General features: G+C 52.3%; 205 protein-coding genes, 1 tRNA gene and 1 other annotated feature (1 of these 207 running past the window's edge). Of the genes, 91 read left to right on the forward strand and 115 right to left on the reverse strand.

Annotated features, from left to right (window positions below; genetic code table 11):
- Both xylB and xylA read right to left on the reverse strand, forming a co-directional pair.
- Nucleotides 1–1,041, reverse strand: the 5' portion of a protein-coding gene (gene xylB, locus OGV94_RS22525; protein ID WP_193145677.1) for a xylulokinase. 414 nt of this gene lie to the left of the window's left edge; 1,041 of the gene's 1,455 nt are visible here — the first part of the coding sequence; the start codon lies at nt 1,039–1,041; its stop codon lies beyond the left edge, outside the window.
- 71 nt (nt 1,042–1,112) lie between these two features.
- Nucleotides 1,113–2,435: a xylose isomerase gene (xylA, locus tag OGV94_RS22530; RefSeq protein WP_003024252.1), complete on the reverse strand. Its 1,323-nt coding sequence runs from the start codon at nt 2,433–2,435 to the stop codon at nt 1,113–1,115.
- A gap of 361 nt (nt 2,436–2,796) precedes the next feature.
- Between xylA and xylR the strand changes: the two genes are divergently transcribed.
- Nucleotides 2,797–3,975, forward strand: a complete 1,179-nt coding sequence (gene xylR, locus OGV94_RS22535; RefSeq protein WP_043018691.1) for a D-xylose utilization transcriptional activator XylR — start codon at nt 2,797–2,799, stop codon at nt 3,973–3,975.
- Nucleotides 3,976–4,048: 73 nt separating this feature from the next.
- Here xylR and OGV94_RS22540 read toward each other — a convergent pair whose 3' ends face one another.
- On the reverse strand, nt 4,049–4,873 hold the full coding sequence (locus OGV94_RS22540; RefSeq protein ID WP_003024247.1) for a protein bax: 825 nt from the start codon (nt 4,871–4,873) through the stop codon (nt 4,049–4,051).
- A gap of 316 nt (nt 4,874–5,189) precedes the next feature.
- On the opposite strand from OGV94_RS22540, the gene malS reads away from it, so the two are divergent.
- Entirely contained in the window at nt 5,190–7,220 is a 2,031-nt protein-coding gene (gene malS, locus OGV94_RS22545) for an alpha-amylase (RefSeq protein ID WP_286524435.1), read from the forward strand.
- Between the two features lie 175 nt (nt 7,221–7,395).
- Nucleotides 7,396–8,652 carry a valine--pyruvate transaminase gene (gene avtA, locus OGV94_RS22550; RefSeq protein ID WP_043018693.1) on the forward strand — a complete coding sequence of 419 codons (1,257 nt, stop codon included), beginning with the start codon at nt 7,396–7,398 and terminating at the stop codon, nt 8,650–8,652.
- A 39-nt stretch (nt 8,653–8,691) separates the two neighbouring features.
- Here avtA and OGV94_RS22555 read toward each other — a convergent pair whose 3' ends face one another.
- From OGV94_RS22555 to yiaJ, 3 genes are all read right to left on the reverse strand, one after another.
- Nucleotides 8,692–10,047 (reverse strand): DUF4026 domain-containing protein, encoded by a 1,356-nt coding sequence (locus OGV94_RS22555; RefSeq protein WP_286524438.1) that lies wholly within the window; start codon nt 10,045–10,047, stop codon nt 8,692–8,694.
- Nucleotides 10,048–10,070: 23 nt separating this feature from the next.
- Nucleotides 10,071–10,562 carry a 4Fe-4S dicluster domain-containing protein gene (locus OGV94_RS22560; protein ID WP_043018695.1) on the reverse strand — a complete coding sequence of 164 codons (492 nt, stop codon included), beginning with the start codon at nt 10,560–10,562 and terminating at the stop codon, nt 10,071–10,073.
- A 117-nt stretch (nt 10,563–10,679) separates the two neighbouring features.
- Nucleotides 10,680–11,495 (reverse strand): IclR family transcriptional regulator YiaJ, encoded by an 816-nt coding sequence (yiaJ, locus tag OGV94_RS22565; protein WP_043018696.1) that lies wholly within the window; start codon nt 11,493–11,495, stop codon nt 10,680–10,682.
- A gap of 217 nt (nt 11,496–11,712) precedes the next feature.
- Between yiaJ and yiaK the strand changes: the two genes are divergently transcribed.
- The 8 genes from yiaK to araD all read left to right on the forward strand — a co-directional run bounded on the left by yiaK (nt 11,713) and on the right by araD (nt 19,292).
- Entirely contained in the window at nt 11,713–12,711 is a 999-nt protein-coding gene (gene yiaK, locus OGV94_RS22570; RefSeq protein ID WP_286524440.1) for a 3-dehydro-L-gulonate 2-dehydrogenase, read from the forward strand.
- An 11-nt stretch (nt 12,712–12,722) separates the two neighbouring features.
- Entirely contained in the window at nt 12,723–13,187 is a 465-nt protein-coding gene (locus tag OGV94_RS22575; protein WP_043018698.1) for a YhcH/YjgK/YiaL family protein, read from the forward strand.
- Between the two features lie 14 nt (nt 13,188–13,201).
- Nucleotides 13,202–14,134, forward strand: coding sequence for a DUF4862 family protein (locus OGV94_RS22580; RefSeq protein ID WP_286524443.1), 933 nt, complete (start codon nt 13,202–13,204; stop codon nt 14,132–14,134).
- Nucleotides 14,135–14,165: 31 nt separating this feature from the next.
- Nucleotides 14,166–15,485 (forward strand): MFS transporter, encoded by a 1,320-nt coding sequence (locus OGV94_RS22585; RefSeq protein ID WP_043018700.1) that lies wholly within the window; start codon nt 14,166–14,168, stop codon nt 15,483–15,485.
- Between the two features lie 100 nt (nt 15,486–15,585).
- On the forward strand, nt 15,586–17,088 hold the full coding sequence (locus OGV94_RS22590) for an FGGY-family carbohydrate kinase (protein ID WP_286524445.1): 1,503 nt from the start codon (nt 15,586–15,588) through the stop codon (nt 17,086–17,088).
- Nucleotides 17,088–17,750: a 3-keto-L-gulonate-6-phosphate decarboxylase UlaD gene (ulaD, locus tag OGV94_RS22595; protein ID WP_043018842.1), complete on the forward strand. Its 663-nt coding sequence runs from the start codon at nt 17,088–17,090 to the stop codon at nt 17,748–17,750. Before OGV94_RS22590 ends, ulaD begins: the two co-directional genes overlap by 1 nt.
- Nucleotides 17,743–18,603, forward strand: a complete 861-nt coding sequence (locus tag OGV94_RS22600) for an L-ribulose-5-phosphate 3-epimerase (protein ID WP_100193742.1) — start codon at nt 17,743–17,745, stop codon at nt 18,601–18,603. The genes ulaD and OGV94_RS22600 overlap by 8 nt, the downstream gene beginning before the upstream one ends.
- On the forward strand, nt 18,597–19,292 hold the full coding sequence (araD, locus tag OGV94_RS22605; protein WP_043018703.1) for an L-ribulose-5-phosphate 4-epimerase: 696 nt from the start codon (nt 18,597–18,599) through the stop codon (nt 19,290–19,292). Before OGV94_RS22600 ends, araD begins: the two co-directional genes overlap by 7 nt.
- A gap of 4 nt (nt 19,293–19,296) precedes the next feature.
- On the opposite strand, the gene OGV94_RS22610 is transcribed toward araD, so the two are convergent.
- Nucleotides 19,297–20,112, reverse strand: coding sequence for a helix-turn-helix domain-containing protein (locus OGV94_RS22610; RefSeq protein ID WP_043018704.1), 816 nt, complete (start codon nt 20,110–20,112; stop codon nt 19,297–19,299).
- 252 nt (nt 20,113–20,364) lie between these two features.
- On the opposite strand from OGV94_RS22610, the gene OGV94_RS22615 reads away from it, so the two are divergent.
- Both OGV94_RS22615 and OGV94_RS22620 read left to right on the forward strand, forming a co-directional pair.
- A complete protein-coding gene (locus OGV94_RS22615) occupies nt 20,365–21,765 on the forward strand; it encodes an MFS transporter (protein WP_286524450.1) in 1,401 nt (466 codons plus the stop codon).
- Nucleotides 21,766–21,775: 10 nt separating this feature from the next.
- Complete coding sequence (locus OGV94_RS22620; RefSeq protein WP_199995053.1) at nt 21,776–23,731, forward strand: glycoside hydrolase family 127 protein; 1,956 nt, start codon at nt 21,776–21,778, stop codon at nt 23,729–23,731.
- 91 nt (nt 23,732–23,822) lie between these two features.
- On the opposite strand, the gene OGV94_RS22625 is transcribed toward OGV94_RS22620, so the two are convergent.
- Complete coding sequence (locus OGV94_RS22625) at nt 23,823–24,563, reverse strand: MipA/OmpV family protein (RefSeq protein WP_047407925.1); 741 nt, start codon at nt 24,561–24,563, stop codon at nt 23,823–23,825.
- 121 nt (nt 24,564–24,684) lie between these two features.
- On the opposite strand from OGV94_RS22625, the gene OGV94_RS22630 reads away from it, so the two are divergent.
- A complete protein-coding gene (locus OGV94_RS22630; RefSeq protein ID WP_043018708.1) occupies nt 24,685–25,638 on the forward strand; it encodes a LysR family transcriptional regulator in 954 nt (317 codons plus the stop codon).
- A gap of 81 nt (nt 25,639–25,719) precedes the next feature.
- Here OGV94_RS22630 and OGV94_RS22635 read toward each other — a convergent pair whose 3' ends face one another.
- From OGV94_RS22635 to OGV94_RS22675, 9 genes are all read right to left on the reverse strand, one after another.
- Nucleotides 25,720–26,856, reverse strand: a complete 1,137-nt coding sequence (locus OGV94_RS22635; protein WP_047407922.1) for an HlyD family secretion protein — start codon at nt 26,854–26,856, stop codon at nt 25,720–25,722.
- 5 nt (nt 26,857–26,861) lie between these two features.
- Nucleotides 26,862–27,185: a DUF3302 domain-containing protein gene (locus OGV94_RS22640; protein WP_047407908.1), complete on the reverse strand. Its 324-nt coding sequence runs from the start codon at nt 27,183–27,185 to the stop codon at nt 26,862–26,864.
- A 254-nt stretch (nt 27,186–27,439) separates the two neighbouring features.
- Nucleotides 27,440–28,978 (reverse strand): aldehyde dehydrogenase AldB, encoded by a 1,539-nt coding sequence (gene aldB, locus OGV94_RS22645; protein WP_286524453.1) that lies wholly within the window; start codon nt 28,976–28,978, stop codon nt 27,440–27,442.
- Between the two features lie 92 nt (nt 28,979–29,070).
- Complete coding sequence (gene yiaY / locus OGV94_RS22650; protein WP_043018712.1) at nt 29,071–30,222, reverse strand: L-threonine dehydrogenase; 1,152 nt, start codon at nt 30,220–30,222, stop codon at nt 29,071–29,073.
- A gap of 189 nt (nt 30,223–30,411) precedes the next feature.
- Complete coding sequence (selB, locus tag OGV94_RS22655) at nt 30,412–32,256, reverse strand: selenocysteine-specific translation elongation factor (protein WP_043018713.1); 1,845 nt, start codon at nt 32,254–32,256, stop codon at nt 30,412–30,414.
- Nucleotides 32,253–33,644, reverse strand: a complete 1,392-nt coding sequence (gene selA, locus OGV94_RS22660) for an L-seryl-tRNA(Sec) selenium transferase (RefSeq protein WP_043018714.1) — start codon at nt 33,642–33,644, stop codon at nt 32,253–32,255. Before selA ends, selB begins: the two co-directional genes overlap by 4 nt.
- Before the next feature lie 225 nt (nt 33,645–33,869).
- A complete protein-coding gene (locus OGV94_RS22665; RefSeq protein WP_075145483.1) occupies nt 33,870–34,478 on the reverse strand; it encodes a glutathione S-transferase in 609 nt (202 codons plus the stop codon).
- Between the two features lie 70 nt (nt 34,479–34,548).
- Nucleotides 34,549–35,685, reverse strand: a complete 1,137-nt coding sequence (locus OGV94_RS22670; RefSeq protein WP_043018716.1) for an HlyD family secretion protein — start codon at nt 35,683–35,685, stop codon at nt 34,549–34,551.
- Between the two features lie 2 nt (nt 35,686–35,687).
- A complete protein-coding gene (locus OGV94_RS22675; RefSeq protein ID WP_286524456.1) occupies nt 35,688–36,050 on the reverse strand; it encodes a DUF3302 domain-containing protein in 363 nt (120 codons plus the stop codon).
- Nucleotides 36,051–36,580: 530 nt separating this feature from the next.
- On the opposite strand from OGV94_RS22675, the gene mtlA reads away from it, so the two are divergent.
- From mtlA to mtlR, 3 genes are all read left to right on the forward strand, one after another.
- On the forward strand, nt 36,581–38,497 hold the full coding sequence (mtlA, locus tag OGV94_RS22680; protein WP_043018718.1) for a PTS mannitol transporter subunit IICBA: 1,917 nt from the start codon (nt 36,581–36,583) through the stop codon (nt 38,495–38,497).
- Between the two features lie 220 nt (nt 38,498–38,717).
- Complete coding sequence (gene mtlD, locus OGV94_RS22685) at nt 38,718–39,866, forward strand: mannitol-1-phosphate 5-dehydrogenase (RefSeq protein ID WP_213731886.1); 1,149 nt, start codon at nt 38,718–38,720, stop codon at nt 39,864–39,866.
- The gene (gene mtlR, locus OGV94_RS22690; RefSeq protein ID WP_087050753.1) at nt 39,863–40,453 is read left to right on the forward strand and encodes a mannitol operon repressor MtlR; all 591 of its coding nucleotides are present in this window, start codon (nt 39,863–39,865) and stop codon (nt 40,451–40,453) included. The genes mtlD and mtlR overlap by 4 nt, the downstream gene beginning before the upstream one ends.
- 12 nt (nt 40,454–40,465) lie before the next feature.
- Here mtlR and OGV94_RS22695 read toward each other — a convergent pair whose 3' ends face one another.
- The gene (locus OGV94_RS22695; RefSeq protein ID WP_003827334.1) at nt 40,466–40,672 is read right to left on the reverse strand and encodes a hypothetical protein; all 207 of its coding nucleotides are present in this window, start codon (nt 40,670–40,672) and stop codon (nt 40,466–40,468) included.
- Between the two features lie 292 nt (nt 40,673–40,964).
- On the opposite strand from OGV94_RS22695, the gene OGV94_RS22700 reads away from it, so the two are divergent.
- The 6 genes from OGV94_RS22700 to trmL all read left to right on the forward strand — a co-directional run bounded on the left by OGV94_RS22700 (nt 40,965) and on the right by trmL (nt 47,263).
- A complete protein-coding gene (locus tag OGV94_RS22700) occupies nt 40,965–41,327 on the forward strand; it encodes a YibL family ribosome-associated protein (RefSeq protein ID WP_043018722.1) in 363 nt (120 codons plus the stop codon).
- A 262-nt stretch (nt 41,328–41,589) separates the two neighbouring features.
- On the forward strand, nt 41,590–43,245 hold the full coding sequence (gene lldP / locus OGV94_RS22705) for an L-lactate permease (RefSeq protein WP_003827332.1): 1,656 nt from the start codon (nt 41,590–41,592) through the stop codon (nt 43,243–43,245).
- Complete coding sequence (gene lldR / locus OGV94_RS22710) at nt 43,242–44,018, forward strand: transcriptional regulator LldR (protein WP_286524460.1); 777 nt, start codon at nt 43,242–43,244, stop codon at nt 44,016–44,018. Before lldP ends, lldR begins: the two co-directional genes overlap by 4 nt.
- Nucleotides 44,015–45,205: an FMN-dependent L-lactate dehydrogenase LldD gene (gene lldD, locus OGV94_RS22715; protein WP_286524462.1), complete on the forward strand. Its 1,191-nt coding sequence runs from the start codon at nt 44,015–44,017 to the stop codon at nt 45,203–45,205. The genes lldR and lldD overlap by 4 nt, the downstream gene beginning before the upstream one ends.
- A gap of 197 nt (nt 45,206–45,402) precedes the next feature.
- Nucleotides 45,403–46,743: an MFS transporter gene (locus tag OGV94_RS22720; protein WP_286524464.1), complete on the forward strand. Its 1,341-nt coding sequence runs from the start codon at nt 45,403–45,405 to the stop codon at nt 46,741–46,743.
- A gap of 46 nt (nt 46,744–46,789) precedes the next feature.
- The gene (gene trmL / locus OGV94_RS22725; protein WP_043018725.1) at nt 46,790–47,263 is read left to right on the forward strand and encodes a tRNA (uridine(34)/cytosine(34)/5-carboxymethylaminomethyluridine(34)-2'-O)-methyltransferase TrmL; all 474 of its coding nucleotides are present in this window, start codon (nt 46,790–46,792) and stop codon (nt 47,261–47,263) included.
- 93 nt (nt 47,264–47,356) lie between these two features.
- Here the strand turns inward: trmL and cysE are convergent, their stop codons facing one another.
- The 5 genes from cysE to OGV94_RS22750 form a co-directional block, all read right to left on the reverse strand.
- Nucleotides 47,357–48,178: a serine O-acetyltransferase gene (cysE, locus tag OGV94_RS22730; RefSeq protein WP_016154965.1), complete on the reverse strand. Its 822-nt coding sequence runs from the start codon at nt 48,176–48,178 to the stop codon at nt 47,357–47,359.
- 77 nt (nt 48,179–48,255) lie between these two features.
- The gene (gene gpsA, locus OGV94_RS22735; protein WP_043018726.1) at nt 48,256–49,275 is read right to left on the reverse strand and encodes an NAD(P)H-dependent glycerol-3-phosphate dehydrogenase; all 1,020 of its coding nucleotides are present in this window, start codon (nt 49,273–49,275) and stop codon (nt 48,256–48,258) included.
- Complete coding sequence (gene secB / locus OGV94_RS22740; protein ID WP_003024155.1) at nt 49,275–49,742, reverse strand: protein-export chaperone SecB; 468 nt, start codon at nt 49,740–49,742, stop codon at nt 49,275–49,277. Before secB ends, gpsA begins: the two co-directional genes overlap by 1 nt.
- A 46-nt stretch (nt 49,743–49,788) precedes the next feature.
- Complete coding sequence (gene grxC / locus OGV94_RS22745) at nt 49,789–50,040, reverse strand: glutaredoxin 3 (RefSeq protein WP_003024152.1); 252 nt, start codon at nt 50,038–50,040, stop codon at nt 49,789–49,791.
- Nucleotides 50,041–50,091: 51 nt separating this feature from the next.
- Complete coding sequence (locus OGV94_RS22750; protein ID WP_005120473.1) at nt 50,092–50,523, reverse strand: rhodanese-like domain-containing protein; 432 nt, start codon at nt 50,521–50,523, stop codon at nt 50,092–50,094.
- 248 nt (nt 50,524–50,771) lie between these two features.
- Here OGV94_RS22750 and gpmM point away from each other — a divergent pair, with 248 nt between their 5' ends.
- Genes gpmM through OGV94_RS22765 form a run of 3 tightly spaced genes read left to right on the forward strand, consistent with a single transcriptional unit; the run spans nt 50,772 to nt 54,584 of the window.
- Nucleotides 50,772–52,316, forward strand: a complete 1,545-nt coding sequence (gene gpmM, locus OGV94_RS22755; protein ID WP_043018843.1) for a 2,3-bisphosphoglycerate-independent phosphoglycerate mutase — start codon at nt 50,772–50,774, stop codon at nt 52,314–52,316.
- A gap of 33 nt (nt 52,317–52,349) precedes the next feature.
- A complete protein-coding gene (envC, locus tag OGV94_RS22760; protein ID WP_230586371.1) occupies nt 52,350–53,609 on the forward strand; it encodes a murein hydrolase activator EnvC in 1,260 nt (419 codons plus the stop codon).
- Nucleotides 53,610–53,612: 3 nt separating this feature from the next.
- On the forward strand, nt 53,613–54,584 hold the full coding sequence (locus OGV94_RS22765; RefSeq protein ID WP_087050752.1) for a divergent polysaccharide deacetylase family protein: 972 nt from the start codon (nt 53,613–53,615) through the stop codon (nt 54,582–54,584).
- Here OGV94_RS22765 and OGV94_RS22770 read toward each other — a convergent pair.
- Nucleotides 54,571–55,605 (reverse strand): glycosyltransferase, encoded by a 1,035-nt coding sequence (locus tag OGV94_RS22770; RefSeq protein WP_043018729.1) that lies wholly within the window; start codon nt 55,603–55,605, stop codon nt 54,571–54,573. The two genes, OGV94_RS22765 and OGV94_RS22770, sit on opposite strands and share 14 nt — an antisense overlap.
- Before the next feature lie 244 nt (nt 55,606–55,849).
- On the opposite strand from OGV94_RS22770, the gene rfaY reads away from it, so the two are divergent.
- Nucleotides 55,850–56,536, forward strand: a complete 687-nt coding sequence (rfaY, locus tag OGV94_RS22775; RefSeq protein WP_043018730.1) for a lipopolysaccharide core heptose(II) kinase RfaY — start codon at nt 55,850–55,852, stop codon at nt 56,534–56,536.
- Between the two features lie 67 nt (nt 56,537–56,603).
- On the opposite strand, the gene tdh is transcribed toward rfaY, so the two are convergent.
- The 3 genes from tdh to yibB form a co-directional block, all read right to left on the reverse strand.
- Nucleotides 56,604–57,629 (reverse strand): L-threonine 3-dehydrogenase, encoded by a 1,026-nt coding sequence (tdh, locus tag OGV94_RS22780; RefSeq protein ID WP_003024132.1) that lies wholly within the window; start codon nt 57,627–57,629, stop codon nt 56,604–56,606.
- Between the two features lie 9 nt (nt 57,630–57,638).
- Complete coding sequence (gene kbl, locus OGV94_RS22785) at nt 57,639–58,835, reverse strand: glycine C-acetyltransferase (protein WP_043018731.1); 1,197 nt, start codon at nt 58,833–58,835, stop codon at nt 57,639–57,641.
- A gap of 279 nt (nt 58,836–59,114) precedes the next feature.
- Nucleotides 59,115–59,972 carry a protein YibB gene (gene yibB, locus OGV94_RS22790; protein ID WP_199995074.1) on the reverse strand — a complete coding sequence of 286 codons (858 nt, stop codon included), beginning with the start codon at nt 59,970–59,972 and terminating at the stop codon, nt 59,115–59,117.
- Between the two features lie 278 nt (nt 59,973–60,250).
- On the opposite strand from yibB, the gene rfaD reads away from it, so the two are divergent.
- Genes rfaD through rfaL form a run of 4 tightly spaced genes read left to right on the forward strand, consistent with a single transcriptional unit; the run spans nt 60,251 to nt 64,446 of the window.
- A complete protein-coding gene (gene rfaD / locus OGV94_RS22795; RefSeq protein ID WP_043018732.1) occupies nt 60,251–61,183 on the forward strand; it encodes an ADP-glyceromanno-heptose 6-epimerase in 933 nt (310 codons plus the stop codon).
- 12 nt (nt 61,184–61,195) lie between these two features.
- On the forward strand, nt 61,196–62,242 hold the full coding sequence (gene rfaF / locus OGV94_RS22800) for an ADP-heptose--LPS heptosyltransferase RfaF (protein WP_043018733.1): 1,047 nt from the start codon (nt 61,196–61,198) through the stop codon (nt 62,240–62,242).
- Nucleotides 62,243–62,245: 3 nt separating this feature from the next.
- The gene (rfaC, locus tag OGV94_RS22805) at nt 62,246–63,238 is read left to right on the forward strand and encodes a lipopolysaccharide heptosyltransferase RfaC (protein WP_043018734.1); all 993 of its coding nucleotides are present in this window, start codon (nt 62,246–62,248) and stop codon (nt 63,236–63,238) included.
- Complete coding sequence (gene rfaL / locus OGV94_RS22810) at nt 63,238–64,446, forward strand: O-antigen ligase RfaL (RefSeq protein ID WP_286524546.1); 1,209 nt, start codon at nt 63,238–63,240, stop codon at nt 64,444–64,446. The genes rfaC and rfaL overlap by 1 nt, the downstream gene beginning before the upstream one ends.
- 35 nt (nt 64,447–64,481) lie before the next feature.
- On the opposite strand, the gene OGV94_RS22815 is transcribed toward rfaL, so the two are convergent.
- From OGV94_RS22815 to rfaQ, 6 genes are all read right to left on the reverse strand, one after another.
- The gene (locus tag OGV94_RS22815; RefSeq protein ID WP_075145476.1) at nt 64,482–65,624 is read right to left on the reverse strand and encodes a lipopolysaccharide N-acetylglucosaminyltransferase; all 1,143 of its coding nucleotides are present in this window, start codon (nt 65,622–65,624) and stop codon (nt 64,482–64,484) included.
- A gap of 11 nt (nt 65,625–65,635) precedes the next feature.
- Nucleotides 65,636–66,649, reverse strand: coding sequence for a glycosyltransferase family 8 protein (locus OGV94_RS22820; protein WP_043018736.1), 1,014 nt, complete (start codon nt 66,647–66,649; stop codon nt 65,636–65,638).
- A gap of 90 nt (nt 66,650–66,739) precedes the next feature.
- Entirely contained in the window at nt 66,740–67,750 is a 1,011-nt protein-coding gene (gene waaO / locus OGV94_RS22825) for a lipopolysaccharide 3-alpha-galactosyltransferase (protein ID WP_140389866.1), read from the reverse strand.
- Between the two features lie 74 nt (nt 67,751–67,824).
- Complete coding sequence (gene rfaP / locus OGV94_RS22830; RefSeq protein WP_043018738.1) at nt 67,825–68,622, reverse strand: lipopolysaccharide core heptose(I) kinase RfaP; 798 nt, start codon at nt 68,620–68,622, stop codon at nt 67,825–67,827.
- Entirely contained in the window at nt 68,615–69,739 is a 1,125-nt protein-coding gene (locus tag OGV94_RS22835) for a glycosyltransferase family 4 protein (RefSeq protein ID WP_075145473.1), read from the reverse strand. Before OGV94_RS22835 ends, rfaP begins: the two co-directional genes overlap by 8 nt.
- On the reverse strand, nt 69,736–70,806 hold the full coding sequence (gene rfaQ, locus OGV94_RS22840; protein ID WP_286524469.1) for a lipopolysaccharide core heptosyltransferase RfaQ: 1,071 nt from the start codon (nt 70,804–70,806) through the stop codon (nt 69,736–69,738). Before rfaQ ends, OGV94_RS22835 begins: the two co-directional genes overlap by 4 nt.
- Nucleotides 70,807–71,203: 397 nt before the next feature.
- Between rfaQ and waaA the strand changes: the two genes are divergently transcribed.
- Both waaA and coaD read left to right on the forward strand, forming a co-directional pair.
- Nucleotides 71,204–72,481 (forward strand): lipid IV(A) 3-deoxy-D-manno-octulosonic acid transferase, encoded by a 1,278-nt coding sequence (waaA, locus tag OGV94_RS22845; protein WP_043018741.1) that lies wholly within the window; start codon nt 71,204–71,206, stop codon nt 72,479–72,481.
- 8 nt (nt 72,482–72,489) lie between these two features.
- Nucleotides 72,490–72,969 (forward strand): pantetheine-phosphate adenylyltransferase, encoded by a 480-nt coding sequence (gene coaD / locus OGV94_RS22850; protein ID WP_286524471.1) that lies wholly within the window; start codon nt 72,490–72,492, stop codon nt 72,967–72,969.
- Nucleotides 72,970–73,016: 47 nt separating this feature from the next.
- Here coaD and mutM read toward each other — a convergent pair whose 3' ends face one another.
- The 4 genes from mutM to radC form a co-directional block, all read right to left on the reverse strand.
- Nucleotides 73,017–73,826 (reverse strand): bifunctional DNA-formamidopyrimidine glycosylase/DNA-(apurinic or apyrimidinic site) lyase, encoded by an 810-nt coding sequence (gene mutM / locus OGV94_RS22855; RefSeq protein ID WP_043018743.1) that lies wholly within the window; start codon nt 73,824–73,826, stop codon nt 73,017–73,019.
- A 98-nt stretch (nt 73,827–73,924) separates the two neighbouring features.
- Nucleotides 73,925–74,092, reverse strand: coding sequence for a 50S ribosomal protein L33 (gene rpmG, locus OGV94_RS22860; RefSeq protein WP_003024094.1), 168 nt, complete (start codon nt 74,090–74,092; stop codon nt 73,925–73,927).
- Nucleotides 74,093–74,112: 20 nt separating this feature from the next.
- Complete coding sequence (gene rpmB, locus OGV94_RS22865; protein ID WP_003024071.1) at nt 74,113–74,349, reverse strand: 50S ribosomal protein L28; 237 nt, start codon at nt 74,347–74,349, stop codon at nt 74,113–74,115.
- 218 nt (nt 74,350–74,567) lie between these two features.
- Complete coding sequence (radC, locus tag OGV94_RS22870; protein ID WP_047407836.1) at nt 74,568–75,233, reverse strand: RadC family protein; 666 nt, start codon at nt 75,231–75,233, stop codon at nt 74,568–74,570.
- 172 nt (nt 75,234–75,405) lie between these two features.
- On the opposite strand from radC, the gene coaBC reads away from it, so the two are divergent.
- The 3 genes from coaBC to slmA all read left to right on the forward strand — a co-directional run bounded on the left by coaBC (nt 75,406) and on the right by slmA (nt 77,775).
- On the forward strand, nt 75,406–76,626 hold the full coding sequence (gene coaBC / locus OGV94_RS22875; protein ID WP_087052877.1) for a bifunctional phosphopantothenoylcysteine decarboxylase/phosphopantothenate--cysteine ligase CoaBC: 1,221 nt from the start codon (nt 75,406–75,408) through the stop codon (nt 76,624–76,626).
- Complete coding sequence (dut, locus tag OGV94_RS22880) at nt 76,604–77,062, forward strand: dUTP diphosphatase (RefSeq protein WP_003827259.1); 459 nt, start codon at nt 76,604–76,606, stop codon at nt 77,060–77,062. The genes coaBC and dut overlap by 23 nt, the downstream gene beginning before the upstream one ends.
- Nucleotides 77,063–77,178: 116 nt before the next feature.
- The gene (gene slmA, locus OGV94_RS22885; protein ID WP_003827257.1) at nt 77,179–77,775 is read left to right on the forward strand and encodes a nucleoid occlusion factor SlmA; all 597 of its coding nucleotides are present in this window, start codon (nt 77,179–77,181) and stop codon (nt 77,773–77,775) included.
- Nucleotides 77,776–77,841: 66 nt separating this feature from the next.
- Here the strand turns inward: slmA and pyrE are convergent, their stop codons facing one another.
- Entirely contained in the window at nt 77,842–78,483 is a 642-nt protein-coding gene (gene pyrE, locus OGV94_RS22890) for an orotate phosphoribosyltransferase (protein WP_043018746.1), read from the reverse strand.
- A 65-nt stretch (nt 78,484–78,548) separates the two neighbouring features.
- On the reverse strand, nt 78,549–79,265 hold the full coding sequence (rph, locus tag OGV94_RS22895; protein WP_003024054.1) for a ribonuclease PH: 717 nt from the start codon (nt 79,263–79,265) through the stop codon (nt 78,549–78,551).
- Between the two features lie 125 nt (nt 79,266–79,390).
- Between rph and OGV94_RS22900 the strand changes: the two genes are divergently transcribed.
- Both OGV94_RS22900 and OGV94_RS22905 read left to right on the forward strand, forming a co-directional pair.
- Nucleotides 79,391–80,254: a YicC/YloC family endoribonuclease gene (locus OGV94_RS22900; RefSeq protein ID WP_003024052.1), complete on the forward strand. Its 864-nt coding sequence runs from the start codon at nt 79,391–79,393 to the stop codon at nt 80,252–80,254.
- A gap of 258 nt (nt 80,255–80,512) precedes the next feature.
- Nucleotides 80,513–81,130, forward strand: a complete 618-nt coding sequence (locus OGV94_RS22905; RefSeq protein WP_003024049.1) for a trimeric intracellular cation channel family protein — start codon at nt 80,513–80,515, stop codon at nt 81,128–81,130.
- Here OGV94_RS22905 and ligB read toward each other — a convergent pair.
- The gene (ligB, locus tag OGV94_RS22910) at nt 81,127–82,806 is read right to left on the reverse strand and encodes an NAD-dependent DNA ligase LigB (protein ID WP_286524473.1); all 1,680 of its coding nucleotides are present in this window, start codon (nt 82,804–82,806) and stop codon (nt 81,127–81,129) included. The two genes, OGV94_RS22905 and ligB, sit on opposite strands and share 4 nt — an antisense overlap.
- Nucleotides 82,807–83,067: 261 nt before the next feature.
- Here ligB and gmk point away from each other — a divergent pair, with 261 nt between their 5' ends.
- The 5 genes from gmk to recG are packed head-to-tail and all read left to right on the forward strand — an operon-like array spanning nt 83,068 to nt 88,935.
- A complete protein-coding gene (gene gmk, locus OGV94_RS22915; protein ID WP_019078035.1) occupies nt 83,068–83,691 on the forward strand; it encodes a guanylate kinase in 624 nt (207 codons plus the stop codon).
- Between the two features lie 54 nt (nt 83,692–83,745).
- A complete protein-coding gene (gene rpoZ, locus OGV94_RS22920; RefSeq protein ID WP_000135058.1) occupies nt 83,746–84,021 on the forward strand; it encodes a DNA-directed RNA polymerase subunit omega in 276 nt (91 codons plus the stop codon).
- Nucleotides 84,022–84,039: 18 nt separating this feature from the next.
- Nucleotides 84,040–86,154 carry a bifunctional GTP diphosphokinase/guanosine-3',5'-bis pyrophosphate 3'-pyrophosphohydrolase gene (gene spoT / locus OGV94_RS22925; RefSeq protein ID WP_032950538.1) on the forward strand — a complete coding sequence of 705 codons (2,115 nt, stop codon included), beginning with the start codon at nt 84,040–84,042 and terminating at the stop codon, nt 86,152–86,154.
- A gap of 4 nt (nt 86,155–86,158) precedes the next feature.
- Entirely contained in the window at nt 86,159–86,848 is a 690-nt protein-coding gene (trmH, locus tag OGV94_RS22930) for a tRNA (guanosine(18)-2'-O)-methyltransferase TrmH (RefSeq protein WP_286524476.1), read from the forward strand.
- A 5-nt stretch (nt 86,849–86,853) separates the two neighbouring features.
- Entirely contained in the window at nt 86,854–88,935 is a 2,082-nt protein-coding gene (recG, locus tag OGV94_RS22935) for an ATP-dependent DNA helicase RecG (protein WP_043018749.1), read from the forward strand.
- A 42-nt stretch (nt 88,936–88,977) separates the two neighbouring features.
- On the opposite strand, the gene gltS is transcribed toward recG, so the two are convergent.
- A complete protein-coding gene (gltS, locus tag OGV94_RS22940; RefSeq protein ID WP_003024029.1) occupies nt 88,978–90,183 on the reverse strand; it encodes a sodium/glutamate symporter in 1,206 nt (401 codons plus the stop codon).
- Between the two features lie 225 nt (nt 90,184–90,408).
- Between gltS and xanP the strand changes: the two genes are divergently transcribed.
- Both xanP and OGV94_RS22950 read left to right on the forward strand, forming a co-directional pair.
- Nucleotides 90,409–91,800 carry a xanthine/proton symporter XanP gene (gene xanP, locus OGV94_RS22945; RefSeq protein WP_003024026.1) on the forward strand — a complete coding sequence of 464 codons (1,392 nt, stop codon included), beginning with the start codon at nt 90,409–90,411 and terminating at the stop codon, nt 91,798–91,800.
- Between the two features lie 121 nt (nt 91,801–91,921).
- Nucleotides 91,922–93,631: an AsmA family protein gene (locus OGV94_RS22950; RefSeq protein WP_286524480.1), complete on the forward strand. Its 1,710-nt coding sequence runs from the start codon at nt 91,922–91,924 to the stop codon at nt 93,629–93,631.
- Between the two features lie 41 nt (nt 93,632–93,672).
- Here the strand turns inward: OGV94_RS22950 and OGV94_RS22955 are convergent, their stop codons facing one another.
- The 9 genes from OGV94_RS22955 to OGV94_RS22995 all read right to left on the reverse strand — a co-directional run bounded on the left by OGV94_RS22955 (nt 93,673) and on the right by OGV94_RS22995 (nt 103,870).
- Nucleotides 93,673–94,350 carry a D-lyxose/D-mannose family sugar isomerase gene (locus OGV94_RS22955; protein ID WP_043018751.1) on the reverse strand — a complete coding sequence of 226 codons (678 nt, stop codon included), beginning with the start codon at nt 94,348–94,350 and terminating at the stop codon, nt 93,673–93,675.
- Between the two features lie 49 nt (nt 94,351–94,399).
- Nucleotides 94,400–95,260: a ketose-bisphosphate aldolase gene (locus tag OGV94_RS22960; RefSeq protein WP_040231557.1), complete on the reverse strand. Its 861-nt coding sequence runs from the start codon at nt 95,258–95,260 to the stop codon at nt 94,400–94,402.
- An 80-nt stretch (nt 95,261–95,340) separates the two neighbouring features.
- Nucleotides 95,341–96,192 (reverse strand): class II fructose-bisphosphate aldolase, encoded by an 852-nt coding sequence (locus OGV94_RS22965; RefSeq protein ID WP_286524483.1) that lies wholly within the window; start codon nt 96,190–96,192, stop codon nt 95,341–95,343.
- An 11-nt stretch (nt 96,193–96,203) separates the two neighbouring features.
- Nucleotides 96,204–97,295, reverse strand: a complete 1,092-nt coding sequence (locus tag OGV94_RS22970) for a PTS fructose transporter subunit IIC (protein WP_286524486.1) — start codon at nt 97,293–97,295, stop codon at nt 96,204–96,206.
- Between the two features lie 26 nt (nt 97,296–97,321).
- On the reverse strand, nt 97,322–97,642 hold the full coding sequence (locus tag OGV94_RS22975) for a PTS fructose transporter subunit IIB (protein WP_043018754.1): 321 nt from the start codon (nt 97,640–97,642) through the stop codon (nt 97,322–97,324).
- A gap of 20 nt (nt 97,643–97,662) precedes the next feature.
- Complete coding sequence (locus OGV94_RS22980; RefSeq protein WP_043018755.1) at nt 97,663–98,133, reverse strand: PTS sugar transporter subunit IIA; 471 nt, start codon at nt 98,131–98,133, stop codon at nt 97,663–97,665.
- 26 nt (nt 98,134–98,159) lie between these two features.
- Nucleotides 98,160–99,713, reverse strand: a complete 1,554-nt coding sequence (locus OGV94_RS22985; RefSeq protein WP_043018756.1) for a BglG family transcription antiterminator — start codon at nt 99,711–99,713, stop codon at nt 98,160–98,162.
- 445 nt (nt 99,714–100,158) lie between these two features.
- Nucleotides 100,159–102,477 (reverse strand): alpha-xylosidase, encoded by a 2,319-nt coding sequence (gene yicI / locus OGV94_RS22990; protein ID WP_286524489.1) that lies wholly within the window; start codon nt 102,475–102,477, stop codon nt 100,159–100,161.
- A 10-nt stretch (nt 102,478–102,487) separates the two neighbouring features.
- The gene (locus OGV94_RS22995; protein ID WP_080625948.1) at nt 102,488–103,870 is read right to left on the reverse strand and encodes a glycoside-pentoside-hexuronide family transporter; all 1,383 of its coding nucleotides are present in this window, start codon (nt 103,868–103,870) and stop codon (nt 102,488–102,490) included.
- Between the two features lie 290 nt (nt 103,871–104,160).
- Between OGV94_RS22995 and OGV94_RS23000 the strand changes: the two genes are divergently transcribed.
- A tRNA-Sec gene (locus OGV94_RS23000) sits at nt 104,161–104,255 on the forward strand.
- Nucleotides 104,256–104,363: 108 nt separating this feature from the next.
- Complete coding sequence (locus OGV94_RS23005) at nt 104,364–105,011, forward strand: DUF6680 family protein (RefSeq protein ID WP_226792335.1); 648 nt, start codon at nt 104,364–104,366, stop codon at nt 105,009–105,011.
- Nucleotides 105,012–105,185: 174 nt separating this feature from the next.
- On the opposite strand, the gene misL is transcribed toward OGV94_RS23005, so the two are convergent.
- Together misL and OGV94_RS23015 are read right to left on the reverse strand one after the other, a co-directional pair.
- Entirely contained in the window at nt 105,186–108,005 is a 2,820-nt protein-coding gene (gene misL, locus OGV94_RS23010; protein ID WP_286524493.1) for an intestinal colonization autotransporter adhesin MisL, read from the reverse strand.
- A gap of 75 nt (nt 108,006–108,080) precedes the next feature.
- Nucleotides 108,081–108,698 (reverse strand): helix-turn-helix transcriptional regulator, encoded by a 618-nt coding sequence (locus OGV94_RS23015; protein WP_043018761.1) that lies wholly within the window; start codon nt 108,696–108,698, stop codon nt 108,081–108,083.
- 577 nt (nt 108,699–109,275) lie between these two features.
- Here OGV94_RS23015 and OGV94_RS23020 point away from each other — a divergent pair.
- From OGV94_RS23020 to OGV94_RS23030, 3 genes are all read left to right on the forward strand, one after another.
- Nucleotides 109,276–110,049 carry a winged helix-turn-helix domain-containing protein gene (locus OGV94_RS23020; protein WP_043018846.1) on the forward strand — a complete coding sequence of 258 codons (774 nt, stop codon included), beginning with the start codon at nt 109,276–109,278 and terminating at the stop codon, nt 110,047–110,049.
- Nucleotides 110,046–110,510 (forward strand): hypothetical protein, encoded by a 465-nt coding sequence (locus OGV94_RS23025; RefSeq protein WP_199995061.1) that lies wholly within the window; start codon nt 110,046–110,048, stop codon nt 110,508–110,510. Before OGV94_RS23020 ends, OGV94_RS23025 begins: the two co-directional genes overlap by 4 nt.
- A gap of 343 nt (nt 110,511–110,853) precedes the next feature.
- A complete protein-coding gene (locus tag OGV94_RS23030) occupies nt 110,854–112,350 on the forward strand; it encodes a C69 family dipeptidase (RefSeq protein ID WP_043018763.1) in 1,497 nt (498 codons plus the stop codon).
- Nucleotides 112,351–112,385: 35 nt separating this feature from the next.
- Here OGV94_RS23030 and OGV94_RS23035 read toward each other — a convergent pair whose 3' ends face one another.
- Complete coding sequence (locus OGV94_RS23035) at nt 112,386–113,288, reverse strand: LysR family transcriptional regulator (protein WP_043018764.1); 903 nt, start codon at nt 113,286–113,288, stop codon at nt 112,386–112,388.
- A 236-nt stretch (nt 113,289–113,524) separates the two neighbouring features.
- Between OGV94_RS23035 and OGV94_RS23040 the strand changes: the two genes are divergently transcribed.
- The 3 genes from OGV94_RS23040 (at nt 113,525) to OGV94_RS23050 (ending at nt 115,858) form a co-directional block, all read left to right on the forward strand.
- Nucleotides 113,525–114,532 carry a zinc-binding alcohol dehydrogenase family protein gene (locus tag OGV94_RS23040; protein WP_075145462.1) on the forward strand — a complete coding sequence of 336 codons (1,008 nt, stop codon included), beginning with the start codon at nt 113,525–113,527 and terminating at the stop codon, nt 114,530–114,532.
- A gap of 1 nt (nt 114,533) precedes the next feature.
- Nucleotides 114,534–114,839, forward strand: coding sequence for a putative quinol monooxygenase (locus OGV94_RS23045; RefSeq protein WP_213733415.1), 306 nt, complete (start codon nt 114,534–114,536; stop codon nt 114,837–114,839).
- 116 nt (nt 114,840–114,955) lie between these two features.
- The gene (locus OGV94_RS23050) at nt 114,956–115,858 is read left to right on the forward strand and encodes a carboxylate/amino acid/amine transporter (protein WP_003827166.1); all 903 of its coding nucleotides are present in this window, start codon (nt 114,956–114,958) and stop codon (nt 115,856–115,858) included.
- A 28-nt stretch (nt 115,859–115,886) separates the two neighbouring features.
- Here the strand turns inward: OGV94_RS23050 and nlpA are convergent, their stop codons facing one another.
- The 9 genes from nlpA to OGV94_RS23095 all read right to left on the reverse strand — a co-directional run bounded on the left by nlpA (nt 115,887) and on the right by OGV94_RS23095 (nt 124,745).
- Nucleotides 115,887–116,705 (reverse strand): lipoprotein NlpA, encoded by an 819-nt coding sequence (nlpA, locus tag OGV94_RS23055; RefSeq protein WP_043018767.1) that lies wholly within the window; start codon nt 116,703–116,705, stop codon nt 115,887–115,889.
- A gap of 215 nt (nt 116,706–116,920) precedes the next feature.
- Nucleotides 116,921–117,664 carry a 2-dehydro-3-deoxy-phosphogluconate aldolase gene (gene dagF, locus OGV94_RS23060; RefSeq protein ID WP_213733414.1) on the reverse strand — a complete coding sequence of 248 codons (744 nt, stop codon included), beginning with the start codon at nt 117,662–117,664 and terminating at the stop codon, nt 116,921–116,923.
- Nucleotides 117,651–118,760, reverse strand: coding sequence for a D-glucosaminate-6-phosphate ammonia lyase (gene dgaE / locus OGV94_RS23065; protein ID WP_200008075.1), 1,110 nt, complete (start codon nt 118,758–118,760; stop codon nt 117,651–117,653). Before dgaE ends, dagF begins: the two co-directional genes overlap by 14 nt.
- 3 nt (nt 118,761–118,763) lie before the next feature.
- Complete coding sequence (locus OGV94_RS23070) at nt 118,764–119,624, reverse strand: PTS system mannose/fructose/sorbose family transporter subunit IID (protein WP_005121522.1); 861 nt, start codon at nt 119,622–119,624, stop codon at nt 118,764–118,766.
- Nucleotides 119,621–120,370, reverse strand: coding sequence for a PTS mannose/fructose/sorbose/N-acetylgalactosamine transporter subunit IIC (locus OGV94_RS23075; protein ID WP_003023960.1), 750 nt, complete (start codon nt 120,368–120,370; stop codon nt 119,621–119,623). Before OGV94_RS23075 ends, OGV94_RS23070 begins: the two co-directional genes overlap by 4 nt.
- A gap of 25 nt (nt 120,371–120,395) precedes the next feature.
- Nucleotides 120,396–120,881 (reverse strand): PTS sugar transporter subunit IIB, encoded by a 486-nt coding sequence (locus OGV94_RS23080; RefSeq protein WP_043018770.1) that lies wholly within the window; start codon nt 120,879–120,881, stop codon nt 120,396–120,398.
- A 12-nt stretch (nt 120,882–120,893) separates the two neighbouring features.
- On the reverse strand, nt 120,894–121,319 hold the full coding sequence (locus tag OGV94_RS23085) for a PTS sugar transporter subunit IIA (protein ID WP_043018771.1): 426 nt from the start codon (nt 121,317–121,319) through the stop codon (nt 120,894–120,896).
- Between the two features lie 120 nt (nt 121,320–121,439).
- Entirely contained in the window at nt 121,440–124,238 is a 2,799-nt protein-coding gene (dagR, locus tag OGV94_RS23090; protein ID WP_043018772.1) for a transcriptional regulator DagR, read from the reverse strand.
- A gap of 90 nt (nt 124,239–124,328) precedes the next feature.
- Nucleotides 124,329–124,745, reverse strand: coding sequence for a GNAT family N-acetyltransferase (locus OGV94_RS23095; protein ID WP_043018773.1), 417 nt, complete (start codon nt 124,743–124,745; stop codon nt 124,329–124,331).
- Nucleotides 124,746–124,874: 129 nt separating this feature from the next.
- Here OGV94_RS23095 and OGV94_RS23100 point away from each other — a divergent pair, with 129 nt between their 5' ends.
- Nucleotides 124,875–125,168, forward strand: coding sequence for a YicS family protein (locus OGV94_RS23100; RefSeq protein ID WP_043018774.1), 294 nt, complete (start codon nt 124,875–124,877; stop codon nt 125,166–125,168).
- Nucleotides 125,169–125,205: 37 nt separating this feature from the next.
- Here the strand turns inward: OGV94_RS23100 and OGV94_RS23105 are convergent, their stop codons facing one another.
- The gene (locus tag OGV94_RS23105) at nt 125,206–126,153 is read right to left on the reverse strand and encodes a LacI family DNA-binding transcriptional regulator (RefSeq protein WP_043018775.1); all 948 of its coding nucleotides are present in this window, start codon (nt 126,151–126,153) and stop codon (nt 125,206–125,208) included.
- Nucleotides 126,154–126,445: 292 nt separating this feature from the next.
- Here OGV94_RS23105 and OGV94_RS23110 point away from each other — a divergent pair, with 292 nt between their 5' ends.
- The 5 genes from OGV94_RS23110 (at nt 126,446) to OGV94_RS23130 (ending at nt 131,408) form a co-directional block, all read left to right on the forward strand.
- On the forward strand, nt 126,446–126,760 hold the full coding sequence (locus OGV94_RS23110; protein ID WP_043018776.1) for a PTS sugar transporter subunit IIB: 315 nt from the start codon (nt 126,446–126,448) through the stop codon (nt 126,758–126,760).
- A 12-nt stretch (nt 126,761–126,772) separates the two neighbouring features.
- Nucleotides 126,773–128,104 (forward strand): PTS sugar transporter subunit IIC, encoded by a 1,332-nt coding sequence (locus tag OGV94_RS23115; protein ID WP_286524498.1) that lies wholly within the window; start codon nt 126,773–126,775, stop codon nt 128,102–128,104.
- 20 nt (nt 128,105–128,124) lie between these two features.
- Nucleotides 128,125–129,507 carry a 6-phospho-beta-glucosidase GmuD gene (gmuD, locus tag OGV94_RS23120; protein WP_043018778.1) on the forward strand — a complete coding sequence of 461 codons (1,383 nt, stop codon included), beginning with the start codon at nt 128,125–128,127 and terminating at the stop codon, nt 129,505–129,507.
- A gap of 12 nt (nt 129,508–129,519) precedes the next feature.
- Nucleotides 129,520–129,822: a PTS lactose/cellobiose transporter subunit IIA gene (locus OGV94_RS23125; RefSeq protein ID WP_012908063.1), complete on the forward strand. Its 303-nt coding sequence runs from the start codon at nt 129,520–129,522 to the stop codon at nt 129,820–129,822.
- A gap of 206 nt (nt 129,823–130,028) precedes the next feature.
- Nucleotides 130,029–131,408, forward strand: a complete 1,380-nt coding sequence (locus tag OGV94_RS23130) for a carbohydrate porin (protein WP_043018779.1) — start codon at nt 130,029–130,031, stop codon at nt 131,406–131,408.
- 85 nt (nt 131,409–131,493) lie between these two features.
- Here OGV94_RS23130 and nepI read toward each other — a convergent pair whose 3' ends face one another.
- From nepI to OGV94_RS23145, 3 genes are all read right to left on the reverse strand, one after another.
- The gene (nepI, locus tag OGV94_RS23135) at nt 131,494–132,687 is read right to left on the reverse strand and encodes a purine ribonucleoside efflux pump NepI (protein ID WP_080625938.1); all 1,194 of its coding nucleotides are present in this window, start codon (nt 132,685–132,687) and stop codon (nt 131,494–131,496) included.
- Nucleotides 132,688–132,855: 168 nt separating this feature from the next.
- The gene (locus OGV94_RS23140; RefSeq protein ID WP_047407755.1) at nt 132,856–133,308 is read right to left on the reverse strand and encodes a DUF1198 family protein; all 453 of its coding nucleotides are present in this window, start codon (nt 133,306–133,308) and stop codon (nt 132,856–132,858) included.
- A 20-nt stretch (nt 133,309–133,328) separates the two neighbouring features.
- Complete coding sequence (locus tag OGV94_RS23145; protein WP_043018781.1) at nt 133,329–134,084, reverse strand: IclR family transcriptional regulator; 756 nt, start codon at nt 134,082–134,084, stop codon at nt 133,329–133,331.
- 245 nt (nt 134,085–134,329) lie between these two features.
- On the opposite strand from OGV94_RS23145, the gene OGV94_RS23150 reads away from it, so the two are divergent.
- The 3 genes from OGV94_RS23150 (at nt 134,330) to OGV94_RS23160 (ending at nt 138,142) form a co-directional block, all read left to right on the forward strand.
- Nucleotides 134,330–135,229: a dihydrodipicolinate synthase family protein gene (locus tag OGV94_RS23150; RefSeq protein ID WP_043018782.1), complete on the forward strand. Its 900-nt coding sequence runs from the start codon at nt 134,330–134,332 to the stop codon at nt 135,227–135,229.
- 21 nt (nt 135,230–135,250) lie between these two features.
- Nucleotides 135,251–136,768: a UxaA family hydrolase gene (locus tag OGV94_RS23155; protein ID WP_043018783.1), complete on the forward strand. Its 1,518-nt coding sequence runs from the start codon at nt 135,251–135,253 to the stop codon at nt 136,766–136,768.
- Between the two features lie 63 nt (nt 136,769–136,831).
- Nucleotides 136,832–138,142, forward strand: a complete 1,311-nt coding sequence (locus OGV94_RS23160) for an MFS transporter (RefSeq protein ID WP_051642805.1) — start codon at nt 136,832–136,834, stop codon at nt 138,140–138,142.
- Nucleotides 138,143–138,241: 99 nt separating this feature from the next.
- Here OGV94_RS23160 and uhpT read toward each other — a convergent pair whose 3' ends face one another.
- From uhpT to ivbL, 7 genes are all read right to left on the reverse strand, one after another.
- Nucleotides 138,242–139,633, reverse strand: coding sequence for a hexose-6-phosphate:phosphate antiporter UhpT (gene uhpT / locus OGV94_RS23165; protein WP_075145454.1), 1,392 nt, complete (start codon nt 139,631–139,633; stop codon nt 138,242–138,244).
- Nucleotides 139,634–139,775: 142 nt separating this feature from the next.
- Nucleotides 139,776–141,104 (reverse strand): MFS transporter, encoded by a 1,329-nt coding sequence (locus OGV94_RS23170; RefSeq protein ID WP_043018785.1) that lies wholly within the window; start codon nt 141,102–141,104, stop codon nt 139,776–139,778.
- Between the two features lie 9 nt (nt 141,105–141,113).
- Nucleotides 141,114–142,616 carry a signal transduction histidine-protein kinase/phosphatase UhpB gene (gene uhpB / locus OGV94_RS23175; protein ID WP_043018786.1) on the reverse strand — a complete coding sequence of 501 codons (1,503 nt, stop codon included), beginning with the start codon at nt 142,614–142,616 and terminating at the stop codon, nt 141,114–141,116.
- The gene (gene uhpA, locus OGV94_RS23180; protein ID WP_043018787.1) at nt 142,613–143,206 is read right to left on the reverse strand and encodes a response regulator transcription factor UhpA; all 594 of its coding nucleotides are present in this window, start codon (nt 143,204–143,206) and stop codon (nt 142,613–142,615) included. Before uhpA ends, uhpB begins: the two co-directional genes overlap by 4 nt.
- 73 nt (nt 143,207–143,279) lie before the next feature.
- Entirely contained in the window at nt 143,280–143,570 is a 291-nt protein-coding gene (gene ilvN / locus OGV94_RS23185; protein ID WP_003023914.1) for an acetolactate synthase small subunit, read from the reverse strand.
- 3 nt (nt 143,571–143,573) lie between these two features.
- Nucleotides 143,574–145,262: an acetolactate synthase large subunit gene (gene ilvB, locus OGV94_RS23190; RefSeq protein WP_286524502.1), complete on the reverse strand. Its 1,689-nt coding sequence runs from the start codon at nt 145,260–145,262 to the stop codon at nt 143,574–143,576.
- A 107-nt stretch (nt 145,263–145,369) separates the two neighbouring features.
- Entirely contained in the window at nt 145,370–145,468 is a 99-nt protein-coding gene (gene ivbL / locus OGV94_RS23195) for an ilvB operon leader peptide IvbL (protein WP_003827118.1), read from the reverse strand.
- Nucleotides 145,469–145,989: 521 nt separating this feature from the next.
- Here ivbL and tisB point away from each other — a divergent pair.
- The 3 genes from tisB to emrD all read left to right on the forward strand — a co-directional run bounded on the left by tisB (nt 145,990) and on the right by emrD (nt 148,413).
- Complete coding sequence (tisB, locus tag OGV94_RS23200; RefSeq protein ID WP_003840643.1) at nt 145,990–146,079, forward strand: type I toxin-antitoxin system toxin TisB; 90 nt, start codon at nt 145,990–145,992, stop codon at nt 146,077–146,079.
- Between the two features lie 123 nt (nt 146,080–146,202).
- Complete coding sequence (locus tag OGV94_RS23205) at nt 146,203–147,036, forward strand: EamA family transporter (RefSeq protein WP_286524505.1); 834 nt, start codon at nt 146,203–146,205, stop codon at nt 147,034–147,036.
- Nucleotides 147,037–147,228: 192 nt separating this feature from the next.
- A complete protein-coding gene (emrD, locus tag OGV94_RS23210) occupies nt 147,229–148,413 on the forward strand; it encodes a multidrug efflux MFS transporter EmrD (RefSeq protein ID WP_043018791.1) in 1,185 nt (394 codons plus the stop codon).
- Here emrD and OGV94_RS23215 read toward each other — a convergent pair.
- Complete coding sequence (locus tag OGV94_RS23215) at nt 148,340–149,422, reverse strand: cellulase family glycosylhydrolase (protein WP_181634701.1); 1,083 nt, start codon at nt 149,420–149,422, stop codon at nt 148,340–148,342. The two genes, emrD and OGV94_RS23215, sit on opposite strands and share 74 nt — an antisense overlap.
- 78 nt (nt 149,423–149,500) lie before the next feature.
- Nucleotides 149,501–150,427, reverse strand: coding sequence for a DNA-binding transcriptional regulator DsdC (dsdC, locus tag OGV94_RS23220; protein ID WP_043018793.1), 927 nt, complete (start codon nt 150,425–150,427; stop codon nt 149,501–149,503).
- A gap of 229 nt (nt 150,428–150,656) precedes the next feature.
- Here dsdC and dsdX point away from each other — a divergent pair, with 229 nt between their 5' ends.
- The gene (gene dsdX, locus OGV94_RS23225; protein ID WP_043018794.1) at nt 150,657–151,994 is read left to right on the forward strand and encodes a D-serine transporter DsdX; all 1,338 of its coding nucleotides are present in this window, start codon (nt 150,657–150,659) and stop codon (nt 151,992–151,994) included.
- A 17-nt stretch (nt 151,995–152,011) separates the two neighbouring features.
- Nucleotides 152,012–153,334, forward strand: a complete 1,323-nt coding sequence (gene dsdA, locus OGV94_RS23230) for a D-serine ammonia-lyase (RefSeq protein ID WP_286524507.1) — start codon at nt 152,012–152,014, stop codon at nt 153,332–153,334.
- Between the two features lie 12 nt (nt 153,335–153,346).
- On the opposite strand, the gene OGV94_RS23235 is transcribed toward dsdA, so the two are convergent.
- From OGV94_RS23235 to OGV94_RS23245, 3 genes are read right to left on the reverse strand one after another with little or no spacing between them, the layout of a single operon-like run.
- Entirely contained in the window at nt 153,347–154,459 is a 1,113-nt protein-coding gene (locus tag OGV94_RS23235) for an anaerobic sulfatase maturase (protein WP_167373430.1), read from the reverse strand.
- Nucleotides 154,456–154,818 (reverse strand): DUF202 domain-containing protein, encoded by a 363-nt coding sequence (locus tag OGV94_RS23240; protein WP_043018797.1) that lies wholly within the window; start codon nt 154,816–154,818, stop codon nt 154,456–154,458. The genes OGV94_RS23235 and OGV94_RS23240 overlap by 4 nt, the downstream gene beginning before the upstream one ends.
- Nucleotides 154,808–155,155 (reverse strand): YidH family protein, encoded by a 348-nt coding sequence (locus tag OGV94_RS23245; RefSeq protein ID WP_042311462.1) that lies wholly within the window; start codon nt 155,153–155,155, stop codon nt 154,808–154,810. Before OGV94_RS23245 ends, OGV94_RS23240 begins: the two co-directional genes overlap by 11 nt.
- Nucleotides 155,156–155,262: 107 nt before the next feature.
- Here OGV94_RS23245 and yidI point away from each other — a divergent pair, with 107 nt between their 5' ends.
- Nucleotides 155,263–155,712 carry an inner membrane protein YidI gene (yidI, locus tag OGV94_RS23250; protein ID WP_043018798.1) on the forward strand — a complete coding sequence of 150 codons (450 nt, stop codon included), beginning with the start codon at nt 155,263–155,265 and terminating at the stop codon, nt 155,710–155,712.
- Between the two features lie 49 nt (nt 155,713–155,761).
- Here the strand turns inward: yidI and OGV94_RS23255 are convergent, their stop codons facing one another.
- Nucleotides 155,762–157,255: a sulfatase-like hydrolase/transferase gene (locus OGV94_RS23255; RefSeq protein WP_043018799.1), complete on the reverse strand. Its 1,494-nt coding sequence runs from the start codon at nt 157,253–157,255 to the stop codon at nt 155,762–155,764.
- Nucleotides 157,252–158,967, reverse strand: a complete 1,716-nt coding sequence (locus OGV94_RS23260) for a solute:sodium symporter family transporter (RefSeq protein WP_043018800.1) — start codon at nt 158,965–158,967, stop codon at nt 157,252–157,254. Before OGV94_RS23260 ends, OGV94_RS23255 begins: the two co-directional genes overlap by 4 nt.
- Nucleotides 158,968–159,133: 166 nt before the next feature.
- On the opposite strand from OGV94_RS23260, the gene OGV94_RS23265 reads away from it, so the two are divergent.
- Complete coding sequence (locus tag OGV94_RS23265) at nt 159,134–159,997, forward strand: AraC family transcriptional regulator (protein ID WP_043018801.1); 864 nt, start codon at nt 159,134–159,136, stop codon at nt 159,995–159,997.
- Nucleotides 159,998–160,046: 49 nt separating this feature from the next.
- On the opposite strand, the gene OGV94_RS23270 is transcribed toward OGV94_RS23265, so the two are convergent.
- From OGV94_RS23270 to ibpA, 3 genes are all read right to left on the reverse strand, one after another.
- Complete coding sequence (locus OGV94_RS23270) at nt 160,047–161,708, reverse strand: putative transporter (protein WP_286518388.1); 1,662 nt, start codon at nt 161,706–161,708, stop codon at nt 160,047–160,049.
- A 124-nt stretch (nt 161,709–161,832) separates the two neighbouring features.
- The gene (gene ibpB / locus OGV94_RS23275) at nt 161,833–162,261 is read right to left on the reverse strand and encodes a small heat shock chaperone IbpB (RefSeq protein WP_043018803.1); all 429 of its coding nucleotides are present in this window, start codon (nt 162,259–162,261) and stop codon (nt 161,833–161,835) included.
- Nucleotides 162,262–162,353: 92 nt separating this feature from the next.
- On the reverse strand, nt 162,354–162,767 hold the full coding sequence (ibpA, locus tag OGV94_RS23280; protein WP_003023882.1) for a small heat shock chaperone IbpA: 414 nt from the start codon (nt 162,765–162,767) through the stop codon (nt 162,354–162,356).
- Nucleotides 162,761–162,833 (reverse strand) — a sequence feature (ROSE (Repression Of Heat Shock gene Expression) occurs in the 5'-region of heat shock genes and acts as an RNA thermometer to modulate expression.). (Overlaps the previous gene by 7 nt.)
- Nucleotides 162,834–163,071: 238 nt before the next feature.
- Here ibpA and OGV94_RS23285 point away from each other — a divergent pair.
- Nucleotides 163,072–163,404, forward strand: coding sequence for a YceK/YidQ family lipoprotein (locus OGV94_RS23285; RefSeq protein WP_167373431.1), 333 nt, complete (start codon nt 163,072–163,074; stop codon nt 163,402–163,404).
- Between the two features lies 1 nt (nt 163,405).
- Here the strand turns inward: OGV94_RS23285 and OGV94_RS23290 are convergent, their stop codons facing one another.
- Nucleotides 163,406–164,632 carry a YidR family protein gene (locus OGV94_RS23290; protein WP_286518390.1) on the reverse strand — a complete coding sequence of 409 codons (1,227 nt, stop codon included), beginning with the start codon at nt 164,630–164,632 and terminating at the stop codon, nt 163,406–163,408.
- A gap of 100 nt (nt 164,633–164,732) precedes the next feature.
- Here OGV94_RS23290 and cbrA point away from each other — a divergent pair, with 100 nt between their 5' ends.
- A complete protein-coding gene (gene cbrA / locus OGV94_RS23295; protein ID WP_286524510.1) occupies nt 164,733–165,878 on the forward strand; it encodes a colicin M resistance lipid reductase CbrA in 1,146 nt (381 codons plus the stop codon).
- Nucleotides 165,879–165,960: 82 nt separating this feature from the next.
- Nucleotides 165,961–166,530 carry a YidX family protein gene (locus tag OGV94_RS23300; protein WP_491700941.1) on the forward strand — a complete coding sequence of 190 codons (570 nt, stop codon included), beginning with the start codon at nt 165,961–165,963 and terminating at the stop codon, nt 166,528–166,530.
- Between the two features lie 44 nt (nt 166,531–166,574).
- Here the strand turns inward: OGV94_RS23300 and yidA are convergent, their stop codons facing one another.
- From yidA to dnaA, 5 genes are all read right to left on the reverse strand, one after another.
- Nucleotides 166,575–167,387: a sugar-phosphatase gene (gene yidA, locus OGV94_RS23305; protein ID WP_043018808.1), complete on the reverse strand. Its 813-nt coding sequence runs from the start codon at nt 167,385–167,387 to the stop codon at nt 166,575–166,577.
- A gap of 144 nt (nt 167,388–167,531) precedes the next feature.
- Nucleotides 167,532–169,946 carry a DNA topoisomerase (ATP-hydrolyzing) subunit B gene (gyrB, locus tag OGV94_RS23310; RefSeq protein ID WP_043018809.1) on the reverse strand — a complete coding sequence of 805 codons (2,415 nt, stop codon included), beginning with the start codon at nt 169,944–169,946 and terminating at the stop codon, nt 167,532–167,534.
- A 28-nt stretch (nt 169,947–169,974) separates the two neighbouring features.
- On the reverse strand, nt 169,975–171,048 hold the full coding sequence (gene recF, locus OGV94_RS23315; protein WP_003844434.1) for a DNA replication/repair protein RecF: 1,074 nt from the start codon (nt 171,046–171,048) through the stop codon (nt 169,975–169,977).
- A gap of 138 nt (nt 171,049–171,186) precedes the next feature.
- Nucleotides 171,187–172,287, reverse strand: a complete 1,101-nt coding sequence (dnaN, locus tag OGV94_RS23320) for a DNA polymerase III subunit beta (RefSeq protein ID WP_005121477.1) — start codon at nt 172,285–172,287, stop codon at nt 171,187–171,189.
- 4 nt (nt 172,288–172,291) lie between these two features.
- Nucleotides 172,292–173,695 carry a chromosomal replication initiator protein DnaA gene (dnaA, locus tag OGV94_RS23325; RefSeq protein WP_043018810.1) on the reverse strand — a complete coding sequence of 468 codons (1,404 nt, stop codon included), beginning with the start codon at nt 173,693–173,695 and terminating at the stop codon, nt 172,292–172,294.
- Between the two features lie 297 nt (nt 173,696–173,992).
- Between dnaA and OGV94_RS25250 the strand changes: the two genes are divergently transcribed.
- The 10 genes from OGV94_RS25250 to OGV94_RS23370 all read left to right on the forward strand — a co-directional run bounded on the left by OGV94_RS25250 (nt 173,993) and on the right by OGV94_RS23370 (nt 181,937).
- On the forward strand, nt 173,993–174,073 hold the full coding sequence (locus OGV94_RS25250; protein ID WP_418221920.1) for a hypothetical protein: 81 nt from the start codon (nt 173,993–173,995) through the stop codon (nt 174,071–174,073).
- A 228-nt stretch (nt 174,074–174,301) separates the two neighbouring features.
- Nucleotides 174,302–174,442, forward strand: coding sequence for a 50S ribosomal protein L34 (gene rpmH, locus OGV94_RS23330; protein ID WP_003023858.1), 141 nt, complete (start codon nt 174,302–174,304; stop codon nt 174,440–174,442).
- A gap of 17 nt (nt 174,443–174,459) precedes the next feature.
- Complete coding sequence (gene rnpA, locus OGV94_RS23335) at nt 174,460–174,819, forward strand: ribonuclease P protein component (RefSeq protein ID WP_003844432.1); 360 nt, start codon at nt 174,460–174,462, stop codon at nt 174,817–174,819.
- Complete coding sequence (gene yidD / locus OGV94_RS23340; protein ID WP_003023846.1) at nt 174,783–175,040, forward strand: membrane protein insertion efficiency factor YidD; 258 nt, start codon at nt 174,783–174,785, stop codon at nt 175,038–175,040. The genes rnpA and yidD overlap by 37 nt, the downstream gene beginning before the upstream one ends.
- Before the next feature lie 2 nt (nt 175,041–175,042).
- A complete protein-coding gene (gene yidC, locus OGV94_RS23345; RefSeq protein WP_286524512.1) occupies nt 175,043–176,689 on the forward strand; it encodes a membrane protein insertase YidC in 1,647 nt (548 codons plus the stop codon).
- A 107-nt stretch (nt 176,690–176,796) separates the two neighbouring features.
- The gene (mnmE, locus tag OGV94_RS23350) at nt 176,797–178,161 is read left to right on the forward strand and encodes a tRNA uridine-5-carboxymethylaminomethyl(34) synthesis GTPase MnmE (protein ID WP_043018812.1); all 1,365 of its coding nucleotides are present in this window, start codon (nt 176,797–176,799) and stop codon (nt 178,159–178,161) included.
- Nucleotides 178,162–178,314: 153 nt separating this feature from the next.
- Nucleotides 178,315–179,496 carry an MFS transporter gene (locus tag OGV94_RS23355; RefSeq protein ID WP_286524513.1) on the forward strand — a complete coding sequence of 394 codons (1,182 nt, stop codon included), beginning with the start codon at nt 178,315–178,317 and terminating at the stop codon, nt 179,494–179,496.
- Nucleotides 179,465–180,424, forward strand: a complete 960-nt coding sequence (gene yidZ / locus OGV94_RS23360) for an HTH-type transcriptional regulator YidZ (protein WP_043018814.1) — start codon at nt 179,465–179,467, stop codon at nt 180,422–180,424. The genes OGV94_RS23355 and yidZ overlap by 32 nt, the downstream gene beginning before the upstream one ends.
- A gap of 166 nt (nt 180,425–180,590) precedes the next feature.
- Nucleotides 180,591–181,340 carry a 4'-phosphopantetheinyl transferase family protein gene (locus OGV94_RS23365; protein WP_043018815.1) on the forward strand — a complete coding sequence of 250 codons (750 nt, stop codon included), beginning with the start codon at nt 180,591–180,593 and terminating at the stop codon, nt 181,338–181,340.
- 30 nt (nt 181,341–181,370) lie between these two features.
- A complete protein-coding gene (locus tag OGV94_RS23370) occupies nt 181,371–181,937 on the forward strand; it encodes an NADPH-dependent FMN reductase (RefSeq protein WP_003827046.1) in 567 nt (188 codons plus the stop codon).
- A 53-nt stretch (nt 181,938–181,990) separates the two neighbouring features.
- On the opposite strand, the gene adeP is transcribed toward OGV94_RS23370, so the two are convergent.
- Nucleotides 181,991–183,328 (reverse strand): adenine permease AdeP, encoded by a 1,338-nt coding sequence (gene adeP, locus OGV94_RS23375; RefSeq protein WP_003023830.1) that lies wholly within the window; start codon nt 183,326–183,328, stop codon nt 181,991–181,993.
- A gap of 167 nt (nt 183,329–183,495) precedes the next feature.
- Between adeP and yieH the strand changes: the two genes are divergently transcribed.
- Nucleotides 183,496–184,161 (forward strand): 6-phosphogluconate phosphatase, encoded by a 666-nt coding sequence (gene yieH / locus OGV94_RS23380; RefSeq protein ID WP_181230945.1) that lies wholly within the window; start codon nt 183,496–183,498, stop codon nt 184,159–184,161.
- 84 nt (nt 184,162–184,245) lie between these two features.
- Here the strand turns inward: yieH and phoU are convergent, their stop codons facing one another.
- The 20 genes from phoU to asnC form a co-directional block, all read right to left on the reverse strand.
- Nucleotides 184,246–184,971 carry a phosphate signaling complex protein PhoU gene (gene phoU / locus OGV94_RS23385; RefSeq protein ID WP_003023824.1) on the reverse strand — a complete coding sequence of 242 codons (726 nt, stop codon included), beginning with the start codon at nt 184,969–184,971 and terminating at the stop codon, nt 184,246–184,248.
- Between the two features lie 24 nt (nt 184,972–184,995).
- Nucleotides 184,996–185,769: a phosphate ABC transporter ATP-binding protein PstB gene (pstB, locus tag OGV94_RS23390; protein WP_042998747.1), complete on the reverse strand. Its 774-nt coding sequence runs from the start codon at nt 185,767–185,769 to the stop codon at nt 184,996–184,998.
- A 46-nt stretch (nt 185,770–185,815) separates the two neighbouring features.
- Nucleotides 185,816–186,706: a phosphate ABC transporter permease PstA gene (pstA, locus tag OGV94_RS23395; RefSeq protein ID WP_016155077.1), complete on the reverse strand. Its 891-nt coding sequence runs from the start codon at nt 186,704–186,706 to the stop codon at nt 185,816–185,818.
- Complete coding sequence (pstC, locus tag OGV94_RS23400) at nt 186,706–187,665, reverse strand: phosphate ABC transporter permease PstC (RefSeq protein WP_286524516.1); 960 nt, start codon at nt 187,663–187,665, stop codon at nt 186,706–186,708. Before pstC ends, pstA begins: the two co-directional genes overlap by 1 nt.
- 192 nt (nt 187,666–187,857) lie before the next feature.
- Complete coding sequence (gene pstS, locus OGV94_RS23405; RefSeq protein ID WP_043018817.1) at nt 187,858–188,898, reverse strand: phosphate ABC transporter substrate-binding protein PstS; 1,041 nt, start codon at nt 188,896–188,898, stop codon at nt 187,858–187,860.
- Nucleotides 188,899–189,233: 335 nt separating this feature from the next.
- Nucleotides 189,234–191,063: a glutamine--fructose-6-phosphate transaminase (isomerizing) gene (gene glmS / locus OGV94_RS23410; RefSeq protein WP_043018818.1), complete on the reverse strand. Its 1,830-nt coding sequence runs from the start codon at nt 191,061–191,063 to the stop codon at nt 189,234–189,236.
- A gap of 226 nt (nt 191,064–191,289) precedes the next feature.
- A complete protein-coding gene (glmU, locus tag OGV94_RS23415) occupies nt 191,290–192,660 on the reverse strand; it encodes a bifunctional UDP-N-acetylglucosamine diphosphorylase/glucosamine-1-phosphate N-acetyltransferase GlmU (RefSeq protein ID WP_286524518.1) in 1,371 nt (456 codons plus the stop codon).
- 672 nt (nt 192,661–193,332) lie between these two features.
- A complete protein-coding gene (locus OGV94_RS23420) occupies nt 193,333–193,752 on the reverse strand; it encodes a F0F1 ATP synthase subunit epsilon (protein ID WP_003023809.1) in 420 nt (139 codons plus the stop codon).
- Between the two features lie 20 nt (nt 193,753–193,772).
- Nucleotides 193,773–195,155 (reverse strand): F0F1 ATP synthase subunit beta, encoded by a 1,383-nt coding sequence (gene atpD / locus OGV94_RS23425; RefSeq protein WP_003023806.1) that lies wholly within the window; start codon nt 195,153–195,155, stop codon nt 193,773–193,775.
- 26 nt (nt 195,156–195,181) lie between these two features.
- Complete coding sequence (gene atpG, locus OGV94_RS23430) at nt 195,182–196,045, reverse strand: F0F1 ATP synthase subunit gamma (RefSeq protein ID WP_003023804.1); 864 nt, start codon at nt 196,043–196,045, stop codon at nt 195,182–195,184.
- A gap of 50 nt (nt 196,046–196,095) precedes the next feature.
- On the reverse strand, nt 196,096–197,637 hold the full coding sequence (gene atpA, locus OGV94_RS23435) for a F0F1 ATP synthase subunit alpha (protein ID WP_003023802.1): 1,542 nt from the start codon (nt 197,635–197,637) through the stop codon (nt 196,096–196,098).
- Nucleotides 197,638–197,649: 12 nt separating this feature from the next.
- Nucleotides 197,650–198,183 (reverse strand): F0F1 ATP synthase subunit delta, encoded by a 534-nt coding sequence (gene atpH, locus OGV94_RS23440; RefSeq protein ID WP_006687767.1) that lies wholly within the window; start codon nt 198,181–198,183, stop codon nt 197,650–197,652.
- Nucleotides 198,184–198,197: 14 nt separating this feature from the next.
- Nucleotides 198,198–198,668 (reverse strand): F0F1 ATP synthase subunit B, encoded by a 471-nt coding sequence (gene atpF, locus OGV94_RS23445; RefSeq protein ID WP_003827022.1) that lies wholly within the window; start codon nt 198,666–198,668, stop codon nt 198,198–198,200.
- A gap of 59 nt (nt 198,669–198,727) precedes the next feature.
- Nucleotides 198,728–198,967 (reverse strand): F0F1 ATP synthase subunit C, encoded by a 240-nt coding sequence (gene atpE, locus OGV94_RS23450; RefSeq protein ID WP_003023794.1) that lies wholly within the window; start codon nt 198,965–198,967, stop codon nt 198,728–198,730.
- Nucleotides 198,968–199,013: 46 nt separating this feature from the next.
- Nucleotides 199,014–199,829 (reverse strand): F0F1 ATP synthase subunit A, encoded by an 816-nt coding sequence (gene atpB, locus OGV94_RS23455; RefSeq protein WP_003023792.1) that lies wholly within the window; start codon nt 199,827–199,829, stop codon nt 199,014–199,016.
- A 7-nt stretch (nt 199,830–199,836) separates the two neighbouring features.
- On the reverse strand, nt 199,837–200,217 hold the full coding sequence (atpI, locus tag OGV94_RS23460; protein WP_043018820.1) for a F0F1 ATP synthase subunit I: 381 nt from the start codon (nt 200,215–200,217) through the stop codon (nt 199,837–199,839).
- Nucleotides 200,218–200,831: 614 nt separating this feature from the next.
- Complete coding sequence (rsmG, locus tag OGV94_RS23465; protein ID WP_047407700.1) at nt 200,832–201,455, reverse strand: 16S rRNA (guanine(527)-N(7))-methyltransferase RsmG; 624 nt, start codon at nt 201,453–201,455, stop codon at nt 200,832–200,834.
- 102 nt (nt 201,456–201,557) lie between these two features.
- Nucleotides 201,558–203,447: a tRNA uridine-5-carboxymethylaminomethyl(34) synthesis enzyme MnmG gene (gene mnmG, locus OGV94_RS23470; protein WP_016155085.1), complete on the reverse strand. Its 1,890-nt coding sequence runs from the start codon at nt 203,445–203,447 to the stop codon at nt 201,558–201,560.
- Nucleotides 203,448–203,819: 372 nt separating this feature from the next.
- The gene (gene mioC, locus OGV94_RS23475; protein ID WP_286524520.1) at nt 203,820–204,269 is read right to left on the reverse strand and encodes an FMN-binding protein MioC; all 450 of its coding nucleotides are present in this window, start codon (nt 204,267–204,269) and stop codon (nt 203,820–203,822) included.
- An 88-nt stretch (nt 204,270–204,357) separates the two neighbouring features.
- A complete protein-coding gene (asnC, locus tag OGV94_RS23480; protein ID WP_003023780.1) occupies nt 204,358–204,816 on the reverse strand; it encodes a transcriptional regulator AsnC in 459 nt (152 codons plus the stop codon).
- 151 nt (nt 204,817–204,967) lie between these two features.
- Here asnC and asnA point away from each other — a divergent pair, with 151 nt between their 5' ends.
- On the forward strand, nt 204,968–205,960 hold the full coding sequence (gene asnA, locus OGV94_RS23485) for an aspartate--ammonia ligase (protein ID WP_003827009.1): 993 nt from the start codon (nt 204,968–204,970) through the stop codon (nt 205,958–205,960).
- A 3-nt stretch (nt 205,961–205,963) separates the two neighbouring features.
- Here the strand turns inward: asnA and viaA are convergent, their stop codons facing one another.
- Nucleotides 205,964–207,415 carry an ATPase RavA stimulator ViaA gene (gene viaA / locus OGV94_RS23490; RefSeq protein WP_043018823.1) on the reverse strand — a complete coding sequence of 484 codons (1,452 nt, stop codon included), beginning with the start codon at nt 207,413–207,415 and terminating at the stop codon, nt 205,964–205,966.
- Complete coding sequence (gene ravA, locus OGV94_RS23495; protein WP_047407695.1) at nt 207,409–208,905, reverse strand: ATPase RavA; 1,497 nt, start codon at nt 208,903–208,905, stop codon at nt 207,409–207,411. The genes viaA and ravA overlap by 7 nt, the downstream gene beginning before the upstream one ends.
- 330 nt (nt 208,906–209,235) lie before the next feature.
- On the opposite strand from ravA, the gene kup reads away from it, so the two are divergent.
- From kup to rbsR, 7 genes are all read left to right on the forward strand, one after another.
- Entirely contained in the window at nt 209,236–211,104 is a 1,869-nt protein-coding gene (kup, locus tag OGV94_RS23500) for a low affinity potassium transporter Kup (protein ID WP_075145440.1), read from the forward strand.
- A 192-nt stretch (nt 211,105–211,296) separates the two neighbouring features.
- On the forward strand, nt 211,297–211,716 hold the full coding sequence (rbsD, locus tag OGV94_RS23505; RefSeq protein WP_043018826.1) for a D-ribose pyranase: 420 nt from the start codon (nt 211,297–211,299) through the stop codon (nt 211,714–211,716).
- A 7-nt stretch (nt 211,717–211,723) separates the two neighbouring features.
- Nucleotides 211,724–213,229: a ribose ABC transporter ATP-binding protein RbsA gene (gene rbsA, locus OGV94_RS23510; protein WP_043018827.1), complete on the forward strand. Its 1,506-nt coding sequence runs from the start codon at nt 211,724–211,726 to the stop codon at nt 213,227–213,229.
- Nucleotides 213,230–213,234: 5 nt separating this feature from the next.
- Entirely contained in the window at nt 213,235–214,200 is a 966-nt protein-coding gene (gene rbsC, locus OGV94_RS23515; RefSeq protein WP_043018828.1) for a ribose ABC transporter permease, read from the forward strand.
- Nucleotides 214,201–214,224: 24 nt separating this feature from the next.
- Complete coding sequence (gene rbsB, locus OGV94_RS23520; protein ID WP_003023760.1) at nt 214,225–215,115, forward strand: ribose ABC transporter substrate-binding protein RbsB; 891 nt, start codon at nt 214,225–214,227, stop codon at nt 215,113–215,115.
- A 141-nt stretch (nt 215,116–215,256) separates the two neighbouring features.
- Nucleotides 215,257–216,186 carry a ribokinase gene (rbsK, locus tag OGV94_RS23525; protein ID WP_200008059.1) on the forward strand — a complete coding sequence of 310 codons (930 nt, stop codon included), beginning with the start codon at nt 215,257–215,259 and terminating at the stop codon, nt 216,184–216,186.
- Between the two features lie 3 nt (nt 216,187–216,189).
- On the forward strand, nt 216,190–217,182 hold the full coding sequence (rbsR, locus tag OGV94_RS23530) for a ribose operon transcriptional repressor RbsR (RefSeq protein ID WP_087050730.1): 993 nt from the start codon (nt 216,190–216,192) through the stop codon (nt 217,180–217,182).
- Here the strand turns inward: rbsR and mdtD are convergent.
- From mdtD to OGV94_RS23545, 3 genes are all read right to left on the reverse strand, one after another.
- Complete coding sequence (gene mdtD, locus OGV94_RS23535; RefSeq protein WP_075145437.1) at nt 217,148–218,575, reverse strand: multidrug transporter subunit MdtD; 1,428 nt, start codon at nt 218,573–218,575, stop codon at nt 217,148–217,150. The genes rbsR and mdtD overlap by 35 nt on opposite strands.
- Before the next feature lies 1 nt (nt 218,576).
- Complete coding sequence (locus OGV94_RS23540; RefSeq protein WP_043018832.1) at nt 218,577–219,281, reverse strand: FadR/GntR family transcriptional regulator; 705 nt, start codon at nt 219,279–219,281, stop codon at nt 218,577–218,579.
- A gap of 31 nt (nt 219,282–219,312) precedes the next feature.
- Nucleotides 219,313–219,786 (reverse strand): hypothetical protein (locus OGV94_RS23545; RefSeq protein WP_286524523.1); only part of this gene is annotated, 474 nt, incomplete at its 5' end.

The raw sequence follows: 219,786 nt of genomic DNA on the forward strand, positions 1-219,786 counted from the left end.
GCCCTTTGCCTGTGGGTTGTTGTGCGGCGTACGTTCCCCGGACAGATAGGGTAAAAACCAGACCGGCTCAGCGTGTTCATCCGCCCCTTGCGCAGCAGCAATCAACGCAGGAACGCTCGCCAGTCCGGTTAATTTTGCCGCCCAGTCCAGGCAGGACGCCGCACTCAGCATCACGGACATCAGATGCCATCGTTCAGGCAAGGCATGGCAAAAGCTGTGGACTGCGCTTTCCGGTTTGCTGAGAAAGCCGTCGCTGACCGCAAAATAGACCCCGGAAGTACCCAGCGATAACATCGCCTGACCGGCATTCATCATGCCCACACCCACTGCTCCCGCCGCGTTATCGCCGCCGCCGGCAACCACCGCAACCTCCTGCATACCCCAGGCGTGGGCGACCTCTGGCAACAATGTTCCGGTAATATCGCTGCCTTCATAGAGCGCAGGCATATGCGCACGAGTCAGCTTACAGGCGGCCAGCATGACATCACTCCAGTCACGCTTCGCGACATCCAGCCACATCGTACCTGCCGCATCAGACATATCGCTGGCAAAATCGCCGGTCATACGCAGGCGCAGGTAATCTTTCGGCAGCAGGACTTTATCAACCCGGCTAAAAATCTCCGGTTCGTGGCGCTGCACCCACAGCAGCTTTGGCGCGGTAAAGCCGGGCATCATCAGGTTGCCAGTGATGGCACGAGAGTGCGGAACCAGGTTCTCGAGCATCACGCACTCTTCAGCACAGCGACCATCGTTCCACAAGATAGCCGGACGCAATACCTTCCGTTGCTCGTCCAGTAGCGTGGCGCCGTGCATTTGTCCGGCAATCCCCAGCGCTTTCACTTCGCGAAGTGAATGCTGCTGGCCCAGCGCTGTCACCGCACGATCCGTTGCCCGCCACCACTGCTCAGGGTCTTGTTCAGACCATAACGGATGAGGCCGCGAGACGGTGAGTTTCTCCGTGTGCGAAGCGACCACATCGCCCTGCTCATTGAGCAGAATAGCCTTTACGCCTGATGTACCTAGATCTATCCCGATATACATAGGGCATCGTTCCTTAAAGAAAGGCCCGGTAGCGCGAGCTGACCGGGCTTACCGACGTTCTCAGAGATCCGTTATTTGTCGAACAAATAATGGTTTACCAGATTTTCCAGCAATTCCTGATGACCACTCTGGTGCACCGGCGCCAGGTTGTGTTGCTCAGCGTACTGCGCAATTTCCGTCAGCGTCATCTGTCCTTTCAGAATTTGCTGACCCAGCTCACCATTCCAACCGGCATAGCGTTTAGCCACGCGTTGATCCAGACCACCGTCTTCAATCATACGGGCCGCAATTTTCAGCGACAGCGCCATGGTATCCATCGCGCCAATATGACCATAGAACAAATCGTATTTATCGGTACTCTGACGACGCACTTTGGCATCAAAGTTCAGGCCGCCGGTGGTGAAGCCGCCCGCTTTCAGGATTTCATACATCACCAGTGCATTCTCTTCGACGCTGTTAGGGAACTGGTCTGTATCCCAGCCCAGCTGTGCGTCACCACGGTTGGCATCGACAGAACCAAACAGACCCAGCGCGATAGCGGTAGCAATTTCGTGATGGAACGAGTGGCCTGCCAGCGTGGCGTGGTTGGCTTCGATATTCAGTTTGATCTCTTTTTCCAGACCGAACTGCTTGAGGAATCCGTACACGGTCGCCGCATCGTAGTCGTACTGGTGTTTGGTCGGTTCCTGCGGTTTCGGTTCAATAAGCAAAGTGCCCTGGAAACCGGTTTTGTGTTTGTGTTCCACCACCAGTTGCATGAAGCGGCCAATCTGCTCACGTTCCTGACGCAGATCGGTATTCAACAGTGTTTCATAGCCTTCACGACCTCCCCACAGAACGTAGTTTTCGCCGCCGAGCTTATGCGTGGCATCCATAGCCGTAACCACCTGCGTGGCGGCCCAACTGAACACTTCCGGATCCGGGTTCGTGGCCGCGCCCGCGCCGTAGCGTGGGTTGGTGAAGCAGTTTGCCGTTCCCCACAGCAGCTTCACACCGCTTTGTTCCTGTTTTGCCGCCAGCACATCAACCATCTGCGCAAAGTTGTTTTTATACTCTTTCAAAGACGCGCCTTCCGGCGAAACATCCACGTCATGAAAGCAGTAATAAGGCACGTTCAGCTTGTGGAAGAACTCAAATGCCACATCCGCTTTGCGTTTCGCCAGCGCCAGTGCTTCACCAGGCTGCTGCCATGGGCGATCGAAAGCCCCCATACCGAACATATCCGCACCGTTCCAGCAGAAGGTATGCCAGTAGCAGGCCGCAAAACGCAGATGATCTTCCATGCGCTTGCCCAACACGATTTCGTCAGGGTTGTAATGGCGGAATGCGAGCGGGTTGGTGGATTGAGTGCCTTCAAAACGAACACGATCGAGTTGGTCAAAATAAGCCGGCATAATAAGCTCCATAATCAGGTAATACGGCAAGTAAACTGCGATATGGCTATACTGGAATTTCCTGATTTATTGCTCAATTACGTTATTTCACACCGCTATTAAGAGAATACCCAAACGTGCGCTGGCTCCCAAAAAAACGCGCTGAAAAAAGAAATAAAAAAGCGATCGCGATCGAAGGTTAGCCATTAAACAAAAAACCGTAATGCGTAGATAAAAAATGACAATTGTCATCCCGCTGACAGTATGTGAATTTTGCGTAGCGCCAGGCAAATAAGAAATTTGTCACGCTTCATCAAGCAGTCGTACCTGCGGTTTTGCTAGTATCGACAGGCCCACGTTAACCTTTCCAGGACAGGTTCTTATGTTTGATAAACGTCACCGCATCACTCTGCTATTTAACGCCAATAAAGCCTACGACCGCCAGGTGGTAGAAGGAGTGGGTGAATATTTACAGGCATCGCAATCCGAGTGGGATATATTCATTGAGGAAGACTTCCGCGCCCGTATCGATAATATTAAAGACTGGTTAGGCGACGGCGTTATTGCTGATTATGACGATGATGACATTGCGCAATTACTTGCCGATGTCGATGTTCCCATCATCGGCGTTGGAGGTTCTTACCATCTGGAGCAAGATTACCCACCGGTACATTACATCGCCACCGACAACCACGCGCTGGTAGAAAGCGCTTTCCTGCATCTGAAAGAGAAGGGAGTTAACCGCTTTGCATTTTACGGCCTGCCCTCCTCAAGCGGTAAACGCTGGGCCGCGGAACGTGAATATGCGTTTTGCCAGTTGGTTGCCAAAGAGAAGTACCGCGGTGTCGTCTATCAGGGGCTGGAAACCGCGCCGGAGAACTGGCAGCACGCGCAAAATCGACTGGCGGACTGGCTACAAACTCTGCCGCCGCAAACCGGTATTATCGCCGTTACCGACGCGCGGGCACGACACGTCCTGCAAGTCTGCGAACACCTGCATATTCCGGTACCGGAAAAACTGTGCGTGATAGGAATAGACAACGAAGAATTGACCCGCTACCTGTCCCGGGTGGCGCTGTCATCCGTGGCTCAGGGAGCCAGGCAGATGGGATATCAGGCTGCTAAACTCCTGCACCGTTTACTGGCGAACGAGGAACTGCCGCTGCAACGCATTTTGGTTCCTCCGGTGCGTGTCATTGAACGTCGCTCAACCGACTACCGTTCCTTAACCGACCCGGCGGTCATTCAGGCGATGCACTTTATCCGTAATCATGCCTGTAAAGGTATTAAGGTTGAACAGGTGCTGGATTCAGTAGGAATCTCACGCTCGAACCTGGAGAAGCGCTTTAAAGAAGAGGTCGGCGAGACTATCCACGCTGTGATTCATGCCGAAAAGCTGGAAAAAGCGCGTAGCCTGTTGATTTCTACCACACTTTCAATCAACGAAATTTCACAGATGTGCGGCTATCCGTCTCTGCAGTATTTCTATTCGGTCTTCAAGAAAGAGTACGACACGACGCCAAAAGAGTATCGCGATGTGAACAGTGAAGTGTTGCTATAGAGGGAATTACCGGATGGCGACTTCGTCTGATCCGGCCTACGAGATGACTTGTAGACCGGATCAGCACGCGAAATTACATATGCGCGGCGATTAAACGCTGGTTATCCTGATACATTGCGAACAGATAGTTGTTGTAGCTCTGTCCCTTAGTGGAGTAACCCTTCAGCTTATGGATCATCGCGGTAGCGGTGACTTCCTGGTCGGCTTTACGCAGTTGCGCGCGTGACTTACGGAAGGAAGAGTAAGCCGGATGCGTGTTCAGGTTGATGACGTAAGCATTCACCGACTCTTTCACCGATTCAAACTGTGAGTAGCCTTTCACCTTACCTGGTGCATTGTTACAACGACCTTTGCCACATTTCATGCCAAACAGGTTGTTGTTGCTGCGCGCCAGCTTCGACGTGCCCCAGCCGCTTTCGGCCGCAGCCATGGTTGCCACCATACTGGTCGGGATAATGTCTACGCGCTCAAGCAGCGTATTCCACGGAATTTTACGCGTGTTACCAGACCAGCTAACTTTGTAGCGCTTCGCGATGTCTTTCATCCGCGTACGCTCAGTCGGTGACCAGCGGTTCTGGTACTGTTTTGAAATCAGCCAGTTACGGTCCGCCGTAATGGCAGCATTTTGACTGGTAATATAAGGCATAACCGTCCGGAGAAACGCTTTTTTCCTTGGTGTTCCGGAAGGGTATTTTCGCAAATCAGGAAGTGAACTACTCTTTGCACTATTGCGAGAATACTCTTGTTTACTGCTAACCTGTTTATTACTTGCCTTGGTTATCTGGGGCTTGTGACTCGTTGTCGCCGTGTGTGTCTTTGCCAGCACCTCACCCGAAAATGCAACGGTGAGTAACATAAGAATCATTGCCCCATATCGTCGAATGGGAGTCAATATCATTAGGTCTCCTGGTCGGATTTATACATTCCAACACCTTATATTTTTCACAAAAATGAGAGATGAATCTCAAATCATATCAAAAATAGCTGTCAAGAGCACCCAAAGGAATAGTCCAATTCTGAAACTATGTCACGCATTAACAGTTCTGGGCGCCATTAATTCGAAGAAAATGTGGGGGTTATCGCAAAATCAGTTTATTTTTTGCGCGCGTTAACTCACCCTCACTTCTCCTCCTGGCGGAATCGACTCTAAGGAGGAGTTTCCGGCCTGATTTCACTGGCAAACTGGCGAAAATTGCAGCATCAAGGACAGCATTATGAAACTTGCCGCCGTTGCGCTGGCGCTCATACCCGGCATTGCCATCGCTTCATCATGGACTTCTCAAGGACTACCGACCTTCGAAGCGGAAGGTACGGGTAAATTCGTCAGCCATGCAGCGTTGACGAAGGGTACTCGTCCTTTAACCCTGAATTTTGACCAACAGTGCTGGCAGCCCGCCGATGCGATAAAACTCAACCAGATGCTGTCGCTAAAACCGTGTGAAGGCGCTCCGCCGCAGTGGCGCTTATTCAAAGACGGCGATTACACGCTGGAAGTGGATACCCGCTCCGGCACGCCAACGCTGATGCTCTCGGTAAAAAGCGCCGCAGACCCTGTCACGACCCAGATTCGCCAGTGCCCGAAATGGGACGGTGCGCCGGTCACGCTGAACGTGAGCCAGACCTTCCCGGAAGGTGCCGTGGTACGTGATTTCTACAGCCAGCAAACCGCGACGGTAAAAAACGGGGCGATTACCCTGCAGCCCGCCGCAACCAGTAACGGGCTGTTGCTGCTCGAACGGGCGGAAACTGATGCCCCTACCGCTTTTGACTGGCATAACGCCACGGTGTATTTCGTCCTGACGGACCGCTTTGTAAATGGCGATCCGAGTAACGACCACAGCTATGGGCGTCGCAGCGACGGCATGCAGGAAATTGGCACCTTCCACGGCGGCGATTTGCGCGGGCTCGCCAGCAAACTCGACTACCTGCAACAACTGGGCGTCAACGCCCTGTGGATCAGTGCGCCGTTTGAGCAAATCCACGGCTGGGTCGGTGGTGGCACCAAAGGCGACTTCCCTCACTACGCTTACCACGGCTACTACACTCAGGACTGGACCACGCTCGACGCCAATATGGGTGACGAAGCAGACCTGCGCGCGCTGGTTGATGGCGCACATCAGCGCGGCATCCGTGTTCTGTTTGATGTGGTAATGAACCATACCGGCTACGCCACCCTGGCGGATATGCAGGAATATCAGTTTGGGGCGCTGTACTTATCGGGCGATGAGCTGAAAAAAACGCTCGGCGAACGCTGGACTGACTGGAAACCGGCCGCCGGGCAGAGCTGGCACAGCTTTAATGATTACATCAACTTCAGCGATAAAGCCGGCTGGGAAAAATGGTGGGGGAAAAACTGGATCCGCACCGATATTGGCGATTACGACAATCCTGGCTTTGACGACCTCACCATGTCGCTGGCCTTCCTGCCCGACCTGAAAACCGATTCCACCACGCCCTCCGGGCTGCCACATTTTTATCAGCACAAGCCGGATACGCACGCTAAAGCTATCGCCGGATACACGCCCCGGGATTATCTGACGCACTGGCTCAGTCAGTGGGTGCGTGATTACGGGATTGACGGCTTTCGGGTCGATACCGCTAAACACGTCGAACTTCCCGCCTGGCAGCAGCTAAAAACACAGGCCAGCACGGCGCTGGTCGAATGGAAGAAAGCCAACCCTGACAAAGCGCTGGATGATAAACCCTTCTGGATGACCGGCGAGGCCTGGGGCCACGGCGTGATGCAAAGCGACTATTACCGTCACGGCTTCGATGCGATGATCAATTTCGACTACCAGGAGCAAGCGGCAAAAGCCGTCGAGTGTCTGGCGAATATGGACCCCACCTGGCAGCAGATGGCGGATAAACTGCAGGACTTTAACGTTCTGAGCTATCTCTCCTCACACGATACGCGTCTGTTCCGCGAAGGTGGAGACAAAGCCGCCGAGCTATTGCTGCTGGCGCCTGGCGCGGTACAACTCTTTTATGGCGACGAGTCGGCCCGCTCCTTTGGCCCAACCGGCTCAGATCCATTACAGGGGACGCGCTCGGAGATGAACTGGCAGGATGTGACCGGGAAATCTGCCGCCAGCGTCGCACACTGGCAACGTATCAGCCAGTTCAGGGCCAGACATCCGGCCATTGGCGCCGGTAAACAAACCACGCTGCCCCTGAAGCAGGGATACGGATTTATCCGCGAACATGGCGACGACAAAGTGATGGTGGTGTGGGCCGGTCAGCCCTGACGCGCCCGGCTTCTCGCTGTGCACGCAGCGGGAAGCCTGATTCAACATAAAAAACCAGCCAGATAAAAATCTACAGCACAAAACCTCAATCCAACCTGATGCCCCCGATTTGCACCCTGCCATGGGTAGCGCTATGGTTAGCCACTTTACTACTCAGTTCGACAGACCACCTGCTATGACATTCTCACTTTTTGGCGACAAATTCACCCGCCATTCAGGCATCACACGCCTGATGGAGGACCTCAACGACGGTTTACGCACCCCAGGCGCCATCATGCTTGGCGGCGGTAATCCGGCGCAAATTCCAGAGATGCAAAATTACTTTCAGTCTCTGCTGGCAGATATGCTGGAAAACGGCAAAGCCACTGATGCGCTTTGTAATTATGACGGTCCACAAGGAAAAACCGAGCTACTGTCTGAGCTGGCGAAACTGCTACGTGAGAAGCAGGGTTGGGATATCGAGCCACAAAATATTGCTCTGACAAATGGCAGTCAGAGCGCGTTTTTCTACTTATTCAATCTGTTCGCCGGACGTCGCGCCGACGGCACAACGCAAAAAGTATTGTTCCCGTTAGCCCCGGAATACATTGGTTATGCCGATTCCGGGCTGGAAGAGGAACTCTTTGTCTCCGCGCGCCCAAACATCGAACTGTTACCGGAAGGCCAGTTTAAGTATCACGTTGATTTTGAACACCTGCATATTGGTGAAGAGACGGGGATGATTTGCGTGTCTCGTCCGACGAATCCGACAGGCAACGTGATCACCGACGAAGAGCTGATGAAGCTGGACCGGCTGGCCAACCAGCATGGGATCCCGCTGGTGATTGATAACGCCTATGGCGTACCGTTCCCCGGCATCATCTTTAGCGAAGCGCGCCCGCTGTGGAACCCCAACATTGTGCTGTGCATGAGCCTTTCGAAGCTGGGCCTGCCAGGCTCCCGCTGCGGCATCATCATCGCGAATGAAAAAATCATCACCGCCATCACCAATATGAACGGCATCATCAGCCTCGCGCCTGGCGGAATGGGGCCGGCAATGATGTGCGAGATGATTAAACGTAACGATCTGCTGCGCCTCTCCGAAACGGTAATCAAACCGTTTTATTATCAGCGTGTTCAGGAGACGATTGCGATCATTCGCCGCTATTTGTCTGAAGATCGCTGCCTGATCCACAAACCGGAAGGCGCGATTTTCCTGTGGTTATGGTTTAAAGATTTGCCGATCACCACCGAGCTGCTGTATCAGCGCCTGAAAGCGCGCGGCGTACTGATGGTTCCCGGTGACTACTTCTTCCCGGGTCTGGATAAACCCTGGCCGCATACCCATCAGTGCATGCGGATGAACTACGTTCCGGAGCCGGAGAAAATCGAAGCTGGGGTGAAGATTCTGGCGGAAGAGATCGAGCGCGCCTGGAGCGAAGGGAGCAGCTGATTTTTGTCGCCCGATACCGTTTTGTATCGGGCGCTAGCATCACGAACTGTGCGATATCAGCTCGAAGATATTATCCGGGGTAAACACTCCCTGCGGATGATAAATGCGCCAGTCACTGAGCAGTGTAAACGGTAACGTATATTGCTCGCCTTCCTGCATATGATGCACGTAATACGGCTGATTGGTTAATACGCCTGTCAGATGTTCATCAGCGATGTTCTGCAACATAAACCACATATGTTCGCGCTTATCTTCATCCCCGTAGGGAACACCGATTTTGACAAGGGGCGCTGATATTTCATTATGCTGCGTCTCAAAAATATGCTGGAAATAAGGCCAGCGCATTTGCGCTTTTTGCGCTTTTTGCGCATCGCTATCCGACAATGCGATACTTTTCATGAACATCACTTGATCGCCGCCCAGCCCACCGTCAATCACGCTGCCAATGCCGCCACGCTCATCGGCTAGACGGAACAACAGGCACGACGGGCCATTATGCTCATCTTCCCGATCGGCCAGATCGCCGGAAAAACGCCCGGAAGGTAAATCTGAGATATCACCCACCCTCTCTGCGATCTCAGGCAACAGGTTCAGGTTGCCGCCATGTTCGATCACGCTAAGTCCCTGTTCCCAGGGAATGGCCACAATATACTGCTCGCCTTCGTGAGTTCGCGCCAGCATCAGCGGTTCATTACAATACATGCCGCGATCGTCAATACAGATATTCACAAACGCTTCAATCATGTAGCCAATGCTGCCCAGACTTTCCACCGGCTGGTGAATAATCACCTCGCACTCCGGTAAACCCAACCGCCGCAGGCCATGCGTGTGCAACCAGTAATGATCGTTTTCATCATCGTGAACGGCGTGGATCGCATACAGTGTATCTGCACGCGGCCGCGCCGGAAAACGCGCTTCAAACAGTAACCGCTCGCGGGAAAACAGCCTACCGCCTGCGCTAGCGTCCTGGGCCACCAGCAGGTCCGGCACCAACAGTCCCACAATTTTGATCGCCTGCTGCCAGCTCAGGAAAACATCATTACTAAAACGGGTCGTGACTGAGATTCGCTGGCGATAATCTGCCATCTCAGAAAGTACCTCCGGTGCAACAGAACGTGCGCCAGGGACGTATTCCAGGGCGGAAGGATCGTGCTCACAGCTAAAGAGAGAAACGCGATAAAGATAAAGCTCACCGTCTGCGGTAAAGGTCAGATGCAGTTCTTCTTTCTCTTCGTCAATACGTGACAACAGCTCCGGAAATAGCGTCTGCCCCTCCACACGCGCCTGTAACGCTTCAAGGGTAACGGGTTGTGGCGGGGTCGCTACAAACTCGGAGTCCGTTTTAAACAGACCGTTGTTCGCAGCGGCGAGATACGCTTGCTTGTTTGATGCCATAATTATGCGTCCTTGCTCAATGTTCAAAAGGTAGAAAACGCCGTACGGCTACGCCTTTCACAGTTTAGCTGCGCGATCTGATTCTCGCTTACGCACTGCAACGCACTTGTCGGGCAAGCTTCAACACACGCAGGCCCCGTTTCGCGATGCCAGCACAAATCGCATTTTATCGCCTGCACCCGCGATGAGCGGGCGACAACATTCATTGCCCCAAACGGACAGGCCAGCATACAGCTTTTACAACCAATACATCGTGTTTGTTCAACGAAGATATGCCCATGTTCACGGCGAATAGCGTGCGTTGGACAAACATTCGCGCAGGGAGCATCTTCACATTGATGGCAGGCGACTGCCGTTGTAAAGGCATCGTCTTTGATCACCCTAATCCGCGGGACAAACGCAGAAGAAGAGACCGACGCACAGTCCTGGTTTTGCTGATGCGCGACGACGCAGGCAACTTCACAGGTACGACACCCAATACATTTTGCCGCATCCGCCATAATAAACTCGTTCATTGCCCCCTCCTTCTGCGTGAAAACTTCAGATTGCCAGAGAGACTGCCCCTGTCGCTTTGATCGGACAGGGGAAACGGTTAAATAGTGTCACGTGTCTGAATGACGCCTGGCATGCGCCTAATCGCGAACGGTAAAGCCCAGCTCATTTGAAATGGCCTGCGCGGTTTCCCGCAGCGGCTTGAGTAGATTCTTTTCCCCTACCTGCTTAAGCCGCGATGTCGAGAGTGAAATTGATACCGCGTAGGGTACCCGGCCATGAATATCAAACACCGGCACGGCAATACAGGATACCCCCAGCTCGTTCTCTTCCCGATCCATCGCCATACTGCTTTCGCGGATCTGCGCCAGTTCATCGTACATCGCCGGTAGACCGGTAATGGTATTGCGGGTCAGCGGCTGAATCAGATCCTGATGGCTCTCCCAGTAGGACTCCACGTAATCCGCATGCCCAAACGCCATGTAAATTTTGCCCATCGCGGAGCAGTACAGCGGCATATGTTGGCCGATATAGGCGCGGGTACGCAGCATGCCTGTCGTCGGCTCCAGCTTATAAATCAGAATCGCATGGTCATCTTCACGACTGGAGAAGTTGATCGTTTCGCCAGTGGCGATATTCAGCGCTTCAAGGTGCGGTGCGGCAACATGGATGATATTCAGTGACGACAGCGCCTTCTGTCCCACGGCGATAAATTTAGTGGTCAACCGATAACTTCCCGCAGCGGGTGCAGGCGTGACGTATCCGCATGACTGAAGGCCTTGCAGGAGTCGATGCACGGTACTTTTGTTCAGCCCGGCCAGTTCAGACAAATGGGCCAGCGGACACCCATTCGGATAGTTGCTCAGGATCTCAATCAACATCAAACCACGGAACAGGCTCTGACTTCCGGCTGGCCTCTCTTTATCTTGCGTCATTTCACTCTCTTTGGTGCCCATCGCTTCCGCTCCCCTTTTCGTCGCGCTCTGATGGTAGCGCAAAGTGTGTTTCAGTTCACGATCTGAACCGAAAAAACACAACTATTTGATTTTGATGATTTTAAAAAATAGACCACCCCGTTGATCTGTCAAAATTTGATCGCTATATTTGAAATCAGATTTCGCATAGTGAAATTTAGAGATAAAAAAGCGATCAAACTTAAACAAGGAAACAGGAATGAAAGTCACTTTTGAGCAGTTGAAAGATGCGTTCAATCGGGTACTGCTGGCACGCGGTATCGCCGTTGAAACCGCCGATGCCTGTGCCGAAATGTTTGCGCGCACCACCGAGTCCGGCGTTTATTCGCACGGCGTGAATCGCTTCCCCCGTTTCATTCAGCAACTGGATAACGGCGACATCATTCCTGAGGCCAAACCGCAGCGCATTACCAGCCTGGGGGCGATTGAACAATGGGATGCCCAGCGTTCGATCGGCAACCTGACGGCGAAAAAGATGATGGACAGAGCTATTGAGTTGGCTTCCGATCACGGCATCGGCCTGGTCGCGCTGCGTAACGCCAACCACTGGATGCGCGGCGGCAGCTATGGCTGGCAGGCGGCAGAGAAAGGGTACATTGGTATCTGCTGGACCAACTCGATTGCCGTAATGCCGCCATGGGGTTCGAAAGAGTGCCGTATTGGTACTAACCCGCTGATTGTCGCGATCCCCTCCACGCCAATCACCATGGTTGATATGTCGATGTCGATGTTCTCCTACGGCATGCTGGAAGTGAATCGCCTGGCTGGTCGCGAACTGCCGGTAGACGGTGGTTTTGACGATGAAGGCAATCTCACCAAAGAGCCGGGCGTTATCGAAAAAAATCGCCGCATTTTACCAATGGGTTACTGGAAAGGTTCAGGCCTGTCGATTGTGCTGGATATGATTGCCACCCTGCTTTCTGACGGTTCCTCCGTGGCGGAAGTCACCCAGGATAACAGCGATGAATATGGCGTTTCACAGATTTTCATCGCCATTGAAGTGGATAAGCTAATCGATGGAGCCACCCGCGATGCCAAACTACAGCGGATTATGAATTTCATCACCACCGCCGAACGCGCTGATGAAAACACGCCTGTTCGTCTGCCGGGCCACGAGTTTACAAAGCTACTGGCAGAAAATCGCCAAAACGGCATCACCATTGATGACAGTGTCTGGGCAAAAATTCAGTCGCTGTAAGGAGCAACACCATGATCTTTGGACATATTGCTCAGCCTAATCCGTGTCGTTTGCCCGCAGCGATTGAAAGGGCGCTCGATTTTCTGCGCACCACGGATTTCCGCAAACTGGAGCCGGGCGTGGTGGAGATAGACGGTAAAAATATCTTCGCGCAGATTATCGATTTAACTACCCGTGACCCAGCCGAAAATCGCCCGGAAGTGCATCGCCGCTATCTGGATATTCAGTTTTTAGCCTGGGGTGAAGAAAAAATCGGTATCGCTATTGATACCGGAAATAATGAAATCAGCGAAGCGTTATTAGAACAGCGCGATATTATTTTTTATCACGCCAGTGAACATGAATCTTTTATTGAAATGACTCCGGGAAGTTACGCCATATTTTTCCCGCAGGATGTTCATCGTCCGGGATGTCATAAAACTGTCGCCACACCGATCCGCAAAATAGTCGTGAAGGTTGCTATTTCAGTTTTATAAAAGGAGCACAAAAAATGAAAGCTAATACAACCGGTTATATTATCGGTGCGTACCCCTGTGCACCCTCATTTCACCAAAAGAGTGAAGAGGAAGAGAAGGAATTCTGGCGGCAGCTCTCCGATACCCCGGATATTCGCGGACTGGAACAGCCCTGCCTTGAAAATCTGCATCCGTTGGGCGACGAATGGTTATTGCGCCATACGCCGGGCGACTGGCAAATCGTGGTCACGGCCATTATGGAAACTATGCGTCGCCGCGGTACTGAGGGTGGTTTCGGGTTGGCCTCCAGCGACGAAGATCAGCGTAAAGCCTGTGTGGCGTATTACCGCCATCTGCACCAGAAAATCAACCATATCAATGCAACCAATGGCGGAAAAGTGATCGCGCTGGAGTTGCACGCTGCCCCGCTGGCAGGCAACCCGAACGTCGCCCAGGCCACCGACGCGTTCGCTCGTTCACTGAAAGAAATTACCCACTGGGACTGGTCCTGCGATCTGGTGCTGGAGCATTGCGATGCCATGACGGGCCCTGCGCCACGCAAAGGCTTTTTGCCGTTAGAAAACGTGCTGGACGCAATAACCGGATATGACATCAGCGTGTGCATTAACTGGGCGCGATCGGCCATTGAAGGGCAGAACCTCGCCCTACCGCTGACCCACACGCAGCAGGTCCAACAGGCCGGTAAATTGGGCGCGCTGATGTTTTCCGGCACCACAATCACGGGAGAGTATGGCGAGTGGCAAGACTTACACGCGCCGTTTGCTCCTTTCTGCCCGCAAAGCTTGATGACCACCGACCATGCCCGCGAATTATTCGCCTGCGCAGGAACCGAGCCATTGCAATTTGCCGGTATTAAATTACTGGAAATAAATGCCAATGCAGATGTGGATCATCGCGTAGCAATATTGCGCGACGGTATCGCTGCATTAAACAAAACAAAATTATAAAAATAACATACTACTCTACGAGAATATTAATATGAACATGACCTCTCGCCCTACACTCAAAGATATACCCCGTCAGCGCTGGCTGCGAATTATCCCACCCATTCTCATCGCCTGTATTATTTCTTATATGGACCGCGTTAATATCGCATTTGCGATGCCGGGCGGCATGGACGCCGAATTAGGTATTTCCGCCACCATGGCGGGACTGGCTGGCGGTATTTTCTTTATCGGTTATCTGTTTTTACAGGTTCCCGGCGGAAAAATTGCCGTACACGGTAGCGGCAAGAAATTTATCGGCTGGTCGTTGGTTGCCTGGGCGGTTATTTCCGTTTTGACGGGATTGATCACTAATCAGTATCAACTGCTGGTTTTGCGCTTTTTACTCGGCGTTGCCGAAGGCGGCATGCTGCCGGTTGTGTTGACGATGATCAGCAACTGGTTCCCCGACGCCGAGCGCGGTCGCGCCAATGCGATTGTGATTATGTTTGTGCCGATTGCCGGGATCATTACCGCCCCACTCTCGGGTTGGATCATCACCGTGCTCGACTGGCGCTGGCTGTTCATTATTGAAGGTTTACTCTCCATTGTGGTCCTGGTGCTGTGGGCCTATACCGTTTACGACCGACCGCAGGAAGCACGCTGGATCTCTGACGCCGAGAAAAATTACCTCGTTGAGACGCTGGCCGCCGAGCAAAAAGCCATTGCCGGAACCGAAGTCAAAAATGCCTCTCTGGGCGCGGTGCTGTCCGATAAAACCATGTGGCAGTTGATCGCACTGAATTTCTTCTACCAAACCGGGATTTACGGTTACACCCTGTGGCTGCCGACCATCCTCAAAGAGTTGACGCACAGCAGCATGGGACAGGTCGGTATGCTCGCCATTCTGCCGTACGTTGGCGCAATTGCCGGGATGTTCCTGTTCTCTTCTCTCTCTGACCGCACCGGTAAACGCAAGCTGTTCGTCTGCCTGCCGCTGATTGGCTTTGCCCTGTGCATGTTCCTCTCCGTGGCGCTGAAAAATAACGTCTGGCTGGCTTATGCCGCGCTGGTCGGCTGTGGCTTCTTCCTGCAATCGGCTGCGGGCGTGTTCTGGACCATTCCGGCGCGGTTGTTCAGCGCGGAAATGGCCGGTGGCGCACGTGGGGTTATCAACGCCCTCGGCAACCTTGGAGGCTTCTGCGGTCCTTACGCGGTCGGCGTACTCATCACCCTGTACAGCAAAGATGCGGGCGTTTACTGCCTGGCAATCTCACTGGCGCTGGCCGCGCTGATGGCACTGCTGCTGCCAGCAAAATGCGATGCCGGTTCTGCGCCGCTAAAGACGCTGAATCCGCGTAAACACGCGGCGTAACACGATGTCCGGTGACGCTTCGCTTATCGGGCCGACGAAATCCATACATACCCCAGGCCGGATAAGCGCAGCGTCATCCGGTCAAAATGAGATGACAAAGATGAGTGAGAAAGCGACCTTCTGGCTGGGTATTGATTGTGGCGGTACATATCTGAAAGCAGGTTTGTATGATGCCAAAGGTCATGAGCAGGGAATTAACCGGCAATCGCTGCAGACAATATCGCCGTTACCCGGTTACGCCGAACGCGATATGCACCAACTGTGGCAACAGTGCGTCGCGACCATTGCCGGTCTGTTAAAACGCACTGGCGTCTGCGGCGATCAAATTAAAGGCGTCGGTATTTCCGCTCAGGGCAAAGGCCTGTTTCTTCTTGATAAGCAGGATAAACCGCTGGGCAATGCCATTCTCTCTTCCGATCGACGCGCGATGGACATCGTTCAGCGCTGGCAGCAGGATGGGATCCCTGAGCAGCTCTACCCGGTCACCCGCCAGACATTGTGGACCGGGCATCCGGCATCGCTCCTGCGTTGGGTAAAGGAGAATACCCCTCAGCGCTACGCGCAAATTGGCAGCGTCATGATGGCCCATGATTACCTGCGCTGGTGCTTAACCGGCGTCAAAGGCTGCGAAGAAAGCAATATCTCCGAGTCGAACCTCTACAACATGACCACCGGTCAGTACGACCCGCGATTGACCCAATGGTTGGGCATCAGTGAAATCGACACTGTCCTGCCACCTGTCGTTGGCTCAGCAGAAATATGCGGGGAAATCACCGCTCAGACAGCCGCCATCACCGGTCTGGCGGCGGGTACGCCCGTCGTCGGCGGTCTGTTTGATGTGGTTTCCACCGCACTCTGCGCCGGTATTGAAGATGAGCACACCCTCAACGCGGTAATGGGAACCTGGGCTGTCACCAGCGGGATCGCTCACGGCCTGCGTGACCACGAGGCCCATCCCTATGTTTATGGCCGCTATGTGAATGACGGGCAGTACATCGTTCACGAAGCCAGTCCGACCTCCTCCGGCAATCTGGAATGGTTTACCGCCCAGTGGGGCGAACTCTCTTTTGATGAGATCAATCAGGCCGTCGACAGCTTACCGAAAGCCGGTAGCGAGCTTTTCTTCCTGCCCTTTTTGTACGGCAGCAACGCCGGGCTGGACATGACCAGCGGCTTTTATGGCATGCAGGCTATACACACTCGCGCCCACTTATTACAGGCCATCTACGAAGGCGTGGTTTTCAGCCACATGACCCACCTCAACCGCATGCGCGAACGTTTTACGCAGGCGCATACCCTGCGCGTCACCGGAGGTCCGGCGCACTCAGATGTCTGGATGCAAATGCTGGCCGACGTCAGCGGCTTACGTATCGAGCTGCCGCAGATTGAAGAGACCGGCTGCTTTGGCGCAGCGCTTGCTGCCCGCGTAGGCACCGGCGTTTATCACGATTTCAGCGACGCCCAGCGCAGCTTACAGCACCCGGTACGCACGCTGCTGCCAGACGCCGCCGCGCATGCGAGCTACCAGCGTAAATACCGCCAATACCAGAATTTAATTACCGCACTACAGGGCTATCACGCCCGCATTAAGGAGTACGAATGATGAGTCGACCATTACTGCAACTGGCGCTCGACCACACCAACCTGCAGGCGGCCCAGCGCGATGTCGCACTGCTACAAGAGAGTGTTGATATCGTTGAGGCGGGGACGATTCTCTGCTTAACCGAAGGCCTTAGCGCCGTAAAAGCGTTGCGCGCCCAGTGCCCAAATAAAATCATCGTCGCCGACTGGAAGGTGGCCGATGCGGGCGAAACCCTCGCACAGCAAGCGTTTGATGCTGGCGCTAACTGGATGACCATCATCTGCGCTGCGCCGCTGGCGACGGTAGAAAAAGGTCATGGCGTCGCGCAGTCCTGCGGCGGTGAAATTCAGATGGAACTGTTCGGCAACTGGACGCTGGATGACGCCCGAGACTGGTATCGCGTTGGGGTTCGTCAGGCGATTTACCATCGCGGGCGCGATGCCCAGGCCAGCGGGCAACAGTGGGGAGAAGCGGATCTGGCACGCATGAAAGCGCTTTCCGATATTGGTCTGGAACTGTCGATTACCGGCGGGATTACGCCCGCCGACCTGCCGCTGTTTCGCGATATCAACGTCAAAGCCTTTATCGCCGGACGCGCGCTGGCTGGGGCGAAAAACCCAACGCAGGTTGCTGGCGAATTCCATGCGCAAATCGATGCCATCTGGGGAGCACAGTATGCGTAATCATCCGTTAGGTATCTATGAAAAAGCGCTGGCGAAAGACCTCTCCTGGCCGGAGCGTCTGGTGCTGGCGAAAAGCTGCGGTTTTGATTTCGTCGAAATGTCAGTGGATGAAACCGATGAACGCCTGTCGCGTCTCGACTGGAGTCCCACTCAGCGCGCATCGCTGGTGAGCGCGATGCTGGAAACCGGTGTGGCAATCCCCTCAATGTGCCTGTCCGCCCACCGCCGTTTTCCGTTTGGCAGCCGCGATGAATCTGCACGCGTCCGGGCGCGCGACATCATGACCAAAGCCATTCGTCTGGCGCGCGATCTCGGTATTCGCACCATTCAGCTGGCAGGTTACGACGTCTATTACGAGGAACATGACGAAGGTACGCAGCAGCGCTTTGCCGAAGGGTTGGCATGGGCAGTCGAGCAAGCCGCCGCCGCGCAGGTCATGCTGGCGGTAGAAATCATGGATACCGCATTTATGAACTCGATCAGCAAGTGGAAAAAGTGGGATGAAATGCTGTCATCGCCGTGGTTCACCGTCTATCCGGACGTAGGCAACCTCAGCGCCTGGGGTAATGACGTCACTGCCGAATTGACGCTGGGCATTGACCGTATCGCCGCTATCCACCTGAAAGACACGCTGCCAGTAACCGAAACCCATCCGGGCCAGTTTCGCGATGTGCCCTTTGGCGAAGGATGTGTGGACTTTGTTGGTATCTTCAAAACGCTGCATGAGCTGAACTATCGCGGGTCGTTTCTGATTGAAATGTGGACTGAAAAAGCGAAAGAGCCGGTACTGGAAATTATCCAGGCACGACGCTGGATAGAAGCACGTATGCAGGAGGGAGGATTTCCATGTTAGAACAACTGAAGGCCGAGGTGCTGGCGGCCAATCTGGCGCTTCCGGCTCATGGTTTAGTCACCTTTACCTGGGGTAACGTCAGCGCGGTAGATGAAACGCGGACACTGATGGTGATTAAGCCATCCGGCGTAGAATATGACGTGATGACCGCCGACGATATGGTGGTGGTGGATATCGCCAGCGGCGACGTGGTTGAAGGGAGTAAAAAACCCTCATCTGACACGCCAACCCATCTGGCGCTATACCGCCGCTACCCTGAGATCGGTGGGATCGTCCATACCCACTCACGCCACGCGACGATCTGGTCGCAGGCGGGTCTTGATCTCCCGGCATGGGGCACCACGCATGCCGATTATTTCTATGGTTCTATTCCATGTACCCGTCTGATGACCGTTGAGGAGATCAACGGTGAATATGAATATCAGACCGGCGAAGTCATCATTAAAACTTTTGAGCAACGAGACCTGAACCCGATGCAGGTTCCGGCGGTGTTAGTGCATTCACACGGTCCGTTTGCCTGGGGTAAAGACGCCGCAGACGCCGTACATAACGCCGTGGTGCTCGAAGAGTGCGCCTACATGGGGCTGTTCTCGCGCCAGTTAGCTCCGCAGTTGCCGGATATGCAGCCTGAGTTGCTGGATAAACATTATCTGCGCAAACATGGCGTGAATGCGTATTACGGGCAGTAACGGGTCAGGCGCTATTAATATGCTCTTTGCAATAGCGCCGTTTCCACGCCGCGGGCGTCAGGCTGGTATGCTTGCGAAAGATTTTGCGAAAATAACCCACCTCATTAAATCCACATTTCATCGCCACTTCGGTAAGCGATAGCGAATCACTGATCAACAGTTTTTCTGCCGCCCTCACCCGCTGGCGATGCAACGCTTCGGTGAGTGTCAGCCGGAAAGCGCTACGGAATACACGCCCCAGATAGTCCGCATTGCAATGCAGCTCTTTCGCCAGCGTTGAGGCACTAATCGGCAGGTGGAATTGAGTGTGAATTATCTGCTGCGCTTTCCACGCCAGCGCATTACCTGGACTGTCTGGTGGTTGCTCGCTGGCAGCCGCGGATATTTGCTGCAAAATCAGCAGCAGGATCAGTTCCAGCGCTATGCTGCGATGAATATTTTCCTGCTCGCGTAAGAACTGACGAAACAACGAGATAATATATTGTGGCTCGCTCACCCGGGTATGTTGAGGGATAGCAAGTAACGGTTCCGTTATTGATGCGTCGCTTTCTGCCGTCACCTCAAAATGCAGCCAGTAAAATTTCAAATCAGCCGGAAATTGCCCAACGCCAATATGCGAGCGCTGCGGCCACAGCAGCAAACTTTCTCCGGCATTCACGCAAAAAACGGTCTGGCCTTCGCGAATCGTTAATGTCCCTTTTTCGACAAAGATAATTTCCCAGGATTGCAATCGTCGCGCAGGATGACTGCCCACGCCCCGAGAAATAAATAATCCGCCATTTTGTACTTTAATCGGAAGAGACATGGATAATTCGAGCATATATATTCAAATTCCCGCTTTCAGCATTATTTAAATCGGTCTTTATTATTGATTATTCACGATAAACCCAGTTTTCACCGGATCAAAATCACATTTTCTAAATGAAGTCGGAATTGTTATCTTTTTATACTTTTCTCTTCCCTTGTTGCTCCAAACATTTCGTGCAGAATAAATAACGTACTTTGCAAATTACCCACAAATAACCCGCAGTGTAGCGGGAATTTTTCTGAACATTCTCTCCGGGAGTTATTTATGACTTCGGCTCCGATTACGACATCCGATTTGGCACAGCGTGCCCAGGACGACAAACTCTCTCTGCGTGAAAAAATAGGCTATGGGTTAGGCGATGCGGGCGGGACGGTCATTACCTGTCTGATCATGAACTTCCTGACATTTTTCTACACCGATGTCTTCGGGTTAACGCCCGCACTGGTTGGTACATTGTTTATTGCCCTGCGCGTATTTGACGCCATTTCCGACCCCATAATGGGCGTGCTGGCCGACCGTACCCAAAGCCGCTGGGGGCGCTTTCGCCCCTGGCAACTGTGGGTTGCGGTTCCCATTGGCATTATAGGCGTACTCACGTTTACCGTCCCTGACGCCAGCATGAGCGTAAAAATTGCCTGGGCGTTCGGCACCTATCTGCTGCTCTCCGTCGGCTATACCGCCATCAACGTGCCGTACTGTGCGCTGATCAACACCATGACCACCCGCCACAATGAGGTGATCGCCTGCCAGTCCTGGCGCTTTGTGTTGTGCGGCGTGGTGGGATTCCTTGTCTCCGTCGGCCTGCCGTGGATGGTGGATGTTCTGGGTCAGGGCAACGCTGCGCAGGGTTATCAGTTCGGCGTGGGTATCCTGTGCGCCATCGCGGTAGTGATGTTCCTGTGCTGCTTCTTCTGGGTGCGCGAGCGCGTGCCGCTGGCGATGATGGGGAAATTTACCCTGCGCGAACACATTGGCGGGCTGCGCAAAAATGATCAGCTATTACTGATGCTGGTAATGTCTTTCCTGCTGATTAACGTCTTTAATATTCGCGGCGGCGGGTACATGTACTTCATTACCTATGTGCTGGAGGGCAGCACCGCTTACACGTCGCTGTTTTTCACCATGGTCACCTTCGCGTCCATCATCGGTTCGGTGATCGTCAGCCCGCTGACCCGCCGCATGGATACCGTCAAACTCTATTACTACACCAACCTGGTGCTGACGGCGCTGGCGGTGCTGATGTGGTTCCTGCCAACCGGTCCGGCTTATCAGACGCTGTGGCTGGCGGTGATCCTCGGCAACGGCATTATTCTGGGCTTTACGCTGCCGCTGCATTTCTCGCTGATGGCCTTTGCCGACGACTACGGCGAGTGGAAAACCGGCGTGCGTTCTTCCGGCATGAATTTCGCCTTCAACCTGTTTTTCATCAAGCTGGCCTGGGCCTCAAGCGCGGGGATCATCAGCCTGTTGTTTATTGTTGTCGCCTATCAGCCAGGCGCTGGCAACCAAACCGCCAGTTCGCTGCAAGGGATTACCGCGATGGAAACGCTGCTGCCCGCGCTGTTCCACCTGCTGCTGGCGCTGTCTATCCGCCTTTGCAAACTCAATAACCCGATGATGTCGCGCATTGCCACCGATCTGCGTCAGCGTCATGTACAGCCTTAAGGAGCATGAAATGAACGTACTGGAAGTCGACCTGCATAAGCTCACGGTCAGCGATCCGTTCCTCGGACAATATCAGCAGTTGGTGCGTGATGTGGTGATCCCCTACCAGTGGGATGCGCTTAATGACCGCATTGCAGAGGCGGAACCAAGCCATGCGATAGAAAACTTTCGTATCGCCGCGGGGCTGCAGGACGGCGAGTTTTACGGCATGGTTTTTCAGGATAGCGACGTGGCGAAATGGCTGGAGGCCGTCGCCTGGTCCCTGTGCCAGAAACCCGATGCGGAACTTGAGAAAACCGCTGATGAGGTCATTGAACTGGTGGCTGCGGCACAGTGTGCAGACGGCTATCTCAATACTTACTTCACGGTAAAAGCTCCGGATGAACGCTGGACCAACCTCGCCGAATGCCATGAACTGTACTGCGCCGGTCATTTAATTGAAGCGGGCGTCGCATTCTTCCAGGCGACGGGTAAGCGTCGTCTGTTAGAAGTGGTGTGCCGCCTGGCGGATCATATCGACAGCGTGTTTGGGCTTGGTGAAAATCAGTTACGCGGCTACCCCGGACACCCGGAAATCGAGCTGGCCTTAATGCGCTTATATGAAGTGACTCAGCAGCCACGCTATATGGCGCTGGTAAATTACTTTGTTGAGCAGCGCGGCGCTCAGCCCCATTTCTATGACGAAGAGTACGAAAAGCGGGGGCAAACCTCTTACTGGCACACTTACGGCCCGGCGTGGATGGTGAAAGATAAACCCTACAGCCAGGCACATCAGCCCATTTCAGAACAGCAAACGGCTATCGGTCACGCGGTGCGCTTTGTTTATCTGATGACCGGCGTGGCGCACCTGGCACGTTTAAGCCAGGACGAAGGCAAACGTCAGGATTGCCTGCGTCTGTGGAAAAATATGGCCCAGCGCCAGTTGTACATTACCGGCGGGATCGGCTCTCAAAGCAGTGGCGAGGCGTTTAGCAGTGATTACGATCTGCCCAACGACTCCGTGTACGCGGAAAGCTGCGCTTCAATCGGACTGATGATGTTCGCCCGCAGAATGCTGGAAATGGAGGCCGACAGCCAGTATGCCGACGTCATGGAGCGCGCCCTGTATAACACCGTTCTCGGCGGCATGGCGCTGGACGGTAAACACTTCTTCTACGTTAACCCACTGGAAGTACACCCTAAGTCATTAAAATTCAATCATATTTACGACCACGTGAAGCCCGTTCGCCAACGCTGGTTCGGCTGCGCCTGCTGTCCGCCCAATATCGCCCGCGTCTTAACCTCAATTGGCCATTACATCTACACGCCACGTCAGGACGCGCTGTATATCAATATGTATGTGGGCAATAGCATGGAAGTCCCCGCGGCAGATGGCGCGCTCAAACTGCGCATTAGCGGGGATTATCCATGGCATGAGCAGGTGAAAATCGCCATTGAATCACCGCAGTCGGTGTATCACACCCTGGCCTTGCGCTTGCCTGACTGGTGCTCCGCGCCGCAGGTTTTGCTGAATGGCCAACCGGTTGAGCAGGATATTCGCAAAGGCTATTTGCACATCAGCCGAACCTGGCAGGAGGGCGATACGCTCAGTCTGACTCTGCCAATGCCAGTGCGTCGGGTGTACGGAAACCCACTGGTGCGTCATGTTGCCGGTAAGGTCGCTATTCAACGTGGGCCATTGGTGTATTGCCTGGAGCAGGCCGACAACGGCGAAGAACTGCATAATCTGTGGCTGGCGAAAGAGAGCGAATTCAGGGTGTTCGAGGGTAAGGGGCTGTTCAGCCATAAGATGTTAATTCAGGCTGAAGGCGTGAAGCAAAGCTGCGCCGACGCGACGCAGCAATCCTTGTGGCACTATGATGTTTCACCGGCTTCTCGCCAGGCGCATACGCTGACGTTTATTCCGTGGTTTAGCTGGGCGAACCGTGGTGAAGGCGAAATGCGAATCTGGGTAAACGAGCAGTAACGGTAAGCGTACCGGATGACGACGCTTCGCGTCTTATCCGGTCTGGCGACTGAAAAGATTGCCCTCCTCCCTGAGGACAAACGGGTGAGAATCAGAAACGCCAGGTCAGACCGGACATCAAGGTGAAGCTGTCATCGCGATCAACCATCGGGCTATTTTTAATGTCGTCCGGCAGCGCACTGTAGTTGGCGCTGGCCAGCAGCGTCAGGTTGCTGGTCAACGCGTATTTAGCGGACAGGCCAACATACGGTGTCCAGCTGTCCCCAGGAGAGTAGCTTGATAACCCACTACGGCGGGATTCATTGCCAGAGATGCCGTAGTAATATTCGTTGAAGTTTTCGTCATAGTAGAGCACGCCAATCGCCGGCGTCAGCGTTAGCTTGCCCATCGGCATTTGGCGGAACAGAGACATTTCCGCGACCCAGCCATTGCTGTTATCCAGCACATCCGCTGCGGCGGAGACTTTCACACTGCCCCATTTCTGATGGTGATACCACGCAGCGCCCGCCATGGCGGTCGCGTCACGCTTATCCAGCTTTTTCATCGCATGATCGTCGTTATCACCTGGATCAAACTCAAGCGGCATGTATGAGGCAGTAATGCTAAATTCATTACTTTCGTTTTTTGAAAGAATATAACCTAACGTTGTTTGCCTAAAATAAAAGGATTCACTTTCATAACTGACAAGCGGTACTGCGTGAACGTTATCATTATATCCACGATAAGGAGATTCATTATATACAGCGCCAGCACCAATAGAAAATTCTGCGGCAGTTGCACTCGCCATAAAAGAAAAGGCGAACAGCGCCACAATATTGCGTTTAATTAACATGCCAACATTCCATTTTAAAATAAGCTACAAAGCGCGTGCATAATAATGCTTACAATTTCATCGATGCAACATTCATATTTATATAGTAATATATACAAACATATATATATTGGGTTTGGCGATGAACAAATTACAACTCAAACACCGGGAACTGAAAATTATTTCGGTAATTGCTGCCAGTGAAAACATCAGTCATGCCGCTACGGTTCTCGGCATCGCACAGGCCAACGTCAGCAAGTATCTGGCTGATTTCGAATCAAAAGTTGGATTAAAGGTGTTTGACCGCACCACTCGGCAGCTAACTCTTACGCCGTTTGGTACGGCGCTGCTTCCTTACATCAATGATATGTTGGAAAGAAACGATCAGCTCAATAGTTTCATTGCTGATTATAAGCATGAAAAACGTGGGCGGGTAACGGTCTATGCACCAACGGGAATTATTGCTTACTTATCGCAACATGTTATTGCAAAAATTCAGAATATCGGCGGCATTAGCCTCTCACTTAAAACATGTAACCTTGAACGTAAAGCATTTTATGAAGGCGTCGACTTTCCTGATGATTGTGATGTTTTAATCACCTATGCACACCCTAAAGATGAATCACTGGTCGCCAGTTTTATTACCAAATATGCAGTGACGGCATTTGCCAGCCCTGAATACATCAAACAACATCCTATTAGTAGTCCTGATGAGCTGGAAGAACATTCCTGCATTCTGATTGATTCCATGATGATAGATGATGCCAATATCTGGCGCTTCACCTCCGCCGGCGGCAAGGAAATGCACGATTATCGGGTGACCGGAAATTATGTCTGTGACAATACACAGTCTGCGTTGGCGCTGGCACGTAACCATCTGGGCATTGTTTTTGCGCCGAATGCAAGTGTACAAAAAGATGTTCAATCCGGATTGCTGGTCCCATGTTTCTCAGAACAACATGAATGGTGGCTGGATTTGGTGGCGATTTTCCGCAAGCGTGAATACCAGCCATGGCGGGTACAGTTTATTCTTGATGAGATGTTGGCAGAGATCCGCCAGCAGCTTACTCAGTCGCTGGAGCAGCAGACTGAGTAAGCAAAATGAGGATACCAGACTCAACAGGCGTTATTGGCGCAGGTAGTTTGAACACTGCCCAGGGTCAAAAATAGCCTGCACCTAGTGGTCGAGATACAGGTAATGCACCCAGCTGGTCATCCGCAGCAAGACCTTACGCATGACCGACACATGCTCGAAGTGATCAGAGTAAACGGCGACCTGGGCGTAAATCCCATCAGGTAATGCGCTCACATCCGCATTTTCATTTAGCTCAATTGTGGCGATCACCCCTTCCGAACCGGGCGTCGAGTTTAAGGATTGTAGCGCCCCGTTCGACTGGTATGTCCCCCCCGGTACGGCTGGGCTGATGGCAGCCAGTTTGCCGCTAAATACCTTACCCGGCAGGGCGTTAAACACCACTTCCGCTTCATCGCCGGGCTCCAGTCGCAGCAGCGAGTTTTGACGGAACTGGGCGATAATTTGCCGTTTTTGATCCGGAATAAAAACCATCACCGGGCGCATCGGCAGCGCGGCGGCGTAGGTTCCGGGGCGCATCAGCACCTGGGTTACGTAACCATCGCTGGGCGCGCGAACCACGGTCTGATCCAGATTGAATTCCGCTTCAGCTAACTGTGCTTTCAGGCTGGCAATTTGCGAATTCTCACCCTGCACCAGGCTGTCTAACTGACTCTGGATTTGCTGTTGTTCTGCAACGGAGGATTTCACCGCGGCTTCCTGCGCCAGATAGTTTTGCCGCGCCGCGTCGATATCGCGTTCAGAAAAAGGATTCACCTTCGCCTGACTCCCCTGCGCATAGCGCTGGTAATCTTTAGCCAGTTTGTCGCGCGTGGCCTTTGCCTGCTGCGTGTTGGCTTGCATTTCGTCTAACTGTGCCACCAGAGCCTGCTCTTTATGCTGTGCGGTGACAATATCAGCTTTCAGACGATCTACCCGCGCCTGATAACGTCCCGGATTAAGCTTAAAAAGAACCTCGCCTTTTTTGATCAGCGTATTCTTCTTATCCGTTACTTCCGTCACTACACCCGTTACCTGCGGCACTACGGGAATTGAAATTACCGCCTTTTGCGCCTTAAATGTATACGGATGGTTATAATTCATCAGTAATATCAGCCCGCAAACAATAAATATACCGCCTAAGGCTGCGGTGGGTACTGTCCATTTATTTACAGGAATTTTAAATATTTTAAATATTGACCATGCGCACGCCACATAGGTCAGAACAATCAGTAAATCCATCGATATTACTCCGCCGGAGAGGTCTTCGCCTCACCCAGTTTCTTTTCCAGATCGGCCACCCGTGCCTGAAGCTGGATCAGGGAAGGATCCGCGCTCTGCATGCCCCATCCGCGCTCGGGGCGATAAAGCGTTGCCCAGATCCACAAAAAGGGCCAAATAACATGTAAGGTAAACAAACTAACCCAGCCCGCGACGTGTATTGCGTCAGCATGTGGATGGTTACGTTTCTTTGCAATTAGATAGGGAATATCATGCAGAATAATAATCCCGTAAAAAATGACCAGGAATACAAAAATAAGCACTCCTAATGCAAAATAATCAAGGAACATATTTGCCTCAGGGATTTAAATTAAAAATTCGGCTGCTGTTTGATTTAAACAATAGAGTTGATAATAGTAGTGGAATGACCAGATTGGATGCAATGGTGTTATTTATATAACGATATATGGGTTTCTATATATACCCGTCGTCTATCGAGCTGCTTCTTTGTTGGCTGCGTTCGTTCACCCCAGCCACTTACCTGAGTAAGCATCCTGGGGATGCCCGGTACGCTAAACGCGTCCGGGCAGTAAGTGACGGGATATTAGAACAGCCCCAGTGGTTTATCTGAGTAACTCACCAGCAGGCATTTGGTTTGCTGATAATGCTCGAGCATCATCTTATGCGTCTCGCGCCCGATGCCCGACTGCTTGTAACCGCCGAACGCCGCATGCGCCGGGTAAGCATGGTAACAGTTGGTCCATACACGCCCCGCCTGAATACCGCGGCCCATCTTGTACGCCAGATTTCCGTTACGACTCCAGACGCCAGCACCGAGACCGTATTGGGTGTCATTGGCGATTTCCAGCGCCTCTTCCATGGTTTTGAAGGTCGTGACGGCCAGTACCGGTCCGAAGATCTCTTCCTGGAAAACCCGCATATTATTCTTACCAAACAAAATGGTCGGTTCGAGGTAGTAACCCTCTTTTAACTCGCCATCCAGCTGCTTACGCCGCCCGCCGGTGAGAATATCTGCCCCTTCTTTCTTACCAATATCGATGTAATTCAGAATGGTTTCCAGTTGACCATGCGACACCTGCGCGCCCATTTGCGTCACGCTGTCTAACGGGTTGCCGCTACGAATACTTTCCACCCGGCGAATCGCTCTTTCCATAAAACGTTCGTAAATGGATTCCTGAACCAGGGCACGGCTTGGACAGGTACACACTTCGCCCTGGTTGAAGGCAAACAACGCAAAGCCTTCCAGCGCTTTGTCAAAGAATGCATCTTCTTCATCCATCACGTCTGCAAAGAAGATATTGGGAGATTTCCCACCCAGCTCCAGCGTGACAGGGATAATATTCTGCGTGGCGTACTGCATGATCTGCTGCCCGACTTCCGTTGAGCCGGTAAACGCCACTTTCGCAATGCGTTTAGATGTCGCCAGATATTCACCGATTTCTCCACCCGCGCCGTTTACCACGTTCACTACGCCTGGTGGGAGAAGATCGCCGATGACTTCCATCAACAGCAGTACGGACAGCGGCGTCAGACGCGCAGGTTTAAACACCACGCAGTTACCCGCCGCCAGCGCGGGCGCCATCTTCCAACTGGCCATCAGTAGCGGGAAGTTCCACGGGATAATTTGCCCTACCACACCTAGAGGTTCATGGAAGTGATACGCCACGGTCTCGCTATCAACCTCACTGATTCCCCCTTCCTGCGCACGAATACAGGAAGCGAAATAGCGGAAATGGTCAATCGCCAGTGGCACGTCTGCCGCGCTGGTTTCGCGGATAGGTTTACCGTTATCCCAGGTTTCTGCCGTCGCCAGCAGCTCGAGATTTTGCTCCATGCGATCGGCGATTTTGAACAGAATCGCCGCCCTGTCCTGCACGGATGTCTGCGCCCACTTGTCTTTTATCTTGTGCGCGGCATCCAGGGCGAGATCGATATCCTTTTTGCCGGAAGAGGCCACTTCGCACAGTAATTGCCCGGTTACCGGCGTCAGGTTTTGGTAATACTCGCCGTCCACCGGTGCAACCCAGTCACCGCCGATAAAGTTATCGTATCGGGCTTTTAACTTCAGAGGATAACCATATTCGCCGGGATAAATACGCGTTGAAGGGGGATTATTGGTCATGACCGTCTCCTTGCTGTAGGGGTACTACAAGGGTAGACGGGGCTGGCGAATTATTCGCCAGCCATTTCCTGCTTTACGACAGGTATCACGAATTACATGGCTGCGCGATAAATCGCCATAATTTCTTCATGAGTCGCCTGAATCGGGTTAGTGAAACCGCAGGCATCTTTCAGGGCATTGGTCGCCAGTACGGCAATATCTTCTTCCTTCACGTTCAGCTCACGCAGACCGGCAGGAATATTCACTTTCTGCGCCAGTTCGCGGATCGCCGCGATGCAAGCTTCCGCCCCTTGCTCTGCGCTCAAGCCAGCAACGTCCACGCCCATCGCCTTAGCGCAATCACTCAGGCGAGCGGCAGCCACTTTACTATTGAAAACCTGCACATGCGGCAGCAAAACCGCGTTACATACACCGTGCGGCAGATCGTAGAAACCACCCAACTGGTGCGCCATGGCGTGCACGTAACCCAGAGAAGCGTTGTTAAAGGCCATGCCTGCGAGGAACTGCGCGTAGGCCATAGCCTCGCGTGCCTGAGCATTGCTGCCGTCTTCAACAGCGACCGGCAGGTTTTCCGCAATCATGGTGACCGCTTTCAGCGCGCAAGCATCGGTAATTGGGGTTGCAGCAATAGAAACGTAGGCTTCGATAGCGTGGGTCAGCGCATCCATACCAGTGGCCGCCGTCAGAGACTTCGGCATACCGACCATCAGCGAGGAGTCATTAACGGACAGCAGCGGCGTAACATGCTTATCCACAATCGCCATTTTAATGTGGCGTACTTCATCGGTAATAATGCAGAAACGCGTCATCTCCGACGCCGTGCCCGCGGTGGTGTTAATGGCGATCATCGGCAACTGAGGTTTTGCTGAGCGATCCACGCCTTCGTAATCGCGAATATCGCCGCCGTTAGCCGCCACCAGCGCAATACCTTTTGCACAATCGTGCGGAGAACCACCGCCGAGGGAAATAACGCTATCACATTGGTTTTCTTTCAACATTTGCAGGCCAGCAGCGACGTTACTGGTCGTGGGATTAGGATGTGTACCGTCGTAAATGACGCTGAAAATATCACGTTCCTGTAATGCCTTTTGAATCTCGCCAGCCATACCTAATTTCGTCAGCATGGCATCTGTGACAATCAGCGTACGGCGAAAACCATATTCCGCCATTGTATTCATCGCGTCTTTTAATGAATCAGCGCCAATTACATTCACGGAAGGAATAAAAAATGTTGAAGCAGCCATTGTACGTTCCTTATTTTATTCTGAAGAGCCAGGAAGCATACGTGTGAATTTTTCAACAAAATATGATCGTGGTGGTTATTTTAATAACACCATAAATAAAAAAGCACATTAGGCTTAGAATCTAATGTGCTTATTTCAATCAACATATATTTTGTATTAATTCATTTAAACCATGAATTAATTGTTTCATTATTTTTCCGGAAACAATAACGCATCGCGTAATAAATGATCATTTCCCCGGCGACGCGTAAAACCAATGCGGTCAAAATATTCCAGAATCTGAATAGCCAATTTGCGCCCAACGTTCAGCCTGTCGCGGAAATCAGCCGCACAGGTCGATCCCCGTTCCTGATCCAGCTCGCGGATCATATTGGCAAAGGCCACAATCCGATCGTTACGGTAATAGCGATCTTTAACGATCGCGGTAATAATGCCTTGCTGTGCCGCTTGTCGTAACGCCACGCGCATCATCTGCTCATCCGTACCCGTCTGTTTTGCCAGATCGCGTACCCACCACGGCTCATCGCCAAAAAGCGGTTCTGCTTTTAGCCAGATTGCCTGCTGCTCATCGCTGAAACCCGCCTTGTGATCCGGCAAATGCAGCCAGCCATGATGGCTATGGATGGCACCACTCTCGCGCATCTTTTCAATCAGCAGCAAGACCAGCGCTTCGTCTTCCATCGGCAAAGCCATACGCCGCAGACGTTCGCGTCCAGGCCCTGGCTCATCACGGTGCTGTTCGTGGTAGGTCGCCAGCGTATCGAGGACTTTTCGCTGCCAGCGCGCCGCAACGGGAGCATTCAACAGGCTGTATCCCGCCTGAATAAAACCATGTTGCTCAATCAACGGACGCATCCCGTTGCCGTTGAGCTGGCGCGCCCAGGCGAAATCAGGAATATTCACCGCCCCACGCGTCAGATGCAGCGCCAGGGCGTCGCCGTCACTCTGCGCCTTTTCCAGCGCCGACAGCCACTGCAGATATTCCGGCTTACGTTTCCCGCGACGCGGCGGATTGAGCGTTACCACGCGCGCACCTGCTAGCGTCGTGCGGGCAGAAATATCGCGCAGCACCAGACGGTCGTTATCAGCAAGCCAGAGCGGTGTATCAAACACCAGTTCCGCCAGCGTTCCTTCAAGCAGCGAGATTCGCCCGGTTACATGACTGGCCGCGTGGTGAATATGCAGCGGTTGCCACTGCATCAGCGGCGCGGCATGTTCTAAAGAAACAATTACGCGGGTAAAAGCCTCCGGCGGCGCATCGGAAAGTAGCCAGTCGCCGCGGTTAAGTTCTTCTTTTTGCGCATCGCCGGCAATATTCAGCGCGATACGTTGCCCCGCCTGCGCGCGTTCGGTGGCCTGATTTTGCGCATGCAGGCTACGTACGCGCATCGGTTTGTTGACGCCCGTGAGCCACAGCGTGTCACCGATATTCACTTCACCGCTAAGCGCCGTCCCGGTCACCACCAGCCCCGCGCCTTTGACCGTAAAGGCACGGTCAATCGCCAGGCGAAAGCTGCGATCGCAGGCATGCTCGCGCGACGTTAATTGCAGCAAATGCTCGCGCAGTTCTTCAATCCCACGACCTTCACTGGCGGCCGTCACGAACAGAACCGCACCGGCGAAACCATAATTCTCAAGCGTGGTGTGCACCTCGGCACGTACCGCGTTGATGCGATCCTCATCCACGCGGTCGGCTTTCGTGAGCGCCACGGTGATCTGCGGATTACCCGTCAGTTGCAAAATTTGCAAATGCTCACGCGTTTGCGCCATCACGCCATCATCACACGCCACCACCAGCAGCGCGTGGTCAATCCCGCCGACACCTGCCAACATGTTGGACAAAAACTTTTCGTGTCCCGGAACATCGATAAATCCCAGTATCCGTCCGTCCGGCTGCGGCCAGTAGGCATAGCCGAGATCGATGGTCATGCCGCGCTTTTTTTCTTCCGGCAGACGGTCGGCATTCACGCCGGTAATCGCCTGTAATAACGTTGTTTTTCCGTGGTCAACGTGTCCGGCGGTTGCAATAATCATTTCAGCATCATCTCCATAAACCGGGTCTCGTCTTCAAGGCAGCGCAGATCCAGCCACATGCGACCATCATAAATTCGCCCAATGATCGGCACGGGCAACGTACGCCAGCGAGCGGCCAGCGCTTCAAGGCGGCTACCGCGCCCGTCGTGGGGGGTAAAGGTTAATGCCGCGCTGGGCAGCCTATCAACAGGTAGCGAGCCGCTGCCAATCTGCGACAGGCAAGGCATCACATTCAGGGCGAATTCGTCGCCGTAATGCTCGGCAAGCCGTGCCTGTAATTGTTGGGCCTGCGCATGGACAGCCTCTTGCGAACGGGTGAGCTGGCGTAGCGTCGGCAGCTTCGTCGCCAATGCTTCCGGGTGCAGATAAAGCCGCAGCGTCGCTTCCAGCGCAGCCAACGTCATTTTATCAGCCCGTAATGCACGTTTCAGCGGATGGCTCTGTAAGCGAGCGATCATCTCTTTTTTACCGACGATGATCCCGGCCTGCGGCCCGCCCAGTAATTTATCGCCAGAAAAGCTCACCAGACTGACGCCAGCGGCAATCAGTTGCTGCGGCATCGGCTCCTGCGGCAGTCCATACTGGCCGAGATCGACCAGCGAGCCACTGCCGAGATCCGCCACCACCGGTACATCCAGCTCCTTACCAATAGCGGCCAGCTCAGCCTCACCCACCGACTTCGTAAAGCCTTCGATGCTGTAATTACTGGTATGCACCTTCATCAGCAGCCCGGTGTTTTCATTCACCGCCTGACGGTAATCTTTCGCATGGGTTCGGTTGGTGGTACCCACTTCACGCAGCATACATCCGGCCTGGCACATAACGTCCGGAATACGAAACGCGCCGCCAATTTCTACCAGTTCGCCGCGTGAAACGACCACCTCTTTGCCGTTAGCCGTGGCGGCCAACATCAGTAAAACCGCTGCTGCGTTGTTATTAACGATACAGGCGTCTTCCGCCCCCGTCAGACGGCAGAGTAAATCCGCCAGGGCCCGATCCCGATGTCCACGCCCGGCATCATCCAGGCTGTATTCCAGCGTCACCGGCGTGCGCATCGCCTGCACCACCGCCTCGATCGCTTCTTCTGCCTGCGACGCGCGACCAAGGTTGGTGTGCAGCACCGTGCCGGTCAGGTTAATCACCGGACGCAGCGCGCTTTGCGATTCTCGTTCCAGCCGGGCGCTGGCTTCTTGCGCCCAGTCCTCACACCATGCCGGTAGCGCGTGCGTGTCGCGGATGGCTTCTCTGGCTTCGTCGAGCATATGACGCAGCAGGTCAACCACTCGGGTATGACCGTGAGACTCACGTAAGGCTGGGAAGGCGCTATCGCGCAATAAACGATCGATAGCGGGAAGCTGGCTGTAGAGTGAACGCATGTCGGTTGTCATGAAAGGGCCTGGCTGTTGGTGGCCCTCTCCACCGTGGAGAGGGATATCGATATAGGAAGGATTGTACCGTGACTTTGCTCAGGCGGACATACATACACAAAATCATTCAAGATGCATCGAGGCGGCAAGAGAATGAGTCCCCAGGAGCGTACGAATAGTACGTAACTGGGGCGAAGAAACGCTGCCAACAAAGAGGCAGCTTGAAGGATGAAGTGTAAATGTGCATCAAGCCTTTGGCGGTTCTGTACGGGCAAAACTTTCGCGTTGAAAGAGCGTTTCCACCAGTTTGACCAGGCGCGGGCGATCAACACACCAGCCGGGCGCGACCCGACGGAAATTGAGATAACCGACGGCACAAGCAATCGCAATGGTTGCCAGGTTAACCGTATCCGTTTTCAGCGTACCGTCCGCCAGATAGCCCTCCAGCATATCCAGACTACGGGTAATCTTTTCACGCTGGCGTAACAGTTCCGTTTCTGACTGCTGCGCGGCGGGGCGAGCCTGCTCACGCACCGAGACTAAACCCGCATCCATAATGCCGTCTGCCAGCGCTTCCAACTGGCGTACCTTCAGCGCCGCCAGCGGTTCACGCGGCAGCATAGCTGGCGCAATATCCAGCAGCTCGATATATTCCGCAATGATCGGGGAGTCAAACCAGTACTCGCCCTCATCGGTGACCAGCGCGGGCACTTTTCCTAGCGGGTTATAGCGCGCCACGCCGCTATCCGCGTTATAGGGGAGTTCATTCACAAATTCGAAGGTGATGCCCTTTTCCAGTAACAGAATAGAAATTTTACGCACAAAAGGGCTGGTATAGCTGCCGATGAGTTTCATGCCGGGTCCTTTTTGCCAACAAAAATATCAGTATGGCTCAGGTCGCCGTAAATGGCAGGTGATGACGATCTCAATGATCCAAATAAAGGTAATGCATCCAACTGGTCATGCGCAGCAACACTTTACGCATCACCGACACGTGGGCGAAATGGTCAGAATAGACCGCCACCTGGGCATAGATACCGTCCGGCAACGCATCCACATCGGTATTAGGATCCAGTTCAATCGTGGCCAGCACCCCATCGGTACCCGGCACCACCGTTAAGGATTGTAATGCCCCCTGGGCCTGATAAGAACCGCCCGGCACAACCGGCAGAATGGAGGTCAACTTAGCGGAGAAAACCTGACCTGGTAGCGCATTAAACACCACTTCCGCTTCATCGCCCGGTTTCAGGCGCAACAGCGAGTTCTGGCGGAATTGCGCCACGATTTGTCGTTTTTGTTCCGGAATAAACACCATCACCGGGCGCAGAGGCAGCGCGGCGGCGTAGGTCCCGGGCCGAATAAGCACCTGCGTAACATAGCCGTTGCTGGGGGCACGGACGATAGTCTGCTCAAGATTGTATTTGGCTTCAGCGAGCTGAGCGCGCAGAGACGCAACCTGAGATTGCTCCCCGTTGACCATACTGTCTAACTGGCTTTGAATCTGTGTCTGTTCCGCAACCGATCCTTTGACCAGCGCATCCTGGGCCAGATAGTTTTGCCGGGCGTTGTCGATATCGCTTTCAGAGAATGGGTTTACCCTCGCCTGGCTGCCCTTCAAATAGCGTTGATAATCCTTATACAGGCGGTCACGTTCCGCAGACACGCGGGTGGTATTAGCGACCGCTTCCGACAGCTGTGCTTTCAGATTGTCGATATTATGCGTCGCGGTCACCAGGTCTGCCTGGAGTCTGTCAACCCGCGCCTGATAACGCACAGGATCGAGTTTAAATAACACCTCGCCTTTTTTAATCAGCTGATTATTTTTATCTGTCACCTCACTAACAATTCCCGTGACCTGCGGGGTAACAGGAATTGAAATAACCGCTTTTTGCGCCGTAAAGGTATACGGGTGGTTATAGTTCATTAATAAAATGAGTCCCGCCACAATAAACACGCCGCCTAATGCAGCGGTTGCAAGCGTCCATTGGTTGACCGGAATACGGAATATTTTAAAAATGGCCCAGGCGAATGCCACGTAGGTCAGGACAATCAACAAATCCATGATTAAATCTCCGGAAAGGTGGAGTTATCGGTTTTATTCTCCCCATCCAGTCTTTTTTCCAACTGGCTGATGCGCGCTGCCAGCGCAGCAATCTCGGGGTCTGGATCCTTTCCGGTCGACGTGATGTGTGACTGCATGCCCCAGCCACGCTCAGGCTGGTAGAGCGTCGCCCAAATCCACAGGAATGGCCAAATAATATGCAATGTAAAAAGACTCACCCATCCCGCCGTGTGGATGGCATCGGCATGAGGATGGTTGCGCTTCTTAGCCATGTTATAGGGGATATCGTGGATGGCGATGATTCCATAAAACAGCACCAGAAATACGAAGATCAGCACGCCCAACGCGAAATAATTTAGAAACATACCTGCCTCGAATTCACGCTAATTAGAGTTTTTTTATGCCGGCAGCCGTATGCACCCAGGCTGATGTTTTGAACATAACTGCAGTTTGGGGTTTTCGCCATACCACAAAAAAAATATTTTTTCTGGTGAGAAGTTGCTTTCTTTTGCAATAAAAATGTCGGGGGTAGAACCTGCTGTAGATCACATCCGGGCAAATGCAGATAAAAATACTTTGCGATCTACATCACAAAGATTCAACAAACAGCAAAAGCAAAAATGTGAACCGGTTCACATTTACCCCTCGTTTTTGGCGAATTCTGATCCAGTGATGTTTTTTTGTACCGGTATTTTGTGATTAAGATCACATTAACTAACGCCCCACACCCTATATTTACGTGACGAAAGTCACACAAAAGGGCGTCGGCTGGACAGTTGAACGATTCAGTGCCAGATTTCGCAGTATCTACAGGGTCCGGCTACCTCCTGCCGCTACATTAACAAACCTCGGGCTTTCAGCCTGCGCGATAGCAAACATAAGAAGGGGTGTTTTTATGTCATCCGATATTAAGATCAAGGTGCAAAGCTTTGGTCGATTCCTCAGCAACATGGTGATGCCAAATATCGGCGCGTTTATCGCGTGGGGTATTATCACCGCATTATTCATTCCGACAGGGTGGTTGCCGAACGAAACGCTGGCGAAGCTTGTCGGCCCAATGATCACCTATCTGCTGCCGCTGCTGATCGGTTATACCGGTGGTAAGCTGGTTGGCGGCGAGCGTGGCGGCGTGGTTGGTGCTATCACCACCATGGGCGTTATCGTCGGTGCTGATATGCCAATGTTCCTCGGCGCGATGATCGCAGGTCCGCTGGGCGGCTGGGCTATCAAACATTTCGACAACTGGGTAGACGGTAAGATCAAGTCCGGTTTTGAGATGCTGGTGAATAACTTCTCCGCAGGCATCATCGGGATGATCCTCGCCATTCTGGCATTCCTTGGCATTGGCCCATTGGTTGAAGCACTGTCCAAAATCCTGGCGGCAGGCGTTAACTTCATGGTTGTCCATGACATGCTGCCGCTGGCGTCTATCTTCGTTGAACCGGCGAAAATCCTGTTCCTCAATAACGCCATCAACCACGGTATTTTCTCACCGCTGGGTATTCAGCAATCCCATGAGATGGGCAAATCCATCTTCTTCCTGATTGAAGCTAACCCGGGTCCGGGTATGGGCGTCCTGCTGGCATACATGTTCTTCGGTCGCGGCAGCGCTAAGCAGTCTGCGGGCGGCGCGGCAATCATTCACTTCCTGGGTGGTATCCACGAAATTTACTTCCCGTACGTGCTGATGAACCCACGTCTGATCCTGGCCGTTATCCTCGGCGGTATGACTGGCGTATTTACCCTGACTATCCTGAACGGCGGTCTGGTTTCTCCGGCCTCTCCGGGTTCTATCCTGGCCGTGCTGGCAATGACGCCGAAGGGGGCTTACTTCGCTAACATCGCCGCTATCTGTGCAGCAATGGCGGTCTCCTTTGTAGTCTCAGCCATTCTGCTGAAAACCAGCAAAGTGAAAGAAGATGATGACATTGATGCTGCCACACGTCGTATGCACGACATGAAAGCGGAATCTAAAGGCGCATCTCCGCTGGCGGCTGGCGACGTGACTAACGACCTGAGCCATGTGCGTAAAATCATCGTTGCCTGCGATGCCGGTATGGGTTCCAGCGCCATGGGTGCGGGCGTACTGCGTAAGAAAGTGCAGGATGCCGGTCTGTCTCAGATTTCTGTCACCAACAGCGCGATTAACAATCTGCCGCCGGATGTGGATCTGGTCATTACCCACCGTGACCTGACCGAACGCGCGATGCGCCAGGTGCCTCAGGCACAGCACATTTCGCTGACCAACTTCCTCGACAGCGGTCTGTACTCCAGCCTGACCGAACGTCTGGTTGCGGCACAGCGCCACAACGTGAATGAAGTGAAAGTCCGCGATCACCTGAAAGACAGCTTTGAAGAGGGTGATACCCACCTGTTCAAGCTGGGTGCGGAGAATATCTTCCTTGGCCGTAAAGCCACTAACAAAGAGGAAGCGATTCGCTTTGCCGGTGAGCAACTGGTGAAAGGTGGTTACGTTGAGCCAGAATACGTTGAGGCGATGCTGGACCGCGAAAAACTGACCCCGACTTACCTCGGCGAGTCCATCGCAGTACCGCATGGTACGGTTGAAGCCAAAGACCGCGTGCTGAAAACCGGTGTGGTGTTCTGCCAATACCCGGAAGGCGTTCGCTTCGGTGAAGAAGAAGACGATATTGCCCGCCTGGTAATTGGTATCGCAGCACGTAACAACGAGCACATCCAGGTGATTACCAGCCTGACCAACGCTCTGGATGATGAATCTGTGATCGAACGTCTGGCCCATACCACCAGCGTGGATGAAGTTCTGGAACTGCTGGCGGGTAAAAAAGCTTAACGCTTAAGTATCTCCAAAATAGTTCGAGCTGCAGGAAGGCGGCAACGCAGTGAATCCCCAGTCACGTACATAAGTACGTGACTGGGGTGAGCGAGGAGAGCCAACGCATCTGCAGTTCGAAATATGAAGGCGATATCCTCTCCCTTGTGGAGAGGGTTAGGTTGAGGGAAAAGCCTCACCCCAGCCCTCTTGGGTAAAAACATTAATGAAGGTTAATACTATGAAAGCATTACATTTTGGCGCAGGTAATATCGGTCGTGGCTTTATCGGCAAATTGCTGGCGGACGCGGGGATACAGCTGACGTTCGCGGATGTAAACCAGGTCGTGCTCGATGCCCTGAATGCCCGTCATAGCTATCAGGTTCATGTGGTAGGTGAAAACGAGCAGGTTGATACCGTCTCCGGCGTCAACGCCGTGAGCAGCATCGGCGATGATGTCGTCGACCTGATTGCCCATGTAGATTTAGTCACTACCGCCGTCGGTCCGGTCGTGCTTGAGCGCATCGCTCCGGCCATCGCCAAAGGGCTGGTTAAACGCAAGGCACAGGGCATAGCTACTCCGCTAAATATCATCGCCTGTGAAAACATGGTTCGCGGAACGACCCAGTTGAAAGGCCATGTAATGAACGCGCTGGCAGATGAAGACAAAGCCTGGGTTGAAGAACATGTTGGCTTCGTCGATTCCGCCGTGGACCGTATTGTTCCTCCTTCAGCCTCTGCGACCAATGACCCGCTGGAAGTTACCGTTGAAACCTTCAGTGAGTGGATTGTCGACAAAACGCAGTTTAAAGGCGAATTGCCGAACATCCCGGGAATGGAATTAACTGATAACCTGATGGCATTTGTCGAACGTAAACTCTTCACGCTGAACACCGGGCATGCTATAACCGCGTACCTCGGAAAATTGACCGGTCATCAGACCATCCGTGACGCGATTCTCGACGAGAAAATCCGCGCAGTGGTAAAAGGTGCGATGGAAGAGAGCGGCGCGGTACTGATTAAACGCTATGGCTTTGATGCAGCAAAACATGCGGCATACATTCAGAAAATCCTCGGTCGCTTTGAAAACCCGTATCTGAAAGATGACGTTGAGCGCGTGGGTCGTCAGCCGCTGCGTAAGCTGAGCGCGGGCGATCGTCTGATTAAACCGCTGCTGGGCACGCTGGAGTATGCTCTGCCGCACACCAATCTGGTCACCGGTATTGCTGCTGCAATGCACTATCGCAGTGAGGAAGATCCGCAAGCACAGGAACTGGCCGCGCTGATTGACGAAAAAGGTCCACAGGCCGCGCTGGCGCAGATCTCCGGCCTGGATGCCAACAGTGATGTGGTGGCGGAGGCGGTTAACGCATATAACGCGACCAAATGATAGAGAATCTGGCGCAGGTCAGCCTGCGCCAAAATGACAGATTGTCAGATATGCAGGCAATAATGGAACAAACGCAGGCCTTTGAAAATCGTGTGCTTGAGCGTCTGAATGCTGGCAAAACCGTACGCAGCTTCCTCATCACCGCCGTAGAACTGCTCACCGAGGCGGTGAATATTCTTGTGCTTCAGGTATTTCGCAAAGACGACTATGCGGTGAAATATGCTGTAGAACCGCTGCTTGACGGCGACGGTCCGCTGGGCGATCTTTCCGTTCGCCTGAAGCTCATCTACGGTCTGGGCGTACTCAGCCGGCCGGAGTATGAAGACGCGGAGCTTCTGATGGCGCTGCGGGAAGAGTTAAACCATGACGGCAATGAATATGCGTTCACCGACGACGAAATTCTTGGTCCGTTTGGCGAACTCCACTGCGTGACGGCACTCCCGCCGCCACCGCAGTTTGATACCTCAGACTCAGGTCTGCACGCGATGCAGATCCAGCGCTACCAGCAGATGGTGCGCTCCACGATGGTACTTTCCCTGACCGAGCTGATTTCTAAAATCAGCTTAAAAAAAGCCTTTCAAAAATAAGACCCTGCAGGCTTACTTCTCTTCCTGCTGCGGTCGATAAAGTTGCCGATAGTACGCCAGACGTTGCAGATACAGCTGCGCATTCTCCTGCGGTATTTCAGAAGGGACAACGTTGCGCGGTGGTGTTTTATTCAGATACTCGCGAAAAGCCTGGCTTGAAGCCATAAAATCGACCGTCTTATCAATAAGGACCGAGACGTTCTCACCTATTTTCGCCATAATCTTCCCTCCTCCATGTATTAACCACGCTCAGCCTGCGCGGTTGATCATTTAAGTTTAGGATCGGTTGGGCAATTACATTGAGGAAAACGTGCTTCACTATGAACCCGCCAATAAAAAGCGCCATGGCCGATCTTATCGCTTAAAATTCCATATTAATCAAAATGGTAGTATTTCCATTAGCTGAATAATACTTGCGGCATTTGATTATTTATCTTCGATTAGTTGTGAATAATCCCGCTCTGCGCGCATACTATAGGATATTCATCCTATTTTTATCAGAAGCTATCCTATGAAAGAAGTCGAAAAAAACGAAATTAAACGCCTGAGCGATCGTCTGGACGCTATCCGCCACCAGCAGGCTGACCTGTCTCTGGTTGAGGCCGCCGACAAATATGCCGAGCTGGAACAAGAGAAAGAAACTCTGGAAACCGAGATTGCGCGTCTGCGTGAAGTCCATGGCCAGAAGCTGAGCAAAGAAGCGCAAAAGCTGACGAAACTCCCTTTCCGTCGCGCCATCACCAAAAAAGAGCAGGCGGATATGGGCAAGCTGAAGAAGAGCGTGCGCGGTCTGATTGTCGTTCACCCGATGACCGAGCTTGGCCGTGAAATGGGCCTGAAAGAGATGACGGGCTTCGCGAAGAGCGAGTTCTAATCTCCCACCGGGCAACATCCGCTTGCCCGGTCCTTCATTTCCCCTCGCAATTGGCCCTACCAATTTCAGTCAGATCCTACCAGCACCTCACATTTCATTAAAATGCGCGTACAATACCGTTGCCAATAGATAACATTTGATTAACCATTCATTGTCATTACCCCTACACAACAATATTGGCAGGGCCACTTTTACACATAATGTGACCTGGAGATGAGCACAGACTCATTCCATTATGTCGGCGGCCCCCAGGAGACCTGCAATGAATCTCTGGCAACAGAACTACGACCCGGCCGGTAACATCTGGCTTTCCAGTTTGATCGCATCACTCCCTATCCTGTTCTTTTTCTTCGCCCTGATTAAGCTCAAGCTGAAAGGCTATGTTGCGGCATCATGGACGGTGGTGATTGCTTTGTCGGTCGCCCTGCTGTTTTACAAAATGCCGGTCGATCACGCTCTGGCTTCCGTGGTCTACGGCTTCTTCTATGGTTTGTGGCCGATTGCCTGGATCATTATCGCCGCGGTATTCGTCTATAAAATCTCGGTGAAAACCGGGCAGTTCGACATCATCCGCTCATCGATACTCTCGATTACCCCGGATCAGCGTCTGCAAATGCTGATTGTCGGTTTCTCCTTTGGTGCCTTCCTCGAAGGAGCAGCAGGCTTTGGCGCTCCGGTAGCGATTACCGCCGCGCTGCTGGTAGGCCTCGGCTTTAACCCACTGTACGCGGCAGGTTTGTGCTTGATCGTAAATACTGCGCCGGTCGCTTTTGGCGCAATGGGCATTCCGATTCTGGTTGCCGGTCAGGTGACCGGACTGGACAGCTTCGAGATTGGCCAGATGGTGGGCCGTCAGCTGCCGTTCCTGACCATTATCGTGCTGTTCTGGATTATGGCGATTATGGATGGCTGGCGCGGCGTAAAAGAGACCTGGCCTGCGGTGATGGTCGCTGGAGGCTCGTTTGCTATCGCGCAGTATCTCAGCTCTAACTTTATCGGACCGGAGCTGCCAGACATCATCTCTTCTCTGGTTTCGCTGGTCTGCCTGACGCTGTTCCTGAAACGCTGGCAGCCAGTACGCATCTTCCGCTTTGGCGATATGGGCGCTTCGCAGGTCGATATGGACCTGTCGCGCACCCGCTACACCGCAGGACAAGTGGTACGCGCCTGGTCTCCGTTCCTGTTCCTGACCGCCACCGTCACGCTGTGGAGCATACCGCCGTTTAAAGCGCTGTTTGCGCCCGGCGGCGCGATGTACCACTGGGTGGTCAATATTCCAGTCCCGTTCCTCGACAAGCTGGTTGCCCGTATGCCGCCGGTCGTACACGAAGCCACAGCCTACGCGGCGGTGTACAAATTTGACTGGTTCTCTGCGACCGGTACCGCGATCCTGTTTGCCGCCCTGCTGTCTATCGTCTGGTTGAAGATGAAGCCGTCTGCTGCGCTGCAAACCTTTGGCAGCACGCTGAAAGATCTGGCGCTGCCTATTTACTCCATCGGCATGGTGCTGGCGTTCGCGTTTATCTCTAACTACTCAGGTCTTTCATCAACCCTGGCATTGGCCCTGGCGCACACCGGCAGCGCGTTTACCTTCTTCTCGCCGTTCCTCGGCTGGCTGGGGGTATTCCTGACCGGGTCCGACACCTCATCAAACGCACTGTTTGCCGCCCTGCAGGCCACGGCCGCTCAGCAAATCGGCGTATCAGACGTACTGATGGTGGCGGCAAATACCACCGGCGGCGTGACCGGCAAGATGATCTCTCCACAATCTATCGCTATTGCCTGTGCGGCAGTGGGATTAGTGGGGAAAGAATCTGACCTGTTCCGCTTTACCGTGAAGCACAGCCTGATTTTCACCTGCATGGTGGGTGTGATCACCACGCTGCAGGCCTATGTCTTAACCTGGATGATTCCATGATAGTGATGCCCAGACGCCTGTCAGACGAAGTCGCATCTCGTGTGCGGGCGCTGATTGAAGAACAACAGCTGGAGGCGGGCATGAAGTTGCCCGCTGAGCGTCAGCTGGCCGTACAGCTCGGCGTCTCGCGCAACTCGCTGCGCGAGGCGTTAGCAAAGCTGGTGAGCGAAGGCGTACTGATTAGCCGTCGTGGCGGCGGGACGTTTATCCGCTGGCAGCATGAGGCCTGGTCTGAACAAAACATCGTTCAGCCGCTGAAGAGCCTGCTGGCGGACGATCCCGACTACAGCTTCGATATTCTGGAAGCCCGCCACGCCATTGAAGCCAGCACCGCCTGGCACGCAGCGATGCGGGCCACCGCCACCGACAAAGAGAAAATCAGGCTCTGTTTCGACGCCACGCAAAGCGAAGATCCGGATCTCGCCTCACAGGCTGACGTGCGCTTTCATCTCGCCATTGCGGAGGCCTCGCACAACGTGGTGCTGTTGCAGACCATGCGCGGTTTCTTCGACGTATTGCAGTCTTCGGTTAAACAGAGCCGCCAACGTATGTACCTCGTGCCCCCCGTATTTTCACAACTGACGGCGCAGCATCAGGCAGTGCTGGACGCCATTGTCGCCGGCGATGCCGACGGGGCGCGTAAGGCCATGATGGCGCACCTTAGTTTTGTCCACACCACGATTAAACGATTTGATGAAGATCAGGCCCGCCAGGCGCGTATCACCCGCCTGCCCGGTGACTCTGGTGAAAATAGCAGGGAGAACAACACATGATTATTTCAGCAGCCAGCGACTATCGCGCCGCAGCCCAGCGCATCCTACCCCCTTTCTTGTTCCATTATATTGACGGTGGGGCGTATGCCGAGCACACCTTGCGCCGTAACGTGGCAGACCTGTCGGAAGTGGCGCTGCGCCAGCGCGTGTTGAAGAATATGTCCGACCTGAGCCTGGAAACAAAGCTGTTCAACGAAACGCTTTCCATGCCGGTGGCCCTCGCGCCTGTCGGACTGTGCGGCATGTACGCACGCCGGGGGGAAGTTCAGGCCGCCGCCGCCGCTGACGCTAAAGGCATTCCGTTTACGCTTTCCACGGTCTCCGTATGTCCTATTGAAGAAGTCGCCCCGACCATCAAGCGTCCGATGTGGTTCCAGCTGTATGTCCTGCGCGATCGCGGCTTTATGCGTAACGCCCTGGAGCGCGCCAAAGCAGCGGGTTGCTCCACGCTGGTCTTTACCGTCGATATGCCTACGCCCGGCGCACGTTACCGTGACGCCCATTCCGGTATGAGTGGTCCCAACGCCGCGCTGCGTCGCTACTGGCAGGCAGCCACTCATCCACAGTGGGCATGGAACGTTGGCCTGAACGGTCGCCCGCATGATTTAGGCAATATCTCGACCTATCTTGGCAAACCCACCGGCCTTGAGGATTACATCGGCTGGTTGGCGAATAATTTCGATCCGTCGATTTCCTGGAAAGACCTCGAGTGGATCCGTGAATTCTGGGACGGCCCGATGGTGATCAAAGGGATCCTCGATCCGGAAGATGCTCGTGATGCAGTCCGTTTCGGTGCGGATGGCATTGTCGTTTCTAACCATGGTGGCCGCCAGTTAGATGGTGTGCTGTCTTCTGCTCGCGCGCTGCCCGCCATTGCCGATGCGGTGAAGGGCGATATCACCATTCTGGCCGATAGCGGGATCCGCAACGGTCTGGACGTTGTGCGCATGATTGCGCTGGGCGCGGATAGCGTGCTGCTGGGGCGGGCCTATCTGTACGCGCTGGCGACCCACGGCCAGGCCGGGGTGGCGAATCTGCTGAATCTGATCGAGAAAGAGATGAAAGTGGCAATGACCCTGACCGGTGCGAAGTCGATTAGCGAAATCAGCGGTGATTCGCTGGTACAGGAACTGGGTAAGAGCCTGCCTGCCGCGCTGGCACCTCTGGTCCAGGGTAGCGCTGCGTAACACTCTCCCCCGTAAAATCGCGTTTTCTGCATGGTCGGCCTGTTCTCAGCCCGACCATTTTTTATCCAAAAATAACGACCAGTTAACATTTACAACCAATATATTTGACAACTTTTTATCCACCTGCCAAATGTATATACAAGCTAATACAAGAGCGATTTATACAGATAACAACCATCATAACGGGCGAGGGTGACATGGCTTATTCCGGTAAAGTGAATATCCAGCAGGCGATAGATGACAGTCCTTTTTCGCGCTTCCATTGGGTCATTATTGTCCTGGGATTTCTGGTTTTAGCCATTGACGGCTTCGATACCGCGGCGATGGGTTATATTGCTCCCACGCTCTCAGCCGACTGGGGCATCAAGAAGCAAGATCTCGGACCGGTGTTAAGCGCCGCGCTATTAGGCCTGTCATTTGGCGCCCTGCTCGCCGGACCCATTTCCGATCGTATGGGCCGTAAGCGTGTCCTGGTCTTTTCCTGTCTGTTCTTTGGCCTCGCCAGTCTGGGAACCGCCTATGCCCAGACGCTGAATATGCTCACATTTTGGCGTTTTCTCACTGGACTTGGGCTTGGCGCGGCAATGCCCAACGCCATCACCCTGGTGTCAGAATTCGCCCCGAAACGCTGTCGTTCAATGGCGATTAACACCATGTACTGCGGCTTTCCGTTAGGCGCTGCGGGCGGCGGCGTAATCTCCTCCTGGCTTATTCCCAATTACGGCTGGCACAGTGTTCTGCTTGCCGGTGCGATCGCCCCGCTGGCCCTCACCGTACTGTTGGTGCTGTTCCTGCCGGAGTCGGTGAAGTATCTGGTTCACCGCGGTAAAGGGGTGGCACAGGTTAAACGCATTGCTCAACGTTTTATGTCGGGAAATCTGGAACAGGTTACTCAGTTTTATCTGGATGAAGACCGCGTCACGATCAAAAAAGGCAGCGTGGCGCAGCTATTCAGTATGCCCTGGCTGCCGGGCACGCTGATGCTCTGGACGACCTACTTTATGGGGCTGGTTATCTATTACGTGCTGCTGAGCTGGATGCCAACGCTGATGCTGGGCATGGGCTATCCGCTGGCTGAATCCGCCTGGCTGACGTCACTGTTTACCTTCGGCGGTACCGCAGGGATCCTGCTGGCCGGTTGGTTAATGGACCGTTGGGAAGCGCATAAAGTGGTGTCACTCGGCTTTATGCTGACGATGCTGTTTGCCCTCGCCCTCGGTTTTGAGCATAACCATATCATCCTGTTCGGCGCACTGATCTTCCTGATGGGGATTACCATGAACGGCGCGCAGTCCGGGCTACAGACGCTGGCTGCAACGTTTTATCCAACCCACTGCCGCGCAATGGGCATTGCCTGGATGCAGGGCGTGGGCCGCTTCGGCGGCGTAGCCGGAACGATGATGAGCGCCCAGTTGCTTTCCCTGCAATGGCAGGCAGACAGTATCTTAATGTTCCTCAGCCTTCCGGCTTTGGTCGCCGCTGCCGCGACGATTTACAAGCTGCAACGCTATAAACCGCACGCGCTGACCGTCGCATAGTACCGGCTCTTTCTGCTATTCTGCCCCCCGTTATTAAGGGGGCAGTATGCTTAACATCGTTTTATTCGAACCAGAAATCCCGCCAAATACCGGCAATATTATCCGTCTTTGCGCCAACACCGGCTTTCGTCTGCATATTATTGAGCCAATGGGCTTTACCTGGGACGATAAGCGCCTGCGTCGCGCGGGGCTGGATTACCATGAATTTACCGCCGTGCTTCGCCACCCTGATTACGCCGCCTTCGTCGCTGCAGAACATCCGCAACGTTTGTTTGCCCTGACCACCAAAGGTACGCCAGCGCATAGCGCGGTAAGCTATCAGGACGGAGATTATCTGATGTTTGGCCCGGAAACCCGCGGCCTGCCAGCCAGCATCCTCGATGCGCTGCCTGCCGAACAAAAAATTCGTATTCCGATGATGCCGGACAGTCGCAGCATGAACCTGTCGAATGCGGTGTCGGTGGTGGTGTATGAGGCCTGGCGCCAGTTAGGATACCCTGGCGCGGTATTACGGTCGTAAAAGAATTAAATGCCGGATGGCGGCTACACCTTATCCGGCCTACAAATACCACGTAGGCCCGGTAAACGCAGTGCCACCGGGCATGGCTCGAAATCAGATGCCGTCGCCGTATTCGAAAGTATGATGAATCCCATTGAAATGCTGATCCATATCCATGGACGGCTTATCGCTGTCTGGCTTACCGACGATGCGTGCCGGAACGCCTGCCGCGGTAGTGTGCGGAGGGACCGGCTGTAAAACCACGGAACCTGCGCCAATCTTCGCGCCGCGTCCGACTTCAATGTTGCCGAGAATTTTTGCTCCTGCGCCAATCATCACCCCTTCACGAATTTTCGGATGACGATCGCCGCCGGCTTTACCGGTCCCGCCGAGCGTAACGGATTGCAAAATAGAGACGTCGTTTTCAATCACGGCGGTTTCACCCACCACAATACCGGTGGCGTGATCGAGCATGATCCCACGGCCAATTTTTGCCGCCGGGTGAATATCTACCTGGAAGCTAACGGACACCTGATTTTGCAGGAAGATCGCCAGTGCCTGACGCCCCTGATGCCACAGCCAGTGACCAATACGGTAGGCCTGAAGCGCATGAAAACCCTTCAGGTACAGAAGTGGGGTGGAATATTTATCGACAGCCGGGTCACGCGTACGTACCGCCTGAATATCACAGGCCGCTGAGGCAATCATTTCAGGATCGGCGGCGTAGGCCTCTTCCACGACTTCGCGAATCGCAATGGCAGGCATGATCGGAGAGGCGAGTTTATTCGCCAGCATATAGCTTAGCGCACTGCCGAGATTTTCATGCTTGAGCAGCGTTGCGTGGTAAAAACTGGCCAGCATTGGCTCACATTCCGCCAGTGCCCGGGCTTCCGCTTTAATGTTTTTCCAGACGATATCCAGTTCTTCACACGGCATTGCGTACTCCAGAAGGTAGCAAAACGACCGACCCGTTCTTCGCGGGTCGGGTCGTTATATTCAACAGTTCCTTACAGCTAGTGGCGACTCAGCTCGTCCTTGCGTGCACGGCCTAATAACGTCAATGCTGCCTCGCGCGCGTTTTTTCCGCAATACAATACTTGATAAATTTCCTCGGTTATTGGCATCTCAACACCAAAACGGTGCGCCAATTCACGAACTTCTTTTGTATTGCGGTAGCCTTCAACCACCTGACCAATCTTGTCCTGCGCGCCCTGCACATCCATCCCCTGGCCGAGCATCATGCCAAAACGACGGTTACGTGACTGGTTGTCGGTACAGGTCAGCACCAGATCGCCCAAACCCGCCATCCCCATAAAGGTGGCAGGATCGGCACCCAGCGCCGCGCCAAGACGAGACATTTCGGTCAGACCACGGGTGATCAATGCGGTTCGCGCATTCGCGCCGAAACCAATGCCGTCAGACATCCCCGCGCCAATCGCAATGACGTTTTTCACCGCGCCGCCCAGTTGAACGCCAATGAAATCCGGGTTGCTGTACACACGGAAGCTTTTGCCGCAGTGCAGCAACTGCTGGAGATCGTCAGCAAAAGTATCATCCGTTGAGGCAAGAGATATCGCCGTCGGCATGCCCGCCGCCAGCTCTTTCGCGAACGTCGGACCGGAGATAACCGCCAGTGGAATAGAATCACCTAACGCTTCACGCGCGACGTCCTGCAGCAGGCGTCCCGTTTCCGCTTCCAGACCTTTTGTCGCCCAGACCAGCCGCGCGTCAGGGCGCATCAGCGGTTTGATGTTACGCAGCACTTCGCCAAAAACGTGGCTCGGCACTACCACCAGAATATTACGACTGGCGGCCAGCGCAGTGGCTAAGTCACTTTCCAGGCGCAGCGTTTCGGGAAAAGGCACATCAGGGAGGAACGCGACGTTGCAGCGATCGTGCTCGAGGGTCGCGATATGTTTCGGATCATGGCCCCACAGGACAACCTGATGGCCATTTCTTGCCAGGGTAATGGCAAGAGCGGTGCCGTACGAGCCGGCACCAATCACAGTCATTGAAGCATTACTTTGGTTCATCAGGCATCCTGATGTTCTTCAGTACCTTCGCCAGCCTGCTGCTGTAAATAGTTCATGAACAGCGCATCAAAGTTGACCGGCGCAAGGTTCAGTTGCGGGAATGTACCGCGTGAAACCAGGCTGGTGATGCATTCGCGGGCATACGGGAACAGAATGTTCGGGCAGTATGCGCCAAGGCAATGCGCCATCTGAGTCCCTTCAATACCACTGATGGAGAAAATACCGCCCTGCTGAACTTCGCACAGGAACGCAGTTTCTTCGCCCAGAGAAGCCGTTACGGTGACACGCAGCACTACTTCATACACATCATCTGCCAGTTGGGTAGATGCGGTATCAAGATCAAGTTTAACCTCTGGCTGCCAATCTTTCTGGAAAACATGCGGTGCATTTGGCGCTTCGAAAGACACATCCTTGGTATAGATACGTTGGATCTGGAAAGCCATTTCAGTGTTATTTTGTTCTGACATGTTGAGAAAACCCTTTAGTGTTGTCCTTTAAATACTTCGGTACGCCTTAACGCAGCAGTGGATCCAGTCCACCACGCGCATCCAACGCATACAAGTCGTCACAACCACCAATGTGCTGTGCATCAATAAAAATCTGCGGAACCGTAGTACGGCCACTGCGCTTGATCATCTCTTCGCGCTTCACGGCATCGCCGTCAATCGGAAGTTCCTGGAAACTCACACCCTTGCTATTCAACAGCGCCTTTGCGCGATGGCAAAACGGGCAGGTTGCTTTGGTATAGATCTCAATATTGGCCATGACTTATCTCCAGTGTTCTTTTACCCTGCGGTATGAAAGAAGACGGGTAAATTACTTGCCGCGAACCAGTGGCAGGTTCTCACCACTCCAGCCCGCTACGCCGTCTTTCAGTACAGATACCTGCTCAAAACCGGCTTTAATCAGCGCAGTTGCTGAATCCTGGCATTGCATGCCTGAGCCATCAACCACAATAACAGGTTTGTTTTTGTGTTTTTCCAGCTCGCCAAAATTATTGGCTTTGATTTCGCTCGGCAGCAGGTTAGTGGAGCCTGCGATATGACCTTTACGGAAGTCGTCGCGCTGACGTAAATCCACAATCACCGCATCTTCTTTATTGATAAGACGTGTAGCTTCTCCGCGCGTAATCACCTTCACTTTCGAAGTCAGGCTCTTAAACGTGGTAAATAATACAGCCGCCAGTAACGCAATCCAGGCGATACTCAAGACAGGGTGGCGACTAACAAATTGCATAATTTCTTGCATGGGGGGTAACAACTCCCGACTCAGTGATTAAAAAACCAGGAAAGGAGTATACCTGCGCGTTGGCGCAAATACAGCCAGAGCGTGCATTGGATTGCATTTTTGCGGGGCGCTACGGAAAAAAAAACGTAAATCCGCGCCCTCTGCGGCGCGCTCTGGTCGATTATTTGATCTTCTGGGGCTACTTTATCGATTCAGCTGTAGTAAAATTACGCAATTATTTTTTATCTATTAAGTGTGAGGTTGTCGCAATGTCGGTTTCTAAAAAACCTATGGTACTGGTGATTCTGGATGGCTACGGTTATCGTGAAGACAGCCAGGATAACGCCATCTTTAATGCCAAAACCCCGGTAATGGATGCCCTGTGGGCAAAACGTCCGCATACCCTGATTGATGCGTCTGGCCTGGAAGTCGGCCTGCCCGATCGCCAGATGGGCAACTCCGAAGTGGGCCACGTCAACCTGGGCGCTGGCCGCATCGTGTATCAGGACCTGACCCGTCTGGATGTTGAAATTAAAGAGCGTACTTTCTTCGCTAACCCGGTGCTGACCAATGCGGTCGACCAGGCAAAAAATAGCGGCAAAGCGGTACACATCATGGGTCTGCTCTCTGCTGGCGGCGTTCACAGCCACGAAGATCACATCATGGCGATGGTAGAAATGGCCGCTGAACGTGGCGCTGAGAAAATCTATCTGCACGCTTTCCTTGATGGCCGTGACACCCCGCCGCGCAGCGCTGAACATTCCCTGCAGAAATTCGAAGAGAAATTTGCCGCGTTGGGCAAAGGCCGCGTAGCGTCCATCATTGGTCGTTACTACGCTATGGACCGCGACAACCGTTGGGATCGCGTTGAACAGGCTTATGACCTGATGACGCTGGCAAAAGGCGAGTTCCAGTTCGCTACGGCGGTTGAAGGCCTGCAGGCTGCTTATGCCCGCGACGAAAACGACGAATTCGTGAAAGCGACCGTGATCCGTGCTGAAGGCCAGGCTGAAGCCGCCATGGAAGACGGCGATACGCTGATTTTCATGAACTTCCGTGCTGACCGTGCGCGTGAAATTACCCGTGCGTTTGTTAACGCTGACTTCGACGGCTTCGCCCGTAAGAAAGTCGTTAACCTCAACTTTGTAATGCTGACCGAATACGCGGCCGACATCAAAACTGCGGTAGCTTACCCACCAGCGTCTCTGGCCAATACCCTTGGCGAGTGGATGGCGAAGAACGACAAAACGCAGCTGCGTATTTCCGAAACCGAAAAATATGCGCACGTGACCTTCTTCTTCAACGGCGGCGTAGAAGAACCGTTCAAAGGCGAAGACCGCATCCTGATCAACTCGCCGAAAGTCGCGACCTACGATCTGCAGCCGGAAATGAGCTCTGCAGAGCTGACCGAAAAACTGGTTGCTGCGATTGAGAGCGGAAAATACGACACCATCATTTGTAACTACCCGAACGGCGACATGGTTGGCCACACCGGGGTGATGGAAGCAGCGGTTAAAGCGGTTGAAGCGCTGGATCATTGTGTTGAGCAGGTGACTAAAGCGGTTGAATCCGTTGGCGGCCAGTTGCTGATCACCGCGGACCACGGTAACGCAGAGCAAATGCGCGATCCGTCCACCGGTCAGGCACATACAGCGCACACCAACCTGCCCGTTCCGCTGATTTATGTCGGTGGTAAAAACGTCAAAGCAGTCGAAGGCGGCAAACTTTCTGATATCGCCCCGACGATGCTGACGCTGATGGGTATGGAAATCCCGCAAGAGATGACTGGTAAGCCGCTGTTCATCGTGGAATAATCCCTCCCCATGAGGGGAAAGGCGATTAATACCATCACTCGGGCCGTGAAGCTGCGCAAGCTTTCAGTCAGGCCCTTGTTCTACGCCAGCGCGCTTAGCGCTGGCGTATTGCTGTGCGCCTTTTCCGCCCACGCGGACGAACGCGACCAGCTCAAATCTATTCAGGCCGATATCGCGGCAAAAGAACGCGCGGTACGCCAACAGCAACAACAACGCGCCACCCTCCTCGCTCAGCTTAAAGCGCAGGAACAGGCCATTGCCGTTGCCGCCAGGCAACTGCGCGAAACGCAAAACTCACTGGCGCAGCTGAACGCGCAAATTGCAGAGATGAATGCCGCCCTTGCGAAGCTGGAAAAACAGCGGGCCGCGCAAGAACGCAGCCTGGCAGCCCAACTCGACGCTGCATTTCGCCAGGGCGAACATACCGGCATTCAGCTCATTCTTAGCGGTGAAGAAAGCCAGCGTGGGCAACGCCTGCAGGCCTATTTCGGCTATCTGAACCAGGCGCGACAGGAAACCATCGCGCAGCTGAAACAAACCCGCGAAGAGGTCGACTCGCAAAAAGCCGAGCTGGAAGATAAGCAGAGCGAACAGCAGACTCTGTTGTACGAGCAGCGTGCTCAGCAGGCTAAGCTGGAGCAGGCGCGTAATGAACGCCAGAAGACGCTCTCGGGTCTGGAGTCATCGATTCAACAGGGTCAACAGCAATTGGGCGAAATGCGCGCCAACGAATCGCGCCTGCGTAACAGCATTGCTCGCGCCGAAGCCGCAGCCAAAGCACGCGCGGAACGTGAAGCCCGCGAGGCGCAGGCCGTACGCGATAAGCAGCAGGATGCCTCACGGAAAGGCTCAACCTATAAGCCAACCGAAAGTGAAAAATCACTGATGTCGCGTACCGGCGGTTTGGGTTCACCACGTGGCCAGGCATTCTGGCCCGTTCGTGGTCCAACGTTACATCGTTATGGCGAACAGCTGCAGGGTGAGCTACGTTGGAAGGGGATGGTTATTGGCGCATCCGAAGGCACCGAAGTTAAAGCCATTGCCGATGGTCGCGTCATTCTGGCGGACTGGCTGCAGGGCTATGGCCTGGTCGTCGTCGTTGAGCACGGTAAAGGCGATATGAGCCTGTACGGTTATAACCAGAGCGCACTGGTCAGCGTCGGTACGCAGGTTCGCGCCGGGCAGCCTATTGCACTTGTGGGTAGCAGCGGCGGTCAGGGCAGACCGGCGCTCTATTTCGAAATTCGTCGCCAGGGTCAGGCGGTCAATCCACAGCCGTGGTTGGGAAGATAAGTTTTGCCTCAATTTCGTCGTCTATTACTCTCTCTCGCCAGCCTGCTGGCCTTCGCAACACCTGTTTTTGCTGGCAAACTCGCCATCGTCATTGATGATTTCGGCTATCGTCCACACACTGAAAATCAGGTACTGGCGATGCCTTCCACCATCTCCGTTGCCGTTTTGCCTAATGCTCCGCATGCGCGGGAAATGGCAACCAAGGCCCATAACAGCGGACATGAAGTCCTGATCCATCTACCGATGGCGCCACTGAGCAAACAGCCGTTAGAGAAAGACACTTTACGCCCGGAAATGAGCAGCGAAGAGATTGAGCGAATTATTCGCGATGCGGTAAGCAAAGTACCGAATGCGGTCGGTCTGAACAACCATATGGGCAGCGCGATGACCTCCAGCCTGTTTGGCATGCAGAAGGTGATGCAGGCGCTGGAACGATACGACCTCTACTTCCTCGACAGCATGACCATCGGCAACAGTCAGGCCATGCGCGCAGCGTCAGGGACCGGTGTGAAGGTCATTAAACGCAAAGTCTTCCTGGACGACACGCAAAACGAAGCCGATATTCGCCGTCAGTTTAATCGTGCCGTCGAACTTGCGCGTCGCAACGGCTCGGCAATTGCCATTGGCCACCCTCACCCGTCTACGGTTCGCGTCCTGCAGCAGATGCTTTATAGCCTGCCAGCCGACATCACGCTGGTTCGCCCAAGCAGCCTGCTCAATGAACCACAGGTGGATACGTCCAGACCAAACCTCACTCCGCCAAAAAACGGTACGCCTGACGCACCGCGTAATCCTTTCCGCGGGGTGAAATTATGCAAACCGAAACAGCCGTTAGAGCCGGTTTACGCCAGCCGCTTCTTCAGCGTGCTCGGTGAAAGCATCACCCAAAGCACGCTGGTGCAGTACATGAAGCTGCAGTGGCAGGGCTGGGGAAATACATCCTCTCCCGGCACTATGAACGCTAACGTAGATTAAGCGTTTTACGTGTAATACGAGAAGGCGACGATGTTTTATCTCGCCATTTCCAGAGACGGAATGACCATAGCAGCGCCTGGTACATAACTTTGGCGCTGCGTACATTAGTAATCATGCGTTTATACATACCCGAGACAAAAATCTCTGCAATCATACGCTGACGAATATGAACATCCGGTTCTTTGCGTACTGCGTGACAAACGCGCAAAGCTTCATAGGTTATTTGCTGATGAAATTCCGGATAAAGAGTAATCCGTCCAGCATATTCACGATTCAACTTATCCAATAACCGTGTAATTTTAATATAGTGTCGTTGGTAATTGAGATTTTTTAAGCCTTGTCTTTTAAGACGGCTAACTGATTGATCATGTAAGAAGTATTTATATAAAGATTGTTCGGTATATCGTACACGTTTGGCGTTAAACATAAACTCCGTCGTCCATACAATATCCTGATGATGCAACCCAGGAACAAACGATATCTTATTTTTCTCGATAACATCCCTGCGGTAAACCCCCATCCAGACCACATGTGTCCAACGGCGTGAAGCCAATGCCATACGTAACCAGTCAGGGCCGGTCAATACACCCGTAGACCGCAAACGGTCCGTCGGTATTGATTGCCAGGTGTCCCCCGTTTCGAAAATGCACCAGTCAGAATTGCACTGCGCCAGATCCAGGTCATCCTGAAGTGCCATGGTCATCAGGGTTTCATACATATTGGGATAAACCAGGTCATCAGCATCGACAAATGCAACATAATCCCCTCTGGCCGCTGCCAGACCACGATTACGCGCAACAGATGCCCCAGCGTTAGCCTGATGCAACAACCGAACATGGGGATAGTTATCAGCATACTGTCTTGCAATATCAACAGAGTTATCCGTTGAGCCATCATCGACAATAATGATCTCTATCGCACTCCATGTCTGTGCGATCAAAGATTCCATGCAATCCCGAAAACTATCACCCGCGTTATACAACGGAATAATAACACTCAACATATTTGTGCTGTTTCTCATCAGCTAACCCTGGTTTGTTAGTACACTGATGACTTTTACTACAGTTTCATTAAGGAATTATTAAGCCTGGAACGATTTATCGCCAGAAGCGGCGCGGCGAAAGCAGCCAGTATGAGAAAATGCTATGCGAAACCTGAGTTCAGCGGGCAGTGAAAGCTCAGATCGTCTACATATTGAGGGGCGCAACCTGTATACTATATCGCTATAAATTAACGCATTATGTACACTGATATTGAGGAAAGTGATGGCCATCAGTAAGACACATGAAAAAGGTTATACGGTCTATTGTAAAGAGACCAATATAGACCTTAAGTCACTGATGAGTAAGTATATAAATAAAGAAATCAGTGGCAAACCGTTGAGCAGTGGTAACGCTATGCGCAGCGTGGAACTGGTCGAGTACAACTCACAAAAATTTATCATCAAAAACGACCGTGAAGTTGATCCTCGATTCGAGAAAAAAATGCAGAATTTTATCTCCGGTCCCTTCTATTCCAGGCTCATCAAGAAGCTGGACAAGCTCTCCCCGGAAATGCGCGCCTGTACAGCCGATCTCTACTACGCTGCAGAGAAAGTGCGCCTTCGTCAGTGTCATGATGTTTATATTATTCATGAATATATTGAAGGTACTCCTTTAAAAGAAATTAGCCCTAAGAATGCCGATGAAGTGAAGCAGTGCGTTCTGCGCCTTCACAAAGCCGGGTTGGCATCTAATGATATCCACCCAGGAAACTTCATTCGTACGCCAGGCGGTGAATTAAGAATTATCGACTTATCTTGTAAGGGAAACATGAAGATTTGTCAGGCTAATGACATTTTAGCGTTGCAGCGAAAATATAATATTAAAATCAAAGGGAAAGGGTTAGTGTATAAGCTCATCTGCCTCAAAGAAGCGACAAGATCTTTATCCAGAAAGCTTCGTGGTAAATAGCATTTATTATGTATACGGCCAGATCAAATAATCTGGCCGTTGGTAACATTTAATACAAATCGAGCCTTCAATCCCAACTCAGGATCACTTTCCCTGACTGGCCTGAACGCATCGCGTCAAAGCCCTGCTGGAATTCATCGATGGAGAATCGATGGGTGATGATTGGCGACAAATCCAGACCAGACTGAATCAGTGCAGCCATTTTGTACCAGGTCTCAAACATCTCACGACCGTAGATACCTTTAATAAACAGCCCCTTAAAGATAACTTTCGTCCAGTCGATTGACATGTCAGATGGCGGAATACCCAGCATAGCAATGCGCCCACCGTGGTTCATAGTGTCCAGCATGGCGCGAAACGCTGGCGGCGCACCGGACATCTCCAGACCTACATCAAACCCTTCGGTCATACCCAGTTCAGCCATCACGTCAGTCAGATTCTCTTTCGAGACGTTGACCGCGCGAGTGATGCCCATTTTACGCGCCAACTCAAGGCGATACTCATTAACATCGGTAATCACCACGTGGCGTGCGCCAACGTGCTTCGCGACCGCTGCTGCCATAATTCCGATTGGACCCGCACCGGAAACCAGCACATCTTCCCCAACCAGATCAAACGACAGCGCCGTGTGCACCGCATTACCGAACGGATCGAAAATAGACGCCAGGTCGTCGGAGATGTTGTCCGGAATTTTAAACGCGTTAAATGCCGGGATCACCAGGTACTCTGCAAAGCAGCCAGGACGATTTACGCCGACACCGGTCGTATTGCGGCACAGGTGAGTACGCCCACCGCGGCAGTTACGGCAATGCCCGCAGGTGATATGACCTTCGCCTGAAACGCGATCGCCGATTTTAAAGCCTTTAACTTCCTGGCCGATGCCAACAACTTCGCCGACATATTCATGCCCAACGACCATCGGTACCGGGATGGTTTTTTGCGACCATTCATCCCAGTTATAAATGTGAACGTCAGTCCCGCAGATGGCTGTTTTACGGATTTTAATCAGCAAATCGTTATGGCCGACTTCCGGTTCAGGAACGTCGGTCATCCAAATGCCCTCTTCCGCTTTCAGTTTGGATAACGCTTTCATTTCACATCCTCAGGCAATAACGCCCAGTTGTTTACCAATGCGTGTGAAGGCCTCAACAGCACGCGTGATCTGCTCAGGGGTATGCGCCGCAGACATCTGGGTACGAATACGCGCCTGGCCTTTTGGAACCACCGGATAGAAGAATCCGGTAACGTAAATCCCCTCTTTTTGCAGTTCACGGGCGAACGCCTGCGCCACAACCGCATCACCCAACATGACCGGGATAATCGCGTGATCCGCACCCGCTAACGTAAAGCCTGCGGCAGACATTTGCTCACGGAACTGACGTGCGTTCGCCCACAGGCGATCGCGCAGCTCGTTGCCAGCCTCGACCATCTCCAGCACTTTAATGGAGGCTGCAACAATCGCCGGAGCCAGTGAGTTGGAGAACAGGTACGGACGGGAACGCTGACGCAGCCACTCAACAACCTCTTTGCGCGCTGCGGTGTAACCGCCGGATGCGCCACCGAGCGCTTTACCCAGCGTACCGGTGATGATGTCCACACGGCCCATCACATCACAGTATTCATGGGAGCCACGACCGTTTTCGCCGACAAAGCCGACCGCATGAGAATCATCAACCATGACCAGCGCGTCGTATTTATCCGCCAGGTCACAAACGCCTTTCAGGTTAGCGATAACGCCATCCATAGAGAACACGCCATCGGTGGCGATCAGAATATGACGGGCGCCCGCTTCACGTGCTTCTTTCAGGCGCGCTTCCAGCTCGACCATGTCGTTGTTGGCATAACGGAAACGCTTTGCTTTACACAAGCGAACGCCGTCAATGATAGACGCGTGGTTTAGCGCATCTGAAATGATCGCATCTTCGGCGCCCAGCAGCGTTTCGAACAGGCCGCCGTTGGCGTCAAAGCAGGAAGAGTAAAGGATGGCATCTTCCATACCGAGGAATGCCGCCAGTTTTTGCTCCAGTTGCTTATGGCTGTCCTGGGTACCGCAAATAAAGCGGACCGAAGCCATACCAAATCCGTGAGAATCCATGCCCGCTTTTGCCGCTGCAATCAGCTCCGGGTGGTTAGCCAGCCCCAGATAGTTGTTCGCACAAAAGTTAATAACGTGGCTTCCGTCCGCCACGGTGATATCCGCCTGCTGGGCAGACGTAATAATGCGCTCTTCTTTAAACAATCCTTCCGCACGTGCGGTGTCGAGATCGTTGGTTAACTGTTTGTAAAAATCCCCACGCATTTCAATTCTCCAGACTGGGCAAATTTCAGCACATATTACCCAAAGCTATACGTTGATACGAGATGACGCATCACTACTTCTTCAAAATGAAGCATAAATCACGTATATCCACATGGCTAATCAGTGATGCTGCCGTGTATCTTTATTAGGAGGGATAATTCACAACCACTTGATTTAGAAGAGCTTTATTGATTGAGGTGAAAAAACAGCATCAATAACAGAAGAATGCCTTCACAGCATTCTATCTGCTCAGGTAACCCTTAGATCCCATTCGAACCACTACTTTCGGGTCAGAAAAATTCGTAGTGCCTGGAGTTTTGCACCTAACGCGGTTCGCCGATAAACACGGAACAGATCGAACCATTTGCCACGACCAAGGTAATTAAGCATTAATAGCGCAGGGCGTTTGTAATAACACATAACAAAAATACCCTGATCATCATCAACAATATTATTTCTGAGGGTCTCTTTTTGGCATTCAGTGACTAATGAATAAAACTCTTTCCATTTTTCCTGAGAGCCAACAATAGCGCCACCGATAATATAAATATGATTCCCAATCATAAAGTCAAACACTTGCTTTATTGATGACACAACCAAGCCTTTTTTAATCGTAAAGAGATGCATTTTATTACGATCAAATGGGAAATCCCATACCTTTAAACCGCCAGTGACCTGAGGTTTACGACAATACCCGAAGTCGATCCACGCAACCATCGGAGTATTAACTAAGCCTAAATTAATAGCTTTAGCTACAAAATATGCTTTTAAATTAGTGATCAACACATATTCTGGAGACCAGTATTCAGGGTTACCAAGCTGTCGAGTTTCTAACTTACTCTTAAAGGCATCATCCTGCTGGATTTGTCTAATTTTATTTTTAATATGTTTGAATTTATTATCTAAATCTATAGCTATAATTTTTGTGGGCTTACCTTTGCGTATTTCCGCAATTCTGGCTTCAAACTCAGGCGAAGTAAAAATAACCATATCGTTTTCTAAAGCGGCTAACCGCTTGAAGTAATCAAAATAGACATCAGAAGATCGGGATAGTTTTTCACGGAAGCCTTTATTAACAGTCCACTCCCCCCTACCGATATCAAAATATGCTGTAACAATAGTGGTAGATGATTTCATAGCCATATCAAACCATTAATAAAAAAAATATTATATCACATAGCTTTTGTTTTTGTACATATAATATACATGGGTGGTTATTAAAAAACCGCAATACATTTAAGAATAATTCAATACAGATAATAACCATTAAATAAGCATTCTTATGCAAGTGTTTATAGACCGTCTGCCGAATCGCCATCTTACTTAAGAGGCTGAAGGGATGCCGATGTGATGGTATGATTACAAACATTAGTGTCTGAGATTGTCTCTGACTCCATAATTCGAAGGTTACATTTATGATCATCGTTACCGGCGGCGCGGGCTTTATCGGCAGCAACATCGTTAAGTCCCTGAATGATAAAGGCATCACCGACATCCTGGTGGTGGACAACCTGAAAGACGGCACCAAGTTTGTTAACCTGGTGGATCTGAATATTGCTGACTACATGGACAAGGAAGACTTCCTGATCCAGATTATGGCCGGGGAAGATTTCGGCGATATCGAAGCGATTTTCCACGAAGGCGCATGCTCTTCCACCACCGAGTGGGACGGCAAGTATATGATGGATAACAACTATCAATACTCCAAAGAGCTGCTGCACTACTGCCTGGAGCGTGAAATCCCGTTCCTGTACGCGTCTTCTGCCGCCACTTATGGCGGTCGCACTTCTGATTTCATCGAATCCCGTGAATATGAGAAGCCGCTGAACGTCTACGGTTACTCAAAATTCCTGTTCGACGAGTACGTTCGTCAGATCCTGCCAGAAGCGAACTCTCAGATTGTTGGCTTCCGCTATTTCAACGTCTACGGACCACGTGAAGGCCATAAAGGCAGCATGGCGAGCGTCGCCTTCCACCTCAATACCCAGCTCAACAATGGCGAAACACCAAAACTGTTCGAAGGCAGTGAAAACTTCAAACGTGATTTCGTTTATGTCGGCGATGTGGCTGCGGTAAACCTGTGGTTCCTGGAAAACGGGGTTTCCGGCATCTTTAACCTCGGTACCGGTCGTGCGGAATCTTTCCAGGCCGTTGCCGATGCTACGCTTGCGTATCACAACAAAGGCAGCATTGAGTACATCCCATTCCCGGAAAAACTGAAAGGTCGCTACCAGGCATTTACTCAGGCCGATCTGACTAACCTGCGCGCAGCGGGCTATGACAAGCCGTTTAAAACCGTCGCCGAAGGCGTCACGGAATATATGGCCTGGCTGAACCGCGACGCGTAAGGCAGGCAATCAATGAGGATTCTGGTGGTGGGCCCGTCCTGGGTGGGCGACATGATGATGTCGCAAAGTCTCTATCGCACGCTTAAGGCGCGCTATCCCCAGGCGATAATCGACGTGATGGCACCTGCGTGGTGCCGTCCGCTGCTGTCGCGCATGCCTGAAGTCAACGAAGCCATTGCCATGCCGCTGGGTCATGGCGCGCTGGAGATCGGCGAACGCCGTAAACTCGGTCACAGCCTGCGTGAAAAGCGCTATGACCGCGCCTATGTGCTGCCTAACTCGTTTAAATCAGCTCTGGTGCCGTTCTTTGCTGGCATTCCCCATCGTACCGGTTGGCGTGGCGAAATGCGCTACGGTCTGCTAAACGATGCGCGCGTGCTGGATAAAGACGCATGGCCGTTGATGGTCGAGCGCTATGTGGCCCTGGCTTATGATAAAGGCGTGATGCTGACGGCCAAAGATTTGCCGCAGCCTCTGCTATGGCCGCAGTTGCAGGTCAGCGAAGGCGAGAAATCACTGACCTGTAGTCAGTTTTCCCTCTCTGCCGAACGCCCCATCATCGGCTTTTGCCCTGGCGCGGAATTTGGCCCTGCAAAACGATGGCCACATTACCACTATGCAGAACTGGCGAAGCAATTGATCGATGAGGGCCATCAGATTGTGCTGTTTGGCTCGGCAAAAGACCATGAGGCCGGAAATGAGATCCTGGCGACGCTGAGCGTTGAACAGCAGGCATGGTGCCGTAATCTGGCGGGCGAAACACAGCTGGAGCAGGCCGTCATCCTTCTCGCAGCCTGCAAAGCGGTGGTCACCAACGACTCTGGATTAATGCACGTTGCCGCCGCGCTAAACCGCCCATTGGTCGCATTATACGGCCCCAGCAGCCCGGATTTCACTCCGCCTCTTTCACACAAGGCGCGCGTGATTCGCCTGATTACGGGTTATCACAAAGTACGCAAGGGCGATGCGGCAGAAGGCTATCATCAGAGCCTGATTGACATTACCCCCCAGCGCGTACTGGAAGAGCTCAACGACCTGTTGTTACAAGAGGAAGCCTGACGGATGCGGGTACTGATCGTTAAAACATCGTCTATGGGCGATGTACTGCATACGTTACCTGCATTAACTGACGCGCAGCAGGTCATGCCGGATATTCAATTTGATTGGGTAGTGGAAGAGGGCTTCGCGCAGATCCCATCCTGGCATGCGGCCGTTGACCGCGTGATCCCAGTGGCGATTCGTCGTTGGCGTAAAGCCTGGTTTTCAGCGCCGATTAAAGCCGAGCGTAAAGCCTTTCGCGATGCGGTGCGTTTACGCCAGTATGACGCGATAATTGATGCGCAGGGTTTGGTTAAAAGCGCAGCGTTGGTTACGCGTCTGGCGCGTGGCATCAAGCATGGTATGGACTGGAGCACGGCACGCGAACCCTTGGCTAGCCTGTTTTATAATCGCAAACATCACATTGCCCGGCAGCAGCATGCGGTAGAACGTACGCGTGAGCTGTTCGCCAAAAGTCTGGGATATGCTAAACCGCAGTCGCAGGGTGATTACGCTATCGCTCAGCATTTTCTGAAAGAACGTAATGCTGAGACAGGACAGTATGCCGTATTTCTGCATGCCACGACGCGTGATGATAAACACTGGCCAGAAGCCAACTGGCGGGAGCTAATTGGCCTGTTAAATAACGCTGGCATACGTATTAAACTGCCCTGGGGTGCTCCCCATGAAGAAGCACGGGCCCTTAGGCTGGCGGATGGTTTTTCTTATGTTGATGTTCTTCCACGGATGACTCTTGAAGAGGTCGCTCGCGTATTGGCGGGGGCAAAATTTGTGGTGTCGGTTGATACAGGCCTGAGCCATTTAACCGCTGCGCTGGATCGCCCTAATATTACGTTGTACGGTCCAACGGACCCAGGATTGATTGGTGGGTATGGGAAGAATCAAGTGGTATGTCGCTCAGGAAGTGAAAACCTTTCAGACTTGCATTCTTCGACCGTATTTAGATCAATTAATTGTGAATTTTTGAATAATTGTCTGCCGGTGTCGGAGAAATGATGGCTCTAACAAAGTTTTTTTTAAATGAGAAAAAAAACTGGAAGGTAAACTGGAATAGAGGACTTGTATTTCTTTTTATCGCCACCTATTTCTTAGGTGATATTACACGTTATAAACATTTGATTGTCATACTGATGACAATCACTACGATAGTCTATTTATGCAATAATCCTCGTCATTACATTTCAACTTTTAAAACATTTATTTTTTCAAGTGTATTATTTCTTGTAATCGCTACTTTCGTCTCTTTAATGTTCACTCCTGAACTAAAAGCCAGCCTGAAAGAGATAAACAACTCTGTTGTTGAAAATGTTTTATTATGCACCATTGCGATCCCTGTATTATTAAGAGAAGAAAGCAAAGAAACCATTTCGAAGTTGATATTCTTCTCGTTCCTTACAGCTCTTAGTTTGCGATGCCTTTCAGAACTTGTCCTTTATTATCAGGACTATCAGCAAGGAATCATGCCTTTTACTAATTATCAACATCGCGGAATTTCAGACGCAATGGTATTTTTATTTCCCGCGCTTCTGAATCTCTGGTTACTTAAATCAGCAAAATACCGTATATTATTCCTGACGCTAGGGGCAATTTATACCTTTCTAATTCTCGGAACATTGTCCCGTGGCGCTTGGTTATCGGTATTTATCATCGCTCTTACATGGATAGTTATTTATAAACAATGGCGATTGTGTCTTGTTGGAGTACTCGTCGCCATTGTTGCTCTGACAGTTATTTTTTCACACAAAGATATGTCAGAAAACCTGACAGTTAAATTACAGCAAACTGACAGCTCATACCGCTATACTAATGGTACCCAAGGAAGTGCGTTTGACCTAATCCTTGAAAACCCGGTTATAGGCTATGGCTTTGGTAACAATGCTTATAAGATAGTGTACAACAAGCGTGTTGTTGATTATCCAAACTGGACATTCCGTGAGTCAATTGGGCCACACAACCTTATTCTCTTTGTCTGGTTTGGTACAGGGTTGCTTGGACTTCTGGGATTAATACTGGTGTACACAAGCATTGTGAGAGAGTGCGTCACGCATGCATTTAGGGAGAATTATCACTCCCCATACAATGCTTATATGATAATTTTACTTTCATTTGTCGGTTATTTTATTATTCGCGGTAACGTTGAGCAGATTGAATTAGATCTGTTGGGTATTTTTGCTGGGTTACTGTTAGCCCTGAAGAATAAATAAATCATTAAAAAAGGCTACTTTATGTAGCCTTTTTATCACTCGAACCAGTTACAAATAACCTCTTCAAAACGTTGCGTAACAGCAGACCAGCTATAGTTTTTAAAGACGTATTGCTGCCCTCGTTGGGCCGTATCCGGTAAATCACTTTCCAGCATGACCCTGGTGATATCCTCAGCAATAGTGTCTGCAGTCATCGGCTCTGTTAAGTGATAGCCTGTAATCTTATCTTTAACAAACTCAATCATGCCGCCTCGAGTGCTGACTAATACAGGCCTCCCGGCTCCCATAGCCTCAATTGCCACCATACAAAATGGCTCCTGAAACTGCGAAGGAATCACTACTATGTCTGCCAGTGGATAGTAATAGTGCATTTTCTCGGGAGAGATACTACCCAACATAATGCAATGTGGCTTGAGACGCTCGGCTATCTCCCGCACTTCGCGCTGATAATCACCTTTATCATTCTTACTTACTTCCATGTGATCACCAACGACCACAAGCTTCAGATTTTTGTTTTCATGTTGCAGCTTTTCAAAAGCCTGCAGAAGCAAGAGAACACCTTTATCAGGTACTATGCGTCCAGCAAAAAATACCACCTTGCTTTCTGGGGAAATATTTAATTTACTCTTTGATATGGATTCATAGGACGATTGATAGATATCCAGGTCAATACCATTAGGTACAATAACAATATCAGCTTCAGGAAGATAAGATTGATAATAATTCTTCAAAAACAAACTTGGTACGATCATCTTAACTTTTTGATCGAGCAACTTAGGTTCAAAAGCATTATGCATATGAATCACAACTCTTGCCTGAGGAGCTCGCGAGCGAATTTGTCGATATAGCTTCATACTGTTATGGACAACAATCACACTTTGATCGGTTATCTCAAACTTTTCAGCAACTTTCAGTATGCGCTTTGAATAAGGTACCGGATCCAGTCGGGTCCACTTTTGGAAAATACGCTTATATAACGGACTAAATCCAATGCGATGAATACTGCATCGTTCGTTTACGTAAGAATAATCAGAATATCCTTCATTCCTTATGCAGACAATACGATTAGGGAATTGAGTTCTCTGTGCAACCTGATACATCCAGGTCTCAACTGCTGCGGCACCACGTGGTGGAATAGAATAAATAGGGGTTACAGTAAATATGATTTTATCAATCATAAAGATCACCTTCACATTGTCTTATATTTAATTGCTGCGATCAGGCCTGGAATTATTTTATTTTGATAAAGAAGATGCTTATATTTTTCTCTATATTCATGTTTTTGTTTTGCAACTTGATAAGGCTGATTCTTCCATGGTGACTTCTCATATACTGTGCGGAAAAACTGTGCTGAGGAATAATCAGCCCACTCGTGCCATGGTTTTGTTACACCAGTATAATGAATAAATACTGTCTCTTCATTAATCACTGATTTATAATGATTTTTATTTTTAATTTCAAACTCAGACTTCAATGAGTAAATTGAGTTAAATTTTCTCGGTAATAATACCGCATGATGCAAAAACATAATATTTAAAATATCTTGATCAGGATATTTTACTTTGGAAACTATATTTTCATCTGACAATAGTTCAAAAAATCTCTTCGTCAAACTAGAGTTAAGCCATTGTTGCAAGTTTATATACATGACCCCCGAGTTAAAGTAGTTGCCTTTAAACTCAGGGTTATGTAAACGTTCTGCGCTTTTAGCCTGCATGGAATCAACATCTACTACGACCGCACCATATTCCCCATCAAATTTCAGAGCGGCAAGATCCTCTAAAGAGCCTTTACACGTAATATCAGCATCTAGATATAGCAGTCGATCTAATCGTTCAGAAAAGTAATCAAATGAAAGCAAGCGATAGTATATTGACACTGGCCATATATTTGTTTTAGGCAGTGACACCAACGGTTCAGAATCAATATGATATAGCTTAATAACTGTTTTATACTGTTCTGCTAACTGTGTCAAAAGTGCAATATAATCTTGGTCTAAATAATCCGCAATAATATGAAAGGTAAAATTAATATTACTCTCTTTATTATTTTCAAGGATAGATGCAATAGAGATTGCCGCACCAGTTTGGTAATTTTTATCGATCCCCCATGAAATATTAAAAGTGTCACGATCATCACATGGAGTAACACGTCTGTCTAACTCAATGATATCTTTGAAGTTAGTTAACCTTTTGAAGTCCAATTTAATTACCTTTAATTATTTCAGCTATATTTTTCAGCGGCCAAGTTCTGCATAGTTATGGATGATTTTAGTAATGCACTTAACCAGCAGTTAACCTTTCAACTTGGTCAGATAATAATTAAAGTAGCTATACAGTCCCTGAACGTATAACCCTTGTTTAAATTTATGCTTTGCACAATATCTGAATTGGTTACTATTGGTCGGTTTGAGAAGCGCGACTGAATGCCAGGGCGAGGCCTCTTTCGCAACTAAAAAACTCTTCGATACCGGATAGTTGGACCACTCATGCCAGGGTTTAGTCGGTCCTACATAATGAATGAAGACAGTTTCATTATTAACAGGGTTGACTACTTTATCTTTCAGTTCATAATTAATGCTAAAGCGAGTATTGTATTTACCATTGATAAAAGTTACTTTTCCGGCTAACAACACATTAAGGACATCTTGATCAAGATGAGTTATTCTTTCCACCCATTCTGGAATACGCAACATTTCGATGGCTCGGGAAGAGATATTATTACTGTGCCATGCGTTGATATTGATAAGTAAGAATCCAGCATTAAAGTATCCGGCAGTTAATTCTGGAGTGGCCAGAGTTACAGAACGATTATGCCACCATTCGGAATCTCTTTCCGTTACAACGACAGCGATCTCATCTGCGGAAAACTTATAATCGACCAGTTCTCGTACACAACCCTGGCAAGCAATATCAGCATCAAGGTATAATAATTTATCTACCTTATTATAGAAATAATCTGCAATAACAAAACGGAAGTATGTTGCATAAGTCCAATTTTTGGTACTAGGTAAGTCTTTTAATTTATTGCAATCAATTAGGTAGACTTTGATACAGGATTGATATTGTTTAGCCAGATCGGAGAATCTGGCTTTATCACTCTCATCGAAATAATCAGTAAATATATGAAATGTGAAATCGATTTTTTTATTCGACAATAATATAGAGGCTATTGAAACGCCGCAGCCAAATAAAAAATTCCTGTCAATACCATAACCGATATTAAAACACTCTGCAGAAGTATTTTCCCGAAAATCGTACTCAAAAACAGAAAGGATAACTTCTTTATCACTAAATTGAGACATTTGACTCTTACCAATTTTTGAGAAATAGACCACGTTCTCACATGCCCTATTCCAAATAGTTCAGGATAAATTAATCACAGAGATTTACGAATTGTTCTTTCGCGTATTTTATTAGCTTTAACCTGTGCTTCATTGAACAAATCAGCCTCCTGGCTTAGGATGCTTTTCAATGGCAATTCGCAATAGACGCGTAGAAATCTATATATATCACGCTGTGTTAATCCAATATTCATGGATGAAAAATAGAGACCAATCAAGTCTTTGTCGCGCCAGCGTCGAGGAACGGTCGACCGAATTTGAGCACGGTGCAAATCAATCACTGAAATCTTGAGATCGTCCTCATGCCCTGAAAAAGGAAGATGTAATAAAAAGTGGCAAATATAGCAATCGCGATGATTGATACCTCCAGCATGCATCTTACGCACCATGGTGGCAACGCGATCAATAATCATACGCTTCACTTTCACATCGGGAGAATTTGTGGCCCATTCCGCACAGTAATCTTCCAGACTGATGGTTGGAGTGAGATCCTCAGTAATAATAAACGAGGTTTTAGTCAGTGGATTCAATCCTTTCTCACCAAATCCCACCCCTGTCATTGTATCCACGCCCAATTGACTCAGGCGATGAATAGCATTCCATTCTCTATCAGCACCTAATACTGGCATGCGTAATGAAAGTAGATTTTTAACAATCTCCTTCAGAGAAGTGCCTCTGTGCCATTTTAAAAAATAGCTTTTACCCGCTAGTTCAAATCGTAGCGTACGGCGAGTTTCCAGCTCTCTGAATACTTCACCTTGTAAATTTTTAACTTCTTCAAATGCATCTTTCCCGCGCCATAATGTGGCTAACGGTTCTTTTAATTCAACCATCTAAACCACCCGTAATCATATCCGCTGCTTTCTCCGGTAGGCTGTATAAATCTTGCGTATCCGCATAGTTTCGCGCATTTTCCCTCCACTCAGAACACAATGAAGGCTCTACCAGCGCTTTACGTAAGACTTCATTCAGCGTTTCTTGCCGGAATGGTTCTGCAATTGCCATACCACAGTTAGCATCAACAATATAATGCGCGTAACCGCATACAGCTGTGGTCAAAACCGGCAGCCCTGCAGTGATTGCCTCTAGTAGCACAATGCCTGCCGCCTCCTGATAAGCCGGATGCATCAATAAATCAGCCGCAGCCATTAATTCTGCAACATCATTACGGCCTGAATAGAAATGGACATTACTGCGTACGCCAAGTTTTTCCGCCAACGCCTCAAATTTTCTCGGTTTGTCTTGTCCAACAACAAACAGTAGCGTATTGGTTCGAAGAGTTTCTGGTAATGATGCCAACGCGCGAATTGAACGATCCACACCTTTACGAGTGAAATCAGAGCCTACCTGTAATAAAAGATTTTGTTGCTCTGTTATACCGTTTTTCTGGCGAAAAACTTCATGGCTATTCGGGATCTGCTGACTATACTTTCTGTCCGGATAAATCCCGGGAGGAAGAATATGAAATCGCTCAGCTTCTGTCTGATAATGCTTCTGAAAATCAGCAATCTGCTTATCAGTTAGCATTAATAGCTGCGTCGATTTACCCTGCTCAAACGTCGCACGCTCAAACGCTGCATAGTGCCGATATCGTGAAGTTAACCGATAGAGGAAACCTTTTTCTTGCGCCACTTTCTCGGCATAGCAAACGTCAGCAGCATAGTAGATATCCAGGCCCGGCATTTTATTAAAACCAACAAGCCGATCGACAGGATGCTGAAGTAAATGTGCCTGGACCCAGGAATAATACTCCGCATTGCGGCCATGGTTTGTCCGGGACTTTACCGGTACAAGAATTAATTCAAAAACGTCAGGACACTCACCTTCCCAGGACTGCGTGTAGACACGAACATGGTGACCTCGTGCCGCTACAGTTTGCGCAATGCGCATAAAATCACGCTGTAACCCACCGAATGGGAAGTATTTATACAAACAGAAAGCAACAATCATACGGGACTCCCCGCTTGTGGCGGCACAAGTCTACCGGGTAATAGTTTATCGACAGCAGCAATAACATCGTCAGCGGGAATCACCGAAAGATACATTTCATTGCGATCGCGCTGCTCACGTGGTGGCATCGGACGGTAATCACCAGCCCAAAATTGAATCATCTGCTTTGACCATGGTCGCCAAAAATTATGATCCGTTGCGCCAAACAGGCATATCAATGGTGTATCAACCGCAGCAGCAATGTGTCCGGGAGCAGAGTCCACCCCAATAAACAACTGGGCATGATCGATGACTGCTCCTAGCTCTGGGAAGCTCATCTTTCCGGCCAACGCAGTAACGGGCTTTTCTTTGCAACCTTGTGCAATTTCATTCACGCAAGCCAGATCGTCTGCGCCTGGGCCAGAGGTCAGAACTACCTCCAGACCACGCTGGTGTAAGGCGTCAATTACCTGTGAAAACTTTTCGTTATTCCAACACTTGAAGCGTTGACGTGCCGTCGGTTGAATAACAACGTATTCATCACCAACCCCAGCCCGATTTAATTCTGTGCGCATACGTTCCCAACTATCCGGAGGATAGCTCATTGTGGTATGCGTAACAGTCGAGTTAAGTTTCAACGGGGCCAGCACAGACAGATTACTTTCCACCACATTTTCTCCGCTCAGCGGAGCCAGACATGTAAAACTATTTTTCCAAAAAGAAGATTGCCGATGAGCATAATCCTGAGAGATTTTAATCTGCGCATTCAGTAGCCGCATCAATATCGCGACGATCCACTGGTCGGTAAGGTTTACAACTAAATCATACCCATTTGCGCGTAACGTTGTGGCCAGGTGCATGAAATTAGTAATTTTGTCGGTTACTTTTGTCTTTTTATTTTTAATACCATAAAGGGCATTAATTTCTGGGTTTTCCGACAAAATTGGGATGGTATCCTGATAAAGAAGCACGTCGATTTTCGCTTCAGGATAGTTCTGCTTTAGCGTACTAATGACAGGAGTTGTTAACAACATATCTCCGTGAAAACGCATTTTTATGACCAGAATTCTATTAATTGGCTTATCCACAAGCGGCTCTTTTATCGTGAGTGTCCGGTAAAGTTAAGCAGAAAAAAGCACGCTACCGCCCCAGGCTCAACAGCTACCTGATTACTGATATCGCACTGATTTTTTACGCGCTAGTGTATCACTTCTTTCGCCATGTTCCGACTCGAATAATTCTTGCACAACCAATATCATTAAGCCATATAAATCAATAAATTACCATGTCAAGACCTTTTGATTTTAAGCTCTCTGGCTCGACTAAACCTGAAAATATCAACAGATATCGTAAAGATGCAAAAGATGTTTGCACCCAAGGTAATCCCCGCCTGAGACGCTATTTAATTTAAAAATAGGAAAAGTATTGGTAAAGCCACAACTAAATACATAGAATCCCCAGCACATTCATAAGTCAGCTACCATTATGCTCGAATTGCTTTACACCGCCCTTTTCTACCTTATTCAGCCTCTGATCTGGATACGGCTTTGGGTGCGCGGACGTAAGGCTCCGGCCTACCGTAAACGCTGGGGTGAACGCTACGGCTTTTACCGCCGTCCGCTTAAACCAGGCGGCATCATGCTTCATTCAGTTTCAGTAGGCGAAACGCTGGCAGCTATCCCATTAGTCCGCGCTCTGCGACATCGTTATCCCGACTTGCCGATCACGGTAACCACCATGACGCCAACCGGTTCCGAGCGCGTACAATCCGCTTTTGGCACTGACGTTCAACACATTTATCTGCCGTACGATTTACCGGATGCCCTGAACCGTTTTCTGAATAAAGTTGACCCCAAGCTGGTGTTAATTATGGAAACAGAGCTGTGGCCAAATCTGATCGCGGCGCTCCATAAGCGCCACATCCCGCTGGTTATTGCCAACGCACGTCTTTCAGCTCGTTCAGCTGCTGGCTACGCTAAATTAGGGAAATTTGTTGGCAGGCTGCTGCGTCGTATCACCTTGATTGCCGCCCAGAACGAAGAAGATGGCGCACGTTTTATTGCGCTTGGCGCCAGAAGCAATCAGGTCACCGTCACCGGTAGCCTGAAGTTTGATATTTCCGTCACGCCGCAACTGGCCGCAAAAGCAGTCACATTACGTCGTCAATGGGCGCCTCACCGCCCGGTATGGATTGCAACCAGCACCCACGACGGCGAAGAAAGCATTATCATTGCCGCCCATCAGGCATTATTAAATCAGTTCCCGAATCTTTTACTGATTCTGGTTCCCAGACATCCGGAACGCTTCCCGGATGCTATTAACCTCGTACGCCAGGCTGGGCTAAGCTATACCACACGCTCTTCGGGCGAAGTTCCGTCATCGGGTACTCAGGTTGTGATCGGCGACACCATGGGCGAGCTGATGCTACTGTACGGCATTGCCGACCTCGCTTTTGTCGGCGGTTCACTGGTTGAACGTGGTGGACACAATCCACTGGAAGCCGCGGCACACGCCATTCCTGTATTAATGGGACCGCATACTTTTAATTTTAAAGATATTTGCGCCCGCCTCGAACAGGCAAGCGGATTGATCACCGTCACCGACGCAACTACGCTGGTGAAAGAGGTCTCTTCTTTACTGACCGATGCAGATTATCGTAATTTTTATGGCCGTCACGCAGTTGAAGTTCTGTATCAAAATCAGGGCGCGCTACAGCGTCTGCTGCAGCTGCTGGAACCTTATCTGCCACCCAAAACGCATTGAGGCAAGTCATGCAAAAACGGGCGATTTATCCAGGAACCTTTGATCCCATTACTAACGGCCACCTCGATATTGTGACGCGTGCAACAAGCATGTTCGATCACGTAATCCTGGCCATTGCCGCAAGTCCCAGTAAACAGCCGATGTTTACTCTGGAAGAGCGCGTTGAGCTGGCGCAACAGACAACGGCGCATCTTGGCAATGTCGAAGTTCTGGGATTCAGCGATTTGATGGCAAATTTTGCCCGCGATAATCAGGCTAATATTCTGATCCGTGGCCTGCGTGCGGTAGCCGATTTTGAATATGAAATGCAGCTGGCCCATATGAACCGTCACCTGATGCCACAACTGGAAAGCGTCTTTTTGATGCCATCTAAAGAGTGGTCATTTATCTCATCGTCGCTGGTGAAAGAAGTTGCCCGCCATCAGGGTGACGTGACGCATTTTCTGCCGAAAAACGTCCATCAGGCATTATTGGGTAAACTGAAGTAATACGTCTGGCCGGATGAGACGTATGCGACCTCCGGCCAATAACGGTGTTATTTCTGACAGCGACGGCAGTAGAACGTTGTGCGCTGGGCGTGTTTTGTCGCAATGATTGGCGCGCCGCACGCGCGACAGGGTTCACCTTCTCTCCCATAGACTTGCAGCTCCTGGGCAAAATAGCCCGGCTTACCGTCACTTTGCAGGAAATCCTTCAGCGTGGTGCCACCCTGCTCGATAGAACGCAGCAAAACCGCCTTAATGACGCGCACCAGCAGTTCACACTCGTCCTGCGACAAAGATGACGCCAGACGGTCAGGATGGATGCCAGCCGCAAACAGCGACTCGCTGGCATAGATGTTACCCACCCCCACCACCAGCTTGTTATCCATCAGCCAGGGCTTAATCGCAGTTTTCTTCTTCGCACATTTCTGCTGCAAATAACCAGCGTTGAAATCATCGCTCAGCGGCTCAGGACCAAGGTGAGCGAGGACATTATGCCCATCCAGCTCTTTAGCCCACAGCCATGCGCCAAAACGGCGTGGATCGGTATAGCGCAGGACTTTGCCGTTGCTCATCACCAGGTCAACGTGGTCATGCTTTTCTGCCGGAAGTTCTTCAGGGAGGATACGCAAACTACCCGACATCCCCAGATGAATGATTACCCAGCCATCCGATAGCTCCAGCAGCAGGTATTTCGCGCGCCGCTGTACGCTCAGAACGGGTTTATCACTCAGACGATAGATTTCCTCAGATACCGGCCAACGCAAACGACCGTTACGCACCGTCGCGTGCATAATCGTTGCCCCCACCAGATGCGGCTCAATACCGCGGCGGCTGGTTTCGACTTCAGGTAATTCAGGCATAGTATCTCCGGCGATGTATCAGGTCACATTAATATGGGGACGGCCAGAAAACAAAAAACCCCGCCGAAGCGAGGTTTTTTATTACATCAAAGCGAGAATTATTTGATTTTCGCTTCTTTGTAGAGAACGTGCTGACGGACAACTGGATCGAATTTTTTCAGTTCCAGTTTTTCCGGCTTAGTACGTTTGTTCTTCGTAGTGGTATAGAAGTGACCAGTACCAGCAGAAGAAACCAGCTTGATTTTCTCACGAATACCTTTAGCCATGATTTATTTCCTCTTAGTACTTAGTACTTTTCGCCACGGGCACGCAGTTCAGACAGAACTGTTTCGATGCCTTTCTTATCAATAACACGCATACCTTTAGCAGATACACGCAGGGTGACAAAACGCTTCTCGCTCTCAACCCAGAAACGGTGAGAGTGCAGGTTAGGCAGGAAACGGCGTTTAGTCGCGTTCAGTGCGTGGGAACGGTTGTTACCGGTCACCGGACGCTTGCCAGTAACTTGGCAGACTCGGGACATGTCTATTCTCCAAAAATCAAATTAGCTCGAGCTTCGTATGGGGTATCGGCGCCTCGTCAGGCTTTACAGCCCGGTCATCGCATAGTTCTAAGTGAACTCTCGATTGCCAGGCCCAAATGCCAAACCCGAGATTCTCAAAGGTGGCGTAGTATACGCTGACCCGGCGTTATGCTCAAGTCCCGAACAGACAAAGATCCCGATGGATCGCGTAAAGTGCGTTAAATCCAACCGCGTTCCGCAAAAGAAACGTACTCTCCGCGCCCAATGACCAGATGATCTAGCACCCGGATATCCATGAACTGACAGCATTTCACAACACGCTCGGTGATGAGTTTATCTGCTTTGCTCGGCTCTGCACACCCCGAAGGGTGATTATGTGCAAGGATCACCGCCGAAGCATTCATTTTTATCGCTTCACGGACAATTTCTCGTGGATGCACCTCAACGTGGCTTAGCGTACCGGAAAAAAGTTTGCTGTGCTTAATCACACGGTGTTGAGAATCCATAAAGATCACAAAAAAGATCTCGCGTTCCTCTTGCGAGAGCTGACTTTGCAGAAATTCGCGCGCCATTTCCGGGCTAAGTATCGCGCGCTCCTCTATCACCCGTACGTTGTAATAACGCCTTGCCAGCTCCGCTATTCCCTTCAGTTGCGCGTACTTCGCGATACCGATGCCCTGAACGTAGCTGAAATCCAAGTAATCAGCAGACAACAGGCCATACAGCGAATCAAAATGCTGAAGCATCTCTTTCGCCAGCGTAAGCACATCTTTACCCAGCATCCCGGTGCGTAAAAAAAGAGCCAGTAGCTCAACGTCGGTCAGCGAACTGGCCCCCTGCGCCAACAGCTTTTCCCGAGGCATTATACGTCCTGTATTTCCCATGCTTTTCCTCTCCTTTAGCGTGCGCATAGTGGCATAACGCCAGCGGTGAATCGACGCTCTGTTTTCACTTCTTCGTAGCGCCTCGCAAACTGGATCGCGGGCAAAAGCACGACAAATTGCGGATTGTGATAAAATATCCGCCTTCTGGTGAAACCCAACAGGAAAGATCATGATGAGCCTGGCCGGTAAAAAAATCGTACTTGGCGTCAGTGGCGGCATTGCTGCGTACAAAACCCCTGAGCTGGTACGTCGTTTACGGGAACGCGGCGCTGACGTCCGCGTGGCGATGACCGAAGCGGCAAAAGCGTTTATTACACCTCTGAGCTTACAGGCCGTTTCGGGTTATCCCGTTTCCGACAGCCTGCTTGATCCTGCAGCCGAAGCCGCGATGGGCCACATTGAGCTGGGGAAATGGGCCGATTTGGTTATCCTGGCCCCTGCTACGGCAGACCTGATTGCTCGCGTTGCCGCAGGTATGGCCAACGATCTGGTGTCAACAATCTGTCTGGCAACGCCAGCGCCTGTTGCCGTGCTACCGGCCATGAACCAGCAGATGTACCGCGCTGCCGCGACCCAGAACAACCTGGGCATCCTTGCTTCGCGAGGGTTGCTCATTTGGGGCCCTGACAGCGGTAGTCAGGCATGTGGTGATATCGGTCCTGGACGTATGCTGGACCCATTAACCATTGTGGATATGGCGGCAGAACATTTTTCACCTGTCAACTCCCTGCAACATCTCAACATCATGATTACGGCGGGCCCGACGCGTGAACCGCTTGATCCCGTGCGTTATATTTCCAACCACAGCTCCGGGAAAATGGGATTTGCTATCGCAGCCGCGGCCGCAAAGCGCGGAGCAAACGTCACGCTGGTATCGGGTCCGGTTTCGTTACCCACTCCGCCATTTGTCCAGCGCGTTGATGTGATGACCGCGCTGGAGATGGAAGCCGCCGTGCAATCTGCGGTGCAACAACAGCATATTTTTATCGGCTGCGCCGCAGTCGCTGATTATCGCGCTGACACGATCGCCCACGAAAAAATCAAAAAGCAGGCGACGCAGGGTGATGAATTAACAGTAAAAATGGTCAAAAATCCGGATATTATCGCCGGTGTTGCCGCACTGGTTGCTAACCGTCCCTTTGTCGTTGGGTTTGCCGCCGAAACAAATAATGTGGAAGAATATGCCCGGCAAAAACGCATCCGCAAAAACCTTGATGTGATCTGTGCGAACGATGTTTCGCTGTCTACTCAAGGATTTAACAGCGACAGCAACGCATTACACCTTTTTTGGCAGGATGGAGATAAAGTCTTACCGCTTGAGCGCAAAGAACTCCTGGGCCAATTATTACTCGACGAGATCGTGACCCGTTATGATGAAAAAAATCGACGTTAAGATTCTGGACCCGCGCGTAGGGCAACAATTTCCGCTTCCTACGTACGCCACCTCTGGTTCTGCCGGACTTGACCTGCGTGCTTGTCTTGATGACGCCGTAGAACTGGCGCCGGGCGCAACAACGCTGGTACCAACGGGGTTAGCTATCCACATTGCCGATCCTTCTCTGGCAGCGGTAATGCTCCCGCGTTCCGGATTGGGCCATAAGCACGGTATCGTACTGGGCAATCTGGTCGGTTTAATTGATTCCGACTACCAGGGCCAGCTGATGGTATCCGTCTGGAACCGTGGTCAGGACAGCTTCACTATCGAGCCGGGCGAGCGCATCGCGCAGATGGTATTTGTACCGGTTGTGCAGGCTGAATTTAATCTGGTGGAAGAGTTTGAAGCCACCGATCGTGGCGAAGGTGGCTTCGGCCATTCCGGGCGCAAGTAACCCGCAGAAAAGTATCCCACAGCGTAATAACGCAATAACATACCGCAAACAACAGTTTGCGGTCGCTGTGTGGATGCCTGCCTGGCAAGAGCTTATTTTCAGGGGTATTTTGTAACATGGTAGAAAAGCAAACTGCGAAAAGGAATCGTCGCGAAGAAATACTTCAGTCTCTGGCACTGATGCTTGAGTCCAGCGATGGTAGCCAACGCATCACCACAGCAAAGCTGGCAGCCTCAGTTGGCGTATCCGAAGCGGCATTGTATCGCCATTTCCCCAGCAAGACTCGCATGTTCGATAGCCTGATTGAGTTTATCGAAGATAGTCTGATTACCCGAATCAATCTGATTTTGAAAGATGAAAAGGACACCAACGCGCGCTTGCGTCTGATCGTACTGCTCATTTTAGGGTTCGGTGAGCGCAACCCTGGCCTGACGCGAATTCTGACCGGACACGCGTTGATGTTCGAGCAAGATCGTCTGCAAGGCCGTATTAACCAGCTTTTTGAGCGAATTGAGGCGCAATTACGCCAGGTTCTGCGAGAAAAAAGAATGCGTGAAGGTGAAGGCTACACCGTGGATGAAACGCTGCTGGCCAGCCAGTTGTTGGCTTTCTGCGAAGGTATGCTGTCCCGGTTTGTACGTAGCGAATTTAAATATCGTCCGACGGATGATTTCGACACCCGCTGGCCGTTGGTGGCTGCTCAGTTGCAATAGCAGATTTGTTTAGTCCGGCCTACGGGGTTACGTAGGCCGGATAAGCGCAGCGCCATCCGGCAGTTCTTAAACGCCGTACGCTTCGCGATAGGCCCGTACTGCCACCAGATGCTCTGCCATCTCTGGCTTCTCTTCCAGATACGCAATCAATTCTTTCAGGGTAATGATAGAAATCACCTTGCAGCCATAATCGCGCTCCACTTCCTGAATCGCTGAAATCTCGCCGCGACCGCGTTCCTGACGATCGAGAGAAATCAGTACCCCCGCCAGCGTGGCGCCATGAGCCTGGATAATTTCCATCGACTCACGAATAGCCGTACCCGCGGTGATAACATCATCGACCAGCATGACACGCCCTTCAAGTGCGCTACCTACCAGATTACCGCCTTCGCCGTGGGTTTTCGCCTCTTTACGGTTAAAGCAGTACGGCAAATCTTTATCATGGTGCTCCGCCAGCGCAACGGCCGTTGTGGTAGCAATCGGAATACCTTTGTAGGCCGGACCAAACAGCAAATCGAACTCAATACCGGAATCCACCAGCGCTTCGGCATAAAAACGGCCTAACAGTGCCAGGTCGCGCCCGGTATTAAACAGCCCGGCGTTGAAGAAATAGGGGCTTTTGCGCCCGGATTTCAGCGTAAATTCGCCAAACTTTAGTACCTGCTTGCTAAGCGCAAACTCAATAAACTGGCGCTGATACGGTTTCATGGATTCGCTCCTCATCTCACTTTATTACAGACAAAAAAAAGGCGACTAATCAGTCGCCTTTAAAATCAATTTTCTAACGCCGCCTTCTGCGTCGCTACAATGGACTCGATCCCCCCTCGGGCCAATGCCAGTAGGGTGAGAAGTTCTTCATGGCTGAACGGCTCGCCTTCCGCCGTGCCCTGCACCTCTATAATGCGACCGTCTTCAGTCATCACCACGTTCATGTCGGTTTCTGCGGCAGAATCTTCAACGTATTCCAGGTCGCAGAGTGCTTCGCCGTTCACAATACCTACGGAGACCGCCGCGACCATCCCTTTCATTGGGTTGGTTTTCAGCTTACCGCTTGCTACCAGTTTGTTCAGCGCGTCAGCCAAAGCGACACAAGCACCGGTAATGGATGCGGTGCGCGTACCGCCATCGGCCTGAATAACATCGCAGTCCAGCGTAATCGTGAATTCGCCGAGCGTCTTCAGATCAACGGCGGCGCGCAGCGCACGAGCGATCAGACGCTGGATTTCCATGGTACGACCGCCCTGCTTACCTTTCGCCGCTTCACGGGCGTTACGGGTGTGCGTGGCGCGTGGCAGCATGCCATATTCTGCGGTGATCCAGCCCTGGCCCTGTCCTTTCAGAAAACGCGGTACGCCTTCATCAATCGAGGCGGTACACAGCACTTTGGTATCACCAAATTCGACCAGCACGGAGCCTTCAGCGTGTTTTGTATAATTACGGGTCAGGGTGACGGGACGCACCTGATTGGCACTACGACCTGCTGGACGCATGATAAATTCTCCGGCTTGAAACGAATGTGGCTGCGCATTATACGGACTTCCGACTGTTATTCCTATCCTGACAAGACGTGGATGGCTATAATCCTCCCATCTCATCTTTAAAAACAGGAACGTCTATGATCCGCAGCATGACCGCCTACGCCCGGCGTGAAATCAAGGGTGAATGGGGTAGCGCAACCTGGGAAATGCGCTCGGTAAACCAGCGTTATCTGGAAACTTATTTTCGCCTGCCGGAGCAGTTCCGTAGCCTTGAACCCGTTGTTCGCGAGCGCATCCGCACACGTCTGACGCGCGGTAAAGTCGAGTGTACGCTGCGTTTTGAGCCCGATGCCAGCGCCCAGGGCGAGCTGATTCTGAATGAAAAGCTCGCTAAACAGCTCGTGAGTGCGGCTAACTGGGTAAAAATGCAGAGTGATGAAGGTGAAATTAACCCGGTTGATATCCTGCGCTGGCCAGGCGTAATGGCTGCCCAGGAGCAAGATCTGGACGCCATTGCCGCCGAAATCCTCGCTGCGCTTGACGGTACGCTGGATGACTTCATCGTCGCGCGTGAAACCGAAGGTCAGGCGCTGAAAGCGCTGATCGAGCAGCGTCTGGAAGGCGTCAGCGCTGAAGTTACGAAAGTACGTGCACATATGCCGGAAATCCTGCAATGGCAGCGCGAGCGTCTGGTAGCCAAACTGGAAGACGCCCAGGTGCAACTGGAAAATAACCGCCTTGAGCAAGAGCTGGTGCTGATGGCGCAGCGTATCGATGTGGCAGAAGAGTTAGATCGTCTGGAAGCCCACGTCAAAGAAACCTACAACATCCTGAAGAAAAAAGAGGCCGTTGGCCGTCGTCTGGACTTCATGATGCAGGAATTCAACCGTGAGTCGAACACTCTGGCATCCAAGTCTATCAATGCCGAGGTGACGAATTCCGCGATTGAGCTGAAGGTATTGATCGAGCAAATGCGCGAGCAGATCCAGAACATCGAATAAGCCAGCATTCTACGTAGCCCGCCAATAAACGGCGGGACTACGTGTTTTCCCTTCGCTTTGGTATTCTTCCCATTCATTCCGAATTATATTTTCTCATCATTTATTATCACCACCAATAACACAAAGCGTATGTCACCACGTATTTTTAGCACATTCGCATTAGCTGTAGTTATTAAAATCGCTTCACCTTAGAAAATCTCAATCGTGACAATGCGCACAAATCGTTAACCTTAGCCCCCAGCAAATCAGGGGGAATACATGCTGCTACACGTTTTATATTTAATTGGTATTACTGCCGAAGCCATGACCGGTGCGCTTGCGGCTGGGCGTCGTCGTATGGATACATTTGGCGTCATTATTATTGCCACCGCGACAGCCATTGGCGGCGGCTCAGTACGCGACATTCTTCTCGGCCACTATCCGCTTGGCTGGGTAAAGCACCCTGAATACGTCATTATCGTGGCGACCGCTGCGGTACTCACCACCATTATTGCTCCCGTCATGCCCTATCTGCGTAAAATATTCCTTGTACTGGATGCGCTGGGCCTGGTGGTTTTTTCTATTATTGGCGCTCAGGTGGCGCTGGATATGGGTCATGGGCCGATTATCGCCGTAGTCGCTGCAGTCACTACCGGCGTCTTTGGTGGTGTTTTACGTGACATGTTCTGCAAACGTATCCCATTAGTATTCCAGAAAGAACTGTATGCCGGCGTTTCATTTGCCGCTGCCGTGCTGTACATCGTGCTGCAACATTATGTCTCCAGTCACGATGTAGTGGTTATCTCTACCCTGCTCTTCGGCTTTACCGCCCGACTGCTGGCGCTGCGCCTGAAGTTAGGGCTACCGGTATTTTACTATCGCCATGAAGGCCATTAAGGCATAAAGCCCGCGATCCGCTGAGCAGCTAACCAGTCGCTCAGCGCAATGATCTCTCTATTCTCCAGCCACTGCATCACCTGGCGTGCCCGCCGCTCCCCCATGAAAGGCAACTGCCGCCAGCTTTGTTCACTGCGCGCCTGTAACTGCTGCCACGAACCATCCCGAATGGCATTCAGCGTTGCCTGTGTTAACGGTATTCCCATGGCAATCACCCAGCGCGTGAACGGGTGATGGCGCGACAGGTTGAACTGATGCCACAACTTATCCCCTTTGTTCACGCCGAAGGTGGACTGTAGCTGCGCCTGGGTTAATCCTAGCCAGGAAAAGATATGTTCAAAGCGATACGCCTGATGGAGCTCTCGCCATCCCGCCTCGCCGATACCCTCCAGCCCCAGCACTTCTTTACCGCCCAGCCAGACCAGTCTGGCAACAAACTGTTCCTGGCACTCCGCTGTAGCATAAAAACAGGTTAATGAATTGAAGCGCCCCTCAGGTGGCACCGGCTTAATACGCTGGGTACTGCGCCAGACCACCTCATCTATACGGGGGATCCCTTGTCCAGCGAGGCTTATCAGAATCTGATCGCCAGGCGCGATATCCCATTCATTCCAGCGTCGTACAGAGCCAATATTGACGCGCTGCACCCGCTTATCATCCAGCATGACGGGGGTCAGCAATGCCACCACCGCAATTTTCCCGCTTTTGCCAACGGAGAACTGAATACCCGTTACCTCAGATACCCTTGCCACAGGAGGATATTTCCACGCCGCCAGCCAGTCACCCTGTCCGGGTAGCCAATACTGTGCCCGTGGCTCTTTTGCCGTTCGCACCACTACGCCATCCGTCACAAAAGGTAATGCTGAACTCCACCACCTGGCGCGCGACTTTTCGACGTCATCCGCATTTTTCACAGCCTGAGTATAGCGTTGCGTGTAACTGAACCCGGCAGCCGTGAGTTGCTCCAGTCTTTCAGACATGAGCGCCGGACCATCAGGCCAGGCCCAGATAAAAATATCCAGCGAGCGTAATATTTCCGGGGTGCTCTGGCGCATCATCATTCCAGCAACCTTTGAGCGGGCGTTCATTCCGCCTTTCTGTTGCTGGATATGCCCCTGCTGCTGTAAGAATATCTCCCCCTGCAACGTACTGTTAGCGAGCTGTCCTGTGGTGGTGCGTGGCACGGAAGGGATCTGAAGAACCTTTTGCGTCCAGTCTTCGCCTTTCAGGCCGTTACCACGGCTAATCGCCTGTATCAGATTGCCGTTGCGATAGACCAGCGTGACCGCCACGCCGTCCACCTTTGGCTGTACCCAGAGATCGCTGCGAGTGTGCATCCATTGCTGTAGCGCTTGCTTATCGGCAAGTTTACGGACTCCCGTGTGGGGAACAGGATGCGGGGCGGTGCCACTTATTGGGGGCGCAGACAGATCTGGTGGGGCTTCATCGCCAAAACAGCGCTGCCATTGGATGAGTTGCGCATTGAGCTGGTCATAAACGCCGTCGTCTACGGCACTTTCACCCTGTTTCCAGTAACTGTCATTCCACTGTGTGATCTGCTGCTGTAGTCGAGAAATTTCTTCGTTTGCCCTGGCAGGAGACCAGACTGGGCATACCGCCCATGCGGGTAGACACCCCATTAGCAAAACCAGCCCTATGCCTTTCCATAATCCCATGTTACCTCCGCTGAACACTGCATTTCCCGGCAGATATAACGCAAAGTAAAAGGGAAACAGAGCGGCAAAAAATCATCCTGCGAGCACCGTTCCTGACATTTGCACAAATTGCTGCAAATCGCGGATAAAACAGGAAACTGGTACGCAAAACGCAATAAACATGCGCAAAAAGTGTGACAAGGGCTACGTCACATAGCGGCTACGTGTATAATAAGCCCGTATGTAGGCTCTCTTTCGACAATCACATACATTAAGATACTCATGGCTCAAGGCACGCTTTATATTGTTTCTGCCCCCAGTGGCGCGGGTAAATCCAGCCTGATTCAGGCTTTATTAAAGACCCAACCGTTGTATGACACCCAGGTTTCTGTTTCGCACACCACGCGCGCGCCGCGCCCGGGGGAAGTGCACGGTGAACACTATTTCTTTGTGAACCATGATGAATTCAGAACCATGATTGGCAGAGACGCGTTTCTGGAACACGCTGAGGTTTTCGGTAATTACTACGGCACCTCGCGTGAGACCATTGAGCAAGTATTGGCATCCGGCGTAGACGTCTTTTTAGATATCGACTGGCAAGGTGCGCAGCAAATTCGTCAAAAAATGCCGCATGCGCGCAGTATTTTTATTTTGCCGCCATCTAAGATTGAGCTGGACCGCCGTCTGCGTGGCCGCGGTCAGGATAGCGAAGACGTGATCGCAAAACGTATGGCGCAAGCTGTTGCAGAAATGAGCCATTACGCCGAATATGATTATCTTATTGTGAATGATGACTTCGATACCGCCCTGGGCGATTTGAAAACTATCATTCGCGCCGAACGTCTGCGCATGAGCCGCCAAAAGCAGCGTCATGACGCTTTAATCAGCAAACTGTTGGCAGACTGAACCCACATTCAGTATCATGCCCAGTCATTTCTTCACCTGTGGAGCATTTTAAGTATGGCACGCGTAACTGTTCAGGACGCTGTAGAGAAAATTGGTAACCGTTTTGACCTGGTACTGGTCGCCGCGCGTCGCGCTCGTCAGATGCAGGTAGGCGGAAAGGATCCGCTCGTACCGGAAGAAAACGATAAAACTACCGTTATCGCGCTGCGCGAAATCGAAGAAGGTCTGATCAACAACCAGATCCTCGACGTGCGTGAGCGCCAGGAACAGCAAGAGCAGGAAGCCGCTGAATTACAAGCCGTTACCGCTATTGCTGAAGGTCGTCGTTAATCATAAAGCGGGTCGCCCTTGTATCTGTTTGAAAGCCTGAATCAACTGATTCAAAACTACCTGCCGGAAGACCAGATTAAGCGTCTTCGGCAGGCGTATCTCGTTGCACGTGACGCTCACGAGGGCCAGACACGTTCAAGCGGTGAACCCTATATCACGCACCCGGTAGCGGTAGCCTGCATTCTGGCCGAGATGAAACTCGACTACGAAACGCTGATGGCTGCGCTGCTGCATGACGTGATTGAAGATACTCCAGCCACCTACCAGGATATGGAACAGCTTTTTGGTAAAAGCGTTGCAGAACTGGTAGAAGGGGTATCGAAGCTTGATAAGCTTAAGTTTCGCGATAAGAAAGAGGCGCAAGCTGAAAACTTTCGCAAGATGATTATGGCGATGGTGCAGGATATCCGCGTCATTCTCATCAAACTTGCTGACCGTACCCACAACATGCGTACGCTGGGCTCATTACGCCCGGACAAACGTCGCCGCATCGCCCGTGAAACCCTCGAAATCTATAGTCCGCTGGCGCACCGTTTAGGTATTCATCACATTAAAACCGAGCTGGAAGAGCTGGGTTTTGAAGCGTTGTACCCAAACCGCTATCGCGTGATTAAAGAAGTGGTTAAAGCCGCTCGCGGCAACCGTAAAGAGATGATCCAAAAAATCCTCTCGGAAATCGAAGGGCGTTTGCAAGAGGCAGGCATTCCGTGTCGCGTAAGCGGGCGTGAGAAGCACCTGTACTCGATCTACTGCAAAATGGTGCTCAAAGAGCAGCGTTTTCACTCCATCATGGACATCTACGCGTTTCGCGTTATCGTTCATGATTCCGATACCTGCTATCGCGTACTCGGCCAGATGCACAGCCTGTACAAACCACGTCCTGGTCGCGTGAAAGACTATATCGCCATTCCGAAAGCTAACGGATATCAGTCTTTGCACACTTCAATGATCGGCCCACACGGAGTCCCGGTAGAAGTACAGATTCGTACTGAAGACATGGACCAGATGGCAGAGATGGGGGTTGCAGCGCACTGGGCTTACAAAGAGCACGGCGGCGAAAGCAGCACCACTGCGCAAATCCGCGCTCAGCGCTGGATGCAAAGCCTGCTGGAACTGCAGCAGAGCGCCGGTAGCTCGTTTGAATTTATTGAAAGCGTTAAATCTGATCTCTTCCCGGATGAGATTTATGTTTTCACACCGGAAGGGCGCATTGTCGAACTGCCTGCCGGTGCAACGCCTGTCGACTTTGCCTACGCCGTGCATACCGATATCGGCCACGCCTGCGTTGGCGCACGCGTCGACAGACAGCCTTACCCGCTTTCACAACCGCTCTTTAGCGGCCAGACCGTTGAGATTATTACCGCGCCGGGCGCACGTCCGAACGCCGCATGGCTCAACTTCGTCGTCAGTTCGAAAGCGCGCGCCAAAATTCGCCAACTGCTGAAAAACCTCAAGCGCGATGATTCCGTTAGTCTGGGTCGTCGACTGCTCAACCATGCCCTGGGCGGTAGCCGTAAACTGGCTGAGATCCCACCAGAGAGCATCCAGCGCGAGCTTGAGCGTATGAAGCTCGCCACGCTTGACGATCTGCTCGCAGAAATCGGTCTGGGTAACGCCATGAGCGTGGTGGTAGCGAAAAACCTTCAGCAGGGCGAAGCAACGACAAATGTGCCGGCGCAATCTGGTCACGGCCATCTGCCGATCAAAGGCGCAGACGGCGTGCTGATCACCTTTGCGAAATGCTGTCGTCCGATTCCAGGCGATCCAATCATTGCCCACGTCAGTCCGGGTAAAGGTCTGGTGATTCACCATGAATCCTGCCGTAATATTCGTGGCTACCAGAAAGAGCCAGAGAAGTTTATGGCGGTGGAATGGGATAAAGAGACGGAGCAGGAGTTCATTACAGAGATTAAGGTGGATATGTTTAACCACCAGGGTGCTCTGGCAAACCTGACGGCGGCAATCAACACGACCACCTCCAACATTCAAAGTCTGAATACGGAAGAGAAAGATGGCCGCGTCTATAGCGCCTTTATTCGCCTGACCGCTCGCGATCGCGTGCACCTGGCGAATATCATGCGCAAAATTCGCGTCATGCCGGACGTGATAAAAGTCACCCGAAACCGAAACTAGTCTTATGAATGAACAGCGCTATGCACGTATCCGCGAGATGCTCGCGCGCCGGCAGCCCGACCTGACCGTCTGCATGGAGCAGGTCCACAAACCTCATAACGTTTCTGCGATCATTCGTACTGCAGATGCGGTCGGCGTGCATGAAGTCCACGCCGTCTGGCCGGGTAGCCGTATGCGCACCATGGCCTCTTCTGCCGCAGGCAGCAACAGTTGGGTGCAGGTGAAAACTCACCTTACTATTGGCGATGCGGTCACACATTTAAAAAGCCAGGGCATGCAGGTTCTGGCTACTCATCTGTCAGATAACGCCGTGGATTTTCGCGAAATTGATTACACGCGGCCCACCTGCATCCTGATGGGCCAGGAGAAAACCGGCATCACTCAGGAAGCGTTGGATCTGGCTGATCAGGACATCATCATTCCCATGACTGGCATGGTGCAGTCGCTGAACGTTTCTGTCGCCTCCGCGCTAATCCTGTACGAAGCGCAGCGCCAGCGGCAAAATGCTGGCATGTACCGACGAGAAAACAGCATGCTGCCACAAGACGAGCAGCAGCGCTTACTGTTTGAAGGCGGTTATCCGGTGCTGGCGAATGTCGCTAAGCGCAAAGGTCTTACCTACCCTCACGTCAACACGCAGGGCGAAATTGAAGCCGATGCAACGTGGTGGGCCACTATGCAATCTGCGAGATAAACGCGATGAAAGGCCGTTTACTGGATGCCATCCCACTCAACTCTCTGACCGGCGTTGGCGCAGCGCAAAGCAGTAAACTGGCGAAAATTGGCCTGCACACCGTGCAGGACCTCCTGCTCCACCTCCCTCTGCGTTACGAAGATCGTACCCATCTGTACCCCATTGGCGAATTGCTACCGGGCGTCTATGCCACCGTTGAAGGCGAAGTGCTGAACTGTAATATCACCTTCGGTGGCCGCCGGATGATGACCTGTCAGATCAGCGATGGCTCCGGCATTCTCACCATGCGCTTTTTCAATTTCAGCGCTGCGATGAAAAACAGCCTTGCGACCGGTCGCCGGGTGCTGGCCTACGGTGAAGCCAAACGCGGGAAATATGGGGCAGAAATGATTCACCCGGAATACCGCGTGCAGGGCGATCTCAGCACGCCGGAATTGCAGGAAACGCTCACACCGGTGTATCCAACTACCGAAGGCGTGAAGCAGGCCACGCTGCGCAAACTGACCGATCAAGCGCTGGAGCTGCTCGATACCTGCGCCATTGCCGAACTGCTGCCGCCAGAGTTGTTACAGGGCATGATGAGCCTGCCGGAAGCCCTGCGCACGCTACACCGTCCACCGCCGTCACTGCAATTGAGCGATCTGGAAACCGGCCAGCATCCGGCGCAGCGACGTCTGATTCTGGAAGAGCTTCTGGCGCATAACCTCAGCATGCTGGCGCTACGCGCCGGGGCACAGCGTTTCCACGCCCAGCCGCTGAGCGCAAACAATACGCTGAAAGACCAACTGCTGGCGGCGCTACCGTTTAAACCCACCGGCGCACAGGCCCGCGTTACCGCTGAGATCGAACGCGATATGGCGCTGGATGTCCCAATGATGCGTCTGGTGCAGGGCGATGTCGGCTCCGGTAAAACCCTGGTTGCGGCTCTGGCCGCGCTGCGGGCTATCGCACATGGTAAGCAGGTGGCGCTGATGGCCCCCACCGAATTGCTGGCTGAACAGCATGCGAATAACTTCCGCAACTGGTTCGCGCCTCTGGGCGTTGAAGTGGGCTGGCTGGCAGGTAAGCAGAAAGGCAAAGCGCGCCAGGCACAGCAGGAAGCCATCGCCAGCGGCCAGGTACAGATGATTGTCGGCACGCACGCGATTTTCCAGGAGCAGGTGCAGTTCAACGGACTGGCGCTGGTTATCATCGATGAGCAGCACCGTTTTGGCGTGCATCAGCGTCTTGCGCTGTGGGAGAAAGGCCAGCAGCAGGGTTTTCACCCGCACCAGCTAATCATGACCGCCACGCCAATCCCGCGCACGCTGGCGATGACCGCCTATGCCGATCTCGACACGTCGGTCATTGACGAACTGCCTCCGGGGCGTACGCCGGTCACTACGGTAGCCATTCCGGATACCCGCCGCAGCGATATTATTGACCGCGTGCGCAACGCCTGCACCCACGAAGGGCGTCAGGCGTACTGGGTCTGTACGTTAATTGAAGAGTCTGATTTGTTAGAAGCTCAGGCGGCTGAAGCGACGTGGGAAGAGCTTAAACTGGCGTTGCCCGAACTCAATATTGGCCTGGTACACGGGCGCATGAAGCCTGCCGAGAAGCAGTCGGTAATGGCTGCTTTTAAACAGGGAGAATTGCATCTGCTCATTGCCACCACGGTGATTGAAGTGGGCGTGGACGTACCCAATGCCAGCCTGATGATTATTGAAAACCCGGAGCGCCTGGGCCTGGCGCAGTTACACCAGCTACGTGGTCGCGTAGGTCGAGGCGCGGTGGCCTCCCATTGCGTCCTGCTCTATAAATCACCGCTGTCAAAAACTGCACAACAACGCCTGCAGGTTCTGCGAGATAGCAACGACGGATTCGTCATTGCGCAAAAAGATTTAGAGATTCGCGGCCCCGGCGAGCTGTTGGGTACACGCCAGACCGGAACGGCGGAATTCAAAGTTGCGGATTTACTGCGTGATCAAGCGATTATCCCGGAAGTTCAGCGTATTGCCCGCCATATTCATGAACGTTACCCGCAACAGGCTGTGGCGCTAATCGAGCGCTGGATGCCGGAAACCGAACGCTACTCCAACGCATAGTTGATTCTTAGCGGCGGCGGATGTGACTCCGCCGCACAGCCTTTATTGCGCGAAAATCGGCAACAGCAGATACAGCTTAATCACCAGCGCGTTAACGATATCGATAAAGAACGCCCCCACCATCGGCACCACCAAAAACGCCATATGGGACGGCCCAAAACGTTCGGTAATCGCCTGCATGTTGGCAATCGCCGTCGGCGTCGCGCCGAGGCCAAAACCGCAATGTCCGGCTGCCAGCACGGCGGCATCGTAGTTCTTACCCATCATGCGCCAGGTGACGAATATCGCGTACAGCGCCATGAAAATGGTCTGCACGACCAGAATTGCCAGCATCGGCAGAGCCAGAGAAGCCAGCTCCCACAGCTTCAGGCTCATCAGCGCCATCGCCAGGAAAAGCGACAGACTGACGTTACCCAGCACCGAAACCGCGCGCTCAAATACCCGATAAAAGCCCAGTAGCGCCAGGCCGTTACTGAGGATCACGCCAACAAAAAGCACGCAAACGAAGGTCGGCAGTTCCAGCACCGTTCCCACCAGCATTTGCGCAACGATTTTACCCACCGTCAGACAGATAGCGATCAGCGCGATGGTTTCAATCAGCACCAACGAGGTGATCATGCGCCCGACGTCCGGCTTTTCAAACGCGGTCGGCACGGCCTGATCGTCAGGCATGCCGTCAGGCGTGGTGGAGTGTTTGACCAGATAGCGCGCCACCGGACCGCCAATCAATCCGCCCAGAACCAGGCCAAACGTTGCGCAAGCCATCGCCACTTCAGTTGCATTGGTGAAGCCATAACGTTCAATAAACAGCTTGCTCCATGCGGCCCCGGTTCCGTGTCCGCCAGAGAGGGTTATTGAACCAGCAATCAGCCCCATCAGCGGATCCAGGCCCAGCAGGGTCGCCATACCAATACCGATGGCGTTTTGCATCAGCAGCAGGCCAACAACCACAATCAGAAAGATTCCCACCACACGGCCACCAGCACGCAGACTGGCGATATTGGCATTCAGGCCAATGGTGGCGAAGAAGGCCAGCATCAGTGGGTCGCGCAGGGTCATGTCGAAGTTCACTTCCCAACCCATACTTTTTTTCAGTACCAACAGCGCAATCGCTACCAGCAATCCGCCCGCTACAGGTTCGGGAATGGTGTATTTTTTCAGGAAGGAAACAGACTGGACGAGCTTACGTCCCAGCAGCAATACAAGGGTTGCCGCAACCAGCGTTGATAACGTATCGAGATAAAACATTTACAGCTCCATTAGTGCGTTTAGCACAATCACGCACGATGCATTCCAGACCGATTTTTAGCTCTTATTGAGTTTTCGGGGTGGATTTTAAGCAGAAAATCATGAAAAGTTATATAAAAATGTTTGTTTATCCGTTTTAAATATTAAGAATACCTGGTAGCAAACGTTTGCATTTCTGCCCTGGTCAGATAAAATCACCGCTTTTCCACCATGGGATTGCCTCTGATGTCCGTTAACGCCGTAGAGTCAACAAATGCGCAACCGGTTGCGCAGACTCACAACAGTGAACTGATTTACCGTCTTGAAGATCGCCCCCCGCTAGCCCAGACCCTGTTTGCCGCCTGCCAGCACCTGCTGGCCATGTTCGTCGCGGTAATCACCCCTGCTCTGTTAATTTGCCAGGCGCTCGGCTTACCGGCTCAGGATACTCAACACATTATCAGTATGTCGCTGTTCGCTTCCGGCGTAGCTTCTATCATTCAGATCAAAGCCTGGGGCCCGGTCGGCTCAGGGCTGTTATCCATTCAGGGCACCAGCTTTAACTTTGTTGCGCCACTGATTATGGGCGGTACAGCGCTAAAAACCGGTGGCGCAGATGTCCCAACCATGATGGCAGCATTGTTCGGTACGCTGATGCTGGCCAGCTGCACTGAGATGGTTATTTCACGCGTACTGCATCTGGCGCGTCGTATCATTACTCCGCTGGTCTCAGGCGTGGTGGTGATGATTATCGGCCTGTCGCTGATTCAGGTCGGTCTGACGTCGATTGGCGGCGGCTATGCCGCAATGAGCGACAACACCTTTGGCGCACCGAAGAATTTACTGTTGGCAGGCGTCGTGCTGGCGCTAATTATTCTGCTTAACCGCCAGCGCAACCCGTACCTGCGCGTTGCGTCACTGGTGATTGCAATGGCGGCGGGTTACCTGCTGGCCTGGTTTATGGACATGCTGCCGCAAAATACCGCGCCGGTAAGCCAGGATCTGCTGATGGTGCCAACGCCGCTGTATTATGGCCTGGGTATCGACTGGAGTTTACTGCTGCCGCTGATGCTGGTCTTTATGATCACCTCGCTGGAAACCATCGGTGATATTACGGCCACCTCCGACGTCTCCGAGCAGCCGGTTTCTGGTCCGCTGTACATGAAACGCCTGAAAGGCGGCGTGCTGGCGAATGGTCTGAACTCGTTTGTTTCCGCCGTGTTCAACACCTTCCCTAACTCCTGTTTTGGCCAGAACAACGGGGTTATTCAATTAACAGGCGTTGCCAGTCGCTATGTCGGTTTTGTGGTGGCGCTGATGCTGATCGCGCTGGGTTTGTTCCCGGCGGTCAGCGGTTTTGTACAGCATATTCCTGAGCCGGTACTCGGCGGCGCAACGCTGGTGATGTTCGGTACGATCGCGGCATCCGGCGTGCGTATCGTGTCCCGCGAGCCACTGAACCGCCGTGCGATTCTGATTATCGCCCTGTCGCTGGCCGTCGGCCTGGGCGTTTCCCAGCAGCCGCTGATCTTGCAGTTCGCTCCGGACTGGGTGAAAAACCTGCTCTCTTCCGGCATTGCCGCAGGCGGTATCACCGCTATCGTTCTGAACCTGGTATTCCCGCCAGAGAAGCAATAAGCAAAATGCGGCGTTGATTCTGAATCAACGCCGCTGTAACGCTCTTTCACCATTCCCGCCTTGAGCATTGCGCCTAAATCGTGCATAACTTGACTATGTGCACTTCGCGGGATGGAAGACCATGAAATTTATTGGAAAGCTGCTTCTTTACGTGCTGATCGCCCTTGCAGTGGCGATCCTTGGCCTTTATTTTCTACTGCAAACCCGCTGGGGCGCAGAGCATGTCAGCGCCTGGGTCTCGGAGAACAGCAGCTACCATCTGGCCTTTGATGCCATCGATCACCGGTTTTCTTCCCCTTCCCATATTCTGCTGGAAAACGTCACCTTTGGCCGGGATGGTCAGCCCGCGACGCTGGTCGCCAAAACGGTCGATATTGGACTGAGCAGCCGCCAAATCACCGACCCGCTGCATGTCGACACCATTTTGTTGCAAAACGGCACGCTGAATTTGTCGCAGCAAACCGCGCCGCTGCCGTTCCAGGCCGATCGCCTGCAGTTGCAGGATATGGCCCTTAACAGCCCCGGTAGCGAGTGGACCCTGAGCGCGCAGCGCGTTAACGGCGGCGTCATTCCCTGGAGCCCTGAGGCGGGTAAAATTCTCGGGAGTAAAGCGCAAATTCAGCTCAGCGCCAGTTCGTTGACGCTCAACGATGTCCCGACCACTAACGTATTGATTGAAGGCAGCATCGACCATGACCGGGTGACGCTTAGCAATATTGGCGCAGACGTGGCGCGTGGGGCATTAACCGGCGTGGCGCAGCGCAATGCCGACGGTAGTTGGGTAGTGGAGAATCTGCGCCTGAACGATATCCGGCTGCAAAGCGACAAATCGCTGGCCGAGTTTTTTGCTCCGTTAAGCACGATTCCTTCCCTGCAAATTGGTCGTCTGGAGGTAACAGATGCCCGTTTGCAAGGCCCCGACTGGGCGGTGACGGATCTCGACCTGAGCTTGCGCAACATGACCTTCAGTAAGGACGACTGGCAAACCCAGGAAGGCAAACTGTCGATGAATGCCAGCGAGTTTATTTACGGCTCTCTGCACTTCTTCGATCCAATCCTGAACGCCGAGTTCTCACCACAGGGTATTGCTCTGCGCCAGTTCACCACCCGCTGGGAAGGCGGTATGGTCAGAACATCCGGAAGCTGGATGCGCAGCAACAAAGCGCTGGTCCTCGATGATGCCGCTATTGCCGGTCTGGAATATACGCTGCCGGAAAACTGGAAACAGCTTTGGATGAAACCCTTGCCAGCCTGGCTAAACAGCCTGACGCTGAAGAAATTCAGCGCCAGCCGTAATCTGGTGATTGATATCGATCCGGACTTCCCGTGGCAACTCACCGCGCTGGACGGTTACGGCGCCAACCTCGGGCTGGTACAGAACAATCAGTGGGGGGTTTGGAGCGGAAGCGCCACCCTCAACGCCGCTGCAGCCACCTTTAACCGCACCGACGTGCGTCGTCCTTCGCTGGCGCTGACCGCGAACAGCAGCACCATCAATATCAGCGAACTGAGCGCCTATACGGAAAAAGGGCTACTGGAGTCCACCGCCAGCATTTCGCAGTTGCCTCAGCGCCAGACTCAGGTCAGCCTGAACGGGCGCGGCGTGCCAATGACGATTCTGCAACATTGGGGATGGCCCGCGCTGCCGCTTTCCGGTGACGGTAACATCCAGCTTACCGCCAGCGGCGGTCTTCAGGCCGATGCACCGCTCAAGCCTACGGTCAACGGTCAGTTACATGCGGTGAATGTGGAGAAACAACAGGTAACGCAAACCATGCGGGCGGGCGTGGTATCCGGGAGTGAAATTACCGCCCCACCCGTTGCGCAGTGATTATTGCCCGGTGGCGCTTCGCTTACCGGGCCTACCCCCGCTTATAAACGAATATATTCACTGCATAACAACCATTTCACCGGTTCGTCCTCTTCTATCGCCGGGAAGCGACCGCCCGGCTCAAGGAAATGGTTGTCATGCAGGTCGTCATTGACCATCGAGATTTCCCAGCCCAGCACGAATGCTTTCTCCGCCCAAAAGCGGTGATACAACCGTGGCGGCAAACACACCCCTTGTCCCGGTTTCAATACCAGCGTCTCGCCAGCGTCAACGGTACGCCGCTGACCATCCACGCTAACCTCAACAATGCGCCGGGCATCATACCCGTCATCAGGCGTGGCCCACGCCAGTTGCATACACAAATCACCGCCGCCGCGATTAACGATATCTTCCATTTTGTGGCGATGAAAATGCCATGGTGTTTGCTGATCCTGCTGAATTTGCAGCATCTTTTCGGCGTACGGTTTGGGGTAATTGACTGACCCTATCAGACCATTGCGCAACGTCAGTAACGTCAGCCCCGTTTGCGCAAAATCTCCGCGCCCGAAGTCAGTAATGTCCCATCCCAACTGGAGATCGAGCACTTCACGCCACAGAGTTTGATCCTGTTGCCGCCAGGCGTCGACGGTAAAATACGCAAAGTCAGGCAGACAGATTCGAAAAGTCTCGGCGATGGCATGCGCTTTATCGACGGCATAATTAATGTGTGAACGCTTCATTCCACTTTTCCTTATTGCGAAAGAGGCGGGTCGCCCCGCCTGCATGCCGTTAGTAAAGTGACGCTTTGCCGGTTGAGCCGAACAGTTTCATTTTATGGCGGATGACGTCACGCGCGGCGCTAATGGCTTCCGGGTAAATAACGTTAGGATCCCACCAGGTTTCTTTCGCCAGGATTTCGCGGACTTTCTGGAAGTAGGCGTATTTCATGTCGCTGGAAATATTGATTTTGCCAACGCCCAGCGTCACGGATTCGGCAATTTCCGCATCCGGGTTCGCGGAACCGCCATGCAGCACCAGCGGAATATCCACCCGCCCGGCGATGTCGCGCAGGATATTCATTTGCAGCTCTGGCTGCATCCCTTTCGGGTAGATCCCGTGCGCAGTTCCAATTGCCACCGCCAGCGTGTCCGCGCCGGTACGGGCGATAAAATCCTGTGCCTGAGCAGGATCGGTATAAGTAACCTTCGACACGCCGCCTTCCACTGACGTCCCGGTCTGGCCAATCGTACCCAACTCCCCTTCCACCGAAACGCCTACCGCATGCGCCAGTTTGACCACTTCTCGGGTCAGCGCCACGTTCTCTTCATACGGCAGCAGCGAGCCATCAATCATCACCGAGGTAAACCCACACTGAATTGCCCGCAGGACATGCTCAACCGAAGCGCCGTGGTCCAGATGCAGAGTAAAAGGAACCGGGCTGCGCAGGGTGATATCGCGCACGTAGCTAAAAAACGCATCGCCGACAAAATCATGTTCGCTGGGGTGAATGGAGATAATCGCCGGGGTATTGGTCGCTTCCGCTTCTTCCACTACGGCACGTACAAAGCAGCTGTCCGCCACGTTGAATGCGCCGATGGCAAAACCGTGCTGACGGGTAGGTTGCAGTAATTCTTTCATCGAAACTAACATGTTAATTCTCCAGTTTCAGGGTGTAGAAAGCCCTGCCAGTGCGTCATCGCAGAGGCATAAAAGGCGTTACAGAAAATGAATCAGGCTTTGCCGATAGCGCCGCTGGCCTGCAGGTACGGAATAATGGCTTCCTCGCAGGCCTGCTCCATCAGGGCCAGGACATCAACGAGTTCACCGGATGTGTCGCGACACAGGGTATGTAGTAGCGCTGCCTTTCCGGCTTCGAAAACCGCCGCGCCAACGTTTATCTTGGCAACGCCAAACGTCGGGCAGCGCTGTAGCTGGTCAAACGGCGTCCCGCTGCCACCATGCAGCGCCAGCGGCACCGTTGATAACCGGGCAATTTCCTCCAGCCGTTGAAAATCAATAGCTGGCGTGACGCCCGGCGCGTACATGCCGTGCGCCGTGCCAACCGATACCGCCAGTAAATCGATCCCGGTCTGTTGGATAAAGGGTTCCACGTCGGCAGCCTGGGTCATCAAATCCGCGTTAGTCGCATAATCATAGCGTGGAGCATCGGCCAGATGGCCCAGCTCACCCTCCACACACAGTTGCACGCTGGCAGCGAGATCAACCACCGCCCGGGTCTGGCGAATATTCTCCTCCAGGGCAAAGGCGGAGGCGTCGATCATTAACCCGCTGAATCCGGCGCGAAAAGCCTGGCGAATGCGTACAGGATCCTTTCCATGATCCAGCGCCAGCGCGATCGGTACCGAGGCTTCCTCTGCCAGCGTTTTGACCACCGCTGCCGCTATCGGAGCCGGAAAATGGTCCAGGTGTCCCTGATACAGATTCAGAATGATAGGCGCATGGTGTTTCTCAGCCACCCGTACCGCCGCACGGGCGCTTTCCAGGTTCATACAGTTGATAGCCAGCAGCGCGTACTGCTCGCGCCAGGCTTTCGTCACCATGCTTTTCATATCGGCAAACATACGGCCTCCGGTTATTCCAGGGTGAAGGTGATCTCTTCGTCTTTCAGCTTTTGATCGCTAAGTTCATCAAACTCTTCGTCACGCTCGGTCACCGGTTTCTTCCACAGCGACAGCATGACGCCGCAAATCACCGTGCCAATCCCCAGCGCCAGGCAAAACAGCAGCGGATGCGTAAAGAGTGGGACCACGAACATGCCGCCGTGCGGTACCGGGCTTTCGACGCCCCATACCATTATCAGGCCGCCCGCTATCGCCGAAGCTACCACGCAGGACCCCACCACGCGCAGCAGGTCGCGCGCCGCAATCGGAATAACCCCTTCGGTAATCATGCAGATCCCCATCGGGAATGCCGCTTTCAGCGCCTCGCGCTCCGCACGGGTGTATTTGTGACGCGTCAGCAGGAAAGAGAGCGTAATGCCAAAAGGAGGGATCATCGAACCGACAAACTTCACCGCTTCCGGACCGTACACACCGCTGACCAGCATGCCGTCAGCAAACAGCGACATGGTTTTATTCACCGGGCCGCCAAAGTCGAATGTCGCCATTGCGCCGAGTATAGCGCCCATCAGAAAGCGGGATCCGCCCTGCATAGACTCCAGCAGATGAATCAATGCGTCCTGCAGCCAGGCTATCGGCTTGCCAATCAGCGTCATCATCAACAGGCCGCCAATGACGGTACTCAGTACCGGCAACACCATGATGGGCATCAACCCCTGCATCGACTGTGGCAAACGGATATAGCGTTTGAGCAGCAGGACGGTATAACCGACCAGAAACCCGCCCAGCATCCCGCCGATAAAACCGGTATGAATATCTCCGCAGACGAAGCCGACAATCAGGCCCGGCGCGAATCCGGGACGATCGGCAATGGAGTACGCAATCGCCGCGCTAATCAGCGGTACGATTAACCCCATTCCCCAGCCGCCAATCTGGTTGAGCATCCAGGGTATGGTGCCTGTTTTTTCACCCACGTTAGTGCCGCCAAGTATTTGCCCGAGAGCAATACAGATCCCGGCGGCAACAATTAACGGGATCATCCACGAAATTCCCGTTAATAAATGTCTTTTTATTTCCTGAGATAGCGGAATTTTATTTTCACTCATGTGAAATCCCTCCAGAATGAGGATCGCTACTGGTTAGTATTAACTAATGATTTTTCGACCTTTTCAAGAAACTGAATCGGCGATTTTATGACGATTTCGGTTTTCACTCGCACAATGCGTTTATTTGAAAAGCGCTCCTCCCCTTTTATTTTTACATCGACAGCAAGAATCACGACATCAGCCGCAGAAATATCCTCTGCCAGCAGTTCGTTCTCCGTGCCAATGGTCCCCTGGGTTTCTACTCTTATATTATGGCCAAGCGCTTTAGCACCTTTAATTAACTTTTCACGAGCAATATAGGTGTGCGCAATACCCGCCGTACAGGCGGCGACACAAACAATATTCATAACATGCTCCACTTTTTTATTTAGCAAACATTGGATTCAGCATATTGGCTAAAAAGCTCAATAATTTTCTGTGGACTGCTTTCGACTAACAGTTGTTCAATAATATCGTCATCCGCCAACGCGCCGGCAACCTGCGAAAGCAGACGAATATGGGTGGTGTTTTGATCTTCAAGGCGTACGGCAAACAGAATGATGCAGCGCACGTTGCTGCCATCCAGGGTTTCCCATGGAATGTCCTGGCGGGTACGACCAATCGCCAGCGTAGTATTAACCACCGCCGAAGATTTCCCGTGCGGGATCGCAATATGATTTTCGAAGCCGGTCGAACCTTCTGATTCACGCAGCCAGACATCCTGAATAAATGTTTCCCGACAGCTAATTGCCCCATCTTTTTGCAGAATATCCGTCAGTTCCTCAATAGCCTCCGTTTTGTTTGTGGCCTTCATGTCCAAAATAACGCGATTTGTATTGAGTATTTTCGTGATGTCCATCAATCATACCTCATGGAGTTCAGACATTAATTTGCAACGACCAGCGACGTCGCCCGATGTAATTTTTCCGTAATAACCGTTTCTGTTACCCGCTTAATATCCGCATCATTGAAGAAGGCAGTGACATACACGACCGGGATGGCAACGGCAGGTAAATTGATCGTCGATACCACCAGTTCAATATCGTCCGTCAGCACGGAGGGCAGGCTGCCTGCCGACACCACGCCAACGATGGTCCAGTCCGGAAAGGCGCGCAAAATGCGGCTTTTGAGTAAGTGAGAGGTGCCGATACCGGTTGAGCAGACCAGCAGCACGCGCTTTCGTGCTATCTGCCGCTCCATAGCGGCCTGAAAATGTACGGTTAAATATCCCACCTCATCTTCCGACACGGCCCGCTCGCCCCAGCCGCTAAACACCCGATTTACCGCACACTGAGTCAGACGCCAGACATCCTGTAACTCGCCTTTAATGTCCTCCAGCAGGGGATTACGAATACGGATCTGGTAGTTCAGGCGGTTTATCAGCGGCTTAATGTGGATCAGCAATCCGTCGTACAGTGCAGTGTCCTGGCTAAGATCGCTGTCAACCATTTCGGCGAAGGTGGCAATCAGCCGCTGGGTAATTAAGCGTGCTTCGTCGCTGGAGTGCATATGGCCAATCACGCTCACATCGTTATGTTCCTCAATCACTACACCGGAGGAGATAATGTATTGATAAATAAACCAGACTTCGTCTTCCGGTAGCGGATGGGCAATACGTTTTTCGATATGCTGAATCATACGGCTGGCAATGGAAAAAATGTTCTCGTCACATAAAGTGATGTTTTCTTCTTTTCTCGCAAGCGCGTTGCCCCGCGTGATGCGGTACATCATGATCAGAATATGAGTAAAGATATTGACGTAATAAGGCTCACCCAGCGACCAGCACAGATCGTTCTCCATTTCCTGCAACAACGTCTGGACAAATAAAACGTCTTCTTCGCCAAAGTAATGCACTAACGCTTTATAACTGCCCGGGTCAAGGCGTGAATAAACCACGTTACCAGGTTCATTATGGTTAATCACACCGTTAATCAGCGACGCCATCGCCTGACGCACGCCGCTCTCACTGCCTTCGATGTGCGTACCGCTTTGGCTGCGAATCAGCGACAGGCCCAGCGGAGTGATCCAGGACTCAATCACTTTCAGATCGTTGACAATCGATGCGCTACTAATGAAATAACGTTCGGATAATTTGCTGATCGAAGTTTCATGTGGCGTTTCACTTAATAATTGGGAGGCTATTTTGACTCGTCGTGAATTATTCATCATGCCGTCAGCATCTTCACCTTCCGCCCCTAATAACTGATCCAGATATAAAAGATCGGTAATATTATCGGCAATTAATATCACGCCCGCACCGGTACGTTTATCAATGGTTATTTTCCATTCCGCTAACCATGATTCCAGTAGCCGTAGATCGCGCTGGACTGTTTTCTCTGAAACAGATAAATATTCGGCAATTTTCAGAAGTGTGACATATTCCTTCCGGGACAGAAGAAATTTTAATAATCTGTTTTGTCGCGAGGTAATCATTTGCATTATTTACCCTTATTACATACCAGATTAAATATCTATACCCGTCATACTTCAAGCTGCATGTGCGTTGGCTTTCCTGGCTCCCCCCAGTCACGTACTTATGTACGCTCAGGGGATTCGCTGCGTTGCCGCCTTCCTGCAACTCGAATTATTTAGGTTATAAAGAAGCATTTATGCTCCACGTGTATTCCGTGATGATAAATATAAGAGGACTACGATGCGCCAACAATACTAAATCGTGTCCTGTATTCCGGACAGAAATAAGACAAAAAGGGGAAATAGTGAGATATTTACGGCGCAGATCACATTTTTCGCGGGAGTTAGAGTGATAACGCTCGCAAATATGGAGATATAAAATTTTAAATCAGGATGTTTTTGATTTTCAGATCTGGAACGCTGCTCGCAGCGTGGGCCGGATAAAACACATCCGGCACCACGTAGACTGAATTTACAGGGTAATCGTCAGAGTATCACCTTCAGGCGTTACCACTACGCCCTGCTCACTGCCGGCAGATGAACCGCCCTTCACGCCGCTGATCTGCGCAATATTACGCAGGCACAGCGTCCAGTTACGCGCTTCGCCACTCCCTTGCACGGTGATGGTATTACCCGCACGCGTCGCCTTCAGCGTGAAGATAACCGAACCGTCAGCCGACGGGACTTCACAAATCGCTTCCCGGCCCTCCTGCAGATAGAACAGCTGGAAGGCGGTCCCTTCGTGCCAGGCGTAGTCCGGCTTCTGATTATTGCGCCCCAGCGCCAGCAGGGTGTTGTCGCGCACATACACCGGCAGACTCAGGAAGTCATGCCTCTGTTTATGCCAACGGCTGCCCGCCACCTCGTCGTTATGCCACAGATGCGTCCAGCGTCCTTCCGGCAGGTAGAACTGCACATCTCCTGCCTCGCTAAACACCGGCGCAACCATCACGCTATCGCCCAGCATGTACTGGCGGTCGAGATAATCACACGCCGGATCGTCCGGGAACTCCAGCATCATTGCGCGCATCATCGGCGTGCCTTGCTCATTGGCGCGTGCCGCTTCGCGATACAGGTACGGCATCATGCGGCATTTCTGTTCGGTGAAGTAACGCACCACATCGCAGGATTCGTCATCGTAGGCCCACGGCACACGGTAGGATTTACTGCCGTGCAGGCGGCTGTGGCTGGAGAGCAGCCCGAACGCACACCAGCGCTTGTAGACGTGCGCCGGGGCGGTATTCTCAAAGCCGCCAATATCGTGACTCCAGAAGCCAAAGCCGGACAGACCGATAGACAACCCACCGCGCAGGCTTTCGGCCATCGATTCATAGTTGGCGTAGCAGTCACCGCCCCAGTGCACCGAAAACTGCTGCGCGCCCACGGAGGCCGAACGGGCGAACAGCACAGCCTCTTCTTCACCGACGGTTTCTTTCAGCACGTTCCACACCAGTTCGTTGTAGATGTAGGCATAATGGTTGTGCATTTTCTGCGGATCGGCACCGTCAAACCACTGCACGTCTGTGGGAATGCGTTCGCCAAAGTCAGTTTTGAAGCAGTCAACGCCGATATCCACCAGATCTTTCAGCTTGTTGGCATACCACTCGCAGGCTTGCGGATTGGTAAAGTCATAAATCGCCAGACCCGGCTGCCATTTATCCCATTGCCACAGGGAACCGTCCGGACGTTTGAGCAGATACCCTTTCTCTTTCAATTCATTGAACAGCGGGGATTTCTGACCGATATAGGGGTTTATCCAGACGCAGACCTTCAGCCCTTTCTCCTTCAGGCGACGGATCATGCCTTCCGGGTCCGGGAAAGTCGCCGGATCCCACTCAAAGTCGCACCACTGGAAGGCTTTCATCCAGAAACAGTCGAAGTGAAAGACGTGCAGCGGCAAATTGCGCTTGGCCATGCCGTCGATAAAGCTGTTCACCGTCGCTTCATCATAATTGGTGGTGAACGACGTGGTCAGCCACAGGCCGAACGACCAGGCGGGCGGCAGCGCCGGACGACCGGTAAAGCGGGTATAGCGATCCAGCACCGCTTTCGGCGTTGGGCCGTCGATGACGAAATACTCCAGATACTCGCTTTCAACGCTGAACTGCACTTTCGACACTTTCTCAGAGCCGATTTCAAACGACACGCATTGCGGATGGTTCACCAGCACGCCGTAGCCGCGGTTGGTCAGATAAAACGGGATGTTCTTGTAAGACTGCTCGGTACTGGTGCCGCCATCGCGGTTCCAGGTTTCCACCGTCTGGCCGTTACGTACCAACGCGGTAAAGCGCTCCCCCAGCCCGTACACCGTTTCCCCAACGCCCAGATCCAGGCGCTCAAACATATAGTTTTTCCCGCTGTGGGTATCCTGGACATAGCCGTTATTTTTCAACTGGCTGCCGGTAATACGTGCCCCGTTACGCAGGAAATCCAGCGACCAGAACTCACCTTTGGTGACCCGCACGCTCAAATTACCGCTCTTCAGTTCGGCAAATTCAGCGGTGTTTTGCATCTCGACGTTGACGTCCTGCCGCACGTTCAACGGGTAGTGCGGACCGTTATCCAGCGCGCCCTGGAAGTGTTCCATACGCACGCCAACCACGCCTTCCTGCGGCGAGAAAAAGCGTAGGGTGAAGAGTGGGGTATCCAGTTGCCAGGTACGTTCACGCACGTCACGCGGCGCAACGTAGACGATCATCTCGTTACCCTGCTGTTCGACCTCGAATACCTGAATCGGGTGAGTTAAATTCAGGCCAGGTTGCGTCAGCCAGTTACCATCGCTAATTTTCATCGTCAGTTCCTTAGTTCTGTAATTCTTTCGTCGTAAAATCCTGCTGATTGCGGCGCGCGCCCTGAGCCAACTGGCTCATAATTTCCGTCAGATACGGCGTTTTCAGGGTATAGAAGCGTTTGGCGATCACGGCACTCAGCAGGTAACAAATAGCCGGGACAATCGTGAACAATGCGATAATGATGCTGATGGTGGCGCTGTTCTGGGTTTTCGCTGCGGCATCGTAACCGCCGCCCGCCAGCATCCAGCCGATCATCGCCCCACCGAGCGCCAGACCCAGCTTGAGCACGAACAACGTTCCCGCAAAGCTGATCCCCGTCAGACGTTTTCCGTTGCACCACTCGCCGTAATCAACGGTGTCGGACATCATTACCCACTGGATGGGCGTCACGAGCTGATGCAGTACACCAATCACGAAGATGAAGACGAACATGGTGATGTTGGCGTGCATCGGCACGAAGAACATCGCCAGACTGACGACCGCCAGCAGGGCGTTCGTCCACCAGAAGACGCTGACTTTGCATCGCCAGTCGGTCAGCGGTTTTGCCAGCGCAGAGCCGATCAGGTTGCCGACGCAATAAGTGGTGAGGAAGGCGACAAACACTTCCGGCGTGCCCAGGATCCAGGTGACGTAATACATCATCGCCCCGCCGCGAACACAGACGGCCAGGATGTTGAGGATGGTCAGCAGGCCGACAATGCGCCACTGGTCGTTTTGCCAGATGTCGCGCAGGTCTTCACGCATTGAGGTGCTGCTCGGCGGCGCTTGCACACGTTCTTTGGTTGTGAAGAAGCAAAACGCCAGCATCAGGAACGCCACTACCGAGAGCACGGCAATCCCGCCCTGGAAGCCCAGCGCTTTATCTTCGCCGCCAATCAGATTCACCAGCGGCATCATCAGTACGGTGGAGAGCATGCCGCCCGCCGTCGCCAGCACGAAGCGCCATGATTGCAGGGAGATGCGCTGCGTCGGGTCATTGGTGATAACACCGCCCAGCGCGCAGTAGGGAATATTCACCACGGTATAAAGCAGGGTCAGCAGCGTGTAGGTGATGGCGGCATAAATCATTTTGCCGTGCAGGCTGAGGTCTGGCGTACTGTAAGCGAGCACACAGACCAGACCAAACGGCAGAGCGCCAAACAGCACCCACGGACGGAATTTCCCCCAGCGCGACCGGGTACGGTCGGCCAGTAGCCCCATGCAAGGGTCTGAGATAGCATCCAGCGCGCGGGCCAGCAGAAACATGGTGCCGACAAATCCGGCAGGAATACCAAAAATATCGGTATAGAAAAACATCATATATAACATGACGTTGTCGAAGATAATATGACTGGCGGCATCGCCCATGCCGTAGCCGATTTTCTCTTTAACAGACAGAATCTCACTTTTCATTACGCATCCTTGTTTGCACTTTCTCACGCGCTGGTACCGGTTACAGCTTTTGTAAACCATCCCTGTGGGCGCGGGTATTCCGATATCTCGTTATCAAATTACGATTCTTGTTTTCTGTGATCGGGGTAGCGTCAAAAAATAATCATCACTGTAACTTATGGATTTCGTAGGGATTTATTTGAAACGGGTCATGGTAACGTGAAACGGAAGTTAAAAAAGTGAGTGAGGGGGTGTGGAAACGTTTGGAAGTAGCTATAATGCGCCCCGCCTCCATGTAGCAATCGAGGCGCGGAAGATCGTCATCTCCGGTGAGGTGGCTGGACTTCAAATCCAGTTGGGGCCGCCAGCGGTCCCGGGCAGGTTCGACTCCTGTGATCTTCCGCCAAAATGCTTATATCATCCCAGCCATTTGCCCTATCCTCTCACCATATATATGCTTTTATAATTCTCGCCCAAAATCTCTAATTCCATTTATTTTTATCGAGAATCTCATATGAGTACAGCCCTTACGATAATGGCTATTGCAGCTACAGTAATTAGTCCATTATTAGCCATTCAGACACAGAAATTTATAGAAAGATATTACCAAAAAAAATCATTGAAAATTGATATATTCAAACAGCTTATGGCTACCAGATCTCAGAATGCAAGGTTGTCCAGTGAGCATGTTCGTGCATTAAATATGATTGACTTAGCATTTTATGGAAAAATAAAAAGAGGAAAGGCCAAGAGAAGCGCCTCTGAGAGCAATGTCTTATCCTCATGGAAGCTTTATTTTGCACATTTGAATACATCTTATCCAGATAATGATAATACATTAGGTGCCATATGGAACCAAACAAGCAACAATCTTTTTCTGGACTTGCTTTCAGAGATAGCAAAAGATATTGGCTATGATTTTGAGCGAGTTCAATTACAAACAGCTATATACTCACCTGTGGCCCACGGGGCAATAGAAAACGATCAATTAAAAATTAGACAGGGGGTTAGCTGCAATATTCTCAGGAGAAAATGCTTTAAAAATGGAAATTATAAATATTCCCGGAAGGCAGGAGCATTAATCCACTCACCTCTTCTCTTCAGGCTCAGTATCCAACCTCACCAACGCCTTTCGTCCCAGGGTTTTGAGCCAATTCCCTAAACTCATTCCTTCAGACTTTACGCCGGCCTACGAACTACACACAGCTAAAAACAACGTTGCGGCCTTTCATTTGCAGTTGTTCGGTTTTACCGAACAACTGCAATAACCACCATCTTCAATACGTAAAAAAGCCGCCGATAGGTTAATCAGCGGCTTTTACATTACTGCATTACATTAGAAATTATATTTCACGCCGAGCATACCGCGGGTATCGCTGTATCCTTTATCGCCGACCTGTTGGGCCACGTTGCTCCATACGTTGAGACGCGGAGTGATTTGACCCTCAACGCCGACTTTCAGCTCGCCGATGTTTTTGGTGCCGCGCATATCGTTGCTCACATCGTCCATTTTCACGCTGGTTGTCTGCGTATTGTGGATCCAGTTGGCTTCAACAAACGGCTGGAACTCGCGAGATTTACCGTCGTCGATGGCATTGTGACCGTTGATAAAGGCTTTTACCCCCAGACGGGTCATCAGGTTGCCATCGGTGTTGTCCCTCACGCGGGTACCGTTCGCTTCGCGGTGGCTGTCGGCCTGCACATCCATCCACACCACCTGCGCTTTCGGTTGCAGCCAGTAGCTATTGCGCTCGTTTTCACCCAGTTTGAAGTTGTAACCGGCTTCAACAGAAGCGGTTATCCCGCTGGATTTGTATTTCTCTGTCGCCTGTTCCTGGCCCATCACTTTGTTATCAAACCAGTTGTACAGCGCCCAGGTATCCACGTAGGTACCGGTCTTGTCGGCGTCATTGGCATACCATGTGCCGTACAGTCCCACGCTGTAACCGGTAACCTGACCACGTGAATGGTAGCCGGTCAGGCTGGACTGCGTGCGGTTCTGGCTATTGGCATAACCTGCCATCGCGCCAAGATGCCAGCGGTCGAGACCGTCGCTACTCCACTGCGCCAGATCGCCGCCTAACTGCAAGACATAGCTGTTGCTTTGGGTTTTCAACTGTCCGCTACCGTCTTTGAAGCGGGTATGCGCTCCAACGTTACGCATCCACAGGCTGGTGACTTTTTTCTCGCCCGTCAGCATGTCGATGTACTGCGTTTCACCCAGACGGTCGTGCAGTCGGGTCATAAACAGCGTGTTAGCGGCGTAGTTGTTCGCCAGATAACTGCCTGCTTCCGGGCGGTACTGCTGCTCAGTGACAGGAGGCGCAACAGGTTCTTCCGGCTCAGGGATAATCGGGTCTACAGGATCGACGGGGTCTGGATCTACTGGACCTGGGTCAATAGGGTCAACCGGATCCGGGTCAACGGGGTCGGGGTCGATGGGATCAACCGGGTCCGGCTCTTCCGGATCAGGCGGAGCCGGAATAAAGCTGGTCAGATACCAGTTGCTGCCCTTCTGCACAACGTTATAGTCGTACGCTCCGGCAACAATACGGCCCGCTTTCTCAAAAGTACCGTCAGAATTACCGGCCACTTCGATGATCTCAATGCCTTCAACGGTCTGCGCCCCGGTTCCGCCAATATTGTTCACCGCTACAAACGCGTTACCCGCGGTGTCGCCGAGCACTTTCAGCTTGTCGGTTTCGGAGGTATCGTCATTCAGGACGGTATTGAAAACCAGTTTGCCGCCGTTTCCGGTAAAATCTTCATTGATGGTAAGCGTCTGCCACGGTTCACCGTCAGCATGCCCAAAGTTCACCACTGACCCGCCGTTCAGCGTCAGGTCGGTGAGCGTTGAGCTGTTGGTCATATTCCAGGTCGCGTCGCTCATTTGCAGCGAGATAACGCCCGTCCCGGCAGTGGCGCTGGTGATGTATGACGCCCCGCTCCACAACGAGTTCTCGGTCATGTTGAGCTTAATGGTACTGTTTTGCTGCGGCAGGCTGCTGGTTGCAGCAGTCGCGCCGGCGGCGTGAAGATCGCCATCGATAAGAAAGCGCCCGCCAGCGGAGCCGTCTACGGTGCCGCCCGTTTCGGTGCTGATCGCATAGCTTTCATTGCTGTGATTGCCCGCCATGGTAATGGCGGCACCGCCTGCCAGGTTTATCGCCCCGCGTGAAGTCGCATACAGGCCGCGTGGCGCTTTACTGTATGACGCCGCTTTCGCCGAACTGTTGACGTTGATTGTTGCATTTTCGCCGAGATTTACGGTCGCGTTGGTGGAGTAGACCGCATGTGCGCTAACGCCATTGACCGTAATCGTCGCGTTGTTGCCCAGTTCTGTTTTGGAAGACGAGGCGGCATAAATCCCCGTGGAAGAGGCACCCGATGTCTCAATAGTGGCGTCATTGCCAAGCAGGATCGAGGAACCGCTCTGCCCGGTGCGAAGACCTTCTGAACTGTCACCTGTCGTCACAATGTGTGCCCGGTCGCCAACGACAATCGTATTTTTGGCCTGCGTGGCGTCTTTCATTGCGTTTGCAGTGATGCCACGTCCCTGGGTACCGGTGGTCTGAATATACAGATCGTCGCCGACATAAATGCTGGCCGATCCTTTCCAACCCTGGCTATAGGAGTTGTAACCGGCGTTAATACCGTCACCATCCTGACCGTCCACATAAATGCTGGTGCGGTCGCCTGTAATGATAAAGACTGGGTTATCAGGCGTATTGGCCCCATGCGTGCGGATACCGTCAACATCTTTACCATTATTGGCGGCATTCTTCGACTGTGTGCGAATCGTCAGGTCGTCGCCGAAAATAACGCCCGGGCTACCCGTGGTACTATTCTGAATAACGGTAACAGAGTGCTCAAAAGCTTCAGCACCGGGTCCATTAATCGTTAATCCATTGCCATAAACGGGAATAGTACCCGCACTCCATTGATAAACATAATTCGGCATGGCGCTGGTTTTAGCGAAATTGGCATTTGCCTGCGCAGGTATTATTGCCTGCAACTCTGGGGGCAAACTACTAACCAGTCCGCTGGAAGGAAGACTATCAACGTCAACCCATGCCGCATGGCTTGAAAATACCATAGAGGTTAATGCGGCTGAAACCGCTATGGCAATACGAGAGTAAGATTTGGGATTTGGCATATTAGCCTCCTGCTATCAGGCGTAGAGCGTCCACCACATCGCAAGGATGTGAAAATAATAGAAATCAGAAATGCGTTATAAAATATTCGACAATATTTGATGAATGCTATGGCCTAACTTATCTTCAAGCCTGAGCTTGTAGACATATATTTTCTTAATATCGATATTATCTATTTTGGTAATTTGCTGAATGCTTTTTCCTGACACAAAGCGCTTCAGTAATATCATTTCTGTGTAATTGAGAGAGCGTCCGCGTTTACTGTTAGCGAGGTGGCCGGTAAATAATCGGCGAATTTTCTGACGCTGAACCTCATCATCATCATCGGAATATATAATCCCTTGAATTTTATTGCTTTTTGACAACCAGTAGTTGGCTAACGGCGCCAGGTTCCTGTCTGCTATCAACACAATATGCATACCGCTATAGGCCAGGCGGTCTACCCATTGCGGGTCGGCGAACAGGCGCAGATTCGGGAAAGAAAAGTCCACAAAAATAAACCCGCGCGACAAATGGTTTTGATTATTAAGCAGAAGTTTTTCAATAATTCCTTTTTGCAGAAAGCCATTTCCCTCTGGCCAGATCGCAAAAGCGGCACGGTGACAGTAGCTGGCGCGAACCGCAGTATCCGGAAATAATTGACAGGATAATTCACAGCTTATGCAACGAACACTCTGTGACGGTGATCTCTTCATCAAAAATGACTCCTGTTATTTTTCCATAAATATTTCATTGGTAAATAAATGTGTCAATCCGACACGTTTGACATTCCTTGTCAGTTAATAACAGTGGTGCTAATAAAATGTAATAAACTCCTGATGTGCTATTATGTATGGGCTGTGATTAATACGATTGCGCTAAGCTTTTTTGTGCCTTACCTCAGAATTACAGCCTGGGCATTAGGAATTTTATGCATAAATTAAGATTCCAGGATAAAACAGTAAAAAAGCACTATTTGCTAAAAAACAACCGATGTAAACGATACTCATTAATTACACAATACTGATAACTCAATCACCCTTGAAGTGCTGTGGATAAATATAATGATAATTCAGATAAAACTGTAATGAATTCTCATTATTTAACATTAGTTAATTCTCACCTAAGAACCGAAAAGCATAAGTCATTGTATTTAAAGAGTTTTAATTCCTTAAGTAAAATTCTTATCTTCGATCACGTACAAAGAGTGAGGCATATTTTCGATTTGGATGTAAAATTTAAGGGAGATGTTGGCACACGCGGTGATACGTTGTGGTTACTGAGGGTTGGCAATTGTACCTTATCAATCAGTTGGTCGAATTTAATCCTGATAGCAAAAGTCTGGTCAATCGTCAGACCGGGCGGGCAATACAACTACAACTCCCAGCCTCACTTTGTTTTCTCTATTTAATTACTCACGCAAGTGACATTGTTTCGCAGAGCACGTTGATGAAAGTAGGTTGGGGCGAGAGAAATAATGTGACCACCACCAACACATTTTACCAGGCTATTCTGACGCTACGTAATGCGCTGGCGGATGTGGGGCTACCACGAGATACGGTGAAAACTATTTCCCGGCGCGGGCTCAGATTAAATGAAAATACGCAGGTAGAGGCAATAACGCATCCTGAGAGTGACGTTTACCAGCCGCCGGTTATAGAGGATTACGCGCCCCCAAAGATAATTCCTCCCGCGCCTCAACAAACGACGCGGGTACCCTGGTGGGACATTATTTTTAGCGCTGGCATCGTTATTGCCACCCTGCTTATCTGGCTGGTGTGGTATCAAACACGTCCTGTTATGCCGTTTAGTAAATTCGTGTCGGTTTCTATGCAGGTCCCCTCACGACAAAACTGTAAAATCTTTTACTCACCGAATGAGCACGATCAGGAGAATTATTTCAATCTGATGCAGTTGCATCCCTATCTCTGTGAAAACAACAAGCATGTGTTCCTTTCCGGCTACCGAAAAGCGGAGAGGATTGTGGCATTTGTCTGTGATAAAGATGCGCGGGTAGATGCTCACGCGTTTTGTACCACCCATTATTACTGGATGCGCGGGCAATGAAAAAAACACGCCACCTTATTTTGCTGGTGATCGGCCTGGCGACATTACTCGGCTCTGGTGGATGGCTATGGCATTCACGCTATGTCGAAAAACCGCTAAATTGCGTTGGAAATGTTGAATGGAATATTGGCAGCAACCGCTTTGCCGGTACGATTTCATTCCGAATGTACAAAGATGCAGGGCTATCGACCATTACCGGAAAACTGTACGGACGTAATACCTCAGACATTAGCAGGAACATCTATTTCAACTATACCAGGCAGCACGAAGCCCGAGTGCTACAGGCGATGCAGGTGGTCAAAACCTTTGCTGATAGCGCCGATGAAGCTGATATTAACAACACATTACCCGGATTTTATCGCCAAAGCGGACGAACCCTAAGCCTGGTCATGGAGGAGTATAAGGGCGCATGGATTTTTGCCAGCTCCAATGTACCCTCGCTGTACTGCCGCAAAAGGTGACGTCATATCCGGATACAAAAAGCGCGCCTCCCCAATGGAATTCATATTTTCCATCATCGACTTACGCGACATGGGTCACTGAATCCACTAATAACCCATTGCTATTCTTCATCCCGAATCAGGAAACATCCTGAATACCACGATATCCATTGCGTAATAATTAAGCGAAATGGGCGTTTTATTTTGCCCAGAAGACTTCAACCTACAGATGGATATTTGGAGAAGACGTGGGCAGGGGCGTTTATCTCTCTCGCGAGCAATGTCTGAGCGTTCAGGCGTTATCGCATTTCAGGAAACGGTGTGTTTCCGGTGTATTTTTTGGCGTACATATGAGGGATACGTAATGTTTACTTTTAAAAAGTGCCTGATTGCACTTTCTATAAATTTGGCCGTTGTTTCATCAGGTTTTGCCTGTACGACCCTGCTGGTCGGTAACGAAGCATCAGCGGACGGCTCTATGCTGGTAGCCCGTAGCGCAGACAGCGATGCCCTAAAAGCGCAACATTTTGTCATTCATCCGGCAAAACAGAATCAGACCGGGGTATACAGTACCAAAGCACATAACGGTGCGAATGACTTTACCTGGCCGCTCCCCAAAAACTCTCTGCGTTATACCACCGTTCCAAACTGGAAAACTCAACTGCACGGCGCGACCGGATTTAACGAGCTGGGCGTTGGCGTGAGCGGCACAGAATCTATTTTTGCCTCACCAAAAGCGCTGGCCGCCGACCCGTACGTTGAGGATAAAGGGATCACCGAAGACGATATTCCGGATATTCTGCTGTCGCAGAGTAAAAATGCGCGTGAAGCCGTGGCGCTGCTGGGCCATATCGTTGAGACCGTCGGCGCAGGTGAAGGCTTTGGCGTTGCCGTCGTCGACGATAACGAGATCTGGTACCTGGAAACCGGCAGCGGCCATCAGTGGATGGCGCAGCGTCTGCCAAATAACCAGTATTTTGCCACCGGTAATCAGGGCCGCTTACAGGATTACGATCCGAAAAACCCGGACATGATGGCGTCAAAAAACCTGATTCAATTTGCGACTGAAAAAGGTCTGTACGAACCAACAAAAGATGGCAAATTCAACTTCTCCAAAGCCTATACCCGTGATGATGAGCGCGATCGCACGTATAACGATCCTCGTGTATGGACCATCCAGAAAGAGTTCAATCCTTCCGTAAACCAGGATATGGCCAAAGGGCGTGAATTCCCGGTCTTCATGACGCCAGAGAAGAAAATGACGCTGGACGATGTGAAGGCCGTACTGCGTAATCATTACGAAGGCACCAGCCATGACCCCTACACCAACGGTCTGAACGGCAAAGAACCATGGCGTCCGGTCAGCGTCTTCCGCACCTATGAAGCGCACGTTATGCAGGTCCGTCCGTGGTTGCCAAAAGAGATTGGTGAAACGACCTACATTGGTCTGGGCATGGCTGACCTCACCGCTTTTGTTCCGTACTACAGCGGCCTGAAAGCGTATCCGGCAAACTACACGATGGGTAGCGACAAAGCGGACGATCAATCCATTTACTGGAAATACCGCAAGCTACAGACGTTGACGATGACTGATTATCCGAAGCTCGCGCCAATCGTCAAAAAAGCCTACAAAGCGTGGGAAGACAAAGTGGCGAAGGAGCAAAAAGAGGTCGAAGCAGAGTACCTGAAGATGGCCAAAACTGATAAACCAGCCGCCGATAAGATGCTGAATGACTTCAACCTGCGCATCATGGCCGACGCCGAGAAGCTGACGGAAGACCTCACTAATCAGTTGTTTACCATCCGCACGAAAGACATTCAGTCTGATATTTTCTTTGCAAACGCGGCGAAAAAAGACTGAGTAACAACGCGATAATATTCTGGCGCAAGAGCATATTAGCTTTGCGCCAGCATTTCACACCGCGCCTTCACCGCGTCGTGCAGCAGACGGACCGCCGTCGAAAGCTGCTTCCGATGCGGGCAAATCATATTCAGCGGGACTTTCTCCCCCTGATAATCCGGCATCAGCAGTTGTAATCGACCGTCACGCACATCCTCGCTGACATCCAGCCACGACTTGTACGCCACGCCTTCTCCGGCAATTGCCAGCCGTCGAATAACTTCCGCATCGTCGCTCATAATGGTGCCGTTAACCTGTACACTGCTGACCTCGCCGTTACGCGTAAACGTCCAGCGATCGTGCAGGCGGCCGCGTAATACGAAGGTCATGGCGTTGAGCTGAGTTAAATCGTCCGGGGTTTGCGGCGCGCCGTTTTGCTTAACCCATTGCGGTGATGCCACCAGCACGCGTCGATTACCCGGTGCAACGGGCAGTGCAATGTAAGACGCGTCTTCAATGTTGCCATAGCGAAACGCAACATCGACGGGATCTTTAAAGACATCCGTCACCTGGTCAGAGAAAAAAATCCGCAGGCGCAGCGCGGGATAGCGGCGTCGAAACGACTGAAAGACGGGCAGCAGCAGGTTACGACCGAGATCGGAAGGCACGGCGATTTGCAGCGTGCCTGACACTTCATCTTCCGGGGTCTGAATTTTTTGCAGCCCGGCATGCATCACATCCAGCATCTGGCGAGCATAGGGCAGCCAGACTTCGCCCTCCGGCGTCAGGCGCAGGCTGCGCGTGGAGCGGGCGAACAAGCGGATAGCCAACGTAGACTCCAGGCGCTTGATAGCAGAACTGACCTGGGCAGGCTGAACCCCGACTTCACGCGCGGCATCGCTAAAACTATTCAGCGCCGCGGCGCGGACAAACAACGTGAGATCTTCAAGCCGGAACATTTTCACTCCCCGAGTATAAGTCCTGTCGCCGTACGGCTATTTTTCCCGTTCTGCTACCGGTTTACCATCACATTATTCAAAAGATATACCCTAAATAATTCGAGTTGCATGAAGGCGGCAAGGGAGTGAATCTCCAGGAGCATAGCAAACTATGTGACTGGAGTGAGCGAGCGCAGCCAACGCACATGCAGCTTGAAGTATGACGGGTATAAAAGATTCCTGTGACCGGAGAGACCATGAAAGCCATCGCTATTACCCGCGCCGCGACCGACGGCAATAACATTGAATTTTTACAAGAGATTGATCTGCCCATGCCAGTCGCCACCGGGCACGATCTGCTGGTTGAAGTGAAAGCCATTTCCGTCAACCCCGTTGATACCAAGGTCCGCGAAGGTTTTAACGCTGATGTGCCGCGCGTGCTGGGGTGGGACGCTGTTGGCGTGGTGAAGTCCGTGGGTGAAGCGGTCACTCTGTTCGCACCTGGCGATGAAGTCTGGTACGCCGGTGCGCTGGGTCGCGCTGGCAGTAATAGTGAATTTCAGTTGGTTGATGAACGTATTACCGCGCTGAAGCCGCAATCACTGGATAATGCTTCTGCGGCGGCGCTGCCGCTAACCGCCATCACCGCATGGGAAATGCTGTTTGACCGTCTGGGTATTGCGGAAAACGACAATGAAAATGATGTGTTATTGATTGTTGGCGCGGCTGGCGGCGTCGGTTCTATCCTGACGCAACTGGCCAGTAAGTTGACCAAAATGACCGTCATCGGTACGGCATCACGTCCACAGAGTCAAAAATGGGTACGTGAAGCGGGCGCTCATCATGTAATTGACCACAGCAAACCGCTGACGGAAGAGCTGACACGGATAGGTATTAAAGAGGTGACGCACGTTGCCAGCCTGAACAATACCGAGCAGCACTATTCGCAAATTATTGCCGCCCTGGCGCCGCAGGGCAAACTGGCGCTGATTGACGATCCGCAATCCCTCGATGCGCGTCCGCTGAAGGCCAAAAGCATTTCGCTGCACTGGGAGTTTATGTTCACCCGTTCAATGTTTACCACCCATGACATCATTGCGCAGCATCAGCTATTGACCCGCGTGGCACGGTTGATCGACGACAATATCCTCCGCACTACGCTGGGCGAGCATTTTGGCGCGATCACCGCAGCGAATCTGCAAAAAGCCCACACGCAAATTGAAACCGGTCGCTCGGTCGGCAAGATTGTGCTGGAGGGGTTTTAATATGTCTGATTCAGAAGTAATTTCAATTATTGCGGTACTGAAAGCCAGACCGGGGAAAATCGACGCACTGAAACAGGCGCTGCAGACCCTGCTGCTGCCCACGCGCCGGGAGCCAGGCAATATTGAATATGCCCTGTTCCAGCTACGCGACACGCCGGATGTGTTCTACGTACGCGAATCCTGGCGCGGTCAGGCCGGTCTGGACGAACATATCGCTTTGCCGCATTTCCAGACGTTCATTCTGCAAATGAACGATCTGCTCTCCGAACCACTACGGCTGGATTATCTGACGCCGATTGCACCTTGATATTATCGCCAGCCCCCTGCCTAGTGGGGGGCGTTGTCAGCCATGCCTCCCTCGCTTCGCTATCTCTGCTATGATGCCTGCACACAAATAAAACAAAACAACATGCCGAGGAAAAGATGAGTTCCACCAGAAGAGGGATGATGAATGTCCTGATTGCCGCCGTATTATGGGGAAGTTCAGGCGTTTGCGCGCAGTACATCATGGAGCAAAGTCAGATGTCGTCGCAGTTTCTGACCATGACGCGCCTGATATTCGCCGGGCTCATTCTGCTGATGCTCTCTTTCGTTCACGGCGACAAAGTGTTCTCCATAATTAAAAACCGCAAAGATGCTATCAGCCTGCTGATTTTCTCCGTAGTCGGGGCGCTTACCGTCCAGCTAACTTTTCTGCTGACCATCGAAAAATCCAACGCCGCCACCGCGACGGTGCTGCAATTTTTGTCACCGACCATTATCGTGGCGTGGTTCTCCGTGGTGCGCAAAGCGCGACCGGGGATTTTAGTGCTGACCGCGATCTTCACCTCGCTTATCGGCACCTTCTTACTGGTCACCCACGGTAACCCGACGTCGCTATCAATCTCACCTGCCGCGCTGTTCTGGGGAATTGCCTCGGCGTTTGCCGCCGCGTTTTATACTACCTACCCTTCAACGCTCATCGCGCGCTACGGCACGCTGCCGGTCGTCGGCTGGAGTATGTTGATCGGCGGGATGATCCTGCTGCCGTTTTATGCCGGGCAAGGCACTAATTTCGTGGTGAATGGCAGTTTGATTCTGGCGTTTTTCTATTTGGTGGTTATCGGCACATCGCTCACGTTTAGCCTGTACCTGAAAGGCGCGCAGATGATTGGCGGACCGAAAGCGAGCATTTTAAGCTGCGCTGAACCGTTGAGCAGCGCGTTGCTGTCCCTGCTGCTGTTAGGCATTACCTTTACCCTGCCAGACTGGCTGGGCACGCTTTTGATCCTCTCTTCGGTAATACTTATCTCAATGGACTCACGTCGCCGCGCCAGAGCGGTTTAACCTCAACCAGCGCGGCAACGGGTCATGATTACCAGCCCGGAACCGCGCCGCCGTTAAAGATAGTTTCTGCCGCCTTCGCCACTTCCGGTGACTGATAAGATTGCAGGAATTCTTTTACATTCTCGGCATCTTTATTGTCTTCCCGCGCCACCAGAATGTTCACGTACGGTGAGTTTTTATCTTCAATAAATACGCTGTCATGTACCGGGGAAAGCCCGGTTTGCTGGATGTAGGTGGTACTGATAATCGCCACATCCACTTTTTGATCGTCCAGCACGCGCGGTAACTGTGCGCCCTCCAGTTCCATAATATTCAGATGCCGCGGATTATCAGTAATATCCAGCGCCGTTGGCAGCAGGCCAGTATCCGCTTTCAGAGTGATTAACTTCTCTTTTTGCAGCAGCAACAGCGCCCGCCCAAGGTTGGTTGGGTCGTTAGGTATCGCAATCGTCGCACCGTCTTTTAGCTCAGCAACGCTTTTGATTTTCTTCGAATATCCAGCCATCGGGAACACAAAGGTATTACCCACCGCGACCAGCTTATAGCCGTGCGCTTTATTATCTTGTTCAAGGAACGGACGATGCTGGAAGACGTTAGCATCCAGCTCACCATGGTTAGTGGCATCGTTGGGCAGCAGAGAGCCGCTAAACCCCACCAGCTCCACCTCCAGGCCATATTTTTCTTTAGCGACTTTCTTCGCGACTTCCGCCACGTCCTGTTCTGCGCCGTTAATCACGCCCACTTTGATATGCTTTGCATCATTGCTCTGCTGATCGCATCCTGCCAGCAATAATCCCGCCAGTAATACCACCGCCCCGGCCCCGAAATAAGGTATCTTCAGTTTCACATTTTATCCTTTTGCAATAACCGCCTGATGAGTAATGAAATGACTATAGCGGGAAGGCCGCTGCGGTTTAAAAAACGAAAAAGCATCAGCAAGAAGAAAAAAGCATAAAGCAGACATATGGACAAAAATGCCCGGTAGCGCTTACGCTGACCGGGCTGGTGACATGAGGTTATCTGTAGGCCGGATAAGCGAAGTGCCATCCGGCGATAACAACATCACACCATCTCTTTCACTATCTCCATCAACCTGACGACGTCTGCAGGCCGGGTATTGCCAGTCTGTGGATCGATAATCGAGCTGTAAACATGCGGCATGACGCGCGGTACTCCCGCTTCCAGGCAGGATTGCAGGATAACGCCGAAGTTTTCGAGATCGATCCCGCCGGTCGGTTCAATCAGCGTCATGCCGTTTCGTGCTGCAGTCGTCGCCAGTGCGTACAGCTCAGACAGCGACCGCTCACCGCCCATCGGGAAGAATTTCGCCGCGTGAGCGCCGGAATCGAGCATCATACGTACCGCCGCATCGCAGGAAACGCGGGCTGGCGTTCCCTGGCTGCTGCTGACGCCGGTCGAGATCAACACTTCCCCCGGTGTGCCTGTGGGACTGACTAACGCGTTGATATGGGTTTGTTCACCGCCCGTGGCCGCCAGCGCCCCTGCCGCAAACCCACAACCGGTGAAGGTCTGGTTGACGTGTGCCGGATGGACCCGTGAGGCAATCATCGCCGCTTTGTAATACTGCGCCGGATCGCCCGCGCCCAACCCCACGGAAATTGATGGCACATCGGTCATCCAACGTTTTACTTCTTTGATCCCTTCTTCAACCGAGGAAAACTGCGCCGAAAGAATACCGATCACCGCGTGGCCTTCGGCAGCTTCATAGATTTCCCGGGCATTAGCGATATCCTTCGCCAGTACGTTAATGGCCACTTTATTCCGATAAAAATTAATCTGCTGCATGGTCTGCAATCTCCTTTAATCGCGCCACGATCAGCGCCATTTCCCCTTCTGCGACCGTACGCGGGTCAAGACTAAAAACGCCTTGATGAAGGTTGTAACGACGAGCGTAAATCGCGATTTCACCCCCGCGAAGTTGCGCTTCTACGGCGTAAGCATCCATTCCCAGCACCTGCGCATTCACCCGAATACGTACCCGCCAGATGGCGCGTCCGGCCTCATCCTGCTCGATATCCGCATCCAGTCCGCGAATCGCTGAAATCGCCTGCGCCACGGGGCGGAGCTCTTCAGCGGTGACCACGATTTGTTCCTGATGGTAGTTTTCTAGGGCATACACCAGCCCAACCATATTCTCTTTGCCGATTTTCATCGCCCGGGCAATCCCGTGGTGCTGCGCTTTACACGCGGCAATCCACTGTTTCTTCCCTGTGATAAATCCGGAGGTCGGCGCGTTAAAAGCTTTTGCCCCGCTGTAGACCACCATATCTGCCCCGCTCGCCACCCAGGCGTGTAAATCCTCCTCGGCGGCGGCATCGACAATTAGCGGCAGGTTGTGAACCTGCGCGACCTGCACAAAATCCGCAATGCTCAACATGCCTTTCTGCACACAGTGGTGCGATTTCACGTACAGCAGCGCGGCGGTGTTGTCGGTAATCGCGCTCTCCAGTTGCCAGTGGGCCGCCAGATTACTCGAGCCAACCTCCACCACCCGCCCGCCGCCCAGGCGGATGGCGCTGGTGATGGGCGCACCATAGTCAACGTTATGTCCGCGCAGCATAACCACTTCATTAGCCATACCTGCACTGTCCGGCATCAGCGTGACTCTTGCCTGGTCACCGCGGGTAATGGCGGCAGCAACAGCGATGGCAATACCCGCCGACGCACAGGAGGTGACATAGCTGTCTTCAGCGCCGGTGTAGCGGGAAACCAGTTCTCCGGTTCTGTCCACCAGCCGATCGATTTCAACAAAAGCCGAAGCTGCCCGCGCGGTGGCCTGCATCACTTCCGGGGCTACGCTGGAAACGCCCAAAATCGTCATTTTGCCGCAGGCGTTAATGACCTGTTTTAGCCCCAACTGTTGATAGATATTTTGCGTCATGGCTTATAGCACTCCCAGCAGCGAACAGACCACGCTGAGCGCGACAATCGACAGCAAAATCGTGGTATACCGCGGCCCTTTCTTCACCAGGTAGAAGTAAATGGCGAACACCGCCGCCAGCGGTAACAGACCGGGGGCAATAGAGTCGAGGATTTGCTGAACCACCACTTCAGAACCTTTCAGGGCACTGAGTTTTAACGGCGTGGTGATCTTGACGTAGCTAGCAGAAAGCGCCCCCATCATGATCAAGCCCAGCACGTTCGCGCCGTAGATAAGCTCCTTTATTCGCCCTCCCTGCAGCAGGCCAATTATCGAGTCACGCCCCAGCGTATAGCCTTTGTGAACCATGCCATAGCTGATTGCCAGCGTAATAGCAGGATAGAGAATTAACGGCACAATTCCGCCCATTGCGCTGCCATTGGCGGCGAACGGGATGAATATAGCAATTAACAGCGGCATCACGGCGGCCCAGATGATGGAGTCCCCCATCCCGGCCAGCGGTCCCATCAGTCCGGTTTTAATCCCGGTGATGGAGGCATCGCTGATCGGCTCGCCGCGGGTTTTCTGTTCCTCCATCGCTATGGAGATCCCCTGAATCACCGCCCCGAACGTCTGCTCCGAGTTGAAGAAGTTCAAATGGCGTTTCAGCGCTTCAACCTGCTCCTCTTTTTGCGGGTAGAGTTTTTTGATGATCGGCGTCATTGAGGCGCAGAAAATCAGGCTCTGCAATCGCTCATAGGAGCTGGAAACTTCCGCACCCAGCCAGTAGATAAACCAGGCTTTGGTGATGTCTGCTTTAGTCAGCGTGCCGCTTTCGCGCGCGCGCTCCACCAGTTCATGCTGCATTACGTCGCTGCTCATCATGCTGCTCCTTCATTTTTCGCCAGACCTTTAATCAGGAAGGCCACGCAGGTGCCAAAGATTGCCATCGCCATGATGTCCACCTTCAGGTACAGCACCGCAAAGAATCCGCCGATAAACCACGGCAGCAGACTCTTTTTACCGATCACCATAATGGTGATGGCGAAGCCCAGCGCCGGCAGAATGCCGCCCATAATTTCAAAGGAGTGGGTGAGCCAGTGAGGCATCAGCTTCAGGAAGCTTTCCACCACGTCCTGACCAAAATAGTTAGCGGCGAAAACCACCGGGAAACGCAGCACCAGCCCGAGTAACGCCGGGTAGAGGAACGCACAGCGCATAATGCCCGCCATATTTGCCGTTTCCGCATGCTTGTCGGCCATATGCACCCACGCCGCGTTTAACGTGCGGCGCAGCTGGTCGAGAAACACGCCGATGACGCCAAACGGGATCGCCAGTGCGATAGCCAGGTTCGGGTCCATTCCGGCCTTCACGGCGATAGGAATTGAAATACAGGCAGCCAGCGCCGGATCCGACGGGACGTTGCCGCCCGGCGTGGAGGTCACGCCGAGATAAACCAGCTGCATACCTGCGCCGATGATCATCGCCGTTTCCATGTTGCCTAACAGCAGGCCAACGAATACGGCAATCACGACGGGTTGTAGCAGCATGGCTGAGAAGGTGTAGCCAAGGCGTAATCGGGCAAACCAGTAATACAACCCCATCAGGCTTGCAAAGACTAAAGTATCCATAATTAAGTACCCTGTTATCAAAGAATTAGAATTTTTTCAGGATATCGTCCAGCGACTGAGGCTTATCTTCCGGGATAGTCTGGAAGAACACCTGAATCCCACGATTTTTCAGGTCGCTCAGAATGCCGACGTCTTTTTCATCCAGCGTAATGTTCTGGAATACCGCTTTGCGGTTTGGCCCACCGCCCAGTCCACCGACCTGAATGGTAGTGACGTCAAATCCCAACTGGACCGCTTCCTGAACCGCCGCCAGAGAAGGGAACAGCACCAGCACTTTGCCGTCACCAAGCTGGTTTTCTTTCCAGGCTGCCGCAAAACTTTGGTTACTGAAACAATCCACTTTGATGTTCGGCGGCGCGGCCATCAGGTAGATATTTTTCATAAACGGATCGGCATCCAGCTCATCGCTGACCACCGCAATCCGGTTTGCCTGAGATTGCCCAACCCATTTGGTCACCACTTGTCCATGAATCAGACGGCTATCGATACGACATAAAACGATGTTTGCCATGATGTTTATTCCTTATTGTGATTGTTGTAATTGACGTACGTGGGCAACAACGTCCAGGCAGCTGCTACGCCCGGCCTCGACCAGATCGGCCACGCAGGTGGTCAGTTGGCCATGCTCGCGTTTGTCGAGCGCCTCCAGTAACAACGAGGCGTTGAGCCCAGAAATCACTGCCACCGGGTAATCGGCGCTCAGCCGTGCCGCCACGTTAGAGGTGGTTCCGCCAATAAAATCGGTCAGGATCAGTGAGCCTTCCGGCATAGCTTTCACTACGGCTTCGACGCGCTGATAAAATTCGCCGAGCGTATCAACGGGCATCAGCGCAATTTCCGTCACGCCTTTGATTTCGCCCATCACCATGCGCAGGCTGTTGCAAAGCTGTTGCCCCCAGCCGCCATGGGTCAGCAGCAGGATCTGGGGCAAGGATTCAGTGGTAGTCAAAATGGCCTCCTGGCTCGATTACATAGACATAGGTAAACAGAGCAAAGGCTGTGCCAGAATTTGTGTCACGCGGGGGAGCTATGGATGCCGACGGGGCGCAAAGCCCCGCAAGTCTTGGGATTAGCTATACAGCAGTTCGTAGATATAAAAATATTCCGCGTCCGATAAGCGAATGGCATAGGCCTCTTCGATCGGCAGGAAAGCAGATTTAATGACACTAAACGCGCGAACATCCAGATCCGGCTTGTTCTCCAGCGCCATCTGTAACGGTTTGCGGTTAATCACGATACGCTCGACCATACAGCAGCAGTGGATCAGGAAGCGCAGTGTCACCTGACGGCTCGGTTTGAGCGAAAGCGTGGTGGTCAGATGATTCAGCACGCCTTCCATCTCTTTCAGAATACGCTGCGGGTTGAGCACCGAAATATGGTTAATGATGCTCTCCATGGTCAACGCGCTGATAAAGCGCATCGCGCTGCGCTCCATCTCCAGACGGCGTTCGCTGCTGGAGAGATCGGGCGTCAGCAGGCTGAGCACCAGTTCAGGGCCTTGCTCAGAGAACAGCTCCTCGAGCGAGATAAACGGAATATCCGGCAGTCCCGGCTGGAAAGTACCCACGATTCCCGCCAGACGTTCACTGGCGTTAATCGCCTGCTGAACGCGCTCCAGGCTGCGAACTTCGTTGTAATCGAGGATCACCATCCGCGTATCCTGCGACATCAGCTCGCCGAAGCTCTCTTCCAGCACCTTTTTGATTTTTTCTGCTGTTCCCATCCCGGTAATGCACGAGATAACCAGCACTTTACCGCTGTTTTCCTGCTGCGGCGTACAGAGCTGACAGGGAATATTTTTGCTCTGCATCAACGCCGCCAACTGCGGCAAGTCGCTGGTTTCGTAGCTTAAATCCAGCCCAATCTCCAGCAGGCTGGTGAGCGTAATATTGGGCATCAGCAGAACATCTATCTGGAATAATTTGCTGATCGTACTGCCAAAATGGACCAGCGAGCCAATATCCACCATCAGGATTAATCGGCGATATTGCCGGGTCTGGATCATCTGCGTCAGGGCTTCCAGCGTGTCATGCACCGACTGCTCGAAAGGCATATCGATAGCGCTGAACACCTCGCGCTCCAGTACGCGATTCACGTACTGCGCCTGACTTGTGGCGGTCGTCGCACCGTGAGCAATCAAAATCACCCCGCAGTCCGGACTGGCGTCAATCCGTTGGCGGTAATGGCGACACTCTTTGAGGAACAGGCACAGCCAGACTACCTCCGTCGCCGGACACTGAATATGCAGCAGTTCATTGATTTTTCGGCATAACAACGTAGCGTTTTCGTATTCATCTTTGCAGCGATCGAGGATCAGGCTGGAAGAATAAAGTTGCGGAATAAGGCCACGCTGCACATAGCCAATCAGCGCCAGGAAGTGTTTGCGTAACGGATTAACCAGATTTTCCGGCAGCGTGAAGCCAAGCACCTGCTCAACACAGCCGATCAGCAGCGTGACTCGCTCTTCAATCTGATCGCCATAGCGCGGGGGATGCGCCACGCTGTCGCGGCTATAGAGACCATATTCAAAAATCGAGCTGAGTTTGTTTTTGAGGATTGCCAGCGTTTCGGCTGGCGGTACGTTACTGTTACGCAGATTGATATATTCCCGGGTCAGGAAGCTATAAAAGAGATCGCTCTCTTCAATTTCAGCTCCGGTGGCCAGCGAATTTTTCAGTGCCGGCAGCGTGCGGGCATCAATGCTCAGGTGCTCTTTGCCTTCGAACAGCGCCCCAACCAGCAGACGTTGCTCCGGCGTGGCGTTAAAGGGGATCTCGGTCAGACGTTTATCCAGCTGTAGCGTATCGCTGTGCTCCGTCATTCCCGAAGCCCAGGCCTGGGCGCAGAGAAACTGAATATCGCTCTTGAGCTGACCAATATTGCCTTCCAGCGGCTTGTTCAGCAGCCAGAGCAGCAGGGTACGGTCGATGCTTATCGTACGCTCGATTTTGCGGCTCTCACGCTGTAAGAAGCCAACGATCAGTTCAACCTGCTCTTCCACCGAACGCTGGCGTATGCCAGGGAGATCGATACATACCTGAATACGTCGCTGGAAAGTGCGCAGCAATGCCGAACTTACCGGTTCGGTGGTCGCACATATCAGGCGAACCGAGATTGAACGCGCCACGGCGCTTGAACCCAGCGGCCGGTATTCGCCTTTGTCGAGAATAGAGAACAGCTTTTCCTGGCCTTCATACGGCAGACGATGCACTTCATCGAGCAGGAGATAGCCGCCATCAGCCTGTTCGACCAGACCGGGTTTATTCTCGTTTGCGCCGGTAAACGCCCCCTGTCGATGACCAAACAGGTGTGAAGAGAGCAGCTCCGGGTTATGCGCGTATTCCGCGCAGTTGAAATAGACCAGCGGGGGAGGCGTTCCCGCTGCACGTTCGCAGGCGAAACGGTGCATCAGTTCGGCAAAAAAGGTTTTACCTACGCCGGAGGGACCGGTTAGCAGAACATGCAGCCCGTGGGGATACAGCACCGCCGCGCGGCCTTTTTCCACCGCATCGCGCAGGCTGCGATCGTAACCAATCAGGCCGGAAAAGGGATCGTCTGTCGCCTGGTTTTCCTGAACAGGCAACAGGTCGGCAACGGTTTGCACTTCACGCTCGGACTCATCCAGTTTGCGCCCCAGTAGCGTTTCAATCGCCTGACGATGCAGAAAGAATACCGGGCGACCGCGGCTTTTAATCGCCAGGCCGTCGTTCCAGAGCTGATTGAGATCTTTACTGACCGAGTTGCGCGCCAGCCCGAGGTTGAAGCCGATAGCCTCCGCCGTGAACGCCCTTTCCTGCGCCAGATGGGCAAGATTCAGTCCTCGCGTCAGCCGTTCCAGCTCTCCCAGTATTATCTCAATCCGTCTCATCTCTTTACCGCTTAAGAAATAAATGATTGTTCAGAACATACACTATTCTGCTGCGCAAGAAAGTGAGGCGGCGTCCAGACCTTCCGGTCATCAAAACGTTTTTGACAAATAATGGCGCGCGGAACCGGTTTCCGGGAAGTTATCGAGGGTCATTTGCAGCTGATAGCCGTTTTTCTGATAAAACGGCAGCGCCTGGAAACTCATGGTATCCACCAGCGCATGCAGGCATCCTCTCTCACGCGCCGTCTGTTCTGCGGCCTGCATCAATTTTGTGCCGTAACCGCCTTTACGCAGTGAATCATGCATCCACAGAAAATCAATGCACAGCCATTCGCCTTTGATTTTGCCGATCAACCCGCCCAGAATTTCATTGCGCTCATCGCGCCAGTACACCGCCAGGTCGCCAAAATTGGTGGTTTTCAGAAACTGGCGGTTGTAAGCGCGCAACCCGGCAAGCAGGGCATTTTGATCGTCTTCGGTAATCGTATCCGTAATCTGTATTTGCATCCTATCCTCCTAAAATAACTACAACTTCTGGCTGATTTATTTTTGACATTAACACAGGGTGATGAGTGAGTCGTATGCCGTCTACACTTACTCTTGAGATGATGCGCATAGACAACAAGGATTATTATCATGAAACGAGTCATTTTTCCGATTATTGCCGTCCTTTTCATGCTACCCGTTCTGGCGCAAGCCGACTCGGCATATGGCAGTCTGCAGGCTGTACACGAAAAGAATACCGTTTTGAAGGATTTACGTAAGATTTGCACCCCGCAAGGCTCGCCATCTGATGAGGTATGGGAAAAAACGATTATGGCTGATACGCGTAACCAACAGCACATCCGCGAAGCCATTCTGGCAATTCAAAGAAACAATCAGAACAACTACTGGGAAGCGCTTGGCAAAGTTGAATGCCCGGATTTATAGGCGTGAAGCGAAATAGCCCCACGCCAGAGGGACAGCGTTAACGCTGAGGAATAATTAAGTCGCCACGCAGCACGTACGAACCCAGCACGCTTTGGGTTTTCTCATTGAGCCAACTGACGATCCGCGCCGCCATGGCATCCATAGAATATTCAATCGCCGGGATAGTTGGGATACCCGGCAGATGCAGCGCTCCGGCCAGACTAAAGACCATAATGTCTTGCGGAACGGATTTATTAAACGCCTGCAACTGCGGGATAACCCGCTGTGCCTGCTGCTCATCCGCCACCAGCAGCGCGTTGAAATTTAGCGTCGACGCGTTGTTAAGCAGCTCCTGCAAGGCCACTGACGATGACGTGGCGGCCATAAACACCAGGTTACGGTTAAACGGCAGGAAGTTTTTTTCCAGCGCGTGTTTATAGCCCAACAGCACCTGATCGGAGAAGCCCATTCCGTCCGGATGAATTAAAGCAATCTGGCGTCGATTCTGACTTATCAAATAGTTACAGGCAGTTTCGGTGGCAAATTCATGATCGAACTGAATGCTGTTGACGTCATCGCCGGAATCCAGACAATCCACCAGAATGACATTCTCCTGATTGATATTGAGCGGGAAACGCGCGCCGATAATCAGGACGTCGTCGCACAAACCGCAGCTTAATTCATCAAGAGCGCTCATGACTTCCGCTTTGGTATTGGCAAAACGCAGCAGCAGGTGCTTTTGATGCTGGCTTAGATGCTTTTCCAGCGCGTAGAGATAACCCGTGGTCTGATTGATGTTGTCCTGCGCGCATATCACGCCAATACAGCCGGTAGACTGGCTGAGTAGCGACTGCGCAATCACGTTCGGACGATAATTGAGTTCATCCACCGCTTTCAGCACAGCGATGCGGCTGGCCTCTTTTACGCCACGCGAACCGCTCAACACGCGTGACACAGTGGCTTTTGACACGCCAGCCAAACGCGATACATCGTTGATAGTAGACATCATTCTCCCCTGACAGGACCCGCCAGGCCCTTTCCATCCTGAATTTAACATTGGCTCAAATAATCGCCATCCGCAGTATAGCTGTTTCCGTTTTTCATGGAAACCGATTTTCCATTTGGACTCAAAAAGAGATTTCCACAGCCAATTTCGTGAGCTAAATCCAAATAATTAGCCTCATAAGAATAAGATCTTGATGGCTGTCACAATTCCGGTTTCCATGAATGGAAACCGGTTTCCGTATGATATCAAATCAGACTCGCAATAAGTTTTTACATTTAAAGGATGGTTCACCATGTTCAGGATTATGTTGTGTTGTTCGGCAGGGATGTCCACCAGCTTGCTGGTTCGTAAAATGATTGAGGAGGCAGAGTCTCGCGGATTGCCCGTGAAGATTGAGGCCTACGGCGTTTCCGAATTTGACATTCAGTTTCCAAATTACCAGGTGGTACTGCTCGGCCCCCAGGTAAAGTACATGCTTAATACGCTCTCCGAAAAGGCTGCCACCCAAGGTATACCCGTAAAAGCCATAGATATGATGGATTACGGTATGCAACGCGGTGACAAAGTGCTGGATTATGCTCTGTCGCTGATTGAAGCGACACACTAAAAGGGTGTCACTATGAGTTCGTTATATCAGTCAATGGTTGCCGTCATTGAACAATCCATCACCCCGCTCGCCGGCAAGTTAGGGCAGCAGAAGTATGTGATTGCAATTCGTGACGGTTTTACGGCGGCGCTGCCGTTTATGATCATCGGCTCCTTCATGCTGGTGTTTATTTTTCCGCCGTTCTCTGCCGATACCACCAACAGCTTTGCCCGGGGCTGGCTCGATTTCTCGGCAACGTATCGTGAACAGCTGATGCTGCCGTTTAACCTCAGCATGGGTGTTATGACGTTCTTTATCTCCGTGGGCATTGGCGCCAGTCTGGGCCGTCAGTTTAACCTCGATCCGGTGATGTCTGGCCTGCTGGCCTTTATGGCGTTTTTACTGGTTGCTGCGCCGTATGCCGAAGGTAAAATCTCGACGCAGTATCTTTCCGGTCAGGGGATCTTTACCGCGCTCATCACCGCCATATACTCCACCCGCATGTATGCATGGCTGAAGCAGAATAACGTGACAATCCGCCTGCCGAAGGAAGTACCGACCGGCGTCGCGCGTTCTTTCGAGATCCTCATTCCAGTACTGGTGGTGATTGCGACCCTGCATCCGTTGAACCTGTTTATCGAAGCACAAACCGGGATGATCATCCCGCAGGCGATTATGCACCTGCTGGAGCCGCTGGTTTCCGCTTCAGACTCACTGCCCGCTATTCTGCTTTCTGTTCTGCTGTGCCAGATTTTCTGGTTTGCCGGCATCCACGGCTCATTGATCGTAACCGGCATAATGAACCCGTTCTGGATGGCGAATCTGTCCGCTAACCAGGCCGCTCTGGCGGCGGGCGCGGCGCTGCCTCACGTCTATCTGCAAGGTTTCTGGGATCACTACCTGCTGATTGGCGGCGTTGGTTCGACTTTACCGCTGGCATTCCTGCTTCTGCGCAGTCGCGTCGCCCATCTGCGTACTATCGGCAAAATGGGAATTGTGCCTAGTTTCTTTAATATCAATGAGCCTATTCTGTTTGGTGCGCCAATCATCATGAACCCGATGTTGTTCATCCCGTTTGTCTGCGTCCCACTGGTCAACGCCGTGTTGGCCTATAGCGCCACCAAACTCGGCTGGCTGGCACAAGTGGTTTCGCTGACACCGTGGACCACGCCTGCGCCGATCGGTGCTTCCTGGGCCGCGAACTGGACATTAAGCCCGGTGGTGATGTGCTTTATCTGTATGGCGATGTCAGCGCTGATGTACCTGCCATTCCTGCGTGCTTACGAACGTTCTTTGCTGAAAACCGAAGAGCAAAAAGCCCAGGATGCAGTCTCCGTGGTGAACGCTGCCCGTAGCAACTCATAATGAATCAAGGAGTCAGAACAATGAGATACCGTTTTCCTGAAAACTTCTGGTGGGGCAGTGCCTGCTCAGCGCTGCAAACCGAAGGGGATAGCCTGAACGGCGGCAAAAGCCAGACCACGTGGGACGTGTGGTTCGATCGTCAGCCAGGTCGTTTCCATCAGGGGGTTGGCCCGGCAACTACCTCGACCTTTTATCAGCACTGGAAACAAGACATCGCATTGCTCAAACAGCTGAAACACAACAGCTTCCGTACGTCTCTGAGCTGGTCGCGACTGATCCCGGACGGTACCGGCGAGGTTAATCCTGAAGCTGTCGATTTCTATAACAACATCATCGACGAGCTGCTGGCACAAGGTATTACGCCATTTATCACCCTGTTCCACTTCGATATGCCGATGGTGATGCAGGAGAAAGGCGGCTGGGAAAACCGTGAAGTGGTCGAGGCGTTTGGCCGCTACGCACAGACCTGTTTTACATTGTTCGGCAACCGGGTTAAGCACTGGTTTACCTTTAACGAGCCAATTGTCCCGGTAGAAGGCGGCTATCTGTATGACTTCCATTACCCTAACGTAGTGGATTTCAAACGTGCAGCCACCGTGGCGTATCACACCGTACTGGCGCATTCCACGGCGGTTCGGGCGTATCGTGGCGCAAACCATGACGGTGAAATCGGCGTGGTGCTGAATTTAACGCCTTCCTATCCACGCTCACAAAATCCGGCGGATGTGAAAGCCGCACACTATGCGGATCTGCTGTTTAACCGCAGCTTCCTCGATCCGGTGCTGAAGGGTGAATATCCGGCAGATTTGGTCGAACTGCTGAAAGAGTACGATCAATTACCGGCATGCCAGCCGGGCGACCGCCAGTTAATCGCCGAGGGCAAAATCGATCTGCTCGGCATCAACTACTATCAGCCGCGTCGAGTCAAATGCCGTGATAGCGCCGTCAACCCGGATGCACCGTTTATGCCGGAGTGGCTGTTTGATTATTACGAAATGCCGGGTCGGAAAATGAATCCTTACCGTGGCTGGGAAATTTATGAGCCGGGTATTTACGATATTATTACTAATCTACGTGATAATTATGGTAACCCGCGCTGTTTTATTTCTGAAAACGGTATGGGAGTCGAGAATGAGCAGCGTTTTATTCAGCAAGAGCAAATCAACGACAGCTACCGTATTGAATTTGTTGCTGAGCATCTCAAATGGCTACATAAAGGAATTAGCGAAGGGTGTAATTGTCTTGGCTACCATATGTGGACCTTTATTGATAACTGGTCATGGCTCAACGGCTATAAAAACCGCTACGGCTTTGTCCAGTTAGATTTAGAAACGCAAAAACGTACGGTGAAAAAGAGCGGCGAATGGTTTGCCCACACCGCCGAAAATAACGGATTCGATTAGGAAGAGAACAACATGATTGCATTAGAAGAAGCAGTAATGGAAATCATCGTCAATGCCGGACAGTCCCGCAGTCTGTGCTTCGAAGCGCTGCACGCCGCGCGTGCCGGGAACTTTGACGAAGCGAAAAGCCTGCTTCGTGAGGCTGACGGCTACGCCCGTCAGGCTCATCACATGCAAACCAAATTGATTGAACAGGACGCCGGGGAAGCCCGGCAACCAATGACATTGATTATGGTGCATGCGCAGGACCACTTAATGACGTCGTTATTAGCCCGCGAACTGTCAGAAGAAATTATTCATCTGTATCAGCGTTAATCGTTAATTAAACATTCAACAACGGAGAAAGCATTACGGTTAAATAAAACAGTCCTGTACCCGTTATTAAAACAGAAAAATCAACTTGTTTTGGTGATAGCAAATTCAACCGAGACGGGATGGTTATTATCTTAAAATAAATTAATGCACACGCTTATTCAGAATGCTCCGCGCGAACTGAAGGGTAAAGTGTCGATGAGATAACCATGAACATGATAAAAAAACTTCCAGTCACGCTGGCGGTAGTCGCCGCGCTGTGCCCAATTTCTGTCCTCGCACAGGAATTCACACAAGAACAAATCGATGCCATCGTCGCCAAAGCAGTCGATAAAGCGCTGGCGGAGCGTCAGGCGAAAATGGACGCTGCCGTCGCGAAAAAAACCGATGTTATTAACGAGCCGCAAAGCGCGGCGCAATCGCCGGATATGGCGATTCCGTTCGGTGTGAAATTCAGCGGCTATGCACGTTACGGCGCGCATTTCCAGAGCGGCGATCAGAAATACGTTGGCGTCGATGGCTCCTACAACGGTGCTTCCGCCATCGGTCGTTTAGGTAACGAAGGCAACGGCGGCGAGTTCCAGCTATCGAAAGCGTTCAAAAGCGACAACGGCGCAATCTGGGACATTAACGTGATGATCGACCACTGGGGCGACGAAGTTAACCTGAAAAAAGCCTACGCTGGCGTCACCAACGTCCTGGAATCCAATCCCAACGCCTATATCTGGGCAGGCCGTGACTTCCACCAGCGTCCGCAACAGGGTATCAATGACTACTTCTGGATGAACCACGACGGCCAGGGCGCTGGGGTGAAGAACTTCGACATCGGCGGTGTACAGTTTGATGTCGCCACCGTTGCCGCAGTTGAATCTTGCAGCCCGGAAGTGATGGAGGACGAAGCTAACCCATCGCGTATTACCTGTACCGGCGGTTCCGGCACCGGCGATAAAGGCAACTACGCGGTGACGTCAAAAATTCACAATATGAAAGTGGGCCCGCTGGATCTGGAGATCTACGCCAACTACGGTTTTGACTCCAAAGCCGTCGAGAGCGATGACCGCCTGAAAGCCTGGCAGGGTGCCTTCGTGTTGAGCCACACCAACGACAGCGGCGTGAATAAAGTGATTGCCCGTTATTCTGATAACTCTGACAACAGCGTCTATAACAAAACCGACGACCTGACCACGGTTTACGCCAGCTTCGAGGGAAGCCATAAGTTTACCCGCCAGGCGCAGGTGGAATACCTGTTAGCGTTCCATGATTACGACAACAGCGCCGATAAGAGCGATAACCGTAAGAACTACGGCGCGATTGTGCGTCCAATGTACTTCTGGAACGACGTTCACTCCACCTGGCTGGAAGCGGGCTATCAGCGGGTTGATTATGACAACGGCGGGGATAACCACGGCTGGAAGCTGACGCTGTCGCAGAATATGTCGATCGCTATGGGGCCGGAGTTCCGCCCGATGCTGCGCTTCTACGTCACTGGCGGCAAGGTGGATAACGATCGCACCGCGCGGGTGAACGGCACGTCAGACGAAACGTTGGACGACTTTAACCTTGGCGCCATGTGGGAAGCATGGTTCTGATTAGTGAGCCGTGAAGTGCCGGATGCGGCGAGAACGCCTTATCCGGCCTACGATGACAGCGCCATCCGGCGAACAACACAGGAGTTTATTGCATACCCTTTATGCGAACTTTCGCTGCCACCAGAAGCGCCGTCAGCAGCATCAGGCTGCCGGAGAGCATCAGGGGCGACAGCAGTCCGAGGTTATCGAGCGCATAGCCTCCCACCGCTGCCCCGCAGGTATTGGCAAGCTGGATCACGGCGACCTGGACGGATCCGGCTTTTTCTGCCTGATCGGCAAGCGAGCGGGTGATCCACGTCGACCAACCGACCGGTACCAACGCAAATGCCAGGCCCCAGATAATCGCAATGCCTGCCGCCACAACTTTGTCGCTGCCCCACAGAATCAGGACCAGCGCGCTGAGCGCCAGCACCAGCGGCGCACCGGCTAAGGCCAGTTTTACCGAGCGCTTCAGAATTACCGAGGAGAGCGACGTCCCGACAAAGCTGGCGATACCAAAACTCAGCAGCACCAGCGTCAGGCCATCAACGCCAAAGCCCGCCAGATTCATATAGATCGGACGAATATAGGTAAAGAAGGCGAACTGCCCGGCAAAGGACATGAAGATGGCAATCATCCCGGCCATCACGCCCGGGCGCTGCAGCAGACTGAACATGTTTTGTTTCTGATGTGAAGGTTCACCTGGCAGCGAAGGCAGCGCTCTCACCACCCATATGGTACACAACACCCCCATCACCGCCGCCGCATTAAACACGTTACGCCAGCCGATAATGCCGCCCAAAAAGCTTCCCAACGGCGCGGCAATCACCAGCGCGATTGAAACTGCGCCAAAAATCACCGACAGCGCTTTCGGTACCGTACGTGCGGGAACCAGACGCATGGTCAGCGACGCCGACATCGCCCAGAAACCGCCAAGTGCCAGACCGAGGCAGGCACGGCCAACGAGCAACAGCGAAAAAGAGTTGGCAAAGGAAACCAGCAGGCAGGAGAGCGTCAGCAGCACCGAAAACAGGATCACCACGTAGCGACGATCGGTCGCCTGAATAATTTGCGTCACAAACAGGCTGGCGAACATGGCGACAAACGCCGTCACGGTCACCGATTGTCCGGCAACGCCTTCAGAAATCCCCAGATCCTGCGCCATCGGCGTTAACAGGCTAACGGGCAGAAATTCAACGGTTATCAGGCAGGCAACGCAGAACGCCACGGCAAATACCGCCGACCAGTTCGGGCGGACATTTGCCTCAGCGCGGGATTTTTGTTCAACAGCTTCACTCATTTTGTTACCTGCGTGGGGTTATTGTAGAAAAGTTACGCAGTGTAACATTAAATTTGTGACGTATTTAACGTTTTGACAACTATTCCCCGGATGCCGGTTGCGCCTTATCCGGCTTACGATTGAACCTGTTTGTAAGCCTGATAAGCGTAGCGCCATCAGGCATCACTATCAGTGCAGCCAGTGCACGCCATCTTCGGGCTGGAAAAAGGCGTTATAGCGCATCTGAAACGCATTAAGCTCCTGCATATCCGGCTCCATCTCGCGCAGAAATCCGAGCGCCAGACGCACCTGCGCGTCGGTAATCGGTGCAGCCAGCCGGGCTTTTTGCAGCCAACGGTGCCACTGCTGCAGATTCTGCTCACTGCCGTCGACAATCACGATTTGCCAGATCAACAGCACCTGGGCGGCATTTTGCAGATGTGATTCATCCGGGCGGTGCAGGTACTGTAAAAAAGCCTCACCCTGTACTTTTCCCATCTGATCGATCATCGATTCTACCGGCACGACATCAATATTCAGTCGCTCGCTCAGACGACGAATTGCCCGCCGCGACCCGGACGTCAGCACCCGAAAACCCACCACAAAAACAACCACCAACGTGGCCAGCATTATCCAAATCATTAATGACGATACCCGCCTGCTTAAACTAATTTTTCCGAGAGTGACTGGCAGGCTTCGCGCACCCACTGTGAATATTGTGGAATACAATCTTTAGGCATTTGTAATTCAACGCCGCTGATACTTATTGCCGCAATTACTTCTTTATTACGATTAAATACCGGTGCAGCAATGCAATAGATGCCAGGGGAGTCCTCGGCGTTATCAAATACCCAACCCTGCTCGCGGATTTTGGCAAACTCTTTCATCAACGCTTTTTTGCTGGTAATGGTGGTATCTGTATACTGCGGCAATTCCTCATTCGGTAACAGTTCATCTATTTTATCCTGCGGCAGCCAGGCACAAAGCGCTTTCCCCACACCGGAGCTGTGCATCGGTAACTTTTTACCGACCCAGGTACGAATACTAATAGCCTGAGTGTTTTCCAGCTTCATGAGATAAATTGGGGCAACTTCATCCAGTATGCCCAGATGGCAGGTCAGGTCCGTTTGCTCACGCAGTTTTTCCAAAACTGGAAGCGCTGCATTACGGATATCAAACTGTTCCAGCGAACGATTCCCCCATTCATACAGCTTTAGTCCCAAAAAGAAACGCCCCTTTTCCAGGCGCAAAAGATGATGCTCAACCAGGGCATTTAGCAACGAGGATGTGCTGCTTTTGGGTAATCCCAGATCCTGCTGAATCTGGCTGAACGTCGCCCCAGGGGAATTGAAAAGGTAATTACAGATTTTTACTGTCTTATCCAATGCGGGAACAGAGGTCGTAATGTCTTGGTTCATGCGCTATTAATCTTTTTTTATTCATAGACTCTGCACAGTATACCGCAATCACTTTTCTCAGGAATGCGGCTTTTTTGCACATCAGCAAATGAGCTCCATTCCCTAAATGTCAATTCCCCAAACTCGATCCATCTCACAATTGTTCGTTTTTTCCGCAAAAAGCATTGACGAACGATTTGGATATTTGCTGTACTAACTTCAATATACAGAACATGAGTTCCACATATAGAACTAGAGGAGTGGCAATGTTGAACGTTTTCAAAGGTATTTTCCCGCCAGTACCGACCATCGTTGACGATAACGGTGAATTGGATCGCGCAGGAATGGCAGCAATGATTGACCATGTTATTAGCAATGGTGCTGACGGTATGTTGATTCTGGGCAGCGGCGGCGAATTCTCACATTTATCGTCTGAGCAAAGAAAACAGATTGCAGAATTTAGTCTGCAACATGTTGCCGACAGAGTTCCAGTTCTCATCGGTATTGCCTGCGCGAGCACTGCGGAAACTATCCAGCTTGGAAAACACGCCGAAAACGCGGGGGCACAAGGAGTACTGGTAGTTAACCCCTATTATGCAAAACTCAGCGATGAGGCCCGCTTTACGCATTACAAACGGATCGCAGAAGCGTTAAGCATCCCAGTCTTCTTATATAACTTTCCAGAGCTAACCGGTCAGGATATTGGTTTAGACGTCATCACCCGTCTTGCCCGTGATGTACCAAATATCGTCGGTATTAAAGACACTATTGATAACATTAGCCACACAAGGGAAATTATTAATCGAGTTCACTGTTTTCGCCCAGATTTTATCATTTTCAGCGGTTATGACGAATATTTACTTGATACATTACTACTGGGTGGACATGGCGGAATTCCGGCAACCTTTAACTTTGCGCCTCATATTACGCGGGGAATTTATCAGGCTGTTCAACAAAACGATCTTGCTACAGCCAAAACGCTTCAACAACAACTTGCCGGATTATCACCTTTATATGCCTTAGAACAACCTTTCTTTGGCGTTATAAAAACCGCCATAAAATTAAGTGGTGTGGACATATCTACCGCAGTTGTCCCTCCTGCATTACCGTTAGATAAAGAAAAAATAGCGCAGGTTAAGAGTATTTTGACCCGTATCTCGGTATAAACCAGCATGAGAGCAATGATAATGAACATCAACCCTGTACTAAAATTGAATCCCAAAGATGATGTGGTTATCGCAAGACAAACAGTGCCCAGTGAGACCTGGCTTGAAGACGAACAAATTACGGTTTTGAGTGAAATTCCTGCAGGGCATAAAATCGCCCTGCGTGCGCTGAGTGTCGGCGACGCGGTCAAACGCTATGGACAGATTATAGGCTTCGCAACCCAGCCGATTAAACCTGGCGAACACGTCCACATGCACAATTTGGGAATGGGCGATTTTGAGCGCGACTATGCCTGGGGTGAAGATTGCCATTCACTTCCTCCAGTCCCTCAACAAGATACATTTATGGGTATCCGCCGTGCAGATGGCCGAGCAGCCACACGTAACTACATCGGTATTTTAAGCTCCGTCAACTGCAGCGCCACTGTCGTCAGGGCCATTGAGGATCACTTCCGCCTGCACGGCCTTGCAGATTATCCAAACGTTGATGGCGTAGTATCATTACCACAAAGTTTTGGCTGCGCTATCGGCGCTAAAAGTGAATCAATGGACGTCATGAGACGTACGATGGCCGGTTATGCCACCCATGCGAACTTCGCCGGGGTAATCATCATTGGTTTGGGATGCGAATCCAGTCAAATTAAAGACATGATGAACGCCCATGGCCTGGCCGATGGCCCCATGATGCACAGTTATACCATTCAGGATGTAGGCGGCACACGCCACGCCATTGAGAAAGGTATTATCCTGGTTAACCAGATGCTACCTGTTGCTAACCAGGTTACACGTCAACCCATCCCTGCTTCAGAAATCATCCTCGCGCTTGAGTGTGGCGGTTCCGACAGCTATTCCGGGATTTCGGCCAATCCAGCTCTGGGCTATGCGGCAGATAAACTGGTGCAACAAGGCGGAACAGCAATTTTATCTGAAACCTCGGAAATTTATGGCGCTGAACATCTTCTTACCCGCCGCGCCGTTTCTCGCGAAGTAGGTGAAAAACTCATTGCACGCATTCACTGGTGGGAAGAGTATTGCCGCCGTACCGGGAGCGAAATGAACAATAACCCCTCGGCCGGTAACAAAGTCGGCGGATTGACGACGATTCTGGAAAAATCACTAGGTGGTATTGCTAAAGCAGGCACAACCAATCTGACAGAAGTGTATGAGTATGCCGAACCGGTAACCGCGAAAGGCTTTGTCTTTATGGATACTCCTGGATATGACCCCATCGCCGTCACGGGTCAAATCGCCGGAGGGGCAAATCTTCTGTGTTTCACCACAGGCCGCGGTTCGGCCTTTGGTTCCAAACCAACGCCAAGCCTGAAGTTGGCTACCAATAATGCGCTTTGGGAACGCCAACAGGAGGATATGGATATTAATTGCGGAACCATTGTCGAGGGGGAAGAAACCATTGCGGAAGTTGGCGAACGTATTTACCAGATGATCCTTGAAATGGCATCCGGAAAAAAAACGAAGAGTGAGGAATTTGGCTATGGCAGTCAAGAATTCGTCCCCTGGACTATTGGCTCCATAATGTAACGCTCCACAATATAATAATACCTCGTACCGCCATACTCACTATGAGTATGGCAAGGAGTCTTTATGTCTATTATTAATACAAATACTGAAGAAGATAAATTAAAGGCAACAACAGTAAGATGGCGGATATTTATCATCATGCTTTTATTAGGTGCCATTAACTATATTGACCGCACCTCTCTTTCTATTGCCATGCCTTATATTACGGATGAATTTGGTATTACCGACACCCGCGTTGTCGGCGTTATTCATAGTGCTTTTTTCTGGGCGTATGCATTAATGCAAATTCCCAGTGGCATCATTGCCGATAAATTCAAAGCCAGAAATATCATTGCCCTGGCCACTATCTTATGGGGTGCATTTCAGGCCGTCGCAGCTCTGTGTCACTCTATTTTCACCCTTTCACTTTCTCGTCTGGGGTTAGGCGTCACTGAATCTCCAATCATGCCCGCTGGTGCGAAGTTAATGGGGACATGGTTAACACCAACAGAGCGCGGACGCGGTTCGATGCTGCTTGATGGTGGCGCCCCCCTGGGTACGGCGTTAGGGGCAGTAATCATCGCCGGTCTTATTGCAATGTTCGACTCCTGGCGTATGGCATTTGTAGTGGCAGGCGTCGGAACAATGGTCGTCGGCCTTCTGGCCTGGTGGTACATCCGCACATATCCATCAGAACATCCGAGCATTAATAAAGCTGAGCTGGACCACATTGCTGCCGCAAACGGCGCGGAAACCAGCAGTAAAAAATACCGTTTAGCTGATATCAAACCTTACCTGAAACAACGAAATGTAATTGCGCTTATCGGGGGGTGGGTCTGCTACAGCTTTGTGTTCTACGGTCTGATGACCTGGCTGCCGCTCTATTTTCAAGCCACCTACGGTTTTGATATCAAATCGATGGGCGGAGCAATGGCGCTGATCTTCCTGCTGTGCTTTGTCGGCCAATTGACGGGCGGTTACATTATGGATAAATGGCGCAGCAAAGGAGCAAAAACAAGCCGTGTTATGCATACCATGTTGGCTATTTCCGCCACTACTGCTGGTGTTGGCATTTTCCTTTGCGCACAAAGTTCGACGCCAGCCGTCGCCATCACCTTACTCACTATTGCCCTTTTCCCTCTGCGGTGGGCCAGCGTTTACTGGTCAATACCGGGACTGTTGGGCGCACAATCTGTTGCAGGCACCATTTGCGGGACCATGAACTTCACTAGTAACCTGTTCGCCGCCATCTTACCCATTTTTATCGGTTTCCTGGTTCAATCTACCGGCAACTATTACGCCGCCATGATGTTCTTTGCACTGGCTGCAGTGGGTTATCTCATCTGCTCGCTACTGATCAACTTTGATAAAAAAATGGTCATTGCCGACGATTAATCAACTGACTTTGAAACAACCTGAATACGAGATGCTTCAGCCTCAAACATAAAAAAGCCCGCCATTAAGGCGGGCAAAAGTTACCAATGCACACTTAACTTAAGCGACTTTCAATTGTTGAATCTTTTTCTCGCGGCGAATTTTCCGTTCTTCAAATACGGCCACCACGGCCATCAGGCAGATACAACCGATGGCGGCAGCATCCAGCGCGGCGAAAGTGCCCGCCCAGCCGGTCAGACCGAAAATCGGCGTGCCGTCGGCAATCATCCCCAGACCCAGCTTGGCGAAGCTGTCACCAATCAGATAAGCGAAAGTGCCTTTAATCCCATCGGCCGCGCCGATCGCTTTTTTCGGCACAAATCCGACTGCCGCAACGCCGATTAACAACTGAGGACCGAACACCAGGAAGCCCAGCGCAAACAGCGAAGCCAGATAGACATACTGGTTGCTGGCATGTTGATAAACGCCCAGGGTGGCGATAATCAACGCCAGCGCCACGCAGGCCACCAGCGCACGGCGGCCATTCGCCAGGTCAGAGAGCCAGCCCCACAGCAGCGTGCCGACCAGCGCGCCCACTTCAAACAGGGTAAAGCCCTGAATCGCCACTTCTTTGGAGAGCTTCAACTCCTGGAAAGCGTAGACGGTGGACCACTGGTCAATACCGATACGCACCACGTACAGGAAGATGTTCGAGAAACATAACAGCCAGATCACTTTGTTTTTCAGCACGTACTCAACAAAGATCTGCCATTTAGTCATGTCGCTTTCTTCGGTCTCTTTGTCCTCTTCGCTGATCTCCTCACCGAACAGCTCTTCGGCTTTACCGAGGCCGTATGACTCCGGGGAATCACTGCCGTAGCGCAGGCCGATAAAACCAACAATCAGGGCAATAATTGACGGGAAGATAAACATCCCGATGACGTGACCGTCGAACAGATAGTTCGCGCCAAACAGCGCCACGCCCGCCGCACCCGCACCGCCGAGGTTGTGGGAGATATTCCACATGCCGAGGTAAGAACCCCGCTTGCGACGCGGCGTCCATTTGGTGATGGTGGAATAGCTACACGAGCCGCCAGTACTCTGGAAGAAACCACTCAGCGCGTAGAAGGCGATCATCAAAAACAGGCTGGTTGAACCCGCGCCCATGCTGGCGCTGAAGCCGAGCATACAGATGGCGGAGAGGATCAGCATAAACGGCAGGAACTGCTTGGTGTTTTTACCGTCCGCGTAGTAGGAAACCAGCGTTTTACCCACGCCATAGGTGATAGAGAAGCCCAGGCCAATCATCCCCAACTGCGTCATGCTCAGCCCGTAGGTGGAGATCATGTCATTCTGCGCGATGTTGAAGTTTTTGCGGATCAGGTACATGGTCAGGTAGCCGATAAAGACCACCAGATAGGACTGCATGAACGGTTTGAACCACATTTTGCGCCGCACATCGAGCGGCAGATCCAGGGTCGGCTTGCGCACCTGGTTTAGAAAGGCCAGCATTTGACACTCCCGAGCTAATTTTTATACCTGCGAATGGCAGGCATTGTAAAAATCAGCCGGAAGACGCGCCTGAGACAGCGTCCAGGTGAAACCGGGAAAATTTCTTAGTTTTGCCCCACTCAGGGCAAAAAGGTGAGGTACATCACGCTTCGTTAAGATCGCGCGGGGCCTGGGCGTTTAAAAACGGCAGCAGCAGCAGCGCGGAAATCCCCGCCGCAATGGCGATCACCACAAAGAATCCTGTCCAGTGCCAGACCTCCATCACCTTCGCCAGCGGCCAGCCGGAGAGCGATGCCCCCAGATAAGCAAACAGTCCGACAAACCCGGTTGCCGCGCCCGCCGCCTCTTTGTGCGAGCACTCCGCCGCCGCCATGCCTATCAGCATCTGCGGGCCGAAGACGAAGAATCCAGTGGTGAAAAAGCACGCTGCCTGCATCACGTAGCTGGCGAACGGCATCAGCCACAACGAGCCAACGGAGAGTAAAATTCCGGCGGCGAAAATCAGGTTCATTGGACCACGGTTGCCGTTAAACAGCTTGTCAGAACCCCAACCCGCCACCAGCGCGCCAACAAATCCGCCCAGCTCAAACATCGTCACGGCGGTATTGGCGGTCACCAGATCCACGCCGAGCGTCTCTGACATATACAGATTACCCCAGTCATTGATCGCGGCGCGCACAACGTACACCAGCACATAACACAGCGACAGCAGCCAGATATAAGGATTCAGTAGCACATAGCGGGTGAGGATCTCTTTGCGGCTCAGCCCTGCGCCTTCCTGCTGCTGGGCGATCTCCAGTTCATCATGCCGCCAGTCGCCAACCGGTGGCAGGCCAATTGCCTGCGGCCTGTCGCGTAGCCGCCAGCAGAGAAAAATCCCTACTACAATCGCCAGCAGCCCGGCGATGGTCATCCCGGCGCGCCAGCCGTAGTGCAGCGCCGTCGCCGCCATCACGATGGGGATCAGCGCCCCGCCGACGTTGTGCGCGGTATTCCACAGCGCCCACCAGCCGCCGCGCTCGGTACGCGAATACCACGCGGTCAATAAACGCGCGCAGACCGGCGATCCCCAGCCCTGGAAAAAGGCGTTCAGCGCCCACAGCACCGCAAAAGCCCATAGCGAGGTGGAAAATCCAAACAGAATGTTCACCACGCCGGTGGCAATCAGCCCGATACCCATAAAATAGCGGGCGTTGGAGCGGTCGCTGACGATACCGGAAACAAACTTCGACAGGCCGTAGGTGATGTAAAACAGCGTCGCCAGCAGCCCAATGTCGCTACGAGTCAGCACACCGCTGGTGAGAATATCCGGTACGGCGGCGTTGAAGCTCTTGCGTGTGAAATAGAACAGCGCGTAGCCGAGCCAAATGGTGGTCAGAATATGCCGCCGCCAGTAGCGGTAGCGGGCATCCACCTCACGCTTATCAGTAATGAGCGGCGCACTGGCCGGGGCTTTTAAAAACGAAAACATGACTGCGCCTTACACATATCGCTGGGGTAACGACACGCTGACACGCGTGCCGTGCGTACAGGAAATCGTGAGCTTACCGCCGAGGGCGCTAATGCGTTCGCGCATCCCCGTAAGGCCAAATCCCTGCTGATTCGACCCCGGCGGCAGGCCGCTGCCGTCGTCCTCAATCACCAGCATCAACCGTTCATCCTGTTGCCAGCCCTGAAGCGTCACCGCGCTGGCGTTGGCGTGCTTCACGATGTTGTTCAACCCTTCCTGACAAACGCGAAACAGCGTTACGCGCTGGCTTTCGCTGAGCACAGATTCATCAATTCGCCAGTCGAGATGGCTGACGATGCCGCGGCTTTCCAGCTCCATTTCGCGCATCAGTGAGCGGATGGCCTGCTCCAGCGTGAGATCGTCCAGTTGACGTGGTCGCAGGCGGCCTAACAAGCGACGTACTGAATCGTACACGCCGAGAGAAAGTTGTTCGATGTGCGCCCCACTGCGCTTCACCCCTGCGTTTTCCGGGGCCAGGCGCTGGACAATACCCGCCTGCGTGCGAATGGCGGTGATGGTCTGGCCGATATCGTCGTGCAGTTCGCGCGCCACGTCCCGGCGCACGCTCTCTTCGGTCTCCAGCAGGCGTTCAGCCAGACGGTGGTTGCGCGCTAATTCGTTTTGCAGCGACTGGTTAAGCTCGCGCAGACGCTGAATGCCCGCGCCGAGCAGTAGCCCGGTCAGGCTTTGCGCCAGCAGCGAGAGCAGTAAATCGACGGGATGATCGTGCCAGGTCTGGCTGGCAATCAGCGCGATGGCGTTCATTAGCGTCGCAATCAGCGCCCCCTGCCAGCCATAGTGCCAGGCGAGCGCAATGATCGGCAACGCGAGGCAAAACGGCGTGAAGCGTGACAGTTCATCCGGCAGGCCAAGCTGCAACCACAGGCTGACGCTAAACAGCAGCAGGTACCAGACCAGATGCCGCCCTCGCCAGTTCACCGGCTGCGACACCACCGCCGGGCCCAGCGGCAGCCAGGTGGTGCTGGTCAGATAGTGCCAGAACACCAGGCAGATCGGGGCCAGCGTTAATCCACCGGTGAGCGTCAGCAACAGCGCGTTCCACGCCTCTTCGCCTTGCCCAATCCAGGGCAACGATTGTAGCAATGCCGCCGCCGTCAGCGCCGCGCCCTGCAACAGCAGCGTGCGCCAGTCGCGCTGATGGCGGTATCGCGAAATCAGCATCACCGGGAGTAGCGTGAGGGCACTTCCGATCATCAAAAGTGGCAAATGGGCCAGCGCCACTTCCTGTGCCAGCCAGAAAAGAAGCAGCCATTCCGCGCCCAGCAGCACCGGCCAGTAGCCGCGCGGACATTGCAGCATCAGCCCCAGACGCAGGCCAAACGGAAACAGCAGCACCGCCAGTTCCGGGCGCTCAACCAGATGCAGGCTGATGCTCCACAGGCAAAACCACGCGGCTGAGAAAATAAAAAAGCAGGCAACAACGGTAATTAACCGGGAACAGAGCGTGTTCATTGCCAGCCGTCAAACATCCGGCGAGCCAGTTCCACGTCGTTGCTGACGTCGAGCTTTTCCATCAGGTTGGCGCGATGCACATGTACCGTCTTCGGAGACAGCCCCAGCTCGGCGGCAATCTCTTTCACCGCCATGCCTTGCGCCAGTTTTTCCGCCACCTGACGTTCGCGTTTAGTCAGCGGATCCTGACGACCGGCCGCCAGTTTGACGGCGATGTCCGGCGTCAAATAGCAACCACCGGTCGCCACGGTATGCACCGCCGCGATCAGCTCATCCGGGCTGCAGCGTTTAGAAAGGAAACCACGTGCGCCCGCGTTCAGTGCCTGCTCCACCAGCGCCGGGCTGTCATGGACGGAGAGCATGATAATCGCCATTCCCTTTGGCAACTGACTCAACAGTTCAAGGCCGGAGATATCGGGCATCGAGATATCACAGATACACACCTGCACGCCGCGTCCCGGTAATCCCGCCAACGCCTCGCTGCCTGAGCCAAACTCAGCCACAACCTGCAAATCAGGTTCCAGCCCCAGCAGTTGGGCAAAGCCGGAGCGAACGATAGTGTGGTCGTCGATAAGGGCGATGGTGATCATGGGTTTGTCCTGGCGGATAAAAAAACGCGCTTACCTTAACGATAAGCGCGTGGCTGTTCAAGTCTTGAGCGAACTACTCAAAGAACACGGTGATTTTGTTAAACATCGACGGGTCGGACTGGTTGCGGGCCACTTTCACCACATCTTCCAGCTTGTCTATCTGGCTTATCATCTGCTCCAGACGTTGATCGTCGTTGACCAGTAGCCATATGCGGCTCTTATCGCTGTCCTGAATCGGTAGACAGAGAATGCCTTCCACGTTGAACGCGCGGCGGGCAAACAGCCCGCAGACGTGAGTCATTACGCCCGGATGGTTGCGCACGGTGAGTTCCAGGATTACGTTGTCATGAGTCTGCTGTTGCATGGCTTATTCCCCCACCATTTCTGTGTTTGCCGCACCCGGCGGCACCATCGGGTACACTTTTTGTTCGGCATCAATGCGCACGTGAATCAGCGCAGGTCCAGGGCGAGTAATAATTTCCTGCAGCGCTGCCTGCGGGTCCGCCTCGTTATTCAGATCGCAGGTTTCGAGACCAAACCCGGCGGCTATCTGCATAAAGTTAATCATCCCCGGATAGGTCGCCGCAAAAACGCCCTGCTTATAGAACAAACTTTGCTGCTGATACACCAGACCCAACGCTTCGTTATTCATCAGGATAATTTTAATATCCAGCTGATTTTCGCTGGCGGTCGCCATTTCCTGAATATTCATCATCAGGCTGCCGTCACCAGAAAAGCACAGCACTTTTTTGTCCGGGTTGGCCAGCGCCGCGCCAATTGCCGCCGGCAGACCAAAGCCCATGGTTCCCAGACCGCCGGAGGTCAGCCACTGACGCGGACGATTCAGCGGGTAAGCCTGTGCCGCCCACATCTGATGCTGGCCTACATCGGTGGTGATAATGGCGCTGTCATCCACGCAGGCAGCCACGGCGTTGATCAATCCATAGTGGCTGAGCGGGTCGCGTTCCTGCGGAATAGTGCAAGGGAATTCGCGTTGTAAATCGGCCACCATTTGATGCCACGGCTCTCGCGGCTGCGCGTCAATTAATGGGATCAATTGCGCCAGAACCTCATCGACATCAGCCTGAATCGCCACGTGCGGCTGTTTGATTTTACCCAGCTCCGCGCGGTCGATATCCACATGGATGATTTTAGCGTTCGGGCAGAACTGCTCGGTTTTACCAATCGCCCGGTCATCAAAACGTGCGCCCAGAACAATCAGTAAATCCGCTTCTTGCAGAATAAAGTTGGTGCTGCGCGCGCCGTGCATGCCCAGCATACCTAACGACAGCGGATGCGCTTTCGGCAGTATACCGAGCGCCATTAAGGTCATGGTGGTAGGCAGCGTCGCTTTTTCTGCCAGTTCACGCACGCGCTCAGGCGCGTTAATCACGCCGCCGCCGAGGTACAGCACCGGGCGCTGTGCGGCGTTAATCATGGCTGCGGCATCGCGAATGCTGTCCTGGCTGAACGCTGGCGCCGCCATTTTCTGCGCGGGCTCCGGCGTCTCTTCAATATCAAAAACGGCAGTTTGAATATCCTTAGGAATGTCTATCCACACCGGGCCTGGACGTCCGGACTGCGCAATGCGGAACGCATCGCTCATAACCTGGGGTAATTCACTGATATGGCGGACCAGATAGTTGTGCTTAGTGATGGGGATAGAGATGCCGTAGGTGTCGACTTCCTGGAAGGCGTCGGTACCGATCATCGAAGCCGGAACCTGCCCGGTGATACACACCAACGGGATGGAATCCAGACGCGCGTCGGCAATGGCGGTTACCAGGTTGGTTGCGCCCGGTCCGCTGCAGGCCATACAGACGGCGGGTTTGCCATCGGTTCGCGCCATTCCCTGCGCGATAAACCCTGCGCCCTGCTCGTGGCGCGCCAGGATATGACGGATTTGCGTGCTTTGGCTTAAGGCGTCATAGACGGGAAGAATCGATCCGCCGGGAATACCGGTAACAACCTGAATGCCCTGGCGTTCCAGGAAATAAACGATGAATTCTGCGCCCGTAAAACGCGTACGCTTGGATGTTATGCCCGAACTTGCCATGCTCCAGTCCTTTTATTCTGGGCCTTTGCTCCGGGCAGGTCTCTGAAACGAAAAACCCCGCCCGGTTTGCGCCGGCGGGGTTTTGGAATCGTGTGTTGATTCGGACCCTACGGCGCATTGCCGACGACCACCACCACACGCACGACGACCGCTGCGCGAGATGGCGCAGTTTTTAGTAGGGTCGCAGTCAGCATGGAAGGGTTCATTAGGGACCTGTCTGTTTGTTGATTAACTGGATTTATACAAACACAGGTTTTTCAGCGTGACAATGGAAAAATTTTCATCTGCATAAAAATGCGTCAACGATCACACTTCACAGGACCTGGCCGAAAAACAAAAAACCCCGCCGGAGCGAGGTTTTTTCAGCGCTGTGCGGTTGGTAGCCGCCGAACACACTGTGTTATGTCAACGAAAAAAGTATACGCGTTCTGCGAAGAACACGCAATTTCGGCACGAATTTTGATGGTTTTGAGTATGGGACATGAATGGCGTAACGTCCATAAAATACTGTTAATTTATACAGTATTTATCTATAATGTCTCGGTACGCAATGTGTTATACGGGGGCCGCATCGTAAACCGGCGCATCAAAGTCCTGGCTGAAACGGGTGGTGCCGTCAGCGCCTTAACCCCCGTGTGAGCACACTGTGTTATGTCAACAAAGGTGCTGACAACAGGCAGCGGCGAGGTACGTCAGCACCGTGCTCCTTGTACCAAAAGGAGAGCGTATGAGCCTCGTGGATATCGCTATTCTTATCCTCAAACTCATTGTTGCAGCACTGCAACTCCTTGATGCCGTTCTGAAATACATTAAGTAATTCAGATTCAAGTCGCACCAAAGGGGGGCGGGTAACACTCCGCTCCCCTTTCACCTTCTCCCTGGTGCTTGTGTCGCGCCAATATGTTACGTTTTTATGACATTCTCAGGGAAGAATTCCACCATGACGCTTTCTGTTTTCTGCATTTTGCTGTTCGCCGCGCTGCTGCACGCCAGCTGGAACGCCATCGTCAAAGCTGGAAACGATAAACTGTATTCGGCGATCGGCGTTAGCGGCTCAGCAGCGATTATGGCATTGATCTGCTTACCCTTCGCGCCTCAACCTTCCGCCGCCAGCCTGCCGTTTTTGGCCGTCTCAACCGCGCTACAAGTGGTGTATACGGTCCTGGTCGCCAAAACCTATCAGGTTTCGGATATGAGCCAGACCTATCCGTTAATGCGCGGTACAGCGCCGCTGCTGGTCGCAATTATCAGCGTTCTGTTCCTTGGGGATAGTCTGTCTATGCTGGCGTGGGTGGGGATTGCCACGATCTGTCTGGCCATTCTCGGTATGGCATTTAACGGACGCAGCAGCTCGCAACGCGGGATCGTACTGGCGCTCATTAATGCCTGCTTTATCGCCGGTTACACGCTGGTTGATGGCACCGGCGTACGCTTATCAGAAACCGCGCTGGGTTATACGCTGTGGACCTTCTTTCTGAACGGCTCCTGCCTGCTCACCTGGGCGATCATCGCCAGGCGCCGGGAAGCGTCGCGCTATCTGGTGCAGCAGTGGAAGAAAGGTATTCTTGGCGGGATTGGCACGATGGGTTCTTACGGTCTGGCGCTATGGGCCATGACCCAGGCTCCGTTGGCTGTGGTCGCGGCGCTGCGTGAAACCTCCATTCTGTTTGGCGCTCTGCTCGCGTGGTTGCTGCTGAAAGAAAAGGTTGCCGGAATACGTCTTGTCGCGGCCGCAGGCATTGCCGTAGGCGCGGTATTACTACGTTTGTCTTGATCGTGCTGTAACCCGATGCAATCCGGCAACATTTGTTGCCGCTTTTTGTTTACATTTCCTGCCGTCCACCCCCTAAACATTCCAGCCTACTATCTGGCCTTCTTTTTCTGTTGTGGTAGATTCCACGCGCATTTACGGGAAAGTGCAGCACCTTATTCTTCTTTTTTCTCTTTTTTAAAAGTAATCAGCGAAATGAAAAGGCATAGAAGCGTCAATTTGTTGTTGATGTTGGTATTACTGGTGGCGGTAGGTCAGATGGCGCAAACCATTTATATCCCCGCAATTGCTGATATGGCGCGTGAACTGAACGTTCGCGAAGGGGCGGTGCAAAGTGTGATGGCCGCCTACCTGTTGACCTACGGCCTGTCACAACTGTTTTACGGCCCGCTTTCCGATCGCGTTGGCCGCCGCCCGGTGATCCTCGCCGGAATGTCTATTTTTATGCTGGCCACGCTGGTCGCGATTACCACTCACAGCCTGACGGTACTGATTATCGCCAGTGCAATTCAGGGGATGGGAACGGGCGTCGGCGGTGTGATGGCGAGAACCTTACCGCGCGATCTGTACGAAGGCTCGCAGTTGCGCCACGCGAATAGTTTGTTAAACATGGGGATTCTGGTCAGCCCACTGCTGGCGCCATTGATTGGCGGCATGCTGGATACCCTGTGGAACTGGCGCGCGTGCTACATCTTCCTGTTGGTTCTGTGCGCGGGCGTCACGTTTAGCATGGCGCGCTGGATGCCGGAAACGCGCCCTGCAGGTGCCCCGCGCCCACGGCTTATCGCCAGCTATAAAACGCTGTTTGGCAACAGCGCTTTCACCTGTTACGTGCTGATGCTGATCGGTGGTCTGGCAGGCGTTGCGGTCTTCGAAGCCTGCTCCGGGGTATTGTTGGGCGCACGGCTCGGTCTGAGCAGCATGGTGGTCAGTATCCTGTTTATTCTGCCCATCCCGGCGGCGTTTTTCGGCGCCTGGTTCGCCGGTCGCCCGAACAAGCGTTTCTCGACGCTGATGTGGCAGTCGGTTATCTGCTGTCTGGTCGCCGGTTTGATGATGTGGATCCCTGGGCTGTTCGACGTGATGAACGTCTGGACGCTGCTGGTTCCTGCCGCGCTGTTTTTCTTCGGTGCCGGGATGCTGTTTCCGCTGGCAACCAGCGGCGCAATGGAACCTTTCCCGTTCCTGGCAGGCACTGCCGGCGCGCTGGTAGGGGGATTACAAAACATTGGTTCCGGCGTGCTGGCGTGGTTCTCTGCCATGCTGCCGCAGACCGGGCAAGCCAGTCTGGGATTGTTGATGACCCTTATGGGGCTGCTGATTTTTGTTTGCTGGATTCCACTGGCGTCACGCGTGTCGCATCAGGGACAGGCGGTTTAAGCGTATGATGGCCCGGCTTATCGCCGGGCTTTTCGCATTCAGGCGCGATCATCGTCGTCAGCAGCGGCTCCAGCGTCGGACGCCAGGCACCCTCCTCGCCATCATAAAACTGTGTATCCGCATTGATAGCATAGGGAATTTTCGCTTTCTTCAGCTCGCACGCCATAAAGCGGGCAAACGCCATTTGTGAGGCTGAAGGCGCGTTCCTGATGGTTTCTCCTGGCGACCAGCCTCCTACCCAACTGACATGACCAGTTTTCTGCTGCCAATGAACGGCGGTATTGATGCGGGCGCGAATAGCGGCCTTTTCTGCCGCAGTCCCTGAGGTCCACGGGTATTTGCCGTTATTTTTCAGCGGTCCCCACGGAAAAATATGCCATTGGGCCAGCACGGTATTCTGACTTTGCGGCGGCAGTTTCAGGTTAAGCAAATCTTCCGGTGCAGCACGCAGTCGCGGCGCGATGAAAATCATCCGCTGCGGGTCGATGGCATGGATGTTACGAATGGTTTTATCATACACCCGATTGAGCGACGCCTGATTATGGTTGAGCTTATCAGAGGGTTCAAATATCAGGTCGAAACCCAGCAACGGCGAGCTTTGACCAAAGTAATGCGCCACCGCCACCCACCAGTTAACCACCTCTTTTTCGTTACCGGCGCTGGGGTCTTTTTTATATTCGTCAGCCTGATAGGCGATTATCGGGATCACGCCATACTGCTCACAGGCTTCCACCAGTTTACGCAAGTGTATAAGCCGCGCCTCCGTGGGCTCTCCCGCCACGCGAATGCGCACGTGGGTCAACCCTTTCGCCTTAAAATCCCGCACCACCAGCGGATCGAATTCACGGATACCCCGATCGGTGCGCGCCCAGTCTACGTCCATCCCAACGCCAAGCTGCTGCGCATACTGCGCCGCCGTCAGCGCAGGTTGCGTGGCATATACGGTGGCGCTGGCTAACAGCAAAAGGGAAACAATCGGCTTTAACACGGTCGTCCTTACGCAAATCATCAGGAGTGATATCACGTATTTAGCATGCTTTTTCACTTTCCGTGTAGAGAGAAAGCGTAAAAAATATTCGCGACCTGCCTAATTAACCTGCTCCTGTAGCCAGCCAATAAACGCCTCGATTTTCGGCCACTGCCTGCCGGGCAGCGTGGTGATGTAGTAGTGCTGATGGCATTTCAGCGCCATATCGCCAAAAGGCGCGACCAGCTCTCCGCTGTCGAGACGTTTTTGCACCAGCCGCCTTCGGCCCATCGCCACGCCGATATGGTTCATTGCCGCAATGACCGCTAAATCAGAGCGATCGAAACCAATTCCCGACGATGTCGGCAGGTTTGCTGCAAAATGCTGCGCCCAACTGTGCCATTCATCGGTCCCGGAATCGTTACTCCACGCCTGTCTGTCGTGCAGCAGCGTACAGTGCGGCAGATTCACCAGCGATCCGGTAAGGTCATGGCGTCGAGCGTAGTCCGGGCTGCATACCGGCAAGATCTCTTCATCCATCAGGAAGTGATGGGTGAGTTGCGCGGAAGGCGCGTCGTCAAAATAGATAGCCAGATCGACCCCGGCACGCTGCAGATTGACGTTGTCATTGCCGGTCAGGATAGTCAGTGAAATTGCCGGGTAACGGCGGGTAAAATCACCGAGCGCCGGAACCAGCCAGCACTGAGCGATAGAGGGCCGCGAGTAGACGGTGAGCGTCCCCGAGAGCTCCTGATTCTTGATATCAAGAATTTCCTGGTTGAGCGTGTCCAGCGACGATTTCAGCGCCCAAAAAACCCTTTTGCCTTCGTGGGTGAGTTCCACTTTGCGGTGCGAGCGGACAAACAGTTGGATGCCTAACTCCTCTTCCAGCTGATTAATCCGATGGCTGACGGCGCTGGGACTTAATGACAGCTCGTCTGCTGCCAGCGCAAACGACTGATGCCGCGCAGCCACTTCAAAAGTATACAGTTTTGACAACTGCCAGCCATTGAGCAGACGATTTCTGACCTCGCGTACGGGATCCATACTCACCTCTTGTCCTCCTGATTCATTCGCCGGAGTGTAAAAAAGTTCGCTGCAAAAATCAGCATAAAGATGAATCAAAGTGAACCATATCGCAAAAACCAGACGCAATTAGACGTAAATCACTCATTTGATTCAATCTGGCTCATGTGAAAGGGGATTTATATCGTTTGTCAGACCCTGCCTTATTTTTGTCCAATACCCCTATATTAATCACAGGGCAAGGTGAGCTATGCACTCTCAAATCTGGGTTGTGAGCACGCTGCTGATAAGCATCGTGTTAATCGTTTTGACCATCGTGAAGTTCAAATTCCACCCGTTTCTGGCGCTGCTGTTAGCCAGCTTCTTCGTGGGTACGATGATGGGTATGGGGCCGCTGGATATGGTCAATGCCATTGAGAGTGGCATCGGCGGTACGCTGGGCTTCCTCGCCGCGGTTATCGGCCTTGGAACCATTCTGGGCAAAATGATGGAAGTCTCAGGCGCGGCCGAACGCATCGGACTGACGCTGCAGCGCTGCCGTTGGCTTTCCGCTGACGTCATTATGGTACTGGTCGGACTGATATGCGGGATCACACTGTTTGTTGAAGTCGGCGTGGTGCTGTTGATTCCACTGGCTTTTTCGATTGCCAAAAAGACCAATACATCACTCCTGAAGCTGGCGATTCCGCTGTGTACGGCGCTGATGGCGGTACACTGCGTCGTGCCGCCGCATCCGGCCGCCCTGTTCGTGGCGAATAAGCTGGGTGCGGACATTGGTACCGTGATTGTTTACGGTTTACTGGTCGGTTTGATGGCCTCACTGATCGGCGGTCCGCTGTACCTGAAATTCCTCGGTAACCGCCTGCCGTTTAAACCGGTTCCGGCTGAGTTTTCCGACCTCAAAGTGCGCGACGAAAGTACACTGCCGTCGCTGGGCGCTACGCTGTTTACCGTTCTGCTGCCGATTGCCCTGATGCTGGTAAAAACCGTTGCAGAGCTGAACATGGCGAAAGGCAGCACGGTGTATACGCTGCTGGAGTTTATCGGTAACCCGATCACCGCGATGTTTATTGCCGTTTTCGTAGCCTACTACATTCTCGGTCTGCGTCAGCATATCGGCATGGGGGCGCTACTGACCCACACCGAAAACGGTTTTGGCTCGATTGCTAACATTTTGCTGATTATCGGCGCAGGCGGCGCATTCAACGCTATCCTCAAGAGCAGCGGGCTGGCGGATACCCTCGCACTGATCCTCTCAAACATGCATATGCACCCGATTCTGCTGGCCTGGCTGGTGGCGTTAATCCTGCATGCCGCAGTGGGCTCCGCCACGGTGGCGATGATGGGGGCGACGGCTATCGTGGCACCGATGCTGCCGCTCTATCCTAACGTTAGCCCGGAGATCATCGCCATTGCCATCGGCTCCGGCGCTATTGGCTGCACGATCGTGACCGATTCCCTCTTCTGGCTGGTGAAGCAGTACTGCGGCGCCACCCTGAATGAGACGTTCAAATACTATACGACCGCGACATTTATCGCGTCCGTGATTGCACTGGTTTGCACATTCCTGCTTTCCTTTATTATTTAAACGCAAAGAGACTGACTATGGAAAATATTCAAACACTTATCGCCCAGTATCCTTTAGTGGAAGACCTGGTCGCTCTCAAGGAGACGACCTGGTTTAACCCTGGCACCACCTCTCTTGCGGAAGGTTTACCGTACGTTGGCCTGACCGAGCACGATGTTCAGGATGCCCATGCTCGTCTGACGCGCTTCGCGCCGTATCTGGCGCAGGCATTCCCGGAAACCGCAGCCACCGGCGGCATTATCGAATCCGAGCTGGCCGCGATCCCGGCGATGCAAAAACGGCTGGTAAAAGAGTACGGGCAGCCTATCCGCGGAGAAATCCTGCTGAAGAAGGACAGCCATCTGCCGATTTCCGGCTCAATTAAAGCGCGTGGTGGTATTTATGAAGTGCTGACACACGCGGAAAAACTGGCGCTGGAAGCCGGTCTGCTGACCACACAAGACGATTACAGCATTCTGCTTTCACCTGAGTTCAAACGGTTCTTCAGCCAGTACAGCATCGCGGTAGGCTCCACCGGCAACCTCGGCATGTCGATTGGCATTATGAGCGCCTGTATCGGCTTTAAGGTGACGGTGCATATGTCTGCCGACGCTCGCGCGTGGAAAAAAGCCAAACTGCGCAGTCACGGCGTGACGGTAGTGGAGTATGAAGAAGATTACGGCGTGGCGGTTGAGCAGGGTCGTAAGGCGGCAGAATCCGATCCGAACTGTTTCTTTATCGATGATGAAAATTCCCGCACGCTGTTTTTAGGCTATGCGGTCGCGGGCCAGCGTCTGAAGGCGCAGTTTGCCCAGCAGGGGCGCGTGGTGGATGCCGACCATCCGCTGTTTGTTTACCTGCCGTGCGGCGTCGGCGGTGGTCCTGGCGGCGTGGCATTTGGCCTGAAGCTGGCCTTCGGCGACAACGTGCACTGCTTCTTCGCCGAACCGACCCACTCCCCCTGCATGCTGCTGGGGATTTATACCGGGCTGCACGATACGATTTCCGTGCAGGATATCGGCATCGATAACCTGACGGCGGCGGATGGGCTGGCGGTAGGTCGTGCGTCCGGCTTTGTTGGCCGGGCGATGGAACGTCTGCTCGACGGTCTGTACACCCTGGACGATCAGACGATGTACGACATGCTGGGCTGGCTGGCGCAGGAAGAAGGCATTCGCCTTGAGCCGTCGGCGCTGGCCGGGATGGCCGGTCCGCAACGCGTATGTGCCTCTGCTGACTATCAGCAGATGCACGGCTTCAGCGCAGAGCAGCTCAATAACGCCACCCACCTGGTGTGGGCGACCGGCGGCGGCATGGTACCTGAAGAAGAAATGGCGCAGTATCTGGCCAAAGGGCGTTAAACGTTGCTGACCTTAACGCAGCATCGCCATCAGTTCCATCGGTGAGCGATGTTGCTTAAGCAGGTCACGCATCACGCGCATATGCGGCGCGGTATGGTTGAAGAAAGCGCTGTACCCGCCGCAAATCGCACTTTTTCCACTGCTGTCGCGATGCTTTGGACAATCACCATGGCAAAAGCGTAACAACGAACACGCCTGACATTCCGCACTCAGCGTGGCCTTCTTGGACTGACCAAACGCCGTTACCTGCGGGCTGGCATTGAGCTCACTCAGCGACGTGTGATGAATATTACCCAGGCGAAAATCAGGGTAAACATAGTGATCGCATTGATACAGATCGCCATTCGCTTCCAGGGCAAACGCATGCCCGCAAGTGGAGCTTAGCGAACACATCTGCGCCGGATGCCCGCACCATACGCCCAGGGTTGAATCAAATAACTGGACGAATACGCGACCAATATCTTCTCTGACCCAGATATCAAAGACGGAATTCAGGAAGGTTCCCCATGCCTGCGGCGGGACAGATTCGGCGGTAAGCTCGCCTTTTTCATCATATTCAACCAGCGGAATGAACTGCAAAAACGGCGTGCCAAGCTGGCGAAGGTAGTGATACATCAACCCGGGCCGCTGACTGTTCAGAGAATTAACCACCACCAGCAGATTGAACTCCACCTGATGCTTACGCAGCCTGGCAATAGCGTCCACCACCTTATGGTGAGTCGGTTTTCCACTACGGTTAACGCGATACGCATCGTGCAACTCGGCAGGGCCATCCAGGGAAATCCCAACCAGCCAGCCGTTTTCACGTAAAAACTGACACCATTCGTCGTTGAGCAAAATCCCGTTGGTCTGGAAAGCATTATGGATTTGCTTCCCTTGCCCGTACTGTTTTTGCAAGGTCACTACGCGGCGAAAAAAGTCGATACCACAAAGGGTTGGCTCTCCACCCTGCCAGGCGAACATCACTTCAGACCCCGGCTGCGCGGCAATATGCTGGCGAATAAACGTCTCTAAGGTGGCATCATCCATTTCGGGTTGAGTGGGTTTATCAATGTAAAAACAGTAACGACAATCAAGGTTACAACGAGAGCTGGCCGGCTTGGCCATGACCTGACATCCTGTCATGCTAAATTCCCGATAAATGCAATAAGTTGGCGAACATGCGTTACAGCAAACAGTATTGCGAGGGATAACACCGCGAGGGAGATCATAAATTTGTCACGCACCGCGCGAGATTCAGAAAAATCACTATGCGTAACATCCATCAGGGTACGACTACGGGTATAGCGCCAAAGTACGATGGCCACCATCGCCAGCACCACAATTGAAACCCAAAACAGAAAGCCCGCCTGATGCCAGTTGTGCTTCAGCGCCAGCGCCATTAGCGCGCCATAGCCCAGCAGCGTACGAAACCAGGCCAGCGATGTTCGCTCCGGTTGTAATCCCGGGTCGGCGATACGTCGCGACTTACGGCTATCCGGCATACAGTACCAGTCCCATGACAATCACCGCGACGATCATCAAAATCAGGCTGATGATTAACAGGCTATGGGTATACGGCAAATCCTCTTTCAGACGCATTGCCCTCTCATTACGCAGCCAGCGCAGGTAACCATAAATCGCCAGGCCACCGGCAAACAGACACAGTAACAGCGCCAAAAGCTCACGAATGACCGGCGTGGCGAAATCCGGAGCCAGTTGGTCAAGACCAACGCCCGCCGCCAGAAATCCCAACGCGGTACGGATCCACGCCAAAAAGGTACGTTCATTTGCCAGCGAGAAGCGATAATCCGGGGCTTCTCCAAGGCGGGAAATCTTCATCCAAACTCCTTTTTCATTCATAGCTCAGCTACGTTGTCTGGTCATTTTCAGAATTTCGTACAGCGGAATGCTGATACCCTCTACCTGAACCAGCACAGGGAGGTCTGATGGACATCATATCGCAAAACAAATGTAGTTCACTGGGAATGCTATTTGGCGCCATTGCGTTGATTCTCGGCATTTTCCATTTCTCTTTTGGCCCCTTTTCCGCCCCACCGCCAGCGTTGGAAAGCGTGGTGGCAGAGAAGGTATCCGCCGTTAAAAAAGGGATTCTTGCCGGTCTGAAAGGGGAACAACCGCCCGCTGCTGCGAAAAAAACTGCCACTGATATCGATAAAATACTGGATAACAGCGGCATCGCTCTTGCCGTCATCGCGCTGATATGTGCGTTTATCGGCGGCATGCGTAAAGAAAATCGCTGGAGTATTCATGGCGCAATGTTCTTCGGCGGCGCGACACTTGCCTTTCATGCTCTGCTTTTTGGCATTGCCATTATCTGCGGCATCATTCTGCTCATGCTGATATTTTCCTTTCTCGGCGGTGCTTCTCCAGTTTGACCAGCCTGCCGGATGGCGGCGTGAGAACCCGATCCGGCAGGGCGTTCCCTCAGAACTTCTGCTTTTTCTCCTCCACTTTTACGCCCTGGGTTGGTAAACCGGTGTCGTAATCGCGTACCACCGGAGAATAGCCATCTTGCGGGCGTGGGCGGAAAGCGCCCATCCAGCGCGGTACGGCGTCCGGACGCCACGGACGCAAACTCCACTGGTAGGTACGGAACGGGTCGCGGATTTTATCCATATAGTCCAACAGAGCATCGTGCATCTGGCAGCGAACGTCGGCCAATTGTGGCGAATCTATCAGGTTATGTAGCTCATCGGGATCGTTTCGTCTGTCGTAAAGCTCATCGCTGGTAAACAGATTCAGCACCAGCTTCCAGTCGTCTGTCACCCAGCAGCGTACCGGAATAAATCCGCCAAAACTGTCATGTTCAATCTCATAACGGTTGAACTCCACCATCACGCCGCGTGGCTTTTCAATGTTAAGGATGTTTTCACCCGGCAGGATTTGTGGCTGCTCAATGCCCGCCAGCGCCATCATCGTCGGCAGCAGATCGATATGACTGACCGGCGTGTCTACCTGCATCGGTTCCCCCTGCGGCGGGCGCATAATCAGCGGAATTCGCGTGATGTCGTCATACATCGCCGCCCCCTTACTGATGAGCTTATGCGCTCCCATCATCTCACCGTGATCGGAGGTATAAATAACCCAGGTATTCTCCCGCTGTTCTGGCGTTAAGGCATCAATCACCCGGCCAATCTGATCGTCAACAAAATCGTTGCAGGCAAAATAGAGTGGATGGTGATAGCGTCCGTCTTCACCCACCGGAGACGGCATCGCTTGCGACCACAGGCGATGATGCTCAGGCTTATCGCACAGAGTATCCTGCGCTTTCGCGCCCAGATCGTAGTAAAAGTCCTGATATTTCTGCAGATACTCCACCGGACAGGTAAAAGGGTGATGCGGCTCGTCGTAGGAAATCACCATCAGGAAGGGGTCATCGTTACGAGCTGGCTGGTGGAGGAAATCGACCGCCCGGTTGCTGATACGATGCGCCCAGGTGAAGGTTTTGTCGATATTGTTGGCCAGCAAATCCTCCACGCTGTTCAGACCGTTACGCCACAAACCGATCTCTTTATCCGTCAGTTCTGCCAGGTAATTGGCCCCGTCATACCAGTAGTCGGCATCCCACTCGGGTGGACACTCGCCGGTACCAAAGTAATCATGCCCGTCGAGATGCCACTTGCCGATGTAGCAGGTGTGATAGCCCGCATCCTTGAAGTAGCGCCCCATGGTGGAAATGTTTTTCCCCGGCGCGACGTTATTGGTCCACGGACCGGACTGGTTGGCATAAATACCGGTAAACAACCCCGCGCGGGCCGGGGTGCAGACCGGTGAGCAGGTATAAGCGGAATTGAAGCGAATACCTTCCGCCGCCAGACTATCAATATTATTGGTATTCAGCGGCTTACCACTGTAGCAGCCGACCATATTGGTCGCCTGAGTATCGGTCATAATGAACAGAAAATTAGGGCGGGTCATGCTTTATCCTTAGCGTCAGAGACACAGTGTTCAGTAGAGATACGCCGCGACTGCCAACTGCTGAAAATCAGGTATATCACTACTGCTGCCGTGATGGCGTAGCTGAAGATTGTCAGCCAACGAGAGTTGTAACCACCAAACTGCGCCAGACCAGAATAAACTCCAATCATCGCAAACAGGACGCCAACAGAGGCGATCTTCGCGTTTTTCCACGGCTTCATGTCGACCGCGAAAGCATCATGGAATTTAAACGGCGTGGCACGCGGCTTGATAACACCGATAGCCAGCATGACCACCACGTTGATGCAGAAGGTACAGGCCAGCACGTAGAGGAAGTGGAACTCGAATTTCACCAGATAGTTGATGGTGATGTAGCTGACGATACCCAGCCCCATCGCAACCTTCGCCGCCAACGCCGGGATGCGGGGGAAAAAGAAGCCCATAATAACGATGGTCACCAATGGTACGTTGTAAATGCCGTTGAGTTGTTTCATCCAACTGTAAAGCCCCTGTGGCGCATACGCAATCCACGGCGCAACCAGCACAGAAATAACCGCGACGATAAAACCAAAGCGACGTCCCACGCTGACCAGTTTATCGGGGCTGGCCTGCTCGTTAATCAGTCGACGATAAATACCGAGGCTGAAGAGTGTCGAGGCGCTGTTGAGAAAACCGCAAAACGCGCTGATGATCGCGCCGAACAATACGGCGCTGAAAAAGCCAATCAGCGGCAACGGCATGACTTTGTTTACCAGCGCCGGGTAAGCCATATCCGCTTTTGGGAGATCCTGGAAAAGGTGAAAGGCGATAACGCCAGGCAATACCAGAATCAGCGGATCCAGCATCTTCAACACCGCCGTCAATAAGGCCCCTTTCTGTCCCTCCGATAAGCTTTTTGACGCCAGCGTACGTTGAACAATTCCCTGGTTCGTACACCAGTAGAAGGTATTCACCAGAATAAGCCCGGTCAGTGCCGCGCCGATCGGTACCGGGTCGTTGCTCCCGCCAATCGAATTCAACATCTGGCTGTGATCCTGCGTTAAGCGCGTAATCCCTTCGCTCAGGCTGCCTTTACCCATTGCCATCAGGCCAAACAGTGGCACCATCAGACCGCCAATCACCAGACCGATACCGTTGATCACATCGGCAATAGCGATGGCACGCATCCCACCGACCACGGCGTACAAAATACCACTAATCCCCAATACCACCGCCATCAACCAAATTGCCGTATGCTGGGAAATATCAAAGGTTTCAGTAACATGAAACATACTGTTAAAGGCAAGCGCGCCGGAATACAAAATGATCGGCAGAAAACAAATCCCCGTGGCAATTAAAAAACAGCAGTCGATGATAATGCGGGTCGTTTTGTCATAACGCTCCTCAATAAAGTCCGGAATAGTAGCAATGCCGCGCTGCAGATAGCGCGGCAAAAAAATCAGCGCCAGAAAAATGAGCGGGATCGCTGAGATAACTTCCCATGCCATTACCGACATTCCACTGCGGTAAGCCTGGCCGGTTAACCCTACCAGTTGTTCCGTCGAGAGATTCGTTAGCATCAGCGACGCAGCAATAACCGGCGCTTTTAGCGATCGCCCCGCCAGAAAATATCCTTGTTGCGATCCGGTATCCGCTTTCCGTAACTTCCACCAGGTGATTACCGCCACCAGTAGCGTAAAACCCACAAAGCTTAGAATTTGTAGCGTATTCATCTCATAGCCCTTTTTATCATTATGTCCCGGCAGCGGTAGGGAAAATCGGAGGTATTACGCACCGGGTCAGGCAGTCAGATTTCTTAAAATAAAAACGTCATATCCCTGAACGGATTTTTTCTGTTAAGTTCAGGTTGTGGGCATAATTCTCCGGCGGGAAATTAAAATGAATGGAAAGATGCAAAGTTCGCATGTAAAAAACGAAACTACGTACAATATTCCCCTATTGATTAACGAAAATGTGATCTCAAGCGGAATTTCATTGATCTCGCTGTGGCACACCTATGCCGACGAACATTACCGGGTTATTTGGCCACGCGATAAGAAAAAGCCACTGATAGCTAATTCATGGGTTGCTGTCTATACCGTCCAGGGCTGTGGGAAAATCCTGCTAAAAGGCGGCGAACACATTACCCTCACCGGAAATTGTATAATATTTTTAAAACCAACAGACATTCAGTCTTATCATTGTGAAGGATTAGTATGGGAACAATACTGGATGGAATTCACTCCAACCAGCGTAATGGATATTCCGTTACGCCAGCAAAGCATTATTTATAATGGTGATATTTATAATCAAGAACTGGCCGAGGTCTCGCGATTAATTACGTCACAAGACTCAATGAAAAATAATCTGGCCGTCGCTTTTCTCACAAAAATAATTTATCAATGGATTTGTCTTATTTACGCCGAAGGTAAAAAAGACCCACAGCGGATACAAATTGAAAAACTGATTGCCACTCTGCATGCCAGCCTGCAAAGGCGGTGGAGCGTGGCGGATATGGCGGCCACCATCCCCTGCAGCGAAGCCTGGCTACGTCGTCTTTTTTTACGTTACACCGGTAAAACACCGAAGGAATATTATCTCGATGCCCGGCTGGAACTGGCGCTGTCACTGTTAAAGCAGGAAGGGAATACGGTCGGACAGGTGGCAGATATGCTTAACTTTTTTGACTCATTTCATTTCAGCAAAGCCTTTAAACACAAGTTTGGCTACGCGCCCTCGGCAGTGCTTAAACATGAGAAGTGAAATACCGTCTCATCCGGCCTGCAGGAGATGCAGGCCGGATACTCGCTCTTTAACCCAGCCCCCAGAAGATCACCGCCAGCAGCTGTGGCGTGATAATCCTCAGGAACATAACCAGCGGATAAACGGTGGCGTAGGAGAGCGCAGCTGCCCCGCTGGTGGCATGCAGGTTGTTAGCAAACGCCAGCGCAGGGGGATCGGTCATTGAGCCAGCCAGCATGCCACACAGCGTCAGGTAGTTCATTTTGACAAATAGTCGAGCTAACAAACCCACGGTAATCAGCGGAATCGCAGTAATGAAAATACCGTAGCCCACCCAGCTCAGGCCATCGCCCTGCGTCAGGGTATCGACAAAATCACCGCCTGACTTCAGACCAACTACCGCGAGAAACAGCACAATACCTAACTCTCGCAGCGCCAGGTTAGCGCTGGGAGGCATAAACCAGTACAGCTTACCAATGCTGCCAATACGCCCCAGGATCAAGGCCATAATCAGCGGCCCACCGGCCAGACCCAGTTTTAACGCCACCGGGAACCCCGGGATGAACAGTGGGATGGAACCCAGAAGAACACCCAGCCCGATACCAATAAATACCGGCAGCATCTGCACCTGCTGCAGTTTTTGCTGCGCGTTGCCGACAACATTGGCGACGGCATCAATGGACGCGGGACGCCCCACCAGATTGAGGATATCGCCGAATTGCAGGCTGGCGTCGCTGCTGGCTACGAGCTCAACCCCCGCACGGTTCAAACGGGAGATAACCACGTCGTAACGCTCTTTGAAATGCAGGTCGCGGATTCGTTTACCCAGTACCTGTTCGTTGGTCACCACCACGCGCTCAACGCGTAAATCGGTACCTCGCGTCGACAGCGATGTGTCCACCTCCTGCCCAATCACCACCTGCGCGTTGTGCAGATCGCCAGGCTGACCGACCAGGTGTAACAGGTCGCCCATCTGGATAATTGTCCCTGGCGACGGCACCATCAATGTCTCTTCACGTTTCAGACGCGAGCAGATGATTTTATCGCTGTTCAGAATCGGGACATCCTGAATCGCCATATTGTTGAGGTTTGGGTTTTCCACGCGGATGTTCATCGTCTGAATCAGCGCGTGTCCGTTGGTCAGCGTGGATTCATGCTGATGGGCTTCGGCATCGACGTTAACGCGAAAAATGAGGCGCATCAGCCACATCGTGAGCAAAATACCACAGATACCAAAAGGATAGGCCATGGCATAGCTCATCCCCATCTGATCCACTACATCAGCAGAGGTACCCAGATCGCGCAGAATTTGCTGGCCCGCGCCTAAGGCCGGGGTATTGGTGACCGCACCGGAAAATATTCCCAGCACCACCGGAAGGGGAATGGCAAAAATCTTATGCAGGATCGCGGTGACCAGGCCACCCATAATAACAATCAGTACGGCAAACAGATTCAGCCGCAGCCCGGAAACGCGCAGTGACGCAAAAAAGCCCGGCCCCACCTGAATACCGATGGTGTAGACGAAAAGAATCAGGCCAAATTCCTGAATAAAATGCAGCATGTCGCCGCTCAGGGTCATCCCTGCCTGATCGACAAAATGTCCGACGATAATACCGCCGAACAGCACGCCTCCAATGCCAAAACCAACACCACGTATTTTTATGTTGCCGATCCATAATCCGACAACCGCCACCAATGCCAGAACGCTGACCGTCAATGCTATATCACTCATTATCCTGTTCCCTGTGAATAACATCATTAAGTAAATGGATTCTCGCAGAGTACAGTCGCAATGTATGGGTGGTAAAGCACAAAAAAGCCCCGTCATTTCTGGCGGGGCAAAGGCATGGAGCTATTTAGCTATTTAATGCGGGACGTTCGCTGATGGCGATACGTTGTGGAGCAATGGTTTCAGGTTCATTCCGGGTCAAATCGATATGCAGCAAGCCGTTAGTGAAGCTTGCGCCGGAGACCTCCATATTTTCAGCCAGCGTGAAGCTCAGGCTGAACGGCTGAGTGACCAGCCCCTGATGCAACCATTTGGTCTCTTTTTCCGGCTGTTGCGGCGTACCTTTCACGGTCAGGCGCGTGCCTTCCAGTTGAATATCCAGATCTTCCTGGCGGAAACCGGCTAACGCAAGGGTAATGCGGTAGTGGTTATCATCGCTCTTTTCGATGTTATATGGCGGGAAGCTCTGGCTTTCACCGGTGTTTTGCAAGGCATTGGCCAGTTTGTCAAAACCGATCCATTGACGCAGCAGTGGGGATAAATCGTAGTTACGCATAATAATCTCCTTCTAAGAAGCGAGTAGGTACTTTTCGGCTCCCTGACGGCAAGCCGATGACTTAGCAGGGCCGCCTGCAGCGGCCCACAGAATTAGTTGATTTCGATGCGGCGCGGCTTGTTCGCTTCGGGAATCACGCGCTCAAGATCGATATACAGCAGACCATTCACCAGGTTTGCGCCGCGAACATGAATGTTCTCCGCTAACTGGAACTTACGTTCGAAGTTGCGCTCGGCAATGCCCTGATACAGGTAAGTACGTTCTTTTTGATCGTCCGCATGAGCGCCTTTCACCACCAGCAGATTGTCCTGGGCAGTAATTTCCAGTTCGCTTTCAGCAAAACCGGCAACGGCAATCGCAATGCGGTAATGGTTTTCGTCTACTAGCTCAACGTTATACGGAGGGTAGCCGCCATTGCTCTGGCCCTGATTGTTTTCCAGCAGGTTAAACAGGCGATCAAAACCAATTGCAGAACGGTACAGCGGGGATAAATCAAAGTTACGCATAATCAATAGCTCCTGAAATCAGCGAGAATAATCGACCTTCCATCATGGACAGGTCAGGTAGCCAGGACACCCATCAGGCATGCCCTTCATTTGTCTACACTCTAAAAATGGGTCTTAATACAAACTTTTCAAGCGTATTCATCTGACTTTTTTTGCAGTTTGGTGTCTATTGCATACACTGGGGGAAGCAGTTGTTATCGTTAAATCGCGATAGCCGCCACAGTGCGACGAAATGGTGATGTTATTTTCGCAACGGATCGCTTTAACTCACCATGCAAACACGATAAATACAGATGAATAAATGATGATAAAAAAAATGTTGGTAACACTGGCAATGTGCAGCGGGATGGCGTTTTTGAGCGGCTGTTCCAGCATTATGTCACATACCGGAGGCAAGGAAGGGACGTATCCTGGCACGCGCGCCAGCGCCACAATGATTAGCGAAAGTGATACAAACTGGGGAACCAAGTCGCTGGCGATTCTGGATATGCCGTTTACCGCCGTACTGGATACGGTACTGCTTCCGTGGGATCTCTTTCGCAAAGACAACTCGGTGAGATCCCGCGTAGAAAAAAGCGAGGAGAGAACGCAGGCCACAAACGCGGTTATTCCCCCGGCTGAAATGACCGCGCCTTAAGCTAGCGCCTGGTTTCTGTCACCCATAACTGGCGGAAACCCTCGACGTCTTCCATCCACGCAACCCATTGACCGTCAGGAGAAAAGACGATCGCGTCGCCTGACGGCGGGTTGCCATGATGATCCGTTAAAAAATCAATCTCTCCCGTAAGAGCATCACAACAGGCGATTTTGTTCTGCAGTACAAATCCCAGCCATTTCCCCGACGGATGCCAGTTGAACGCTGACTGAATATCCGTGGCGCAGCGGGTAAGCTGACGCGGCTCCCCTCCTTGTGGGGAAATCAGCCACAGTTGCACAACACCACGATCATCGCGCATTAAAAACGCAATCTCAGAGGCTCCTGGATTACTGCGCACCCAGTGGCGCGGCTGATTAACCAGCCCAGGGAAGACGTGCTCATGGGTAAACGTCAGGCGGCGTTGAGTTATGCCGGATGGCGGCGCAGGCATTGTCGCCTCAGTCCCCTCCAGTGGCTCGTCGCCAGGCTGTTTCCAGCCGCTTTCATCCTGTGGCAAATCAACAATAAACAGCTCCGGCACCTTCTCACCAGAGGCGGACAACGTATCGCCGATAAACGCCAGTCTGCTTTCCCCCACCCAGCCCTCTTCATAGGCGCGGTTAATCTCATCGCTCCCCGGCTTTGGCGCTGGCGTCGTCTGACTCACCAGCACGCACCAGTAGCTACCGCTGTATTCACGGGGATGCTGCGAGGAAACATTCACCGGACCATACGGCGCAGCCACGCCGACGTTGCGTAAATCGAGCGCCGGAGAGCGCTCATGCAGCACATGGTCGTTATAGGTAAAACTGACAAACTCGCCGTTCGGGCTAAAAACATGCACATGACTGCCGCCGCGCAGCGCGCCCGGCGTATATGGCGCAGTAATATCCATCGCATCCAGATTCTCCATCCCAGCCTGCGAAGCAATCACCCCACGCCGATGATGGAAGTCGTAATGCCATGTTTCATCAGGATTTTCAGGCCCATGAATAAATACATATTTTTCCGACTTTGGATGAACGGTCACCACGCCAACGTGTGATCCCTGACTAGCCCGGTAAATCACCTCCAGCTCGCCAGTATGGATATTAACGCGCTCAATTGTTTCACCGGTAAAAGAGGCGCCGGAGGGGCGCACATCAAAGACCAGCCACTGGCTGTCCGGTGTCCAGGTATTGATATTGGTAAGCTGATGATTACGCGGCGTAAAGGTGATTTGCTTCATGGGATGCCCTGATACAAGACGATTTCAGCAATCATACTTCACAAGCACTTCACTTTCAGGCTTTAGCGTATCGCTATCTTCATTTTTTGCGGACAGAAAGATGGAACATTTTGACGTAGCGATTATCGGATTAGGCCCGGCAGGCGCAGCGCTGGCGCGGCAGTTGAGTGGAAAAATGCGCGTGATCGCGTTGGATAAAAAACGCCAGTGCGGCAACGAAGGTTTTACCAAACCCTGCGGCGGTCTGCTGGCCCCGGATGCCCAGCGTTCGTTTATCCGCGACGGGATAACCTTACCCGTTAATGTCATCGCCAACCCGCAGATATTTAGCGTTAAAACGGTTGATGTTGCCGCTTCTTTGACGCGTAACTACCAACGTAGCTACATTAATATCAATCGCCATGCGTTTGATTTATGGCTTAAATCGCTCATTCCTGACGATGTACAGGTGTACCACGACAGCCTGTGTCGGAAAATCTGGCGCGAGGGCGATAAATGGCATGTAATCTTCCGCGCCGACGGTTGGGAGCAGCAGATCACCGCGCGTTATCTGGTAGGTGCCGACGGAGCGAATTCACTGGTACGCCGTCATCTCTATCCCCAGCACCAAATCCGTAAATATGTCGCTATTCAACAATGGTTTGCGGAAAAACATCCTGTCCCGTTCTATTCCTGTATTTTTGATAATGACGCAACCGACTGTTATTCCTGGAGTATCAGCAAAGACGGCTATTTTATCTTTGGCGGCGCGTACCCCATGAAGGACGGCCAGGCGCGCTTTGACGCGCTGAAAGAGAAGCTGGAAGCGTTCCATTTCCAGTTCGGCAAACCGGTGAAAAGCGAAAAATGTACGGTGCTGTTCCCCTCACGCTGGAAAGACTTCGTCTGCGGAGAGGACAACGCATTTTTGATTGGCGAAGCGGCCGGTTTTATCAGCGCCAGCTCGCTGGAAGGGATTAGCTATGCGCTGGACAGCGCGGAGATCCTCAAATCGGTACTGCTGCGGGATACGCCAGATATGAATCACGCTTACCGTAAAGCCACCCGCAAGCTACGCCTTAAACTGTTTGGCAAGATCCTGAAAAGTCGCGCCCTGACGTCGGCGTTTTCCCGTAAATGGATAATGCGCAGCGGCGTGGCGCATATTCCCTTGGCAAAATCTGAAAGTCACCCGCCAGCAAAAGAAAAGCGTGATAAATCGCGTAGTATGGCCATGACATTACGGCGCGTTTTTTTAAGGGATTAAGTTGAACATAAAACATAGCTGGTTGGTAAAATCGCTGGTCGTATCATCGCTTAGCGTTATGTTATCAGGGTGCCTGAGCTTTATGTGGCTCAAAGCAGGCGATCCACAAACAACAAGGGAAAAGTGGAAAACAGACACCGTTATTGGCTTATCGTCAGGTAAAGATAATGATGGTAATGAAGGCTATGTCTTTGTCGGCAAAACGTTTGATTATCTGATAACCAGTGGTGCCGAAAGCGTGGTGAAGTTGCTGCAAGATCCGCAAATCGACCGTCATAATTTACAGGCCGTTGATATCGCCGAATTCATCATCAGCGACAATAAAAAGGGATTTAAAGGCGTATTAACGCTTAAATACACAGGGGAAACGCAGGACGTTAAACAAGTGCTTACGGGCTACGGTTTTGACTGCTCAGCGCAATACTGCACTAAAAATCTATCCAAACTGGAAGGGACAATCCATAAAAAAAGCACCAAACAGGATTACTCGCAGATGCTTACGTTTTATCATCCATTTACCGTTGGTTTTTACGAATATAAAACCTCACATATACCCGAATTCGTCACAAACGGACTACTGCCCATTACTATCACTCTGGATGTCGTAACCTCTCCATTACAAATATTATTTTTTAATTATTATCACCAATAAAAATTTAAATGGGCAAATGTAACAAGGCACTTGCCCATAACTTCTTAATTCAGCGCAAATTTCTCAATGGCATACGCGACGCCATCTTCAAGGTTGGATTTCGTCACGAAGTTGGCGATTTCTTTGACTGATGGAATAGCGTTGTCCATGGCAACGCCCACGCCTGCGTATTCAATCATCGCGATGTCGTTTTCCTGATCGCCAATCGCCATCACCTCTTCGGCTTTAATGCCTAACGTATCGGCCAGCGATTTTACACCTGTCCCTTTATTGACGCGTTTATCGAGGATTTCGAGGAAATACGGCGCGCTCTTCAGCACGGTGTACTTCTCTTTTACTTCCGCAGGTATACGCGAGATAGCTTTATCAAGGATCTCCGGCTCATCAATCATCATCACTTTCAGGAACTGGGTTGCAGGATCCATTTTCTCGGCTTCACAGAACACCAGCGGGATGGTCGCGACAAACGATTCGTGCACCGTGTAGTAGCTGATATCACGGTTCGCGGTATACAACGTATTGCGATCGAGAGCGTGGAAATGTGAGCCAACTTCCCGGGAAAGCTGTTCCAGGTAACGATAATCATCATAGCTCAGCGCGGTTTGCGCCACGGTACTGCCATCCCCTGCTTTCTGCACCAGCGCACCGTTGTAGGTAATGCAGTAGTCACCGGGTTGTTCCATATGTAGTTCTTTCAGATAGCTGTGAACGCCGGCATACGGGCGTCCCGTGGTCAGCACCACATTCACGCCACGCGCGCGCGCCGCGGCAATCGCCGTTTTGACCGCAGGTGAAATGGTGTGATCGGGCAGCAGAAGTGTGCCATCCATGTCGATAGCAATAAGTTTGATAGCCATGAGTTCCCCGGATTAAATGAGTCCGTCCTCATGCTAACGCGATTCCGCTCAAAAAACAGCTACGAAAAGGGGGATAGAAAGGGGAATTGAGATTCCCCTTTTGTCGATCGGTCACAGGCCCACAGGAGCAGGCCCGGGTGCTGGTTAAATATCGATGTTCGCCGCTTTCAGGGCGTTTTCTTCGATAAACGCACGACGAGGTTCAACGGCATCACCCATCAGCGTGGTGAACAGCTGGTCGGCGGCGATCGCATCCTTCACGGTAACGCGCAGCATACGACGGCTTTCCGGGTCCATGGTGGTTTCCCACAGCTGTTCCGGGTTCATCTCACCCAGACCTTTATAACGCTGGATAGCGAGGCCACGACGAGACTCTTTCTGCAACCATTCCAGTGCCTGCTCAAAGCTTGCTACTGGCTGACGACGTTCGCCACGTTCGATAAACGCATCGTCTTCGATCAGCCCGCGCAGCTTCTCGCCGAGCGTACAAATACGACGGTATTCGCCACCGGTCACAAATTCATGCTCCAGCGGATAATCGGTATCGACACCGTGGGTACGCACACGGATCACCGGTTCGAACAGGTTCAGTTCAGCGTCTTTACGCACGAAGCTGTTCCAGGTGCTGCCGTGCATTTCTTTTTCATTCAGCACGTTAACCAACTGGGAAACCCAGGCCGTCACTTTCGCTTCATCAGACAGGCAGTCTTCAGCCAGCGTCGGTTGATAAACCAGTTCTTTCAGCAGCGCTTTCGGGAAACGACGTTCCATACGGCCGATCATTTTCTGCGTCGCGTTGTATTCAGAAACCAGTTTTTCTAATGCTTCACCCGCCAGGGCTGGTGCGCTGGCATTGGTGTGCAGCGTTGCGCCATCCAGAGCGATAGAAATTTGGTACTGATCCATCGCTTCGTCATCTTTAATGTACTGTTCCTGCTTGCCTTTTTTCACTTTGTACAGCGGTGGCTGTGCAATGTAAACGTGGCCGCGCTCAACGATTTCCGGCATCTGACGATAAAAGAAGGTCAACAGCAGCGTACGAATGTGCGAGCCGTCGACGTCCGCATCGGTCATGATGATGATGCTGTGATAACGCAGTTTGTCCGGGTTGTACTCGTCACGACCGATGCCACAGCCGAGCGCGGTGATCAGCGTCGCGACTTCCTGAGAGGAGAGCATCTTGTCAAAACGCGCTTTCTCGACGTTGAGGATTTTACCCTTCAGCGGCAGAATCGCCTGGTTTTTACGGTTACGGCCCTGCTTCGCAGATCCGCCCGCGGAGTCCCCTTCCACCAGATACAGTTCAGAGTGGGCTGGGTCGCGTTCCTGACAGTCCGCCAGCTTGCCCGGCAGACCGGCTAAGTCCAGCGCGCCTTTACGACGGGTCATTTCACGCGCGCGGCGTGCAGCTTCACGGGCACGCGCAGCATCGATAATTTTGCCAACGACGATTTTCGCGTCAGACGGGTTTTCCAGCAGGTATTCGCTCAGCAGTTCGTTCATCTGCTGTTCTACCGCCGATTTCACCTCAGAGGAGACCAGCTTATCTTTGGTCTGTGAGGAGAACTTCGGATCCGGTACTTTCACAGAAACAACGGCAATCAGACCTTCACGGGCATCGTCACCGGTGGCGCTGACTTTCGCTTTTTTGCTGTAGCCTTCTTTGTCCATGTAGGCGTTCAGGGTACGGGTCATCGCCGCACGGAAGCCTGCAAGGTGAGTACCGCCGTCACGCTGTGGAATGTTGTTGGTGAAACAGTAGATGTTTTCCTGGAAACCATCGTTCCACTGCAGCGCAACTTCAACGCCGATACCGTCTTTTTCAGTGGAGAAGTAGAAGATATTCGGGTGGATCGGCGTTTTATTTTTGTTGAGGTATTCAACAAACGCCTTAATGCCACCTTCATAGTGGAAATGATCTTCTTTGCCGTCGCGCTTGTCGCGCAGACGAATAGAGACGCCGGAGTTCAGGAAGGACAGCTCACGTAGACGCTTCGCCAGAATGTCGTATTCAAACTCAACGACATTGGTAAAGGTTTCGTGGCTTGGCCAGAAACGGACCTGAGTCCCGGTCAGTTCTGTTTCGCCGGTTACCGCCAGCGGCGCCTGCGGCACACCGTGCACGTAAGTTTGCTGATGCACTTTGCCTTCACGACGAATCACCAGCTCCAGTTTCTGCGACAAGGCGTTAACGACAGAAACACCCACGCCGTGCAAACCGCCGGAAACTTTATAGGAGTTATCATCGAATTTACCGCCTGCGTGCAGAACGGTCATGATAACTTCCGCCGCCGAAACGCCTTCTTCCGGGTGAATACCGGTCGGGATACCACGGCCATCATCGGTAACGGACACGGAGTTATCAGCGTGAATCGTTACCACGATATCTTTACAGTGACCCGCGAGCGCTTCGTCGATAGCGTTATCTACCACCTCGAATACCATGTGGTGCAGACCGGTGCCGTCATCCGTGTCGCCGATATACATACCAGGGCGCTTACGCACCGCATCCAGTCCTTTCAGGACTTTGATACTGGAGGAGTCATAAGAATTCGACATCAACGTTTCTCGCTCATTTTATCTTGGGTTAATCCGTTATTTTACCCTTTTCCACGGTAAACATCTTCGAATTTTCATCGGACATGTCTATAACGTGTTCAGCGCTGATTGCGCTGACAAAGACCTGAGATTGCGTGGCTTTTAAGCGGCTGGCCAGCAGCCCGCGACGCGCGTCATCCAGTTCAGAGGCAAAATCATCTATCAGGTACAGGCAGCGCCGTCCGCTTTCACGGGTCAGGAACTCCCCTTGCGCCAGACGTAAGGCGCACATCAGCAGCTTTAGCTGCCCACGCGACAACGTGTCTTCCACCGGCGCACCGTCGGCACGAATGCGGAAATCCGCCTTATGCGGGCCGTGCGCGGTGTAGGTCAACATGCGATCGCGTTCAAAACTGCGTTCCAGCACTTCGGCATAATCAGTCTCTTTCTCCCAGCCGCGCTGGAATGAGAAGGAGAGAGAAAACTCGGGAAGAAACTGCTGGCAGGTATCCGCCATATCCTGCGCGATACCGGCGCTGTACTCCGCGCGCCAGGTGCTGATTTGTTCCGCCAGCGGGATCAGTTCTTTATCCCACGGGCGCAGTTGCTCATAACGACTCACCTGGCGCAGCGCCGCATTACGCTGCTTGAGCAGTCGTTTCAGGTTGCTCCAGGCGGTGAAAAATCCGGCTTCATTGTGAAAGCATCCCCAGTCAAGGAATGCTCTTCTGTATTTGGGGCCGCCATTGAGTAAAGTAAACCCCTCTGGCGTGATCAGTTGCATCGGCATCAGGTGCGCCAATTCTGCAACCTTGTGCCCGTCAGTGCCGTCAATGCGCACTTTGCTGTCGCCCAGTTTGTCTTTCGTCAGACCAATTGACGTCTCACGCTCTTCCCCTTGCAAACGCCCGTGTAGAACAAACGACTCCTGCTCGTGGCGAATGACGCGACCAATTTGCAAACTGCGAAACGCCCGGCCGTGGCCGAGCGTATAGATGGCTTCCAGCACGCTGGTTTTGCCGCTGCCGTTCGCGCCAACCAGAAAGTTAAAGCCGGGAGATAAAGCGAGATCCGCATTTTCAATATTGCGGAAATCTTTAATCAGGAGTCGGGATAGCGACATATCAACTCATAACCAGGGCGTTATCGTCGCAGTTAGTCTGGTTACGGCCAGCGCACAGCAACCGGAGCGTACTGAAGTACGTGAGGATTGCGAGCACTGCCCGGAGCCAGAATAACAAGTAAGATAGCCCGATATTCTTTACAAGCGCATAGGCATGACGACATAGGCTGCAGATTGTGACGCTGCATCTTCAATCTGTACGCTCGATACGGAATCGGTCAGCAGAATACGCACGTTCTCGCACTTCAGCGCGTTCAGAACGTCCAGTACGTAGCTCACGTTAAAGCCGATTTCCAGCTCAGTACCAGGATAGGAGACATCCAGAATTTCTTCTGCTTCTTCCTGCTCCGGGTTGTTGGCGGTGATTTTGAGCTGGTTTTCGCTGACATACAGACGCACGCCGCGGAATTTCTCGTTAGAGAGGATCGCCGCACGAGCAAATGCCTGTTTGAGGATATCGCAACCGGCTTCCAGATGTTTGTCCGGATTCTTCGGCAATACGCGGCGATAATCCGGGAACCGACCGTCAACCAACTTGGAAGTGAAGATGAAGTCACCCACGTGCGCACGAATGTTGTTGCTGCCAATCTGCACGCGCAGCGGGTTATCACCGCCGTCGAGCATACGCATCAGTTCAATCACGCCTTTACGCGGTACGATCACCGAATGGCTTGGCAACGGCTGACCGACAGGCATTGAACAGACCGCCAGGCGGTGACCGTCGGTCGCCACGGTACGCAGCTCTTCCCCTTCGGTTTCAAACAGCATGCCGTTTAAGTAGTAACGTACGTCCTGATGCGCCATCGAAAACTGCGTGGCTTCAATCAGACGCTTCATCGTAGCCTGCGGCAGGGTGAATTCGACTTCGCTCTGCCAGTCGTCCAGATTCGGGAAGTCGGCAGCAGGCAGCGTAGACAGCGAGAAACGGCTGCGACCAGAACGCACCAGCATACGGTCGCCTTCCAGTTGAACGGCAATCTCCGCGCCTTCCGGCAACCCGCGGCAAATATCGAAGAATTTACGCGCCGGAACGGTGGTCGCACCAGGTTCATGCGGCTGGATCAGCGCCACGCGCGCCACCATCTCCATTTCGAGATCGGTACCGGTCAGCGAAAGCGCACCGTCAGCAACCTGCAGCAGCAGGTTTCCGAGAATAGGCAGTGTAGGACGTCCACCCAGCGGGCCGCTGACCTGCTGAAGCGGTTTTAATAAATGTTCACGTTCAACGGTAAATTTCATAGCGTCACGAAGATAATGTTCTGATTAAATTGGAGAAATCTTCTTTAATATCATGGCTTTCTTCACGCAACTGCTCAATCTTGCGGCAGGCATGAAGCACGGTAGTATGGTCACGCCCACCAAACGCGTCGCCAATTTCCGGCAGACTGTGGTTAGTGAGCTCTTTTGCCAGCGCCATCGCCATCTGGCGCGGACGAGCTACCGAGCGAGATCGACGCTTAGAAAGCAGATCCGCAATTTTGATTTTGTAATACTCCGCCACCGTCTTCTGAATATTGTCGATGGTGACCAGTTTTTCCTGCAAAGCCAGCAGATCGCGCAGCGCTTCACGCACGAAATCGATAGTAATCGCCCGGCCGGTAAAATTGGCGTTGGCGATCACGCGGTTCAATGCGCCTTCCAGTTCACGCACGTTAGAGCGTAGACGTTTGGCAATAAAGAACGCCACTTCCCCGGGCAGACGAATGTCGTTTTCGTCGGCTTTTTTCATCAGGATCGCGACGCGCGTTTCCAGCTCAGGCGGCTCGATCGCCACAGTCAGTCCCCAGCCGAAGCGGGATTTCAGACGATCTTCAACGCCGTTGATCTCCTTCGGATAGCGATCCGAGGTCAGGATGATCTGCTGATTGCCTTCCAGCAGGGCGTTAAAGGTGTGGAAAAACTCTTCCTGCGATCGTTCTTTATTCGCGAAGAACTGGATATCGTCAATCAGCAGCGCGTCAACGGAACGGTAGTAGCGTTTAAACTCTTCGATCGCGTTGTTTTGCAGGGCTTTAACCATATCCTGCACAAAACGCTCGGAGTGCATATACACCACTTTCGCGTTTGGCTTACGCGCCATTATGCCGTTACCGACAGCGTGCAGCAGGTGAGTTTTACCCAGACCCGTACCGCCATAAAGGAATAACGGATTGTAGGCGCCGCCAGGATTGTCCGCCACCTGACGTGCCGCCGCGCGCGCCAGTTGGTTAGATTTACCTTCAACGAAGTTATCAAACGTATGTTTGACGTTGACGTTAGAACGATAGGTAGGTTCTGCCGGGGCCGGGACGTTATCCCAGCCTGGGCGCGCTGCCGGAGCGGCGCGTTGCGGTTGCACTTGCTGCGCTACGTAAGCGGGCGCAACAACGTTGTTCACCGGCGTCTTCAGCGTTTGCGTGACGGGTTTAGTACCGACTTCAAAGCGCAGCTGTGGGGCATCCGCTCCACAGAAGTTATTGAGTAATCCATTAATATTATTAAGGTATTTATCCCTTACCCAATCGAGCACGAAACGGTTTGGCGCATACAAAGCCAGCGTGTTATCGCTCAGTTCCGCCTGCAACGGGCGTATCCACATACTGAACTCTGTGGCTGGTAACTCATCCTGCAATCGGGCAAGACACTGCTGCCAAAGCGAAAGTGACACGGCGGACTCCACTCGAACAAAAGTCGATAAATGACAAAGGCTGAAACATTCATGATTGTTGACGCACATCGACAAGACCCTATGCAAAGGGTGACGTGCGAATTGCTATCTGCAATTTTTCCCCGATCAGGATCCATTGAAACGATCGGGACCGCGGATCATAGCGTAAACTGAGAAAGAGATCTTCTGTTTCTCACAGATTCTTCCCGATTTATCCACAGGATGATCCAGAATCGGCTAAGTGTAAACGATCCTGGAGAAGTGCTGCAGGTTTTAGCGCGCATATTGAAAAAATTAATGAGTAAAGATGCTTTACTGCTTAAACGATCTAATAAAGATCCCGTGCGATCCTTGCGCTTTATCCACCAGCCCGTATAATTCTTACCCCCAGCGAGTAACGGTCGCCTTACGGCGTCAACGCTGCCTGTTTTTTACGCGAAACCGTGCGGAAAAAAGCGGGAAATAAGGAAAGAGAATTGACTCCGGAGTGTACAATTATTACAATCCGGCCTCTTTAATCACCCACACTGTGGCGTAAGTCGTTCGAAACTCGTTCGGGTATACGCAAAAGTCAGTGAATTTATTCAAGTTTAGGTAGAAATCGCCATGAAACGCACTTTTCAACCGTCTGTACTGAAGCGCAACCGTTCTCACGGCTTCCGTGCTCGTATGGCTAATAAAAATGGTCGTCAGGTTCTGGCACGTCGTCGTGCTAAAGGCCGTTCTCGTCTGACCGTTTCTAAGTAATAAAAGCTAGCCCCTGAGTGGTTAAGCTCGCATTTCCCAGGGAGTTACGTTTGTTAACTCCCACTCATTTCACATTCGTCTTCCAGCAGCCACAACGGGCTGGCACGCCGCAAATCACCATCCTCGGCCGCCTGAATTCGCTGGGGCATCCCCGTATCGGTCTTACAGTCGCCAAGAAAAATGTTAAACGTGCGCATGAACGCAATCGGATTAAACGTCTGACGCGTGAAAGCTTCCGTTTACGTCAGCACGAGCTTCCAGCAATGGATTTCGTGGTGGTGGCGAAAAAAGGGGTTGCTGACCTCGATAACCGTGCTCTCTCGGAAGCGTTGGAAAAATTATGGCGTCGCCATTGTCGCCTGGCTCGCGGGTCCTGATAGCCCTCATTCGGGTCTATCAACGCCTGATCAGTCCGCTGCTTGGGCCGCATTGCCGTTTCACTCCAACCTGTTCGAGCTACGGAATTGAGGCATTGCGCAGGTTTGGAGTGATAAAAGGCAGTTGGTTGACGGTGAAACGCGTATTAAAATGCCACCCTTTACACCCTGGTGGTGACGATCCCGTCCCGCCCGGACCATTTGATACCAGAGAACACTAACGATGGATTCGCAACGCAATCTTTTAGTCATCGCTTTGCTGTTCGTGTCTTTCATGATCTGGCAAGCCTGGGAGCAGGATAAAAACCCGCAACCTCAGGCCCAACAGACCACGCAGACAACGACCACCGCAGCGGGTAGCGCCGCAGACCAGGGCGTACCGGCCAGTGGCCAGGGGAAACTGATTACGGTTAAAACTGACGTGCTTGATCTGACCATCAACACCCGTGGTGGTGATGTGGAACAGGCTTCACTGCCAGCTTACCCGAAAGAACTCGCTTCTACCGAACCGTTCCAGTTACTGGAAACCACGCCACAGTTCATCTACCAGGCACAGAGTGGCCTGACAGGTCGTGACGGCCCGGATAACCCGGCTAACGGCCCGCGTCCGCTGTACAACGTCGAAAAAGACGCGTTTGTACTGGCTGACGGTCAGAACGAACTGCAGATCCCGATGACCTATACTGACGCAGCGGGTAACACATTCACTAAAACGTTTGTACTCAAGCGTGGTGAATATGCTGTCAACGTTAACTACAGCGTGCAGAACGCCGGCGAAAAACCGCTGGAAGTCTCCACCTTTGGTCAGCTGAAGCAATCCATCAATCTGCCATCTCATCGCGACACCGGGAGCAGCAACTTTGCGCTGCACACTTTCCGTGGCGCGGCGTACTCCACGCCGGATGAGAAGTATGAGAAATACAAATTCGACACCATTGCTGAAAACGAAAACCTGAACGTCAACGCTAAAGACGGCTGGGTCGCAATGTTGCAACAGTATTTCGCAACGGCATGGGTTCCGCGTAACGACGGTACCAACAATTTCTACACCGCTAATCTGGGTAACGGCATTGCCGCTATCGGCTATAAATCACAGCCGGTACTGGTTCAGCCTGGCCAGACTGGCGCGATGACCAGCACCCTGTGGGTCGGCCCGGAAATTCAGGATAAAATGGCGGCCGTTGCACCGCACCTGGATCTGACCGTGGATTACGGCTGGCTGTGGTTCATCTCTCAGCCGCTGTTTAAACTGCTGAAGTGGATCCATAGCTTCCTGGGTAACTGGGGCTTCTCCATCATCGTTATCACCTTTATCGTTCGTGGCATCATGTACCCGCTGACCAAAGCGCAGTACACCTCCATGGCGAAGATGCGTATGCTGCAGCCTAAGATTCAGGCTATGCGTGAGCGTCTGGGCGATGACAAACAGCGTCAGAGCCAGGAAATGATGGCCCTGTACAAAGCTGAGAAGGTTAACCCGCTGGGCGGCTGCTTCCCGCTGATCATCCAGATGCCAATCTTCCTGGCGTTGTACTACATGCTGATGGGCTCCATTGAACTGCGTCATGCGCCGTTCGCGCTGTGGATCCATGACCTGTCCGCACAGGACCCGTACTACATCCTGCCGATCCTGATGGGCGTGACGATGTTCTTCATTCAGAAGATGTCTCCGACCACCGTGACCGACCCGATGCAGCAGAAGATCATGACCTTTATGCCGGTCATCTTCACCGTGTTCTTCCTGTGGTTCCCGTCAGGTCTGGTGCTGTACTATATCGTCAGCAACCTGGTAACCATTATTCAGCAACAGCTGATTTACCGTGGTCTGGAGAAGCGTGGGCTGCATAGCCGCGAGAAGAAAAACTCCTGATTCGGTGTAGGCCGGATTAGGCGAAGCCGCCATCCGGCAAACGGAACATAAAGTAAAGGGCGGTCATTTTAGACCGCCTTTTTTATTGTATTAAGAAGAGACAAACCATGAGCCATAACGACACCATCGTCGCTCAGGCCACCCCTCCGGGACGTGGTGGCGTGGGTATCCTGCGTATCTCCGGCCTGAAGGCACGTGAAGTCGCAGAAACCGTACTGGGGAAACTGCCAAAACCGCGTTATGCCGACTATCTGCCGTTTAAAGACGCGGATGGCAGCGCGCTGGATCAGGGGATTGCCCTGTGGTTCCCCGGCCCGAACTCCTTTACTGGCGAAGACGTTTTAGAGCTTCAGGGCCACGGCGGTCCGGTGATTCTTGATCTGCTGCTCAAACGTATTCTGACTATTCCCGGGCTGCGCATTGCCAGACCAGGTGAATTCTCCGAGCGCGCATTTATCAATGATAAGCTCGATTTAGCCCAGGCAGAGGCGATTGCCGACCTGATCGATGCCAGCTCAGAGCAAGCGGCTCGCTCGGCGCTAAACTCGTTGCAGGGCGCATTTTCCGCACGGGTAAATCATCTTGTGGAAGCGCTCACTCACCTGCGCATCTATGTGGAAGCGGCGATCGACTTTCCGGATGAAGAAATCGACTTCCTGTCTGACGGCAAGATTGAAGCGCAGCTCAACAGCGTTATCAGCGATCTTGATGCCGTTCGTGCCGAAGCGCGTCAGGGCAGCCTGCTGCGCGAAGGGATGAAGGTGGTGATTGCCGGGCGTCCTAACGCCGGGAAATCAAGCCTGTTAAACGCCCTGGCTGGCCGTGAGGCAGCCATTGTCACCGACATCGCCGGGACAACCCGCGATGTGCTGCGTGAGCATATTCATATCGACGGGATGCCGCTGCATATCATCGACACAGCCGGTCTGCGTGATGCCAGCGATGAAGTTGAACGCATTGGTATCGAACGTGCCTGGCAGGAAATCGAACAGGCCGACCGAGTACTGTTTATGGTTGATGGCACCACCACCGACGCCGTAGACCCGGCTGACATCTGGCCAGACTTTATTGCCCGTCTGCCAGCTAAACTTCCGATTACCGTAGTGCGTAACAAAGCGGATATTACCGGTGAGACGCTGGGCCTTAGCGAAGTAAATGGCCACTCACTGGTTCGCCTCTCCGCGCGTACCGGGGAAGGCGTTGACGTGCTGCGTAATCATCTTAAGCAGAGCATGGGCTTTGAAACCAATATGGAAGGCGGCTTTCTGGCGCGTCGTCGTCACCTGCAGGCGCTGGCAGAAGCGGCGGAACATCTTGAGCAAGGCAAAGCCCAACTGCTCGGAGCATGGGCCGGAGAGCTGCTGGCAGAGGAGCTACGTCTGGCGCAGCAGAACCTCAGTGAGATCACCGGGGAATTTACCTCCGACGATCTGCTTGGACGGATTTTCTCCAGTTTCTGTATTGGTAAGTAACGTTGTGTTGCCCGGTGGCGCGATGCTTGCCGGGCCTACGCCGCCATCCGGCAACAATAATTTCCCATAGGGAAATCACTGTTGTCCAAATGGCAACTCGTGCAGTTGACTCTATGACCGTATGCTTAGCGCCACATTCCTCATGAGGTCGCTATGACACGCTTTCTAATCTGCAGTTTCGCCCTGGTGTTACTTTATCCCGCCGGTATTGATATGTATCTGGTAGGGCTGCCCCGTATTGCTGCCGATTTACAGGCCAGCGAGGCGCAACTGCATATCGCGTTTTCGGTTTATCTGGCGGGAATGGCGACGGCGATGCTGTTCGCGGGAAAAATTGCCGATCGGTCAGGACGCAAACCCGTCGCTATTGTCGGCGCCCTCATCTTTATTTTCGCCTCTGCGCTGTGTTCATTCGCCGAAAGCGGTACGCCGTTTCTTATTGGCCGCTTTATTCAGGGCACAGGCGCAGGTTGCTGCTATGTGGTGGCCTTCGCTATTCTGCGCGATACGCTCGACGATCGCCGCCGGGCGAAGGTACTGTCGCTGTTGAACGGAATTACCTGTATTGTGCCGGTGCTGGCTCCAGTGATGGGGCATCTGATCATGCTCAAATACCCGTGGCAGAGCCTGTTCTACACGATGATCGGGATGGGGGTGGTCGTTTGCCTGCTGTCGGTGTTTGTCCTGCGAGAATCGCGTCCAGCGGCGCTCTCGACCTCAACACAGAGCGATCATCGCGCAGAGTCGCTGGTAAACCGTTTTTTCTTAAGCCGCCTGGCTATTACCACCCTCAGCGTGTCGGTGATCCTGACCTTCGTGAATACCTCCCCGGTGCTGTTGATGGAAGTGATGGGCTTCGACCGCGGCGAGTACGCCACCACCATGGCCATGACCGCAGGCATCAGCATGGCGGTCTCTTTCTCCACACCATTCGCTCTGAGCGTGTTTAAGCCTCGCGTTCTGATGTTGACTTCGCAGGTGCTGTTTCTGTGTGCAGGTGTGGTGTTAACCCTTGCCGCCTCACACGCAGTAACGCTGTTTGGGCTGACTTTAATCTGCGCGGGGTTCTCGGTTGGTTTTGGTGTCGCCATGAGCCAGGCACTGGGTCCGTTCTCGCTGCGCGCGGGCGTTGCCAGCTCGGCGTTAGGTATTGCGCAGGTTTGCGGTTCCTCGCTGTGGATTTGGCTGGCGGCGGTGCTCGGTCTTGATGCGTTGAATATGCTGATCGGGATTCTGATTGGCTGTAGCATAGTGAGTATCATGCTGATTATCACTGTTGCACCTAACCGGTCCGCGCCAACTCATGAAGAAATCCCTCAGCAGTCTCGATCTTAATTTATTACTCTGCCTGCAGCTGTTGATGCAGGAGCGCAGCGTCACCAAAACCGCCAAACGGATGAACGTCACGCCGTCGGCGGTGAGTAAATCGTTGTCGAAGTTAAGGGCCTGGTTTGACGATCCGCTGTTTGTAAACACCCCGCTGGGGCTAACGCCAACGCCGCTGATGGTCAGCATGGAACAGAACCTGGCAGAGTGGATGCAGATGAGCAACCAGTTGCTGGATAAGCCACATCATGAAGCGCCGCGCGGGTTGAAGTTTGATCTGGTGGCCGAAACGCCGCTGGTGATGATCATGTTCAACGCGCTTTCCAGGCAGATTTATCAGCGTTATCCTCAGGCGACGATCAAAATTCGCAACTGGGACTATGATTCGCTGGATGCGATTATTCGCGGCGAAGTGGATATCGGCTTTACCGGGCGTGAAAGCCATCCACGCTCGCGTGAACTGTTAAGTTTATTGCCGCTGTCGATCGACCATGAAGTGCTGTTTTCCGATCTGCCCTGCGTCTGGCTACGTGAAGATCATCCCGCACTGCAGGAAGAGTGGAATCTGGACACTTTTCTGCGCTATCCGCACATCAGCATTAGCTGGGAGCAAAGCGATACCTGGGCGTTGGATGAAGTCCTGCAAGAGATGGGGCGCGCGCGCAATATCGCGTTATGTCTGCCCGGTTTTGAGCAATCGCTGTTCATGGCCGCCCAGCCGGAACACGCGCTGATAGCCACAGCTCCGGTTTATTGCCAGCGTTATAACCAACTCCACCAGCTTCCGCTGGTGGCGCGACCAATGCCTTTTGATGCCGCGCAGTTGGAAAAAATGCGCGTACCCTTCACCCTTCTTTGGCATAAACGTAACAGTCATAATCCTAAGATCGTCTGGTTGAAAGACACGATCAAGGCGCTTTATCGCGATATGTCCTGACGATCCGCCGCCACTTTGTTGCTGAATCGACTATTCTGGCAACAGAAATGTAAATATCGCGTAATGTATTCCATTTCAGCTTACTTTTTGGGCAGCAAAGCCTGCCTGGAAGGCGCGTAAATGTTACTCTGGTAATTATCACGGACCATTACTCACGGAGCGACAAATGGCGACACATTTTGCCAGAGGGATTCTTACGGAGGGACACCTGGTTTCAGCTCGCCTCCCTTCTCCATGTCATATCGAAGCAAGAGATCTACCCGTTCATCGCCGAACACGTTTCCTGGCTTCCCGAAGTCTTCTCGCCGAACTGATGTTTATGCTTTACGGCACCAGCACGCTGCCCGAGATTGTTACTCAGGCCAAAGGAAAACCCGTTTTTCGCGATACGAACCTGCCGGGGTTTTCGATTTCTTATGCCGGGAATATCGTCGGCGTTGCGCTAACGACGGAAGGAACGTGCGGCCTGGATTTGGAGCTTCAGCGGGCTACCCGCGGCTTTCACAATCCGAATTCAGCGGAAACCTGGCGCTTCTCCAGCAACGAAAATCTGTGGATCAACAATCAAAACGACCCCAACGAAGCACGCGCGCAGCTCATTACGTTGCGCCAGAGCGTACTCAAACTCACCGGCGATGTGTGCAATGACGACCCGCGCGAACTCCAGCTTTTACCCGGTGCAGGACGTCTGAAATGTGCCCACGTTGCGCAGGTTGAAGCCATTTGCGATGCGGAAGATGTGCTGGTGTGGTCGGTTGCGGTTACGCCAACCATTGAAAAACTCAAGGTTTGGGAGTTTGATGGTAAACAGGACTGGAAAAGTTTGCCGGATATCCAGACTCGCGCCAATGAGCCTACGGGTCGTCTGATTCGATTCTCTCAATTATGCGCAGCGAAGAGCTATACGCTTAGCTGATTTAACCTTCATGATGAAACAGGAGTTACCATGTCTGAAACATTGAATGTTGTTACGTTACTGGGAAGTCTGCGCAAAGGTTCGTTTAATGGAATGGTTGCCCGTACGCTGCCTAAGATTGCTCCAGCGGGCATGGAAGTGAACGCGTTACCATCGATTGGTGATATCCCACTGTACGATGCCGATCTCCAGCAGGAAGAAGGTTTTCCGGCAAGCGTAGAAGCGCTGGCAGAGCAAATCAGGAAGGCTGACGGTGTTGTCATCGTGACGCCGGAATATAACTATTCAGTACCCGGCGGACTGAAGAACGCTATCGACTGGCTGTCTCGTCTGCCGGATCAGCCGTTATCGGGCAAACCAGTGCTGATTCAGACCAGCTCCATGGGCGCCATTGGCGGCGCGCGCTGCCAGTACCATCTGCGTCAGATCCTGGTGTTCCTTGACGCCATGGTTATGAACAAGCCTGAATTTATGGGCGGCGTCATTCAGAACAAAGTTGACCCGCAGACGGGCGAAGTGATCGACCAAAGTACGCTGGACCATCTGACCGGTCAGCTGACCGCATTTGGTGACTACATTCAGCGCGTGAAAGCGTAAAAGAAAAAGCCCGGCGATATGCCGGGCTTTTTCTATGGCCAAGTAGACAGCGATTAATGCGCGTCGATAAACACAATCTTCAGCACAAACAGCAGCGCGACAACAATGACGCACGGGCTGAGATCGCGGAAACGTCCGGTACCGATTTTCATCACACAGTAGGAAATAAAGCCCAGCGCGATACCTTCGGTAATCGAGAAGCTAAACGGCATCATCACGGCGGTAATAAACGCCGGAACTGCTTCTGTCAGGTCATCCCACTTCACGCGCGACAGGCTTGATGTCATCAGCACACCAACATAAATCAGCGCACCTGCGGCAGCATAGCCCGGCACCATTCCCGCCAGCGGCGACAGGAAGATAACCAGCAGGAACAGCAAGCCAACAACTACCGCTGTCAGGCCGGTACGTCCACCGACTGAAACCCCGGAAGAAGACTCAATATACGCGGTAACGGAAGACGTCCCGATAAACGCGCCGGTAACAGACGACACGCTATCCACATACAACGCCTGCTTCATGCGCGGGAACTTGCCCTTCGCATCCGCCAGACCGGCTTTATCCGTAACGCCAATCAGCGTACCGGAAGAGTCGAACAGGTTGACCAGCATGAATGAGAAAATCACCCCCGCCAGGCCAATGTTAAACGAACCAGCCAGATCAACATGTCCGATAACAGACATTACGCTCGGCGGCGCGGAGACGATTCCGTTGTAATGAACATCGCCCAGCATCCAGCCCAGCAGCGTGGTCACGATGATAGAGATCAGCACCGCCGCATGAATATTACGTGACGCCAGAATCGCGATGATAAAGAAGCCCAGAATGCCGAGCAGTACGCTGTGGGAGGTCAGGTTGCCGATGGACACCAGGGTGTCTTTGTTCGCCACGATAACGCCGGCGTTTTTCAGCCCCATCATGCCGATGAACAGACCAATACCGCTGGTGATCCCCACGCGCAGGCTAACCGGGATATTGGCTATCATCCAGTAACGTACGCGGAAAATGGTCAGCAGCAGCAGACCTACCGCACCCCAGAAGATAGCCCCCATACCGATCTGCCATGACAGGCCCATGGCGCCAACGACCACGAAAGCAAAGAATGCGTTCAGGCCCATAGCTGGCGCAAGTGCGACCGGCAGGTTGGCAAATAGCCCCATCAGGATGCTACCAAATGCAGCAATAAGGCAGGTGGTAACAAAGACGGCGCTGGTATCCATGCCAGCCACGCCAAGAATTTGCGGGTTAACAAAAACGATATAAACCATCGTCAGGAAGGTGGTTAAACCGGCGATCACTTCGGTCCGTGCCGTCGTGCCATGTTCGCGCAGTTTGAACACGCGTTCCAGCATCCCCTGGCCAGAAGCCTGGGTTGTGTGTTGTTGACTCATTATCAATTTCCGAACAAGGAGGGAAAATTCGTCGCTATCCTATACCAAAATGCGACAATAGGGTTGGGTTATGAGCAACTTTTTTCATTGATTTTGCTTATACGGCAACGATTGCGTTGCCTAATAATGCATTACGAAAACGTTAAACTTGTTAAAACGGAAATGACATGTCCCAGATAGAAGCCGTATTTTTTGACTGTGACGGTACCCTTGTCGACAGTGAAGTGATTTGTTCTCGCGCGTATGTCAGCATGTTCCAGGCGTTCGGCATTACGCTCGATCTTGAAGAAACGTTCAAACGCTTCAAAGGGGTAAAGCTGTACGAGATCATCGACATTATCAACGAAGAGCACGGTGTCGAACTGGCAAAAGCCGATTTAGAACCGGTTTACCGCGCTGAGGTCGCACGTCTTTTCGATACGGAACTGGAGGTGATCGCTGGCGCTAATGCGCTACTGGACAGTATGACGGTGCCCATGTGCGTTGTGTCCAACGGTCCGGTCAGCAAAATGCAGCATTCGCTGGGTAAACTGGGCATGTTGCACCATTTCCCTGATTTACTGTTCAGCGGATACGATATTCAGCGCTGGAAGCCCGATCCGGCCCTGATGTTTTATGCGGCGAAAGCGATGGACGTTAACGTTGAGAACTGCATTCTGGTCGATGATTCCAGCGCAGGCGCGCAGGCGGGGATTGCTGCGGGAATGGAAGTGTTCTATTTCTGCGCCGATCCGCACAACAAACCGATCGATCATCCAAAAGTCACGACGTTTACCGATCTGGCACAGTTGCCGGAATTGTGGAAGGCGCGGGGTTGGGATATTACCCGGTAATTTTTTGTAGGCCCGGTAAGCTTGCGCCACCGGGCAATTGCCGGATGGCGCTGACGCTTATCCGGCCTACTTTCTGCGTTTTTATCACTCTTTCGGATCTTTGCCCGCCAGCAGCTTATCCAGCTCATCGCCGCCCACATGACGGAAGTCCTGTCCCTTCACGAAGTAGAAGATGTATTCGCAGATATTCTGGCAGCGGTCACCGATACGCTCGATAGAACGCGCGCAGAACAGCGCGGTCAGCACGCTTGGAATGGTACGCGGGTCTTCCATCATGTAGGTCATCAGCTGACGCACGATGCCTTCATATTCCTGGTCGACTTTCTTATCTTCGCGATAAATACGTACCGCTTCGTCGAGATCCATACGCGCAAACGCATCCAGCACGTCATGCAGCATTTGTACGGTGTGGCGGCCCAGTGACTCCAGGCTTACCAGCAGCGGTTGATGCTGTTGCGAGAATTTCTCCAGCGCGGTGCGGCAGATTTTGTCCGCCACGTCGCCAATACGTTCCAGCTCAGCAATGGTTTTGATTATTGCCATCACCAGACGCAGATCGCTGGCGGTCGGCTGACGCTTGGCGATGATACGTACGCAGGCTTCGTCGATCGCCACTTCCATCATGTTGACGTTCTTATCGCCTTCAATGACGCGCTTCGCCAGCTCACTGTCCTGGTTATGCATGGCGGTAATCGCATCAGAAAGCTGCTGCTCGACCATGCCGCCCATGGTCATCACCTGGGTACGGATGCTTTCCAGCTCTGCATTGAACTGGCCGGAAATATGTTTGTTAAGGTTTAAATTGTCCATCATTTCTCCAGATGCCCGGGCATATCAACCGTAGCGGCCAGTAATGTAATCTTCAGTTTGTTTCTTCGCGGGCTTGGTGAACAGATCGTCCGTGTTGCTGAACTCAATCAACTCGCCCAGGTACATAAACGCCGTGTGATCGGAACAACGCGCAGCCTGCTGCATGTTGTGGGTTACGATAACGACGGTGTAATCTTGTTTCAGCTCTGTGATCAGCTCTTCAATGCGCCCGGTAGAAATAGGGTCGAGCGCTGAACACGGCTCATCAAGCAGAAGCACTTCCGGACGAATGGCGATACCGCGCGCAATACACAGACGCTGCTGCTGACCACCGGAGAGAGAGTACCCGCTCTGGTGTAATTTATCTTTGGTTTCGTTCCACAGTGCGGCCTTGGTCAACGCCCACTGCACACGTTCGTCCATATCCGCACGCGAGAGTTTCTCAAACAGACGCACCCCAAAAGCGATGTTATCGTAGATGGACATCGGGAACGGCGTCGGCTTCTGGAATACCATGCCCACTTTGGCACGCAGCAGAGCGATATCCTGAGTGTTAGTGAGAATATTGTCGCCATCCAGCAGGATTTCGCCTTCCGCACGCTGTTCCGGGTACAGTTCAAACATTTTGTTGAACGTACGAAGCAGCGTCGATTTACCACAGCCTGACGGCCCGATAAACGCCGTTACCTGGTTTTTAGCAATATCCAGGTTGATGTTCTTCAGGGCATGGAATTTGCCATAGTAGAAGTTCAAATCACGAACCTGAATCTTACCCGGGGCAGTATCAACCATACTCATTTCAATCTCTTCCTCATCCGGCGCCGCATCAGCCACGCCGTAAAAATTAACCGTGTTTCTTCTTCGCGAAAATGACGCGCGCCAGAATGTTCAGCAGCAGTACGCACAGGGTAATAATCAGCACCCCGGCCCAGGCCAGTTGCTGCCACTCAGCAAACGGGCTCATCGCAAACTTAAAGATAGTGACCGGCAGGTTGGCGATAGGCTGCATCATGTCGGTGCTCCAGAACTGGTTGGAGAGCGACGTAAACAGCAGCGGAGCCGTTTCACCTGCGATACGTGCAATAGCCAGCAGAACCCCTGTAATAATGCCTGAGACAGACGCCTTCAGGGTGATCGCAGAAATCATCTTCCACTTCGGCGTACCCAGTGCATAGGCAGCTTCACGCAGGCTATCCGGCACCAGCTTGAGCATGTTCTCCGTGGTACGAATAACAATGGGCACCTGCAGCAGCGCCAGCGCGATAACGCCCGCCCAGCCGGAGAAGTGCTCCATTTTTGCTACCACGATGGTGTAAACAAACAGGCCAACTACGATTGATGGCGCAGACAACAGGATGTCGTTGATAAAGCGGATGACCTCAGCCAGCCAGGACTTACGTCCATACTCTGCCAGGTAGATGCCCGCCATAATACCAAGCGGTGTACCAAACACGGTCGCCCACAGAATTAACAGCCCGCTACCGGCCAGGGCGTTCGCCAGACCACCGCCCGCCGTATTCGGCGGAGGCGTCATTTCGGTGAACAACGCCAGCGACATACCGTCAATACCGCGGGTGATCGTGGACATCAGGATCCAGATCAGCCAGAACAGACCGAACGCCATGGTCGCCATAGAGAGCGTCAGCGCGATGCGGTTCTTCAGGCGACGACGCGCCTGCATTTTACGGCGGGATTCCGCTAGTGCAGCGGTGTTTTGCATTTCAAGCGTAGCCATTAGCGTGCCCCCTCGTTCTTCGCAAGGCGCATGATCATGAACTTAGACGCCGCCAGTACGATGAAGGTGATCACAAACAGAATCAGACCCAGTTCCATCAATGCGGCAACGTGCAGCCCTGATTCCGCTTCGGCAAATTCATTCGCCAGCGCAGAGGTAATACTGTTGCCAGGCATGTACAGCGAGGCACTGTCGAGCTGGTAGGTGTTACCGATGATAAAGGTCACCGCCATGGTTTCACCCAGCGCGCGGCCCAGACCAAGCATCACACCGCCAATCACACCGTTTTTGGTGAACGGCAGGACGATGCGCCAGATAACTTCCCAGGTAGTACAACCGATGCCGTAGGCTGACTCTTTCATCAGGACCGGCGTTTGTTCGAACACATCGCGCATAACCGCCGCAATGTACGGGATGATCATGATAGCGAGGATCACGCCAGCAGCCAGAATACCAATACCAAACGCCGGACCAGCAAACAGCGCGCCAACAAACGGAATGTTGGAAAGGATGTTCCCGACCGGTTCCTGGAAATAAGTCGCAAACAGCGGAGCAAAAATAAACAGGCCCCACATGCCGTACACGATACTTGGAATTGCCGCCAGCAGCTCAATAGCGATACCCAGCGGGCGACGCAGCCAGCCAGGTGCAAGTTCAGTCAGGAATAAAGCAATGCCGAAACTCACCGGAACGGCGATCAGCAGCGCGATAAGCGAGGTGACCAGCGTACCGTAAATCGGTACTAATGCACCGTAGATGTCGTTTGGCGCATCCCATTCTTTAGTCCACAGAAAGGAGAAGCCAAATTTGTGAATGCTTGGCCAGGAGGAGATAACCAGAGAGACAATAATGCCACCCAACATCAATAGCACAATCAGCGCAGCCAGTTTTACCAGCGCGCTGAATATCATGTCACCCTTTTTACCCGGTGGGTTAAAAGCAGGCTTGGTTGCAGCCATAAATCACTCTTTAAGTTTGGGCCAGGAAGCACACATTTTATCGTGCTTCCCGGCTAACGTAATGCCATACCCTAAATAATTCGAGTTGCAGCAAGGCGGCAAGCTTGTGGATCCCCAGGAGCATAGATTCACTACGTGACTGGGGTGAACAAGCACAGCCAACACTGCTGCGGCTCGAAGTATGACGGGTATTTAGTACAGCGCTTTACCGCTGCTGTCTTTCACGTTGGTCTTCCATGCAGCACGAATCTGCTCAACCACGCTGTCCGGCAGGCTGGCGTAATCCAGGTCATTAGCCTGTTTGCCGCCATTTTTGTACGCCCAGTCGAAGAACTTCAGCACTTCAGCGCCCTGCTCAGGTTTCTTCTGCTCTTTATGCACCAGGATGAAGGTGGTGGAAGTGATAGGCCACGCATCGTCACCTTTCTGGTTAGTCAGATCCTGAGCGAAGGTTTTGCTCCAGTCAGCGCCTTTTGCGGCATTAGCGAAGCTTTCTTCGGTCGGGCTTACCGGTTTACCATCAGCAGAGACCAGCTTGGTGTACGCCAGGTTGTTCTGCTTAGCGTAAGCGTACTCAACGTAGCCGATAGAGCCCGGCAGACGCTGGACGAACGCGGCGATACCGTCGTTACCTTTACCGCCCAGACCGGTCGGCCAGTTAACGGTAGAGCCGGAACCAATTTTAGATTTCCACTCTTCGTTCACTTTTGCCAGATAGCTGGTGAAGACAAAGGACGTACCGGAACCGTCAGCACGACGCACAACGGCGATATTCTGCGAAGGCAGCTTCAGACCCGGGTTCAGTTTGGTGATGGCTTCATCATCCCACTTCTTAATTTTACCGAGGTAGATGTCGCCGAGCGTTTTACCGTCCAGCACCAGCTCGCCGGATTTCAGGCCAGGGATGTTGACTGCCAGTACCACACCACCGATAACGGTCGGGAACTGGAACAGGCCTTCTTGATTGAGTTTTTCGTCAGACAGCGGCGCATCTGAAGCACCGAAATCAACGGTATTCGCAGTGATTTGTTTTACACCACCGGAGGAGCCGATACCCTGGTAGTTTACTTTGCTACCGGTCTCTTTCTGATAGGTATCTGCCCATTTGGCATACACTGGCGCAGGGAAGGTTGCACCTGCACCTGTCAGGCTCGCTGCTGCAAACGCAGAGAACGCGCTCATGGATAAGGTCGCGGCGACAACAGTTGCGACAGTGGTACGCATAACTTTCATAATGTCTCCTGCACGGTTTTCGTAAATCGTTGTTTGAGTTGCTACTGTGAGCAAAATAGGACAAACAGGTGACAGTTAAATGTACGAAATATGACAGTTTTATGACAACGAAAAATACGTGAGTTTTTTCAGATAAAAATATATTTAAAACAAAATGTTAGTCATTATCATGACAATAACATTTCGCTAAAATTTTCTTTTTATGACACTGCAAACAGTAGCTGAAGATGACGGTTTGTCACATAAAACAGGCGGGATAATTGATTAAAAACAGAACAAACGAAAAAATAATGCCCCGCTTGTAGCAGGGCATTTTCAGTTCAGTTAAGTACGGATTACTCTACGGTAACCGACTTCGCCAGGTTACGCGGCTGGTCCACGTCGGTACCTTTAATCAGCGCCACATGATACGCCAGCAGCTGCAGCGGAACGGTGTAGAAGATTGGTGCAATTACCTCTTCCACATGCGGCATCTCAATGATGTGCATGTTTTCACTGCTGGTAAAGCCAGCATCCTGGTCAGCAAAGACGTACAGCTGGCCGCCACGGGCGCGAACTTCTTCAATGTTGGATTTCAGTTTTTCCAGCAGTTCGTTGTTCGGTGCCACGACGATAACCGGCATATCAGCGTCAATCAGCGCCAGTGGACCGTGCTTCAGTTCACCTGCGGCATACGCTTCAGCGTGAATATAAGAAATCTCTTTCAGCTTCAGCGCGCCTTCCAGCGCAATTGGGTACTGATCGCCACGACCAAGGAACAGCGCATGGTGTTTGTCAGAGAAACCTTCAGCCAGAGCGGCAATGCGTTTGTCCTGAGACAGCATCTGCTCAATACGACTCGGCAGCGCCTGCAGTCCGTGAACGATTTCCTGCTCAATAGACGCATCCAGGCCTTTCAGACGAGACAGTTTCGCCACCAGCATCAGCAGAACGGTCAGTTGCGTGGTAAAGGCTTTCGTGGAGGCCACACCGATTTCGGTACCGGCATTGGTCATCATCGCCAGATCGGATTCACGCACCAGAGAAGATCCCGGGACGTTACAGATAGCCAGCGAGCCCAGATAGCCCAGCTCTTTAGATAAGCGCAGACCCGCCAGGGTATCCGCCGTTTCACCAGACTGGGAAAGGGTGATCATCAGGCTGTTACGACGCACGGCAGATTTGCGATAGCGGAACTCAGAAGCGATTTCGACATCACAAGGAATACCCGCCAGCGATTCAAACCAGTAGCGCGATACCATACCTGAGTTGTACGACGTACCGCAGGCGATAATCTGGATATGCTCAACCTGCGACAGCAGCTCGTTGGCATGCGAACCCAGCTCGCTTAAATCCACTTCACCGTGGCTAATGCGCCCGGTCAGCGTATTTTTAATTGCGTTCGGCTGTTCGTAGATCTCTTTCTGCATGTAGTGGCGATAAATACCTTTTTCGCCCGCATCGTATTGCAGATTAGATTCGATATCCTGACGTTTCACTTCCGCGCCAGACTTGTCGAAAATGGTAACCGAACGACGGGTCACTTCCGCAATGTCACCCTCTTCCAGGAAGATAAAGCGACGGGTTACCGGCAGCAGCGCCAACTGATCGGAAGCGATAAAGTTCTCACCCATACCCAGCCCAATCACCAGCGGGCTACCAGAACGAGCGGCCAGCAGGGTTTCCGGGTTACGGGTATCCATGATCACCGTGCCGTAGGCACCGCGCAGTTGCGGAATAGTACGCAGCACGGCTTCACGCAGCGTACCACCCTGTTCCAGTTCCCAGTGCACCAGGTGAGCAATCACTTCGGTGTCTGTTTCAGAAACAAAGGTGTAACCACGGGTTTTCAGCAGTTCACGCAGCGGTTCATGGTTTTCAATGATGCCGTTATGCACCACGACAATGTGTTCAGAAACATGAGGGTGCGCGTTCGCTTCTGAAGGTTCGCCGTGTGTCGCCCAACGGGTATGAGCGATACCTGTCCCACCATGCAGCGGATGTTCTTCCGCAGCAGCAGTCAGCATCTGCACTTTACCCAGACGACGCAGACGGGTCATATTGCCTTCAGCATCGACAACGGCCAGACCAGCAGAGTCATAACCACGATATTCCAGACGACGTAAACCTTCGAGAAGGATTTCAGCTACATCACGCTGCGCGATAGCGCCAACAATTCCACACATATTTTTTGATTCCGAATTTAGGCATTGTGCCTGTCGTTGTCGCTGACCTGTATTTGCCCTTTCCGGGCGCCCCGAGCCTTGTAGAGAGTGGGGTTATTTTTTTAGGTACTGCTTGTTGAGCGGAGGATTATATTATCCCCTCATCTCTTGTCTGCCTGATGGCGCTCACGCTTATCAGGCCTACAGAACGTCACCGCACGCAGGCCACCATCCGGCAAAAACTGAATTACTTTTTCTTCACCGGACGCTGCCAGCCCTGTTTATGGACCTGAGGTACACGGCTTAATACCAGTTCGTTATCGGCAACATTACGCGTTACGGTAGTTCCTGCGGCAATCGTCGCACCTTTACCCACGGTGACAGGCGCCACCAGCTGAGTATCAGAACCCACAAACACATCATCACCAATAATGGTTTTAAACTTATTAGCACCATCGTAGTTGCAGGTGATCGTACCCGCGCCGATGTTCACGTTATCGCCAATTTCCGCATCGCCCAGATAGGTCAGGTGACCGGCTTTGGAGCCTTTACCCAGACGCGCTTTTTTCATTTCGACAAAGTTACCCACGTGCGCGCCTTCCTGCAGCTCAGCGCCCGGACGCAGACGCGCGAATGGGCCGATGGTGCAAGCGGCTTCCAGATGGGCATCTTCAAGCACACTGTATGGGCTAAGCTCACAACCGTCACCAATAACGCTGTTTTTGATGATGCAGCCGGCGCCAATCTTGACGCGATCCCCAACGGTTACGTTACCTTCAATGATAACGTTAGTATCAATTTCAACATCGCGCCCGTGAATAAGCGTACCGCGAAGATCAAAACGTGCAGGATCGCGCAGCATCACGCCCGCTAACAGCAGTTTTTCTGCCTGCTCGGACTGATACACGCGCTCCAGACGAGAGAGCTGAAGACGGTTATTCACCCCTTCCGTTTCGCTAATACGTGCCGGATGTACCGCAGCAATTTCGCGCCCTTCCTGGTATGCCATCGCAATGATATCGGTGATGTAGTATTCACCCTGCACATTGTTATTAGTCAGTTTGGACAGCCAGCGTTTCATGTCTGCGCCATTGGCAATCAGAATACCGGTGTTGATTTCCTGGATTTGCCGCTGCTCGTCGGTTGCATCTTTATGCTCAACGATACCGGTGACGTTACCGTTTTCACGCGTAATACGCCCATAACCGGACGGGTCGTCCAGTTTTACCGTTAACAAGCCAATGCCACCCTGCGGTTTGGCTTCACGCAGGCGACGCAAGGTATCGGTAGAGATCAGCGGCACATCGCCATAGAGCATTAAAATGTCTTCGTCATCACCAAAGAATGGCGCTGCCTGCTGCATTGCATGGCCGGTGCCCAACTGCTCTGCCTGCAAAACCCAGTTTAGATTGCCATCTTTCAGCGTCTGCTTGAGCAAATCACCACCGTGCCCGTAGACCAGATGTACGTGAGTCGCACCTAATTCATTAGCAGCATCAATGACATGCTGAACCATCGGTTTTCCTGCGAGGGTATGCAGCACTTTAGGAAGATCGGAATACATACGCGTGCCTTTGCCTGCGGCAAGGATCACGACGCTCATAGCATTATTCAACATACACGTCCTGACTGTAATTTGAGAACGAATTTATACCGTTTCACATTGAAAATACTACATTTTTTTCAGCGTGAAATGGACCGAAGATAAAACGTTCAATCGGGGAAATTTCCCCTCTGATAACTGTCTATTTTCATCTATTTCGGCGTCTTTTGTCTCCCAAAAACCAGGAGTCTGCTCTTATTAAAGCCTTAGGTTAATGTTTTTGCTATTTTTTTACTGCATGAATAAAGAACTACAAAAGAAAAATACAATTTTATTAAAGTGATTCAGTGAAAAGCAGAAAAACAGACAGGAGAAATACAGTTTTAAAAGGAAAGAGTACAAATGATAATACGGGGGAGGGGAATTTATTAACAGATGGCGCGAGCAGGTAACCGTATGAAGCATCGCGCCACAGAGCAGTTCAGGGAAGACTAAACTTCCATGCTGCTGAAAAGCGCGATGATTTTGTTAATCAGTTTCATGTTGATATCCTGTTTTTATCTGAATTAATTATGTGACATATATCACAAAAAGAAGTCTACGCCTCATTTTTTAACCGATCAACATTTTTGTGATGTAAATCACAAAATAATAAAACAGCTTTTTAGTTTCACTCTTACTGAAACAAAAACCAAAAAAAAAGCCAGCCTGGAAACCAGACTGGCTTTTGTGCTTTTCAAGCCGGTGTTACATCGCTTTTTTGGTCAACTCGATAACGCGCAGTTTCGCGATCGCTTTGGCCAGTTCCGCAGATGCCTGAGCGTAATCCACGTCACCATGAGAGCTCTTGATGTGCTCTTCAGCCTTACGCTTCGCTTCCAGGGCTCTCGCTTCATCGAGATCCTGTCCGCGAATCGCGGTATCAGCCAGGACGGTCACGCTGCCAGGCTGCACTTCGAGAATGCCGCCGGACAGATAGATAAACTCTTCATGACCGAACTGTTTAACGATGCGGATCATACCAGGCTTAATGGCGGTGAGCAGCGGTGCGTGACCCGGGAAAATACCCAGTTCACCTTCACTACCCGTTACCTGGATTTTCTCGACCAGACCAGAGAACATTTGTTGCTCTGCGCTGACGACGTCCAGGTGGTAAGTCATTGCCATATCACCCTCCGATTAAGGCGTTAAAGTTTTTTGGCTTTTTCCACGGCTTCGTCGATAGAACCAACCATGTAGAACGCCTGCTCTGGCAGGTGGTCGTATTCGCCTTCCATGATGCCTTTAAAGCCACGGATGGTGTCTTTCAGGGATACGTATTTACCCGGAGAACCGGTGAATACTTCCGCAACGAAGAACGGCTGGGACAGGAAGCGCTGGATCTTACGCGCACGTGCTACCACCAGTTTATCTTCTTCAGACAGTTCATCCATACCCAGGATGGCGATGATGTCTTTCAGTTCCTGATAACGCTGCAGCAGGGACTGTACGCCACGCGCAGTGTCGTAGTGTTCCTGACCAACAACCAGCGGATCCAACTGACGGCTGGTGGAATCCAGCGGGTCAACTGCCGGGTAAATACCCAGAGATGCGATCTGACGGCTCAGTACCACGGTTGCATCTAAGTGAGCAAAGGTGGTTGCTGGGGATGGGTCAGTTAAGTCATCCGCAGGTACGTATACCGCCTGAACGGAGGTGATAGAACCGGTTTTGGTAGAGGTGATACGTTCCTGCAGAACGCCCATCTCTTCCGCCAGAGTCGGCTGGTAACCTACCGCTGAAGGCATACGACCCAGCAGTGCAGATACTTCAGTACCGGCCAGGGTGTAACGATAGATGTTATCGACGAACAGCAGTACGTCACGACCTTCGTCACGGAACTTCTCTGCCATGGTCAGACCGGTCAGAGCAACGCGCAGACGGTTTCCCGGCGGCTCGTTCATCTGGCCATATACCAGGGATACTTTGTCCAGAACGTTGGAGTCGGTCATTTCGTGGTAGAAATCGTTACCCTCACGAGTACGTTCACCTACGCCCGCAAACACGGAGTAACCGGAGTGCTCGATCGCGATGTTACGGATCAGCTCCATCATGTTTACGGTTTTACCTACACCCGCACCACCGAACAGACCAACTTTACCGCCCTTAGCGAACGGACACATCAGGTCGATAACTTTGATGCCGGTTTCCAGCAGTTCCTGAGAGCTGGACAGCTCTTCATAGGAAGGAGCCGCGCGGTGGATAGCCCAACGCTCTTCTTCACCGATATCGCCTTTCATGTCGATCGGGTGACCCAGGACGTTCATGATACGACCCAGAGTTGCTTTACCTACCGGGACTTCGATCGGGTGCTCGAGGTCTTTAACTTCCAGACCACGACGCAGACCGTCGGAAGAACCCATGGCGATGGTACGTACGATACCGCCGCCGAGCTGCTGCTGAACTTCCAGCACCAGGCTCTCTTTACCATTCATAACCTCAAGAGCATCGTACACGCGCGGTACGGCATCCTGAGGGAATTCGACGTCAACCACGGCGCCGATTACCTGGACAATTTTTCCAGTAGCCATCTTGAATCCTCTACGAATTAACCTGGTTATACCGCGGATGCACCACCGACGATTTCGGTGAGTTCCTGAGTAATGCTGGCCTGACGAGCTTTGTTGTATACCAACTGCAGCTCTTTAATCAGGCTGCCGCCATTGTCGGTCGCGGCTTTCATCGCCACCATACGTGCGGCCTGCTCGCTGGCCAGGTTTTCTACCACGCCCTGATAAACCTGAGACTCGACATAACGACGCAGCAGGGTATCCAGCAGCGCTTTCGGGTCTGGTTCATACAGGTAATCCCAGGATTTACGCTTCAATTCATCATCATCTGATGCCGGCAGAGGCAGCAGTTGGGTGATGGTTGGCGTCTGAGACATGGTGTTAATAAATTTGTTGCTGACAACGTACAGTCTGTCCAGACGACCTTCATCGTAGGCTTGCAGCATCACTTTAACCGGACCGATCAGTTCGGACAGGGAAGGGTTATCCCCCATACCGGTTACCTGAGCAATCACATTACCGCCAACGGAGTTAAAGAAAGACACGCCCTTAGAGCCGATCATTGCGATATCGCACTGAACGCCTTTATCGGACCATGTTTTCATATCCGCCAGCAGCTTTTTGAACAGGTTAATGTTCAAGCCACCGCACAGACCACGGTCGGTCGACACCACCAGGTAGCCCACGCGTTTAACGTCGCGTTCTTCCAGGTAAGGGTGCTTATATTCCAGATTACCATTCGCAAGGTGACCAATCACTTTGCGCATGGTCTCTGCATAAGGACGGCTGGCCGCCATGCGATCCTGCGATTTACGCATTTTGGAAGCGGCGACCATCTCCATCGCTTTAGTGATCTTCTGCGTGTTCTGGACGCTTGCGATCTTACTACGTATCTCTTTTGCGCCGGCCATGAGCTTCTCCTCAATGCCTTGCGGTCCGCCCTAAAGCAGACCGCCAGACGTTACCAGGACTGGGTTGCCTTGAAGGAATCGAGGATAGCTTTCAGCTTGCCTTCGATTTCATCGTTATAGCCACCGGACTGGTTGATCTCTTGCATCAGCGGAGCGTGGTCACGGTCAACGTAAGCCAGCAGAGCGGCTTCGAAGCTACCGATTTTCGCCAGTTCCACATCTTCGAGGTAACCGCGTTCAGCCGCAAACAGCACCACACCCTGCTGTGCTACAGACATTGGGGCATACTGTTTCTGCTTCAGCAGTTCAGTTACTTTCTGACCGTGGCTCAGCTGCTTACGCGTAGCTTCATCCAGGTCAGAAGCGAACTGAGAAAACGCTGCCAGTTCACGATACTGCGCCAGTGCGGTACGAATACCACCGGACAGTTTCTTGATGATCTTGGTCTGCGCTGCGCCACCTACACGAGATACGGAGATACCCGGGTTAACAGCCGGACGAATACCGGAGTTGAACAGGTTGGTTTCCAGGAAGATCTGACCATCGGTAATGGAAATTACGTTGGTCGGAACGAACGCAGAAACGTCACCCGCCTGGGTTTCGATAATCGGCAGAGCGGTCAGGGAGCCGGTTTTACCTTTCACTTCACCATTGGTGAACTTCTCAACATATTCCGCGTTTACGCGGGATGCGCGTTCCAGCAGACGGGAGTGGAGGTAAAATACGTCGCCTGGGAATGCTTCACGTCCTGGCGGACGACGGAGCAGCAGGGAAACCTGACGGTAAGCAACAGCCTGTTTAGACAGGTCATCGTAAACGATCAGTGCATCTTCGCCGCGGTCACGGAAGTATTCGCCCATTGCGCAACCGGCATATGGCGCCAGGTATTGCAGTGCAGCAGATTCAGACGCAGTCGCCACCACAACGATGGTGTTGGACAGTGCGCCGTGTTCTTCCAGTTTACGAACCACGTTGGAAATGGTGGACGCTTTCTGGCCGATAGCCACGTACACACATTTGATGCCGGAATCACGCTGGTTGATGATGGCGTCGATTGCCATCGCAGTTTTACCTGTCTGACGGTCACCGATGATCAGCTCACGCTGGCCACGACCGATTGGGATCATGGCATCAACAGATTTATAACCGGTCTGTACTGGCTGGTCGACGGACTGACGTTCGATTACGCCTGGTGCGATAACTTCGATTGGCGAGAAGCCATCGTTATCAACCGGACCTTTACCGTCAATCGGGGAACCCAGAGTGTTCACCACACGACCCAGCAGGCCACGGCCAACCGGAACTTCCAGAATACGACCCGTACACTTAACCTTCATGCCTTCGGCAAGGTCAGCGTATGGACCCATCACAACTGCACCTACGGAGTCGCGCTCCAGGTTCAGTGCGATAGCGTAACGGTTACCCGGCAGGGAGATCATCTCACCCTGCATACAATCGGCCAGGCCGTGAATGCGGATAACACCGTCACTTACAGAAACAATAGTACCTTCGTTATGAGCTTCGCTCACAACATTGAACTGAGCAATGCGCTGCTTGATCAGTTCGCTGATTTCGGTGGAATTCAGTTGCATGCTCCAGTCCCCTTAAGACTGCAAGACGTCTGCAAGGCGCTCAAGACGGCCGCGTACGCTGCCATCAATGACCATATCACCCGCTCGGATGATTACGCCTGCCATTACAGACTTATCGATTTTGCAATTCAGCTTAACTTTGCGTGACAGACGTTTTTCCATCGCTGCACTAATCTTCGTAAGCTGTTCATCACTCAGTGCATTGGCAGAAGTGACTTCTACCTCAGAGATAGCCTCACTGGCTGCACGCAGGTGAATAAACTGCTCAAGAACATCCGGGAGCGCATTCAGACGGTTATTTTCAGCCATTACCCTAATCAGGTTCTGGCCGCTTTCGTCCAACTGCTCACCGCACACGGCGATAAACGACTCAGCGAGCGTTTCCGGCGCCAGTGCGCCAGAAAGAAGCTCTGCCATTTGTTCGTTTTTAGTCACCTCAGCGGCAAACGTCAGCATATCCTGCCAACGGTCAACGCTTTGGTGCTCAACGGCAAAGTCAAAAGCTGCTTTGGCGTAGGGGCGAGCTACCGTAATAAATTCAGACATCAGCCCCTCCCTCCTTACAGTTCAGCGACAAGTTTGTCCACGATGTCGCTATTAGCAGCTTCATCCACGGAACGTTCGATGATCTTCTCGGCGCCAGCAACAGCCAGGATAGCAACTTGCTTACGCAGCTCTTCGCGAGCACGTTTACGCTCGGCGTCAATTTCCGCCTGCGCCTGTGCCACGATTTTAGTACGTTCCTGCTCTGCTTCAGTTTTAGCTTCGTCCAGGATCTGAGCGCGGCGTTTGTTCGCCTGCTCGATGATTACCTGAGCTTCCGCCTTCGCTTTTTTCAGCTGGTCGGTCGCGCTGGCCTTTGCAAGGTCAAGATCCTTATGTGCTCGTTCTGCAGAAGCAAGGCCGTCAGCAATTTCTTTTTGACGTTTTTCGATGGCAGCCATTAATGGCGGCCATACGTACTTCATGCAGAACAGAACGAACAGGACAAACGCGATGGCCTGGCCGAGGATTGTTGCGTTAAGATTCACAGCACAATGCCTCTATCTAGTTAACGTTCTGATATTGCTCTTAATTCAAGCAACGCTTACTACGCGACAGCAAACATCACGTACAGACCCAGACCTACAGCGATCATTGGGATTGCATCCACCAGACCCATAACGATAAAGAACTGAGTACGCAGCAGAGGAATCAGATCCGGTTGACGCGCTGCGCCTTCCAGGAATTTACCCCCGAGGATGCCGATACCGATCGCAGCACCGATTGCCGCCAGACCCATCATCACAGCGGCAGCAATGTACAGCAGATCCATATTCAGGTTTTCCATGACAGTCTCCAGTTTGTTTCAGTTAAAACGTAGTAGTGTTGGTAAATTAATGCTCTTCAGATGCCATCGACAGATAGACAATCGTCAGAACCATAAATATGAAGGCTTGCAGCGTGATAATCAGTATGTGGAAAATGGCCCATGGCACATTCAGGATCCACTGTGACCACCACGGCAACAGACCAGCAATCAGAATGAAAATCAGCTCACCGGCATACATGTTGCCGAACAGTCGCAGACCAAGAGAAATTGGTTTGGACAGCAGGCTTACCCCTTCAAGGATTAAGTTGACAGGGATGAACGCCCAGTGATTGAACGGCTGCAGCGTCAACTCTTTCGCGAAGCCACCGATGCCTTTCATTTTGATGCTGTAGAACAGAATGAGGATAAATACGCCCAGCGCCATCGACAGGGTGATGTTCACGTCAGCAGACGGAACCACACGCAGAGCCGGCAGGCCAAAGATATGCTCACCGATGTACGGCAGCAGGTCGATAGGCAGCAAATCCATCAAGTTCATCAGGAATACCCAGACGAAAATCGTCAGGGCCAGCGGAGCAATCAGCTTGCTTTTGCCATGGTACATGTCTTTCACGCTACCATGCACAAAGCCGATTACCAGCTCAATCGCGGTCTGAAATTTACCTGGTACGCCGCTGGTCGCCTTTTTGGCTACGCTACGGAACATAAGCAGGAACAACAGACCCAGAACCACCGAGAAGAAAATGGAGTCAATATTGAGCGTCCAGAAGGTGGCTGGGGGGTTGTGCGGATCCACCAGCGAGAATGTACGTAGGTCCAACTGAAGGTTATTCAGATGGTGTCCTATGTAATCCTGCGGCGTCATATTTTCTGAAGCCATGATGCCTTTACCCTTTGTTGTTAATTACAGCCGGCGCCAGTATCTGAACCACCAGCACCAAAACCCACGTAACGATCAGCGGCATGAATACCGCTTTCAAAACAGCCAACGCCACCACCAGCAAAACCAGCATCGCTAACACCTTGAAGGCTTCGCCGAAAGCGAACGTCCAGGCTACTCGACCTTTAGCTGGTGTATGCGCCTGGTGACGCCAGGCAAATATCATAAACAACACGTTAGGCAGTAACACTGCCAATCCACCGCACAACGCGGAGATGCCCCAGAAAGGGTCTTTGAGGCTAAACAGCAATCCACTTGCTATTACCGCCAGAAGCTGTGTGAGCAAAAGCTTACGAGCAACGTTTCGACTCAAGAGCGACATAGACATCACGTTTTTACTCCTGCTCCCTACGAGGTATGCCGCGTGTCGTATAAAACGTTCTTTATGGCTTAGAGTCAAGCATCAAAAAGCGGTCAAATTATACGGTGCGGCTTCGTGATTTCAAACAATAAGTAGCTAAAAAGTGAATAAATGTTTAAATATTTTTCGCTACCCCACATTTATCACTTTTTGGCAAACTGTGAACGATCATGCAAAACTGCAAATGCCGCGTAAACACTGGCGGTAAAGCGTGCACCAGATCACATATTGAACATATTCACCTTCGCATAATTTATTTACGTGGCAAATGATGCCTTTTCATCTTTTTGATATTTAAGCGTAAAAATAGCCACTATTTAAAAAACAACAGCTAACAACAAAAAAACCACGCATTGACATTTATAATAAAAAATTAACACAACGGGTGATTCTTACGTTCTATTTTTAGCAGACTGATATTTTCACAGCTGACTTGTTTCGCTTTTAACAAAAAACGGTACGTTATAGTTATGATGCAAAACCGTAAGGTATTGGTGAAATGTAACGACATTTAACCACACTATTCCCTATGACTTTTAACACCTGAACTGCCGTTTTTTTTCTATTTTTTTTGATAAAAATTAAATTTTGTTTGGCTTAATAACCACCAAATGACGTTCGCCTTCCAACTGCGGAACGCGTAATTTTTCAACCGACTCGACGCTGAATTCTGCTGGCAGCGAGTCAATTTCATCTGCAGGCAACTGCCCTTTTAACGCATAAAAACGTCCATCAGGTCCTGGCAAATGATGGCACCAGCTCACCATATCATTGAGTGATGCAAAAGCACGGCTAATGACCCCATCGAACGGCGGTTCTGAAGGGAATTCTTCAACACGGCTTTGTACAGGCGTGATGTTAGTAAGCGCAAGCTCATGCTGCACCTGACGCAAGAAACGGACGCGTTTTCCCAGGCTATCCAGCAGTGTGAAATGCGCTTCAGGGCGCACGATAGAGAGCGGAATTCCCGGCAGGCCAGGTCCCGTCCCCACATCGATAAAACGCTCCCCCTTCAGATACGGCGCGACGACAATGCTGTCCAGAATATGGCGCACCAACATTTCGTTAGGATCCCGCACCGACGTAAGGTTGTACGCTTTATTCCATTTGTGCAGCATATCGACATACGCAATCAGCTGATTTTTCTGGTGATCGGTAAGAGAAATACCGGCATCAGCCAGCAGACGAGAGAGTTTGTTGAGCACGGTCGTTACCTGTTAATAATCAAATGCCCGATGCGCTTTCGCTTATCGGGCCTACAAATTTGTACGGCGGGCAAGCGAAGCGCCCCCGCCAAATGAGAGTTATCAAGCGCTGCGGCGCAGCATACCTTGTTTTTTCAGCCATACCAGCAGAATGGAGATGGCGGCAGGCGTTACGCCGGAAATGCGCGATGCCTGACCGATCGATACCGGTTTGTGATCGTTCAGTTTGGCGATGACTTCATTCGACAAGCCAGAGACCTGGCGATAATCCAGCGTTGCAGGCAACAGGGTGTTCTCATTACGCTGCTGTCTTTCAATTTCTTCCTGCTGACGGGCGATATACCCTTCGTATTTCACCTGAATCTCAACCTGTTCCGCGGCCTGAGCATCGTCAAGCGCTGGTGCGAACGCAGATAAAGAGGTCAACTGAGCATAGGTCATATCCGGGCGACGCAGCAGATCTTCACCGCTGGCTTCACGTGACAGAGGCGTTGCCAGGTGAGCATTCACTTCTGCTGCAGATTCCGCTAACGGGTTTACCCAGGTTGATTTGAGACGCTGGCGTTCTTGTTCGATGCGCTCCAGCTTCTCGTTGAAGCGAGCCCAGCGCTCATCGTCCACCAGACCCAGTTCTCGACCAATTTCGGTCAGACGCAGGTCGGCGTTATCTTCACGCAGCATCAAACGGTATTCTGCGCGTGAGGTAAACATGCGGTACGGTTCTTTAGTGCCCAGCGTACACAGGTCGTCCACCAGCACGCCAAGATAAGCCTGATCGCGACGCGGTGCCCAGCCGTCTTTCTCAGCAGACAAGCGTGCGGCGTTCAGACCAGCCAGCATGCCTTGCGCGGCGGCTTCTTCGTAACCGGTTGTACCGTTAATCTGTCCCGCAAAGAACAGCCCCTGGATGAATTTGCTTTCCAGAGTAGGTTTCAGGTCGCGCGGATCGAAGAAATCATACTCAATAGCGTAGCCAGGGCGGACGATTCTGGCATTTTCCATTCCCTGCATAGAGCGGACAATTTGCATCTGCACATCGAACGGCAGGCTGGTGGAGATGCCATTCGGGTAAATTTCGTTAGACGTCAGTCCTTCCGGTTCAAGGAAGATCTGATGCTGGTTACGATCGGCAAAGCGCATCACTTTGTCTTCGATCGACGGGCAGTAGCGCGGGCCGATTCCTTCGATCACACCGGCGTACATCGGGCTACGATCGAGGTTATTGCGGATCACGTCATGGGTTCTCTCATTGGTATGCGTGATGTAACACGGCATCTGGCGCGGATGTTGAGAAGCATCGCCCAGGAATGAGAAGACCGGCATCGGGTTATCGCTGTTTTGCTGGCCAAGCACGCTGAAATCAATAGTGCGCGCATCGATACGCGGCGGTGTACCCGTTTTCAGGCGGCTGACGCGCAGCGGCAGTTCACGCAGACGACGTGACAGCGGGATAGACGGCGGATCGCCAGCACGGCCACCGCTGTAGTTATCCAGACCAATATGAATTTTGCCGTCGAGGAAAGTCCCTACGGTTAATACAACCGCTTTGGCACGGAACTTCAGTCCCATTTGGGTCACTGCGCCCACAACACGATCGTTTTCAACAATCAGATCTTCAACCGCCTGTTGGAAGATCATCAGGTTGGGTTGATTCTCCAGTGCGGTACGTACCGCCTGGCGATAGAGCACGCGATCGGCCTGAGCTCGGGTAGCGCGAACGGCTGGCCCTTTGCTTGCGTTTAGTATCCTAAACTGGATACCTGCATGGTCGATCGCTTTTGCCATCAACCCACCAAGCGCATCCACTTCTTTTACCAGGTGTCCCTTCCCAATACCGCCGATCGCCGGGTTGCAGCTCATCTGCCCCAGAGTGTCGATATTGTGTGTCAAAAGCAGAGTCTGTTGACCCATTCGCGCCGCGGCCATTGCGGCCTCGGTGCCTGCATGACCCCCGCCAATGATGATGACGTCAAAAGGATCCTGATAAAACATGGTAATTGCCTCGCATAACGCGGTGTGAAAATGGATTGAAGCCCGGGCCGTGGATTCTACTCAACTTTAGTCGATGGAGAAAGACCTGGGATCCTGGGTATTAAAAAGAAGATCTTTTTATTTAGAGATCTGTTTTATTGTGATCTCTTATTAGGATCGCAAGTTTCTGTGGATAAGGGCGATCCTTTGAATAAGATCAACAGGTTGCTGAGGATCATTAGCTGTGAATGATCGGTGATCCTGGTCCGTATAAGCTGGGATCAGAATGAAGGGTTATACACAACTCAAAAACTGAACAACGGTTGTTCTTGGGATAACTACCGGTTGATCCAAGCTTTTAACCAGAGTTATCCACATAAAAAAGTACGATCTTTACAAATCTCTGAGCAATGGATGCCACGATCCCAGCCAAATTTCAGCCGGATCTTCCGGAATTTCATGTTCCAGTACGTTGATCCTGAGCGTTTCGCCTACCTGTTTTGCTCCACAGGCCTTCAATTCGGCTTCCAGCTTGTCGATTGCGCCGCAAAAGGTGTCATATTCACGACTGCCGATCCCGATTGCGCCAAACCGCACTTGTGACAGGTCCGGCTTTTGCTCGCGTAACGCATCATATAAAGGCTGTAGGTTGTCAGGAATGTCTCCTGCTCCGTGCGTAGAGCTAATAATCAGCCAGATGCCGTCAGTCGGAACCTCTTCAAGCATTGGCCCATGCAGTATTTCGCTGGAAAAACCGGCATCGTCCAGCTTTTCAGCCAGATGTTCTGCTACATATTCCGCACTGCCAAGCGTACTACCGCTGATAAGAGTGATGTCTGCCATGATCGCCCACCTTTATAAAGAGGGCGTATTGTACGCTGTGAGCGAGCTGGGATCTACCTGTGGAAAACCAGGGTATTAAAAAAAACGATCACGGCTTGATGGTACGCATGATCGGGTTTTGCAGGACGATCAGGGTTTCCGTGGATTGAATTTCGTCAATTGTTTGGATCTTGTTGATAAGTACCTGCTGCAACGCGTCGATCGACTTGCACATCACCTTAATAAAGATGCTGTAGTGCCCGGTGGTGTAATACGCTTCGGTCACTTCATCGAGGCTTTCCAGTCTGGCCAGCGCTGACGGATAGTCTTTCGCACTTTTCAGGATGATGCCGATAAAGCAGCCGACGTCATAGCCCAACTGTTTGGGACTCACATCAATCCGCGCGCCGGTAATAATCCCGGCCTGTTTCATCTTTTCTACACGTACGTGAATTGTTCCTGGGCTGACGCCGAATTGTTTGGCTAATTCTGCGTAGGCGGTACGGGCATTTTCCATCAGGGCGTCAAGAATGCCGCGGTCCAGATTGTCGATCTGATAATTTTCCATAGGTTTTTCTTATGTAGATTAATGATTCCCTCTATTTTAGACGTTAATTTTAACGAATCAAAATCGAAGTCGGCTTTTTGTTTGTTGATTATTGAATATTACCTCCATTCTGTTGCTTAATCATAGGCAACAGGACACAGGAGTACACATAATGAAAACCGCTTACATTGCCAAACAACGTCAAATTAGCTTCGTAAAATCTCATTTTTCTCGTCAGTTGGAAGAGCGTTTAGGTCTGATCGAAGTTCAGGCGCCGATCCTCAGCCGCGTTGGAGATGGCACGCAGGATAACTTGTCGGGCTGTGAAAAAGCGGTGCAGGTGAAGGTTAAAGCATTGCCAGACGCTCAATTCGAAGTGGTTCATTCACTGGCGAAGTGGAAGCGTCAAACGTTAGGACAACACGACTTTAGCGCAGGTGAAGGGCTGTACACGCACATGAAGGCCCTGCGTCCCGATGAAGATCGCCTCTCCCCGCTGCACTCAGTGTATGTTGATCAGTGGGACTGGGAGCGCGTGATGGGCGACGGTGAGCGTCAATTCTCCACTCTGAAAAGCACGGTAGAGGCTATCTGGGCGGGTATTAAGGCTACTGAGGCTGCGGTTAGCAAAGAGTTTGGTCTGGCACCGTTCCTGCCAGAGCAGATCCACTTTGTTCATAGCCAGGAGTTGTTATCTCGTTATCCGGATCTTGATGCAAAAGGTCGTGAACGTGCGATCGCTAAAGAGCTGGGCGCGGTATTTCTGGTGGGGATCGGCGGCAAGCTCAGTGACGGTCACCGTCACGATGTACGTGCGCCGGATTATGATGACTGGAGTTCAGCGTCCGAGCTGGGTCACGCCGGTCTGAACGGGGATATTCTGGTCTGGAACCCGGTGCTGGAAGATGCGTTTGAGCTGTCTTCTATGGGGATCCGTGTCGATGCTGACGCCCTGAAACACCAGCTGTCTCTGACCGGTGATGAAGATCGCCTGAGTCTGGAATGGCACCAGGCGCTGCTGCGCGGTGAAATGCCGCAGACAATTGGTGGCGGCATTGGGCAGTCGCGTCTGACCATGCTGTTGCTGCAATTACCGCACATTGGTCAGGTTCAGTGTGGCGTATGGCCGGCACAGGTACGTGAAAGCGTCGCCTCTCTGCTGTAATAATTAACGCCGCCAGCGTCTGAGCAGGCGGCTTCGCATCCCGGTATCAAAGCGCCAGATATGATCGAAAATGCGCATGATGCCGGGTTTGCCATGTGCAGACATCGCCACCGCGTGAAAACGGTGCTGGTGTACCCGCTGTAATTCCCCCACTTTGCTGACGACCTCATCGGGTAATCGCTGAGCGATAAAATCAGAGATAACCACAGCATCGGCATCAAACCATTCCCGACCCTGCATGCGCTCAATAATGGCGCGAAAACAGCTGGCAATATCGGTACCGCCACGAAAGCGCTGACTTAAAAAACGAATCGCCTGTTCGATACCCTCTGGACCAGACAGCTCATAGCGCACCACTTCTGTTGAAAACAGCATAATGAAACAGCGCCGGTTATCGGCCAGGGCGACGCGCATTAGCGCCAGGCAAAAGGCTTTCGCACACTGTTCATTAAACCCGCCCATTGATCCCGACGTATCTACGCAAACAATAAAAGGCCCGCGCGGCTGCTCGTCAAAATCCTGATGCACCACCGGACGTTCCGTTACTTTCTCGCGCCATGCTTCGCCGTGCAGACGGTAGGTCAGCAGTTGCTTTTCCACCAGCCGGCGGTAGAACTCGTATTCCAGTTCGGTAATGCCCAGCGTGGCCAGCTCTGGCGGCAACAGGCGCAGGATATCGTCACTTTGTTGGATGCCATCCACCTGCTCCGGTACGGTTGCCGGTTCGCGTACCAGGGTACGGAAGGTTTCCATTGGCGCATCTTTACGCGGCACGGATTTCGCTTCTCTGGAACGGCCTAACTGCTCAGCCAGACGCTGGAGTTCGGGCTGTTGCGTCAGGAATTCGCCATATTTAACCAGCAACTGATAATCACCGCGCTTGATTTGACCCGCGCTCATATCCCATAACCGGCCTGCGGCGTTGTCATTTTCTGCCAGTACGGGTTCCAGTTGCCCGCTAAGGGTCATCCGTTCCTGTACTTCACTGAGCAAATGTTCGCGTTCTTCTTCCAGCAGTTGCTGATTCAGGGTTGTGGTTTGCACCACCAGACTCAGGCGCCAGCGCTGAAGAAAAAGCGTATGGAGGGCAGGCGTAAACGCGCTGTTGTCATTGACCAACTGTTGCGCTTGTCCGGCCCACGGCGAATGGAGGCGGTGCAATAGCGACAATATTTGCGGTAGCTGGACGATAAACTGCGCATGAGAGAGGAGCTGGCTTTGCTGATAACAAATGACCTCTTCCGCCAACTCCGGCGGCACATGGGTATCTTTAAGGCGGCTACGCAAAGATTCACGCCAGCGCGGTATATCTTCAGCGATCGCTTTTTTGAGGCGGGGGAATTTTTTAAAAAAGACCACCATCTTTGGAGAAGCCAGCAGGGCGACGATCATCTCTTCGATCATCGCCTCTTCACTGACTGCCAGCATGATGTTGAGTGTATCAAGGGTCAGCATTGTTGCGCCTGGCGGATTTGCGCCCCGACATCCTGCAGGCTGGCCTCAATGCGGCCTAACCAGTCGCTATGAATAAACAGACATTTTTGCTGCTCGCTAAATGCGCTGTGCTGCTGGTGCCACTCGTTATCAAGTGCTTCGAGCTCTTGTTTTATCTCTGCAGGCATACTCTCTTGTGAAGAACCGGGCAATGCCAGTCGAGAGCCTTGTAAACTGACATCACGCACGACCAGGTGCTGCGCGCTATCCACTTCCATGTTCAGCGTCTGGGCAAAACCGATCCCGTTTAATTTTCCGCGGATCTCACCACCTTTGGTGAGCCACAACTCCAGTGCGCCGCGTTCGAAAGCAATATGGATAACTTCCATGTCATGCAGCTTTAAGGGCTTTTGCAGGAGTAATGTTACGACAGAAGACGTAGCTTCCGGCGGTAAATCATAATGAGGGCGACGGCTGAACATGCCGCCCTGGCGGATCACCGTGAACGCCGTTTTGTCGCTTTGCTGCTGCTGGAGTTGAATGCGGCGCTGCACAATACCGCCCAGTCGCGTCAGCATGGCTTGCTGCTGCCATGCGTGTCCGGTCATCAATATTTCCAGCTGTTGTTGCATCAGATTCAGGCTTTGCGCGTCGTACCACAGGCAATCTTTCAGCAGGATCAGGTCGATAGGTACTACGGCATCACGTCCGCTAAAGAAAGCGCTGGCCTGGAGTAAGCGAATGGCTTTTTTCCAGCGCCGATCGGACACATAAGGGGCATTCGGTAGCGTGTCCAGTTGCTGACGCAACGTGAAAATAAGCTCAAACACGCGATCGGGAAGCTTGATGGCGCCAATGTCCTTTTGCCACTGGTTATACTCTTCATCCGTCACCTGTAACGACGCAGGGACCGGATTGTCGCTTTCATCTTGCTGACTTAACAGCATCGAGCGGAAGTTGGCTTTGTCCTGAACTTTATCCAGCCACAGGCGAATCAGCATACGGTCGTACAGTGCTTCCAGGCTGCTGTCTGCTTCTGGCAGTTCATTGGAGGCTGCCACCAGCAAGCGCATCGGGATTTTCTCTTCATGCGCGCCGTTACGAAAGTGGCGTTCGTTGATGGCGGTTAGCAGGGTGTTAAGAATCGCCGGGCCCGCCTTCCAGATTTCGTCGAGAAAGACGATTTCAGCTTCAGGAAGATAGCCTGCGGTTAAGCGTTCATAGCGACCTTCATCTTTAAGGGCTTGAATCGACAGCGGGCCGAAAACCTCTTCCGGTGTAGAGAAACGCGTCATCAGGTATTCGAAGGCGCGAGCATTTTGAAAAGCAAATTTCAGTCGGCGGGCAATTAAGCTTTTCGCAATCCCGGGAGGACCTAATAAGAAAACGCTCTCGCCGCTGAGTGCAGCCAGCAGACACAGGCGAATAGCGTGGCTACGTTCATAAAGTCCCTTTTCCAGCGCATTGCTCAGACGGGAAATTCTTTCCGCTAATAAATGTGGGTGAGCCATAATGAAGTGGCGTCCTTTCGCCAAATGTACTGCATAAACTGCGAGTATAGATGCTTCACACCAGTGCAGTAATAGACTGAAGGTGCGCTTATTTTTCTTTGAGCCAGATTAATCTGGTCTCATTTAGGGGTACGATTTTGCGATTAATCGTGCATACTGTGCGCCTTTTTGTGGGCCAAGGGACGACGCACACATTTCTTATATATACACCAAATCAATCAAGCTGCACCAAGGCGGCAATGGAGTTTTCTCCGGGGATGGGGGGAATAACGAATGCAGCCCACGCGGAGGCGGCTTGAAAGATGATGTGTATAAACGAAAGACGAGTCTATGAGCACTGATAATAAACAATCATTGTCTGCGATTACCCTTGCGGCCATTGGGGTTGTCTACGGTGATATTGGTACCAGCCCACTTTATACGCTTCGTGAATGTTTGTCCGGCCAGTTTGGTTTTGGCGTTGAACGTGATGCCGTATTTGGCTTTCTCTCGCTGATTTTCTGGCTGCTTATCTTTGTTGTTTCCATTAAATACCTGACGTTTGTCATGCGCGCGGATAACGCCGGAGAAGGCGGGATCCTGACGCTGATGTCATTGGCCGGGCGCAATACCTCGGCGCGAACCACCTCCATGCTGGTGATTATGGGGTTGATTGGCGGCAGCTTCTTCTATGGAGAAGTGGTGATAACACCTGCCATCTCGGTGATGTCGGCGATTGAAGGTCTGGAGATAGTTGCCCCGCAACTGGACACCTGGATTGTTCCGCTCTCGATAATCGTGCTGACCCTGCTGTTTTTGATTCAAAAACACGGTACCGGCATGGTCGGTAAGCTGTTTGCGCCGATTATGCTGCTGTGGTTCCTGACGCTCGCGGTATTAGGCGTGCGCAGTATTATAGGCAATCCGGAAGTGCTGCAGGCGCTCAATCCGTATTGGGCGGTGCATTTCTTCCTCGAATTCAAAACGTTGTCCTTTATAGCGCTGGGTGCGGTGGTGCTGTCGATCACCGGTGTTGAAGCGCTGTATGCCGATATGGGCCACTTCGGTAAGTTGCCGATTCGCCTGGCATGGTTCTCTGTGGTATTACCTTCGCTGGTGCTGAACTATTTTGGTCAGGGGGCGTTGCTGTTAAAGCATCCTGAAGCGATCAAAAACCCGTTCTTCCTGCTGGCGCCGGACTGGGCGTTGATACCGCTTCTGATCCTCGCCGCGCTGGCAACGGTCATCGCTTCACAGGCAGTTATCTCTGGCGTCTTCTCGCTGACGCGTCAGGCCGTGCGTCTGGGGTATTTGTCACCGATGCGTATCATTCATACTTCGGAAATGGAATCTGGCCAGATCTACATTCCTTTCGTTAACTGGATGCTCTATTTTGCGGTGGTTATCGTGATTGTGAGCTTTGAGCACTCCAGTAATCTGGCCGCTGCGTACGGAATTGCGGTGACGGGAACGATGGTGCTGACCTCAATTTTGTCGACCACCGTGGCGCGCAAAAACTGGCACTGGAATAAATACTTTGTCTTCCTGATCCTGGTGGCGTTCTTGTGCGTCGATATTCCGCTGTTCTCCGCGAACCTCGATAAACTGATTTCCGGCGGTTGGCTGCCTCTGACGCTGGGGCTGGTGATGTTCACCATCATGACCACCTGGAAAAGCGAGCGTTTCCGTCTGCTGCGTCGCATGCATGAGCACGGCAATTCTCTGGAGGCGATGATTGCCTCTCTGGAGAAATCTCCACCGGTACGCGTGCCGGGAACGGCGGTGTATATGTCTCGTGCATTGAACGTCATCCCGTTTGCGCTTCTGCATAACCTCAAACATAACAAGGTGCTGCATGAGCGCGTTATTCTGCTGACGCTGCGCACGGAAGATGCGCCCTATGTTCACAACGTGCGTAGGGTGCAGATTGAGCAATTATCGCCCACCTTCTGGCGCGTGGTGGCCAGCTACGGTTGGCGCGAAACGCCGAACGTTGAGGAAGTGTTCCATCGCTGCGGTCTGGAAGGTTTAAGCTGTAGAATGATGGAAACCTCTTTCTTCATGTCGCACGAGTCGTTGATTGTTGGCAAGCGGCCATGGTATTTGCGTCTGCGCGGCAAGCTGTATCTGCTGCTACAGCGCAACGCGCTGCGCGCGCCGGACCAGTTTGAAATCCCACCGAACCGGGTTATTGAGCTCGGTACTCAGGTCGAGATTTAATCTCATCGACGCCCTCTTTCATCGCGAAAGGGGGCGTTTTGTTTTGTCCCTCTCAGTTTTCATTTCATCGAATGATAATCCTTGCGAAACGTTTCGATGACGATCACATTTTCGTAACGTCACGGTGGTTTTCTGTCCACTCTTCACACTACACTTATCTTCAGCGAAACGTTTCGCTAGTGGGGAAAGAAAATGAAGAAAGGCACGGTACTCAACTCTGAAATTTCAACGGTGATCTCCCGTCTGGGGCATACCGATACGCTGGTGGTGTGTGATGCAGGTTTACCCATCCCTAACAGCACAACGCGTATTGATATGGCATTAACCCAGGGCGTACCTTCTTTTATGCAGGTACTGGATGTGGTTACACGTGAAATGCAGGTCGAGGCGGCCATTCTCGCGTCGGAAATTAAACAACATAATCCGCAACTCCACGAAACGTTGCTTAAGTTCATTGAGCAACTGCAACAACACCAGGGAAACACCATTGAAATTCGTTACACCACGCATGAACAATTCAAAAAACAAACCGCAGACAGTCAGGCGGTAATTCGCAGCGGAGAGTGTTCTCCGTATGCGAATATCATTCTCTGTGCTGGCGTCACGTTCTGAGGCCATCATGAACGCATTACTGCAACTCAAAGGGATCGATAAAGCGTTCCCGGGCGTAAAAGCGCTATCCGGCGCTGCGCTGAATGTCTATCCAGGCCGCGTAATGGCACTGGTGGGCGAAAACGGCGCGGGCAAATCCACCATGATGAAAGTGCTGACCGGGATCTACACCCGTGATGCCGGCTCTTTATTATGGCTGGGGAAAGAGACCACCTTTAACGGCCCGAAATCCTCCCAGGAAGCCGGAATCGGTATCATCCACCAGGAGCTGAACCTGATCCCGCAACTCACTATCGCCGAGAACATTTTTCTTGGCCGCGAGTTTGTGAATCGCTTTGGCAAAATTGACTGGAAAAAGATGTACGCCGAAGCCGATTTGCTGCTCGCCAAACTCAATCTGCGCTTCAAAAGCGACAGGCTGGTCGGTGAGCTGTCGATTGGCGATCAGCAGATGGTCGAAATTGCCAAAGTGCTGAGCTTTGAATCGAAGGTCATCATTATGGATGAACCGACGGATGCGCTCACCGATACTGAAACTGAATCTCTGTTCCGCGTCATTCGCGAACTGAAATCCCAGGGACGCGGCATTGTCTATATTTCTCACCGCATGAAAGAGATCTTCGAGATTTGCGATGACGTGACCGTTTTTCGCGACGGGCAGTTTATTGCCGAGCGTGAAGTCGCCTCGCTTACCGAAGACTCGCTGATTGAAATGATGGTGGGACGTAAGCTGGAAGATCAGTACCCGCGCCTGGAAAAAGCGCCGGGTGATATTCGCCTGAAGGTCGATAATCTGTGTGGCCCTGGCGTAAATGATGTTTCGTTCACGCTGCGTAAAGGCGAGATCCTTGGCGTATCAGGGCTGATGGGAGCCGGACGTACCGAGCTGATGAAAGTGTTGTACGGCGCATTGCCACGCACCAGCGGCTACGTCACGCTTGATGGCCATGAGGTTGTTACCCGTTCGCCGCAGGATGGGTTGGCTAACGGCATCGTCTATATTTCTGAAGACCGTAAACGCGATGGTTTAGTGCTGGGCATGTCGGTGAAAGAGAACATGTCATTGACCGCGCTGCGCTATTTCAGCCGCACCGGTGGAAGCCTGAAGCATAAAGATGAGCAGCAGGCGGTAGGTGATTTTATTCGTCTGTTCAATGTTAAAACGCCGTCGATGGAACAGGCTATCGGCCTGCTCTCCGGCGGTAACCAACAGAAAGTGGCCATTGCGCGCGGTCTCATGACTCGACCCAAAGTCCTGATCCTTGATGAACCAACGCGCGGCGTTGACGTTGGGGCCAAGAAAGAAATCTATCAGCTTATCAACCAGTTTAAGGCTGATGGGCTGAGCATCATTCTGGTCTCCTCTGAGATGCCAGAAGTATTGGGCATGAGCGATCGAATTATCGTTATGCATGAAGGGCATCTCGGCGGTGAGTTCACTCGCGAGCAGGCCACTCAGGAAGTATTAATGGCTGCCGCTGTGGGCAAGCTTAATCGCGTGAATCAGGAGTAAAAAAGATGACTACCCAGGCTGTTTCTGGTCGCCGTTATTTCACTAAAGCATGGCTTCTGGAGCAAAAGTCGCTCATCGCTCTGCTAGTGCTGATCGCGATTGTTTCTACCATGAGCCCTAACTTTTTTACCGTTAATAACCTGTTCAACATTCTCCAGCAAACGTCGGTGAACGCCATCATGGCCGTCGGCATGACGCTGGTTATCCTGACGTCGGGTATCGATCTGTCAGTCGGTTCCTTGCTGGCGCTTACCGGCGCGGTTGCAGCTTCGATTGTAGGGATTGAAGTCAATGCGCTGGTGGCTGTTGCTGCGGCCCTGGCGCTCGGCGCTGCCATTGGCGCAGTCACCGGGGTGATTGTTGCAAAAGGCCGCGTGCAGGCGTTTATCGCAACTCTGGTGATGATGCTGCTGCTGCGCGGTGTAACCATGGTCTACACCAACGGCAGTCCGGTAAATACCGGGTTTACTGATAATGCCGATCTGTTTGGCTGGTTTGGTATTGGTCGTCCGTTAGGCGTCCCGACGCCTGTGTGGATCATGGGGGTTGTCTTCCTCGCGGCGTGGTACATGCTGCACCACACTCGTCTGGGCCGTTATATCTATGCGCTGGGCGGTAACGAAGCGGCAACGCGTCTGTCCGGTATCAGCGTCAGTAAAATCAAAATTATCGTTTACTCACTGTGCGGTCTGCTGGCATCGCTGGCGGGTATCATTGAAGTGGCTCGCCTCTCCTCAGCGCAGCCGACGGCAGGTACTGGCTATGAGCTGGATGCTATCGCCGCGGTGGTGTTAGGCGGTACCAGCCTGGCGGGCGGTAAAGGACGTATTGTTGGGACGCTGATCGGCGCATTGATTCTTGGTTTCCTCAATAATGGTTTGAATTTGTTAGGTGTATCCTCCTATTACCAGATGATCGTCAAAGCGGTGGTGATTTTGCTGGCGGTACTGGTAGACAACAAAAAGCAGTAACAACGATTACAGGACATCTTAAATATGAACATGAAAAAACTGGCTACCCTGGTTTCTGCTGTTGCGCTGAGCGCCACCGTGAGCGCGAATGCGATGGCGAAAGATACCATTGCGCTGGTGGTCTCCACCCTCAATAACCCGTTCTTTGTTTCTCTGAAGGATGGGGCGCAAAAAGAGGCGGATAAGCTGGGCTACAACCTGGTGATTCTGGACTCACAGAACAACCCGGCGAAAGAGCTGGCTAACGTTCAGGATTTAACGGTTCGTGGAACTAAAATTCTGCTGATCAACCCGACCGACTCTGATGCTGTTGGTAACGCTGTGAAAATGGCTAACCAGGCTAAAATTCCGGTTATTACCCTTGACCGCGTTGCGTCCAAAGGCGAAGTGGTAAGCCACATTGCGTCTGATAACGTGCTGGGCGGCAAAATCGCGGGTGATTACATCGCGAAGAAAGCAGGTGAAGGCGCTAAAGTTATCGAACTGCAGGGTATTGCCGGTACTTCAGCGGCGCGTGAGCGTGGCGAAGGTTTCCAGCAGGCCGTTGCGGCACACAAATTTAACGTACTGGCCAGCCAGCCGGCAGACTTCGACCGCACCAAAGGTCTGAACGTCATGCAGAACCTGCTGACCGCGCATCCTGACGTGCAGGCCGTATTTGCCCAGAACGATGAAATGGCGCTTGGCGCGCTGCGCGCACTGCAAACTGCGGGTAAATCTGATGTGATGGTGGTTGGATTTGACGGCACTCCAGATGGCGAAAAAGCAGTAAATGATGGCAAACTGGCTGCGACCATTGCTCAGTTGCCGGATCAGATCGGCGCCAAAGGCGTTGAGACTGCGGATAAGGTCCTGAAAGGCGAGAAGGTTCAGGCTAAATATCCGGTTGACCTGAAGCTGGTCATCAAGCAGTAATACCGATTCAGGTCGCTCGCGGCCTGATGGAGACATAAATACGCCATCCCCGTATCTGGTTTTGGGGATGAAAGCGTAAAAAGAAAAGCAGGGCACGCGCCACCCTAACCCGGTGGCGCACTTTGACTTGGAACACCAAATATGAAAACCGCAGGCAACCTCGTTGTTCTTGGCAGTATCAATGCCGATCACATCCTTAATCTTAATTCTTTCCCGACACCTGGTGAAACCGTAACCGGTAGCCATTATCAGGTCGCATTTGGCGGTAAAGGCGCGAATCAGGCTGTTGCTGCGGGTCGTAGTGGCGCGAATATCGCATTTATTGCCTGTACAGGCGATGATGATATTGGCGAAAGTGTTCGTAAACAGTTAGTCAAAGATAATATCGATATTGCGCCGATTAGCGTAATTTCGGGGGAATCGACCGGTGTGGCGTTGATCTTTGTGAATGGTGAAGGCGAGAACGTCATCGGTATTCATGCTGGTGCGAACGCAGCGCTTTCGCCAGCTCTGGTGGAAGCACAGCATGAGCGTATTGCGCAGGCGTCAGCCTTACTGATGCAGTTAGAGTCGCCGATCGAAAGCGTACTGGCTGCGGCAAAGATTGCACATCAAAATAAGACCACGGTTGCCCTGAATCCGGCTCCGGCACGTGAACTTTCTGACGAACTGCTGGCGCTGGTGGATATTATTACCCCGAATGAAACCGAGGCTGAAAAGCTGACGGGGATCCGGGTCGAAAACGATGAAGACGCGGCCAAAGCGGCGCAGGCATTGCACGCGAAGGGGATCGATACGGTACTGATTACCTTAGGCAGTCGCGGAGTATGGGCCAGCGTAAAGGGTGAAGGTCAGCGTGTGCCAGGGTTTAAAGTTGACGCTGTTGATACCATTGCCGCTGGGGATACCTTTAACGGCGCGTTAATTACAGCGTTACTGGAAGAGACTCCGCTGCCTGAAGCTATCCGTTTTGCACATGCCGCTGCGGCGATTGCGGTCACCCGTAAAGGCGCGCAGCCTTCTGTTCCATGGCGCGAAGAAATAGAAGCGTTTTTAAGTCAGCAGAGGTAACGCTTGGCTACAATGAAGGATGTCGCCCGCCTGGCGGGTGTTTCCACGTCGACGGTTTCTCACGTCATTAATAAAGATCGCTTTGTCAGTGAGTCTGTCACAGACAAAGTGCAAGCGGCGATTAAAGAGCTTAACTATGCGCCCTCCGCGCTGGCGCGTAGTCTCAAGTTAAACCAGACCCGCACTATTGGCATGTTAATTACTGCCAGTACCAATCCCTTCTATTCTGAGCTGGTGCGCGGCGTTGAACGTAGCTGTTTTGAGCGCGGTTACAGCCTGGTGCTGTGCAATACCGAAGGCGATGAACAGCGCATGAACCGTAATCTGGAAACGCTGATGCAAAAACGCGTGGACGGTTTGCTGCTGCTCTGTACGGAAACACATCAGCCTTCCAGAGAGATAATGCAGCGTTATCCTTCTATACCAACCGTGATGATGGACTGGTCGCCTTTTGATGGTGAAAGCGATCTGATTCAGGATAACTCCCTGCTGGGCGGGGATTTAGCCACGCAACATCTTATCGAAAAAGGCTTTACGCGCATTGCCTGCATTACCGGGCCGCTGGATAAAACTCCGGCGCGTTTACGTCTGGAAGGATATCGGGCGGCCATGAAGCGGGCGGGCTTGCCTGTCCCGGAAGGCTACGAGATTACCGGTGACTTTGAGTTCGGCGGAGGCTTTGAAGCTATGCAAACGTTGCTATCGCATAAACAGCGACCGCAGGCCGTTTTTACCGGCAATGATGCAATGGCGGTCGGCGCGTATCAGGCTCTGTACCAGTCGGGATTGCGTATTCCGCAGGATATGGCGGTGGTGGGTTATGACGATATCGAGCTGGCGCGCTATATGACGCCACCCCTGACGACCATTCACCAACCAAAAGATGAACTGGGCGAACTGGCCATCGATGTGTTAATTCATCGGATGGCGCAGCCCGCATTGCAGCAGCAGCGCCTGCAACTTACTCCTGTTTTGATGGAGCGGGGGTCGGTTTAGGCTTATGTCGCTCTTTAATCAGGTTGCGTCCATCTTTGGCTTTTAGCAGCATGAACATCAGCGCAGACACTACCGTGATAGCGCCCATCGTTATAAAGGTGTAGTGGAACTGCTCGACCGTATTGGTTCCTTCCATACCTTCATAGATTCGCAGAACGGCGGCGCTGATGGCGACCCCTAAACTGATTGATAACTGCTGAGTGACAGCCAGCACGCTGTTGCCGCTACTGGCGTTTTCATCGGTCAGATCTGCTAAAGTGATAGTATTCATTGAGGTAAACTGGGTGGACATCGCCATACCTAAAATGAACAACGGTAGGATCAGCATCCAGACCGGCATGGCGGGAGATTGCAGCGCGAACTGCGCAATCATCAGGCCGATAAACACCGTAACGCCGACCAGTGTGGTCCTGTAGCCGAGCCGGCGCAGTACCTGCGTCACCATTGATTTCGCCAGTATTGATCCCAGTGCCGTTGGCGCCATCATGCAACCGGCTATCAGCGCCGGGTAACCAAAGCCTACCTGCAACATCAGCGGCATTAAGAAAGGCACGCACCCTGTACCCAGACGAGTGGCGAGGTTTCCGGCGATCCCGACAGAAAAGGTTCGGGTTTTAAATATAGGAAGCGATATCAGCGGCGTTGGGTGACGACGCGCATGGCGAATGTAGGCAAGCAGTAACAAAACGCTGGTAAGAATAATGCTAAGCGCTATCCAGGTTGCGACAAGCTTCTCACCGAAAAGCTCTACCCCGCTGGAAAACAACACCAGGCTCAAACCAAACAGAAAGAAACCGGTCATATCAAAACTGCGGCGCGGCGTGGTGAAGTTCGGCATATATTTGCGTGCATAGAAGATACCTGCCACGCCAATTGGAATATTAATCAGGAATATCCAGTGCCAGCTAGCCCATGTGACCAGTACACCGCCCAATACCGGACCTAAAATCGGCCCTACAAGTCCTGGCATGGTTACGAAGTTAAGCACGGGAAGCAGTTCGCTGCGGGGGTAAGCTCGCAATAATGCCAGACGGGCAACGGGCATCATCATGGCGCCGCCGATGCCCTGAATGATGCGGAAAATCACCAGTTCGCTTAGGGAGCTGGACAGCGCACAGGCCAGCGATCCCAATGTAAACAGGCTAACGGCAATCATAAAGACGCGCCGGGTGCCGAACCTGTCTGCCAGCCATCCACTCACCGGGATAAGCATGGCGACCGTCAGGGTGTAGCTGATAATGGCCGACTGCATGGCGAGCGGAGAGCGGTTAAGACTATGTGCTATTGCGGGTAAGGCGGTATTGAGGATTGTGGCGTCTAGTGCCTGCATAAAAAAGGCCATGGCTGCTATCCACGGCAGCCCGGCCATACTGCGTGATTTCTTTTCTGACATATTATTTATCCGGTAGCACGTTTGGTGCTATCAGCAATGCCTGACAGGCAGTGAAGGCGCGATCGCCATCGCTATCATCAATTGCATCAACAATGGCCTGGTGCAGATCCAGTTTAACCACGTCGTTATAGGTAATAGAAGTAAAGTAGGTCTGGTAAACGGAATGAAACAGTGATGCAAAGGATATAAGGAACGGATTCGCACTCATTTCATAGATGTGTTCATGCCATGCAATATCAACTTCAATCCAGCGCTCGCGTCTGAAGTTTCTTTTCAGCTCGACCATCTCTTCCATCAGCGTGTTGAGATGCGCTTTCTGTTCTGCCGTGCCTATGGTCGCCGCCAGTGAACACGCCTGAGGCTCCAGGCTGATACGCATCACCAGAAAATGTTTAATGACCTGTGGGAAATTATCTTCCGTCATCCACCAGGTGAGCAGTTCCTGGTCGAGGAAGTTCCAGTTTGCTTGCGGCATGACGCGTGTACCAATACGCGGGCGCGGTAATACCATTCCTTTTGCCGTTAACGTTTTTACCGCTTCTCTTACCGCAGTGCGACTCACGCCAAACTGATCGCCCAGCTCTATTTCGCCAGGCAATATCGCGCCTGGTGCGTATTCACCTTTTAATATTCGCTGAGCCAGCTTTTCGGCCAGAACGTAGGACAGGTTTTTCTGTGCGGCTAGCTGTTGGGCATTTAACGGCATGAATGTTCTTCCTTACTTATTTTCTTATTCATTAGTATGCCACCAGGAAATGTGATTGCGGCTGCAAAAACGGCAATTTGCTTATTTTATGGCATGTTAATGATGGTTTTGATGAAAAAACACGCACTCGGAAAGTTATTTTAAATTTCCCCTTGTCAGCCTGAAATAACTCCCTATAATGCGCCTCCACTGACACGGAACAACGGATTACAAGCCGCCGGGTCAGCGGGGTTCCACTGAGAACTCCGGCGAAGAAAGCGAAATTAAATGCTTGACTTCGTAGCGGGATGGCGTAATATGCACACCCCGCGCCGCTGAGAAAAAGCGAAGCGGCACTGCTCTTTAACAATTTATCAGACAATCTGTGTGGGCACTCGAAGATACGGATTCTTAACGTCGCAAGACGAAAAATGAATACCAAGTCTCTGAGTGAACATACGTAATTCATTACGAAGTTTAATTCACGAGCATCAAACTTAAATTGAAGAGTTTGATCATGGCTCAG

The sequence above is a fragment of the Citrobacter sp. Ce006 genome (assembly GCF_030336535.1).
Classification (GTDB): Bacteria; Pseudomonadota; Gammaproteobacteria; order Enterobacterales; family Enterobacteriaceae; genus Citrobacter; species Citrobacter europaeus.

Coding starts and splice junctions, on each gene's coding strand:
- xylA (WP_003024252.1), bottom strand. CDS start 2,435: ATGCCGGCTTATTTTGACCAACTCGATCGTGTTCGTTTTGAAGGCACT.
- xylR (WP_043018691.1), top strand. CDS start 2,797: ATGTTTGATAAACGTCACCGCATCACTCTGCTATTTAACGCCAATAAA.
- OGV94_RS22540 (WP_003024247.1), bottom strand. CDS start 4,873: ATGATATTGACTCCCATTCGACGATATGGGGCAATGATTCTTATGTTA.
- malS (WP_286524435.1), top strand. CDS start 5,190: ATGAAACTTGCCGCCGTTGCGCTGGCGCTCATACCCGGCATTGCCATC.
- avtA (WP_043018693.1), top strand. CDS start 7,396: ATGACATTCTCACTTTTTGGCGACAAATTCACCCGCCATTCAGGCATC.
- OGV94_RS22555 (WP_286524438.1), bottom strand. CDS start 10,047: ATGGCATCAAACAAGCAAGCGTATCTCGCCGCTGCGAACAACGGTCTG.
- OGV94_RS22560 (WP_043018695.1), bottom strand. CDS start 10,562: ATGAACGAGTTTATTATGGCGGATGCGGCAAAATGTATTGGGTGTCGT.
- yiaJ (WP_043018696.1), bottom strand. CDS start 11,495: ATGGGCACCAAAGAGAGTGAAATGACGCAAGATAAAGAGAGGCCAGCC.
- yiaK (WP_286524440.1), top strand. CDS start 11,713: ATGAAAGTCACTTTTGAGCAGTTGAAAGATGCGTTCAATCGGGTACTG.
- OGV94_RS22575 (WP_043018698.1), top strand. CDS start 12,723: ATGATCTTTGGACATATTGCTCAGCCTAATCCGTGTCGTTTGCCCGCA.
- OGV94_RS22580 (WP_286524443.1), top strand. CDS start 13,202: ATGAAAGCTAATACAACCGGTTATATTATCGGTGCGTACCCCTGTGCA.
- OGV94_RS22585 (WP_043018700.1), top strand. CDS start 14,166: ATGAACATGACCTCTCGCCCTACACTCAAAGATATACCCCGTCAGCGC.
- OGV94_RS22590 (WP_286524445.1), top strand. CDS start 15,586: ATGAGTGAGAAAGCGACCTTCTGGCTGGGTATTGATTGTGGCGGTACA.
- ulaD (WP_043018842.1), top strand. CDS start 17,088: ATGAGTCGACCATTACTGCAACTGGCGCTCGACCACACCAACCTGCAG.
- OGV94_RS22600 (WP_100193742.1), top strand. CDS start 17,743: ATGCGTAATCATCCGTTAGGTATCTATGAAAAAGCGCTGGCGAAAGAC.
- araD (WP_043018703.1), top strand. CDS start 18,597: ATGTTAGAACAACTGAAGGCCGAGGTGCTGGCGGCCAATCTGGCGCTT.
- OGV94_RS22610 (WP_043018704.1), bottom strand. CDS start 20,112: ATGCTCGAATTATCCATGTCTCTTCCGATTAAAGTACAAAATGGCGGA.
- OGV94_RS22615 (WP_286524450.1), top strand. CDS start 20,365: ATGACTTCGGCTCCGATTACGACATCCGATTTGGCACAGCGTGCCCAG.
- OGV94_RS22620 (WP_199995053.1), top strand. CDS start 21,776: ATGAACGTACTGGAAGTCGACCTGCATAAGCTCACGGTCAGCGATCCG.
- OGV94_RS22625 (WP_047407925.1), bottom strand. CDS start 24,563: ATGTTAATTAAACGCAATATTGTGGCGCTGTTCGCCTTTTCTTTTATG.
- OGV94_RS22630 (WP_043018708.1), top strand. CDS start 24,685: ATGAACAAATTACAACTCAAACACCGGGAACTGAAAATTATTTCGGTA.
- OGV94_RS22635 (WP_047407922.1), bottom strand. CDS start 26,856: ATGGATTTACTGATTGTTCTGACCTATGTGGCGTGCGCATGGTCAATA.
- OGV94_RS22640 (WP_047407908.1), bottom strand. CDS start 27,185: ATGTTCCTTGATTATTTTGCATTAGGAGTGCTTATTTTTGTATTCCTG.
- aldB (WP_286524453.1), bottom strand. CDS start 28,978: ATGACCAATAATCCCCCTTCAACGCGTATTTATCCCGGCGAATATGGT.
- yiaY (WP_043018712.1), bottom strand. CDS start 30,222: ATGGCTGCTTCAACATTTTTTATTCCTTCCGTGAATGTAATTGGCGCT.
- selB (WP_043018713.1), bottom strand. CDS start 32,256: ATGATTATTGCAACCGCCGGACACGTTGACCACGGAAAAACAACGTTA.
- selA (WP_043018714.1), bottom strand. CDS start 33,644: ATGACAACCGACATGCGTTCACTCTACAGCCAGCTTCCCGCTATCGAT.
- OGV94_RS22665 (WP_075145483.1), bottom strand. CDS start 34,478: ATGAAACTCATCGGCAGCTATACCAGCCCTTTTGTGCGTAAAATTTCT.
- OGV94_RS22670 (WP_043018716.1), bottom strand. CDS start 35,685: ATGGATTTGTTGATTGTCCTGACCTACGTGGCATTCGCCTGGGCCATT.
- OGV94_RS22675 (WP_286524456.1), bottom strand. CDS start 36,050: ATGTTTCTAAATTATTTCGCGTTGGGCGTGCTGATCTTCGTATTTCTG.
- mtlA (WP_043018718.1), top strand. CDS start 36,581: ATGTCATCCGATATTAAGATCAAGGTGCAAAGCTTTGGTCGATTCCTC.
- mtlD (WP_213731886.1), top strand. CDS start 38,718: ATGAAAGCATTACATTTTGGCGCAGGTAATATCGGTCGTGGCTTTATC.
- mtlR (WP_087050753.1), top strand. CDS start 39,863: ATGATAGAGAATCTGGCGCAGGTCAGCCTGCGCCAAAATGACAGATTG.
- OGV94_RS22695 (WP_003827334.1), bottom strand. CDS start 40,672: ATGGCGAAAATAGGTGAGAACGTCTCGGTCCTTATTGATAAGACGGTC.
- OGV94_RS22700 (WP_043018722.1), top strand. CDS start 40,965: ATGAAAGAAGTCGAAAAAAACGAAATTAAACGCCTGAGCGATCGTCTG.
- lldP (WP_003827332.1), top strand. CDS start 41,590: ATGAATCTCTGGCAACAGAACTACGACCCGGCCGGTAACATCTGGCTT.
- lldR (WP_286524460.1), top strand. CDS start 43,242: ATGATAGTGATGCCCAGACGCCTGTCAGACGAAGTCGCATCTCGTGTG.
- lldD (WP_286524462.1), top strand. CDS start 44,015: ATGATTATTTCAGCAGCCAGCGACTATCGCGCCGCAGCCCAGCGCATC.
- OGV94_RS22720 (WP_286524464.1), top strand. CDS start 45,403: ATGGCTTATTCCGGTAAAGTGAATATCCAGCAGGCGATAGATGACAGT.
- trmL (WP_043018725.1), top strand. CDS start 46,790: ATGCTTAACATCGTTTTATTCGAACCAGAAATCCCGCCAAATACCGGC.
- cysE (WP_016154965.1), bottom strand. CDS start 48,178: ATGCCGTGTGAAGAACTGGATATCGTCTGGAAAAACATTAAAGCGGAA.
- gpsA (WP_043018726.1), bottom strand. CDS start 49,275: ATGAACCAAAGTAATGCTTCAATGACTGTGATTGGTGCCGGCTCGTAC.
- secB (WP_003024155.1), bottom strand. CDS start 49,742: ATGTCAGAACAAAATAACACTGAAATGGCTTTCCAGATCCAACGTATC.
- grxC (WP_003024152.1), bottom strand. CDS start 50,040: ATGGCCAATATTGAGATCTATACCAAAGCAACCTGCCCGTTTTGCCAT.
- OGV94_RS22750 (WP_005120473.1), bottom strand. CDS start 50,523: ATGCAAGAAATTATGCAATTTGTTAGTCGCCACCCTGTCTTGAGTATC.
- gpmM (WP_043018843.1), top strand. CDS start 50,772: ATGTCGGTTTCTAAAAAACCTATGGTACTGGTGATTCTGGATGGCTAC.
- OGV94_RS22770 (WP_043018729.1), bottom strand. CDS start 55,605: ATGAGAAACAGCACAAATATGTTGAGTGTTATTATTCCGTTGTATAAC.
- rfaY (WP_043018730.1), top strand. CDS start 55,850: ATGGCCATCAGTAAGACACATGAAAAAGGTTATACGGTCTATTGTAAA.
- tdh (WP_003024132.1), bottom strand. CDS start 57,629: ATGAAAGCGTTATCCAAACTGAAAGCGGAAGAGGGCATTTGGATGACC.
- kbl (WP_043018731.1), bottom strand. CDS start 58,835: ATGCGTGGGGATTTTTACAAACAGTTAACCAACGATCTCGACACCGCA.
- yibB (WP_199995074.1), bottom strand. CDS start 59,972: ATGAAATCATCTACCACTATTGTTACAGCATATTTTGATATCGGTAGG.
- rfaD (WP_043018732.1), top strand. CDS start 60,251: ATGATCATCGTTACCGGCGGCGCGGGCTTTATCGGCAGCAACATCGTT.
- rfaF (WP_043018733.1), top strand. CDS start 61,196: ATGAGGATTCTGGTGGTGGGCCCGTCCTGGGTGGGCGACATGATGATG.
- rfaC (WP_043018734.1), top strand. CDS start 62,246: ATGCGGGTACTGATCGTTAAAACATCGTCTATGGGCGATGTACTGCAT.
- rfaL (WP_286524546.1), top strand. CDS start 63,238: ATGGCTCTAACAAAGTTTTTTTTAAATGAGAAAAAAAACTGGAAGGTA.
- OGV94_RS22815 (WP_075145476.1), bottom strand. CDS start 65,624: ATGATTGATAAAATCATATTTACTGTAACCCCTATTTATTCTATTCCA.
- waaO (WP_140389866.1), bottom strand. CDS start 67,750: ATGTCTCAATTTAGTGATAAAGAAGTTATCCTTTCTGTTTTTGAGTAC.
- rfaP (WP_043018738.1), bottom strand. CDS start 68,622: ATGGTTGAATTAAAAGAACCGTTAGCCACATTATGGCGCGGGAAAGAT.
- OGV94_RS22835 (WP_075145473.1), bottom strand. CDS start 69,739: ATGATTGTTGCTTTCTGTTTGTATAAATACTTCCCATTCGGTGGGTTA.
- waaA (WP_043018741.1), top strand. CDS start 71,204: ATGCTCGAATTGCTTTACACCGCCCTTTTCTACCTTATTCAGCCTCTG.
- coaD (WP_286524471.1), top strand. CDS start 72,490: ATGCAAAAACGGGCGATTTATCCAGGAACCTTTGATCCCATTACTAAC.
- mutM (WP_043018743.1), bottom strand. CDS start 73,826: ATGCCTGAATTACCTGAAGTCGAAACCAGCCGCCGCGGTATTGAGCCG.
- rpmG (WP_003024094.1), bottom strand. CDS start 74,092: ATGGCTAAAGGTATTCGTGAGAAAATCAAGCTGGTTTCTTCTGCTGGT.
- rpmB (WP_003024071.1), bottom strand. CDS start 74,349: ATGTCCCGAGTCTGCCAAGTTACTGGCAAGCGTCCGGTGACCGGTAAC.
- radC (WP_047407836.1), bottom strand. CDS start 75,233: ATGGGAAATACAGGACGTATAATGCCTCGGGAAAAGCTGTTGGCGCAG.
- coaBC (WP_087052877.1), top strand. CDS start 75,406: ATGAGCCTGGCCGGTAAAAAAATCGTACTTGGCGTCAGTGGCGGCATT.
- dut (WP_003827259.1), top strand. CDS start 76,604: ATGATGAAAAAAATCGACGTTAAGATTCTGGACCCGCGCGTAGGGCAA.
- slmA (WP_003827257.1), top strand. CDS start 77,179: ATGGTAGAAAAGCAAACTGCGAAAAGGAATCGTCGCGAAGAAATACTT.
- pyrE (WP_043018746.1), bottom strand. CDS start 78,483: ATGAAACCGTATCAGCGCCAGTTTATTGAGTTTGCGCTTAGCAAGCAG.
- rph (WP_003024054.1), bottom strand. CDS start 79,265: ATGCGTCCAGCAGGTCGTAGTGCCAATCAGGTGCGTCCCGTCACCCTG.
- OGV94_RS22900 (WP_003024052.1), top strand. CDS start 79,391: ATGATCCGCAGCATGACCGCCTACGCCCGGCGTGAAATCAAGGGTGAA.
- OGV94_RS22905 (WP_003024049.1), top strand. CDS start 80,513: ATGCTGCTACACGTTTTATATTTAATTGGTATTACTGCCGAAGCCATG.
- ligB (WP_286524473.1), bottom strand. CDS start 82,806: ATGGGATTATGGAAAGGCATAGGGCTGGTTTTGCTAATGGGGTGTCTA.
- gmk (WP_019078035.1), top strand. CDS start 83,068: ATGGCTCAAGGCACGCTTTATATTGTTTCTGCCCCCAGTGGCGCGGGT.
- rpoZ (WP_000135058.1), top strand. CDS start 83,746: ATGGCACGCGTAACTGTTCAGGACGCTGTAGAGAAAATTGGTAACCGT.
- trmH (WP_286524476.1), top strand. CDS start 86,159: ATGAATGAACAGCGCTATGCACGTATCCGCGAGATGCTCGCGCGCCGG.
- recG (WP_043018749.1), top strand. CDS start 86,854: ATGAAAGGCCGTTTACTGGATGCCATCCCACTCAACTCTCTGACCGGC.
- gltS (WP_003024029.1), bottom strand. CDS start 90,183: ATGTTTTATCTCGATACGTTATCAACGCTGGTTGCGGCAACCCTTGTA.
- xanP (WP_003024026.1), top strand. CDS start 90,409: ATGTCCGTTAACGCCGTAGAGTCAACAAATGCGCAACCGGTTGCGCAG.
- OGV94_RS22950 (WP_286524480.1), top strand. CDS start 91,922: ATGAAATTTATTGGAAAGCTGCTTCTTTACGTGCTGATCGCCCTTGCA.
- OGV94_RS22955 (WP_043018751.1), bottom strand. CDS start 94,350: ATGAAGCGTTCACACATTAATTATGCCGTCGATAAAGCGCATGCCATC.
- OGV94_RS22960 (WP_040231557.1), bottom strand. CDS start 95,260: ATGTTAGTTTCGATGAAAGAATTACTGCAACCTACCCGTCAGCACGGT.
- OGV94_RS22965 (WP_286524483.1), bottom strand. CDS start 96,192: ATGTTTGCCGATATGAAAAGCATGGTGACGAAAGCCTGGCGCGAGCAG.
- OGV94_RS22970 (WP_286524486.1), bottom strand. CDS start 97,295: ATGAGTGAAAATAAAATTCCGCTATCTCAGGAAATAAAAAGACATTTA.
- OGV94_RS22975 (WP_043018754.1), bottom strand. CDS start 97,642: ATGAATATTGTTTGTGTCGCCGCCTGTACGGCGGGTATTGCGCACACC.
- OGV94_RS22980 (WP_043018755.1), bottom strand. CDS start 98,133: ATGGACATCACGAAAATACTCAATACAAATCGCGTTATTTTGGACATG.
- OGV94_RS22985 (WP_043018756.1), bottom strand. CDS start 99,713: ATGCAAATGATTACCTCGCGACAAAACAGATTATTAAAATTTCTTCTG.
- yicI (WP_286524489.1), bottom strand. CDS start 102,477: ATGAAAATTAGCGATGGTAACTGGCTGACGCAACCTGGCCTGAATTTA.
- OGV94_RS22995 (WP_080625948.1), bottom strand. CDS start 103,870: ATGAAAAGTGAGATTCTGTCTGTTAAAGAGAAAATCGGCTACGGCATG.
- OGV94_RS23005 (WP_226792335.1), top strand. CDS start 104,364: ATGAGTACAGCCCTTACGATAATGGCTATTGCAGCTACAGTAATTAGT.
- misL (WP_286524493.1), bottom strand. CDS start 108,005: ATGCCAAATCCCAAATCTTACTCTCGTATTGCCATAGCGGTTTCAGCC.
- OGV94_RS23015 (WP_043018761.1), bottom strand. CDS start 108,698: ATGAAGAGATCACCGTCACAGAGTGTTCGTTGCATAAGCTGTGAATTA.
- OGV94_RS23025 (WP_199995061.1), top strand. CDS start 110,046: ATGAAAAAAACACGCCACCTTATTTTGCTGGTGATCGGCCTGGCGACA.
- OGV94_RS23030 (WP_043018763.1), top strand. CDS start 110,854: ATGTTTACTTTTAAAAAGTGCCTGATTGCACTTTCTATAAATTTGGCC.
- OGV94_RS23035 (WP_043018764.1), bottom strand. CDS start 113,288: ATGTTCCGGCTTGAAGATCTCACGTTGTTTGTCCGCGCCGCGGCGCTG.
- OGV94_RS23040 (WP_075145462.1), top strand. CDS start 113,525: ATGAAAGCCATCGCTATTACCCGCGCCGCGACCGACGGCAATAACATT.
- OGV94_RS23045 (WP_213733415.1), top strand. CDS start 114,534: ATGTCTGATTCAGAAGTAATTTCAATTATTGCGGTACTGAAAGCCAGA.
- OGV94_RS23050 (WP_003827166.1), top strand. CDS start 114,956: ATGAGTTCCACCAGAAGAGGGATGATGAATGTCCTGATTGCCGCCGTA.
- dagF (WP_213733414.1), bottom strand. CDS start 117,664: ATGCAGCAGATTAATTTTTATCGGAATAAAGTGGCCATTAACGTACTG.
- dgaE (WP_200008075.1), bottom strand. CDS start 118,760: ATGACGCAAAATATCTATCAACAGTTGGGGCTAAAACAGGTCATTAAC.
- OGV94_RS23070 (WP_005121522.1), bottom strand. CDS start 119,624: ATGATGAGCAGCGACGTAATGCAGCATGAACTGGTGGAGCGCGCGCGC.
- OGV94_RS23075 (WP_003023960.1), bottom strand. CDS start 120,370: ATGGATACTTTAGTCTTTGCAAGCCTGATGGGGTTGTATTACTGGTTT.
- OGV94_RS23080 (WP_043018770.1), bottom strand. CDS start 120,881: ATGGCAAACATCGTTTTATGTCGTATCGATAGCCGTCTGATTCATGGA.
- dagR (WP_043018772.1), bottom strand. CDS start 124,238: ATGAGACGGATTGAGATAATACTGGGAGAGCTGGAACGGCTGACGCGA.
- OGV94_RS23095 (WP_043018773.1), bottom strand. CDS start 124,745: ATGCAAATACAGATTACGGATACGATTACCGAAGACGATCAAAATGCC.
- OGV94_RS23100 (WP_043018774.1), top strand. CDS start 124,875: ATGAAACGAGTCATTTTTCCGATTATTGCCGTCCTTTTCATGCTACCC.
- OGV94_RS23105 (WP_043018775.1), bottom strand. CDS start 126,153: ATGTCTACTATCAACGATGTATCGCGTTTGGCTGGCGTGTCAAAAGCC.
- OGV94_RS23110 (WP_043018776.1), top strand. CDS start 126,446: ATGTTCAGGATTATGTTGTGTTGTTCGGCAGGGATGTCCACCAGCTTG.
- OGV94_RS23115 (WP_286524498.1), top strand. CDS start 126,773: ATGAGTTCGTTATATCAGTCAATGGTTGCCGTCATTGAACAATCCATC.
- gmuD (WP_043018778.1), top strand. CDS start 128,125: ATGAGATACCGTTTTCCTGAAAACTTCTGGTGGGGCAGTGCCTGCTCA.
- OGV94_RS23125 (WP_012908063.1), top strand. CDS start 129,520: ATGATTGCATTAGAAGAAGCAGTAATGGAAATCATCGTCAATGCCGGA.
- OGV94_RS23130 (WP_043018779.1), top strand. CDS start 130,029: ATGAACATGATAAAAAAACTTCCAGTCACGCTGGCGGTAGTCGCCGCG.
- nepI (WP_080625938.1), bottom strand. CDS start 132,687: ATGAGTGAAGCTGTTGAACAAAAATCCCGCGCTGAGGCAAATGTCCGC.
- OGV94_RS23140 (WP_047407755.1), bottom strand. CDS start 133,308: ATGATTTGGATAATGCTGGCCACGTTGGTGGTTGTTTTTGTGGTGGGT.
- OGV94_RS23145 (WP_043018781.1), bottom strand. CDS start 134,084: ATGAACCAAGACATTACGACCTCTGTTCCCGCATTGGATAAGACAGTA.
- OGV94_RS23150 (WP_043018782.1), top strand. CDS start 134,330: ATGTTGAACGTTTTCAAAGGTATTTTCCCGCCAGTACCGACCATCGTT.
- OGV94_RS23155 (WP_043018783.1), top strand. CDS start 135,251: ATGAACATCAACCCTGTACTAAAATTGAATCCCAAAGATGATGTGGTT.
- OGV94_RS23160 (WP_051642805.1), top strand. CDS start 136,832: ATGTCTATTATTAATACAAATACTGAAGAAGATAAATTAAAGGCAACA.
- uhpT (WP_075145454.1), bottom strand. CDS start 139,633: ATGCTGGCCTTTCTAAACCAGGTGCGCAAGCCGACCCTGGATCTGCCG.
- OGV94_RS23170 (WP_043018785.1), bottom strand. CDS start 141,104: ATGTTTTCGTTTTTAAAAGCCCCGGCCAGTGCGCCGCTCATTACTGAT.
- uhpB (WP_043018786.1), bottom strand. CDS start 142,616: ATGAACACGCTCTGTTCCCGGTTAATTACCGTTGTTGCCTGCTTTTTT.
- uhpA (WP_043018787.1), bottom strand. CDS start 143,206: ATGATCACCATCGCCCTTATCGACGACCACACTATCGTTCGCTCCGGC.
- ilvN (WP_003023914.1), bottom strand. CDS start 143,570: ATGCAACAGCAGACTCATGACAACGTAATCCTGGAACTCACCGTGCGC.
- ilvB (WP_286524502.1), bottom strand. CDS start 145,262: ATGGCAAGTTCGGGCATAACATCCAAGCGTACGCGTTTTACGGGCGCA.
- ivbL (WP_003827118.1), bottom strand. CDS start 145,468: ATGAACCCTTCCATGCTGACTGCGACCCTACTAAAAACTGCGCCATCT.
- tisB (WP_003840643.1), top strand. CDS start 145,990: ATGAGCCTCGTGGATATCGCTATTCTTATCCTCAAACTCATTGTTGCA.
- OGV94_RS23205 (WP_286524505.1), top strand. CDS start 146,203: ATGACGCTTTCTGTTTTCTGCATTTTGCTGTTCGCCGCGCTGCTGCAC.
- emrD (WP_043018791.1), top strand. CDS start 147,229: ATGAAAAGGCATAGAAGCGTCAATTTGTTGTTGATGTTGGTATTACTG.
- OGV94_RS23215 (WP_181634701.1), bottom strand. CDS start 149,422: ATGATTTGCGTAAGGACGACCGTGTTAAAGCCGATTGTTTCCCTTTTG.
- dsdC (WP_043018793.1), bottom strand. CDS start 150,427: ATGGATCCCGTACGCGAGGTCAGAAATCGTCTGCTCAATGGCTGGCAG.
- dsdX (WP_043018794.1), top strand. CDS start 150,657: ATGCACTCTCAAATCTGGGTTGTGAGCACGCTGCTGATAAGCATCGTG.
- dsdA (WP_286524507.1), top strand. CDS start 152,012: ATGGAAAATATTCAAACACTTATCGCCCAGTATCCTTTAGTGGAAGAC.
- OGV94_RS23235 (WP_167373430.1), bottom strand. CDS start 154,459: ATGACAGGATGTCAGGTCATGGCCAAGCCGGCCAGCTCTCGTTGTAAC.
- OGV94_RS23240 (WP_043018797.1), bottom strand. CDS start 154,818: ATGCCGGATAGCCGTAAGTCGCGACGTATCGCCGACCCGGGATTACAA.
- OGV94_RS23245 (WP_042311462.1), bottom strand. CDS start 155,155: ATGAAGATTTCCCGCCTTGGAGAAGCCCCGGATTATCGCTTCTCGCTG.
- yidI (WP_043018798.1), top strand. CDS start 155,263: ATGGACATCATATCGCAAAACAAATGTAGTTCACTGGGAATGCTATTT.
- OGV94_RS23255 (WP_043018799.1), bottom strand. CDS start 157,255: ATGACCCGCCCTAATTTTCTGTTCATTATGACCGATACTCAGGCGACC.
- OGV94_RS23260 (WP_043018800.1), bottom strand. CDS start 158,967: ATGAATACGCTACAAATTCTAAGCTTTGTGGGTTTTACGCTACTGGTG.
- OGV94_RS23265 (WP_043018801.1), top strand. CDS start 159,134: ATGAATGGAAAGATGCAAAGTTCGCATGTAAAAAACGAAACTACGTAC.
- OGV94_RS23270 (WP_286518388.1), bottom strand. CDS start 161,708: ATGAGTGATATAGCATTGACGGTCAGCGTTCTGGCATTGGTGGCGGTT.
- ibpB (WP_043018803.1), bottom strand. CDS start 162,261: ATGCGTAACTACGATTTATCCCCACTGCTGCGTCAATGGATCGGTTTT.
- ibpA (WP_003023882.1), bottom strand. CDS start 162,767: ATGCGTAACTTTGATTTATCCCCGCTGTACCGTTCTGCAATTGGTTTT.
- OGV94_RS23285 (WP_167373431.1), top strand. CDS start 163,072: ATGATAAAAAAAATGTTGGTAACACTGGCAATGTGCAGCGGGATGGCG.
- OGV94_RS23290 (WP_286518390.1), bottom strand. CDS start 164,632: ATGAAGCAAATCACCTTTACGCCGCGTAATCATCAGCTTACCAATATC.
- cbrA (WP_286524510.1), top strand. CDS start 164,733: ATGGAACATTTTGACGTAGCGATTATCGGATTAGGCCCGGCAGGCGCA.
- OGV94_RS23300 (WP_491700941.1), top strand. CDS start 165,961: ATGTGGCTCAAAGCAGGCGATCCACAAACAACAAGGGAAAAGTGGAAA.
- yidA (WP_043018808.1), bottom strand. CDS start 167,387: ATGGCTATCAAACTTATTGCTATCGACATGGATGGCACACTTCTGCTG.
- gyrB (WP_043018809.1), bottom strand. CDS start 169,946: ATGTCGAATTCTTATGACTCCTCCAGTATCAAAGTCCTGAAAGGACTG.
- recF (WP_003844434.1), bottom strand. CDS start 171,048: ATGTCGCTATCCCGACTCCTGATTAAAGATTTCCGCAATATTGAAAAT.
- dnaN (WP_005121477.1), bottom strand. CDS start 172,287: ATGAAATTTACCGTTGAACGTGAACATTTATTAAAACCGCTTCAGCAG.
- OGV94_RS25250 (WP_418221920.1), top strand. CDS start 173,993: ATGAGTAAAGATGCTTTACTGCTTAAACGATCTAATAAAGATCCCGTG.
- rpmH (WP_003023858.1), top strand. CDS start 174,302: ATGAAACGCACTTTTCAACCGTCTGTACTGAAGCGCAACCGTTCTCAC.
- yidD (WP_003023846.1), top strand. CDS start 174,783: ATGGCGTCGCCATTGTCGCCTGGCTCGCGGGTCCTGATAGCCCTCATT.
- yidC (WP_286524512.1), top strand. CDS start 175,043: ATGGATTCGCAACGCAATCTTTTAGTCATCGCTTTGCTGTTCGTGTCT.
- mnmE (WP_043018812.1), top strand. CDS start 176,797: ATGAGCCATAACGACACCATCGTCGCTCAGGCCACCCCTCCGGGACGT.
- OGV94_RS23355 (WP_286524513.1), top strand. CDS start 178,315: ATGACACGCTTTCTAATCTGCAGTTTCGCCCTGGTGTTACTTTATCCC.
- yidZ (WP_043018814.1), top strand. CDS start 179,465: ATGAAGAAATCCCTCAGCAGTCTCGATCTTAATTTATTACTCTGCCTG.
- OGV94_RS23365 (WP_043018815.1), top strand. CDS start 180,591: ATGGCGACACATTTTGCCAGAGGGATTCTTACGGAGGGACACCTGGTT.
- OGV94_RS23370 (WP_003827046.1), top strand. CDS start 181,371: ATGTCTGAAACATTGAATGTTGTTACGTTACTGGGAAGTCTGCGCAAA.
- adeP (WP_003023830.1), bottom strand. CDS start 183,328: ATGAGTCAACAACACACAACCCAGGCTTCTGGCCAGGGGATGCTGGAA.
- yieH (WP_181230945.1), top strand. CDS start 183,496: ATGTCCCAGATAGAAGCCGTATTTTTTGACTGTGACGGTACCCTTGTC.
- phoU (WP_003023824.1), bottom strand. CDS start 184,971: ATGGACAATTTAAACCTTAACAAACATATTTCCGGCCAGTTCAATGCA.
- pstB (WP_042998747.1), bottom strand. CDS start 185,769: ATGAGTATGGTTGATACTGCCCCGGGTAAGATTCAGGTTCGTGATTTG.
- pstA (WP_016155077.1), bottom strand. CDS start 186,706: ATGGCTACGCTTGAAATGCAAAACACCGCTGCACTAGCGGAATCCCGC.
- pstC (WP_286524516.1), bottom strand. CDS start 187,665: ATGGCTGCAACCAAGCCTGCTTTTAACCCACCGGGTAAAAAGGGTGAC.
- pstS (WP_043018817.1), bottom strand. CDS start 188,898: ATGAAAGTTATGCGTACCACTGTCGCAACTGTTGTCGCCGCGACCTTA.
- glmS (WP_043018818.1), bottom strand. CDS start 191,063: ATGTGTGGAATTGTTGGCGCTATCGCGCAGCGTGATGTAGCTGAAATC.
- glmU (WP_286524518.1), bottom strand. CDS start 192,660: ATGTTGAATAATGCTATGAGCGTCGTGATCCTTGCCGCAGGCAAAGGC.
- OGV94_RS23420 (WP_003023809.1), bottom strand. CDS start 193,752: ATGGCAATGACTTACCACCTGGACGTCGTCAGCGCAGAGCAACAAATG.
- atpD (WP_003023806.1), bottom strand. CDS start 195,155: ATGGCTACTGGAAAAATTGTCCAGGTAATCGGCGCCGTGGTTGACGTC.
- atpG (WP_003023804.1), bottom strand. CDS start 196,045: ATGGCCGGCGCAAAAGAGATACGTAGTAAGATCGCAAGCGTCCAGAAC.
- atpA (WP_003023802.1), bottom strand. CDS start 197,637: ATGCAACTGAATTCCACCGAAATCAGCGAACTGATCAAGCAGCGCATT.
- atpH (WP_006687767.1), bottom strand. CDS start 198,183: ATGTCTGAATTTATTACGGTAGCTCGCCCCTACGCCAAAGCAGCTTTT.
- atpE (WP_003023794.1), bottom strand. CDS start 198,967: ATGGAAAACCTGAATATGGATCTGCTGTACATTGCTGCCGCTGTGATG.
- atpB (WP_003023792.1), bottom strand. CDS start 199,829: ATGGCTTCAGAAAATATGACGCCGCAGGATTACATAGGACACCATCTG.
- atpI (WP_043018820.1), bottom strand. CDS start 200,217: ATGTCTATGTCGCTCTTGAGTCGAAACGTTGCTCGTAAGCTTTTGCTC.
- mnmG (WP_016155085.1), bottom strand. CDS start 203,447: ATGTTTTATCAGGATCCTTTTGACGTCATCATCATTGGCGGGGGTCAT.
- mioC (WP_286524520.1), bottom strand. CDS start 204,269: ATGGCAGACATCACTCTTATCAGCGGTAGTACGCTTGGCAGTGCGGAA.
- asnC (WP_003023780.1), bottom strand. CDS start 204,816: ATGGAAAATTATCAGATCGACAATCTGGACCGCGGCATTCTTGACGCC.
- asnA (WP_003827009.1), top strand. CDS start 204,968: ATGAAAACCGCTTACATTGCCAAACAACGTCAAATTAGCTTCGTAAAA.
- viaA (WP_043018823.1), bottom strand. CDS start 207,415: ATGCTGACCCTTGATACACTCAACATCATGCTGGCAGTCAGTGAAGAG.
- ravA (WP_047407695.1), bottom strand. CDS start 208,905: ATGGCTCACCCACATTTATTAGCGGAAAGAATTTCCCGTCTGAGCAAT.
- kup (WP_075145440.1), top strand. CDS start 209,236: ATGAGCACTGATAATAAACAATCATTGTCTGCGATTACCCTTGCGGCC.
- rbsD (WP_043018826.1), top strand. CDS start 211,297: ATGAAGAAAGGCACGGTACTCAACTCTGAAATTTCAACGGTGATCTCC.
- rbsA (WP_043018827.1), top strand. CDS start 211,724: ATGAACGCATTACTGCAACTCAAAGGGATCGATAAAGCGTTCCCGGGC.
- rbsC (WP_043018828.1), top strand. CDS start 213,235: ATGACTACCCAGGCTGTTTCTGGTCGCCGTTATTTCACTAAAGCATGG.
- rbsB (WP_003023760.1), top strand. CDS start 214,225: ATGAACATGAAAAAACTGGCTACCCTGGTTTCTGCTGTTGCGCTGAGC.
- rbsK (WP_200008059.1), top strand. CDS start 215,257: ATGAAAACCGCAGGCAACCTCGTTGTTCTTGGCAGTATCAATGCCGAT.
- mdtD (WP_075145437.1), bottom strand. CDS start 218,575: ATGTCAGAAAAGAAATCACGCAGTATGGCCGGGCTGCCGTGGATAGCA.
- OGV94_RS23540 (WP_043018832.1), bottom strand. CDS start 219,281: ATGCCGTTAAATGCCCAACAGCTAGCCGCACAGAAAAACCTGTCCTAC.